Consider the following 230,686-nt stretch of genomic DNA (forward strand, 5'->3'; position numbering starts at 1 on the left):
TGGTAAATTAATCGTTACATCACTAGAAGAAATTGCAGAAAATAAAGAAATATCCAAAGTTAAATTACATGGACAGACACATGCAGAGGGATTTTATCACAAGCTAGGATACCAGACTACCTCCGATGTATTTATGGAAGATGGAATTCCGCATTACCTAATGGTAAAAGATTTATTATGGAAATGATGCCGTTATCACGTGTAAATCAATATTTAATTTATGCAATAGGTATCTTAATTCTAACTCTTGGCATTACGTTAACCATACAATCGGATCTTGGTAGCTCTCCTTTCGATGCTCTTCTGGTTGGATTGTCCCTAAACGTAGGTTTAACTGTTGGTAGCTGGGAGATTATTATTGCTCTAGTTATGATATTTATTAATTCGTTGCTACAAAAACAGAAACCTGAATATTTGGGCTTAGTAACTGCCCTTATAACAGGCATTTGTATTGATTTCTGGTTGTTATTGTTACGGACTTGGGTGGCACCTGATCTATTGTTTTTCAAATTTCTGTGTTTCGGCTGCGGTTTAATTGTTGCAGGAATAGGTACGTCCATGTATTTACAGACCAATTTTGCACCGATTCCGATCGATCGGTTAACACTCTCATTAAAAAAAATAACTCGAACGAACATATTTTTTTCGAGAACTTTAATTAATGTTGTACTTCTGTTTATGGCATTCATTTTTAATGGACCCATAGGTATAGGAACTGCACTGGCTGTCTGTCTCAGTGGGGCAATTTTAAATATTTTTATGCCATGTACTGGAAAGATGATAGGCAAATTGAGGTCAAATGAACCAGAAATTTATGAGATGGATAGAAACCATTCCGTTTAAAACGTCTTATAGATAACAACGATAAGCGAACGATAAACGCAGATTACAAATAATAGAAGGTTAAATTACAAATGCCCACAGGGCATCACTTTTTTATGTGATAGCCCTGTGGGTTAATGTTACTTACTAGCCTTCAATGGTGTTGTGTCCATATGCAGCTGAACTTCAATTGCCTCACATCTAAAGTAATCAAAGTCAGCATATTTCTTCATTCCACTTAAATCTTGAACGCATAGGCCTAAAAAGTTCCCGGTAAATCGGATGAAATTATTTTTTCCTCCCGCTTCATCACTTAAATGCGAAATATCCATCGCCTTTCCAATTGTATTCCACTCTCCATCATCAAGAGCATAAGAGAAAAGTACGAGGTTATTGTTTATATTCGCTTTCAATTTACAACGTTGAGTTCCTTCGATTGAAATTTCTGATTCCGGGAACTCTTCCCAATTCCCTTGAAAGGATCTTACAATCCCCAAGCATTTCCCGAGATTTTCATCCCTCGTAATTCTTAAGTAGACATAGTCGCTCGTATCATAGTACAAAATTAAACCCGCCATCTGTTGAAAATGATCCGGATCGAATTCAAGCTCCGTCTCCACTTCAGCATTCATTGTTTGTTGTCGCTGAGCCACCATACTCTGACTGAATGTTGAGCTTAAGGATTCCCGGCCATAAATTCGCAGGCTCCCTGCTTTTTCTGTTAAGGAAAGCCATGAAGAATCTGGTGGCATCCTTAAAGTGTTCCAACGATGATCAAGTTCTTTTTTATCAAAGTAGTCAATGGCAGGAACAGACGGGAACGGATAATGAGGTAATTCAAATTCATCAATCGTTAATTTAGGCGCATTTCCTCCACCAGCGATTCTAAGCCAGTGGTCTTCTGTCCATTCCATTCGTTGAATTGCAGTCTCTCTTCCAAGGATACAGTTGACGTTATTGACTGGCCTGCCAGTGAGATGTACCATAGCCCACTCACCATTCTGTGTTTCTACCAAGCTACCATGTCCTGCTTTTTTCAGGATTAGACTATCGTCACCCGACGATGTCAGAATAGGATTGCAAGGGTCTACCTCGTATGGTCCTTCGATTGACCTAGAGCGTGCCATTGTTGCAGCATGTGTGTGCCAGGTTCCTCCTTCTGCGGTCAACAAATAATAATAACCATTGTGTTTATATAGATGAGGCCCCTCAGTGTACTTCAACTCTGTGCCTTGAAAAATATTTTTCGCTTTTCCAATTAACATTTGTCGCTCTGTACAAAATTCCTGCAGCAATATTCCTGCAAAATGATTACGCCCGGCGCGGTGATCCCACAACATATTCAGCAACCATTTTCGACCATCATCATCATGAAAAAGTGAGGGGTCAAATCCGCTGCTATTTAAGTAGATTGGGTCAGACCAAGGCCCTTCAATGTTTGTCGCTGTAACCATGTAGTTATGTGTGTCCTTGAATGCGCCTAACCTGCTTTTTACATCAGTAAATATCAGATAAAATATCCCTTTATCATAAGACAAACAAGGAGCCCAGACCCCACAAGAGTCAGGATTTCCAGCCATATGAAGCTGAGAAGGTCTGGTTAGAGCATGAGATACGATTCGCCAATTTTTAAGATCACGAGAATGATGTATTCGTACACCTGGATACCATTCAAATGTTGAAGTTGCGATGTAATAATCTTCACCTACACGAATAATAGATGGATCAGGGTGAAACCCGCTTAGAATAGGATTGGTAATCATTTCTACATAACTCTCCTTTTCTTAGAACTGAATCATTAATTTGTCAAGCCATACAATAGTCATTATATAGCACTAATTTCAGCCGGGCTATAGCGCAATACAAATCGGGTCCCAGAAGTTCCCAGAAAAATCGGTATATTCGCTACTGATGCTTCAAGTCCAATCATGGAGTCCGTGGGCCATCTGTATACTTATTTCGCTATTTTGCAGCAATTACGGCTTACCATTGAAATACAAAAAAACCCAGAGTCTTTAAAAGACCTGAGTTTCCCCATGGTGCAAAAATTCATCAATCATCGCTTTGTATTTGTCCAGACTGTACACGTTATACATTCGAGAAGTAAGCGTGCGGGTGTTTCCAAAGAAAAAGCGTTCAAACTGTTTCTGTCTACCGCCGAAGGGACCGATTGCCAGTTCCCAGGTGAGCCGGAAAAGAGAGATTCGGTCCCAGGCAGATGTATCCTGCCCTTTAAGATATAGAGAGATAAAGTCGCCAGCATCAGATGCAAGGTCTGCCTCGGTAGGAAGCATCACAAGGCTGCTGGAGCTGATGTCCTGGAGCATACTCAGCATCTCCTGATAAAAAGAGGAATACTGTATCGTAGCAGCAATCAGCGGCTTTTTGGCTGGCACATAATAGCCCTTTGCATCCGGTTCGGCCATCATTTCCGAAGCTAGGCGAAGGGATTTCAAATTTTCAAGCATGGTCAAAATACGGGAAATCCGCTCCATAGTTACCGCTTCGAGACTGATATTCTGTTCATCCGACAATTTAGAGATCAGGCCGAGAAGAAATTCCGTCTTGGCAATGTAACGTGTAAGCACCTGATGACCGGCATAACTGTGAAAATTCCCTTCGCTGAACAGCCGCACTCCAATCTCTTCATTCCCTAAGTAAAAAATTCGGTTGCGTGGGATGAATACGTGATCAAAGATCACCATGGCGTCCATTTCTTCAAATCTGCTGCTTAGCGGATGATCATAATGAGATGTGTCTGAATAACTTTCACGACAAATGAAGGTCATCCCCTCCAGATCATTGGGAACTGCAAAGGCAAAGGCATATGGATTATCCGGTTCCAGCATGGAAGGCAGAGGTGAGGGGAACACCAGTATTTCATCACAGGTTGCTGCTTGCGTAGCCATCATAAACGCACCGTTTACCACAATTCCGTTTTCATTACGGTCGATCACTTTAGCTGTAATTGAATCCTGGGCCTCGTCCAACAGCTCGGACAACCTGCTGGCAAACGGCTGAATGAATGCATGGGATAATGTGATGTCCTTACTGCGGCAGTATTCATAGTACTTTATGAGATTATCTTCATATTCCGGATTGTATTCTTGTAACAGATGAGCCGCGGTATATAAAGACATCATCGTCGTGTTCATATAATCTGGGGATCTCCCTAAAAACCCATGGTGCTTCTCCGCCCACAACTCCATCATGATTCTCCTACGGACCAGATCTTCCTTGCTTCTCGGTGCTAAGAAGGAAAGTCCATAACGTTCCCCGTCAGTCCCGGACTGAAAGGTCATTTGTTCCATGATTTTCTCCTGATGCTGCATATCATACATTTCCGCTTGGGTCTTTAATAACCCGTTGAAAGCAGGATGACTGGATAAAGGCTTTTCGATGGTTTTACCCTGATACCATATATTGATTTGCTGGCGGTCTATACCCTCAATATATTCTTTTCCGTTCTTAACTGCCATTGCCACCCACCCCATTCATGAACATTTAACGGTTCAGCCCATTTGACTAACCCAGTTTCTCTAAAATATGTGGTACCGTTAAAGGCAGTACATTGTCCATGTTTAAACATTTTCTTTACTTTGCATTGTAAACGATCATAGGGGTCTGGCTTCAGCTTGTTGATTAGCACTAATCTATAATATTTTCTATATTCAATTGAGGACATCCCCGTCCGTGATTTAAAAAATTTAGAAAGATACTTGGTTAAGAGCTTTTAAAAATACCTCTGTAGGTTGTGCGCCGGATATTGCGTATTTTCTATTAATGACAAAGAAAGGTGCTCCTGTGATCCCTAATTGTTTTGCTGTAGCTTCATCTGAACGCACTTCGCCAGCATATTTGGAGGAATCATGGAGAACTGCCATTGACTCGTCCCTATTCATTCCAACTGATTCTGCAATATCTGCTAAAGTATCATGATCGCTAATTAGCTTGGCATCCGTGTAATAAGAATAGAACAGCTTCTCTGCTAATTCCTGATCTTTACCCACAGATTTGGCATATTGGGTTAAACGATGCGCATCAAACGTATTGGTGGGCTTCATTTGGTCAAAATTATACACGAGACCCATTATAGCCGCTTGTTGTCCCAGTTCAGCATTTGCTTTTTTCGCTTGCTCAATGCTCATACCATGTTTTTCAGAAAGTATTTGATGCATATTTTTGCCTGAGTACATGGATGCTTGCGGATTAAGTTCAAAGCTTCTATATTCGATAACCACCTCATCCTGATGGCCGAATTGCTCCAGTGCAGATTCTAATCGTCGTTTCCCAATATAACAAAATGGACAAACGTAGTCCGACCATATCTCGATTTTCATTTTGAATCCTCCTTCACTAACCACTAATAGTTGAATGTTTCATTTTTGCCCCTATTATTTGTTATAAATAATAGGCATTTTTCTAATCAATTTTTTGTCACGAGCAGCAGAGTACATGAATTTAGCAACATTTTCTCTGGAAACAGACATTTTAGCCGATTGATCTCCGAAGGAATAGCCATAAGACTGCCCTGTGTATTTAACATTGGGATTTATAATTCGAACGACTGTCCAATCCAGATTCGATTTCTTAATCATTCCTTCCATTTTCTTCATTTCTGCATATCCGTTTGGAAGGAGCACTTTGGCTAAAACACCTGGAAGTATCGTGGACATATTTTTCTTATCGTCATCGGATTGCAAAGCTGGCGTCGCAAGTGTAATGAACCTTTTCTTGTTATGTTTCTTCATAGCCTTAATGATCAGTTCGTGTCCGTCAGCAATCGGCGTACCTTTAAGCTTTCGTGACATATCGGACCCTGGCCCCAATGTGCTGATTACGACATCGGATTCGGCAACGGCCTTCTCGATGGTTGAGCTATTCGAAAGTTCCCCTTGTACAAGACTCAAATTCGGATGTTTGAGGTCGACTTTTTGGGGGTTTCTAACGTATGCCGTAACGGAATCTCCGTGATCTAAAGCTAGTTGAGTAACAAGCTTTCCAATTGCACCACTTGCACCAAAAATAGTGATATTCATATTTTTTTAAATCTCCTTTAACATAAATTATTGAACTTAAACTTTATCTTCAGTTACAAACTCTTCTACTCTGTCTCTTTTGGTGTACATGTCGTACCAAAGATCAGCGATTTTAACCTGAACTCCTGAATTCGGCTGCATCCAGATTCCGATCGAAAGGTGACCTGCATAAATTCCTTTGTCTGCTAATTCGCTGTTCAAATTAAAGATATAATTACGAAGTCCTGAGATTGCAATTCCGACGTTACCCATCCTTGGAACCGGGTGGACTGAAGCACCTCCAGTTGTAAATAACAGAGCACCACTTTTCTTATCCAACATATCCGGAAGTACTTGTTTAACACTCGATAAAGCACCTAAAACATTATATTGAAATTGGTATAACGCATTTTCTTCAGTTACATCTAATGTTGGCGCTACGGAGTCAAAGCTCGGCGTTGGACTGTATTCAAGAACATCAATAAATCCGTACTTCTCTTTAACAGCAGCAAATGCATTCTCAATTTGTTCTTTATTTAATATGTCCGCTTGAAATGAAGCAGCTTCGATCCCCAATTGTTCTAACTCAATAACCAGTTGGTTCAATTTTTCTTCATTTCGAGCAATAAGCGCTACGCGAAAGCCATTTTGTCCGAATTTCTTTGCAATGGACATCCCTAAACCTGCTCCTGCTCCAACAATCGCTATCGTTTTCATCTAAAATCTCTCCTTTAGTTAGAGTTAATTATCAACCTGATAAATAATGGTCAACGTGTTGTATATTTATCTTTTGTTCATTATAATTAATGAAAGGTCAGCCTTCAATGTTTAATAATTTTGATTTTGAGAGATAAAATACAGTTTGAGTTCAAATGTCGTATATCTAACAAAAAAAGTTAAGGGGATGAGCCATAATGAACAAAAAAACCGATTTGCGTATCCTTCGCTCCAAACATTCGATAAAAAAGGCATTTATAGAACTCCTTAATGAAAAGGGATATGAAGGGATTACGATTCAGGATATTGCCGACAAAGCGATGATTAACCGGAATACATTTTACCTTCATTATCAGAACAAACCCCATTTGTTAAATGAATCTATGGACGAATTATTAGAGGAATTAAATAATACACTCAATCTTTGTTCAAGCAGCAAATCTCCTATAAGCGGCACTATGTTTGAACAATTAATGCAAACCATACTGGAGAAAATTAAAGAAAATATTCCCTTTTACAAAGCATTGTTACTGGATGAGAATAGAATATATGGTTTTCAATCAAAGATGGAAGAAATTATAAAAAATACAGTGGAAGATGGCTTGCATAATACGACCCTGAAGATTTCAAAGGACTTATTACTCCAATATATCGCATCTACTTTTATGGGCATTGTAATATGGTGGGTTAAAAATGATTTTTCGTATACTCCAAATGAACTCGCTTCTCAATTCGGAAAAATTCTAACTCATGGACATTTAACAGCTGCGGGTATTCCAATCAACGATTAAAGTGATCCCTGCTTAAGGTAGCGGGTGACATAACAGAAGAGAGGCCCTTCAATTGAGGGCCCCTCTTCTGTTACTACGCTGTTAAAAATTTAGATAGTAATCCAGCTGTTCGTTGTGACTAGTCCCAAAACCTGTACTACAGTTCCTTCGTCATAAAAAAACTATTGAGATCTAGGACATAATCTGCAAATGGCTCACAATATGTGAAGCCAAAATCTTCATACAGCTTGTGAGCTGGGATGAATGAATCCATCGAACCAGTCTCGAGACTGATCTTCTTGTATCCGCGGCTTATGGCCACTTCAATAATATGAGAAAGAATATTTCTAGCTACACCTTTGCGCAAATGCTTTTTAGCTGTCCGCATCGATTTGAGTTCTGCATGCTCTTTGTCCAATTCCTTGATAGCCCCACAGCCAAGAAGCTCCTCATCCTCCCAAGCACACCAGAATGTAATTTCCGGCTTCTTCAACTCGTCCAGATTAAGAGCATGAATGCTTTCAGGTGGAGAGTCCTCTGCCATTCCTTGAAGATGTTCTGCAATTAATCCAATCACTTGTGGCCTACTCAAATCATCTACAAGAATCTCCACTGCAACCCCTCCTACGTTAATGTTAAGTTGTATTAAGATTTACTCATAAACCATGACCCAATATTTAGCTCCGGGTTCCCCTTCCTCAACAACGGCTTTAAAACCCCTCTTCTTATAGAAATTCAATGCTTTTGTATTTTCGGAGACACATTTTAATGTGACTGGTGTTCCCAGTTCGGCTACAGCCGCTTTGAGTAGCAAATCACCAGCACCTTTGCCAGCAGCATTAGGGTGTACAAACAAATTATGAATAAATCGGTTAGGTACATACAATGAAGCAAATCCGAGAACTTGGTCGTTCTCCTCTGCCAGAAGAATTTGTTCTTCCAGTGTGTCCCGATCAAAATCATCAAGCGTCATTTCATCTGTATTGACCCAATGAAAACTCCCACGACGGGAATCCAGATAAATTTGTCTCAATTGTGGATAGTCTTTAATACTTGCTTCTCTGATTAGCATCAGATCAATCCCCCTAACTTCTATGCTTAGACTTAGATTTATACTTCGGATTACCATTATTATACGCTATTCTTTTTGAACCTGGTATTGGCTTCTTGAAAACGCAGTTCTCCAGGTCGGATACTCAAGTTCCCAACCACACTCATTTTTGGCTTTGCTGTTAGAAGCACCTCTCTCCCACGGACTAAAATCGGACCCAATTTCTGGTCTAGATGCGTGTAATGCATCTGCATACACAGGTAGCCACTCTATACCTTTAGCAGGTTCATCATCTACGATGTTATACGTTCCTGTAGGCCACTCCAATGCCAGAAAAGCAGCATTCGCAGCATCTTGCACATGCACAAAAGAAGAGACGCCGTCTGTTGCCTTTACCTCTTGCTTCCTTACTTTTTCAGCCGTAGACCCAGCCTGATCATACCAAGTTGCGGGTCCATACAAAGTACCGTATCGTAAAACTACATATTCCGGAATTTCTTTTACAGCTTCCTCTAGGGCCACAACACCGTTAATCGTTGTATATCTAGGCATAGGGGCATCGAGGTCCAATGAAGTTTCTTCCGTTGCAGGAGTTGTGCCAGGTTCATATGCCCATGAAATACTCTGTGCGATTATTTTTTGTACCTTTGCTTGTTTTGCTGCATCCACTAGGTTGCGAGTTCCTTCAATCCGTATGCGAGCATTTTCTGCTGAGCTGCCTTGACTTAATGAGGTTAATTGATGAATGACAACATCAGGTTTAACTTCCGTTAAAATATTCACCATTTGCTCCCGATCGAACACATCTGCAAGAACTGCTTTGGCTCCAGTTTGTTCAATGGCCTGTCGTTGCTTTTCTTTCCTTGTCATGCCAATGACATCGTGACCAGCTTGTACGAGCTGCGGTAGCAACAATCTCCCAATAACACCACTAGCACCAGCTACAAAAATTTTCATAAAAATAGACCTCCAAATTTTCTATATATTGATAAAATCAGAATCTGCAACTGATTGATGACAAGACCCATAGCAGCTGTCACGGTCGGTGCAATGAAAATTACGTATGGACGTCTGATCCACCCTGGTTCTCTGTATACCCACATCGCTATAGCCATCGCCGCGACTTCTGGTAAAATGATCTCTGAATGTTGTAACCATACGGATAAACTAACCATCAATACAATAAATGATATCGCAATAACGTAAGGCAGCTTGCCTATTTTATTCGTTGCGAGATCTGCTGTATTCATATGCTCTCCTTTCAATCCAACTTAAAGCTATTGCTACTGTTGGATAATCATAGCTATGATTAATGTGCATTTAATACAGCATGCTGTTAAATTTATGCTAACATGAACATTTTGAATGTTTTAAGTACCACTGTATTTCATTTTTTTGCATACCAATTATTAAAGACTTACATAAGCATGTGACAGTAAAATAAAAAAGCCGCTAAAATAGCGACTTTATCGTGATAAGTTATTATAGTCTCGGTACGATGAATGAAACGGTAGTTCCTTCACCAGGTATACTTTGAATCAGTAAACCTTGCCCATAAATCTTTTTAAGGCGTCGATCGGTATTCGTTAATCCCACACCGGATGTCCCAGCCTTCTTCTTGCCATCTAAGATGGAAGACAGCTTGGTCTCATCCATACCAACTCCATTATCATGTATGACAAACTTGATATAATCCTCTTCTTTCATAGCAGATAGGCTTAGCTTCCCTCCACTTGTACGCTTCAATATGCCGTGGCGAATTGCATTTTCTACGATAGGCTGGATTGTAAGTGGCGGAAGTTTCGTATCCAAATGATCAGGCAGATTCCATTCGACTTCCAATCGGTCTCCAAACCGTTCCTTTTCGATATATAAATACGCTCGCAGCAAGTCAAGCTCATGGGACAGTGGGACCAGAGGCTGTAAATTTTTTGAATTAAAACTTCCCTGTAAGTAGTCACTAAAGGCTAAAAGCAATTTAATCATACGATCTGAATCTAATAAACTTAGTGAAGCAATAGAATTAATTGTATTAAACAAAAAGTGAGGCTGAATCTGAGCTTGGAGCCATGCAGCTTCCATCCGCAATTGCTCGTCAACGGATTGTTTAAAATGGATTAATGCACGAATTCTTGATTGCAGCTCTAACATTTCAACCGGCTTTGTTAAGTAATCATTAGCTCCTGCAAGAAAGCCAGCTTGAATATCATCGGGTCTAATCCTTGCCGTCAATAGCAATACTGGCAACTCAAAAATAGTGAATTTCTCACGTATCATTTCAGTAAGAGCGTAACCAGACATTTCGGGCATCATCACATCCGTTATAACCAAATCCCACGGTTTATGGTTCATTTGTTCAAGGGCCTTCTGAGCACTATTTACAGCGGTAACTTCATAGTTATCCAGCTCCAGCAATGACTTTATAACCTTCAAATTGATGGAATCATCATCCACTAAAAGGATAGCTCCTTTGACAATATCCATTGGATCGCTATTCTCTGAAGAAATAGCTGCTTCCATATTTACGTCCATTGCGTTTTGTACTAGCTGAACGGTAGTAGGTTCCTCTATCACTTCATCATTCTTTAAACCTTTTATAACGGGTGTGTCCTCTACCAAAGGTATCGAAAATGTGAAGACAGATCCCTGTCCTAGCTCAGATTTAAGCGCCAATGTACCTCCATGAAGCTCAACTAATTCTTTACAAATACTGAGTCCTAGACCTAGGCCGCTCCCCTGGGAAGTGATACTGGAATCAGCTTGTTGATACGGTGAGAATATCCTTTGTTGCAGTTCTTCATTAATCCCAATACCCGTATCCATAATATGAACATAAGCTACTCCATCCTGAACTTCTGAACAAAGAGTAACACTTCCTTCCTTCGTAAATTTCAAAGCATTATGAACTAAATTGAACATAATTTGGGTAAGGCGATTTTCGTCAGCGACTACATTAGGCATTGTATCAGGAATCTCGTTCTGTAGCTTCACGTTGTTGTTCAACGTCATATAGTTCAACATATGAACTACTCCCTTTGCCACTGCTGGTAAAGAGACGCTTGTTGTATCAAGAGAAATTCGACTATCTTTAAGAAGCGTAATATCAATTAAGTCATCCAGTAGCTGTGACATGCGCTGTCCAACTTTAGTAATTAGCATCAAATCTTCATGATCAGGTTGGGTAAGTGAACTATTCCCCCGAATCATGATCGATTGAGCCATATTTATGATCGCATGGAGCGGATTCCGAAGCTCATGTGACGTATTAGCAAGAAACTCGTCTTTTTTCTTGTCTACTTTTTTGAGCTCTTCCGCTTGTTTTTCAGCACGCATTCCAGTTTTCGTGAAGCGCACAAACCAAAAAGAGGCAAAAATAACAAAAGCAACAATAAGATCAATCGGGTAATAAGGTAGATCTTTATCAAACCATGACTTAAATAATCCGCTAAATCCCATATTTAACGAAACAGCGATTCCGTCAAGCAAGATGATAGATGCTTCTTGACCTTTTCTGATGGCCTGTCTTGAAATAATAGGTACAAGTATGATAGCTAAGATCATAAAAACACCAATCAGCTTAGACGAATAATCCAGCCAACTTATAGGAAATAAAAGAGTTGCGATTACATATGTGTAAAAAATAATAGAAAAAAGTAAAATCAATTTTTTAAAACTTTGAACACTCAGCAGGTGTCTTGTACACAATACTAGACAATATGCTAGTGCGGAGTATCCAATAATTCTTAAGCGTACTGACCATTCAAAATTAATTGGGAACCACTGAAGCAACATTTTGTCATCATCGATTAACGTAACAAGCAATGCAAATAATATAATTCCAGCAAAATAAAACAGTTCTTTCTGTCGATGACCAACGAAAAGCAAAATAACGATATATATCATATGAAGTAATAAAATAACACAAACTAGCATTTGCATATTCTCGCTGAAATGAGTTTCATTCATGACAGCATATGGATTCCCAAACTTTATGGATTGAACAATTCCACCTTGATTATGATAGTGAAAATTACTGACATGAATGACGATATCCATTTGGGACTGCTCCACTATGAAATTGCCTGTATAGGGGACAACCTTGGAAATTGTTCCACTCGAGGTTTTATCAGGAAAACCTGATTCATATATAAGATTCCCATTAATATATAAGTGATAAGCTGTCTTTATTTCAGGTATATGAATGCCATAAGACGCATTTGATGCAGGCAAAAGCACGCGAAGTCGATAGGTTCCAAAATTAGACTCTGGACTCGTATCTTTAAAAGTACCAGGAACCTGTGTTAAATTCGCGAGATGGAATGTATCATTTAACGGTGTGTTTGGAGAAATGAAGTTATCAGGGTAAAAGTCCCATTGCCCGTTCAGTGTAACTGTCTGCTGATCATCAAATTTACAGTTAGATAAATCTAGTTCACCCTGAATTGCATGGGGCTGACTGGGCGAGGCGAACTCCATATACCATAACAGCCTCATACTAATTAAAGCTACTAAGTATACGAGAATGATCCATGCCAGCCTATGTTTGGATATGTTTTTTTTAATATGAAAGAATGATGGCAACGTTAACAATCCTTTATTATTCTGTATAGTAAGGCTTAGTTTGCTAAACCAATTTTATCATGGATGCTGGAAAATGGAACAATCTATTGAGCAGATTATAAGTGACGCCATAAGTTACTTTAAAGTAACACCCCCCAGGGGCTATCAGCGGAATAATCGTATTTATTCCACATCAATAGGATGTTTTATTTCATCCTTATAGTAATCAATATATAAGTTACCGTTGCTTCCTAAAACTGCATAAAAAACATCACTGATTTGTTTCTGATGCGATTTTAATTGTTCCATTAGCTTGTCTTTAGAAGCATGATTTACACTTATATTTTTTTCAAGTAAATTACCATCCATTATCATTTCTATTGGCATATTTTCTTTATTGCTCTCTTCCTTGCTAATGTCATTCATTGTTACAGTTCTGAATTTTTTTTCTTCATGACCGAAACTTGGCCATTAACTTCAAGTAAGGCATATTCAACTTCATTAATATCAAACACTTCTTTTTGTCTAAGCGCCTGATTAAGTGAATCTAACGTTATTTTATTCTTTGACAAGTTTTGCTCCAAAACTTTTCCACCTTCAATTAATACCGTAGGAGAACCTTCAGCTAACAAACGAATTTTTCTACTTCTTAGATTTAATTTAGAAAGTAAGTAGGATGTTCCAGTAAACACAATAAGCGATATAAGTAAATGTGTAACTTCCATTTTTTCATTAAAAGCCAAATTAGCTGCTATAGCCCCCATAATTACCGCAGTGACAAAATCATGAAAATTCATGTTTGACAAAGTTTGTTTTCCAAGCATTCGCGCGATAACTAATAGAAGAATAAATGCAGAAATACTTCTGATCAAAATAATGAGGTGATCAATCAAATTTAACATCCTTTCATTTGTAAAGAGATAGTAGGATCCTTCAGTAATAGTATGCACATACTAGACTCAAAATATGATGAATCATTGGTTTCAAGTTAAATGACTTAATTATAGGTTCTACCTATATATGCAATTGATATTATATATTTCTCGAATAGGGAGTGTTGGCTTATGATTATGTCACAATTTAAATTGTTTAGGAGGAGGGTTCATATGTCTTTGTATGATATGAAAATCCATTACATCGATGGTAGGCAGGCAGCACAAGCGCCATTTCAAGGGTTCGATACTGAATCGGATAGCGGGAAGTTTATGAACAATTTCCTAAACGAGAAATACCCCGATATATACAAGGATGACGGGATTAAGTGGAATGTCACTAAATTTTTGATCGATCAGAATGGCCAGGTGCACAGAAGATTTGAGACAACGATAGAACCATTTGAAATTGAGCCAGATATTAAATCATTACTTAAAACTCATCACCTAAACAATTAAATAACGTTGTGTACGATCACTGACATAACTTTTATTTACATTAACAACAGTTTTTTAAGGCTTACGTCCAATCAGTACCCCATTGCTTGCTGGTAAGAAAGCTCTATTCTTCTTATATCTATAAAGCCAACCTCCGTTAAACATGCTGAATACTCAGACCAAGTATAATTTTGGCCGCTGATTACAAAAAAACCACCCAAAAAGGTGGCTTTCACGAATGGGAATTTATGGTTAAAACTACTTACTCAAAACATTAAGCAACCTGTAAATCATCACAGCAGCTTCTGCACGTGTAACTTCACGTTTTGGAAAGAAGAAGTTGCTTTGTCCTTCAACTATTTTATAGGATTGCAGCAATTGAATAGAAGATTTTGCCCAAGGAGCAATATTATTGTCCGCGAAGTCTTTTTCCTCAGTCTTGGCTTCGAAATTATTCTTCACTAGGACATTAGCAAGCATAACTGCAGCTTGTTCTCTTTGCATAATTTGATTTGGACGGAAAGTTCCATCCTCATAGCCATTTGTTAGACCATGATTTAAAGCAATTAAAATTTCTTCTGTGTACCAAGCATTTTTACTTAAATCTTTCAAAGCTGGTACATCCGTAGCGGATTTATTTTCCATGTCTAACGCACGTTTAACTAAAATAGTAAACTCTGCGCGGGAGATTTTTTTATTAGGACCAAATGTACCATCCTCATAGCCCTTTAAAAAACCCTCTTTTGTTAAAGACTTGATCGCTTCTTCAGCAAAGTTTCCAGAAATATCTGAAAAGTTATTGTTGTTTTCGCTAGTAGATTCATGACTATCAGATTTAGGGCTCTCCTCAGTCACTGGCTTTTCAGGAGTTTCTGCCTTTGCTTCTTCTTTTGTAACAATATTTACATAACCTTGCTCACCCTTTTCCATAACTACGGTACCCGACATTTTTATAGCATGTACATATACAGTATACGGACGGTCAGAGCCTAAGTTTTTAGCAACCGTTGTCAGGTTTGGTCCAGAATAAACTAAATCATTATTAAAAATTACCCAGTAATGATTAGCCCCTTCTACCGCATCCCAACTAATTGTTGCAGAATTAGAAGTTGTCTCAGCTTTAATATTTGTAGGGGCTGGCATTAATTCAGGGTCTTTTGTTTTACTGGTATGTCTCGATCTACCACTCTCACCTGCTGAGTTAAAGGAGGTTAGCTCTACAACATAAGTTTTATTAGGTGTCAATTCTGTGGCTTTATATGTAAGATCAGCACCACTATAAACAAGCTTATTATCAATATACACCTTATATCCTGTTGCTTCACTGACTGCATTCCAAGTTACTGTCAATGTAGTTTCATCTGTTGTAACATAAAAACCGGTTGGTGCAAAAGGAGCCTCCTTTCCTTCTGTTACAGTGCTACTTGCTGGTGATGTTGCTCCTTCAGCATTAGCCTTACCTGCACCCATAATGGCCCAATTACCTAACAATAAACTTGCTGACAAAGCTAGGGATAAAACTTTTGAAATACTACCTCTTCTCATGTAATAAACTCTCCTCATCATCATCTTTTTTTTAAATACGCAATTCAATTTCAACCTTCCTTATGTATTTGAGTTCTAAACTCATGTCAGAATAAAAGCGATTCTCTTCTCAAATGAGCCTAAAAATCTTAAATTCAGAAAAATTTCTGAGTATATGGAATAAGTCGCTTGGTTAGCGACTTTGTTTAGCTTATATATAGTTTTGCGAGTTACTATTGTCTTATGTGGGACTTCAACAGAATAGAATATGTAATTAAATGTCGATTATTGTAGTTAAAACATTTTTACTATTATATCAATATGACTTTTATAGGTCTATATATTTATTTAAAAACTTAATCATAGATAAAAAGTACTACTAACTAAATAAAACAGACTAAAAAAGCCGCTAAAGGCAACTTGCTCAGTTTTAACATTGATTTCGGATTAAAGAGCTTCGACAAATAAATTTAACTTATGATGAAGCTAACTAATGCTTTGAAGGATGGATTTTTTTAATAAGTAATATTCCATCATACTGATCGCGAGGAATCATTTTTTCATCTAAAACTCCCCATGCTTTGGCTGTACGAGGGGTATACATCCATTCTGTTGCAGGACTTAATGTTGTGTCCTTCATATCGATAAACCGTGCTGTCCCCATATCCGTAGCTAAAATTTGTTCAAGACTACCGTTTACGTGAGGCTTGACTTGCTCTTCCTCTCCATTGTTTTTAGAGGAGCTTCCTTCATAAGCGTATAAGCCTATAACATAACCATTTTGTTTAAGTGAGAACGGCAGCATTTCTCCCATCGTTGGATAAGGTTGATGATCATATCCAAATCCGTTATGCTCTGTAATCATCGTAGAATTATTTTTCCGAATATGATAGTTATGTCCCCACAAAATGATGTTCTCATTTGGATATAGGCTGTTGGCAAGCCAATCTACATTCCCAGCCATGACGTGATCTCGTTCGTAACTTCCTAATTTCACATTTTTCTCAGGCTCTTCCCCTGCAAGTAGGTTTACGATATGCGGATGATAGTTATCCAACATGTCTATTCTATTTTGGAAGACACGTTCAATTATAGATATTAGCTTCGGGTTTCCCTGATTTTTGCTTAATTCTACTTGGTTGTTCTTTACAAAGCTTTGTAGAGCGATATATTTTTCTTTCATCTTCTTGTGCTGGCTATTAAAATCTTCTATTTTGTCAATCATGTTCAGCCTTTCGTACCAACGTTCCGTTTGTTCAAATGCTTTAGCTTTACTTTTATCTACCTTTGCAAACCAATCCTCTATGTAGTTAATAAACAAATCCGTAGACACTTGGGAGTCAAAACCCGTTAATATAAGTGGATGATCACTTTTACTCTGCTCTGCGATGTATTCAAATAAAGGCAAGTTTTCTTCTACCTGCCAAACACCATAGATGGCGTTTTCCATCAATTGCTTTGGTGTTAGCTTATCGATTTCTTCATATGCCACAGTGGCATCAGAAAGATTGGATTCAAATGCAATGACGTTATAGCCCAACTGCTCATGCAGAAATTTTACGAGTCTAACCTTTACTGAGTTGTATTCAGATGCGCCATGCGTGGCTTCACCCAAGCTGACCAAGCGTTTATCCTTTAAAATCGTTTTTAAAAACATTAAATCAGCATATGAGTCATTTTTCTCTGTAAGCACTGATGTAATGAGATTGGCATGTGGAGTAATAGGTACTTCGGACATATAAGCAACTTGACCCACACCCAATACACATAAACTACAAACCACTGTAGACAATAACACCTTTTTAAAACCTGAATTCATTATGTAACACTCCTCTTTTTTTGTTCTGTATTAGCTTAGCAGTACAAGTTTAAGTTCAGGATAATTGTAAGTTTAAGATTTGTTTAAATAGCTAGCGCTCGTGAATTGAGATATTTTTTCAACATAAAATTATTTACTTTAGCCAACATTATTTATGTATAACCCTAAGTTTGTACATATACAATAATTAAAAAAAGGAGATCGCAATGCATGCACGCAAGTTAATTGTCAGAGTGGTTTTGTTATCAGTCACTTTCCTTTTTTATATCGCTCCCTCCATTTATGCTGACACTGTAAAATCGCCAGAAATATCAAAGCAAGAACAGGAAGTAGAAGCTTTTTTAAATGATTTATTTAAGGTACGTTCTGAATTTATTACGAATTCTAATCTTTCTCTTGATCCCTATTATGATCTGGATTCTAAGCTCGGACGTCAAGCCTTAGCTAATCAAAAAAACAGGACAACCTATTTGAACGCTTGGGCAAAGCAAAGAGAGATGGCAATCACACATAGTGAGTCTACAATTCGTATTCGGAAAATGAATTTTATTGATAACAAAGTTAGATTAACGTTAGGTCATTCTCAGAAGATTGTTTACGCTTACCACGATTCACCCTCAATTAAGCAGTGGTTTGGCTTAGGAACTTGGCACGTTATGACACTAAGTAAACAGAATGACCGCTGGGTGGTCTCCAAGGAATGGTTTCTTGATCCACTAGAGGAAAATCCCAAAAAAATTCCTGAAGGTATACCTCCTTCTCCCCCTTCTACACGTAGCATTGTTAATGGTCAGAATTATAATCGTCAACGTGCGGTCGCATATGCCAATAAATACGCGGGTTTGGCTTGGGGAGCTGGAAACGATGGGAAGTATAATGGGAAATATAAAAATTATAATCATTTAGGGGGAGACTGTACAAACTTTGCCTCACAAGTGTTGGGTGATCCTGAAGAAGGTGGCGGCTTCAAGATGAGGGGCGGGTGGCGGTACAACTATCCAAACGGAGGCACACGAACCTGGGTACAAACGGATGCTTTTAAGCATTTTCTACTTCATAGTGGTTATGGTAAACAAATTGCTAAAGGACATTATGAGGAACTGGTAAAATCAACGGATAAGCATCCATATAGTGTAATGTGGGAGTTAGATTCGGGTGACCTCATTGCTCATGTGATGCACAATGATGTGGATCATTTTTCTATAGTTACGGGCTTTGACCATCGTGGCTATCCTTTAGTTAACTCACATACAGCCGATCGCTACAGAGCTCCATTTGATTTAGGATGGGATAACGAAACACAATATCTGTTTATCCATATTAAAGACTAGCTTATTGCGTCTTACCTTAATTGTACTTAATTCCCTTCAATCCTCATAAACTTGAATGGACAAGTGGGTGTGGAAGGAGAAATTAGAGGTAATGCACAAGTCATCGCTAATTAGACAAACAGGCATTCGTCTGAGCGCAATTGGATTGTCTAAAATGATGGGACTTATCGGACGAATCTCATTAACCAGAATGATTGGTGCAGAAGGTATTGGTTTATTCCAGATTGCCTATGCCTATTTTGGTTTTGCTCTAATGATAATTACTGGAGGTTTTCCTACTGCTCTAGCTATGTATACAGCCCGAAATAAGCAGCAAGGGTGGATTTGGTTCAAGCGATTATCCATTTTGCTCATGACATGTGGAGCCATCGCTTTTTTTGTTACATTAACATTTTCGGAGCAAATTCCACATCTACTTGGCAATGCGAACAGTTATTACTTTATTCGAGCTCTTGCACCAGCTCTTGTTGTTGTTCCCTCGCTTGCTCTGCTTCGTGGATACCTTCAGGGCTTGGAGCAGTATAGTGCAATCGCACTTTCAGAAGTTACGGAGCAGCTAATCAGAGTTACAGTCATGCTGACAATATGTTATCTGCTTTTGCAACAGGGCACGTTCTATGCAGGTGGCTTCAGCTTAGTAGGAACTACCTTGGGGGCTATCTCCGCTTTTGCGATCTTATTTTTCTTTTATATAGAAGGAATAGAGCCATCTTCATATAAAGCTACTGCCTCTTATTCTCCAGCTAAAGGAGAAGGTGCTTGGTTTGTACGCAGCTCTCTTGCTATTTGCCTTACAAGACTACTCATCCCCTTCTCTGATATGACTGATGCCCTGATTATCCCTTTAAGGCTGCAAAGCGCAGGATATTCACCCAGTCAGGCAACCGCACTGTTTGGTATGTTGACAGGCATGGCTCTGTTAATTGCTTATATGCCCACACTTGTTACTGCAGCGATCTCCCACACCATGACAATGAAGCTTGCGGCTGCATGGAAAGAAAAACAAAACCAAGTATTCCGAAGCTATAGTCTTAAAGCGATTCGGTATGCTTGGTTTTGGGGTATTATCTCTTCACTTTTTTTATGGATTTATGCAGAGGAATTAGCCTTCTTAATCTTTAATTCTACAGAGGCAGGTGCTGCTATAAAAGCATTATCCTTGATTCCTCTAATAGTAGGAATAAGGGAAATCACAACTAGTATCCTATGGGCACAGGAGCAAAAAAAGGTAACGTTTATAGCTACAGTAATCGGCATTATCTGCGCTGTATGTTGCCATTACTTTCTCATTCCAATCCTATATATACCTCTTTATGGGGCAATTATAGGTATTCTTTTGATGGAAATAATTATACTTATAGCAAATGTGTTTGCTCTACGGCTTTCGTTAAATAACCTTCAAATTAGCAAAATATTAGGCTCCTCTATCGTTCTCTTACTAACCGGCATTCCGCTGGGCTACGTTTTTCGTTTAAACAGTAGTTTGCTCCTTCCTAACCCTTTGGGTCTAGTAATAGGAATGCTTCTATACGGGAGCATTTTACTTGTAGTAGGCAAATGGGTTATTAAATGGATATAGGACACACTGGATATATATAGTCTAACTATTGAGATTTAATTAGAAGAATCCTTCACAACTTTTTTACCTAAAGTCATGGATAGCTGAGTCCCAATCATTAGGATCACGATAATTAGCATCCCTATAATAGAAGTATTAAAGTTACCACTGAAATCATAGATCCAGCCAATGAGCAACGGGCCGAAAGCTCCCATAATGTACCCCCCCATTTGTGTCATCGCTGACCAAGTCCCAGCTTCCTCAGCGTTACGAGTCTCTGTAATAGGCAACATCAATGCTAAAGGAAATAATCCTCCCGCTCCGATTCCTAAAAAAACTACAGCTAAAAGCATTGGAAACGGGAATAGAAGTAATACTAAACCGATAAGCTCAGATAAACTACAGAAAACAAGGAGCAATTTTAGTTTTCCAGTGCGATTAACGATATTTGGTACGAGTAAGGCAACTGGAATTTGAATCAAGGTAAACACAGTAAGAAAAACCGCAGAGTCTTGCTGGCTATAACCTAAGCTTAAGGCAATTGGTGCAAGCCAGGTCGTCATAGTGTAAAACATACTAGCCATTAAGCCAAAAAATAAAGTAAATTGAATTGCCTTCTTATTACGAAATGGTAACTTTGGTCGTAGAGTTTCATTACTGGAATGATGTTTTTTAGGAATAAAAGCCATCCACACAATCAGAGCCAACAATCCCAAAACAGTCCAGAATGATAAAGCAAATGGAAAATTCTGTTGACTCCGAGTATAGATTGGAATGGTAAGGCTAGAAGCAAGTGCAGCTCCTATCGTCATAGATACAGAGTAAATACTAACCACACCTGGTCTAGACGGAAAATACTTTTTTATAAAGCTGGACAATAAAGGTCCTGCCAAGCTGATCCCTAATCCACCTGCCAATGCAGTAGTTAGAAGTATAGTAACCGAACGATCAGAAACACGCAAAGCAGTTGCCAGTGTAATGAGGAGCAACGAAATAAAAATTGTGCGTTCTAGTCCATATCGTTGACTTAATTTTGTAGCAACTGGCGCAAAAATCCCCATACATAATACAGGTAAAGTAGTGAGAAGACTTGCCGTTACCGCACTAATGTCTAACTCTGATTGAATAATCCCCATCATGGAGGCAACAGATGTAATGATTGGACGTAAATTTAATGCAGCTAAAAATAAAGCGATAATATAAAATGTTTTTTTCATTATCTTTTCCTCCTGATTCTTGTTGAATAGTTATTGAAGTTATTATGAGTATAAATAATAAAAAACAATTGATCAATCCAATAATTTATATAATAATGATAGTAAAAAACTATGATAAAATAAAAGAAAGGGATTAAAAATGGATACGCGAAACATAACCTATTTTATGGCTGTTTTTGAACATCTACATTTTACAAAAGCGGCTGAGTTTTTAGGAATTTCACAACCTACCCTAAGTCAACAAATTCGTCTGCTTGAAGCCGAAGTGGGCATGCCACTTTTTGATCGAATAGGTAAGAAAGTAATTGCGACCGAAGCAGGAAGATTACTTTATGAATATGGTCTAAAAATGCTTCAAGCTGAGATGGATGCCAAGAAAGCGATTAAGGAATTGTTATCTGAACAGCGTGGCACAGTTAGACTTGGGGTATTGCCCTCCGACTTGGACTTTCAGCTTGTTCCACTTTTCGTTGAATTTAAGACGTTATATCCAGAAACTAAACTTCAAGCGTTCTCAACCATCTTTATTCGGGAAGAAGTGCTTGCTCATAAGGTTGATCTAGGAATTGGACTTCGTGGTCCTGTGGATAAACGACTGGCTCAAATTCCCCTCGGAAGCGAGCCTTACAATTTGTTTGTGGATTCAGCTAATGAATTGGCAGGTAGGGATGAGGTAACACTAGAAGAGTTAACGGGCCATGCTTTAGTCATGTACCCCAAAGGTTATTTAGGGAGAGATTTGGTTGATGACGTTTGCCATAAACATGGTTTTGAATTATCCACCGTGATGGAGGTTGGCTCCGCATCCTCGCTGCTTCAGTTAGTTTCTGCTGGTATTGGTGCTACCATTCAACCAAGAACATTGTTAAAACAGCATCCAGAATGGTCAAATATTGTATCGATTCCAATCGCAGAACCTACTCCCATTCGTCATTTAGAGCTAATATATTATTCAGACCGTTATATCAGCAAGGCACAACACCAGCTATCCCATTCGCTCATTGAGTTTTTCAAGTCTAGAACAGTTTAAAATTCACGTTAGATAAATAACAATGTATTGGATGAGGAGAAACCGTATGAATACCAAAGAACATGTGTACGCAATAACAGAACGACTAATTCTTCGGCAGTTTGCCTTGAAGGACATACAAGCTTTTTATCAATACCGAGCAGACCCTACTGTTGCTCGTTTTCAATCATGGGAAAATTTCACATATGAAGAAGCAGATTCTTTTGTAAGGTCTCAAAAAACGTTAATCCCAGATCAACCCGGAGGGTGGTTTCAATATGCCATTGCCTTGGCTGATTCTAACCAATTAATCGGAGATTGTGCAGTCCACACACTGGGAGCCGAACCTCGAATAGCGGAAATCGGCTTTACACTCGCGAGGGAGCATCAAGGTAAGGGATATATTCACGAAGCCCTTTGTGCTTTACTTGACTACATTTTTAGTACACTAAATAAGCATAAAGTCATTGCTTTCACAGATGTACGAAATGAAAAATCAATTTCAGCGCTAGCGCGTTTAGGAATGAGACGTGAAGGTCATTTGCTGCAAAATTATATGACAAAAGGGAACTGGGTTGATGAGTATCAGTATGCTATTCTTCAATCGGAGTGGTTAAGTAAAGATAACATAAAAACCAGTCATGGATAAATATTACCCAACGACTGGCAATCTGCTTTGTACAGGCAAACTACTTTGAAGCAGCCCTTTTATACCTCATCACTTTTTTATACATCGACTTATCTGACAGCTTGTTAAAAGCATAAGGATCGGGATTTGTATTCACTTCTATAATCCAAGGTATCCAGTAACGGTCAAATCCTATATCTAAGCCGATTTGCTGGATGCCAGGGTAACTTTTGTACAGATGTTTAGCAGTAGCCACCCCAATTTTATCTAACTGTTTTAAAACCTTCATGATATCTTGAGTTGAGAGATATTCACCAAGCAGCTTATCAACATCCGTAATTTTCCCACCACTATTATAATTCGTTACAATCTTTCCTGTATGCGCTATCCTTCCTAAAAAGCCAGTTGTCTCCCACACTCCTGTAGGACTTAATTGAACCATAACCCGTATGTCAAAACGCTTGTTTTTATATTTCATTAGGTGAATCCCTTTTTGTACCAAATAGCTTTTGTTATTAGTCTGATCTATTAGGGATTTAAACATTTGCTCGTAATTATCAAAGCTTCTTTCTTTAATACCAAGTTGATAAGTATAGTTGCCAATCCCCCGTTTCTCTACACGAATAACCCCTTTTCCGTGCGTTCCTTTTTCCGGTTTCACATACACCATCCCGTATAATTTAAGCATTGTATGCAGTGAAGCCTTTGACAGTTTTTCTGTATCTGGAATATAGGGTCGAACCTCATTACAGCCAAGAAGTACTTTGGTTTTAGTCCATTTGCTAACCACAAATCTACGCGGTTTTTGTTGTGCCATTCCCTGCTCTCCCTTCAGTTACCTTCAAACAGATCATATATCTTGATATTCTATTCAGAATAAAAGGAAGGAAGATAGGTAATCACCTTGCTTATAGTAAAATGGGTCTTACACTAACTCAATATACAACTCATTCATTATGAATTGGGTTCGGTATTCGCCTTCAGATAAATGGGTTTGAATGAAGCTCTGTACTTCACTTTGCTCAATCCCATACATCACTTCAATCTCTTTAGAAAACAACCTCTTATTATTCCGTAATAACTTGCTTAAACTTGGAACTGGCTTTGCTTGAATCTGTTCCTTACTTATTTTTTGTAATGCATCAATATACGTATCTATTGATCTAGCTCCTACAATTTTGACCCCTTTATTTTCTTCATTGACCATAATAATTGTTGGGAAACCACGGACACCAAGCGAAGCACTTTTTTCAAAATCTTGTTCCAGCAATTGTTGGGCAGACTGCGTTGAAGCTTCCTCCACAATTTGTACTCCATTCATCCCAAGCTGATTAACAATATCAACAAGAACTTCATCTTCGCCAATATTACGGTTGAACGCAAATACAGCTTCTCGTGCACGTCTTAAAAATTCAGCTTCCTTGCCTACCTTCTTACTTTCGATCACCTTATACACTCTAGAGGGGGGATAGGAAGACAAAATTGGATTAGTGAGCCACAGAGATCCATCAATAGGCATACGTGAATGTTGCCCTACCTCTTGCCAATGCTGAGCGACATCTGATGGCTGCTGAATCCCATTTGCTCCATCTGAAAAACCTTCCCAGCTAGCTAACAATCCACCCATAATTACTTCTATATTAAAGTATTGACCATATTGTTCAATAAACGAGTTTAATACTGGCTCAAGTGCCCAGCAATGTGAACAGATCGGATCTGTCGTATAATAAAGTGTTATTTTTTTCTCGATAACTTTAAAATCAATTTCTTGTATCGTGTCTTCATCTACAACTCCACAAACACCACTTTCTAGATCACACATCATGTTATGATTACTCATCATAGTCCCTCCTGTTTTTATTACTTATGTAGTATAATTATATGACTAGAATTCATATTAACAAGTACGATTATTTTTCTGACTAAGTATAAAAAATATACTATTGGAGTGATAACGGTGAAATATAATGTCAATTTAGAACAATTATGTCCTGCGACTTTTGCATTTCAAGTGGTTGGTGGCAAATGGAATCTACCTATATTAGCCATACTCAGTGAAAATGACACTATTCGGTATAATGAATTAAAAAGAAGTCTAAATGGGATTACAGGCACAATGTTAACGAATTGCTTAAAGGATTTAATTGACTACGGGGTTATTCATAGAGAGCAATACAATGAAGTTCCACCTAGAGTAGAATATTCCTTAACTGAAGCGGGCAAAAAGTTAGTTCCTTTAGTCGAATCTATTGTTGCCTGGGGGGAAAATAATATTCCTGTAGTAAAGTAATACAAAAAAGGCTATTGACATGAAAACCAACCTTTTTATCGGTCGAAATGTCAATAGGCCTTTTTTTATGACTATAATATTAAATTTTTATTTTTCATATTTTAGATTTCACTAGAAGTCGGTATATTACCATCTTGTTCTGTAGTTTTTGATTTCCCTAACTTCCAATTCTGAATCGAAGATACTTTTATTAGTGCTGGTAATAAGATTGGCATCGCAATAAAGCTTAATAAGGCTAATGCAACAACTACGACAAAAGCAACTTGAATCAATGTAAGTACACCTGAAGGAATTAACGCTGCAAACGTTCCTCCTAATATAAGTGCAGCAGAGATAACTACAGTTCCAATATGTCGAGAAGCCTTTATAATGCGCTCTGATGACTCTCCTTCTAATTCGTTATAACTCATCATCAAGAAAATGCTATAGTCTACACCAAGCGCTACGATCATAATAAAGCTAAAAAATGGTACGTTCCAGCTTAACAGATCAACGCCAAAAATATGCTTACTGATTAGCTCACTAATGCCAAGGCTTGAGAAATAAACTAATATTAAGGACAAAATGATAAAGATTGAGTTTTTAAATGATCTTGTAATGATCACAAGAACAATCATAATGCCCAACATCATAATGATGGCGGTACGGACAAAATCGCTTGTAGATATTTGCTCCAAATCGACGTTGCGAGCTGTAATTCCACCTATCGCTACAGTCGTATCACTTAATTCTGTGCCATTTAATGTCCCGTTAGCTTGAGCATATATTTCTTCAATAATTGGCATTGCTTGTCTTGAATAAGGATTTTGATCTAAAATAATGATCATTTTTGTTGTTCTCATCTCTGGTGACATATACATATCCAACGATTTCTTGAAATCTTGACCTTCAAGTGCTTCTTTGGTTATATAAAATTTTTCAGAGCTTTGGGAGGAGCTTAATTCTGCTAAATAATTTTGAGCCTCAGTTAGCCCCGAGCTTACTTTAGAAAGCCCATCAGTACTTTGCGTTAATCCAGATTGAAGCTCTCCCATCTTACCTTGCAGCTCATTTAGGCCAGAATACAACTGCTTTTGTCCTTCATTAATTTGGGTTAAGCCTGATTCCATCTGGGCAGATTTTTTAGAAATTTCCTTTAATCCGGTTACGCCTTGATTTAATCCTTTACTTAAATCAGCACTTCCACCCTGAAGCTTTTCAATACCACCATAGATTTGTTTCATTCCAGTATTCACTTGTAATAGAGATTCATTGGCGATTTTAAATGACTGCATCGCAGACTGATGTTGCTTTATTAGTTGATTAAATTGCGCAGATAATTGCGTTAGCTGCTCCTGTGCAGTTTTCGAAATTAATATCGTTTGATTTATATTATTATCGTTTGCAAGCTCCGGCTTTTCTGAAATTAAATTTTTCATCAGATTATCGATTTGTTGATAGCCTTGGGTCGCTCCTGACAATGCCTGAGCTATAGTTTGAAAGTATTGCTCATAAGTGTTTAGTCCATTTTCAAGCTGATGGTAGCCTTCATATAGTTGAGTGGTAGACTTAGACAATAAGTCGACATTTTGATTAAGTGAACTTAACCCTTCCTTAATTTGCTCCGCACCTGAAGCTCCACTACTGATTCCTGTTGAAAGCTGATCTAATGCACCTTTAAGCTTCGATACTCCATTTTTCATATCTGTTGTGCCCTGAATCATATCTTGAATCTTGGCAATATCATTAACTTGATTATTTTTGAATTGATTATCTGCACTAGTTATGCCTTCATTTATTTTGTTAATTCCATCATTCGCATCATTTAAACCAGTATTTAGTTGCTTCGTTTGATCGTTAATATATAGTTTTTTTATTTTTTCCGAGGTGGGTCTTGTCACAGAATATACCTCAGCAACCCCTTTGATTTTTGAAATTTTTTCTGTCAATTCGTCAATTTTTTGCAAATCGTTAGGTTGATTAAGTTCACCTTTTGCCTGAATAAAAAGGGTAGCGGGAGCTGAAAAGCCTGGAGAAAAATGATCCTCGATGACATTAACCCCTTGTTTTGATTCATATTTATCACTGACTTCCCAGAGATCATTAAAATTAAGATTACCTGTGTAATTAATGATGAAAGGCACTAAAAGAATCAGCACCAATAAAATCGAACGAATGGGACGTGCAATTGAGTTTTTGGCAAGCCAAGCCCATAGCTCACTTTCACCGTGGCTTTTAAATTTTTTAACAGGGAAAAATAGTTTCTTGCCTAATAACTCCATAAAAAATGCGTTTAAGGTTAATAAAACGAGAAGCAGCACACCGACACCAATGGCTACTGCAGAAGTAGATTGATATAATTTAAAGTTGGCAAGCCCTAAAGAAACAAAACCAATCAATACGGCAATACCGCTAAAAATGACTGTTTTTCCTGCCGATCGAAGCGTTGCGATGACTGCGTCTTTATTTGTCTGCCCTGAGCTTAGTTCCTCCTTGAATCTGGTATATAACAAAATGTTATAGTCTGTACCCACACCAAACAATACAACAACTAAAAATACCTGTGTAAAGCTAGAAAAAGGAAAGTTAAATGTGTTCACAAGATGTGCAACAACACTTAATGATACTAAATAGGACACCCCTACAGTAATAAGTGAAACAAGCGGTGCGACAGGTGATTTAAACACAAGGGTAAGGATAACAAGAATAAATATAATGGCGATAATCTCAGTTTTTTTAACGCCTTCTTGTGTTGAATTAGAAAAATCCAATTCGATTAAACTGCTACCTGTTAGGTAGGATTGGACATGATGATTTCCCTTCAATTGCTCATCTAAAAAATGTCGTATTTCAGCTTTGACTTCATTCATGTCATCACTTTTTAAAACTGAAAATTGCGTTAAAATAGTCGTGCCATCTTTAGAGGATAACTGCTTTTTTACTTCTTCATTATCTAGATGCGAAGTTATTTTTGTAATTCCTAATTTTTCCTTGTTATCTTTTAATGCTTGAATCGTAGCATTTATGACCTTATTCTGCTCGGCCTGTAGTGGCTGATCATTCCCACTATTAAACACTGCAATAATATCATAAACATCACTTTTTTCTGTACTCATCTCTTTAGTTAGTGAAATAGCCACGTTACTTTGTGCCGATTCTGGGAGCTTAATTTTCCCCTTTTCTCGAACTAACTGATCTAAGTCCGGCATCGTAGTTAAAGCAAAAATTGTAACCACAATCCACATAATAAAAGACAAGCTTCTCCAACCTGTTAATTTTCTCATCATGATTTCTCCTTCCAATTACAACTCTGATTTATTGATTTCCTCTATATTTTTAACCGAATGAATATTCATTCGAAATATAACAAGGCTAACGAATCAAATGATTCGAATAGCATCCCAAGCACTTTCAATTAGCTTCTCCAGCAATTCCTCAGAGTAGCTTAAATGACCTTTATTGATGAACTTAATTATCATCAAGATTGGACTATATACGATTGAAATGAGGACAGATGTGTCCATTGGACGGATATATCCAGCCCGTTTTCCCTTTTCAAGCGACTCATTAAAAAATGAAAGGAAGCGTTGAAAGCTTAATCGACTATGCTCGTCTAAATAATGTCCACTTTCATGAGAATTAATAAATAGAAAGGCATTTATGTTTTCCTTGGCGTAAGTAAACAAATGCTGATAAATATAAATAAACTGTTCTTCTAAAGTTTTGGTGTGAGGAAATTTGGAGATGAGCACCTCAGTAAGCTCTGTAACACAGTGAACAAAAAGACTATTCACTAACGCTTCTTTATTTTCATAATAATGATAAATGGTTCCAGCCCCAACCGCTGCCTGCTTAGCAATCATCGGGATTGTTGTTCCATCATATCCGCGTTCTGCAAATAGTTTTAATGCAGCTATAATAATATCTCCTTGCTTATCTTTAGACATTTTAATTACCTCATATTCGAATGAATTTTCATTCAAGAAGATAACATAAAAAAATAAATCCGTCAAATTAAACTTGTGGAACTGTATGGAACTATAGCTTTAGTGGGCTACAGCTCCATCATCTCCCTTTAAGTTAACAATTTACTTCTTTATCATCTGTTTACTTATTCAAATCGATAAGTCCAAAATGGCTCTCTGCCGAAGCGCTGAAGGCTTTGTTGCGTATCTATGGTCTGATTCCCAACAAGTTCTGCTGCCTGAAATTGAGAACGATGCGCCTGTATTGCTTTCATTTTTTTCCCAATGACTGTCTCTACATTCATTACGATGTCTGGTTTACCTATAGCCTGCTCATGATTGTTGGAAAATGCGACGCAATGTACTGTAGGTCTGTGTGTGGCTGGAAGATCACTTATAGCTGAAATAACCGCTGCTCCAGTAGCATCATGGTCGGGATGCACACTATAACCAGGGTAAAAAGTGATCACAAGCGCTGGCTTCACTTCATTAAGCAAATCAGTAATGATGTCCTGTAACCTTTTTGGATCTTCAAATTCAACCATCTTATCATGAAAACCAAGCATTCTTAAATCTTGAATGCCGATGGCCTTCACTGATTCCTCTAATTCCTTTTTACGAATTTGTGGCAACGTAACCCGGTTTGCAAAAGGGGGTATCCCCATATTTCGGCCCATTTCCCCAAGTGTCAGGCAAGCATAAGTCACCTTAGCACCACCCTCGATATACATCGCTAAAGTGCCTGCTGCGGCAAATGCTTCATCGTCTGGATGAGGAAATACAACTAAAATCGTTTTATCCTTATATTGTTCTTTATTCATCTGTATGTGATCCTCCGCTTTCATTTAAAACATCTCTTTGCTAAGCTGCAAAGCCACAACAAGCTTGCCTTGGCTATCATGACCAGCAAGTATTAACCGTTCCTTTTCCTGTTCATCCACATGAGTAAGTCCTTCTGCATACACCCAACCTTGCTCTGTTTTTAAACCCACTCGATAGGGACCTTGACCTGATATTGCTCCATTACTATATTGAATACGGGCATTTGTAATAAAAGCTGATCCTGGATGCTTGCTACTGTCTCTATGATTCGCATAAGCACCAGACGTTACCTCAAGATGTATGTACAACTCTTGATTAACAAGCTGATCGATTACAGACTGGATGACTTGGGGCTGTATTGGCTGCATAGTAGCCTCCTTTTAATAATAAGTTCTATAAAATTCATCACGAACTCTATTTTAGCATAGGTATGCAAACATTAATATTTTTTTGAGTACCTATCATTTTTTCATAAAATAACAAGATAACAGAAAAAAGCACGCACCAGCTTAGCTAATGCGTACTTGTTCATTCATTCCTATTACTTATATTAAGCTACTGTAACCGTAACATTCACGTTGCCCTTGATTGCTTTGGAATATGGGCAATAATCATGAGCGAGCTTAACATATTTATTTGCTGTCTCTTCATCTAATCCTTCGATTTTCACTTCTAATTCAACCTCTAATTTTACACCATTATCAGCTGGATCTGTTTTAAGCATGACCGTTGCAGTCACAGTGCTTTTTTCAATTTCCACATTACTTTTTTTGAGTTGATATTCTAAAGCCGAGTTAAAACAAGCACTATACCCTGCTGCAAATAACTGCTCAGGATTCGTTGCCGTTGTTTGTTTTCCGCCAAGCTCAGGTGGTGTAGCTACCTCTAACATAAACACACTATCTGGGGATTGAACAACACCTGAACGACCACCCGTATTGCTAATTGTTGTTTCATACAATGTTTTCATCATTATCGTCTCCTTATCAATAAATCAAGCTTTGATTTAATATTTTACACAATATAACCTTTAACAATTAAATTGTATACAATTAATAAGAAAATGTAAAGCATTTTTTAGAACGTAATTTTTTTCAACTTTCAAATGTTACCTTTCCTAAAACCAGCACGAATTATACCTAATCACTCTATATTCGGTTCACATTAAGTATTTGCCACTTGGGAATCAGGAACACTCCAGTCGATGATTATCCCTGCATACGTAAGCCCACCACCAAAACCTACTAAAGCTAAACGTTGTCCTTTTTTTAGCTTCCCTTCATCAACTGCAAGCTGAATCGCTAGAGGAATTGACGCTGCTGATGTATTTCCACGGCATTCAACACTTGTTAATGTCCGTTCAATTGGAATTACTCCACGTTCACACATCGCTTCAATCATTCTAAGATTCGCACTATGAGGCACAAACCAGTCAATTTGCTCTGGCTGTAAATTTGCTAAATCCAACATTCGTCTTAATTGCTCAGGGACAGTACGAATTGCCCATTTGTATACTTCCCTGCCATTTTGAACAAGCTTTCCTTCACCTTGAAGGGCAATATCATTCATGACAGAAGATAGACCAGCACTATAGACATGAATTCCACCTTCACCTTGCGTTCCTGAAACGGCAGTAATAAAGTCGCCCTGTTCTTCCGTTTTTTCAATTAGAAAAGCCCCAGCGCCATCCCCAAACAAAATACAAGTCGTTCGATCAGTATAATCTGTAATCTTGGATAACGTCTCAGCGCCAATCACTAACACTTTGCGATACATTCCACTCGTTATTAATCCATTGGCTAATTGAAGGCCATACGTAAAGCCTGCACAAGCTGCATTTAAATCAATCGCTCCAGTTGCCATAATTCCTAGCTTGGCTTGTACTCTAGCTGCTGTGCTCGGAAATGCATATTCTGGTGTACTTGTTGCCACTAAAATCATATCTACATCAGAGATATCTACTTGATAGCGAGTTATCATATTCTTTACAGCTAAAACGGCAAGGTCGGATACAAATTGATCCTGTTCAGCTATTCTCCGCTCTCTCATTCCTGTACGCTGTACAATCCACTCATCATTTGTGTCCACTAGCTTTTCTAAATCTGCATTACTTAATATTTTAGTTGGTACATAGGTGCCCATCGCTGTAATTTTCGCCTTAGAAATAATCATCTCTACCTTCACCTCATTGGTTTTATTTGTTTTTTATAGTATAGCACTAAGTCTTAGTATCTGGTACTAAAATTTGATTAAATTTTTAAATTTCTTTCTACTTAAAGCAAATCAACGGAATAAAAAGCTAAAAATAAAAACAGGCTTTAATCGCCTGTCTTAGTATTAGTTAATATGGGCTAGTTAAACATGTAAAATAAAATGCTGTACCACAATCGAAGTGACCGCAAGAATGAGCCAACAGATGAAGCCTAGCGTAATCGACTTCCCCCCACTCTTCAATAGCTTAACCACATTAGTATTTAGTCCAATCGCCACCATTGCCATTGTAATGACGAATTTACCACACTGGGCAAGTACGCTTCCAAATCCCGCGGGTAAAGCCACAAAAGTATTGATGATTGAAGCTAGCACAAAACCAACAATAAACCATGGAAAAATACGAGCAAGGCTATAACTGTTTTTGGGCCCATTCTCTTCTTTTTGATCATGACGTGATTTTTTACTCATGATGATGGCAAGCACAATCGTAATCGGAACGATCATCAGCGTTCTTGCAAGTTTTACGATAACAGCTAGGTCCCCTGCTGGATCGCTATACGTATAACCCGCAGCGACAACGGAGGATGTATCATTAATAGCAGTTCCCGCCCATAACCCAAAACTGTAATCACTCATCCCAAGTAGATGTCCCAGAAAGGGAAATAAAAAAGCGGCAATCACATTAAATAAAAATATAGTAGAAATGGAGTGCGCGATCTGCTCCTCGTTTGCCCCAATAACAGGTGCTGTAGCCGCAATAGCAGATCCGCCACAAATGGCAGTGCCCACACCTACTAGCGTAGTCGTTTTCCATTCAATTCTTAATTGTTTTCCCACCAACCAAGCCGTGAGACACGTAGCTAGTAATGTGAAGACCATTAACAAGATGGTCTGCTTCCCAGCTGCAATCACATGATATAAGTTCATATCAAAGCCAAGCAAAATGATGGAATATTGTAATAGCTTTTTCGATGTGTATGAAATACCGCTTTGCAGAAGTTGTGGCCGTTTCCAAAAAGCAAGCAACATACCAAACAATATCCCTAATACTGGACCCCCAACGATCGGAAAAGCTTTTCCGATGAGCCATGCAGGAATTGCAATCATTGCGGTCAATGTAATCCCTGGTAGCTTATTCATTATTTTATTCATCGTTCTCTCCCCTTCGATGCTTATCATACTCCTTGACAAGAAATAAGTGAAACATTATTATCTTATGGATATCATAAGCCTAAACGTGGAGGTACTAAAATGAACGAAAAAGAAAAGGCACTTAAAGGGTTACTATATGATGCTAATAACGACCCGTTGCTAATACAGGAACGAATAAAGGCAAAGGATCTATGTCATACATACAATCAACTGCTACCTTCAAATGTACAAGCTCGAAAAGAAATCATTACTGCATTGTTTGGGAAAACAGAGGAAACCTTCTGGATTGAACCTTCTTTTTGGTGTGATTATGGCTATAACATTGAAATCGGAAACAACTTTTATGCAAACCATAATTGTGTCATTTTAGATTGTGCGAAAGTAACGTTTGGCGACAATGTGTTTATCGCACCTAATTGTGGTTTTTATACCGCAGGACATCCTATTGACGTGGAGCAACGTAATGCTGGCTTAGAATATGCTTATCCAATTACTGTTGGAAGCAATGTTTGGTTTGGTGGAAATGTGATCGTCATGCCTGGGGTAACCATTGGGGATAATTGTGTCATTGGTGCTGGAAGTGTCGTTACGCGTGATATTCCATCAGGTGTAATTGCAGTGGGCAATCCATGCCGAGTTTTACGTGAAATTACCGAAGAGGATCGCAATAAATATAAATTAAAATAAGGCTCTAAATAAAAAAAGTGGTTGCCTAAGGAAGAGCTACGTTGCAGAGAGTGGCTTCAACCGCTGTTAAGGTCCCATTTCTTTTATAACAGGTATGAGATTAGATAGAAATGTGACCATAAAGGCGGTCGCTATCGCTTTTCCACCATCTCTCTGCCCCTTCGCTTGCTTGAGGTGTTGTCAACCACTAATTTAAATAAAGAGCCTTAAATAATAGCCCTTATCTCTGAATCAACATAAAAAAACGGTACTGGATAAAGCTGTCCTCTTTGCACTCATTTGCAAAGGATAGCTTTCGATTTAACAATCGCCATGTACCGTTTTTTTCTATAAATTAGTCTTAAATTAGTCTAACACCGCAGTAATATGCTCTGTTGTCACTGCCCAATGTGACGCTGTCCAATATTTTGCATTGTCTTTTACATATAGGATTTGTGGTGATTCATGCTTCACGTTCAAATCCTCCGCAATTTTATTGGATACAGGTCTAGATTCAATGACTTTAACTAGAAAATAATCTGTATCCTCATTTGGATTGCCATTTAAATAGGCATCGTATTCTTTAAGTGCGTTAGAGCTAACTGGACAAGTTGTGCTATGCTTTAAAATCACTTGGCCTCGCTCTGATGACTTATTTAAAATCTCATTCCATTCTTGTTCTGTTGTAATTTCTGTCCATTTTACTGACATAAAATTTCCTCCTTTACGACATACCCTAAAATTCAAAACATGATCGTTATCAAGCGTACCACGTCAGTATCGCTAACTCAATATTTATTTAGAATTTAAAGTATGTGTAACGGACTATTGCTCCATACAAGCACCATAACTTAATCTTTCCTTAGTATTGCCTTACTTCGCTTTAACGCTGTTATATTTTAATCGTGCCGCTTCTGTGGCTTTAACCATATTAGCTAATGCCGCTACGGTTTCATCATATTTTCTTGTTTTAAGCCCACAGTCTGGATTAATCCAGAACAAAGCTGGGTCAAGAACACGTAATGCCCGATCAATCATCACTGTCATTTCCTCTACACTTGGGACACGTGGACTATGAATGTCATAAACGCCTAAACCAATTCCTTTATCATAATGATAGCTTTCAAAGCTACTAATTAACTCGCCATGACTACGGGACGTCTCTATTGAAATTACATCGGCATCCAAAGCGCTAATGTCATCAATAATATCGTGGAATTCACTATAGCACATATGGGTATGAATTTGGGTCTCATCCTGTACTGTTGCTGTCGATAATTTAAAGGCACGGACTGACCAGTTCAAGTATTCCGCCCATTGCTCTCGCTTGAGTGGCAAGCCTTCACGAAGTGCGGGCTCATCTACCTGAATCATGCCAATACCTGCATTTTCAAGTGCTTCTACTTCCTTTTGTAGTGCAAAGGCGATTTGATAAGCCACTTCTTTACGCGGAATATCGTCACGTACAAACGACCAGTTTAAAATGGTAATTGGACCTGTCAGCATACCTTTTACAGGTAACTTCGTTAACGATTGTGCAAACACTGTTTCTTTTACGGTCATTGGCTGGGACAAATCTACATCCCCATATATCACAGGCGGTTTTACACAACGTGAACCATAGGATTGAACCCAACCATTGGAAGTAAATGCAAAGCCCTCAAGCTTTTCTCCAAAAAACTCCACCATATCTGTGCGTTCAAATTCCCCATGCACAAGTACATCTAAATTCAACTTTTCTTGCTCCTCAATCCAAAACTTAATTTCATTCTCGATGAAGGAGTTATAGCGCTCCTCACTCCATATCTTTTTACGCCATTTTTGTCTAGCTGCACGTACCTCTGGCGTTTGCGGGAAGCTACCAATCGTTGTAGTAGGTAATAAAGGTAGCTTGAACTTTTGTTCTTGAAGCTTTCTCCGCACCTCTGCTTTGCTTTTACGATTGCTTTGCTCATCCGTTAAATTCGCTACAAGAGCATGAACAGACTTCACATCTCGAGAAGGTGATTGTGCTAAGGTATCGCGTCTTTTAGCCACATCGATCAGTTGAGACTCAATGACTGCTTCCCCTTCATTAATCCCTTTTGTTAAAGTAACAATCTCAGTCAATTTCTCATCTGCGAATGACAGTGCATCACGCAAAACTGGATCTAGCTTTGTTTCTCCAGCCGTGGTTACTGGTACATGTAATAAGCTGTTAGAAGGTGCAATAATAATTTGTGCTGCATATTGGTTTAATTCTTTTAGTAGCTTTAATTTCTGATGCAAATCTGCCTTCCAAATTCCTCGCCCATCAATTACACCCGCACTTAGCACTTTACCTGCTGGAAAACCAAATTTTGAAATGGCTGCTAAGTTTGCGCCACGATCATGTACAAAATCGAGTCCAAGTCCATGAACTGGCAGCCCAGTCACAAACTCATAATCATCTACAGCTTCAAAATAAGTTTGGAGTAAAATGTTGAGGCTAGAAACGGAATTAGTTAAATAATTATAAATATGTGTGATATGCTTTTTATCATCATTGGATAAGGATGTGGTAATAATCGGCTCATCGATTTGAATCCATGTTACGCCTTCTGCTTGTAGTTCTGTAAGTACCTGTGCATATAATGGAAGCAATTGCTCAATCCATGCACCAAGCTCCTGTTGCTCATAGCCTTTGGACAGCTTTAGTAACGTATATGGGCCTACTAATACTGGACGACCCTCAATATTTAGCTCTTGCTTCGCTTCACGATATGCAGTAAGTAGACGGTTTTCAGTTAAAACCGGCTTAATTCCTTTTAACTCTGGCACGATATAATGGTAGTTGGTGTTAAACCATTTAGTCATTTCTCCAGCCGTCGCCTTTGTATTCCCACGTGCAATATCATAATACGTCGCTAGGCTAACCTTTCCCCCGTTATACTCAAAGCGTGCTGGAATTAATCCAAACATCACTGCCGTATCTAAAATATGATCGTAATACGTAAAATCACCAACAGGGATAATCTCAATGCCTTGCTCCTGTTGCTTTTTGAGGTTTTGTAGTCGGATTTGCTTGAGCTGTGCATGAAAATCTGCCTCTTCTAGCTTTCCTGCCCAAAAGGCTTCAAGTGCTTTTTTCCATTCTCTGTTTTGACCAATACGTGGATATCCTAAGTTACTGCTTTTCATGTCGCTTCTCTCTCCTTCAACAAAGTTGATAGTTTTTTTCTATACACATTGCCATCCATTTTTCTTCCATTTTGCTATTCATAAAATATTTTTTGAATTTCTGTTTTTTGGTTAAATATTTGTTAATAAAAAGATAACATAAATAGTTTTGCTTCATATAACTCCTATTTGCTATAGCCAGTCATAACCTAGAACTATATGATCGGAGACAACGTAATAGACAAAATGAATAATCAGTGTTGTGCATGTGTAAGATGTAAATATATGCTATTTATCTGTGAAGGAGGAAAAACAAATGAATACACAAAAACCAATTGTATTACGCATCTTGGTCACCCTTTTTTATATTGGAATGATTGTTGTTAATGCCCTTTCTGTTCTTTTACCACTCAACAACCTCACACCACAGCAGGTATCGGATTCCTATCCTAATTTGTTTGCACCTGCAGGTCTTACCTTTTCGATCTGGGGCGTCATTTATGTATTACTAGCGGGCTTTGTCCTATATCAATGGGGATTGTTTAATCGTGGGTCCAAAATAAGCGATGAGGTATGGAGACAGGTAAGGATTTGGTTTATCATCAATGCAGCCGCCAATATGGGTTGGTTATTTGCATGGCATTATAAACAAATTGGTTTATCCGTCATCATTATGCTCATTTTATTAATCACATTAATTAGAATTGTGACTTTGTTAACGAAACAGTCCTTATCTACAAAGGATTATATATTTGTACGGTTGCCCTTTAGCGTTTATTTTGGCTGGATCACAATTGCAACGATTGCCAATATTACAGCATGGATCGTTAGCCTACAGTTAGATTTCTTCCAAAGTCATCAGGTGCTCTGGACGATTATTATTTTAATCGTTGGTTTATTACTGGGGTCAACAGTCATTCTAAAAAATCATGACATCCCCTACGGACTTGTGATGGTATGGGCCTATTACGGAATTTTAGTAAAACACCAATCACCAGATGGATGGAATAATCAATATCCAGCAATTAAGACAACCGTGATTATTTGTATTGTAGCCTTTTTAGCGGTGATCGTTTATCAAATATGGAGAAGTCTTAGATCTAACCGTCAGGCGTAAAATAGTCGGGCGTATTCAAATAATAAATTCATCTAAATGACACAGCATTTTGGGACAAATCGAGCTACGATATAGTTAATATTTAGAATATTTAGCTACAAACATTGGAGGAAACCATGTCAACACGACGTTCGTTCAAAAGATTATGTATTTTATTATTAACTATATCTACACTCACCGCATGTCAGGCACAACCGCAAGCTGGGGGGAAGAAGCCACATGTAAAGGAAATGAATTTGTATGTAGCAACAGACCTTCATTATCTTTCCCCTACCCTACATGATAATGGTCAAGCTTTTCATGAATACATTGCGGCAGGAAATTCAAAGCTGTTAAATTACAGTGATCAACTGACTGATGCGCTAGTAGATACCGTCATTCAAGACAAACCCCAAGCACTTATTTTAAGTGGAGACTTAACGAATAACGGGGAAAAAAGCAGTCATGTGGATTTAGCCAAAAAGCTTAAGCGTGTACAAGACTCAGGTACGCCTGTCTATGTCATTCCTGGAAACCATGATATTTCTAACCCTTGGGCAAGAAAGTTCAAAGGCGACGGACAATATAAAACCCCTTATATTTCACCAGAGGATTTTGCCAATATATATGAGGATTTTGGCTATCGTACTGCCTTAACTAGAGATAAGGATTCATTAAGCTATGTTGCTGAGGTATCTGATGATTTATGGCTATTGATGTTAGATACATCTAGATATGACAATAACGTGATGATGAATATCCCTCAAACCGATGGACAGCTTGGAAAAGGCACACTAAAGTGGGTTCAACAATACAGTGAGCAGGCAAAGAAAAAAAACATACAAATCATTACCGTCATGCATCATAATTTGTTGGATCACAGTGATTTGCTTGATGGTGGATTTACGTTAAATAATGCGGATGAATTAACCCCTATTTTGCAAAATAACAATATTCCACTCGTTTTATCGGGTCACATTCATATTCAGGATATTGCGACAAATGGCAAGATTTTTGATATAGCAACAAGTGCAAACAGCGTATACCCACACCATTATGGTAAAATCCATTATAATGCAGATACATTGCAGCTTACATACACTGCAGAGCAAACACCTGTTGCGAAATGGAGTAAAGAAAAAGGGATAAGCAATCCTGACCTAAACAATTTTGACACCTATGCACATCACTTTTTTTATGAAAACTCTTCTAAACGTATCGCCAAAACGCTAGATAAATTGCCTTATTCTATGGAGGATCGACAGGACATGGCGAAGGTATCATCAGCCGTTGACTTGTTATATTTCTCTGGTGCTGATCCTTCAAAAGAATTGCTGCAATCTAAAGGTCTCACTCTATGGGAGCAAGCTGCAGACGATGTGGGGTTCTCTAAAAAATATGTGTTAGACCGAATTCACTCAGGTAAGGTAAGTAACTTTTTATCCTTAACTATACCAAAAAAGGAATAGCGAATTTCGTTATTCCTTTTTTATTTGGCTAGTTTTTTATTTGCCAACGGATGAAATAAATTCAATCTCAGGATAGGTTTTTGTTATATTTGAAAGTGGGAAACTCACTTTATCCCTTAAGGATTTATGTTGTGATGATTGGGATTTCAAGGTCTGATCAAAAAAGCGAATAATAAGTTCATTAACAATTTCAGAACTTCGTTTTCCATCAATCTTTCCTGTCATACCTGTATAACTCAACAAACGAGAAAATAATTGAAGATCAGTATAATTATAATGCTCTGCTCCTTTTATATTAACAGCATATCCACCTTTTTGAATTGTATCAACGATAACTTTTCTTTCCCTTTTCAAATTTTCTAGGGCATCCTTTGGTATATTTGTATTTTTAGCTAGCTCAAAACTACTTATTGCAAGAAAATCTGAAACCATGAACAAAAATGGCTTGTTTTCTTCGTTTTTTCTATTTGTATTTATTAACGTGCCGTCCATATTAATACCACTACGTAACTCTGGAATTAAATGAATTGCCTCAAAGGCAACTGCTCCTCCAAACGAATGCCCCATAATTCCAACTTTGTTCAAATTCAATAGTTGCTTAAATTGTTTTGCTCCCTTTACATCACCACTATTTATGCGTTTTATTTGTTGAACCATATATTTAATATCTTCTATCCATACTTCTCCCAGCTTCATCGCATCTTCCTGAAAATGATCTTCAGACAACGGCGTCAGAAAAGATGTAACCTTGTTATCTGGAAATAAAGTAGCCGCACTGCTATAGGTGTGGTCCATAGCTAACACGATGTAACCATGACTCGCCAAATTTTCTGCTTGTGATGTATGTAGCATTCTCATCGTGCCAAGTCCATGACTCATAAGAATAACGGGATAAGGCGCATCAGTACGTAATATCTGTGCTTCAGAATATGAATTTGCACCAATGTATTTCCAATACTTTAGTGTAAATCCTGGAATACCAAGTGAATTCGCAAACTGGGTAGTTATCGCTGTGAAAGATTGATCATTCATCATAAACAAATAATCTTTATTCGCCTTTGGCGCTTCAGCAGGATACCATACTTGCACCATTAACTCTCGCTTGTCATCAGGATCATCGGTGAAAGTTTCAGCACGGGTAGAGTCAACAAAATGGAAGGTCTGAGTTCCAATGGTGTATTTCCCTGTAGGGGGAGGTAGATTAAATATTGGCAATGCAATAGATAAAAAGGCACTAAGTATTATAAGGAAGATAAGTAGTATATAGCCAGTGTAGCGCCAGAGCAAGTGCACCTTATCCACTTTAATTAATTTTTCAAATTTATTAATCCTTAAATGTTTTACAAGCTTTAATACATGAAGCAATAACAAAATTCCAGTCGCGACATATAGGGGAAGCAGCGTCCATCTATAGCCTTCGATGAAAAGATGAGTTAACAACATAGTAAACAAAATGGTGGATCCAATAAGTAAATATTTTAAGTATTTCTTGTGCTTTGGCTGGAACCAAAACAAATAAATAATCATAATAAAATCAATACAGATCAGACTTATTTCTAATATTCGCAACTCGTATCCCTCATCTCCTTATAAATCAGTCCATAATTTAAGGACTTCAATTAAGTGTAAAGCATTCACTTTAAAATAAAGGAGAAGCTTAGATTAAATTCTGTTTAAATTTTGTTTAATTAACGCTTGAAAAATTATAATCTAAAATTTAAAATTTTCACTTATACAGGATACTACTTCAAATATAAATGATTATCCTACCCGCGGTATTTCTATGCTTAACATCGCTTGCTTCTTCTGCTCATCATTCACATGTGTATAAATCATCGTAGTTTCAATCGAAGCGTGCCCCATCAATTCCTTCACAATCCGAATATCTACACCTTTGTTTAATAGCATCGTTGCAAAGGAATGTCGTAATTTATGACATGATAGCTTTAGATCCCCTAATTCTGGTCGTTGTTTTTTAAAAATAGCAAAGGTTTCATTTGTGATTTTCTGAATTTGCCTTATCGACAAGCGTTGTCCTTTTTGTGAAACAAAAAAAGCTTCCTCCTTTTGACGATGAGGTGTTATTCGACTCGCTTCTACCTCCGTTAAGTATTGGATCAGCAAATCAGGCAAAGGAATTTCATTCCACTTCCTCCCCTTACCTAACACTTCAATCGTTCCTTTTGATTTTTTGAAGCTGTCTAGGTTAAGTCGATGTACCTCCCCTACACGTAACCCGCAATACCCCATAAGCAAAAAAATAGCAATATTACGTGACCGATAGCGCCCCTTTATATATCCAATCACTTCAGTGAGCTCCTGCTCTTCTAAATAGATAGGTTTTCTGTTTTTTTCTGTTTTAGACTTTTTGACCTCCATAGCAGGATTACGAGTCGCTAGCTCAAAATCGATGAGCGCAATATAAAATGTGCGCAAGGCAGACAATGTGCGATTACGTGTTTTATCTCCAGCTTGGCCTTGCTTCTTCACCAAAAAACTAATTACATCCATTTTAGTTACAAGCTGTACTGCTTTATCTTGTAGTGACTCTAAAAAAGCCAGTACCTCCCGTTTATACTCCTTTTGAGTCGTCAGGGTGTATCCAGATTGTTTCATCCAAATATCGAAGGCGCGTATTGGTTCTTCGTACAATTGTTCCAATTCATAATTTTTGGCCATGTGCTGATCTCAGTCCTTAATTTGCGTATTTTCTAGTAGTGAATAATCTATTTTACTTTTTTTGTGTATATCAATAGAAATATGTATATATTTATCGTAATTTAGCACAATCTCTTATCCATTTTATCATATAAAAATCGCTTAAAACAAAAAGTGCGCAAAATACTGATTTTGCGCACTTTTTATAGTGTAAAAATGACCTATAATTCATAGTAAACTATACTAAAGGATTAAAATTAACATATTATATATTATGTAAACTTTTATTCAAAACGCAAATCACACATATAAAAGTACTATGCAAGAACTAACTAGACCTACTTTATATGCGTGATTATGAAGTTTATACTTTATCCACTCCTCTTCCCTGCTAGGAGTTGGGGATAATAACAATACTAATGTGGCTAGGAGTATTGCCAGAACCCAGCAATTGGGTTTAAATCAGAAGAAGGATCTGATAAATGAGCAAATAAATATAATGCACCAAAACTAAATGGATAGTCCGTATCATCTAGAAAAGAATCTGGATACCCGTCCTCATCGATTTGCAACAAAAAATCAAATTTATGTTTTTTGAGTTCAGTAAAATAGTACTCCTCATCCTGAATTAATCTTGGAGTACTACCAAGCTTAATCAAAAAAGGTTGGTCAAAAAACTCACTATCCTTTATAATTTTGTCCAATACAATAGAATGCCTACTAAATCCAAAATTAGTAAAATGATTGTGTATACTTTCTTCGCTAACTGGATGTTCAAAGACCTGAATGGAACAGTTTGGGTAAATATTATTTTCTAAATACTCATCATATTTTTTAGGAACAAAAATAGAAATCATACGTTTATTTTCAAAGGGATGCATTAAACATAAATAAAAATAATGATCTACTCCATTTCCGTTTATCATTTCTTGCTTGTCATCAAAATAATTTGGTGCATTTCCACCCATCCAGCCTTGGCTCTCCGCTGTGTGCGAAACAGCTTGAAAAATCATGCAATGTGTTTGATCTAAAAATAACTCATTAAAATTTTTCATTTACGTACATAAAACCCCCTTCTAGCAAAATTAATAGTTTTTTTATTTATATACATGCTTTAACCAATCCATCATAAATGCGAACCCATTTTGAAAGCAATATTTATAATTCAAACCATTTATGCGACATAAAAATTATTATGTAAACTTAATGTCATGAAATAATAATTTCACTTCATATTTCTTAATTACACAACAAATATCAAAACAAAAAGAAGCCTCTCTTTTATAATGAAATAGGAAGGTGATTCATATGAATGAACATGTACAAGTGATGATTGATTGGATTGAGACACGCTTAAAGGATATCTTTTCATTAGAGAAATTAGCAAATCATATGGGGTATTCACCCTACTATTGTTCTTTTAAGTTCCATCAAACGACAGGTGTTAGTATTAGACGTTATATTTTGCTTCGTAGATTATTTATGTCCACACAAGATTTAGGAGATGGTAAAAAAATAATAGATATTGCGTTAGATTACAATTATTCATCGCAAGAGGCCTACAGCCGCGCTTTTAAAGCTATGTTTGGGGTCAGTCCTAAGCAATTTATGCGGCAACAGTTGCCGATCCAATCATTTATGAAGCTTTCTATTCAAAGTAATGAGGAGGATTTAATATTGAGATCTAGAAAAGCTGAGGTATTAAAATTGCAGGACAAGCAAGGTGAGTTATTTGACTATGATGTTCTTAATATTTTAAATGGACAAGTCATGTATGAGGAATTTAGGGACCAGAAGTTGATGGGAAACTCAGATTATGCCCCTTTTAATGAAGCGATGTGTGTTCATGCAGCCACTTCAGACATTTTTAATGAGCAATTTATTACGGTAAGAGCAGAAGGTCATCATAGCTCTGTTGAAGAGTATACAACAAAAGTAATCGAGCCACTTCGTAACCTTTCTCAAAAAAATTACTCCTATATTGTATTATGGTTTGGCGAAGACATGTTTTGTCAGATCAACCTACTGACTTTACTTGCTTATCTAGAGCAGATAGATTATAAGGGTACTGTATTTTTAAATAACTTTCGAGAAGATGAGTTCAAAGTAAATCAAACTGAGCTTACGCTAGGGGAATATAATAACATCTATCAACAAGTCGTAGTTAACCATCAACAGCCGTCATTTAAGTCATTTAAGCCAATCCCAGTTATATATCAAGCTATAAATTTGTATTTAGAGATGTTACAAGAGGAGAATCCAGTGAGTAAATACATTCATCAACACATAAATGTACCAACCACTGAGCTACTCCCGCAGTTGTTTCGGCTATTTCCGAATATTGGATATGGGGATCTTCAGTATATTGAGCTAATTAATAAATTCAAAAAGTCAGATAATTAGATATTATCGTCTATCACGCCTATTAATTAACCATAATTATACAGAATTCCGTTGGTTTAATCGCATATGAAACTCAAGTATTTCTTTCGATATTTCTGATGGGAAGTAGTCCCAGGTCAATATAGTGATTTTGTTAGGTCTTTCCACACTTTTACTTTGTACCTTTCATTAATGGAATCAATATCGTAAAAATCCTTGCCGCATAATATTACAGACTGTTGCAGAAATAAACGGAGCAGCAAAGTTATGACATTTAACGAGAGCACTAACTAGTTTCTCGTCCTTTAAAATATATCAACAACTACTTACAACCTCTATATTATGAATGGTTGTATCTTTATAAAAAAATTGTAGCGCAAATTGTTCCATGTGTAAGCTCATCTTTATTAAAACTATTGCTTATCAAGCAGACATCTTCCTCTTTTACTTGATAGGTATTTAATTCAGAAGGGATAAAATATTCATTGATTCCAGCATCAATAATTACCACACGATTAGTCATCACAAGACTCCTTACCTTAAACACAAGTCCTTCCCAAATAAGATGGAAAGGGCTTGTATAATTTAATAATCAACTTTTATTATTAAGATTAATTTCTACTTCTTGATGAACTATGTGGCACAGAGCTAATACTACTACTAAGTTTACTGTTGGTAGATGCTTTAGGATATGACTTACTGCAACCACAGAAACAATCACAAATACATATGCAACCAGAAGCCATTAAATCAAAATATGTTTCAATTGTGTTAGTAACATCATAATTTTTTTTAGATAATCTACTCATTGTTATCACCTCCCTTCATGCGAATATTTGAAGTCAGTACTAGTTATATATTTCACATATAGTGGTTTGAATCAGCTAATGAATTAAAGTTGGATTGAATAAAAAATTAAAAATCGCCCATAAAGGTATAAAAGAGAGCTAAATTTAGCTCCCTTTTTCGTTAATTAAATCTGTAAGTTAACTATGCCATTCCGTTTTTAATATCGCATATTGATAAGAATCAAGCCATATCGGCATTTCGTTATCATCTCTTTTAAAATAAACATTTTCTAAAAACAAACCTTCTCGCCTCATTTGGAGACGTTCAAGCAATTTCCAAGAAGAATCATTTTGGGGGCTACAGTGAGCTAAAATCCTTCTTGCTCCTAAATTTGTAAAAGCATACTCAACTAATGCCTTTGCACTCTCCGTAGCATAACCTATACCCTGATACTTCGAATTGAATACATAACCTAGTTCCCAAGTATCAAATTCCCCTTTAGCAAGATACAGGTTTCCAATTATCTTTTGATTATCCTTAAGCTTCTCCTTTAAACAAACTGCATAAAAGGATTCATCCTGCGATCTTCTCATTGCTTCCTCTATCGCCTGATTTTCTGAAAAGGTATCATAAGGCTCAAATTTAACAACTTCTTCATCTGACAAATATTCATATAGATCCTTCCAATCATTTGGGTTAAAACTACGGATCACTAATCGGTCTGTTACAATTTCCTCCATAACGAAGCTCCTTCCCTATTCCTGCTTGCTTCATACCCAACGATTAACTTGTTGCAAAAATCCTCTATGATCTATAAAATGAAGTTAAACTGCCTTGTATCTCTATGGAACTGAATGCGTTACCATCCTATAGAGCCCATACATCGAATGAAGCTCCCTGATAAACCCATTCTAATCTCAACTTTCCCTAATCCTTTGTTCTCTTTAATGCTTGATTAAGTAATGCCTGCCCTTTACTTTGTATGGCGGCAACAGCATCATCTATGCTCGCTTTCTTTGCTTCAACCAAGCCAATTTCCTCTTTCTTCACACGATCGAATTGTTGATAAAAATCAGTATATTTTTCATTCTTATAATAATCTGCAGCAATCGGTCTTAGCGTATAAAATGCTTCAATATTTTTAATATCATTATAATAACCTGTTCTAGATAATAAGCTTCCGTTCATGGAATGAGATTTTGCCTTGGCATAATCTTCGCTATTAATTAGTTTAATTATATCCCAAGCAAGGTCACTATGGTCAGAGCCATTACGAATTGCAAAGATTTCCTCTAAACGAATCTCTCTTGTCATATCTGGATTAGCTGGGTCTACAGGGGCTGTTACAATCCCATAATTTAACTCCTTAAAATCCTTAATATTTTGTTTGGCTTGCTTTATATATTCAAATAAATAAGAATCATCGAGGGTCATTGCAATTTTTCCTGTTAAAAAGGGCTTCATCTCCAATAATTGTTCCGCAGAACCCATCGTTAATGTACTAGCTCGATCACAAATGACATTTGATCCCGTAGCTTGAAGCACAAGCTTCCATATATTTTTCCAACCTTCCGTATTTGCCGTTACCTGCTTGGCTTTAAGGTTGACATCGTTTAAATTTTGCGTAAAAGCGATTTTATCAGCTAGATTGACAGCGATATTGTTTGTATCTAAATCATCAATACCCAAACCATATACACGATCAGTAGAGTTGTTATTTGATGAAAACCTCTTGGCTAATGTCAAGACTTGCTCCCATGACATACTATTACTAGGCGGTTCAACCCCATTTTGCTTAAATAAATCAATATTATAAAATAAAGCCTGATAATAAAATTTTGGACTAAGACCATATAGCTTCCCATCGCCTAACTCCCTTAACAAACTTGTAATAGCAGGATGTACAGTATCTAAATTGTATTTATCCTTTTCGATATATTGATCTAATGAAGCGAGATAACCATCATGAACAAGCTGCTGATATTGATCGGCTTGAATGGTAACAATATCTGGACGTTCTTTCTCAATAAACTTTTCATATACTACATTAGAATCTGACTCAGAAGCGTAATCTATGTCTTTTGTTGAAATCACTTCAAACTCCATATTCGGATACTGAATGGACAAGAAGTTACCATACTCTTCAAAAAAGGCTTCTTTATCGTAATATAAAATTTTTATTTTACTTGTCGATGAAGTATTACTACCTTGTTGATTCGTACAGCTTGTCATGATAACAGCAACTAGACTTAGCAACACCATACTAGATAACCATTTTTTCATATTATATCCTCCAATTAAAATCAATCATAATATAGAACCAATCAATTATTCATTTATTCAACCTAAGCTTACTTCGTAATATAAACCTTAAAACCATTTGTATTGGCAAGTTTAAACTGCTGCTGTAAACCTACTAAGATGTCTTGTGAAACTGAATTGATATCTTCATCTGGTTTACTATGTGATACTGTTTGCTTAATGACGCTTAATATCATATTTTGTATTTGATTCAATTGCTTTTCGTCATCTGGACTTAGGTTTACTTCAGGGTTGCTTGCTGTTATTTTTTCTTGAACTATTTCTACGCTAATTGTAAATGGATCAACAAAGGTTGTAACACTATAATCACTATTAGAATAGGAATCTGCTATCTCAGATTGTTTATAAGCATTATTATTCAATATAAATGATTCGACGTGAGCTCTAGATAAATAATCTGGTTCTGCACTGGGAGGTTCAGCTTTTGCAACAAGAGAAAATGTTGTTAATAGAACGACAACTATAATCGTGATAATACCAAGTATGATGGACTTAGATTTAAATTCTGCATAATTCATAATACGCTTTACTCTAACTTTAAAATGCTTACTTTTAAACGTGCTATTTAATGTAAAGTAATTTGATTTTAAAGGAGTTACCATCTCTAGCAAGGACAATGCGTACTCTTTTCGCTGCTGTATGCCAATTTGCTTAACAACCTTTTCGTCACATCTATATTCGATGTCCTGCATAAACAAGGTTAAACTGAGCCATACTAAAGGATTAAACCAATACAAAATAGTGATTAATGTAGCGATACATAGGAGTAGATTGTCTCGATGTCGTAAATGAGTATATTCGTGAAGTAATACATTTCTAGTTGTGGGGGTACTTTTGTTGAGTAGATTTGTTGGTAAGATGATTTTTTGCTTCATGATGCCATGCACTATTGGGGTTTGTGTCCTGTTTGATTGATAAATAGGTACATGCAGTGGAATATCAAAATACTTTTGCCAAGCTATGAGTTGTGAATCATTTTTTATAATACAAGCTGTTTTAAATCTGTGATGGTTATAAAGATGTAAACTAATATATAAAGTAAGTAAAATAACAACAACAATAAACCAAATTATGCTTAAATAAGTAGGCAGTAGAACATTTTGCAGGCTACCTGTATTTTCAAGGTGGGGGAGATTTGCATTTAATGGCGTTAGTAAGGTTATAAAGTTATTTGTAGTGGAGAATTCATTTTGTGTCTCCATAAATTGTGGACTAATAATCAAGTTGATAGGGATTTGAGCAGGAATAATAAGCTTGAATCCTAGTGTTCCCCATAATACAAGTGTAATTATTCGAGGGCATTTACGTAACAATTTTATTCTCAGAACTATAATTACTAAAATGATTACACTTGCTAATATACTATTTTTCCATAAAAACACCCAAATCATATTCATGTCCTCCTCCCTCCTTACTTCTTCTGATCATGGATGATCTCTACTAGCTCTTGTAGCTCCTGTTCTGACAATACATCCTTTTTAAGTAATGTAGAAAAAAGTAGCTTGTGAGAGCCATCAAAAATTTTATCCACTAAACCAGTTAATTCTCGCTGCTGTACCTCATCCTTTGTAATAAGAGGGATACATCTAAAATCTGGATTTACCTTTCTAATAGCCTCTTTTTTCATCAATCTATTTATAATCGTGTAGGTCGTGTTTTTTTTCCAACCATATTGTTCACTCGCTTGCTTTGCTATTTCTGTTGCTGCAATCCCATGTGCATTCCCCGCAGCCCATATTAAGTTCATAATCTTTAATTCTGAATCAGCTAATTCAATAGTCATTAGATTCACCTCATACCTTTATCACTCTTACTAATCGTCAACACAATAATCAATAAGGTTCTACAATTGTAGAATAGCTATAACTCTATACTACAATTGTAGAACCTTATTGTCAATATATGTATTAATCTCTATCTAACTCCTTAATAATTTTTGTGTATAAATCTCTGGAAATAGAAAATAAATTATTTGTTGTGTAAACACTCGCATGAAATGTCGCTATTGGAAGTTCATAATGTAGATTAAGAGGCTGTTTCTCCCCTTCTCTTCCCTTAGTAATTTGTATATGGAAATCAACATTTCCTTGTTGCTGTAGCTCCTGCAATTCTTTCTCATTCCTTACTTCCATTAAGATAACATCACATAATGTTGTATAATAAATCATTCTTACAGTGGTCCATAAATCAAAAGTTGAATCTGACCAATAATTTTTCATTTTATATATTTGATTTTTAATATCATCCTTTTGCGGGGTAATTCCTATACAATGATAGCCGTCACTTTGGAAATGTTTTATTAGCTCAATGATCAAACCTCTTGCTAGGTTGTTTGTATCATCTATTATTGTAACAATGGGAACATCAATAATATTGCTAGAATCTATACATCTTTCGTAGTAAGCAAAATTATAAATATGACGACTTTCCACACTTTTTCTTTGTAAACTTTCTTTAATCGAATCAATATCGTAAAATCCTTGCTGCATAATATTACAAACTGTTGCAGAAATAAATGGAGTAGCAAAGCTATTACATTTAACGATAGCATTAACAAGTTTCTCATCCTTTAAAGTATATTCACAACTACTTACAACCTCTATGTTATGAATGGTTGTATCATTATAATAAAATTGCCCTTCGCCAAGCTGTCCTAATGGATCGCAACGTACACCAATTACACCAGGTAAGGATGCTGGCATCGTTGTAATATTTTTATTGTTACAAGCGGCTACAATAATGACATTATGGTTAATTAATTCGCTAATGATTTGGCTTATAATTTTAAAGTCATCAAAATAAATACTTCCTAAGCTGAGATGTATCAGTTGAATATCATGGGTTAAGCACCATGTTAATGCAGTTACCAAGTGTTTCACATTTGTTTTATGTTGGCCTGACTGCATAATTTGTAAACTATGTATTTCATAATTAGAGGCATAATGACAAAAAATTGCTGAACAAATTGTTCCATGTGTTAGCTCATTTGGGCTAAAATGATTATTTATTAAACTTACCTCTCCTTCCTTTACCTCATAATTATGAAGGTTGAAAGGGATAAAATGTTCATTTATTCCATCATCAATAATTGCAACTTGAATGTTCATATGATTCGCTCCTTATTATGGCACTAAGTCCTCTCCGGGTAATATGGAAAGGACTTAGTATTGAAAACTAGTTTGCTACTGTACTTCTTGCAGAGCTACTTCCAATAGATCTGGTTGACGAAGACCCTTTACTTTTAAACGAAGCTGAAGGATTAGACTTAGAGCAATCACAGGCACAATCACAACTACATGCACAACCACAAGCCATTAAATCAAAATAAGTTTCAATTGTATTAGTCACATCATAATTTCTCTTAGATAATCTACTCATTGTTATCACCTCCCTTCATGCGAATAATTAAAATCAGCACTAGTTATATATTTCACTTAAAGTGGTTTGAATCAGCTGATGAATATTTACACTAAGGTCATGAACTGTCATGATCCGCTCATCGTTATGATCAAATATAGAAGTGATACCTAGCTCCAATTGGTCCTCAATCGCTTGAACCACATACACCATATCCCTTGGCATAATATTTACCGCTTCACTAAATAAGTTTAGCTGCCTATCCGTTATCGTGTTCCCTGTTATGTCAGTAATCGTTGTGATGATTAGCCTCTCAATTTCTTCTAAACTTAAAATCATTGCTAAATCACTCCTTAAATCGCAACAATATTTCCTTCTAATTCACTACAAATCCGCTCAAATATAAATTCAGCATCAGGATCATTTAAAATATTAAATAAATGAAATTCCTTTGTTGAAATTGAAGGCAGCTGTTCTAGTACGTACTCACTAGTGAGGGACATATAATCTACAGATTGATCTACATTTTCTGGATTAAGCATATATCTTGTGTTAGCAATATTAATATAGTCGGTTATACAATTAAAACGGTATTTACAGCATTTTCTAAATTCATTTAAAACTTCAACATTATAATAATTAAAATAGGTACTTAAAATTGTAATATCTGTTTTTACTGCATTAGAGATCATATAAGGAATTAGCCCAAAATGGTTTGTATTGTTGTTATTTATTGGAATAATCCCTCCAGGTGCTCCTATAATGATCACATCAGGTTTCTCCGTAATTGCGATCTGCTGGACATAATGGTTGAAGGCAATAATTTTATCTTGAACAAAAATATCTTTCGCATATAGAAAGCCTGGCAAAGCTGAAAATCCAAATAATGGGCTGAAATTTTTAGTTCCTAGCTGACTAACCTTATAACCTTTCTTCAAAAAATAGTTTCTTGCACTTAGCTGTAATTCAAATTTATTACAATTTTCACCCATACCTAACACTAGAAGGATTGGTATATCAATTTTAGCTAATTTTCCATCAGCTTGTTCATGTAACAATACTTCAAAATTCACCTTACGATCTGGATTAAGAACGGTGTAATTTAGTAATTCATTACGTTCAACTCCAAGAAGAAGTAGCTTCTCTTCGACTTGAGTCGTAATGATAATTTCCTTATCATATCGTTTAACAATTCCAAATTTGGCAGGGTAAGTAGATAACAGTTTATCAGACAAGGGTTCTAAAAATAATACAGCATCACTATCTTTAATCCCTTCCTCAAAGGTGTCAGTCATTCCTATACCTACACTTACTCCACCATCAAAAAAACTAGCGTCTTGTCCATTGCCACCCCATCCCTTTGCTGTAATTATGGACGTTAATTCATACCCTTCCAACAGATGTTTATATCTAGCTATCGGACAGTTTTGTTTATGATAAGGATAAATTGCAAGCTTTTTCATTTACGCCTCCTCCTCAAAATGGAATCCAAATTCTTTTAGCAAACACAAGTCCTGCATCGTATCTAGTACTTGTGCTCTACTATGATCACAGCCTTCAAGCTTTTTGGTGGAAGATAATGTTTTCAAATTATCTGCTGTTGCCGCACACATAGAGCAATGAAGTAATGCCCAACAATTTAAGCACTCATTTTCGGTCACTTGTCCTACATTTAATATTCGTTTTGCTTTCTCAATATCTACTCCTGTATCGACGTCCCCCATCTTCATTACACTAGATTGTTCACTTACTCGTTCACATGGGAACAGCTCTCCATCACAGTTTACAAAAATTCGTTTTGCTCCAGGGATACAGGGCCCACCATGGTGGTATACCTCTGGAATATCATGTATACTCTCAAGTGTTTTATAGCTTTTTCGTAACCTTGCAATATCAGGATAAAACAATTTTGATACGTGCTTTTTTTCACTTTTCCCCACAAGACACAATAAAAGTTTAAAATAGCCATAACTACTTACAACATAGTATTTATCATTATATTTTTCTTGATCCTTCGTATAAAATTCAGAAACCGTATTGGTCATGACGTGTGCTTCATTCATTATCTCATCTGTGTCGAAAAAGGTTTTCATACAACCATAATCACTTTGTGGTGTAATGACCGAATTAAAAAAAATATTTTTAATGTATTCAGGATACTTTGCTTTAATGTCTTTAATGTTGTCCATAATGAGTTCAAATGAACCTTTACCCGTCGTTGCGAATCGACGATGGACATCATGGGTTTCTTTGCCACCATCTAAGCTAATAATAAGTGTAAAATTATTTTCCATTAAGAACTTCACAGTTTCACCATTAATTAATGTTCCATTGGTTGTAATACTATACAGCACGTCTTTACCCTCTGCGTTTTCCTTAACATATTCTACACACTGCTTAATAAGATTAAGCTCTAGCAGTGGTTCCCCACCATAAAAACCAATCGTCACTTCCTCTAAATCTTTAGAATGGGATAATAGATAATCAATACCCTTTCGAGCAATATTAAAGCTCATTCTTTTTCCAGTATGCTGTCGATTAACATAATTTCCAGAATACACACAGTAACTACATCTTAAATTACAGTTTTGAGTTAGCTGGATCACCATTTGCTCCACACGATTTTCTAAATAATAAGGAAGATATTTTGTAGCGGGATGCTCAATTTTTTTCAATCTATTTGGACATAGAAAATCTTTAGCCTGATACTTCATTAAAATATCCTTGGAAACACTTTCATCCCATTCGCTGCTCTCTAGGCTAACATAATCCTCTTTACTTATTCCTATTACCGCATTTTTATTTCTGTCATACACATAAAACCCGTTTGGCGTTGCAAAAGATTTATACACAATTTGTGGTTTCACATTTTGCATTACTTATTACCCTCCAATCCACTGTGCTTTATTCTCAACTACTTCTTCATATTTTCCTACTTGGATGACATCACCTTGCTCAATAACAACAATTTTATCCATTGCTTTTAAAATTTCTGGTCGGTGTGTAATCATAAAGACGTAATCATAATCAGTGCATTTCGTAATAAACTGATTAAATAATTGTTCAGATTCAGCGTCATAACTAGCAGTGGCTTCGTCTAAAATTAATATTTTCCCCGTTTTAAGCATGACCCTAGCTAAACCCAACTTTTGTCTTTCTCCACCCGATAGTTTCGTTCCGTTATTACCAACGAGAGTATTCAACTGATCAGGGAAACGATTTGCAAATTGAAGTAAGTCGGCTATGATGACTTTATTATTAAAGGTTGTACAATCAAATTCGTCCAGATCAGATCCCATTATAATATTGTCTCTTAAGCTAGTATTAAATAGAAAAACATGCTGTAACATCACACTAAATTTCTGACGATACTGGAAAAGGTCAAGTTGCTGTATATTAACCCCATCCATATAAATAGTTCCACTTGTGGGTTCATAAAACCGCAATAACAAATTGATTAATGATGTTTTACCACTCCCATTTGATCCAATAAAGGCAATTTTCTCACCCTTAAAAAAATCTAGTGTTAAGTTCCGAAGAATAGGCTCTTCCTCATACGCTAAGCTTACATTTTCAAAATGGATATGCTTCGGCGTGGAAAATTCAGTGATTAGTTCATTGTTAACATTTTCACACTGCTCCTCCTCTATATTTAAAAAATCAATATAATTTTGTAACGAAGGTATAATATTTGCTAGCTGGTATTTAATATTAATTAGTAAAGTAACGGGTTCAATCACTAAGGAAGAATACATAATGAAGGCAAATAATCCGCCGATGGTAAGCTCGTTACCCATAATAAAATATAAACCTACAATGTATAGAAAATTAAAAACGATATTTTCTAACGTTAATCCTGAAAATTGATTTACTTCATCAAGCATCGCTCTTTCTGATTCTAGTTTGATTCGCTGATTTATGTAGCTCAGAAATTCCTTTTCCTTTTTGCGATATAGGCCCCATAGTTTGACTTCGTTAATTCCATTTAGGGTATCTCCGTACCAAAAAGAAAATTTTCGGTTTTGTTCTAATAGATGTTCAAACACTTTCTTTTTTAACATTGTGAGATAATTCACAATCATGAATTTTAAAGGAATCATCATTAAAATAATGATTGCTAACTTCCAATGAATAAGTGTTAAACCAATCACACCACCAATAACCTTAAATATTTGAATAACTAAAACTAAAAAATCACGATCCGCTATCTGTGCAATATTTTGCACATCATAACTGATACTGCTAATAATTTGAGAGAAGTTATTATTTTTAAGATATTGCATTTTCGTTTTAATCGTGTGAGAAAAGGCGGAGACGGATAAGTCTCGATAAAGGCTATTTTGGATATGTGTGTGTATAAGTGATTGTGAAGCACTTACTGCTTGTTCGATCAAAGTTAAAGAAATAATAGTCAAAATGTATTTAACTGTGTTATTCATATTACGCTTAATAAGCCCGTCGTCCATTAAGTGTTGACTTAGGTTTGGCATTAAAATACTTATCGCAGTCACTACGATTGTACAAAATAAGGATATGATAATTGAAGATTTATATTTCTTTAATAGCAAATATATATTTTTAATTAGTTTATGGTTGTTATCTAGCACAGGTGCCTCCTCTCTATCTCCAAGTTGCCCTTCGTTATATTACATTACGTCAAACTACTAAAATCACACATAAAATAAAAAAACATTTCATTTTTCTTCTAATTGTGAATTATTTTGTAACATTAAGAATTTCTCTTGCACTTACAACATTTAACATTTATGTTCTTTAATATATGTTTCATTTAGTATAAAGAAGTATTTTGCTAATTTTGAGAGGTGGCTCTGTTATGAAAAACAGTGAATGTGAGGATTTTTTTTATGAAGAGCTGTGTAGTAAATACTATGAACCGATTCAATTTTATTGTCGAAGACTAGTGAAAAATCAAAACTCATTGAGGGATTTTATTGAGGAATGTACGCAGGAAACGTTTTTAGAAGCAAAGAAAAAGATGCCACAGCTAAAATCCCACCCTAATATTGAAGGATGGCTGCATGTAACAGCCAGAAATCAAGTTAACCTCGCCTTTCGAACATTGTATACCCAACGAAAATATGAAACCTACATAGACCTGAATCAATCCCAGAGAAGTTATATGTGTTGTGATTTGAATTTAGAAAAAATATTAGATGCTGATATTAACTATGAAAAAGTCAAAGAAGATCTTTTGAATCATTTAAGCGACACTGAATACAATTTGTATGAGGAATATTTCAATCAACATTTAACGGTTTCCGAATTAGCAGCTAAATACGTAATATCTGAAAGCGCAGTTACAACCCGAATATTTCGAACTAGAAAAAAAATTAAAGCGATCATTCACCAATATTTTCATGAGCACGATTGATACTTAAAATTGATATAAACAATAAAAAACCATCTTTTTGATGGTTTTTTATTTCATATCATTAATAATTAATTATATGAATAATATTAGAGATCACCTTTTCTGCTGGTATCCATCCTATTTCTTTACTTTCTTGACAACATACAAGTAGCCAACTATATGACACCTGAAGCACCTCTAATACCTCTCCACCCTTTACTACGAGTTCAGTCGGATTATAATCATATAAAAGCTCATGATTAGCGACATAATAGTCAGGGACATAAGTAGATACCCCGTTTATTTTACAGCTACTCCAATGCTTAAAATATTGGCATGGCACTAGTTCTGTAATCTGACTTCCCTTGGCAAAGGTCTCAAATTGACCTTCTCCATCATGCTGCTCAATCACTTGTACTAGCATAGTTTCTCCTCCTTCAAGTTGTGAAAAGTGCCAAGTTATAAAAACTGCGCCCTAGCTTCTACTGTGGAGTAAAATTAGGACGCAGCTTGCAACACAATGTATTAATTTTAAAGCTTAACCTAACTTCACTAAGCTATAGTTTTTCTTGCCCTTACGGATAATAATAAACTTACCCCCGATTGCTAGATCTGCGGTGACATTAAACTCAAGATCATTAACCTTGTCCCCATTTAAGGAGATGGCGCCCTTTGTAATGTCCTCACGTGCCTGACGCTTGGAAGGCTCAATACCTAGATCCACTAGCCATTCCACGATATTTTTTGTTTCCTTATCCGCTGTGAAGGTAGGCATTTCTTTGAAGCCTTCCTCGATTTCTTCAGCGTTTAAGGAAGAAATATCTCCACTGAACAATGCCGCTGTAATGCGTTTGGCTTGAGCAAGAAGCTCTTCACCATGTACAAAACGTGTTACTTGTTCTGCCAAGGTGATTTGTGCTTCACGTTTGTGTGGCTCACTTTCTACCTTTTCAGCTAGTACATTAATTTCTTCTTGGCTCAAGAAGGTAAAGTATTTTAAGTATTTAATGACATCGCGATCATCTGTATTTGCCCAGAATTGGTAAAATTCATATGGCGTTGTTTTTTTAGGATCAAGCCAAATGGAATTACCATCAGCAGTTTTGCCGAATTTAGTTCCGTCTGCTCTAAGCATAAGTGGAATGGTAAGACCAAATACTTTAGCTTCATTTCCTTCTTTTTTGCGAATTAAATCTAGCCCACTTGTAATGTTACCCCACTGATCAGAGCCACCAATTTGTAATTGCACATCCTCATTTTTGTACAAATGTAAGTAGTCGATAGATTGTAAAATTTGATATGCGAATTCAGTGAATGAAATACCACTATCCAGACGACTAGCTACAACATCTTTAGCAAGCATCGTATTAATGCTGAAGTTTTTACCATAGTCACGCAGAAACTCAATAATATTAATTTGGTGTGTCCAATCGTAATTGTTCACCATACGGACTTGGTTATCGCCATCTGTTACAAATAATTTTTTCATTTGGTTCGTTAGAGCGTCTACATTATCCTGCACTTGCTCCAGCGTTTGTAGGGAACGCTCAGAATTACGCCCACTTGGATCACCAATTGTACCTGTTGCCCCGCCGATCAGAATCACAGGACGATGCCCTGCAAGCTGGAAACGCTTGAGGATAAGAAACGGAATTAAATGTCCTATATGCATGCTGTCCCCTGTTGGATCTACTCCACAATATAATGAAATGGACTTCGTTTGTGTTAATTCCTTAAGTCCCTCTGCATCTGTCTGTTGATTAATCGCGCCACGCCATTGTAATTCATCAATAATATTCACTTCATTCAACCCTTTCAAGATAAGTAAATTAAAAACAAAAAAACGCCCACTATGGCAAAAAGACCATAGGGACGATTGTATATACCGTGTTACCACCCAAATTGCATGAATAAGAAATTAACGTGCACATTAAAGTCATCATTCAAGCCACTTTACAGCGAAATATCGTTCGCTTACTTCCGCTTGGCATTACCCAAGATACTCCAGAGTGTAATTCGCTATCTGTGCATGTATCAGGTTCCATCACCCCTGACTTTCTGTAACAGAGACATAGAAAGCTACTAGCTCCTTCAACGTATATAATCCTATTTACATTTGAATTACAGTCAGTATAGCTAACTCAAAAATTAATGTCAACCCATCATCCATATTTAAAAATGATAAAAGTACAGTTTTAAGATGAATATAATTTATAAAGTTAACATAATATTATTTATGTAAATATTAACTTCTCTTTTTTCTTATTATAAAGTTAGATAAAACATTGTATGTTGATTTATGTAGTATGAACTAGGTTCATTTTTTGATTTTCTCTTATGAATTTTTCATATAGTGTATCTTTCACTTAATACCTTAAAATCGCAGTATAGCGAGTATCCATGTTAGTTAACATAATAATATTTATGTCACTTGTAGTAATGTTAAATAAAAAAAGCAGATCACCCCATTAACTAGGGTGCCTGCTTCATTTAAACCGACATCATCATTTGCCAAAAGAAATTATATGAAAAGGACTTCTCCTCATTGGTTTCATTTAAAATATTTTGACAGAGTTCCTCATAACAATGTTGTTGCCTAGCCGTTGCGTAAGTCCGATATTTTTCAAATAAAGTCATGGAATTTATAAATATACGATTATTTTTCATTCCCCTAGCGTATTGTAGACTTGTTAATGTGTGCTCGATTCCTTGGTCTTCCTTCCCACGTTGAAAGCAGTAAATGGCATATTGATAATGAAATTGCACATATTGCTGACACAAAAGCAGTTCTTTTTGAACGCTGTAATAAATAATTTCATTATTAAAGGTATGGATTTGCTTTGTGAATTGTTTTATGACATCATCAATACAATAGTGATACTCATTGGCAGAGGTAAGTAATGTAATGAGTCCTTCAATAATTTCCTCTGGGTGGTCTTTTAGAAAGGCTATATACTTTGGTATTCCACTCCAATCCCCACTTTTTATATTTAAACACATCATATTTCCTTCTGCCATAACTGCAAATCGTTGTGCAGCAAGCTCCTCTTCTTGATCTTTTGGTGCTAACCAGCTAAGATCGCTATACTTCATAATCCACTGCTTGGCTTCACTATACATGCCCCGCATTTCATAACATATTCCTTTTATTAGCAAAGCCTGACCATAATAAACAACTAAAGGTCGTAATGTCTTAACGGTATGCCTTCGCCAATAATTACGCTTTTTTTTATAGACATGATAAGCTATACTAGATAGCTCATCAGCATAAAGTTCAGCGGATTCGTATCTTTCTTGTGCAATAAAATTTTGGGATAATAAGAGTAGTCCTTCTAATGCGTATTCTGTAGGTAGGCTATTTCTGAATGGAATAAAACGCAGTGCACTTGGAGCATGTCCAAACTGTTTGCTACACGCCTGCTGAAATATACGAAACTGACACATGGAAATCATTTCTCTACTCATAACCAAAGAGGCATATCCTTCATCTGTATTTGCTTTAAGTAATAAGTCATATACAATTTCTGCAGATGAAAATATACCAATAGAGTATAGATATTCTGCTAAATGGAATAAACGAATACTAGCATTTTTTATTCTGTAACAGTGTTTCACTCCACTTATTAAATGCTCATTTAATGCATTTTTGGCACAATGAATCAAGTATCGGGACGTTTTGGGCCAAGCAAATTTGAGCTTACGTAGTTGTGTTTCGTATAGGACATATAAATCACCAGTCTGCATTCCCATTGCTGTAGTTAAGTGGTCTAATTCAATCATATTGGGCAATCTACCATATAAAATAGACTGTAAAGAAATAGAAGAAAGATTACTTTGCTGAGCAAGCACCCTGATCGTCAAGTGATGTCTTTGCATATGACTTTTTATAAGGTCTGCTATCTTCTTTTCTTGCCTCAATATACTCACCTCCAGCAAGGAATATAACAACCATTTAATACAATTAAAACCAATAAAGTAAATTCAATCATTATTTTATCACTATTAACTCATAAGTTCAACTTGAATTTATGAGTATGTTAAGCGATTCCAATGGTTGCTACAATTATGTAGGTGATGCAAATGAGTTTTGATTATTCTCTAATCGGCAAACGAATTAAACAAGCAAGAGAAGAACAGGGAATTACACAAGAGGTATTAGCTGAAAAACTGGATGTCTCAAATGCATATATCAGTAAAATTGAGAGAGGGAAAACACCCATTAACTTGGATCGTTTATCTCAATTGTGCGTCATCTTAGATGAAACACCTGAATATATCCTCAGTGGAGCAAATAGCCATTCCTCCGATTACTTGCGAAATGAAATTATTCTTTTATTAGAGAACTGCTCTCCTGAAAAGATTAATTTGATTATGAACATCATTAAATCAATTGTTGAATTCAAAGAGAAAAAATGAGAAATATAAAAAGAAGCATGGCGACTAAGCCAATGCTTCTTTTTATTGTCTCCACCATGCTACACTGTAGTTATCAATTCCATCAATATTAGCGATTTGCCCAAGCATCGGTGTAACAATATGTGCTTCAGGCTGATCCCTAGCTACCTTCAGCAGCCTTTCAATTGGCTCCATCCAAGGATGAAATGCAAGGGTGTAAGCCCCCCAATGAATAGGCAACATCACTTTGCCTCGTAGATCGTGATGTGCTTGAAGGCTTTGCTCAGGGAACATATGCAAATCCTTCCATCTACGATCATATTGACCACATTGAATAAGTGTTAAGTCAAAGTGACCATACTTTTCACCAATTTTTTGGAATTGCGTCGCACTATATCCACTATCCCCACTAAAGAAAATATTATGATTTTTACCTTGTACAACCCACGAGCTCCATAACGTCTTATTTTTCATTCCAATTTTTCTTCCAGAGGTATGCCTAGCTGGTGTAGCAATTAAGGGGATGTGCTCCAGCATCTCAGTTTGCCACCAATCCAGCTCTTTAATTTTTCCTGAGGAAATCCCCCACTTTTGCAAATGACAGCCTACACCAAGTGGTACAACAAATTTGCCTACCTTGTGCTGTATCCCCATAATCGTTGGATAATCTAAATGATCATAATGATCATGTGACACCAATACAACATCTATTGGAGGTAACTGAGTTATTTGCAATATAAAGCCTTGATTGTACCGCTTTGTCCCAATCCACGGTAACGGTGCAGGTGCATCACTAAAGATTGGATCGATTAATATCCGTTTCTCATCAATTTGAAGCAGGACAGTAGAATGACCATACCAGACAACGTAATCCTGTTGTTGATTATACTCTGGTGCTGTACTTAAATGAACGGGTAAGGCTTGCTGTGGACGCAGCTGAGGTATAGGACGAGCAATGTCATAGCAAGTGCTTATAGCTCCACTTACCGTAATTTCTTTTTTGTAGGGCTGTGCATTTACAAAAGCATCGTTTTGTAGACGAGGGGATGCTTGATATTGGTTTAAATCACTATGAGATAATTTCCCCCCAAGTGCACATAAATAATCTTGAAACCACATTTGATCCTAAACACTCCCATCTAGCACAATGTTATACAACGTAATCGCAAACTGCTGATGGTCTAGTTTCCCAAATTATCTATAAATTTATTCCTGTTCTCTCATTCTCCTAGTTTCCTTATATAAATTTCTGCTTGTTAATTAATTTTATTTATCAGATCTTTTCTATTTTCATAGCGCTTGCACTCTCTATTTTTTTGAAAGATTTAGCTTTACGCCACTCTGTTCCATAATGTTTCCTACAAAAACCTTTAGCATAATGCTTATTTTCACAACCTTCTGCTATACATTTCCTCATAGGATAAATACGTTGGCGTCCCATTTTCTTCTCCTCCATAACAACATCAGCTATATTTTTATTAGTTATGGAGTTTTATATCAGATCATTCTGAACAATTTCTAGACAAATTCTAAACATTTGCACAAAAATTTATGAAAAATTTTCGTTTCTAACAAAAACGCCTACTATCCAAATTTAAGATAGTAGGCTCTATTACAATCCCTAAAGTTTGCAATACTGCAAGCTGAGTGGAGTTTTGAAGGAATGTTGACAAGCAAAGCGTGCGCATTTAAAATCCGGATTCCATCCTCAAAATTACAGTTTAGGAATCCGGATTTAAGAGCGCTGGAGGCATCCTTCAAAACGTAACGAAGCTTCAGTAGCGCAAACTTACTTAAAAATCAAACTTAAAATCATCATCCGTCAATTGCTCAACATGCATCGCACGTACGTAACCATTTCCTTTTTTGGAGAAAAAGTCATGTTGTTTTGTGCGCGTATTGATGCCATTAAACACGATTGGGTTAACCTCTGGCTCATCAAACGGTGGCTCAAAACCAAGGTTCATAAACGCCTTATTCGCATTGTAACGAAGGAAAGCCTTTACTTCATCTGTAAGCCCAATTGGTGTATACAATTCCTCTGTGTAGGCTTCTTCGTTGGCATACAACGTATCAAACAATTGCTTAAACGTAGCATACAGCTCTTCTTGCTCTTGTGGATCAAATTGGTTATAGATTTCTTGCGCAAGCAAACCTACGTAGACACCGTGAATACTTTCATCACGAAGAATCAAGTCAATAATTTCCCCACTACATGTCATTTTACCTTGTCCAGCTAAGTACAATGGATAAAAGAAACCACTATAGAACAAATAGGTTTCTAGTAGCACTGAAGATGCCATCGCTAGGAATAAATCCTTGTCTGTCTCAATTTGATTATAATATTTAGATATTTCTTGTGCCTTGTATTGCAAATTAGGATGTCTTTCTACCCATGCAAATACAGCATCAATTTCTTCTGTCGTTGCAAGCGTCGTAAAAATACTACTATAAGACTTCGCATGAATTTGCTCCATCATTGCCATAAAGCCAAGCACCGCTTTACGCTGTAAGCCATCCACATGCTCCAGTATTTTAGGCATCCCTACGCCACCTTGGACGGTATCAAGCAAAGTCAGTCCACCTAACACCTTCATGTAGGTGTCACGTTCTGCATCACTTAACGTAATCCATGACATTTTATCGTCAGACAACGGAATTTCATCATCTGTCCAGAATTGCTGAATATTTTGATACCAAAACATATTAGTAAAATCATCATCGGGCCGATTCCAGTTAACGGCTTGGATGCTGTTAGTCATTTTTACTTGCCCCTTCCTCAACCTACCTTCACATTACACTGAACAGCTAATGCACTCTTCCACCGTCAGACGATTGGTACGTGTATAATAAAGTGATTTCAAGCCTTTACGTGCAGCATACACATAGTAACGTGCTAGTTCTCTTGTTGTAACATCACTATTGACATGCAGAACTGTAGATACACCTTGGTCAATATGCTGTTGAATCTCAGCGATCAGATCAAGCACCTTGAACTGATTCATTTGATAAGCAGATTTATAGTAGAAAAAGTTTTCTTGATTCATATATGGCATTGGATAATAAGTGGTTGAATTCGCATACGTACGAGTCTCAATTTGCTCTACAATCGGCATTACACTAGATGTCGCATTTTGTACATACGAAATACTTTGTGTTGGTGCAATCGCCAATCGATACGCATGATAAAGACCATGCTCCTGCACTTTTGCCTTAAGCTCTGCCCACTCTGCTGGCCCTGGAATGTCCATACCCTCAAACAAGGATTGTACCTTTGCACTTACAGGTGAGAAATCCTCTGACAAATAACGATCAAAATAAGTGCCTTTGCTATATTCAGACTGTTCAAAGCCTTCAAACGTAATCTTATGATCACGTGCAATTTCCATACTTTTTTCAATGGAGTAAAAATTCATCATCATAAAGAAAGTACGCGCAAATTCCTTTGCTTCATCACTTTCAAAAGCAATTTTATTTTTAGCAAGATATCCATGGAGGTTCATCGCACCGAGACCTACGGAATGCATTTCACGATTTGCCTTTGCTACCCCTGGAGCATTTGCAATATTGGTCATATCACTTACAGAGGTTAAACCAACGATACCTTCATGCACAGATTCCCGAATTTTTTTCATTTCCATTACATTTACGATATTAAGAGACGCTAAGTTACAGCAAATATCTCTACGGATAATATCCTCTTGATCGTAGTTCGTAATGTCAGACGTTTCTTGTAGCTGGAAAATTTCGGTACATAAATTAGACATTTTAATTGGACCGATATCCTTTAAAGCATGAGCGGAATTCGCATTACTTTTGTTCATAATGTATGGATAACCAGACTCTAGCTGGATCGTTGCAATTTTCGTCAACATATCACGTGCGCTCATAATTGGCTTTTTGCGAACACGAGGATCAGCTAATAACACATCATACATTTCATCCAAATCCATATCATCCAAATGTGTACCATAAGCCTTAAACACACTATAAGGCGCAAATACATGTAACAGTTCATTGTCTTCAGCTAATTTATAAAAGCGGTTTGGCACAATTAAGCCGATTGACAACGTCTTGAGGCGTGTCTTTTCATCGGCATTAATTTTTTTACTATCAAGTAGCTCCAGTACATCCCAACCAAAAATGTTGTAGTAACCTGCACCTGAACCTTTACGTTGGCCCATTTGATCCGCATAGGAGAAGGAATCCTCAAGCAACTTAAGTACTGGCATAATCCCTTTGGCTGCATCCTCTACACCTTTAATGCTTTCACCACGTCCACGTAGCTTGGATAGGTTCACTGCCACACCACCGCCAATTTTGGATAACTGAAGGCATGTACTAATAACATAGTTAATCGAATTTAAAGAGTCGTCCATTTCAAGCAGGAAGCAAGATACCATTTCACCACGTCTACTTTTACCTGCATTTAAAAAGGTAGGTGTAGCGGGCTGTAAGCGTTGCTCCATCATCGATACCGCAAGCATTTTAGCCGTCTCATAGTTCCCTCTACCTAAATGTAGCGCTACAGTTGCGACACGATCAGAATAATGCTCTAAGTATTTGGCGCGATCGTTTGTTTTAAGCGCATAGTCAGTATAAAACTTCGATGCTGCCATATAAGATTGGAACTTAAAGTTATAATCCCTTGTTAGTTGGTAGATTTCTGTTACTTGCTCTGACGTATAACTTTCATACAAGTTTTCGTAATAATCATTGTCAATCATATATTTAATTTGTGAAGCGATACTATCAAACTTCACGCTTTTTTGCTCAACCTCGTTCATAAACGCTTCTACAGCTTCGGCATCTTTCTCTAATTGGAAAAAGCCTGCCGAGTTCCGTTGCATAATTAGGTTATTTAGTTCAATATGTTGCAACCCGGCTCACCTCTCTCTCAAATAATAGGGCATCATTTTTAGTTCCTGCCATCTCAAATTTGCTAATAATCGGCACATGATAACGTTCCGCAATTAAATCTGCACTTCTACCAAATTTATTGCCCCAATTTCGGTTTCCGCTTGCAGCAACTCCAAGCATTTGCTGATAATTACGCTCCAAAAACGCCCGAACGCGTGGAGGAACCTCCCCAAATCCCGTTGTATAAGTTACAAGCACAAAAGGCTCATCCACCTTCATCTGCTCATCAATTTGAATCGCTGGAAGGCTCAATTTATTGATGAATCTCTTTACATTTCCCGTCTTGGAATCGTACGCAATCAGCATGGCTCTAGCTCCTTTTCTATCAAAATATATATACGTTTTAAGCTTTAATTTATTTGTATGTAACAATAGCTATAACGCTATATATTGTATTGCATTTAATAATCTAAACCAAGATGTAGTGTTTGTCAATCTATCAAAAGCCTAGAAAGGAGAAAAAATAGTGCTGAAAATCCCGAGACATATTGATTTTAAAAGCTTCTAAAAGTTTTTAAAATTTTTATTTTAGAAATGATTTAACCGAAGAAGGAAAAGCAGAGAAAAAACAGCCGAAACCGGCTGCTTAAAATTATAGAAGTGGGTCTTACACTTACTCAAAATAAGCAAGCGAATTTTATTATAGCATATCAAAACGAGTTATGTCGTAAAATATATTAAATTTAAATTGTATCCCATCTTTTTTCGTATTTTTGTAAGTTTGAAGGTATAGAGGACATCGGTTCAGACACAATCAATCGTACCTTGGTGATCCATTCCTCAAAGGAAGGATAGGACGCAAACAGCTGGCTATAGTAAGGTGACATATAAATAAAATAAGGTGCAGCATATTTTGTCGTTATATGCCTAAATGCCGCTTCCATTGGCGTATACTTTTTACGTTTTTCTTCCCACAGCTCAATGCCTAGATCATATGTATCTGGTAATTGCTGTATCCAATCCTGTAGCCTTTGCTCTCTTTTATAGAAGCGATCCACCCTTTTATTACTATCCATTCTTCTTACTGTTTCCTCATGTAAGGGGTAAAGGATCAATTTTTTAAACTTGTGCTCCCTAACATAGTTAAGTGCCACACTAAGTTGTTCATCACTTGTGTCCTGAAAGTCATCGTAATAGATCACAGTTCCCTTCCTGTCAGGCGTAGCTGGTGTAGCTCCAAAAGGAATCATCGTTTGCTCTCTTGCCATCCTCAGGCTCCTTCCTTACTAGCTTTCTACTTTTTAACTTTAATTACGTTAGGTTAAATGATTTTTACAAAATACTTCAAGTTCTGCAAGCTCATCATCCTCAAGCTCAAAATCAAGATATTTACGGCTATTCCGTTCATATAGCTCATACTTAATAATCCCCTCCTGCTCTGGGGTAATGCCATAGATCGCACGAATATAAACCCCTTGCTCAGAGTAAAGCTCGTCCTCCTCATCAACAGCAATGTCCAGCAAAAACTCATATCTTTCCCCTGTCAATATGCCAAAAGGGTCCTTAACTAATTCAACACTGTATTCAGTAATCGTTAACATATAAAATATCCTCTCCAAGTTCAAGTTTTAACATTCCTACTATACCATACAAAATAAAATTCACTAAAAATGATGTAGTTATAGAATCAATAAATTAGGCAACCCTACAAAAAGGGAGTATCCCTAAGACCTACTAATACAGTCAAGGAGATGACAGAGATGAAATACAGCTCAGAAGATAAGCTTCGAAACAAACGAGACGACGCAGGTGATTCGTTAGCAGAAAAAAAGAAAATGAAGCAAGGAGTCGATATTGAACCCGAAGCAGACGAATGGGTAGCTAAACCCACCGGGTATATTGACCCAGACCATAACACTAAAAATTAGTAAGTCAAGCTTTGCCTAAATATATTGTCGTAAAATAGGTTAAAACGCCGCCAATGCAATGAATTAAATCAACTTCATGCATTAGGCGGTGTTTTAAATCTACATCGCATTTTGAGGCTTTGGGTTCCACTTGTATTCTAGTAAATATTGGTAAGTCATAATACATACTGCTGACCAGCATCCACTAATAAAATAACCACCAACGACATCACTTGGGAAATGGACTCCTAAATAGATCCGACTTACACCAATAATTACGATTAAGAAGGCGCTGACTAGAATGGTGAGTACCCTTGAAAACGTATTAGGCATATGCTTCCATATCAAAAAGGCAATTGTAAAATATAAAGTGAAGGCAGCCATAGAATGCCCACTAGGAAAGCTATACCCCGTCTCTTCTATTAGTCTGTGTAGCGTTGGACGCTGGCGCGAAAATTTTAATTTTAGCAAAACATTGAGGAGCACTGAACCTGAACCTGAAATTAGAAATAACCATAATTCCTTACGATGTTTGAGTCCAAAAAATAAAAAGAGCATCGTTATGACTGAAATGACGAGCACCTGAGGGGTACTCCCAAGCCAAGTGAAAAACAACATCACCTGGGTAAGCGGTGGTGATTCCATGCCTTGAATCTTACTGATTACAATATTATCAAATGAACTTATCCATGAACTATGTATATTTATTGCAATTGCACTAAAAATAAAAATACAGCCAATCGCTACCATGGTCCAAATCGCTGAAATATGCATTTTCTTTTCTTTTTTCATCTTACTTTCTCCTCATCCTATCCTCTATCTAGGTGTATATCCATCCTAACAATTTTATTGTTCCATGTTACACGCATTTTACACACATCTCAACTTTTTACAATTTGGTGCGACATAGGAAAGGGACACCTCTATTAGAAGCATCCCCTTTCACCTACGATTATGATTTAAAAACCTTCACCCGCTCAGCTAACGGCTTGTACTCTTTTTCCCCTGGTGCAGCAGTTGGTTTACCAAAAGGCATCTGCGCTCTTAATTTCCAAGAAGCAGGAATGTTAAATTCATTTGCCACCGCTTCATCAATAAGTGGATTGTAATGTTGTAATGACGCTCCTACACCTTCATCTGACAATGCTGTCCATACTACATATTGAAGTATGCCCGATGCCTGATCAGACCAAATCGGAAAATTATCAGCATATAACGCGAACTGCTCTTGAAGACTTTTAATTACATCCTGATCCTCAAAAAACAGTACTGTCCCCCGTCCACTTTGGAAAGAAGCTAGTTTTTCTTCGGTTGGCGTAAAGTTTGCTTCAGGCACCACCTTCCTTAGCGCTTCCTTTACAATCACATTCCAAAACTTATCATGCTGGGCACCAAACAAAATAACGACACGCGAGCTTTGGGAGTTAAATGATGTTGGAGAATGTAAAACCGCTTCACCTACAAGCTCTTCTACACGTTCGTCAGGAATAACAGCTTCCTTGCTTAATCCATAAATACTGCGTCTTTCCTTCACTGCTTTTAAAAACTCACTCATATTAGTTAACTCCTATTCAAATATTTTTTGGCACTACTAATTGATTGTTACCATCTAGCTCATTTCATACACATTTATTAATTTTTCTTAAAAGATGAAATACTAAGCCTAATGGGTTATAATGGAAATATTAAATTGTTTTGGGAGTGTTTAAATACAGTGCCAAGAACAAAAATATTTATTAGCTCTGTTAATCAGGATGGCTTAAAGTCTCTTCGGAGAAACGCATTTAGACAGCTGACAGCATTAGGACATGAACCACTGATGTGGGAGGAAAATCTGGGGCCATGGCCGGCTCACAGTGACCCAATTACACAATGCCTTGAGGCAGTTGAACAATGCGACATTTATTTATTGTTTTTAGGAAATAAAGCAGGAACCTATGATCCCATTGCCCAAAGAACAGTGACCCATATGGAGTTTATTAAAGCTCATGAGCAAGGTAAAACGATTTTGGTATTTGGTGATGTAGAATTAAAGTCACTATTTTTTGGTCAAGTTAAACCCATTATTGAACAATTTGTAGAGCAATCGATTGCAAAGCAAGAAAGATTCCCAAGCCCTCTGCATATAATGAACAAATTAAGTGCCACTGCCGAAGTACCTTCTCATGTTGATGCTTATGTATGGTATTTTCTTTACGATATGCTGATGCGAAAGGTATACATCGATGATCTTAGCTTAGGTGTTCCAATTGATTGGGGAGCATATTTTAGCGATTTATTAAGAAGAGGTTCACTTCTCTTACCACTAGAACCATTTATTGAGGATAATACGACACGACTTGAGCAATTTGATGAGGCTTTTGATATTCTAAGCGGACTTATCCCTGAAATCCAAATTAGTAGCTTGAAAAATGCAAATCGTTTTTTAGAGTCATTGGTCTCTCGCCTACAGGGTGGAGTGATTGAGCAAAACTACGGCCCATATATGTCTGAAAAAGTAGGCTATTATGAAAACTGTAGCGGGGCTACCTTGTATCGCTTTGAGGATGAACTTTCGAAGCTTGTACTCGTCGCCGCTGCTGGAGATGCTAAAGGTCCTGACATCTACGAGTTAGATAATCAAAGCTCATATGCTGTCCTAACCTATAACATGGGTGATCAAGAAGAACAAATTTTTTATAAAGAATCAAAAGCGATGTTTTATTATTGCATCAGAATGGGTAAATATGTATTAACATTACATTTTCCATGTAATCCAGCTTGGGATTATGTGATGTTTATCCACTACAAAGAATACGCAAATCATGCTATACTTAGTAAAAATCCACTAGTAATACAATTCATTAAACTTTTTCTAGGAGGGGTTACATCATGAGTGCTGGCGTTTTCGTATCTATAAATGGAATAGTGTCTAGAGCAAAAGGTTCTCAACCAAAAGATGCATTACTTTTCGCGCCCACCCAAAAAAATTCCTCCCAAATTGTTCGCGATCAACGTATAGCAATGAAGCAGGCTAATAAACAGATCAAGGACCGATTTGCTCAGGCTAATAAAAGAGCATAACTTTAATTTAATTAATGTCATTAATTAATCAATTTCACTTTGGGTATATAATATTCTAATTACAATTGAATTTGTTGTTGAGCCGACCTTTATGTAATGTAAGGGTCGGCTTTTTTGACCTAATTTGGATCAAATGGATGTTCCTTTGTCTTAAAAGAGTAAAACTTGGTTTTATCACCTATGAACTTTATAATAGATAAGGATGATATGTTTAAAGCACAAAAGGAGTTGACTCATTGTTATGCCATTCCATCGCGTACTCATTATGGTGGCAGTTGAAGCTGAGCGTGAAATGTTGCTAGACGTCGCCAATCCAAGGGTGCAAATTGACGTTCAACTCGCAGGGGTAGGACCTATTGCGGCTGCAACCAATACTGCAATCCAACTAACGAAGCAGCGTTACGATCTTGTTATAAGCGCAGGCATCGGAGGAGGTTTTAACTCCAAAGCTCACATAGGAGACTTAGTCATAGCAAATACAATTATTAGCGGGGATTTAGGTGCCCAAAGTGAGGATGGTTTTCTTTCATTAGACAAGCTAGGCTTTGGTACCAACTGTATTTCTACTCCTGAAGGTTTAGCTACACGTATATATAATGCCTTATCTGCTTCATCATCGCTAGAAACACGTGTACATATCGGAGATATTATTACACTTTCTACAGCAACAGGTACATTAGCCACTGCACAACAATTAGCAAACCGTTATCCTAACGTTTATGCAGAGGCAATGGAAGGCTTTGGTGTTGCTTATGCTGCTCATAATGCAGGCATTCCAGTGATTGAATTACGTTCCATTTCTAATATGGTAGGTCCTCGTCAACGTGATAAGTGGGACATCCCAACTGCACTACGTACATTAAAGCAAATATGCTCAATTTTACCGGAGGTACTATTACAATGATTAATATTGCATTTTCCCCCTGTCCTAACGATACATTCATTTTTCATGCTTGGGTACATGGTCTCATTCAAGATGCACCAAAGCTCAATGTGATGTATGCGGATGTGGATATTACTAACAATATTGCTACCAATCCAAATGAATCGAGCCCTGATATTATGAAAATTTCATATGCGGCATTACCTTGGGTGCTTGATAAATATACGTTGCTCCCCTGTGGAGGCGCATTGGGTAGAGGTTGTGGCCCACTTGTGCTTACAGCAGAGCAATGCACACCACAATATTTGTCAGGCCGAACGGTAGCTGTACCAAGCGAACGCTCTACTGCTTACTTATTGTTTAGGTTGTGGGCTGCAAAGTATGTTCCACATGGGATTGGAAAAATTATCGTCATGCCATTTGAAAAAATTATGCCTGCCGTTCAGCGTGGTGAGGTTGATGCAGGACTTGTCATTCATGAAGCAAGATTTACTTATCCCTCATACAATCTAAATATGTTAAGTGATCTTGGTAGCTGGTGGGAAGAAGATACTGGATTACCCATCCCACTTGGAGCGATCGTAGCCAAACGTGGGATGAACACAGTAGAAATTAATAATTGGATAAGACAATCTCTCGATTACGCGTGGAAGTTTCCTGAAGCGTCAGAAGATTACATTATGTCTCATGCGCAGGAAATGTCTCATGAAGTTACTAGAGCTCATATTGAGCTTTATGTGAATCAATTTAGCTATGACCTTGGTGAGGAAGGCTACGGAGCAATTAAAGCATTATTAGGTAGGGCTGCTCAGGAGGGTTTACTTCCTGAAATAGACCTTAGCAAGCTTTAAGGCAACACTAATAAGCGCCTGATTTGCAATTAACTAGCTGTCAGGCGCTTAATTGGTTTACTATCGGCCTCAACATCTATTGATGGTTAACCAAATCGTTTGCGATAACCACATTTACGACATAACTCCTCCACCGCTTCACGACGAGAAAAACCATCATAAATACGAGACGCACGTTCACCTTCAATGATTTCTGCAAAGGGCTGCTTATGTACATTCCCCAATCCAAGCACACCTTCACCATCCAGACAGCAAGGAATGACAGTCCCATCTACTAAAATCCCCGCTTGATTACGTAAAGCATGACAAAAGCCTTTCCCTTCATCTTCAGGTGCACTTAGACTTGGCCAATCAAATTCAATATCTTGATTTAAATAAATCCGATCTGCGATTTTCAAGCCGTTTCCTGGAATGACCTGCTCCTCGATATAGTAATCAAGACCAAACTCCTGCTCAATGATAGATAATGTTGCTCGATTTCGGCTCCGTGCCAAATTACTTTGATTATCTCTTTGTAAATTCCATAGACGGAAGGACACGATCAGATCGCTAGTGGCAACTGCCTCCTTCACAAAGGATAAAATATGACGTAAATAACCTTCACGATCCTGTGATCCTTCGTGTCCATCAAAACTATGCAATGAAAAATTGATTTGTCTTAATGCAGGTTTTCCCAAAAGCTTATTTCGGTTTTTTTCTATTAAAGTTCCATTGGTTGTTATGTTCACCTTAAAGCCTTTATCGTGGCTAACATCTAGTAACTGATCGATTTTTGGGTGTAGCAACGGCTCACCTTTAACGTGTAAATTAATATAATCAGTGAATGGCTTCACTTGATCTAATATATGAACAAATTCATCGAGCTGAATAAATTGTGATTTTCGTTCTGTTGGAGGGCAAAAACTACAAGCCAAGTTACAAATACTTGTAGTTTCGATATAAAATTTTTTGAATTTCTTTTTCATAATTCTCCTATCCTATGTGTGCGGTTTATGTTTAATATTTTTTTATGATGTGATGAATATCAACAAAAGTGTATCATTTGTTTCATATAGATTCAACGCATGACTAGATTTGAATTTGGAAAGCTACAATTTCAACAGTAATCGGAGTTCCGATAGCAATAATATCATCATCCTCTAGAAATAAAGTTAAGTTAGTAGGAATAATTGTAGATAATTGTCCTTCCTGCATCAACCCATTAATATATACATTAATAAAATGACTTTGATCTAGTCCTTCAAAGATTACAGTAGGTTGCCCTGAATCATTAGTAAATTGCGAACTTTGCAGGTTCGTTATACCTTGCAATGGCGTATCCGGAAAATAAAAATATCTTCTTGCGGTGGATAAAAGAGTAACATTTCCAACCGAACCTGTTGGTCCCGTTGCACCCGTCGCTCCCTGTGCGCCCGTTGCACCCGTCGCTCCCTGTGCGCCCGTTGCACCTGTCGCTCCCTGCGGGCCCGTTGCACCCGTCACTCCCTGTGAGCCCGTTGCACCCGTCGCTCCCTGCGCGCCCGTTGCACCCGTCGCTCCCTGCGGGCCCGTTGCACCTGTCGCTCCCTGCGGGCCCGTTGCACCCGTCACTCCCTGTGCGCCCGTTGCACCCGTCGCTCCCTGCAGGCCCGTTGCACCCGTCGCTCCCTGCGGGCCCGTTGCACCCGTCGCTCCCTGCAGGCCCGTTGCACCCGTCGCTCCCTGCAGGCCCGTTGCACCCGTCGCTCCCTGTAAGCCCGTTGCACCCGTCGCTCCCTGTAAGCCCGTTGCACCCGTCACTCCCTGTGCGCCCGTCACTCCCTGTGCGCCCGTTGCACCCGTCGCTCCCCGCGGTCCTGTTGCACCCGTCGCTCCAGTGACTCCTGCTGTTGAATCTGCTGACATTAAAATTACATTATCAATTAAAATACCGCCTACTGAGGAGCTTGGTGGAGACAAACTAAAAGATAGCTGTGCCAAGCTGGCTCCAACTGGTACAACGGAGGTTACTGCTTCAAAGGTTTGCCATTGTGAATTAACAAATATACCTGATGGGATAACTAAACTTAAACCACTACCCAAGTATGTCACTTGAGAATTAAAATAGCTCACTGTAATCACGACTACTGGGCTTACACTTATTGCTTGATTTTTGGTTAAGGAAACAGATAAAAATAAACCTTCTCCTGGTGTAACTCCTACTATTTGCTGCAACGATGTTGCTGGTGACCCACCTAGAAGCTCTGCGCTTTGAATACCCGTCTTTTTCACTGGATTTAAAGTTGCATTCACAGAGTACCATGATGTGAAACCTGAATCAAAATTAGGATTCAATATTCTATTTGATAATTGAGTTACCACATAATTCACCTCTCTTTGCTTCTATATATGCTAATCGCTAAACCAAAGACGTTTAAATTGAGAGGAATATACTAAAAATTTATCTTTTGAGTGTTAACATACTGATATTAAATGGCTAGCTTTTATAGTTTATTCAGATTTAAATAATTTGAGCCTAAAAATACTACGGGCAAAAATTTTTCATTCAAATTGTGGCTCAATCTTAAAATCGGTTCTTGACAAAAAAGCTAACGTAGCGAAGAAGCAGGGAGATGGTGGAGAAGCGAACGCGCCCGCCTTTAAGGACACAATTTCATCCACTCAACACATATTATAAAGAAAATGGGGCCTTAACAGCGGTTGAAGCCACTTCCTGCTACGCAGCCTCTTACTTCATTGGTTGTCAAGAACTGATTTTTGTGTTGAGCCCAAATTGCTAAACATAATTTCATATACACATAGAAATTGTATGTATGGTACATGTTTAACTTCATCATTCATAACTTTATACAAAGTGCATCTCTTAGCTAATGAGTACAAGGTCTAACAAAATCTTTTGTCGAAAGAAGGTATTGGAGGTTCTTTTTATTACTTTGCTCATAATGAGTTATAAACCATATTTGATATAGTTAGACAAAGATTAATGAAAATGCCGTTTCCAAATAGTTTGAAAGAGCATTAACTATAGTGAACATGCTAATAAATCATAGTCTATGTTCGTAATAGAATTCCAATTTAGTCATATCTAGTTGGGTTCAAACTATTAAAGGAGTTGGGTTATCTATGGCTGTTGTTAAACCGGTTTACACTGCAATTGCAACACAACCTGTTGCTACCGGAGGTGTTGTAACTACTACAGTTACCCCTGTTGTTTCGAGATTGCTAGCTTTTATTACTCCTGCAATGATTGGTGCAACTGATACTACTATTCCTGCTGCAAGCTTTGTAGATGATGCAGGTACAGCTGTTACTACACTTCCAACCATTACTGCTGAAGATTATTTTACTGTATACGTTAACGGTATACCGCAACAAGCTTCATTATCCACACTTACAGCAGAAAATCTCGTTTTAGATGATACTACAATTGGCGAAGGCGTACCTATTTTACTCATAGTTACTAACTTCCAAAACTCCGGCTCAACATTATCTACACCACCAGTAATTTCTACGCCAACAATTACGATTAGCTAAGGTTCCATAAATGTAAAGATGATCAAGCTTAATAATGAGCAGTATAACAAAAAAGTCTCCAAGATTTTTCCTTCTTGGAGACTTCTCATTTATAATCTTTTCATTCCTTTATAATCTTTTCACTCCATGCTTATATATACCTATTTGTTGAGCAGAATAAATACCTTGATGTCCAGAAAACAAATAACTCACTACACAAGCAATAAAAATATATAAAACAGCATCCCCGCCAAACAATTCAACGCCCATAAATATACAAGCCAAAGGAGTATTTGCGGCTGCACCAAACACAGCAACAAAACCAAGTCCCGCTAAAAATGGCGCTGAAATTTGTAGCAATATTGATAATGTATGGCCAAGTGTTGCCCCTATAACAAACAAAGGTGTCACTTCCCCACCTTGAAATCCACTTCCAAGCGTAATTACAGTAAATAAAAATTTCCAAACAAATGAAAAGGGATTAATTTCACTTTCAAAAGCATCACTTAATAGTGGCAAACTAAGACCTAAATAACTTCGACTCCCAATGATACTAACTAAAGCAATGATTATAACACCACCAACGAGACTTCTCCACATATAATGCTGAAAAAATGAAGCAAATAACTGCTTTATTTTATGTAATAGTCTACTAAACATCATCGCAACAAACCCAAATATAATTGCTGCTGCTACAACCTTCACTAATACTAACACTGATATTGGAGGAATTAGGCCTAAACTATAATGCATATGCCCAACCCCCCACAAGTAAATCACTGTAAGATGACCGGTTAGACTAGCAATAAGACAAGGAAATAAAGCCTGATAAGTGATTATACCAATCATAGATATCTCTAATGCAAATATAGTTCCCGCCAGTGGCGTCCCAAATACAGCACCAAAACCAGCACTAATGCCACACATTAATAAAATACGACGATCGTGTTTGTTTACTTTAAATGTTTTGCCTATTCTTTCTGCAATACTCCCACCAATCTGAACAGCAGTGCCTTCTCTTCCCGCAGAACCTCCAAATAAATGAGTGACTAAAGTTGCAAACCAAATTAAAAAGCTCATACGTAAAGGAACAACTTCCTGTCCATCGCTAATGCTCTCTATAATAAGATTGTTTCCTTTGCCGCTATTACCGCCATATACATTGTATACATAACCAACAAGCACACCGCCAATTGGCAATAGAAATAATAACCAAGGCATTGCCATCTGCCAAGCTGTCACTTTCGCTAAGCTAACTAAGAAACCAGCACATGCACTCCCAACCAACAAGCCAACTATGCCACTAAGCCACAGAAATTTAACAAAAAAATTAAAAGAAAAGCGATAGTTATTCATTAAGATCATCTCCATAAATAGGCACGCAACCTGCCCGCCTCCTGCATAGAATAATATCAAATTTATAGAAAAAGGTGATTGGATTGGCTAATTTCCGTCAAGCGTACCAGTTAAAAAGCAGAATTGCTAAACATATATTAAACCGACCTGATGTGCAAGGTGTAGGCGTTGGCTTAAAAAAACCAGGTTCACCAGAGCAAGGTGCAGCTGTCATCATCTATAGCACATCTGTATTAGCAACAAAAACGAATAAGAAAAAATCCAAAAAAATAAATACACCATCATTAGAAATGTTGGCTCGAAAAAGTGGTGTCCCTATTCGTATTGTAAAATGTAGTAAGTTTGTTAAGCATAATTCGCCACTTGATTACCAGTACAGGTCAAAAATCCGCCCACTTATTGCGGGTTATAGCGTTGGAACAAAAGACGGATCTGGTACTGCTGGCCTTATTGTTTCTTGTAATAATAAGAAAGGCTCCAAATACATTTTAAGTAATAATCATGTTTTAGTAAATGAAAATACAAGAAAGCCATCCTTAACGCTCCAACCCGGTGCCGCTGATTTAGGGATTCCTAAAAAAGATGCTATTGGTTGTATGAATCGTTTCGTTAGATTAAAAAAAAGAGGGATTAACTATATTGATGGGGCAACCTCTAAACCATTTAGTCCACGCCTTGTAAAACCTGCTTATGCTGTATTTGGTAAAGTAAATGGCCATGTTCGCTCATATAAAGTTGGAGATCGCTTTAAAAAAGTAGGTAGAACAACAGGTCTTGTTCATGGGATTGTAGATTCTACACATACAGACATCCAAGTAAACTATGGCCCTTATGGTAATTTAGGAACTATTTTATTCAAAAATCAAAGTGTAGTTCGAGGTAAAAGACCTGTTTCCTTAGCTGGCGATTCTGGTTCCGTATGGCTAACTCGTAAAGGAAACCGTGCAGCAGCGGTGAACTTTGCAGGCTCAGCAGACGGAAAGATGTCCATTTCCTATCCTGTTGAATGGTTTATGCAGGTTTTTAACACCTCTGTTGCAAATGGCTCACCTAAAAAATGCCACCGTCGTCACAAAGTAAAGTCCCGGTACTTGCACACCGCTCCATTACCTAAACATATATTACGAAAAATCAAGGTATTAACTCCAAAAAAATGTTGTAAAACGAAGTAATATTATTTAAGCAATTCAATTAGAAACAATTAGAAAAGCCAAACCTAATTTGTATAGGTTTGGCTTAAAATCATATATTTTTATTCCATGAAGTCCTTTAATCGTTTACTACGGCTTGGATGTCTAAGCTTTCTCAAAGCTTTGGCTTCAATTTGACGAATACGTTCTCTCGTTACACCAAATTCTTTCCCAACTTCCTCAAGCGTTCTTGTCCGACCATCGTCAATGCCAAATCTTAAACGCAATACATTTTCTTCACGTTCAGTTAATGTATCTAATACTTCTTCTAACTGTTCTTTTAGCAATTCGTATGCCGCTGCTTCTGCTGGAGCTTGGGCCTCGTGATCTTCAATAAAATCACCTAAATTAGAATCATTTTCTTCCCCAATCGGAGTCTCCAATGAAACTGGCTCTTGAGCAATTTTCATAATCTCGCGCACTTTATCTGGTGTTAATTCCATTTCCTTTGCAATTTCCTCAGGAGTAGGTTCACGCCCGATTTCTTGCAAAAGTTGTCTGGACACTCGAATCAGCTTGTTAATCGTCTCCACCATATGCACAGGAATACGAATCGTTCTCGCTTGGTCAGCAATTGCACGCGTAATGGCTTGGCGAATCCACCAAGTTGCATACGTACTAAACTTAAAACCTTTAGAGTAGTCGAATTTTTCCACTGCTTTAATTAAGCCCATATTACCTTCTTGAATCAAGTCCAAAAAGACCATACCGCGTCCAACATAACGGCGAGCAATACTTACAACTAGACGAAGATTCGCTTCAGCTAACCTACGTTTCGCTTCTTCATCACCTTGTTCGATACGACGAGCAAGTTCAATTTCTTCCTCACCAGATAAGAGCGGTACTCTTCCGATTTCTTTTAAATACATACGAACAGGATCATCAATTTTTATGCCTGGTGGCAAAGATAGATCATCTGTATAAGTTACTTCATCACGTTTCAATTCCTCTGTCATGGAAAAAACCCCCGCCCTAAAATCATTACTGCTACATCTATAAGAACTGTATAAACATTTGACAAAAAATTATAATTATGCTATTATGGCACTATATTATTTAATGCAATTTAATTGATATCGACTATCCGTCATTTTAACACAACCACTTGTTTTATACAAGTGGTTTTTTTGTTGGAATAAAGTCAATATAGATAGATTTTGTTCGTTTTTTGGCTCTTTTTATAATGTTTACTTTTAGGAATTGACTTATTCATCATACTAGGATATAATCCCAAGATTTTTTGCCTGCTCCTCAGTTAAAATAAATTGCTCCTTTTCCCAAACCTCATCATCCTCAGTAATCCCAAACATCAGCATAATATCAGCCCAAATTCCTTTTTCCACAGCTTCCAGTTGTGTAATGATAATCTTCATATACATTCCCCTTTTGCTATGTAATTAAACGTAACGGTTACTTTTTAGTTAATACCATTAATTATTTAGTCAATTAACTCTTGGCCCTTTGTTTCTTTCCCTAAAAATAAAACAGCAAGTGCGCCAATAATAATAGTCACAAAAAATATCCAAAAAATGTAACCTACACTTATTTTCCCAGCAACAAGCACACCTACTAAATACGGAGCAATGACACCACCTATGCGACCAAAGGAAGCGGCTAGGCCTACTCCTGTAGAACGCACTTTTGTTGGATACAACTCTGGAGTGTAAGCATACATTCCTCCCCAAGCACCTAAGTTAAAGAAGGATAAGCTTATTCCAGCAGCAATGAGCATCCATTCTGTTGTTGCATTTCCAAACCAGACTGCACTAATCGCAGTAAAAACGAGATAAATAAATAAAACAAATTTACGTCCAAATTTCTCAATAAAATAAGCCGCTGTAAAATAGCCCGGGAGTTGCGCCAATGTCATAATGAGTACATATTCAAAGCTTTTCACTAAACTAAAGCCTTTGAGCACCATAACAGAAGGCAACCATAAAAACATACCATAATATGAAAAAACAACTGTAAACCATAATATCCATAACATCACGGTGGAACGACGATGTTCTTCATGCCACACTGAGGCAAAGGACTGTCTGAAGCTTAGCTTCTTAACTACATTATACCCATTTTGCTGATTCAAAAACTTTGGAGAATCTTTAATGGCTCTACGTAAGTATAGTGCATATAACGCAGGCAATGCTCCAATCAGGAATGCCGCTTGCCAGCCATAATCAGGAATTATGAAATAAGCTATTAATGCCGCCATAATCCAACCTGCTGCCCAAAAGCTTTCCAATAAAACAACAGCTCTGCCACGATCTTGTGCAGGAACAGATTCAGATACGAGTGTTGAGGCAACAGGAAGCTCTCCCCCTAAACCAAAACCAGCAATAAATCTTAACACACACAAAACTGCGAAACTTGTCGCTGCTGCGGACAATCCACTGGCAATCGAAAAAATAAGCAAGGTCCACAGCAATACATTTTTACGGCCAAGCTTATCTGCCATAAAACCTGCAATTGCTGCCCCAAATGCCATTCCGATTGAATTTACACTTGTAAATAATCCTGTCTGCTGCGGAGACAGCCCCCACTTTATGGTCAAATCAGCAGCAATAAACGACAAAATCCCGACATCCATTGCATCAAACATCCAACTTAATCCAGCACTCATCAACAGCTTACGTTCCTTTGGCTTCTTAAGCAGTTCAGCCACACTCACAATCCAGTACACCTCATTTTTCTAGTTTTCAATCTACTCTTCGAAGATAAACTTATGTAGCAATTTTAGGCTAGGTTGTTGTGAGCAAAAACAAATCCTAGTAGCATTCCAACGCTGTAACCATCCGTCCTGTGATTGTCTGAATGTATACTTCGACAATTTGCGCCAAATCTCCTGCTAATGCATCTTCAATAATTAAAGATTTAAAGCGACACTCCTTCCGTTCACCTCTAGCAGGCACAATGATATACCATTCTTAACATGATTACAACAAAAATTTGACCCATTGCCTAACCTAATATCCTGTTTGATATATCCAACTTATTGATACTAACAATTATTTAGGAACTGAAGTATAATGATAAAATGTCAATATTTTTAGAAAGAAGTGTTGCTACAATTATGAATCATAAAAAAGACCGCACCCAAAAAATTTTTATTTTAGGCGCTTTATCCGCATTTGGCCCACTTTCCTTAGATATGTATCTTCCAGCTCTACCTAAGTTAGCTCAAGATCTACATACCACCGCTTCCGCCGTACAACTCAGTCTTACATCCTGTCTCCTTGGACTTGCTCTTGGACAGATTGTAGCAGGACCACTAAGTGATGCATTAGGTAGACGCAAGCCATTAATTGTTTCACTCATAATTTATGCCATCAGTTCATTACTATGTGTATTTGCACCAAATGCACTTCTTTTAGTGACGTTTCGATTTATGCAAGGTTTAGCTGGCGCTGCTGGAATCGTCATTTCCCGCGCTGTTGTTAGGGACTTATACTCAGGTACTGAACTAACGAAATTTTATTCATCCTTAATGCTAATCAATGGCGCTGCTCCTATCCTTGCTCCTATTTTTGGCGGACAGCTACTAAATTATGTATCTTGGCGTGGAGTATTTGTAACCTTAAGCATCATCGGTGTCCTTATGACAATTTCGGTTGTTTTAGGACTTCCTGAGTCATTATCAACAACGAAACGCCAATCTGGAGGATTGGCTGGAACACTAACTACCTTTGGTAAATTAATTAAGGATAAAAGGTTTATAGGTTACTGCTTATCCCAAGGTTTTGTTGCTGCAGCGATGTTTGCTTACATATCAGGCTCATCCTTTGTAATACAAAATCTTTATCATGTTTCTGAGCAGAACTATAGTCTAATCTTTGCATTAAACGGTGTAGGTATTATTTTTGCTAGTCAAATTACGGGTAGACTTGCTGGAAAAATCAAGGAAGCTAGATTACTTCTTATTGGTTTAACCGTTGCTGTAGTTGCAGCGATTAGCTTACTTTTTGTTATATTAGCCCAAGGTTCACTTATCCTATTACTTATTCCACTATTTTTTGTTGTAGCCTCTGTTGGAATGGTAAGTACATCAACCTTTTCATTAGCTATGCAAACTCAAAATGAACATGCAGGTAGTGCATCTGCACTACTAGGACTTGCACCATATATATTAGGTGCTTCTGTCGCACCACTTGTTGGTTTAGCTGGTGATCATAATGCGCTACCCATGGGGATTGTCATTGCAAGTGCAGAAATCATCGCCATCCTCTGTTACCTTGTTATGGTGAAGTCTGCTAAGCAACACGTTAGCGATAAAGCCTAATAGTGTTGCTAATAGACTATTTTCCAAACAAGCTTTTCAATAGAGTTGAGCCCGCTAGTAAACCAAACCAAAATTGACCATCCCATTTTGTTGCCTGCTGATACAAGGTATGATAAGGCAGTTCAACATAAATATTAATGATGGGGTACAAAACTAACAGCATACTAGGAATAAACACGATTAAAAACATCGGTTTGTGAAATTTCCTTCGTTTTGGCCATCCTTCAAACAGAGATAAATACGCTCCTAAAACTAGGCCATAAGCAATCTTGGCGAGTATCATGTAATTAATTTTGTGCAGCGTGCCACCATTTTGTTGTACATAATCTAAAAATTGATTTCCATAATACACGAGTAAGATCGCACCAATGATCCAAAATATATAATAACCGTATCCCCGCGATGATTTCACGCTACCCCCCCATTTCAATAACAATCCCGGTCCAGATGAATTTCTTCATGCTAGTCCGGGACAAGTTTCTCACTTCTTTTCTTTATCTTCACTTCAATTGTACATTAAGAGCAAGACGTAAGTCTGATTCAACTTTACTTTTATAAAACTTTTAAAAATTAAAATTATCTGGGTCTGAACCAAACCTTTTATTTTCATTTAATGTAGCTATTGCTGCAATATCTTCAGCATCCAATTGGAAATCAAAAATATTTGCATTTTCGATAATGCGATGTTCCTTAACAGATTTAGGAATGGTAACCACGCCTAACTCAATATCCCACCTCAAAATAATTTGCGCTGTCGTTTTTCCATGCTTGGCTGCAATTTTCTTCAGTAATTCATGATCTAACAAGTTTCCTTGACCTAGCGGCGACCATGCCTCTACCTGAATATTTTTACTTTTACAATAATCTCTTAATTGTTGTTGTGCTAACAACGGATGAAGCTCAATCTGATTTACAGCAGGAACTACCGTCGCATCCTGCAATAAATCATCCAAATGATGTACCTGAAAATTACTAACCCCAATCGCTTTTACTTTCCCCTCAGCGTACACTTTCTCTAAAGCACGCCAAGTTTCTTTATATTTACCTTTTACAGGCCAATGTACTAAATACAGATCTAAATAGTCCAAGTTCAGCTTATATAAGCTTTCATTAAATGCTGCCAGCGTTGAATCGTAACCTTGGTTACTATTCCATACTTTAGAGGTTACAAAAATATCTTCACGAGCAACAGTGCCTTCTGCAATAGACTCGGCAATCGCACGTCCTACACCTTCCTCGTTGTTATAGGCAGCCGCCGTATCAATGCTTAAATAACCATACTTAAGTGCAGCCTTTACAGTTTGTACCACTTCAGTTCCCTCTTTAGCCAAGAAAACACCTAGTCCAAGCCAAGGCATTTGTACACCATTATTCAAAGTAACCTTGCTGTTAAGTTTAAGCTCATTCGACATGCTTCACAGCCTCCTTTTTGCAGTTACATTCCTTTCTTATTATGAAGCATGTCTCATCCAAAAGCAAAAGAAACGCTTCAAAATTTAAGCTGTTTCTCTCATTTTTTTTAGTTTTTGTCTAGCACGATATAAAATAATTTTAAATTGGGATAGAGATATTCCCATCATCTGTGCAGATTCCTGATAAGAATACCCATGAATGTCATATAACATTACGGCTTGCTGCTGTCTGGGCTGCAAAATCGCTAGCTTGCTAGTAAATTCACCATAGGTTTCCTTCGCAAGCATGTTACTTTCAGGCGTTTCAAGACAAGGACAATCGTGAAAATATTCATTTTCTAACGTAATACACCTATTTTCTTTCCGTAACAAATCAATATAAGAATTATGTGCCACACGTAAAAGCCATGCCTTCATTTTTTTCCCATCAAGCTGATCTTTATTTTTATATGCTCGAAAAAACACTTCTTGTGTCAAATCCTCAGCAATATGATGATTGCGGCTTAAATACAATATATAACGATAAATATCATGACTATAATTGCGATACATACATTCAATACCAGTAGCGTTCATTCCAACTTCCTCCTCTATCTCATAAATACATTATGAATGGAAGAGTTTAATATCTTGCTAAATATTTATTAAAAATATATTAAGAAATAATAAGGAACATATAATGAGCAAAAACAACACCAGTTGATTTAATGATGCAGATTATATAAAATCCCAACATTTATTTTCTACAGACTACTAGTAAATAGTCTCAATAAGTTTCCATAAACCACGATACCCCACAATGGAGTCTTGCCTTCCTGCAAGCATCAGTGTAGGTTTACAATAAGGCTCTTCAAGCTCATCCACTTCAAAGCTAAACTTTCCCGTACACTTCTTCAAAAACGCTGAATCTGCTATCTTTAACCCTGGGAGGACTTCTTCCTTATACCTATCCCATACATAATTATTTCGAATTACATTATCCCTTCTGCATGGAAAAGACCACGTTCTTCTTCACTAAGCTTATTTAATAAAAGGACATCTTCCTCAAACACCTGAAATTGAGCATCTTTTTCACCATAAATCTCATAACTAACTTTGATATTTCTCACTGTACATTCCATAATGTTTCACCCCTTTAAGCATAATAACATTTTCCACAAATTTCATATTTTATATTTCAGCAAAAAGAGGTGCAAATGTCGCACCCCTCCTGTGTCCTTTATTTTCAGTCTCACTTTAAAACAAATCAGCCTGTGGCAGCCTAACCGTAAACACGGTTCTGCTCTCATCACTACTTACCTCAATCGTACCTCCATGCAGGTCCACGATATGCTTTGCAATCGCAAGTCCAATTCCTGAACCTCCCGTATTTTTAGCACGAGATTTTTCAACACGATAAAACCGATCAAATAAATGAGGAAGATCATTTTCAGGAATAGGGTCACCGTAATTTATTACCTCTGTCACGACTTCTTCTCCATCCTGGAAACACGTAATATTAATACGTTTGCCATCATTCCCATAACGAATCGCATTATTTAGCAAATTTTCATATACACGACGAAGCTTATTTCCATCAGCAAATATAATAATGGGCTGTGTCGTAAGCCTTAAATCACATTCCATGTCTGCTTCCTGAAGCTGAATGGAGAAATTCGCTCGAATCTGATACAACATCTCCACTATATTTAAGGTTGTTCGATTTAGCTTCATTTCTTTATTTTGGAGTCTTGTATACTCAAATAAATCCTGTAAGAGTTGCTGCAAACGAATCGATTCCTCATAAGCCATCGTCACGTAATAACGTAGCTCCACCTCGTCACGATAATGATCCTGCTCAATGAGCCCTAAATAACCCGTAATTGAGGTAAGCGGTGTACGTAAATCATGAGACACATTCGTAATTAATTCGCTTTTGGTTTGCTCTGCTCTTCGCTCCTCTTCCATCGATGTTCTTAGGCGTTCTAGCATCCGATTAATATCACTTGCAAGCTGCCCTAATTCACCGACATGCTCTACCGTAATCTTCTGAACAACACCCTCTTCAATTTTATGAACCTGTTCAATAATTTCCTTTAAATATTTTTTTTCGTGTCTTCTTACGCTTCTGCGATAAAAGTATAAGGAAAAAAGGACAAGGATAGGGACACCGGAAATATAATAGGCCAAAGGAAAACCAATATTTCTATTTATCCATGCCAGTAAATTATATAAACTAACCTCTGGGAACATAAAATAAAATAATTTAGTGAGCAAAATTAACAAAAGCAAGGAACATAAGGAAGTCACGATTGTCCAAAACAGCCACGCCAAAAACCTAAGACTAGCCTTCAATTTTATATCCCACTCCCCAAACAGTGTGAATAAGCTTTTCACCAGCCATTTCTTTTTCTAACTTATCTCGCAATCGACTGATATGTACGGTCACCGAATTGCTACTGTCAATAAATTTATCTCTCCAAATCAATTCAAATATTTCTTCTGAACCAAAAACGCGGCCTGGGTAGCTGGCAAGTAAAAACAAAATACTAAACTCAATAGGAGTTAGCTTCACTGGCCTACCATCCACCATTGCTGTATGCGTTTCCTTGTCAATTAGCAAAGACCCACATTTAATCATGTTGTCCGTCGGGACAGGATTGTTTTGTATGGCGTAGGAAGAACGTCGAAGTAAGGATTTTACTCTAGCAATCAACTCTAGTGGATTAAATGGCTTTACCATATAATCATCCGCACCTGTCATTAAGCCCGTAATTTTGTCCATATCGCCATCTCTAGCACTTAACATTAATATTGGGGTTGTTCTACTCTCACGAATTTTCATGCATACTGCAATACCATCCATTTTAGGAATCATAATATCTAAAATAATGAGATCGATTGGATGTTCGTCAACAATCTCTAATGCAGTAATCCCATTATCAGCTTTAAAGATATTAAATCCTTCATTAACGAGGTATATTTCTAGTAGCTTAGCTATTTTTTCGTCATCATCTACAATTAATATTTGTTTACTCATTTGGGATCATCCTTTTATTAGACTAAAGTGCACGTCTTTACTAGTTTATCATGACACATGGCGAAGTTAGATAATAAAAGGTTAAAATTTGATTACGATCTGTACACATCGACTATAAGTTCTCAACTTCGACACTAATCACATAGTCAATTTGACGGATAAACTGATAAATATCTGTAGCATATTCCTTCTCAGAAGCTGAAATAACCATATCTACACGCTGGCGTCCTTGCTCTAAATCTTTAATTTTTAGGCGATGAATACGATGTTCATTTTCCTTCGCCACTTTTCCTTTTTGACCTTTTCTTTCGATCACACGTACAAGCTCAGCAATATCCCCTTGCTCGCTCATTACAATTTTAACACCAACATCACGTTGGTTTATACGATAGGGGCCAATGAGTCGAAATACATGTGGAATAAAGTTCACCGCAACAATAAGTAAAATAACGCTAACTGCAGCTTCAATAATAAAACCAGCCCCAATCGAAATTCCGATGCCAGAAGCCGCCCAAATCATCGCTGCTGAGGTTAACCCAGAAATCCCTTCATTACTTCTGCGCAAAATCGCACCCGCACCCAAAAAACCTATCCCGCTAACAATTTGTGCAGCTAAACGCATTGGGTCCATGTTAGGATGGTCCGGTCCTGAAAACTTATGAAAGGCCTGTATAGATACAATCGTTACCAAGCAACTGGCGATACAAATGACCATACATGTCTTGATCCCAAGAGGTTTTTGTTTTAATTGACGATCAATGCCAATAAAAAGCCCAAACAATAAAGCAATACACAGCTTAACGATAACCATCCAGTCTATCAACATGAAGATATTCACCTCAACATCTCATTTACAACAATATAAGCATTTTTTTCACAAAGTACACTAAGCAAAATTAAACTTAATACAGCAGAAAGTTAGTTAGCTTAATAAATTTCATGATATCTTTCTTGTGTTAAAATCATTTCAATGGAATCATAGCTTTGGCCATCAACTTCGATTTCATTTTTCAGACGCCCAATTTCTTCAAAGCCTACTTTCTTATATACATGGCTTGCCCTTGGATTAAATTCAAATACATCTAATGTTAACGCGCTTAATCCAACCTCATTAAAAACATAAGGAAGAAGTAATGTTAAGGCGTTGCTCCCTATTCCCTTATTGACATAATCATCAGATATTAACACACGGAAATTAGCCTGGTTTTTTATTTCATCATATGAATTAATAACAACCTCACCGACCACAACACCATTATATTCAACCGCGAGATCAAGGCGATCCTGCTGGCTGTTTCTTGTTTTATACCACTCTGTCGTTTTTTGTATTACATCATCTGTTAATTGAATTCTTTCTGTCAAGAAGGTATCAGATACCCCCGTTAGATTATTTACATTTGGCATCGTTATAATCTCAAGCATAGCTGGAATGTCACCTTCACGAAATGGTCTTAAGGTAATGATTTCATTGGATAAAGTAGGTTTAAAAGTAAATTTCATGATATGTCCTCCTGTTCTTTAGTTATATATTATGCCATAAAAAAAAGCATCCAGGTACTGGATGCTTTGATTTTAAGCTAAAATTAAGTTACGTTAATTACTTTCGAGTGTTGTTTAGCCTTTAATTAGAACTTAGAAGCAAGCTCAGCAGCAGCCTTCAAGCCATCTGCAATGATTTGATCCTTACGATCTGGGAATTGGTTGTGTCCTTCGATAACAACCACGTCAGCATTGTTAACTCCCCACAAGCCAAGCATTGTTTTAACAAAGTTTAATGACATTTCAACAGATGCTGCTGGACCTTCGGAATATACGCCACCACGAGCATTAAGAAGAGCAACCTTTTTATCAGTAATTAGACCAACAGGACCTTCTGCTGTATATTTGAACGTTTTACCTGCTTGGCTCAAGTAGCCAATGTAAGTTACTAATTGTGCAGGTACTGTGAAGTTCCATAAAGGGAATGCAAATACAACTTTATCTGCAGCCATAAATTGATCTAAATATTTGTTTGCAACGTCAGCCATTTGTTGTTCTTCAGCAATAACTGGGTAACCATTAGCAAGCTTGAACAAGCCATTCATCATGTTGTTATCATAGTAAGGAAGGTCAACTTCAAATAAGTTTAACTCAGTAATTTGATCACTAGGATTAGCTTCCTTATAATTTTGAAGAAATGCATCATACAATTGTACAGTTGGTGATTGATCCGCCGGGCGGTTGTTTGCTTTAACGAATAATACGTTTGCCATCTAAATAATTCCTCCTGATTAACTATGCTTATTTTTGTAAAGTAATGTTTAAAAGTAATGTTACTTTCTATTTAACAGTATCGTTTATCGTGTGATATTTGTCAATACAAATTTCATGTAAATTTCAAGTTTTCAGTAAATAATAATGAGTTACATAAATTGACGAGCAATTTAGTAATGATCATGTACTGCCTTGTTTAACATGCCAAGACATCGATCCAAATCTATTTTCACTTGTTTTTTATATAAATCTGCTTTCGTCACTCCATCTTCCGTGAAATGATACAATACAATTTCTTGAAAATCGATCGATGGATCATTCCCCTTTAATCGCTTCGTTCGATATAATATGCCCTCTTGGACAAGTTCATGTAATGCCCGATAAATTTCACTTTGAGGAGGAACATAACCAAATGGACGGAACTGCTCCTTTAATTCCTCCAGCATTTCATAACCATATCCTTTACGCTTCTCCACCATTCCAATTAAAAACAGCTTTAAATAAGCCCGTTGTGCGATCATAAACGCCATGCTTGTTCTCCCTTCAGATTTTTAGCTAACGTAAAAAACCTATAATGATGATTGTACGTTAAATCACAATATTTGTATAATTTTTCAATAAAAATAGACAACGTAAAAAGCCCTTACGCAGAAAAACGCAAGAGCAGGTTGCAATGTAGCTTTAATTTCTAAAATGTTCCTAGGGCTGAATTACAATTTAAAGGAGAGATTCGGCACCATCAATTACAATTCGCGCCCCTGTAATGTGACTCGCTTCTTTAGAAACTAAGAAGGCAACTAAATCAGCCACCTGATGAGCTTTACCTGCGGCATGTGCAAGTGGTTGAGAACCTTCAGGATACTCAACTGGAATGACGATTTCTCGTAGCTCTTCACTTATTTTAGTAGAGGCATCAATATTGGTATCGATCGCACCTGGACAAATGGCATTTACACGTATGTTATATTTTGCCAGCTCCAGTGCAAGCATTTTAGAGAATGCAACTTGTCCTGCTTTTGTTGTGCTATAGGCAGACATACCAAATCCCGCAAAACGATCATTTCCATTGATAGAGCTCGTAATAACGATACTCCCACCTTGCTTTTTTAAGTAAGGAACGGTGTGCTTTACCGTTAGAAATGTCCCGTTTAAGTTCACATCTAATGTTTTCTGCCACTCCTCTAAGCTTAATTCCTCAATTGGAGCAAGTGTTCCGTTGATACCTGCATTCGCAAAAACAATATGCACCCCACCAAATTGTTGAACGACCTCTTCCACTGCCCTTTTAACACGCAAATCATTCGTAATATCTACATCATAAGCCTCAGCATGTCCAGGAAACCGCTCATTAATGGTTTGCTTTGTTGCCTCTGTACGTTTATCAATAAGATCAAATAAAGCGACCTTAGCCCCACTTTGTGCTAATCTCATTGCTGCCGCTTGTCCAATTCCTGAGCCTGCCCCTGTAATTATAGCAACCTGATCGTGAAATTGTGCTGTAGTCATAATAAAACACTCCCTTGGTTTTACTCACGTTCATATTACCCAAAAACCAAGGGATCTAGTCTACACCCTATATTTAAAAATCCTTTTTATTGTAAAAGGAAACCGATGTAATATAGGAAATAACGCCAAATAACAGTGATATACAAGCAATAAAAATAATAAGTGCTGTCTGATGCGTATTCGCCCACATGATCCATGTTGCATTCGGATTTTTTTGCCATATATCACCAAAAATTCCACTCACAATCATAGCACCAACCATCATCACGGTGTTTATATATTTGGCACCAATATGACCTAACCAATAACTGATTGGTAAATACACAAATGAAAATAACAAAATAATTAGAGCACCTAATTGAGCATTCACCCAATTCCACTGCCAACTTCCATTTAACACAAAAGAAACTAACGCATCAACACTAACGACCAATATTTGGGAAGCTAGAATAAGAACTAATGATGTTACATATTTGGATGCGACTAGCATTTTTCGACTGAGTGGTAAACTAACTAGAAATTGCTGATAGGCTAGCTTTAAATCACTTCCTACAACAATAACAATAATCATTGAAGGAATAAGTACTTCCAGCATTAAGTTTTGTTGGCCTTGGAAAGCAAATCTAAACAAAAGTGAGTAACCTATTATAAACCATAAGTAATTTTTGATCATAATAATTTCCTTACGCATAAGGTTAAACATATCAGACATTGACCTTTTCTCCTTTCACTGTGTAATACATAATTTCCTCTAATGTAGGGTGCTCATAAATGACTTGGTCACCAAATAAAGAGACTGCTCTTTGCCGATCCTTGCTCATCCCCTCAAAACCGACGGCCGTTTCTCTTATGCCAATTAGCTCCTTACGTGTATCCGCATCAAGTATATTCGTTGGCCCCTTGACCAATACAAATTGTTCTAAAATTTGATCCTTTGTATCATGCATCACCATTTTGCCTTTATGAAGGAAAGCAATATAATCAGCAATTTTATCTAAATCTGTCGTTAAGTGAGTAGAAAACAATACGGTTTTTTCTTCATCCAAAATGTAATCAGCTAATATATCCAGCAATTCACGACGGACAATCGGATCAAGACCTGCTGTTGGTTCATCCATAATTAATAGGGAGGGCTGCTGCGCAAGAGCAAGCGCTAGGGAGAACTTCATTTTCATACCTTTAGAAAAGGTACGTAGCTTCTTCTTTGAAGGAATCTCAAACAAGTTCATATATTTATTAAAAATGGAATTATCCCAGTTATCATAAAATGGTGCAATGATACTTTTCATTTGGATTGCGTTAAGATGGTCATAAAATATACTCTCATCTGCTACATAACCAATTTGCTTCTTATAGCTTCCGTTTTTTAACATCATATTTTTGTTATTTAAAACGACAATTTCACCCTCATCGGGCAAAACTAGGCCCATCATCATTCGGATTAGTGTACTTTTACCAGCTCCGTTTGGACCAATTAAGCCCGTAATGTACCCCTTAGGTATTTCAATGGACACATGATCTAGTGTCTTGTAGCTTCCATAATTTTTACAAATACCTTGCAACTCTACGGCATTCATCAGTTTTCTCCCCCTTCTTCCACCTGCAACACTTCAATCATTTGAATCAACTGATCTGTACTTATGGATAAACTTCGGCACTCTGCAAGCACCTCTCTTAGCTTATCCTCAAGCATTCTTGTACGCTGCTCGATAATAAATTGTTTATTCCCACCAGATACAAAGGAACCTTTACCTACAATTGAATCAATTAGTCCCGCTTGCTCCAGTTCATTGTATGCACGCTTCGTTGTAATCACACTGATCTGTAAATCCTTAGCGAGCTGACGAATCGATGGCAACGCTTCTCCTGGCATCAACTCACCTTGTAAAATGCTTTCCCGAATTTGTCTCACAATTTGCAAATAAATTGACTCATCTGAGGATGAGGATAATACGATTTTCATGTTCACCTTCCTTAATTCATTAAATGTATATTTCGTAATACATGTATATATACAATATATACACTTGAATTAAAAAAAACAAGTACAAAAAAACCTTTCTTTATGACTAAGAAAGGCTTGAAGGTATAGTAAGCAATAATCAAGTACTAACAAATATGTGCTTACTCTATTTGTTTATACTTTTATTTAAGCTCTAGTTAATTTTGATACCATAACAATAACATTTGTACAAACGTTTGGCGTGACATTGGACTTGCAATGAGCCAATCCTCTTCAGCTACCGTGCTTGAACGTATAATCCAATTCATAGACTGACTACATATAAATGAAAATTGTTGTTGGTTCCATTTGCTTTCTTGCCAAGCACGCATAAAAATTGTGCCATTAGAGTTCGCATTTTTCATACATCGTACTAAAGAAATTACGCTTGCCTCATCTTGACATGATTGAAGCAACTCATGAATGATGTCTTCACTATCCAGTTTATCAAAACAAAGAAGTATTTCATCAAATTTATGCTTAGAAAAGGTAAGGGCAGGAATGTCTCCAATGGAGCAGTTACTCCACAACATTTTTTCAGCAAAGGCTTCGCATTGTTCAAGATCTATTTTTTTTTGATCTGAAGCACATAAATATTCTCTTCGCTCTTTTCCCTTAATCTCATAACAAGCCTCACAAAATTTACCTTCAAAGTCTCTCTCTATTGGTAATTTAAATTGACATACTGAAGCAGTGATGGAGGAATTTTCCTTAAAATGCAACAGTTCACCCCCTGACAAATGTCCAAGTCAATTCATGAAGTATAAAAATTATATCATTTTAAGACATTGAACTGCAAAAGATGAACGTATACTTCATAATAAATGAATTAGTCTACAATAAATCTGTATCAATCTTTTTAGAATGCTAAGCCAAATAAAATGATGAAAATGCTAATCTATTATTGTAATTGTTACTAAACATTTATCGAATTATAATGTTTTCTTAATCTATTTTTAAGATTTCTATTCTACAATAAGTAACATGAACCCATTGTATAGAGGTGATTTGACAATGAGAATACTTATTAACTTTCAAAACACAGTAGTTCCTGTATATTTTAATATGGATAACAAACAACCGATCCAACGAACATTAAGACTATTAACAAATGCACTTGAACACAAAATCCAGACAGGCAAACAGGCCTTGAAGAAATGCTTAAGCTCATTAATCAGCATCGAAATTGAAGGCTCTGAGGCCATATTGCATAGTAAAAGTGAATTTGATTCGTTGGCGTTGTCCTTGTATTAAGCTACAGGGTAGTCATGGTAAACAAAGAAACAGTGGATGATTTTTTTCATCCACTGTTTCTTTTGCCTATAGACTAGAATTAGTGTTATCTATCGTGGTTTGCTCTAATGGTTTATTACGACTAAATTTTGATTTCATAAAAATAGTCAACGATGTTGCGATCAGCAATAAGCCATTTAGTACAAATACGATTGGGATTGCAACCCATCCTCCCAAAGCCCCACCAGCAATTGGACCTGCCATATAACCTAATTGACTTGCCGATTGGTTAAGACCAAAGGCTCTACCTCTAAACTCCGGTTTTGTATATTGCACAATCAACGCATTTAAGGCAGGAAAAACCGCAGCAAAAAATAATCCATAAACAAAACGTAAAATACCGAAACTAGCAACGTTGTGGAAAAAGATCTGTATTAAATTTCCGATACCTCCACCAATGAGACCAATCATTAATGTTTTACGATATCCAATTTTTCCACCAATTTTCCCCCAGAAAGGAGCTGCAATGACCGTCGAAATACCGACTGCCGAGAAAATAATGCCTGAGCTAAAAGACGCATCCTCCCTAGAAGCACCTAAATCAAGTACATAGAGTGATAACAGAGGCTCGAGAACCATCACAGATGCAGTTACGATAAGAACAATCATCAAAACACGGAGGAAAGCAGGATTTTGTGCTGCCTCTTTAATATCATCCTTCACATGCGAACGTTCCTTCGTACGATCATAATTTTCTTCTTTTACTAGAAACCAAGCAATCAATGCAGATAACAATACGACGATGCCTGCTACAGAAAAAGAAAAACGATATCCAATGTATTTACTTAAAATCCCTCCGATCATCGGACCTACAATCCCACCTGCCGCCCCCGCAGTTGACATAATTCCAAGAGAATAGCCTACATGCTTCTCTGGCGTATTCGTAGCAACCAAAGCAATAGCAGAAGGCACGTATCCTGCTAGTAATCCTGACAAAATCCGCACACCAATCAGTTGGTATGGATCCTGAACAATCGAGGTTAGAAAATAAATAAGACTGAGTGAAAACCCAGCTCTTAGCAACATCGGCTTACGGCCATACTTATCCGACAACGATCCCCAATAAGGTGAAATCAATGCGCCTGCTAAAAACGTAATTCCAAAAGCAACCCCCGACCAAAGTGTAAGGTGATGCTCCACCCCTAAATCATGTGCTAAAAATAGAGATAAAAACGGAATTGCCATGGAATTAGCCATACTACAAAAAAAGACGCCTAACCATAATACATATAAATTTTTCTTCCAAGGGAATCCCATATCCCCGTCCCCCCTTTGCTGTCACTTGTCTTCCCTCACCTTAAAGCTTATCTATTAAGTATAGCACTATAAAAATATAAAACCACGTCTTGAAGTAATTAAAGACACTTCAAAACGTGGTTTATGCATTTTCTATCAGTCATATTCTCTGTGTAAATAATGTTGGTATTACTTTAAAAATTAGGTGATTTACTTCGGTCGATGAGTCAACATCATTTCTTGATCTGTTACATATAACGGAAAAGGTGGCTTTTCTTTTAAATAGTGTCCACGCAGCAACACGGAAAAATCAACTTGATATTGTGCTGATTCATCAATAACAGGAAGTTTACCTGTCTCGTCCATGTAATTATCAACCGCCGCTTGGACTAAATCTAAATAATATGGAATCTCCCGATCCTTTTCTTCGAAAATTTCAAACGTTTCTCTAGAAACATAATAGTCTCTATCACTTACTCCACCCAAATATCTAGTTAAGCGTGAAGAATCTAATTGCCCATCTGATTTCAGAAGCGCTATTCGATTAATGCCTTCTGGCATGTCAGATTCGAACTGTAACACTGCTTCTCTCACTTGTTCAAGTGTAGTCTCTACAACGGCCTGAGGTCTGACATCGATGTGCTTGTGTTTCCTTTTGAACCAAGATAACATGATCGTACCTCCTTACTGTCAATATTTAAACAGAAAACGTTTACACTTTTATTATATCCAAAAAAAATCTCTTTGATCTATTTTAAGGGAAATTTCATAGTATCGCCTTAAATTTGTACTAATTTTCTATTTAATTTTAATTACCACGCACCTCCTCACTTGAAACTGGAAATTTTATATGGTTTGCTGTAGGATAATAATGTTTTGAATAGGAGGTTTTTAATATGCTTGATGTTTTAATTATTGGAGGAGGTCCGTGTGGATTATCAGCTGCAATCGAATGTACACGCCGTGGACTCCAGACGCTTATCCTTGAAAAGAAATGTTTAGTTCATTCAATTTATTCTTACCCCACCCATATGCAATTTTTTAGTACACCAGAAACGCTAGAAATTGGGGATATTCCTTTCACTTCTCATCATGATAAGCCATTTCGGCATGAAGCCTTAGCGTATTATCGAGGGGTTAGTGATTTTTATCAAGTTCCTCTCCATTCTTATGAAGAAGCAACCAAAATTGAACGACAAGCAGATTCAAGCTTTATCATCTCTTCTCTGAAGCATACTGGAGAACAAGCTGAGTATCATGCTAAGCATGTAGTCATTGCAACAGGTTATTTTGATCACCCTAATTTGTTAGGGATTCCCGGAGAGGTTACGCCAAAGGTATCCCATTATTTCACAGAAGCTCATCCTTATGCCGGAACAAAGGTAGTGATAATTGGGGGCAGTAACTCTGCTGTTGACGCAGCGATGGAATTAATTCGTGTTGGGGCTCAGGTAACAGTGGTGTGTAGAGGTGAAAACTTATCAAGCTCAGTGAAGCCTTGGGTTAAACCGATATTTGATAGCATGGTGGCAAAAAACAAAATTTCTCTGTTAACCTCAGCTTATGTGTCTCAAATTCATTCTACCTACGTTGAGATCAAGTCAGTAGAGACTGGAGAAATCAGCCGGCTAGAAAATGATTTTGTATTAGCTTTAACAGGTTTTAGACCCGATCGCAAATTACTCCTCTCTGCAGGCGTAGATATGATTGGAGAATTAGAAAAACCTATGTTTAATCCTGATACGATGGAAAGTAATGTGCCAGGACTGTATGTAGCGGGTGTTATTGCCTCTGGTCGTAATGCAAATGAAGTTTTTATTGAAACCGGAAGAGGGCATGGTACATTGATTGCGGAGCATATTATTAAAAAGTAATGAAGGGAGTGTTAAAGAGCCATGGCACAGGTTGATATGACCTCTGTACTGCTATTGTTGTTGGCGGGTCTAGGTTTTTTTAGTAGCAATATGCCAATAACAATAGCAATGATTGTGTTGTTACTGCTTCGAGTGTTACATATGAATCAAGTATTTCCTTGGCTTGAAAAGTATGGACTTACGATTGGCATTATTATTTTAACGATTGGTGTAATGACTCCTGTAGCTAGTGGGAAAATTCCACTTCAAACCTTATGGTCATCTTTTTTTAATTTTAAATCCTTGCTTGCCATCGCAGTGGGGATATTAGTAGCTTGGTTAGGTGGACGAGGGGTAGTACTTATGGGTAATCATCCAACTATCGTAGCAGGCTTGTTAATTGGTACCGTTCTTGGTGTAGCTCTGTTCGGTGGTGTACCTGTAGGGCCTCTCATTGCCGCAGGCCTACTATCATTATTGATCGGAAAGCTATAAGCTTCCGATCCTAACGCTGAATATTCAAGTTCATTATGGTATACTCCTTAATGATGTGCATATCTAATTGGTATGAACGGGATGAATACCCGAATTTTTACAGGAGGTTTTACCGATGTATCGCCGCTTTGTTATCGAAGCTGTGATGGTAGCTATTTATGGTGAATTGTTGACACCAAAAACAGCGATAGAATATATCGTACCTTATAGCACCATCATGGAATTATATGAACTTCATCATAGTCCTGACCCGATCATTAATAATACTAAGCAGGATCAATTAGTAAAAGAAAGAATAGGACAATTGATTGCTTATTTAGACATGCCCTTTCATCGCAAAAAACTAGAACAATCACTTCATATCCCTTGGGTACGAAGCACATCTATTCTTTTTAGCAACAACATTAAATGGACAGTTATTAATGCGTTGGAGCAAGAGCAATATGGTGAATACTTTGATCCGATTGAAACTGAGATGATTTTAGTGGCAGAACGTGAAAAGGTGCCTGTGCTAACAGATCAAATCGAATTTATAAGCAAAATTGTAGAGGGGCACGTCCCTGTTCAGGTTTTTGATATTGCAGATTTTCAATTCGCACTAGAGGGTAAGTTTTCAATCTAGTCTTTAAAACAAAAAGAGCCTTTGCTGCAGCATGCACCAAAAGCTCTGAATCAATATATATTTTTAAGTACCTGAGTAAATTTAAGCGTGCTGAGGAACATATTTAAAATCGATACCTTCCAATGCTTGGTCATAGGCTACTTGAAGATCATAACCCTCCAAATACCACATATCCTTATCTTCCATATAAAAAGTAATCCCATCAATGACAGAGGATAATCCTGCTGACATCGGTGGTTCTACTTGAAGTCCTAGTGAAAATCCAGGATGCAATTCACCTCCTGCACTATAACGAGCAAAGAAACGAACGGCTTGACCTTCCTCAATTCCAAGCTCATGCTTAAACCAATCTGTTGCTTCATGAGTGACATTTATCATTGTATCTCTCCTCCTATCTATATCTCATTGTATCGGAAACATATACAAAAAGCCACATTCCCCCTCATAACTAACCTTTAAAAAAACGGCTCAATCTTGAAATTAGTGCCTGACAACAAACCCAAACTAGCGAAGAGACAGGGAGATTCTGAAGATTGTCTTCTAAAATCAAATTCCATCCTATATTTACTCCAATTAAAAAGGAATATGATTTTAACAACAATCGCAATAACTCTCTGGATCGTAGCTTCTAGCCTCCAGTCGTTGTCAAGTACTGATTTATGAATAGAGCCAAAAAAACAATTGACATATAACAAAAGCTAGTGTTAAAATTTTCAACATACAAGAGTGCACATTGCATTCAATATCTTACAAAGAAAGGGTGATTTCAGTGTTGACAATTACAGTGCAGATTTTTGATCGTGGCAATGCATTTACCGGAGATTTACCACAATTGAATACTGAAACAACCCGTATAGATTTGGATCGCACACTTTAACCCATCTTGTATCTATCATTGATTGTGTTATTCATCGTCGCGGCGTTGTTTCATTGATTTTATCAAGAAACGTTGCGATACTAAAGCCATACATACAGGCATATCGTTATGAGTTTTTTGTAACGGTATGCCTTTTTTGTGGTTTCAAAAAGGAGGATTTCCCTTAATGTTTTCCGTACTTAAAGATTTGGGATGGTTTTTTAAACGAGAAAGAAAGCGCTACACCATTGGAGTTATTTTTTTAATTTTATGTGGCGTATTAGAACTGTTTCCTGCCAAAATTTTAGGAAACGCGATTGATGGGATTGCAAGTAATATGATGACAATGTCTTCACTTACTGTGCATGTATTGCTCATTATTGGCTTGCTAATTCTCATTTACAGCATTACGTACGTATGGATGCGACAATTGTTTGGTGGCTCCAACTTAGTTGAGCGTTTGCTTCGTACACGCTTTATGAATCATTTATTGGGTATGACACCCCCATTTTTTGAACGTAATCGTACAGGAGATCTTATGGCTAGAGCAACCAATGACTTGCGTTCTGTTGCACAGACAGCAGGTTTTGGGATGCTCACCCTTACAGATTCGACCGTTTATTTGCTTACCATTTTAGTAGCTATGACAACGACCATTAGCTGGAAGCTAACCTTAGCAGCGATTATCCCTCTTCCTTTTATTGCCTTGTCTATGGCTTATTATGGTAAGGTCATTCACCAGCGTTATACCTTAGCACAAGATGCATTTGGGGATATGAATGATCAAGTATTAGAATCTGTTGCAGGAATACGTGTCATTCGTGCTTATGTACAAGAAACCCACGATACAGAACGTTTTGCTGATATTACTGAGGATGTATACCAGAAGAACCTTGCTGTCGCGAAGGTAGATGCTTATTTTGAACCTACCATTCGCTTATTTGTTGGATTAAGTTATGCAATTGGTTTAGCCTATGGCATGTATCTGGTGTTTCATAATGAAATCACTTTAGGTGACCTTGTTACCTTTAATATGTTCCTTGGGATGATGATTTGGCCGATGTTCGCCATTGGGGAGTTAATTAACGTGATGCAACGAGGTGGCGCTTCCCTTGATCGTGTAAACGAAACACTTAATACACCACAGGATGTAAAAGATGTAGATCACCCTATCCATGTGGAAAATCCATACTCCATCGAGTTCAAAGATGTCACATTTCGTTATCCTACGGCAGTAAGTGATAACCTAAGTAACATCAATATACAAATTAAGCAAGGTCAAACCATTGGCATTGTTGGGCGCACAGGCAGCGGAAAGTCAACTTTAATTAAACAGCTTTTAAGAGAGTATCCTATAGGTACAGGACAATTACTAATTGCAGATGTACCTATTGAGCAAATTGCATTAAATGACTTATACAGCTGGATTGGTTATGTACCACAAGAGCAGGTGCTTTTTTCTAAGACAGTTCGAGAAAATATTCAGTTTGGCTTACAGGATGCAAGTGATGAGATCATTATGGAGGCGATTCGTACCGCTGCCTTTGACCAAGATTTAGTTACATTATCTGATGGACTAGATACATTAGTTGGAGAAAAAGGGGTTGCCCTATCTGGCGGTCAAAAGCAACGTGTTGCCCTCGCAAGAGCGTTTATCTCTGACCCTGAAATTCTTTTGCTAGATGATGCGCTATCAGCTGTTGATGCACGAACCGAAGCAAAAATTATTAACAATATTCGCACGAAGCGTGCTGGCAAAACAACACTTATTGCTACACACCGTCTTTCCGCAATCGAGCATGCAGACTTAATTGTAGTGCTTGAGCGAGGACATATCGTTGAACAAGGATCACATCTTGACTTGCTACAGGCGGAAGGCTGGTATAAAGAGCAATTTGAACGTCAGCAAGTTGAAGCGAACCTCAGTTCAGAGGAGGAATAAAAATTATGCAAAAGAGCAGTACAGGAAAAAAACTGTTTCAATATGCGCTGACAGCTAAAAAAACATTCATTTTAGCATTGATTATGTTAGCCATTGGGGTAGGCGCAGAGCTTGCAGGCCCCTTTCTGGCTAGAGCAATGATAGATAATCATATGTTAGCGATTGAAAAACCATATTACGAAGTGAAAAATTGGGATGCTGACACGGTTAGCTTTGAAAATCGTTATTTTAAACGTTCTGATCGGGTTGTCGCAGGCGAAGCAACTGGAAACGAAGCTCATATCCTTCAAGTTGGGAAATCCTTTGTTTTTATTGAAGGTGCCATGGACAAAATTGATGGAAAACGTAGCTTTCAGGATGGTCAGTTCTCTTTAGAGAACAACGGTATCATTACAACCTACCCTGCTAAACAGCTAAGCTCTACACAACTATTTTCGTTTTACAAACCTGAATTACCAGGGATCTACAGTCTTATTATGTGGTACCTTGTATTTCTCGGAATCTCCATCTTAATGGAATTTGGTAAAACGTATTGGCTACAATCTTCAGCAAATCAAGTCATTCGCAAGCTTAGAATGGATGTATATGCACATATTCAACGTTTGCCCGTTCACTTTTTTGATAACCTCCCTGCAGGGAAGGTCGTATCGCGTGTGACAAATGATACCGAGGCAGTGAAGGACTTATTTATTGCGGTGTTATCCAACTTTTTCTCTGGAGCGATCAATATGATTGGCGTATACATCGCCTTATTCATTTTAGACTTCAAGCTAGGGTTGATTTGTTTGTTTGTTGTTCCGATGATTTGGTTATGGATTGTGTTGTACCGTAAATTTGCAACGCGTTTCAATACGATTATCCGTTCAAGATTAAGTGAAATTAATGCGATCATTAATGAATCCATTCAAGGAATGTCCATTATTCGTATATTTAGGCGGCAAAAGCAAACCCAAGCCGAATTTGAACATCTTAACAACGATTATATGAAGCATCAAAACAAAATGCTTAACCTTAATTCCTTTACATCACATAACCTCGTTGGTGTACTAAGAAACTTCTCGTTTGCCGTCGTTCTCTGGTATTTTGGTTCACAGCAGCTAACAGGTGCAGGTATCATTTCTCTTGGTGTGTTGTATGCCTTTATTGATGTATTAGGCCGTCTCTTCCACCCAATTACAGGAATGGTCAATCAGCTTGCTGCGCTTGACTCCTCTATCGTTTCGGCAGGGCGTGTATTTAAGCTCATGGAGGAAACTGGTGAAGAGGTTGATTATGGTACAATGCCACGTTATCGTGGGGATGTAGAGTTTAATCATGTATCCTTTGCTTATAAAAAGGATTATGTGCTAAAAGATATTAATTTCCAAGCGAAGCAAGGTCAAACGGTAGCGCTAGTTGGGCATACAGGCTCAGGCAAAAGCTCCATTATTAATTTGTTATTCCGCTTTTATGATCCACAAAAAGGGACGATTACGATCGATGGGCAAAACATTAAAGATTTGCCTAAGCAATGGATCAGAGCCCATATGGGGATTGTATTACAGGACCCTTACCTATTTACGGGAACGATCGCTTCTAATGTCAGCCTAAGTGATAAGCGTATATCTAGAGAAGCTATTGTCAAAGCTTTAGAGGATGTTGGCGCGACTAAAATTTTATCACATCTGCCGCAAGGAATTGATGAGCCTGTCATTGAAAAAGGGAGTACTCTGTCAGCAGGTGAACGTCAGTTAATTTCTTTTGCACGAGCGTTGGCGTTTGATCCAGCCATCTTAATATTAGATGAAGCAACAGCAAATATTGATACCGAAACAGAGGCCCTAATTCAATCGGCACTAGAAGTGCTGAAAAAAGGCCGCACTACCTTCATCATTGCTCACCGTCTCTCTACCATTCGTAGCGCAGATCAAATTTTAGTGTTGCACCGTGGAGAAATTGTTGAGAAAGGTACACATGATGAGTTGCTTGCTAAAGGTGGACGATATTATCAAATGTATCAGCTACAAGGCGGCTCTGTAGATACTTCTACACAACCTGCTGGAGTGATAAAACCTATGCAACCGATCGTGACACCAAGCTAATCAGCATTGTTGGAAAATAAACGTTGGCAAGTACTAATTTCTAATAGAGCCACATAAAAAACACAAAATAAAAATCCGCCCTCTCTATAATAGAAAAGGCGGATTTTTTAGCTTGGATTAAGGAGTTTGAACTAACTTAATATTTTTGTATTGACTAGAAACATACGTTTCTGTGTATGAATCCATAATGACCTGAATATACATTTTATCTGGGTCTGGATCAAGCAACTTGTAATAAATCGTCGCTTGGTCAGGCTCCGTAAACTCAATCTTCTCAACGGCAATTCCGTAACCAGGATGAGGCTGATTTTCACGCGTTACAATCACTTTATTGATAGCATCACTTACTTTTTCTGTCTTAAAAGATACTTGATCGTTTAACTGCTCATTAGCCTCTTTAAAGGCACGCACGAATTCATTTGCTTTATAAGCCATTTTTGCAGCTTCCATACGTGTGATGGATTGCTTAGGATGGAATTTCCCTTCCTTATCTAACGTCGCAATTTTGTGCAACAGCATAACCTGTACATCTCCACTATAATCAAGTGTAATATCAGATTCATCTGTAATAAAGATATACATTTTAACAAGAGGGTAATTGCCAGTCGTATACAATGCTTTTCTTAAAATAGAAACAAAGGCTTCTCGTGATAGCTCTGCTGTTGGATTAAATTGCGCTGGAAGCTCAACCCCATTGTCTTTAAGTATATTCAAAGAATTTGTATACCATGGGGCTTTTTCCATTTTCAAATCATCATTGCTAGCAGCTTTTGGCTTGAGATCAAGTGCCTTAACGATTAATTGTATCCCTTGTGCTCCAGTTAATTTTTGATTTGGGGCAAAGATATCGTTGTTAATGCCTTGAATGATCCCTTTATCCAATAACGCCTTTGTTATTTTTGCATCTTCACCTGTAACATCTGTAAAGGCAGATGCAGAGGCGCTAAGTAAAAGGGATGTGGAGAGTGCTAAAACCGCTGCAACTTTAAATTTTGATTTTCTCATTTTTTATCACCTCTGCACACTCTGACGTGGAGTTTGTATAAAATGTTTCAGTTTTAGCTATTTTTATCACTCTTCATTTAAATCAAGCTTACGATATAAGTCATGTGTATGCTGCTGTAGTAATGCTTGTAGCTTAGATGCGTCCTCACAAAAATGTTTAAGCTCTTTAATCATCTCTGTTCTCCCTTTCTCGGAGAAGGTAGCATGAATTTTTTGTTTAAAATAATCGTGTACGATATAATTTCGCTGCTTCCAAATATGTTTTAACAACTCCATTTCCTCAGGAGGAAACGTAAAGTAATGACTTATTTCTCGGACAAGCTGCCCTAAAGAATTGCTTAGCTTTTTATCAAAATGTAACTTTAGCTCCTCCTCTGACGTCATATCCCCTGAAGCAACTTTAATCAAAATAATAAAATTTGCCATCTGCTGCTCTAGTGCTTGTGAGTAATACACGGCTAACCCAAAGTAAGCAAATAACTCTCTAGATTGCAAATGCTCATTTAATAATGAATCACTCATAGCAAACCTTCCAGCTTTCGTAGTTCATTGCTGATCCATTGCTGGTCAAAATGCTCTCCGATAAATACAGCAACATCAGCTACTTCACCTTGTGGTGTGATCGCCATAAAATCAGATTCCCGATAAGCATATTGAAACAGGAAGCGTTTTGATGTATCCGTAAAGCTAAGTACACCTTTTGCACGATATATTTCTCTTGGGAGCTGCTTAATCAGCTGTTCAAATGCGTGACTATCCACTGGCTTTTGAAAATAATGCGTATATACTGTAACATGCTCATGCGAAGCATGGTCATGGTCATGGTCATGGTCATGGTCATGGTCATGGTCATGGTCATGGTCATGGTCATGGTCACAATGATTATGGCATGCACAGTTAGATTGTTCAACCATGGATGTATCCAAACCATTTGATGCAAAGAAATTTCCTTCTAATAATGCTGTTAAGTCTACCTCACATTTTATTGCCTCTATAATATGTGCATGAGGATTCATACGCTTTAAAAACTGCTTCATTTCAGCTTGCCTTACGTCATCAATTTGATCTATTTTGTTCATAATTAGCAATGTTGCTGCACGAATTTGATCCATCATTAAGGAATATGTTTTGCCACTTTGGGCTTCGTAAAGCTCATTTAAATAAGCAGTATCTACTACTGTAATTAGTGGTTTTATGTCTAACTTCATAAATAAAGATAGCTCTGTCACAGCATCTAAAATATCAATTGGATTCGCTACCCCTGTCGCTTCAATAATAATGACATCAGGTTGTTCATTTTCAATTAACTGCGACAATTCAGTACTTAAATCTTCACGGACTGTACAGCATATACAGCCACCTAGCATTTCTGACATTGGAACCTTGGCATCAACCAACATCCCATCAAGATTAACTTCGCCAATTTCATTCATAATTACTGCGGGCTTGACATGTTGTTCCTGTAAAAAGGAGATCATTTTTTGTAATAACGTCGTTTTGCCGCTACCTAAAAATCCAGATAATATATAAATAGGTGTAACCCCATTTTGCTGTGTCATATGTAAACCCTCCAATGTTTCATAAAGTTTCATAAACGATCATTTTAATATTATCATAATTTTGATCAGACTGGCTATTTCATAAGAGGACAAAAAAGCTACACCCTTCACTAGCTGATGCTAGTAAGAGGTGTAGCTAATTACTTCTTTATTTTGTGGATTTAACTTTAGTTTGCTTTGCTTTTGTTTGCTTAGTTTTAGTTTGTTTTGCTTTTACTGGTTTTGCTTTTTCTTGTTTCTTTGGATCTGGTTTTCCTACTAAATTCAAGATGCCATATACAGAAGTATCTTGATATCCGTTACCAGTAATGTCATTCCAAGATGTAACACTTTGACGCGCACCGGACTTAGCATCATTAATTTGAATATCGAAGCCAAGCTTCGTACCATTGTTAGGCTTCACTGCAGTTAACGGAATTTTCATCTCTACCGTATAGTTTGTACCAGATACCGTTACCTTGGATTCAAAGCCTTTTTTGATTCCATCAGGGTTAAATGAGGTTTCATTGGCAAAGTTAACACGATATTGACCATCATCCTCTTGATAGAAGGTTGTTTTTTCATTGTTTTGATCTAGGAATACTTCAACTGAATCTTGTTCCCATGCATTTTTATTTGATTTGTCTAGCTCTTTATCACTAACCTGTACTAGAACATACAAGTTTTTGTCATCCCACATTGCTTTAGCAGTTCCTGTTGCACCTTGCCAAGCGGTTTGATATTTATTCACTTGCATAGCTGGAATCTTATTCCAAACGGCATCTACTTTACCATCGATTACTGGTGTTCCATAAAATGCATTCGATTGATTTGCTTCTGATGTATCAGGAACATGCTCCTCTAGGTACTTATCCGGTTCTACAACACCATAGTAAGCAGGTTTTGCTTGAAGGTTTTTATCAAACACTAATGGGTTGTTCTCTGAACGCCAGCTTGTGCCATCATCAAGTCCCCAGAAAGTAACACGTGCAATATTTTTGCTGTGCTCTTTATACAATTTCATAAGTTGTGCATATAAGTAACCTTGCGCTTTAGTTTCTTTGTCTGTCATTTTATAGTTATTTCCAGCTGAAATGTCGAGTTCAGTCACACTAACCTCAACACCAGTTTTAATGAAACGCTCTAATGACAATTTAACATTTGTAGGGTTGGTGTTAATCCCGTAATGTCCTTGCATACCAATTCCATCAATGAGTTTTTTACCTGGATGCTTCTCAGCATATTTATCATTTAATTCTTTAACCATTGCAGCAATTGCTGTAGATTTGTTTTGATTATCATCATTATAGTCATTGTAATATAACTTCACATCCCAATCTGGGTGCTCATCTAGCACTTCTCTTGCCGCCAAAAAGGCTTGCTCTAAGAAATCAGGACCAATAGATTCAAACCATAAGGATTTACGTAGTGCATTTTTCCAATCGGTTGGATTTTGAGGATTGTCACCCATTGCTTCATTTACGACATCCCATGAAATGACACGATCTCCAAAATGCTCAACAACTTTACGAATATGTGTACGCATATTTTTTAATGCTTCATCTCTAGACAATGGAACTTCTTTACCTTGACTGTCTAGTTTACTATACATCCAAGCAGGGGATTGCTGATGCCATACTAATACATGACCATGCATTTTCATACCCTCTGCCAAAACTTTATTGACGATCGTATCTGCATCTTTAAAAGTAAATACACCTTTTTCCTTTTGTAGCGCATCTGGTTTCATTGCATTGCCAGTTGTTGCTACATCGTGATGCATCTTTAAAAGCTCTAATCTTCTGCCTTCCAAATCCTCGGCAGAGATTGCATTTCCAATTAAGAAGTCATTTTTGTAAACCTCTTTAATTGCTTTAATATCCTTTTGAATTTCATGCGCATCCACTCCTGTTTCTGTGAAACTAATATCATCCACATAAAAGGAAGCGGTTTTGCTATCTGGAGCTTCTACATAAATAGTCAAAAATCCATCGCCAGTGCTATTATAGCGATATTGTCCTTGAAGCTGAACCCATCCATCACTTGCATTTACAGTTTTAGAGCTAATCGAGTTATAACCTGCCCCACTGCCTTGACCCACTTGGGTTGACAATCGTAATGACGTTGTAGCTGGCTCAATCAGCTTAACCCATGCACTCACTTCATATTGCTTACCTGCTTGCACATATTCCTCCACACGAGCAGTAGGGCCATGCCAGGAATCTAGTCTTCCTTCAACCTTTAGCGCTTTACCTCCACCTTCGGTATGGTTTTCTTTATCTGTAATCGTCAGCTTTTCCGTTCCTGCTCTTCCTGTAACTGGTCCTGCTTTTCCATCCTCAAAAGTGATGGTTGTAAATTTTTTCCCTGATTGCTCTGCTTGTGCTGTTGCACTTGGCCCTACCATAGGAACCAATAATGCAACCGTCAGCAAGCTAGATAAAAATACTTTTAATGGTTTTTTACTCATCTAGTGCACCCCTTAAACTAAAATGTGAAATATTTATTAATTAAATAATACATAATAAAACCCAATTTAAGCGCTTACATAAATAAAGCAAAAAAATTCAGGAGAAATAAAATAACCCCTTGAAGCAAAAGCCAATCGTAAGGATAGGGCTATATACACAAGGGGCTCTAATCATAGGTGTAAATGAAGCAGGTTGCAGTTGCTTTAGCTCTCCGGATAAGGATCAATCATACGAATTGTGCCATCCGGATTGTAGGTTAACTCAGCATATTTTACGTTACGCTTATAGTCAACCCCTTCGGATAATGAGCAATCATGATAAAATAAGTACCATTTCTCCTGAAATTCAACAATAGAATGATGTGTCGTCCAACCGATTACTGGTGGCAAAATAGTACCTTGGTACGTATAAGGTCCCATTGGGTTATCCCCAATCGCGTAAACCAATTTATGCGTTGATCCAGTAGAGAAGGATAAATAATATTTTCCATTATATTTATGAATCCAAGGACCTTCAAAATATCTGCGATCCTCATCGCCAGCAGGGATTGGATTTCCATCCTGATCTACAATTAAAATTTCATGTGCTTCAGTTGTTAAAGAAAGCATATCATCACTTAGCTTGGCAATTCTTGGACCAAGTGCAGGTGCATCAGGAGCAGGCCCTTCGGCATCTTCTACGAATTTACCTGTTTGCCATTTCTCTAATTGTCCACCCCATAATCCACCAAAAACCATGTAAGCTTGATCATCTTCATCCACGAATACAGCAGGATCAATACTAAAGCTTCCTTCAATATAGTTCGCTTCAGGCTCAAAAGGACCCGCAGGAGAAGCTGATGTAGCTACACCGATACGGAAAATTCCTTCATGATCACGTGCTGGGAAAAACAAATAGTATTTTCCATTTTTAAACGCTGCATCTGGAGCCCACATCTGACTAGATGCCCAAGGCACGTCCTTCACATGCAATACTTGCCCATGATCTACAACTGGCGAGTTAAAGTCAGCCATAGATAATACATGGTAGTCCTCCATTCTATATTGATCACCGTTATCATTAATTTCTCCATCATGATCCAAATCATGAGAAGGATAAATATAAATACGATCTTCGAAAACATGTGCTGAAGGATCAGCAGTATAAATATGAGAGACTAAGGGTTGATGCTGCTTAGGCAATTCAGACATTGAAATACTCCTTCCAATTATATATTTATCTCTAACAAGTGTTTATATTTTTATTTCTTAACTAGCTGTGCTACCCGTTCATAAGCTGGTTTCGGTTTATGAGCTTCATCAAATAAAAACGGCCAATTTTTACGTCCTCTAACTGGGAAATCACTCAGCCACGTGTAATCATCCGCTGCACCCCAAAAAGTAACCGCACTAATATGATCTCGATATTCGCGAAGCATACTAAAGACAGATTCGTAGCGTGCTGCTTGCAGCTCTAGCAATTCTGCTGGAGGCTCTAGTAGATCTGTGCGCTTATCTTCAAAGCGGAACACAGAAACATCTAGCTCTGTCAATTGAAGCTGTAGACCAAGCTGCGCATATTTTTCAATTGCAGCCCGAATGTCGTCAAGATGCGGATCGTACAAATTCCAATGCGCTTGTAGACCAACACCATGGATAGGTACACCTTGATCTAGTAAAGAAGAAACTAATTTATAAATCCGATCTCGCTTGATAGGATGAGATTCATTATAATCATTATAAAATAGTAAAGCGTTAGGATCTGCTTCATGTGCATACTGAAAACCTTTTGCAATGAAATCTTCACCAACGATATCTAGCCATTTTGAGGGTCTTAGGAAAGCATCCTTATCCTCGGAATCATCTGAAATGACTTCATTAACTACATCCCAGCAATATATCGTATCCTTATATCTTCCAACGACAGTATTAATATGTGAGCGAAGTCGTTCTAATACTAACTCAAGGCTAGCTACTCCACCTTTTCCATCCTCAAATAGCCAATTTGACGTCTGATTATGCCAGACTAACGTATGACCACGTAATGCAAGCCCATTTTGCTTTGCAAAAGCTGCAATTTCGTCCCCTTGCTGGAACGTATATACATCCTCTTCTGGATGTAAGCTGACAAACTTCATTTCATTTTCAGCTGTAATACTATTAAAATGATGGAGGAGCAACGATTTTTGATTTTTAATCGTGATTGGATTCACCGCTGCACCAATATGAAAATCATTTTTAAATAAATCCTTTAACGCTTCTTCCTGATGCATTCACTCATATCTCCTTCCTATTTTAAGTATGGAGGTATTCAAACCAATCAAAATGAGCTTCTGCCTGACTGTCTTGTCCGTTTCCAGTAGCATATAAGCCAATAACGACACCAGTAAAGCACATTTTGCTTACGAAATCCTCTGGAGATAAAGCTTTTGCTGAGCCTGATGCAACACTTGTCCAAGTTTCCCCATTTTCCGAATATAGTAATGTGTATTCAGTCTCACTAGAGTTAATTTTAAGGAATATATGGTTGCTGTTTATAGCCGCTTCATGCACAATTTGTGACTGTCCCCGAACAGTTAGACGTGCGATGAGCTTATTACTACCCCCAGAATGAATGACCCCAATTTCATAATGAGCATCCTCATCCCGACGTGCAACCAAACCAGCTTCTTCTCCTTCTTTTGTTGGCGTAAATGCCATAGAAGTCACAAAGCTTGCATTCACATGTTGTTGTCTTCTTCCAACAAACGTAAGCTGGCCAATTTCACTAAGATTTGTTGCTTGACCACTTAGTGTCAATCTGCTGTTTTGTTGATCAAGCTTACAGACATTAGGCGTTGGATTACGAACAAACATCCATTCAAAACCAAGCTTTTCACCATCAAAATGTTCACGACCTGTAATAATAGCAGAATGAGAAGGATTTTTCTCAATCATTGGCAATTGATCAACAACCATATTAAGGCTCACGATACCTTCATTGTTATCAATATGAGGCCAACCATCATTCCAAATCACTGGAGCTAGGAATGTCTCACGTCCAAGCACACTGAAACTCTCTTCAGTTAAACGCACGCCAAGAAATACTGCCCACCAATTGCCGTTTAAATCATCAATTAAATCTGCATGACCTAAATATTGAATCGGGTGGTCTAAATGGCGATGCGTCAAAATAGGTTCAGGATATAGCTCAAATGGACCATATGGATTTTCACTACGTCCAATAATTTCACGGTGATCCTTTGCTGTGCCCCCAGAGGCAGACATCATATAATACATGCCATTGATTTTGTACAAGTGAGGTCCTTCTGTCCATGGACCACCATCTCCATGCCATACGATCTGTGGTTCAGACAGAGCTTTCCCTGTCTTAATATCGATTTCATATTGGATTGCATGTGAATCATAATCCGCACCTTGTTGCGCTGTCACATACACCTTGCCATCATCATCAAAAAATAATGACGGGTCAATTCCACCATGTGGAATCAGGATTGGATCAGACCAAGGCCCTGCTGGATCAGTAGCCGTCACGTAAAAGTTCCCAATTCCTCTTACATCGGTGGTGATCATATAGAAGGTTCCGTCATGATAACGAATCGCTGGTGCAAAAATTCCGTCAGAGCTTTTTTGATTCGTTAAATCAAGTTGACTCTTGCGGTCTATAATATTTCCGACTTGCTCCCAATGAACCAAATCCCGGCTCCGAAAAATCGGAACACCGGGAAAGTATTCAAACGAGCTACAGATGAGGTAAAAATACTCTCCTGCTCTTGTAATACTTGGATCAGGATAAAAGCCAGGAAGTATTGGATTAGAATAACTATATTTCTGTGAAGTTAATTGATCCATTTATTCCTTAACACTCCCTACATTAAGTCCTACGACAAAGTATTTTTGCATGAATGGATACACAACTAAGATTGGAACAGATGCGACAATCGTAATCGCTGCACGAATCGAAACTGGTGTAACAAGTGAAGTGTTTTCCATCCCAACCCCTGCCGAAACGGAAGGGTTACTGTTCGCATTCATACTAGAAGAAATCAGCTTCATCAATTCATATTGCAACGTACTTAATTCTTGTCTAGAAGAGGTATAGATGAAAGCATCAAACCAAGCATTCCATGCACCTACTGCAACAAACAATGCAATCGTTGCCAATACTGGTTTACAAAGCGGCAACATAATTCTCCAGAAAATTTTAAAGTCACCTGCACCATCAATACGTGCGGATTCTACTAAGCTTTCAGGAATGGTATAAATATAAGTCCGAATAACGATTAAGTTAAAGGCACTGATCATACCTGGGATTACATATACCCAGAAGCTATTAAGCAAACCTAAATCTTTAATCAAGAAGTACCCTGGAATTAGACCAGCATTAAAGTACATCGTTAATACAAAAATTGTTGTAATTGGTTTACGGAAAATATATTCTCGACGACTAAGTGCATAAGCAAGCATGGTAGTTAAGAATATGTTCAATATCGTTGAAATTACAGTTCTTGCTACAGAGACCCAAAATGCATTAAAGATTGTACCCGATGCAAATACCGCTTTATAGTTTTGCAGCGTCCATTGACGTGGCCATAAATATAAGCCACCTCTAATCGTATCGTTCCCCGCATTAAACGATACAACGATTGTATTTAAGAACGGGTATAACGTTACGATTACTAACAAAATCATAAAAATTGTATTTAATGTATGGAATATGACCGACTCTGCATCTGTTTTCCCAAGTCGTCTTGGAATGGCAGCTGAGCCACCGGACATTTGAGTTTTCTTTTTCATTATAACAGCCTCTCTTCCCCAAGCCGCTTGGAAGTCCAGTTCGCAAGTAACAACATCGTAATACTAACGACTGTTTTAAATATACCCCCAGCAGTAGCCAATGAATAGTTCCCCATCGCAATCCCGTATTTGAGGACAAAGATATCAATCGTTTCTGACCAGTCCACAACAAGTCCGTTGCCTAACAAATATTGCAACTCAAAACCTGCTTCAAGAATGTGTCCGACCTGCATAATTAAGAGGATGACGATCGTTGGCTTAATACTTGGCAAAGTAATGTTCCACATTTTTTGATAACGATTTGCTCCATCAATATCCGCTGCTTCATATAAAGCAGGGTCAATAGATGCCATCGCTGCTAAATAAATAATTGTATTCCATCCCACTTCTTTCCATACCGTCGTTCCACCAACGATACCCCAGAAGTATTTACCTTCACTTAGCCATAAAATCGGTGCATCAATGAGATGTAATCTCATCAAAACGTCGTTGATAATACCATCAGATGCTAGGGATGTAGCGGCAATCCCTGTAACGATAATCCAAGACAAGAAGTGTGGCAAATAAGAAATCGTTTGCACCGTTCTTTTCCAAAATACTTTTCTAATTTCATTTAATAGTAATGCTAATAGAATCGCGGTTGTAAATCCTAAAACTAAGTTAATCAAACTCATGCCTATCGTATTACGTAGTACTCTTAAAAAGTTATCATCACTAAATAAAAATTCGAAATGCTTAAATCCTACCCATTTTTGTTGACTAAAGCTACGTGCAGGCTTATAGTCTTGAAAAGCCATTGTCCAGCCCCAAATTGGAACATAAGCAAATGTAACAATATAAGCTAGTAGTGGTACTGACATAAAAATTAATTGTCTTTGCTCTACGATCGTTTTCCAAGTCCACCGTTTATTTTTCTTGCTTTTTTTCTTCAACGGCTTTAACGGCTCAGTGCCAGTCACAATCTCCTCCATAGTATCAAACTCCCTATCCATCCTTTAGATTGAAGGAAAGGGAGTTTTTGCTCCCTTTCCATTTAACCACAACTTATTTCGTCGTCCAGTTGTCAATTCTCCATTTTAATACTTCATTAATACGATCTTCATATGCTTTGATATCGATTTTACCTACTTCACCAACAAATTCATCCCAAACTTTATCAAAATCAGCTTTTGGTGCCAAAATTGCTTTTGGTAAATATTTAGTTTGTGTATCTTGCAATTTTTTGCTAGCTAACTTAGCTGGAGAACCGTCAACCAAGTCAACGGACCAAGCTGGATACGTCACCGCATTTGGTGGCGGAGGACTAAAGAAGTCAATATAGCTTCTAAATCCATATGCATCTAACATTTCTTTATCGTACGGCTTCAAGCCTTCTTGATATTCTTCTGGCTGGTCATTAGCATCAATTGCGTTGCCATCACTGAAGAAACCTTGCATTTTAGGTGCAGTTTTGTAAAATGCATCAGCCTTGTTTGCAAGCTTCCAAGTATCATCAGTTGCATGGTCACGTTGCTCTTGTGTTCTCATAAAGCGACCTTTTTCATTTACATAATAGTCTTCGCCTTCAACACCCCAAGTAAATAGCTTTTGCCATTTTTCATCAATCAACTTGTCAAGTGCCATAATGATTCTTTCAGGATTTTTAGCATTAACAGTAATACCAAAACCATTGTTTAAGTTAAGTGCTGGACGATCACGATAGTAGTCCTTAATGCTAGCATCATATGTCAATGGTAGCGCAACATAAGTACGTTCCAATTTCTTTTGGTTCGTAAGAGAATCTTCAGCTTGTTGGAAATTCCAACGTTGGTCAAACATTCCTAGCACATTACCATTAGAAATTTTAGCTAAATATTGATCAAAGTTTTGTGTAAACGTTTCCCGATCTAGCAAGCCTTGTTCATTGATTTCATTCAGCTTTTGATAGTATTGTTTAGCATAGTCTTTGTCAGCAAAGATCTCAGCAACACCATCTTTAACTACCACGCCACCATCGTTTGGATGTCCGATCAAATGTTGAGGTGGGTTAAATAAGCCCCAGTTTTTCCAGTCATAGTTCAAAATTTCAAATCCAATTGTTGGTTTACCATCAATGGTTGGATATTTTTCTTTATATTTCTTAATTAAATCAAAATATTCATCCAATGTTTTTGGAGTTGGATACCCAAACTCCTTCAATACTGCCTTTTGAATGTAGAATCCTGGGCCATTATAATAGGTACCAGCAACTTCACCATTATATGCACCATAGTTTGGCAAATAATAAATGTGACCATCATTAGGATCCTTCATTTGGTTCCAATATGCAGCATAATGTTTTTTCAAGTTTGGTCCATATTTTTCAATCAAATCTTCCAAAGGAATTACTGCTCCAGCAGCAGTAAGCTTGATGTCAGCAGAGATGACGTCTGGATAGTCGCTACCCGCGATCATTACGCCAAGCTTTTGATCCTTGTCACCTGCTAAAAATTCAAATTTAAATGTAACGCCTAACTCATCTTTAATACGTTTGTAAATCTTGTTGTCTGCTGTTGGTTGTTGTCCAGCTTCATTCAAAAACGCAGAAATTTCAAGTGGATTTTGTGGACTAACATCAACTACCTCGCTATCCGATCCTGTTTTTCCATTGCTAGCCTCTTTGTTGTTACCGCCACCGCAACCTGCGAGCACAACGCTCAGTGTTAACAGTAGGGTTACTCCGACGCGAAGCAATTTTTTTCTGTCCCCCATAAAGCACCTCCAAAAATATTTGTTTTTCAGAAATGTAAGCCCTTTCAAGTGGCTGATTTCATTATAAATTTATATCTAACCTTAAACTATATTCGAATTATAGGTGTTTCCGAGAAAACCTTAGGTTTTCTTATATTCGTTAGGTGAAACACCTATTCTTTTCTCAAATTGCTTTAAAAAATGATTATAACTGGTGTAGCCCATCATTTCAGAAATCTCACTATTTTTATATTGATTGCTGCGAAGTAGGCGACAAGCCTCCTCAATTCTTAAATCATGTAGTAGCTCATTAAAACCAATCCCATTTTTACGCATTAAAAGCTGTCCTAAATAAGCGGGATGAAGAAAAAACCGTTCAGCTAACATTTTAATCGTTAAGCCTTCACGATAGTGCGTCATAATGTATTCATTAATCTCCTGTACAATACCTTGTGACTCCATCGTGTTTTCCTTTAGCAGATAATCAAAGCAAACCCGCCCACAAGAACGCAACATGCCAATTAAATCATCAAAGGTAATTAATGTCTCATTTAAATCAGGGATATCAAATAATTGCCAAGAGGACTCTTTCTCCTTCTCCATCTGCCCACGCAAGTACATTTTAATTTCATGCAAAATATAAATGACAAACTTATGCGCCTCATCAGGATGTACCCTGATCTCACGAAATGTATGTTCAATATGATTCACTGTTTCCTGATAGCTGGCGTGATCAATAAGCTGCAAGGAATTAATAATACGTTCCAATAGCTCTACTTGCTTAAAATAAGTTTGAAATTGTCGTTTCCCCATTTGATTGTAGCTAACAATCCCATTCTCCTCTGTCTCATAAAATGCATGTAATAAAGCTTCCGTGGCAGTTAAATAACAATTTCTAATATTAATTAATAAAGGTTCAGCTTTTCCTACTGCCATAAACAGACGAAAACCCGCCAAACGGCAGGCAAGTTTTTGTAGTTTATCCCATACATCTTCCTTTTCGTTTTGCTTCGCTGTATTTCCAAAAACAATAGAGAAGTATTCCTTACGAAGATGTATAAAATACACAGTGTAAATTCCTTCCAAAAACTCTTTTGCAATTTCGCTTACACGTACTAGCTGATCTTTAGGCACCTGGACTAGACATACATTCCAATCGTTTGCCTGTAAGGATAAGGAGCCCGCATACATTTCATCCTCTAAATTTAATGGCTTTCCAAGAAGTAAATCCTTAACCAAGATAAGCTCTTTTTCTCTTTGAGCCACTTGACCAATATGAAGTTGGGCTTTTTCCTCGATTAACTCCTTTAAAACCGCACTTATTTCAACTTGTGCTTGCTCCTCATCAAGTGGTTTAAGCAAATAGCGAGAAACTCTATATTTAAGTGCCTTACGTGCATAACCAAAATCACTATATCCCGTTAAAATAATAAATTTGGTATGATGATTACCTTTTTTACGCCATTCTTCTATCATTTGTAGGCCATCCATTTTAGGCATATGAATATCTACCATGACCAGATCAGGCTGTAGCTCTTCCATTGCCTTTAAGCCTTGGAGTCCATTTTCACAGCTTCCACATACTTCAAACCCTAATTCGTCCCAATTCACCAAAATTTGCAATCCTTCCAGTGCTAAAGGCTCATCATCAATCAGTAATACTTTAAATGCCATTACGAATTCCTCCTTCTCCATCCTGCCATTCAAGCAGACTTAACGGAATTTTGAAGGACACTTCAGTTCCCTCTCCCAGTGTGCTTACAATGTTAAAATTAACTTTATCTTCATAATATAGCTCCAGACGTCGATACACGTTACGAATCCCGATATTACTTCCTGCACTTTCCTCTTTACTACGCATGTTACTTAACACTTTTTTAAGTTGATCTTTGTCCATCCCTTGTCCATTATCAGCAACTACAATATTTAAATATCCATCCACAATTTCTGCACTAATCGTAACCGTTCCTACGCCTTCAATCGCTTGAATCCCATGCTTGCACGCATTTTCAGCTAGTTGCTGTATACTCATTTTAGGTATTTTGTAATGTCGAACATCATCATGAATATCTATTTTATATTGAAACTTATCTCTAAAACGGAATTTCTCAATCCCAAGATACATCATCGTAAAACTTATTTCTTCCTCTAATGTTACTAAATCATCTTTCCAATTTAATAGACGTCTAAGCAGCTTGGACAAATCTTTAATTATATCCTTAACATCTGTATAGTTATTTTTTGTGCTCACAACAAGCAGCGCATTTAATGTATTAAATAAGAAGTGTGGATTCATCTGGCTTTGTAATAAATTAAGCTCTGCTTTCACACGCTCAGCCTCTTGACTTCGTTGCTGTATTTCAAGCTTATATACGTTATTGATTAATGAATTAATCTGTGCGGTCATCATATTGAAGTTACGAATTAAATCCCCAATCTCATCCCGACCACCATCAATGTTAATTAATTCAAATTTTTCGTTGCGTACCTTCTGCATATGTCTGGATAGTCGTTTTACACGATAGTTATAAGAGCGTAACATCACATAAATAAAAATAGACGTAACTAATGTCATTAAAGCTGCTAGCAATCCAAAATAAAGCCACATATCAAGCGTTGCTTTTTTGATACGGGTTTCCTGCGGAACTCCAATCAGCTTCCAGCCTTTAACGTAACTTGCGTTTCCGATCGGAATCACATGTAAATCTTTATTAGTGTCCTTAGTGTACTTATTCATATCAAATAACGTATAATCAGTATCACCTTCACCTTGATAACGATCATCTGTTGAAACTATAATTTGTCCCTTATCGTTAACTAAATACAAATCAAGGTAACTTCGCTCCCTTGCAATTACATCATAAAAACGACTCAAATAAAAATCGATTTTAACTAGCTTCTGATACGAACCATTTGGATTGTAATAGTTCATTTTTTCAATAATACTGAGGTAGGATGACATGGACACAGCATTATTTACGGATGTATCACGATATGCTAATACTTTAAATGAACCGTTTGATTTTTGCCATTCGGCATACCAATTACTATTAAGAACATTCTCATCAATGAGGTAATAGTCACCACCAGGAACAATCGTAGGGTTATTCGTATAAATTCCGATACGCTGAATTTGATTATTCACTGGAATATAGGACGTTACCCGGCGCCGAAGCTGTTCATCAAAGGTGTAATAAAAATCAAATTGATTCGTATAGATTTGATCCATTGCATCAGACAAAAACTTATCCGTAATGATGGCATGACTCACAGCAACCCCACCATCAATCATACTATGAATGTCTTTCCTTGCTCTTTCTAATGAAATTTGTAAATTTTGTTCTTCTCGCTCTTTAATAATTCCTGACATCCGATTCATAAACAATAAGTTCATCACAATAATAGGAAGTAAAACTCCGATTACAATGAAAGTAAATTTGTAGTTTAAAGGAATATCATTGACGATACTACGAAATCGGAATTTTTTTCTCATAACGTAATCTCCATCCTAAAGCAACATAACAAACCCGTTTCCACTATCAATATTGAATTTTAAACGTCATCTTCATCAACCGTCGATATATTCACTTTTCTCCTGCTTTCTATAAGCAGATGGTGCGACACCCGTCATTCGCTTAAACTGACTAACAAAATAATCCGTGTTGGGATAACCTGAATTAGCTGCAACCTCACTGATGCTTTGCCGTCCTTGTCTTAACAGTCGTTTTGCCTCTTCAATTCGTTTATCATTCAAATATTCACGAAATGATTTCCCCGTCTCTTGTTTAAAAACTTGTCCCAAGTAGTTTGGATTCATATGAAATTTTTGCGCAAGGTCCTGAAGTTGAATTTTTTCACGAAATTGTTGGTTCACATATTGTACAACATGAAATAATGTATTATTTTCACTTTGCTTACGTTGCTTAAGGAGTGTTTCAAAACCAATTAAGCTTAATGTCACCGCATATTGATGGAATTCAGAGTAACTATTAATTTCAGTTAATTTTCCTAGGCTTTGCTGGATACGCTGAACAAATTGATCCACATTGCCACCTAGTTCCTTTAACTTTTTCAAAATATCCATTTCTAGGGAAAGCAATTGGAGCCGTACATATTCCTCATCGGAGGACGGAATTCTTGACAAAGGCGCGGCAAGTAATGTATCTACAGCAGCTTCAATGTGATTGGATTCATCCCCATTTATTACTTCCATTAAGGTAGACAATGCTTCTTTATTTACTTGCTTATTAATCTCCTTGGGATCATAACTATGTGAGAGGTCATTAAAATCAATAATCCCTTCACGATTATGGTAACGCTTCCACCCCAGTGCTGATAATGCCTTCTGATATGCTAAATGTAAAGAGGCTACGCCTCCAGTGCTATGCCCTACTGCAACAATTATAGGCACCTCTTGAGGGCATTGCTCATAAATTTTGGAGCCAAGCAGCTCTAATTCGTCTATACCGTATAAGCTATTAGGAACAATAAGTCCTAATCTTCCTTCTGAATCTGAAAATAGTTCAGGAGCCGTAGGCGTTATTAGTCCTGCAACAATTTCCTTTAATTGTTCTTCTTTAAGCTCTGTTTCAATTAAGACACAAGCAACTTCCTCATCACCTTTTATCATTAAAAGCGCTTCTGCTTCATCATTTAATTGTTCACTAAATTCTCCTTGCAGCAAACGATTCACTAAACGATTAACATACAGAGAACGTTCAAGCCGATATAGCGACTCTGACTCTAATTCATTTTGAATTTTTTGACTCATCTGCTTCAATACTAGCTCTATCTCATCTTCATCAATCGGTTTAAGCAAATAGTCCTCCACCTGTTGCTTCAGTGCTGCTCTGGCGTATTCAAAGTTGTCATGTCCACTTAATATTACAAATCTAGGAGGTTTAGTTAGCTCATGCATCGATCGATCTATTAATTCAAGACCACTAACAGCAGGCATATGAATATCTGTAAATACTACATCAGGCTGAAGCTCTTCAATCATTGCCCAAGCTGTATTACCATTTGCAGCTTCTCCGCAAACTTTAAACCCATACTTGTTCCAATTTACTATGGTGCGAAGTCCTTCAAGCACCCACGGCTCATCATCAACTAACAATACATTCATCATGATTTACTCGCCCCCTCCATTTAAATCAATATTTTCGCCTGTGTAATTGAGAGCGTATTTATGTTAATCATATCATATGTATCCCCTTTTTTTAACTATTCAAATATTGTTTTACAAACGCGAGACTTCATTATTGCTAAAAGCTAAATGGATAAAAAATGAAACCAGCTTAATAGAGACGTGATGTCTGTAGTTAGCCGGTTTCATAGTATTTAAGTAATATTGAGAAGATTTGAGATTTTTGAGATTTATTTTTATATCATTAGCTGTAAATTTTGCGATTTCCTTGGTCTGGAATTCCACTTTTACGAAGGAAATAGGTGTTAATCATATCACGCCAAAAACCTGCATGTTCTGCTTGTTCTTTTAATCTTTGCAAAACAGCTTGGTAACGTTCAGCATCAATATCCTTCTCTGTTTCCTTCCATGATGTTATCAACTCTTCCGCTTGCGCCGCTCCATCAAAATGAGAATCATAAATGTGTTGGATCACGGTTTTTCCTGAATCTAATACATGCTCATAAGCAACATGGTGGAAAAATAAAAGTAATTCATCTGGACAAGCTTCTAGCGAATCATACATTGTAGCAACTTCAGGGCGATATTGTGCCGAATAACCTGTTCCAGTGGCAACGGTGCGATCCACACCAATTCCTTTACAGTCTGCGAAGTGATAGGTTCCCCACTTCGAATATTCATAACCATCCACATTTGGACCATAATGATGATCAGGGTTAACCATCCAGCCGACCCCAAGTGGTGAGGTGTAATTTTCGTAAATAGACCAAGAGCGCAACAACATATCCGAAATGAGATTCATAGTCTCTACTGATGCACTAAAGGTCATTTTAACCCATTCATTTGTAATTTCCTCCGCAGATAATGTTGGGTTCCAAATCAACCTACCATAGCCATATAAATTTGCTTGAGCCAAATCATGTCCTGTCCAGTTCATATCGTTACCGATATTAGATACAGCAGCAATTCCCCCATACAGGTTGCCAAACAATTCGCCGCATGCAACCTTAGCAACGGTAGAGCCTTCACCTTTTGCATACGTATCAAAATCAAGGATTTCCTTCCATTGAGGTACGAGATAACACACATGACGTTGTTGTCCAGTATATTCCTGTGTAATTTGAAGCTCAAGTATCTGATTTGTATGCTCTAATCCACCAAACAGCGGTGAAATTGGTTCTCTAACTTGGAAATCCATCGGACCATTTTTAATTTGTAAAATGACATTATCTTTAAACTGTCCGTCTAGCGGCATAAAATGATCATAAGCCGCTCTAGCTCGATCCGTCTTGCGATCCCGCCAATCCTGATGGCAATTATACACAAAGCAACGCCATACCACGATACCACCAAAAGGCTCCAAAGCGGTTGCTAGCATATTTGCACCGTCCATATGATTACGTCCATAGGTGAACGGTCCTGGTCTATTTTCAGAGTCTGCTTTAACAAGAAAACCTCCAAAATCAGGAATTACATTATAAATTGCTTTTGCCCGCTCAATCCACCAAGCTGCAACCTCTTTATCAAGTGGATCAGCCGTGGTTAATCCACCTAACTCAATTGGGCTTGCATAGTTAATGGATAGGAAAAGCTGAATACCATATGCACGAAATACAGCGGCAAGACGCTCCACATTTGGAAGCTGCTCATCAGAAATTAATTTTGTTTCATGGGCGTGCACATTCACATTATTAATCGTAATTGTATTAATGCCAATCGAGGCAAGCAATCTCGCATAGTCCTGAATACGGCTTAAATCCTCAACAATTTTGTTTTTTTCATAAAATATAGACTCACCTGCATAACCACGCTCAATAGAACCATCCATGTTATCCCATTGATTCATCATACGAATGCCATTTACAGGCATCTCTTGAATGTTAAGGTCAGTTACATCTTCTCCAAGCTGTAACAGCTTTAGGAAATGGAATACCGCGTAAATGACAGCGCGGTCACTGGCACCTGCAAGTGCAATATAGCTACCTAATTCATCTTGACCAGTGGAGATCACATAACTATCGTTTGCATTTTCATGGATGTTTGTGCTGGCCTTGACGTTGGAAGAAGTCAGTTGTGTCAACGCCCCCTCTAGTAAAGGATGATCCCCTGCTGTTCCAATAATGATACGTCCATTACCCGCTTGCGCAACTTCTTCTTCCACAATTGGATTCACACCTAATAGAGATTGTAGACCATGAATAAGTTCGTTTTTAGCAGTGTTTAATAAATCCGAGGCACGCGGGACAATTACAGCCCCACATTGCTTGGTGTAACTTAGTCGTAAATGTTCATTTTGAATTTTGTCAAATTGTAACCAGCATTGATAGCTTTTTGTTTTCATGAGGTTCTCCTTTTAATCGTTTTATTATGGCTTATTAAAGCCTATTTAGGGATGAAATTTGATTTTAAAAGACAATCTTCAGAATCGCTCTGTCTCTTCGCTAGTTTGGGGTTAGCAGTCAACCACTAATTTGAATAATGAGCCTTTATTATATTTTTTATTTTTTATAATAACTTTCCTGAGGGCCAAAATAGGAATAAGGAAGAGCTTCCTTTGTAATAACTAGCTTCTGTAAAACGATAGCCGCATGTAGCACGTAAAAACGTAAAGTATGCACACCTGCTGTCAAATGATGTTCTGTTGCATGGGTGTGAACATTATTCATGACTGACTCTGACCAATCCCATGATTCACCAGCAGCAAAATTAGCAGGCAACATGTCTGCCTTCACTGGCTCACCGCCATCGATACCAACCGCATACGGTAAGCGACTTTCTTCAGCCAATGGATTGGTTGGCGCTGTATGCACAATCACCGTATAGGTGCCTTCCTCACCCACATAAAAACGATATTCTAGATAAGGTGCTTCTTCACTAGATTCAAATTGCGATGTCGTTGGGAATAGCTTCATTGAAGATAAGGAGCGACCATATTTCTCAATCACTTCAAAATGAGTTGCTTCCGCTGGCTGACGATCACACGTATGCTCTGCCTCAATCACAATGACACCGTTACTTCCCACAAACGTCATGGATGGCAATTTATCAACTTGGTCAGCTTGGATAACCTGTGCCTGTACCATTACTTTCACACTGTCACTTCCAGACGAAATAATAATTTCACCTGTGACATCTGAATGTACCTGATCCCAATCTACTGAAACGATAATATCGTCGCCACAAATAACATTTCCTTGCTGCTGACTTGCTTTAATCCAATCATGGCTAGCTTCAAGTCTGTATTGTAATGGCTGTGTACCCCCATTACTTACCGTAATCCGATAGTTTTCTTGTTGTAGATTGCTAAAGTTAGGAAGTTTGACTTCACCAGATGTAAAGCAATCCGAATTCCCTTCTACATCCACAATTAAAACTGGCGCCTCTTGTGTTGACTCTATATAAACTGCATTAGGGAACTGCGCACCTTCGTCATTCCAATTCACATATCCAATATGGAGAGAAGACATCATGCCCTTCCACTTTCCATTAGATAACTCATTATTGTAAAAATCCTGTAGCTCAATATCCCTCTTTATGGCTTGCTCTACTAAACCAGCATAGTGATTAGCAAGCATGCTTTGTGGCTGAAAATTGTAATACTTCTGATTTAGCCCCGCATACACATGCATTTTTTTCACATTTGCACTAGCAACAGCAGGATAGTAGACAAGCTGATAATAAGCATCCTTATGCTCATCAGCAGTGAGCGTATAATACGCTTCTGCTTGCTCTTCTAATTTGATCGCTTCTGCTAGTACACGTTGTCCTTCATTATAATGAGTCACACTGTAGGTATCTGCATAAGTAATTTCTGGCTTGCGAGTTCCATTTAACCGTGTATATTTCTCTAGAACATCTGCGATACCACTTAGCGCGTCCTCCGGTACGGTATGACCAAACTGCGTTTTTACCCAATCATGCAAAAACAATGTCGTTTTATTCGGGTTCGCTGTTCCCCAAGCCTCAAAATCATAAGCTAACTCCATAAAATAGGAAAGCGGGAGCTCCATTGGCTTCAAATCACCGACATTTACAATCCACAGATCACGGATACCATAATCATAAGCAAGCGACATTTGCTCCCATATTTTTTCTAGTGGAACGGTATTTACCCATTCGTAGGATCGTGGACCCCCATGATAATCAAAGTGATAGTAAATTCCCCACCCTGCCTTACGGGTGCGTGCCTCTTCATCAGGTAATTTTCTCATATTGCCAAAGTTATCATCAGACATAATAATCGTAACATCATCTAAAACATCCCAATCCTTTAAACCAGGAACTTCGTCACTTCCATACCAAAACGCTTCAACTTCTTTATATATTGTTAACACTTGGGGTGCATGCTCAAGTCCATGCTTACGAAGCAATTCCTTTTGAGTGATAATAATATCCTTTAGACGCTGTATATTTTCTTCAAAAGTACCGCCTAATGCAGAGTCCTGCTCCCCACGCATCCCTAAAGTAATAATACTTTCTAAATCTTTATTTCGAATGACACCATCTTCCCAAAATCTCGTGATGGCCTCTGTATTTTCCCAGTAATCCCATAATCCATTTTCTCCATATCGATGATTGATATGTTTCCATTCCTCACCTGCTCTGAACAAAGGTTCATGGTGTGACGTCCCCATAATGATGCCATATTCATGGGCAAGCTCTGCATTTGCTAACGGATAACTTTCTCCATCCTCACTAAATACAGCACTCCACATCGCAGGCCATAAATAGTTTGCCTTTAAACGTAGTAGAAGCTCGAACACCTTCTCATACATTTTTTCGTTAAAGCCACCACAATGATCCCTAGACCATGAGCCAAGCGAAGGCCATTCGTCATTCATAAAAAAGCCACGATAGCGGATGGAAGGTTCCTTAGAGGTATATTCAAGCTGCTCCTTCGTAAAAACAAGCCGTGACTGCTTAGCAGGATGAACATCTCCCCAATACACCCATGGGCTTACTCCACATAGCTTGGAAATATGATATAGTCCATAAAAGACGCCTCTTTTTTCACTTCCGATAATGACAATCGCTGTCTCTAGCTCTGGACTAGGTTGTGCAATAACTCTAATTATGAAGCTCTCTCTACGTTTCTTCAGCTCTGAAATATCAACTCTACCTTTTGCAATCAGTGAATCGATGATATCATTATTTCCAATAGTGCCTGCAACGATGGCCGTGCCCTTTAGCTTGCTTTTCTCAGTTACGATTTCAGGCAGGACATCGGTTACCAGCTCAATATCCTTAGCCACAGATGAGACTACAAGCTTTAGACCGCCAAAGTCTGCTCCTTGTGGGTCAATATAAATTGGTGTTGCTTGACCATGTTGAACAAGTACAGCGCTCTGAAATGTGTTTTCCTGTGAAACTTGCATACTTAGCAACTCCTTCTTGTTTTGTGCTTAATTTTTGAAATCAATAATTTTCGTTAAATAATTAGTTCAAACTATACGTGATAACGTTTACATCATCTTGTCTAGGAGGAAACGTAATTTGGAATTAGCAGAACTCGTTAATCATAATCATTTAATTCCTGAAGTCATCTTGTTTGTAGACCGCAAATGTTTTGCGGATTGGTCGATTGCACAAGCAAAAATTGACTTTCACGACCTTACCTTCGTCGTTAGCGGAAAAGCCTGCTATTACATCAATGGCAAAAAGCATATTGTGGAAGCAGGAGATTTATTATATATACCGGAAGGGTGTAGTAGAGAAGCGTATACATTTGAAGAATCACCTATGCATTGCTACCCTTTTAACTTTTATTGGGCGGCTCCCTATAACCACGTTCAGCTTCCGTTTGAGCATGTTATGAAAAAAATGATTACAAAAGAGATTCTCGACCACATACGTGACTTTAAGCAGGTATGGATGAATCGTGGACCCTTTTATACGTTTCAGGCACGCGCCTTGTTTGAGCTTATACTCCATCGCTTACTCTCAAGCCACCATATGTTAGCGATGGATACGATAGACCCCCGCATAAAAAAAGCGACATATTATATTACAGAGCATTATTATGAGGAGATTACCGTTAAAAGCCTAGCAGAGCAAGCAAATTTAAATCCGATCTATTTTGGTAAATTGTTCAGAGAAGCCACAGGCTCGACGTGTAAAGAATATGTCAATCGTATTCGCATTAATAATGCTGAAATGATGTTATCTTCAGGCGATTTTAACGTATCTGAAACTGCCGAGCGTTGTGGCTTTCACGATATTTCATATTTCAGTAATCTGTTTAAGCAAATAAAGGGATATTCTCCGTCGTCAATTAGAAAAAATTTATAAAAACATCTTGAGGGTGATTAACAAAAACGATATTAACAATAACCAAAGCCTAAAATCGTAAACAATTTTTGTTCGTCACCTTCAGCCATCTTAATTACGATCTTATGCTCTCTGGCCACCTGTTCGTTGTATAAAATGACCGCATTACAATGTGTCCAATTGTTTTCGTGAGGATCGGCCTTTTTTAAGTGATTACCGTCTACATAGATATCTGCACTCCCAAATTCATTGCTGCCTGAATCCTTAAACACCAAAAGCAGTCGCTTGCTTGTGATCGTTAATTTAAATTCTGGTGTACCTTGCTGTGGATTGTGCATCCAGTTATGCGGAAACTGAGGTGAGCGATGTGGATCAGCATCCATCTCAACCATTTGCAAATCGGTGTCTATGTCTATGAAACCGCCCGATTCAATCGTTGCAAGCTCTCCCGCATTGCTTCGATCAAGCAGTTTTGTTTCTGCAAAGTCGTTGCCAATAATCGGCTCTTTATTTAGCTCAATATCTTCCTCATCCATATCAGCAGCATCCACCGTTTGGATTAACCAGAGCAAGCTATCTGCCATAACAAGGTGGCCATCATTTGTTGGATGATAAATGTCATAGAAAAATTGACGCTTAGAGACGACATTACCTTCTGACTTACTTAGCTTAAATTGATCAACAACCGCATCCTTAACACTAACCATAGGTAGATTGTAATGCCAACCAACAGGCGCTAAGCGATCTTGTAAATTCCAGTCGTTTACAAATACACTAAATAATAAAATGACTGCAGGTTGATTTGGCTCCTGTAGTGCCTTCAAAGCAAGGCTTTCAAAGCAGTTCCCTTCCGTTTCATCCCCTGCATCATTCACTGCGAACTCAATGACAACAATGTCAGGCTCCACACTTTTTTCGCGAAGCACATCGCGATCATAACGAACAATCCCGAGTTCTGATGGCGTTCCACCTACACCTGCTTTAATAAATGAAATCGATTTTCCACCGTCTTTACCAAATTGCTGCTTAAATTTATTATAAAATTGATAAGCATAACAATTTTCCTGTATCGGAACCGCCCCTGCACCTTGCGTAATAGAACCACCAATACAAGCAATCGTTACCTCCTCACCACGTTTTGCCTTCTCAATTGCTTTTTTTAACCGCTTGTTATTTCCCACATTGAGCAAAGATTTCTTAATCATTTCCTCATACGCACTAGACTCATAATCAACTGCAGCTTCCAAGGAAACTTCTGGAACATGATAACCATCATTTAAGTAAAACATTACGCTAACGGATGCCAATTGACCAACCTGATCAAAGAAAAAAGTAAAGCTACCTGGAACATCGTCATCTGCCGACCACTCATAATCATCTAAAACAAGCAAGGTTTCTGAACCATCAGCTGGGCAGGTAAGCTCAATACGAGTGCCTGATTCAAATCGATTTGTTTTGCCTAAATTGTGATATGCGAATCCCACGCTAGTTAAGTCAGCACTTTTTGCTGTAACTGTAATTCCGATGCTATGCACTAACTTAGAAATGCCTTCGCAATTCGTTAATAGGTTTAATATGTTTTCATCTGTCACTCCACCTGTAAACTTAGCCTTATCAACCACTCTACCTTCTAAAAAAATAGGGTGACAAAACTTCCCATCTGGTGTAGCGCTTGCTTCGACCATATTTTCATACATAATATAAAAGCCACTACGTCTTGCCGTTGGATCTTTTGGTGCTTTAGGACCTTCTTTAGCTATTCCATTATTAGATACTCCAGTCGTAGAATCACTCATCGTTCGTAAATCTCCTTTTTCAAGTTAAAATGAACTAGAATAAAGTGCTTGTAATATTGTTGTAATTATTGAAGTGAAACTGATTGTAAATAATGAAGTAAAAAGTCATGCTTCTTTTACTAGTATGGCATATTTATATGTTTTCGTCTTTGTAGAAATTAAACATTCATAGGAATAAAAAAACATGATTTTTTACAAAAAAAACGACACAGCATTTAAATTTCTTAAATGTGTATCGTTTTCTCCATATATATTAGCTACTACTTTATCAACTTCCGTTTAAACCACAATGAAGGTTACTATTCTTCTGAACTACATTTTACAACATATCTACCTAACATTTGACCTTTGAGAATCATATCTAGTACACTTGGCAAATCATGCAAGGTGGTCGTTGAAATGAGTTGCTCTAACGCGCTTTCTGGCTTCCACTCGTCCCCAAGTTTGCTCCATAACTCACTTCTCAGGGGAGCAGGGCAATAGACTGAATCAATACCAAGCAAACTAACTCCACGTAAAATATATGGATAAACCGAGGTTTCGATTTTCCCCCCGCCAGTTAATCCTGACAAGGCAATGGCTCCGCCATATTTTATTGATTTCACAATTTCACCCGTAGCCGCCCCACCAACAGGGTCAACCACAGCAGCCCAATGCTCTTTAGATAAAACACCACGCTTAGCTTGGGAGGCTTCTTCTCTGCTAATAACGGTCGATGCACCTAACGCCTTTAGCTTATCACTAGCCTCTAGCTTCCCTGTAGAAGCTACAACCTCAAATCCTAATTTGGACAAAATTGAGACAGCCATACTGCCCACCCCACCAGTAGAGCCTGTAACAAGTACCGGTCCCTGATCAGGAGCAAGTCCATGATATAACAATGAATGAATCGATTGCGCAGCCGTGAAACCCGCGGTTCCAATTGCCATGGCTTCAAATGCAGACAAGCCTTGTGGAAGTGGAAGGACCCACTCACTAGGTACAGAAGCGTATTCAGCATATCCTCCGTAATGAGACACACCTAAGCCATAACCTATGCACAATACAACATCACCGACAGCAAAACGTGAGTCATCAGAATCTACAACCTCACCAGCAAGATCAACACCCGGAATAAATGGATAGGAGCTTACAATTTTCCCATCGGGAATACTAGCTAAGCCATCCTTATAATTTACGCTCGAGTATTGCACTGCAATTGTTACATCGCCTTTAGGTAAATCTGATGGTGTAATTTGCTTCAAACCTGCTTCAAAGGTATTTTCAGTTTTATTGACCTGATACGCCAAAAATTGTTGTTTCATTTGTTATCCACCATTCTTTAAATAGATTACAAGTATGGATTTTCATGCTTCGCAAGCAATCGTTGCCAACGACGTTCAATCTCCTCGCGGAAGGATTCAAGCGCTGCTGCGTTTTGTGGCTTTAATAAATGGCGGGTTTTCCCCATTTTTTTCAGCCAGTCTTCGATTGGCACACGTTTATTTTTATCCTCTGGATTATACGTAATGTTGGTTTGTCCATGCTCCACCTCATACAATGGGAAGAAACAAGAGCTAACTGCAGCATCAACAACCTCTGTACCAACATCATCTGGCGTTATCCAGTTAAGTGGACAAGCAATTAATATTTTACCATATACTAGACCTTCATTTTGAGCATAATATTGCGCTTTTGCCGCTTTTTTTACTAAATCCTGCGGGTAGGCTTCACTGCCTGTAAATACATAAGGGATGTTCGTTGCCGCCATAATTTGTGCTGTATCCTTATGGTGGAACACCTTACCCTGTTGTACCTCACCAAGATTAGACGTAGAAGTACGATGTCCAATTGGTGTTGAGTAGGATAATTGCGCGCCTGTATTCATATAACCTTCGTTATCGTATTCCACAATAATCATTTTATGGTTACGTAATGCAGCACCAATCGCGGGCCCCATTCCGATGTCCATCCCACCATCGCCTGTGACCATAACAAAGGTGAAATCATCCTGAAGACCAAGATTATCTAATTCCCCTCTTCGTTTACGCTCCCAGAACATTTCAACGACCCCTGACAACGTTGCTGCGCCATTTTGGAACAGGTTATGAATGTAGGTTGCTTTATGGGAGGAATAAGGATAGCCTGTCGTTACAACCATCGCACAACCCGTATGGAACAATGTAACGATATCGCCTTCAATGCCTTTAAAGAACAGCTCTAAACCTGAGAAAATACCGCAGCCCGGACATGCACCATGACCTGGGGCAATCCGTTTTGGCTTTTTGGTCAACGAACGAAGTGGTGGAATCCGTACAGCTAATTTGCCAGTTTCCTCATTACGAGTGACTGTAATTAATCCTGTTTTTAATTTGTCAAAATTAAGTGGCTTTAACACACGTTCTTGTGTATGCTCTAAGTCACCTGCGGAATGACCATAATAATCAAACGCAACTTCAACTTTATCCTTTTCTACTGCATCTATCGCTAGCTGGAATAAATGGTGTCCATCCTCTGCGTAGAACTCCTTACCCCCAAGACCATAAATCCGACTAATCACTTTAGTTGTATGATTACCATGGGTAAATAAAGCAGCTTTAATTTCATTTACCATGTTGCCACCATGCGCGCCATAGGAATCAGCACGATCCCCCACCGTAATCGCCTTTACATTTTTTAATGCTTCAGCAATTTGCTTTTGTGGGAAAGGACGAATCATATTTGGTGCAATCGAGCCTGCTTTTATCCCTTGCTTACGTAAATCATCTACCACATCTTTAATAATTTCAGAAGCAGAATTCATCAAAAATACAGCAACCTCTGCATCCTCCATGCGGTAAGTATCCAGCATACCGTAATGGCGCCCTGTTAACTGTGCATATTCACCTGCAATCCGTTCAAATACTGCTTCTGCCTTGTACATCGCCTCAGATTGTTGATAGCAATTGTTAATAAAGTCAGGTTCATTCATATAAGGACCCACAGTAATTGGATTGTTACGATCTAACGTATGGGCAAAACCTGCTGGAGGTTGTTCTCCAACAAATTTTTGTACATCTTCACGATTTGCAAAGGTATGCACACGACGTTTTTGATGAGATGTAAAGTAACCATCTGAAGCCACCATAACTGGCAACCGCACCTCTGGGTCCTCTGCTAACTTAATTGCCATGATGTTCATGTCATACACAGCCTGCGGGTCACGACACATTAAAATTGGCCAACCCGTGTTAAGTGCATAATATAAATCCGAATGATCGCCATGAATGTTAAGAGGTCCAGATACAGAACGACATACTAGATTCATAACCATTGGGAAACGTGTCCCTGATTGAACAGGCATCTGCTCTAGCATATACATATATCCATTTGCACTTGTTGCGTTGAATACCCGTCCGCCTGCGGTAGATGCCCCATAACAAATCCCTGCCGAGCTATGCTCCCCGTCTGAAGGAATGAGCTTTATATCATGCTCTCCATTTGCTTTCATCAGATCAAGAAATTGTGCCACTTCTGTAGAAGGTGAAATTGGGAAATATCCCATAATATGATAGTTAATTTGGTGTGCGGCATAAGCTGCCATTTCATTGCCTGACTCATAAACAACACGTTGCTCTACTTGCCCTACTGTTTTTTCCTTTTGAATATCTATTGCCATCTTAGCCCCGCCTCTCTTTCGTATTCTTTAACGATTACTCATTGCCAGCTCAAATAAATGAGGTACACGATTATTGTCAGCATAATCGTCCTCTTCCCGTTCTTCTGACAATGCATCGGTTGGACAAGCATGGATACATTTTAAGCAGCCTTTACAATATTGATAGTCGATACCTTGTAGGAACATTTGTGGACGACCTTTTTTATCAGGTTGTTCCTCCCATACAAAACAGTTATCAGGACATACGTTGTCACATGCCGCACAATGAATACATGTCTCTTGATTGAAATGTGGCATCATACCAGAACGTGAAATGCTTAAATCTTTTAATATACTATTACCTGGGTTAGGGATAATCCCACCAATTGCTTGCGTCGCATAACCTAAAACAGGTGTATCTGCACGTATAAACTCCGGCATCGTTACACCTTCTGGTAAAGCATAGCTATGAAATTCAACTTCATTATACCCACGCTCAAAGGTGCGAATAGCAGGAGCAACCGTTTGTGGATATTTTTTTTCAAGTGATTTTGTAATGACTTCCTTCATCGTATTTGCATCTAAAAATGGACATAACCGAAATAATGCCCCTAACATAGCCATGTTTACACGATTTTTTTCTTCTAACGCAATTCCTGTCGCATCTATAACTGCAATTGTTCCACCTAACAATTTCATTTTCGCTTTAAGTTCTTCTGGTGATTTACGTGAGTTGACAAGCACTGTGCTATCTTCATAAATTCCACTAATCACGTTTACTGTTTTCGCAAGTGCTTCCTGAAAAATGCCTACGACATGTGGTCTTTCAACAGGTGAGGTATCTCTAATCGGTGTATTTAAATCGCAAAAACGAATATGTGCTTTTACAGGCGATCCCTTCTTCTCAGAACCATATGAAGAAAAGCTGACACCGTTCAATCCAGCCCCTTCTACACCAGCTTCAGCGAGCATTTTCCCAGCAAGATTTGCCCCCAGACCGCCAATGGACTCTAGACGAATTTCAAAAAATCCTAGGTCATTTATTTTGGGTAAGCTTACCACATTTTTTCCCCCTTCATGGGTAATGTTTTAATATAATCCATTAATGCAAAATACTATTTAAAAGAACGAGACAAAAAGGCCCCGATTAATTTTTCAATTTATCATAGCTGATCAACTATCGATGTGATAAACCGCACAATGAACAAGGAGGGATCGGCTTTAAACACAAAATGTCACAAAAATAAAGTATTCGCCTTCAATCGATAGGATAGTGCTGAAATTATCGGTTTGTGCGGTTTCCCGAGAAATAATTATGGGGGATAGGCGGCTCGATGCATTGACATGAGGGGTGCTTGGTGGGGATGTGGTGGGTCGGGCGCTACGGGGCAGAGGGTTGCTTCGATCGCTCTTAAAATCGGATTCTTTCATTACTAGTGGAGCTTCATAGGTGAGAATCCGGTTTTAAATACGACCGCTTCGCTTCTCCACAATCCCCCTGCCCCTTCCGCTACTCCCACCACTCACCCAAGCACTCACATTTAAAGGCATTGAGCCTTTATAAGGGAGCGGCTCAAAGGGAAAAGCAATTGATTCAGGACAGAGGGCAGGGTTTCGATCGTTCTTAAAACTGGATTCCTTCATTGTAGAACAGCATCGGGGTGGAATCCAATTTAAATACGACCGCTTCGCTTCTCTACCAATCCCTCTGTCCCTCATCAATGATAAGGGCGGAAAACAACAGTCAAAAGAAGATTTGGGCTATTCTACGTAATCTACTTGGATTTCGTGCATAGCTTAGTTTATTTGCTCTATAGGACTGAGGCTGCTGGTACTCGCACTACTTTATAAACTAAAACAGTCAAAAGATTTGGGCTATTCCACGAAATCTGCTTGGATTTCGTGCATAGCTTAGTTTATTTGCTCTATAGGGCTGAGAGCTGCTGGTACTCGCACTACTTTATAAACTAAAACAGTCAAAAGTTTGGGCTATTCTACGTAATCTGCTTGGATTTCGTGCATAGCTTAGATAGTTACTCTTTATACCGTATCAATAAAAAAATAAGATATTCTACGAAATTCAAATCAAATTTCGTGAATAGCTTATTAAAGTGCATGACTACATAATCATGAGTATAGGGTCCATATCTAATTTAATCTAATCCTCGTGCACGCTCATATATTCTTCTAACATTTTCTGTTTGAGTTCCCATGCTGTTTGGCTCAAATTTACGCGGTAAATTTGTGGGTTGAGTTTACGCAGGTATTCGGGCCAGAATAGATCAAGTTGGCTTTGATGGTAAGCTCTGATTTGTGACAATGATGGCAAGGTATAAACCTGCTCCCCACCAACAAAAATCGGCTCAAGCATCGACATGACGCTATAGTTGTTCACGGTTTTTTTCATGTAAGGGTGAACGGGGTCAAATAAGCGTAGCTTACCCCCGGTTCGCGCTTGCTCCTCATGAGGCAAACATACGTAATCCGCAATCGCTTTGCCATCCTCATTGCTGATGATACGTAATACTTCTTTTTTCCCAGGTGAGGTTACTTTTTCAGGGTTACCTGAAATTTTGATTGTTGGTAACATTTCACCCTCACGTTCACGCTCAACTAACTTATAAACGCCGCCCAGTGCAGGCTGATCCGCCGCTGTAATAAGCTGTGTACCTACTCCCCATGTATCAATTTTTGCACCTTGGGATTTTAGGTTAGACATCGTATTTTCGTCTAAGTCATTGGACGCGACAATTTTAACATCTGTGAGTCCTGCCGCATCAAGCATTTTACGCGCTTTTATTGATAAGTAAGCAAGGTCCCCACTATCAAGTCGGATGCTTGCTAGCTTTTTACCGATTTTCTCTAAGCTTTTAGCTGTTTTAATCGCATTTGGAATTCCACTTTGTAATGTATCAAATGTATCAACTAGCAATGATACCTGATTAGGCAAAGCTTTGGCATATATCTCAAACGCTTCAAGCTCTGAATCAAAAATTTGTACCCATGAATGGGCATGTGTGCCTTTTGTAGGAATATCAAAAATTTCACCAGCAAGCATGTTAGAGGTTGCGTCAAAGCCAGCAATATAAGCCGCTCTCGCACCCCAAATCGCAGCATCCGCTTCCTGAGCACGACGTGTGCCAAATTCTAATAAAATATCATTTTCAGCTACTCGTTTAATTCGGGATGCCTTCGTTGCAATTAAGGTTTGAAAATTCATAAAATTTAAAAGGGCGGTTTCTATTAACTGAGACTCTAGAATCGTTCCCTCCACTCGAATTAAAGGTTCATTTGGAAACACTAATGCCCCCTCTTGAACCGAATAAATGGTCCCCTTAAATGAAAATTTACGAAGTAATTCCAGAAACACGGGATCGTATTGCTCTTCTTGCTTGGCTAAATAATTAATATCTCTGTCGGTAAAGCGAAGCTTCGAAATATAATCCACAATACGCTGCAAGCCTGCAAACACAGCATAACCATTGCCGAACGGAAGCTTACGAAAATAGGCTTCAAATACGGCTTTACGCTCATGGGAGCCATTCATCCAATGGGCATAAATCATATTAATTTGATATTTATCCGTATGTAGAGCTAAGCCTTCACCATACATGATTGTTTGTCATCCTCTCTCTTTAAGCCAACCTTTACAAAAAAACGTTGCTTAAATAGAACTCAAGTATATATCGATAAACGTGGTGTAAAGTCTGTGAAGCGATATAACTGAGCTGGGCGCTGTGAATATTGATTAGATAATAGAGGTTTACCCTCTTCATCTCTTACTTCTTCTAAAATACCTTGACGACTCCGAGTAGACGTAATTTTGCGAATAAAGTTAAGCTCAGCAAAATCCGGAACTACCGTTTGAATGACCTGATACAGCTCACCTAACGTGAAATGTGGTGGAAGGAACTGCTTAGCGATAGTCGTATGAAGCATTTGTTGTTGAATCCGTTTATACGCATCCTCTAATATCTCACGATGATCAAATCCTAAGTCAAGCTCATCAAGTGCTTCTTGCACTGTAAACAAGCCTACAGTATGCGCATCATCAGCTGCTTGTCTTTTTTCTAACACCGTTTCCTCAACTAACGCGAAAAAAGCATGCGAAATGACCCAACCTCTTGGATCACGTCCTGGCTTACTATAAACACCTAAATATTCCAAATGGTGTCCATCAACACCCGTTTCTTCCATTAGCTCACGTTGTGCTGTTTCAAATAACGATTCATCCTCTTGCGAGAAGCCTCCTGGAAGTGCCCAGGCACCAGCAAATGGCCAGCTTTTACGCTTAATAAGCATCACTTTAAGATCAAATCTAGGCAATGCTTTTGTTGCTGCCTTGCGCTCTTGCTTTGCTAATGTAAACATAACAATATCTGCTGGTATTCCATCAGGAGTACGATATTTTTTCACATCATCCCTCTTAGGGGCTTCCCTTCCGCCCTTACCCATTCGCATTCACCACATCATCCATAGTTAATTATAAAACTGATTAATTGTATTAATTATTTTTCAACATACGAAATGTTGCGGTTGAAATACAACCTAAAATACCGTCCTCATTATGAATTTCTGCACGAAGTATAAGCGTGCGTTGACTAGCATGAACAATATGAGCCGTTGCCACAAGCTCACCACTTGTCATTGCATTTAAGAAATTCACATCAATTTGCGTTGTGACACCTGGGGTTCCCTGCCAATGTATCATCGCTAACGTTCCCATTGCCTGATCCATCATGGCTGTTAAAACACCACCATGCACAATTCCCATCGGATTCAAGTGTTTCTCTGTAGCTGTTAATCCAACTTCGACCTTATCCTCTTCGGTGGTTAGTAATTTAAAGCCGATAAAACCCCAAAATGAGGTCTCATTGCGGCTCATCATCTCAGACCAATCCATATCAAGCTTTCCTCCTAGATGTCTGTCTGCATTGTTATTCCTATGCAAGTACATCTTTACTCACACTAATATCATTTAATGATATCTCGAACAAATGGTTATTGAAGATAACCTATTCACCGTAGCCTGATGTCTCCTCAGCGACGGCTTCATTCCCATTTTCAACAGAGACACGCTTTGAAACAGTATCATGAATAACGGAAATAACTAGCTGTAGCAAATAGTTAATATCGCTTTGGCTTTGCTGAAATTCGTTGACTAAAGGAATACTATCCAGCTCGGCTTGCAGCGCTGAAATTTCAGCTTCAATTTTATCAACCATGGTTTGGTTTTTCATACTTTCAAAAGCAACGATTTCCTTTTGCTTTTTTTTAATCACACTAATCAGTGATTGTATCCGCTCATGGTTTTCAATTAGCTTTTCTGCCTTCTGGAAATGTTGGACCTCTTCACTTGAACCAATCAATCCAGCAAGCTCCTTCGCTTTATTAATAATATCTTCTCGGCTTTGAGGCTCCAACGTGATCCCTCCTATACAGTTGTAACCTGTTCAATAAGGTTACCTTTAATATACCAAGTTTTAGGATCTGTAATCGCTACATGCACAAATGTACCAATCAAATCTTTACTACCCTCAAAATGCACTAGCTTATTACTGCGGGTACGTCCCGATAATACATTAGCATCATTTTTACTTTCGCCTTCAACCAATACTTCAACTACTTGTCCAACTACAGCATCATTACTTTTGAAGGAATGCTTCTTAATTTCTTCATTTAAGCGCTGAAGACGTTCTTTCTTAACTTCCATCGGGATGTTGTCTTCCATCCCCGCAGCAGGAGTTCCTTCACGTGGTGAATAAATAAACGTATAAGCAAAGTCATAACCAACTTCACGTACTAAAGACATCGTTTCTTCAAATTGCTCATCGGTTTCCCCAGGAAAACCAACGATAATATCTGTAGACAATACAAGATTAGGGATCGCTGCTTTCATCTTAGTAACTAGGTTTAAATAATGCTCACGTGTATATTTCCGGCTCATTTTTTTCAAAACTTGGGTGCTACCAGATTGAACTGGTAAGTGAATATGCTCAACAAGGTTGCCACCTTTCGCAAGCACTTGAATTAAATGATCATCAAAATCACGAGGATGTGATGTCATGAAGCGAACTCTTGGTATGTCTATTTTCGAAATATCATCCATTAAATCTGCAAATAAATAGTTAATGTCATTAAAGTCTTTACCATAAGCATTTACATTTTGCCCAAGCAACGTAATTTCTTTATAGCCTTGAGCCGCTAGCTCACGTACCTCTGCAATGACATCCTCTGGTCGACGGCTACGCTCTTTACCACGTGTATAAGGCACGATACAATACGTACAAAACTTATCGCAACCGTACATAATGTTAACCCATGCCCGCATCCCTTCACGCTTTTTAGGAAGGTTTTCGATAATATCGCCCTCTTTGGACCATACCTCGACCACCATTTCTTTACTAAACAACGCCTCTTGAATTAAGTATGGCAAACGATGGACATTATGTGTCCCAAAGATCATATCTACAAAGCTATGCTTTTGCATAATGCGATTAACGACGCCCTCTTCTTGAGACATACAACCACACACACCAAGCAATAGATCAGGTTTTTCCGTTTTTAATGTTTTTAAATGACCTAATTCACCAAACACTTTATCTTCCGCATTTTCACGAATTGCGCAGGTGTTTAGCAAAATAAGATCTGCTTGTGTTCGATCATCAGTAGACTGATAACCCATTTCCTCAAGCATACCTTTAATAATTTCAGTATCATGCTCGTTCATTTGACAGCCATACGTTGTAATATTGTAAAAGCGTCCTTCTCCTAGCTTCTTCAGCTCGTCTGGGATCACTTCATTATAATGCACCTGAATTTCTTCTTTACCACGACGCTTGCCTTCTTTATAGTCCGGATTCGAGTTAATCTGAATATTACGTCCTTTAATTCGATACGTCGTTTTGCCTTCCTCTTCACTAATCACTTTAGCATCACTAAAGTCAAAATATTTGGAGTAATCCTTGCCCTTGGCGGATTTTAAGTCCGCTGAGTTTTGGTTCTCCTTAGTCATCGCTAACACTTCCCCTTTTTTAAACTTATATTTCATGTATCACATATGTCATATATCGCTAATTTTAAATTATATCACAATGCACTACTGTTAATCTATAAACGTCTAAATACAGACCCAAATACATAGGGAAAATAAAAAGGCTCTAACTCACTTGCGTGAAAGAGCCTACTTATCACTACTAGGAAATAGCAACTTTATAAATTATTATTTGACAGCTACCCTTCTTTTCTAACCATACTAACAATTTGTTCACTCATTTTACTTAAACTTGTTTGTAGCTGGACTGCCCCGACCTCAAAAGCGACCTTAGGCATGCCATAAACGATAGAGCTTCCCTCATCTTGACCAATCGTTTTTCCGCCCTTTCGGCGTAATGCAAGCAGCCCACGCGCCCCATCATAACCCATTCCTGTTAAAATAACACCCAGCGCATCCTTACCAACACTTGCCGCCACCGACTCAAAGAGAAGATCAGCCGAGGGACAATGCCCGCTAATTTTATCTCCTACAAAGCATTCGATTACATATTCAGCATTACGTTTCTTCACTCGAATATGCTTGCCTCCTGGTGCAATTAACACTTGACCTGGCTTTACAACATCACCCTGCTTTGCTTCCCTTACATTAAAATGAGTCGACATATTTAGTCGTTCGGCAAACATATTTGAAAAGCCAGCAGGAATATGCTGCACAACGACAATCCCAGGCAAATCTATAGGTAATTGTTGTAACAAATAATGTAAGGCCTGTACCCCACCCATAGAAGCACCAATCGCAATTAATCGCACGCTAGCTTTATACAGAGCAGAAGTCCCCAACTCACCTGAAGCACTCGAACCACTCAAACGACTTGAGGTACTCGAACCACTTATAGTCGTTGGACTAGCTGAACTAGTAAAATTAGTAGTTGAATTATTTGGTAATTTGGCTTTAGAAGCATCTTTAATTTTTTCAATCAATTCTAAAATAAATGCTTTAACTCCATTCGCAGAATGTAAAGCTGGCTTACTAATGAAATCAACTGCACCAGCATTCATCGCCTCAAATACTTTATGACTCAAGGCACTCGTTACAATTACTGGAACGGAATACTGCGGTATTAACTGCTTTACGAATTCAATCCCATTCATTTTAGGCATCTCGACATCACACACCAGTACTTGCGGCAAGGTAGCAACAATAATATCTCTAGCTTCATAAGCATCCTTAGCAGCTCCAACTATATGGATGGTGTCATTCGAAGACAAGCCCCGCACCAAAATTTCACGAAATACAGCACTATCATCAATGACTAAAACAGAGATCGCTTTGTTGCTGCTAGGCAAATCCTTAACCTCCTAAACCTTGCGATAGACAGCAGGCATAATATATTTTAATGATGTCTCCCGTTTATCCAGCGTTTCCGAAAAACCGATAAATAAATATCCACCTGGCTCTAACAAATTCGTAAATTTCTGAATCAGGCGTTGCCTTGTATGATGGTCAAAATAAATCATTACATTTCTACAAAAAATGATGTGAAACTTTCGTTTAAAAGGAAAATGATCATCCATTAAATTCAATTTACGAAAAATGACTTCTGCTCTTAGTTTTTTGTCCACCACATAGTGATCATCATCACTTTTTACAAAATAATTATCTTTCCAATGCTGTGGTAGCTTCCCTAATTGCTCACTTTGATATCGACCTTGCTGAGCGACTTGAAGCACTCTTGAGGAAATATCGGTGGCAAGCACCTTCGTATCCCAACTGTGACGTTGTAAAGCGAAGTGATCCAACAAAATCATAGCTAATGTATAGGGCTCTTCCCCCGTTGAACAACCTGCACTCCATATCCGTAAATCACGATCCTTGATGCTTCGTGCAAGCATAGGAACTACATGATCTCGAAGGAAATGAAAATGCTCTACTTCACGCATAAAATAGGTGTGATTCGTCGTGATTTTATCCACCAACACACTGGCAGCTCGTCCTGTCTGATCATTTTTTACATAATCAAAATATTCGCTATAAGAGGATATGTGCTTTCTCGCCAACAATTGATCTAATCGACTTTTTAACATTACCTTTTTTTCTTGTCTCAAATAAATCCCATAGGTGGCTTGAATAAATTGTGCAAGCTTGGAAAACTCCTCTGCTGTCATAGACATAAGCTCCCCCTGTTTACTCAAAATCTTCCAACTGCACTAGTTCATCTTCATTTAACAATTTATCACAGTCTAAAATTAATTTTACTTCTTGATTGACTTTGCCAATCCCTCTTATAAATCGGTGAGTACCTTGATTGATTTCCGGCGGTGGAACAATATCGGCTTCAGGTATCGTTAACACCTCTGATACAAGGTCAACAATGAGTCCTACTGAAATATTGGAAATATCTACTACGATAATACACGTTCGATCATTATACACACGAAATTGCTTTTTAAAACGTAATCTAACATCCATGACAGGAATAATTTTGCCACGTAAATTAATAATTCCACAAATATAATTTGGAAGCTCAGGCACTTCAGTAATCGATTGAATGCCAATAATTTCTGTCACATATTTAATATCGATCCCATACGATTGTTCACCTAATGCAAATGTTAGAAACTTATCCTTTTGTGTATCCTCTAGTGCTTCAACAGCTTCATGTTGTACGCTTGACATGGTAAAAAGCAACCTCCCTTCCTAAGCTTAATACTTGCCAAATTCCTGATCACTTAGCTCAATTTTCATATTAGAATTTGATTTTTTTCGTCTATTATTAGAATTACTAGATTGGGATTGACCCGACATTTGCTCCAGCATTCGCATAACCTCAGGACTATATTCCTCTAATTGTGAATCAGAACTATTGCGATAAGTTCTTGTCCGCTTCAAATTAAACCTAGATACTTGCTCTTTAAGCAGCTCCGCTTGACTAGACAACTCTTCACTTGCTGCTGCACTTTCCTCTGATGTTGCAGAGTTTGTTTGCGTGACTTGTGATACTTGGGTCACACCTTCGGTAATTTGTGAAATGCCTATCGCTTGTTCATGTGAGGCTCTCGCAATCTGACTTACGATCTCCGTAACCTCTGTGACGACATCCACAATTTGATTCAGTGCCCCTGCTGTTTCATTTGCGATCCGTGTGCCATCTTCTACCTTGTGAATCGAACCTTCAATCAATTCTGTTGTTTCCTTGGCGGCATTTGCTGATCTTGCAGCTAAGTTTCTAACCTCCTCTGCAACAACTGCAAAACCTTTCCCATGTTGACCTGCTCTAGCTGCTTCCACTGCAGCATTTAACGCTAAAATGTTTGTTTGGAATGCAATCTCATCTATCACTTTAATAATTTTGGAAATGTTATTGGAGGATTCATTAATTTCATGCATCGCATTTAGCATTTCTTTCATTTGATCGTTTCCAATGACAGCATCTTTACGAGCATCTGTAGCTAGTTTATTCGCCGATTCTGCATTTTCAGCATTTTGATTCGTTTGAGATGAGATTTCTTCTAAGGAAGCTGTTAGCTCCTCAATCGTGCTTGCTTGCTCTGTTGCCCCTTGTGATAACACCATTCCAGTTTCTGCTACTTGAGTGGAACCAGAGGTGACTTGATCGGCAGATGCGCTAATATTCTCCAATACCTCATTAATGTTGTATGTCATATGATTAAAAGCCGCCGCTAATCTACCAATTTCATCCTTCGAGCTTACAGTCAATTCGACATCTAGATCCCCATCTGCCGCTTTGCCTGCCATCTCTACGATTTGGTTAATCGGCTTACTAATTAGTCTTGCAATCCAAATACCTAATACAACCGCAACAGACATAGCTAACAATACCAGTACAATCATAATGAGCATTGCTTGTCTAGCTTGCGCCGTATTGTCATCAGAGGTTTTTTGAGCATCTGTAATTTTCAGTGCAACGATTTGATTTAAAGCATCCTCCTGAGTTTTAGCTGGTTCGCGCATCGTTTTATCTAAAAATTCATAGGCCTTATCATCTTCATCACTGTTTATAAACACCATTAATTCATCCATAAGGCTTCGATATTCAAGCTTAGCTGTTTGAAATTTATTAAAGTTAGTCCGCACTTCTTCACTTAGGATTGTTTTCTCAAAGCTCAGTGCCGCCTCATCTAATTGATCTCTAAGTGTTTGCAGCGTATCATTAATTTGTTTTTTATTTTCCACATTATCCTGCAAGATTAATTCCCGGGTATTTACACGAATTCTTTGCATCAGGTTTAACATTTGTGCAGATTCGGAAATTGGTACTGTCATATAATCATACAATTCAGTGTCCTTTTGTTCTAGCTTACTTAGATTTACAATACCAACCGTCCCCACAATACCTGCAATAATCGCAACCATCACAAAACTAATAATTAACTTTTTAGCAAGCTTTAAATCATAAAACCATTTCATAAATAATCCCCCATCTGTCCATAATTTAATAGCTGGTCTTAATTTAGTTGTAGCAAGCCTGATATATCTAAAATTAAGCTAATACTGCCATCGCCAAGCAATGTACAGCCACCTAAGCCCTGAATGTCCTTCACCCTGCGAATATATTCAGGTAGAGCCTTCACAACAACCTGCTGCTCTCCAAGTAATTGATCTGCAAATATGCATACTGTATCTCTTTCATTTTCAACCATAATAATAATCCCATCTGACATGCTGCTTACATGAGTAGGAATGTTGTAATGCTTATGCAAACGGAGAACGGGATAACAATGACCTCTGACCATTAACATCTCCCCTCCATTTGGATCGGTGATAATGTCCCTTTCATCTGCACGAAACGATTCACGAATCGATACAGTAGGCAGTGTGAACCGAGATTGTCCCACAGAAATATTCATTCCATCAATAATGGCTAAGGTTAGCGGCAAACGCAAAGTAATTGTAGTACCTTGACCGTATTCACTTTCAACAAGAACATTACCACCTACCAACTCAAGGTTACGAGTAACCACGTCCATCCCGACACCTCGACCAGAAAACTCTGTCACTGCTTCTTTTGTTGAAAATCCAGGTAGAAAAATGAGCCCAAACACCTCTTTATCACTCATGTCCTCCTCTGGCTTGATTAGTAGTTTATTTTCCCTTGCCCTGCTCAAAATCTTGCTACGGTCTAAGCCTTTTCCATCATCCTTTAAAATAATAATGACCTCACTACCAACATGTCTTGCTTCAAGTGTAATTACACCCGTTTTATTTTTTCCTTTAGTCTCACGATCTTCTGGGGCTTCAATGCCATGGTCCACCGCATTACGAATTAAGTGCATTAAGGGATCAGAAATGCGCTCAATAATATTTTTGTCTACTTCAGTGTCCTCACCAATCACCTCAAGATGAATATCTTTATTCATTTTTTTACACATATCTCTTACGATACGGCGCATTTTATGAAAGGTCGTTGCTAATGGAACCATACGAATCGACATCACCATATCCTGAATCTCACTTGTGATTTTTTTCAGTTGGCGAGCCGCTTTGGTGAATTGCTCTAAAGGAAGATCCTTAAGCTCAGGATGTTGGGTGACCATCGCTTCCGAAATGACCAGTTCACCTACTAGATCCATCAATTTATCTAATTTCCCAACCTGAACACTTATCAAGCTGGCCTGCGTCAGCGTGGAATCGGTGGCGGCTTTAGGTACATTATCAACAATTGCAGAATCTCCAATTTCAGCTTCACCAATTACAGATTTATGAATTGTAGTTTCACTAATTTGAAATGAATCGTCTAAAGAGGAAGCAAGCTCACACTGACAAAAATCAATCGTTTTCAAAAATGGTGTGCCCGCAAAAAAAGTATATAGCTCTTCTTCTGTTTTACTAGTTTGAAGCCACATGGAAAAACCTTTTTCTTGGATTACAGATGCACTGTCTGGATTGCTAGCAATATCCTCTGGATAATAGTGAATATGATCCACAAGCTCCTCTAACTGATGTACAAGCGCAAAGGCTCTAACATTAGGCATTGGACAGTCATATTCAAATGTAATAATCACATTGTATGTATGCATAGGATGCTTTATTTGTGTAGAATCATTGTTCTGTTTAAGCTCAGTTAAGAATTGTTCAATTCTTTTTATTAATGCAGAGGCATCACCGTCTGGAGCATCTCCATTGCGTATTTTGTATATTTCCAGCTTAATAAAATCGCAGCCTTCTAAAACAAGATCAGATAAGGTAGAATAGTCAACGACAACAGGATGATCCTCACGTAAAAAATAAAATAAATCTTCGAGCGAATGTGATAAATGTGCAATATTTTCAAATTTCATCATGGCAGATGAGCCTTTGATCGTATGCATCGAACGCATAATTTCGTCGATTAAGGCTGGCGAGAAATCACTTGTGCTTTCGCCACTTATAACGGATTGCTCTAGCTGCTCCAAAAGCTGAGAAGATTCGAAGATGAATACTTCAAGTAAAGGTTCAAGCGAAAATGACGAGTCCAAAAGAATATCCCCCTCTTACCGTATAAACAACGTTATTTAATTGTTTGTAAATTCCCTCCTCTTTTTGTGTTGAATTAGAACTAATAGTTTTCATTAACGCCAATGTTTTTAGCTAATTTTTTTGTGTCATATGTAACTGAGTTACTATTTGTACGGAATCCAAGCTCTTCCATTCCTTTCTATTCATTTTCGATTGTTGATACTGATTTATGATAAAATAAAATGACATGAAATCTTATCACGTGGGCATCATAAAGTCAATATGACATTAGCAGGAAAAAAATTAGTTCTTTTTCGACATTTTAACTCAATATTCGGGAATAATCAATGTCAAATTGACAGAGAGGTGATAAAACATAGGATGAATACTCTAGGAGAAAGGATTGCATTTTTACGAAAAAAAATCAGATGTCGCAAAATCTGCTAATGAAGGAGCTTCAATTCAACAATTTAGGTAAATACGAGCTAAATGAACGGTTACCTAAACTTGATCTGATCATTGATTTAGCACGTTTTTTTAATGTAACGACAGATTGGTTATTGTTAGGAGCAGACTCAAGCCATAAAAATGAATCCAATTGCTCATTTTCTAATATTGTGACACAGGAGGAAGGACCTCAGGATTATAAAATTAGTTTAGCTGATCAGCATTTTTTATCGCTATACCACCAATTAACGGACAGGCAGCAAGCGAAGGTAGAGGGATATATCGAAGGTTTACTAAGCGCGGAACACACACATCCATGAACCTGATCCATTCATCATAGGTATTACTTACCGCTTCTCACATAAGTATGAAGCGTTTTACGCATGTTAAAAAAAAAATATTTGCTTCTCCTCCAAAGATAGCTACTCCCCTCCTTCACTTACTTCGACATAGCCGAAGATTTCCTCCACTTCTTCGGCTCGATCCCACTCTGTAGCGTCATATACATCCATAAATTGCATTAGTAAAAAGCGTCAATGTTGCACATGCTTGAATTAATTAGCACGTAGTGCCTTGTAACGTGCAGAAGTACAGAACAGTGTATTTGGAGGAGGGATGAGGGATATGCCACTCTGGGCATTGATTTTATGCAAAACATTAATTGCAGTTGTAGTCATATTTACACTCACCAAGCTATTAGGTAAACGCCAAATTTCTCAGCTTTCTTTGTTCGAATATATTACAGGTATTACGATAGGGAATTTGACAGCCTATATTTCAATCGAGGAAAGTAGCAACTGGTATTTAGGGATTGTCGCTCTTAGCGTATGGGTTGCAATTTCATTAGGAATTGAGTGGATCGAGCTTAAAAGTAAAAAAATTCGTAATTTTATAGACGGCAGTGCAACCTTACTTATTAAAAATGGGCGGGTATTAGAAAAAAACCTCAAAAAGGAGAAGCTAACAAGCGAAGAATTGTTAGAGCAGTTGAGGAAAAAAAATATTTTCAAGCTAAGCGAGGTGGAATTTGCGATTATTGAACCAGATGGACAAATTAATACCTTGCTAAAAAAACAACATTTGCCTTTAACTGCCGATATTTTAGGAATAGATGTTACCCCAGAAGGTGAGCCTCAAGTTATTATTATGGACGGGGAAATCATGGATAAAACGATGGCTACAGCTGGCATTACCCAAAAGTGGTTAGATAATAAGCTAAAGGAATTAGGAATAAGTCACGAAGAAGTTTTTTTAGCACAGGTGGACCCAACTGGAGAGTTATACATTGATTTATACGAGGATCAGGCTACTGTAAATTTAACACCAAAACAAAAACCTACTATCGTATCTCAATTAAAAAAATGCGGCTATCAACTTCAAAATTTAGCGAATACGTCACAAAATGCTGAGGTCAAAAAAATATACGAAAACTGTTACATTCAGCTTCAGCAAATCTCCTCAGATATCAATATGCTTCAGAAGACTAACTAAACTTAAAACCACTTTATAACAAATGTAAAATTAAACAAAAAACGAGATCATCAGTCCTACAAAAAGTAGAAGTTGATGGTCTCGTTTTTAAGATTAGTCAATAATTTCTGCTGTATCTCCAGTTTTTGCACCTGCTGCATTTGCCTCATCTGTATCGATGTGCATATCAAGTGCAAAAGAATCAGCGACACGTGCAATGACATTTTCCAATACCAAACCACGTTCTCCACCTAAACGCACTTTAAGCAATTGCTTGTCAGCAATTCCCCATTTTTCTGCATCAGAGGTATTAAAATGAATATGACGAGCTGCCACAATTACACCTTTTTCCAATTCAACTTCGCCAGCAGGACCTTTAATTGTAATGCCTGGTGTTCCTTCAATACTTCCAGATTCACGAACTGGAGCTTTTACACCAATTGCAAATGAATCAGTACGTGAAATTTCTAACTGAGAAGCGGGACGAGCTGGTCCTAAAATACGAACCTTGTCAAATTGACCTTTTGGACCAATTACAGCCACAGTTTCATTTGCAGCAAATTGTCCTGGTTGAGATAAAGGCTTGAACTCCGTTAATTGATAACCTTGTCCAAATAATACTTCAATATGTTCTTGAGTTAAATGAATATGACGGGCTGATACGCCGACAGGTACTGTTTTGCTCATTTTTGCAAACACTCCTCGTTTGTTCTCTATATAATAACAGTTGACATCAGCATCTATTATACACCTGTTTTCATGAAAAAGGAAAAAATCAAAGTGATAAATTCATCATTTTCATGTACTTTTCAACTTTTTGCAACAGGATTGTCAAATTCATTCACAACAAATTCACCATCTTCAGCATATACACGATATAGCTTATCAAAACCTTCCTCATCGGTGGGTGGCTCTAACTGTTTATTCAGATAACCATGACTCCAAAAAAGAAAAGGCGTTGTTATACATCCAGTCACTTACTAAATCCTCATCATAATATCGTAACAGAAGCTCCGTTAAATAAGGATAACAAGCTCCGTCTGTTAATCCAGCTAAATGTTGGTCTATTCCATCAAAATCAGAGCCCATCATGATATGCTTTCCTCCACCTAGCTCACAAATATGTTCAATATGTGGCAGTAAACTTTCTGCACTTGGAATAGGTTCACTAGTAACAAAAGGTGGGTAAAAGTTCAAGCCGATTCGACCCCCTAATGAAATAATGTCAAGGATCTGCTCGTCACTTAAATTACGGACATTTCCGCAAACTTCGATCGTGTTAGAATGTGATGCAATAAATGGTTTATTCACTTCGTGCGCCATTTCACTTAAATGCCAAAACCCATTTGTAGACAAATGTGATACGTCCATAATCATTCCTAACTCATGACACTTATGAACAAGTTGGACTCCTATCTCTGTTAATCCACCATTACGTGGCTCTAAAACGCCATCTGCTGCCCAATTCGCATAATTCCATGTTAGACCAAGGAAGCGTACACCTCTCTCATAACAATGCTCCAGATGCTTGAAATTACCTGCTAATCCATCTGCGCCCTCAATCGATAAAATGCCTCCGATCTGCCCTAGCCGCTTAGCTGTTAATAGCTCTTGCTTATTTCTGATCGGGAAAATGCCATTAGGAACAACCCGCTCATAAAAAATCTGAATCTGCTCAGTAATATGACTAAAAGAAGCTTGACCTAGCTTTTCCGATATATAAATTGCAAAGCATTGTAAGGCAATGTTACCTGTCTTCATTTTTTGATAAGACATGTCAAGCTGATCACCATTAACAAAATTAAGTGTTGGTTTCTGCTGTAGCTTGCTTAATACATCACAATGAAAATCGATAACCTGAATATTTTTGTTCATCATTAACTCTTCACCCCAATTCGTAAAAACTCACAAAAAAACCTGTCTACATCGTAAACAGGTCTGTTTTTAGCATTTTTCATGCTATCGTGGTTCTACAATTAGTTTGATTGCTGTTCGATCCTCTCCATCAATAACGATATCCGTAAAAGCCGGAATACAAATTAAATCAACACCACTTGGCGCTACAAATCCTCTAGCAATTGCAACAGCTTTAATTGCTTGATTTAATGCTCCTGCCCCAATTGCTTGTAGCTCAGCTACTCCTCGTTCTCTTAACACACCAGCTAACGCGCCCGCAACGGAGTTAGGATTGGATTTTGCTGAAACTTTTAATACTTCCATGGTAAGTACCTCCCTGGGAATAATGGTTGATTCCACTACTTAGAGGATATTCAGCACTCACCCAGAACATGTCATTTATTTATGACGTGATCTAATTATTTATATGAAGGTTAATCCATAATCCATTCGTCTTCAAGCAAACGAATTTTTTCAATCTTTTTAGCTCGGCCTGTCTGATCATCTAAATCAACGATAACTGCATGGAACTGCCATTTTCCTTCACATACTTGGAATCTGACTGGAAGTTGTGTAATAAATTTCTGCAACACAGCTTCACGTTGCATCCCTAATACACCTTCACGTGAGCCAACCATACCCGCATCCGTTAAATAGGCGGTGCCCTGTGGCAAAATAATGTCATCATTACTTTGCACATGCGTATGCGTACCCACTACAAGAGAGGCACGTCCATCTAAATGCCATCCCATTGCGATTTTCTCAGAGGTTGCTTCAGCATGAAAATCAACAAGGATATGCTTATATTTTTTACGAAGCTCATCCACAATTTCATCTGCATAGCGGAACGGGTCTTCAATTGCTGGCAAAAACGTTCGTCCCATCAAATTCACTAACGCTAATTCCTTACCGCCGACTTGAATAATTGTATATCCACGTCCAGGTGTTCCCGCTGGATAATTTGCTGGACGAATCATTCGTGGTTCATCATCAATAAAGTCAAAAATCTCTTTATTATCCCAGGTGTGGTTCCCCATCGTTAAACCATGAATCCCCATTTCAAAAAATTCCCTAGCAATTTTACCTGTAATTCCTCGACCTGCCGCCGCATTTTCACCATTTGCAATAATAATATGTGGGTTATATTTGCTTTTCAAACGAGGTAAAGTTTCCTTTAATGCTTTTCTTCCAGTGTTTCCTACGATATCACCAATAAATAAAACTTTTATGATACTCCACTCCTAACTTAGGTTGCCTTGAATGAAAAAGAGGCCCATAAGAGGCCCCTTCTCACAAAGCTTTTACTTCGCGTATTCAACCGCTCTTGTTTCACGAATGACAGTAACCTTGATATGCCCAGGATAATCCAGTTCATTCTCAATTGTCTTCGTAATATCACGTGCTAAGCGGAAGCTTTCAGCATCATCAATCTTATCAGGTTGTACCATAACACGTACTTCACGACCAGCCTGAATTGCATAGGATTTTTCAACACCTTCAAAGGATTCTGAAATTTCCTCCAGCTTTTCAAGACGACGAATATACGTTTCAAGTGTTTCCCGACGTGCGCCAGGTCTAGCTGCTGATAACGCATCAGCCGCACCAACCAACATCGCGATTACAGATGTAGCCTCGCAATCCCCATGGTGAGAAGCGATACTGTTAATGACTACTGGATGCTCCTTATACTTCTTAGCTAGCTCTACGCCAATCTCAACATGAGAACCTTCCACCTCATGGTCAAGTGCCTTACCGATATCGTGTAATAACCCTGCTCTTTTCGCAAGTACAATATCTTCGCCTAACTCACCAGCCATTAAGCCAGCTAGATAAGCAACTTCCATGGAATGCTTGAGCACATTTTGACCATAACTTGTCCGGAATTTTAAACGTCCAAGTATTTTGATTAAATCCGGATGTAGTGCGTGAACACCTACCTCAAATGTAGCTTGTTCCCCATACTCACGAATTCGCTCATCCACTTCACGACGAGATTTCTCAACCATCTCTTCTATACGAGCAGGATGAATTCGACCGTCTGCTACTAATTTTTCTAATGCAGTTCGTGCAATTTCACGACGAATCGGATCAAACCCTGATAGAATTACGGCTTCCGGCGTATCATCAATAATGAGATCAATTCCTGTTAAAGTTTCCAAGGCACGAATATTACGACCTTCACGACCGATAATACGTCCTTTCATCTCTTCATTAGGCAATGTAACAACAGATACTGTAGTTTCCGCGACATGATCAGCAGCACAACGTTGAATTGCAGTTGTAATAATCTCACGAGATTTCTTATCTGCTTCTTCTTTTGCCTGTTGTTCAATATCCTTGATCATCTGTGCAGTTTCATGGCGAACTTCTTGCTCCACATTACTTAAAATAATGCCACGAGCATCCTCCATCGTTAAATTGGAGATTCTCTCCAATTCTTGCACTTGATTTTTGTAAATTAAATCAATCTGTTGTTGTGTTTCTTCAATACGTTTCTCTTTGCTTGCCACTTGCTCTTCTTTGCGTTCAAGCGAATCCATTTTTTTATCCAGCGACTCTTCCTTTTGCAACAATCGTCTTTCTTGCCGTTGAATTTCATTGCGACGTTCACGAATGTCTTTATCAGCTTCAGCTCTCACTCTATGGATTTCATCCTTAGCTTCAAGAACTGTTTCCTTTTTCAGTGCCTCGGCATCTTTCTTAGCACTCTCCAAGATTTGACTTGCAGCATGCTCCGCACTGGAAATTTTAGCTTCTGCAAGAGATTTGCGAATAAAATATCCACCTACGAACCCCAAGAATAAAGCGGCTACAACGAGAACGATTTCGACCCAGATTGGCAACATCTGTTCACCCCCCTCGCTGGTTCCTCCAAGGCATTCCTTGGGATTGTTTTCAATTTTTTTCCTCTACTTCTCATTCATCATTCATACTAAGAATCGATTATAAGCCGATTCAGATAGGTTGGCATGCAAGCATGACCGTCCGTACTTAAAGACGGAGCAACAAACCTTCATGATTGGCGAACAGAACCTTAATGAATCCAATAACATTAGAAAGAAAATTAGACTCAAATAATTATAGATTCCATTCCATTTTATTATTGTCAGAAAGATATTGTCAAGCAATTGCCTATTTATGTTGTATTATCTTGATCGACCTCTCTTAATACTCTTGACACTAAGCTGCCAGAATAACCCCGCCGCATCAAAAATGATCCTGTTTTCCTCTGTTTATCGATCCGTTCACCAGAAGTTTGGTTCCATTTTTTTATTGCTAGCTGTAATGCACTCTCAAATTCATCATCTTCACTTATACTATTTAAAGCTTCCTCTATCAGCGGCTTAGAAATGCCTTTCTGACGCAACTCTTGCTTGACCCATAACTTTCCCTTGGCTTTGCTTTTAACTCGCTGATTTGCCCATTGCTGTGCGTATGCTGTATCGTCAATGAAGCCTTCATTGCTTAATCGCTCAATACTACTTACAATTGCTGTCTCTCCCCAACCCTTTTCCCGTAATCTTATACTTATTTCATAGGACGTTCTTGGTTTTCGAGCTAAATATGACAACGCATCTGCATAGGTTTGCTGAAGTTCATCTGCGCTAACGATATCCTCCAGATCACTTTTACTGAAAACTGCACCCTGTAGCATACGATATTTAATCATAATGTCTTCATGGACATCAATACTGTATTGATCAAATACAATTCGATAACGCCATTTTGGTTTTTTTAGCTTTTGAACAGCTGTCACTGTGAGCTCTGTCTCATCACTTAAATCTAAAATTGAAGATAGTGAAGTAGCTTCCTCAACTTTTTCATCCCGTTGTAGCCTCGTCCAATCATCTTGTTCTGAAATATCTATAACGTCATCATCATAGCTGTTATACTTATTTTTTTTTGGATTCAAATCCTTCCCTCCTGTTACCTTATTGCGTTACCTTTAAGCACCTATTTATTATATCATCGCTTCGTTAAGCGGTTAACATGCTTCTCCTTAATTAAAAACATCAAAAATGTAAATTAATAAACCTAAATTAAATAAACAAGATGAGGAAATATAAAAAATGCCCTGATATCGCCTCATTTAATCGGCGTTCAGAGCATTTTGACATCAATTAGATCATTAAACCACTAAAATATAAGCAAAATATTATTCTTCGCTAAATAATGCCTGTTCTTCTTTTGCTTCCTCTGCAAGTTCTGCTTCAGAAGGAGAAGTAGTCGTAGAAGACAAATTACTTACTTCGCGAATTTTTAGTTCAATTTTATTACAAATCTCTGGATGGTCTTTCAAGTATTGCTTCGCATTTTCACGGCCTTGACCTAGACGCTCACCTTCATATGAATACCAAGCACCACTTTTATCCACGATATCTTGCTCTACACCAATATCGATAATACTACCTTCTTTTGAAATACCTTCGCCGTACATAATATCAATTTCTGCTTGTTTAAACGGTGGTGCTACTTTATTTTTTACTACTTTAATTCTTGTACGGTTCCCTACCATATCGTTGCCCATCTTAATTGTCTCAATACGACGAACATCTAGACGAACAGTAGAGTAGAACTTCAATGCACGACCACCTGGCGTTGTCTCTGGGTTACCAAACATAACCCCAACTTTTTCACGCAATTGGTTAATAAAGATCGCAATCGTTTTAGATTTGCTAATCGCACCAGACAATTTACGAAGTGCTTGGGACATCAATCTCGCTTGTAAACCAACGTGAGAATCACCCATATCCCCTTCAATTTCCGCTTTAGGAACAAGAGCTGCTACAGAGTCAATAACAATAATGTCTACTGCACCACTACGTACTAATGCTTCAGCAATCTCTAGCGCTTGCTCTCCAGTATCTGGTTGAGACAACAATAACTCATCTATATCGACACCTAATTTACTTGCATAAGTAGGATCAAGTGCATGCTCTGCATCAATAAATGCAGCTTGTCCACCAACCTTTTGAACTTCTGCAATAGCATGCAATGCAACCGTTGTCTTACCTGAAGATTCTGGACCATATACCTCAATGATTCGTCCACGAGGAAGACCACCAGTACCAAGTGCGATATCAAGTGCAAGAGATCCACTAGGAATAACCTCAACTTGCATATGCGTGGACTCTCCAAGCTTCATAATGGAACCTTTACCGAATTGTTTTTCTATTTGACGAAGCGCCATATCCAGCGCAGCACGACGATCTGACAATCAGCTCACATCCTTATCATCTTTAAACTTCTTGTAATTAATTGTACCTTGTTTTTGTTACTTTGCCAAGCATTTTTTCGAACATACATTCGTACATTTTTTCAGTTCCTTATCCCTCACCTCCTAACCAAGGAATTAATACATATTAAAAAAACAAAAAAACCGCAACCAGATAGTAATTACTATTGGTTACGATTCTTCCGTACCTTATGAAAACATATAAATTTTCTCTATGAATTACGCCATATACGCATCGTAGATTAAGCTTGCGATCCTAGAGACTCTCTTTGCTTCAGCTTCCGCCACAAATAATAAAGAATCGTTTTTGCCGATCTTACACGAATCGTATCACGATTTCCCTTGAGGTGCAACTCGTATACCTCTGTCTCTTGATCGCGAATTGCTAAGGCAACATAAACTAATCCAACCGGTTTACGTTCAGAATAAGCGGGTCCGGCTACACCAGTAATCGATAGTCCATAATCAGCATCACCAATCATCCGAACTTGCTCAGCCATTACAATTGCAGTTTCTTCACTTACAGCCCCAGGAGCCCCCTCACCCTCTAACAGCTTATGAGGCACGTTCAGCAGCTTTTCCTTCATTGCATTAGAATATGTAACAATACCACCTGAAAAGACAGTAGCACTTCCTGGAATCGTTGTGATCGTCTCCATCAGCAATCCACCAGTACAGCTCTCTGCAACACTTACTGTAGTCCCTTGTTCAGTCATCATATCTACAATCACTTTTTCAATCGGTACATCTTCTGTTGCGTACAAATGCTCTGCTAAGCGACTCCGAATTTCCTGCTCTGTCCCTTCAAGCTTACTCATCGCTTCAAGCTCACTATTCGCCTTGGTTGAAATGCGGATTGTCACTTCACTCTCTTTAGCATAAGGAGCAATGGTAGGATCACTTTGTGCTTCAATTAGATCCAATAGCTTAGTTTCAAGCAATGATTCTCCGATACCAGCAAACTTAAGCATTTTAGAATAGATCGGCATTTCATCCGTTAAAACGTGCTGTAATATCCATGGCTTTGCTTGAAGTTCAAACATTGGCTTCATTTCTTTAGGAGGTCCAGGTAGTACAATATAGAAATGTCCATCCTCTGAAATGGCATTACCTACGGCAAGTCCAGTCTCATTGGGTAGCGGCGTACTTCCATCTATCACTAAAGCTTGTCTACGATTGTTTTCAGTCATCGGAACACCACGATCCTTGAAAAAACGATCCACATGATCCATCGCCATTCTATCAATATGAAGGGGTCTCTTTAATACAGCAGCTAGCGCATCTTTAGTTAAATCATCTTGAGTAGGACCAATCCCACCAGTAAAGATAACAACATCTGCTCGGCCAGAAGCAATTTGTATCGCTTCACACAACCGCCCCATATTATCACCAACAACACTTTGGAAATAAACATCAATACCAAGGGATGCAAGCTCCTGAGACAAGTACTTAGCATTGGAGTTCACGATTTGTCCCAACAACAATTCTGTACCAACTGCAATAATTTCTGCTTTCATTACATATGTCTCCTTGCGAGTTAGAGTAGCAATCAAGTCATAACCAAAATACATTTATGATTTACGACTTTGGGTTCACCTTAGAAAATAAAAACAATTTTTTGTTTTTTACAAAATAGTCAATACCTGAATAGATAGTAATAATGACCGCTAACCATATTGCATAATAATCAAAAGGAATATTTAACCATTGAAATGGGAAATTGTTTAATAAAAGCGCAGAAATAGCTACAATCTGAGTAATTGTTTTTGCCTTCCCCCATTTGCTAGCAGCAATGACCGAGCCATCAAGCAAAGCAACCTCACGTAAACCAGTTACGGCAAACTCTCTGCTAATAATTACAATGACCATCCAAGACTCACATTTGCCCATTGCAACAAGTGCGATTAATACAGCTGTAACTAACAGCTTATCCGCTAACGGGTCAAGCAACTTACCTAAATTAGTAACTTGATTATGCTTGCGTGCAAGATAACCATCAATTCCATCTGTGCCAGAAGCAACAATAAATAAAATTGCACCTACAAGCTGGTTAAGTGGCAAATGATATGTACCCATCGTTAATTCCTGTGTCCACCATTGTCCATCAAGCAACAAAGCAAGAAGCATTAAAGGAATCATAAAAATTCGAAGAAGCGTAATACGGTTTGGTAAATTCAGATTCACACTAATTCCTCCCTAACAAGCAGAGAAGTGTATAGATATTCAACCGCCATGTCATATTTTACATTTTCCGGCATCAGTCTACCCCCAATAATATCAAGCCATCAACTTTCATTACCATCATCTTTATTTAAAGTTTGTAAATTGTACATCCACTGTTAAATCCGCTTTACGCAAAAGCTGCATAATTTGCTGTAAATCATCCTTGCTTTTACCTGTGACACGTATTTGATCACCTTGAATTTGACTTTTCACTTTTAATTTAGAATCACGAATTAATACATTAATTTTTTTAGCGTTTTCTTGATCAATTCCACTTTTTAGCTTAATACGTTGGCGTACTGCACCTAAGGAAGCAGGCTCAATTTTTCCATACTCCAGGTTTTTAATCGGCAAACCTCGTTTAATCATTTTGGACTGCAAAATATCAATCACCGCATTAAGCTTATACTCATCATCAGATAGGACAACAAGGACATCCTTCTCTAGCTTCAATTCACTTTTACTTCCTTTAAAATCAAACCGACTTGCAATTTCACGTTCAGTTTGGTCTATTGCATTTGTAAGCTCCTGCATATCCATTTTCGAAACAATATCATAAGAACTTTCTGAAGCCATCATCAACAACCCTTTCTCTTTATCATCATTTAATTATATGTAAAAGTTTTCGCAAAGTCCATCGGAGGTTCTTTGTTACGAAACAAAAGCGTTGCAGCTTTTAAAAACACCGCAACGCTTAAAGCGTCAACCTAACTTTCACTCTTGCGACGGTCTGGACTACGAAACATATCCAGAATTCCTAGTACAACGTGAGCTAGACCAAATCCCAAAATTCCATAGCCCCAAGCACTAGGCGTTAAATAGTAACCTAACAGAGTTACAACAATTCCAACTCCAGTAACTATCCAGCTGACTGTCATTATGCTAACACCTCACTTATGAAGAGATAAGTTTTCCATGCAAACACTAGTCTCTCCATAAGAAACATCCATTATTCACCAAAAAACCAGTTATCTGTTTAGTCCATTATGGTGTCGTCACATTTTGATTATTATCGGTATTTGATGAATTACCATTTGAAGCATCTGCATTGTTTTCATCACTTAAATTCAACTGGATACGAGCTGTATTTCTACCATCCTCAACAACGGTACCCCCAACATTAATCGATGTATTTTTAGCTGCCCCAGATTTAATGAATAGTCCCTCTGAGCCTAGCTCAAATTTCAATTCAGCACCATTTTCTATCGTTTCAAAATAAAGCTTTTCGCCTTTTTTATTTCCTTTACGAATCTCCATCCAGCTTTTCCCTGTCGCCGTAATGACTACCTCTACAGGTTTTCCACCAGAGTTCTGTACTTTATACTTAATTGCAGTGCCGTCCTTTCCGTCCTGGGCCACTACAATTTGCCCTGTGGGCTGATTTGAAGATGTATCATCTGGGTTAGGTTGATTTGTCCCAGGGGGTTGTTCGGAATTAGGCTGTCCCGTAGGAGGCTGCTCTGTGTTGTTTTGTGGCTCTTTTGTTTCATTATTGCTTGGTGTAGTAGGCGTTGTGGTATTCCCTTGATTCGATGAATTTGTTGAATTTTTTGGATCTTGAGTTTGCGTAATTTTACCGTCGTCAGGCGTGTTTTTAACTTCGTCTGTTTTGCCATAGCTTGAAACATACCAATAAATGACGACTAAAATAAGAACAGCAAACGACCACATTAATGCCGTGGACAACCATTTTGCATTTTGAGTTACCTCTGACCGACTCCGTCTTTTTTGGATCACTGGCTCCATCGTTTGTTCTGTCTGTACCGCAGCAGGAACATGATCACTATGCTCTGCTAGCAGCTCGTCAGGATCAAGCCCGACAGTTTCCGCATAGGTTTTAATAAATGCCCGCACATAAAAGCTTCCTGGTAATACTTTATAATCCCCCGCTTCGATGGCTTCTAAATATCTTTTGCGAATTTTAGTCAATTCTTGTATATCATTTAAGGACAACCCCTTCGCAAGACGGGCTTCCTTTAATTTCTGACCCAAATCAGACACCATCATCACCTCCATTGTTTTTCAGTATATAATTTATAGTTACATATCTTCATAAATAGTAGTAAACGTTTCATAAACGATTTGCTCATCATAATTGTTACGCAATTCAATAATTATGTCAAAATCGTCATAATTGTACACAGACTCCTGAATAAAAATATCTGGGTGCTCCACAACTTTTGTAGAAGGCATCGTCATAACCTCCTGTAACAGTTGATAATGCTTATCATTTGATCGAATCGTACTTACTATGCCATCAATAATAAAAATATGCTCTGGGTTCATTTCCTCTGCGGATAGTTGACTACGTACCGTCTGACGCAATAACGTAGAAGACAAAAAAGTCCAACGCTTCATGGCACATACACTTCCAGCAATTAACGACTCCGTTTTCCCTACTCTGGGCATGCCTCTAAGACCAATAAGCTGATGACCTGGTCTTTTAAAAAGCTCACCTAAAAAATCGACCAGCAAGCCAAGCTCATCACGCGTAAATCTAAATGTTTTCTCATCATCAGAATCTCGCATAATGTAACGCCCATGTCTTACTGCTAATAAATCAACAAGCTTAGGACTCCGAAAGGCTGTAATTGTAATGCCATCTACATTACTTAATAATTCGCCGATCTGCTTCATCTTTTCATCATCATTACATTCTAACAGCATACCACGCGTGTGTCCTTCGACACCATTAATCGTGATAATATTTACACCTAACATACCAAGCATGGAAGCAATATCCCCAAGTAAGCCTGGTCTATTTTTATGAATTTTATATTCCATATACCACTGTTTCATTATACAAAAACACCTTTTTTTAAATTCTAATGCATTATTATTCGAAATTCGACAAATTAGGTCTTATTTCCTGCAATATTTCAAAAAAAACAATACGTGTCTAATCATATATAATTTCTTTTTGAAAGGCAAGTTCTATACAAAAATGGGCGAAAAGCCCTCCTACATAGGAGAGCTCTTCCGTCATCAAGCTATGCATTTTTCTTCGCAAGCTTCACCATCAGATGCGCAATTGTTTTACGCTCCTCTTCGGTGCCCACATCCCAAAGCTCTTTGAGTGTGCGGTTAGCAGTGTTTTGAGGATCAACCTTCTCATCGAGGAAACCACCAATCTCATATGCGAGATTAGAAATTGTATCTTCACTTAGGCCGATTTTCTCTGCTTGCTTGACACGTTCACCCAAAAACTTCTTCCAGGTATCGAAATTTTTAAGCACTGTTGACATCCTAAATCCTCCTTCACCTGAAGCTATAGATTTAAAATCAACAGTTGTAATATGCGTTAAAGGATTACTTTTTATGCACTACGTATGCCATCCACCATTTGGAGAAATAATCTGTCCTGTAATATAGCTAGATTCTGGCAAAGCAAGGAAATACACCAGTGAAGCGATCTCTTCAGGATCAGCTAATCGTCCAAGCGGAATTTCATCTGCCAACATTTTTAGCTCCTCTTCACCAAAACGCTCCATCATATCGGTTTTTACGGCACCAGGTGCAACTGCATTAACAGTAACACCAGAAGGAGCTAGCTCCTTAGCAAGTGCTTTAGTAAAGGCATTTACCCCACCTTTAGCTGCAGAATAAACAGCCTCACATGATCCTCCAGAAATTCCCCATATTGAGGAAACATTAATAATTCTTCCGAAGCGCTGTGAAATCATATATGGCATAAAAAGCTGGCTACATAAAAATACACTTTTCAAATTAACTGCCATCACTTCGTCCCATTTATCTTCATCTACATCTGCAACCATACTATAGTGTGAGATACCTGCATTATTAACTAAGATATCTGGCTTTAATTGATGCAGGTCTAATTTTTCTTTCATTTTTAAAATATCTGCACGTTGCCTTAAATCCGCCGATACCGTTAACACATTAGCACCTAGCTCCATACACCTTCTTGCGACATCGTTAGCCATTTCATGCGAATGAAGATAATGAATGATGACATTCATGCCTACAGAGGCAAAGCGAAGCGCAATATCTGCACCAATGCCTCTGCTTGCCCCTGTAATTAATACCGTCATTTCCTGTAGCGTCTTATCCAATTTATTTGATAACATTTATGGGCTCACCACAAGCGACACAGATACCTGTTCCCAATCAATATGCTCATGTAAACGGTCATTTACTTCCTTCAGCGTAATCGATTCATACACACTAAGTACAGAAAATAAATCACCACCGCGAAAAGCATATCGTGTAAACTCATGAGCAATATTTTCAGGTGAATTCAGCATTCGTAAGTACCCACCCATTTTCTTTTTGCGAGCACGTTCAAAATCTTCAGCTGCTATCCCCTTCTCCAACACCTTACTTACTTCTTGCTTAATGATAGATAGTAATGCTTCAGGGTCTTTTGCATCTCCCCCAATCGCTGAGAAGCCATAGTTAGGATTACTATTATACTCATGACCAAATCCATCATTAATCAAGCCTTCATCGTATAACTTTTGGTACAGCTTAGTGCTTGAACCAAATAACAGATCCAAACCTAATTTAGTGATGATATCACGCCGAATTAAAGCTTCCTTCGTTAAGCCCGTCACTTTTTCTTTAAATCCAAATAGGCATTTTGGTAACGAAACAGGCAAATTAATCACTTTTCTTGCTTCGTGTACAGCGGTTGGCTCAGGTTCAAAATAGCGCTCAATATTACCTTGTGGCTCATATTTCTTTTGCTCCTGATTACTTCTAACCACATTTATAACTTCCTCAGGATCAACCCCACCAACCACAAACAATAACATGTTGCTAGGGTGGTAAAACGAATTGTAACAGGTGTACAGCGTTTCCTTCGTTATCGTACTAATCGATTCCACTGTACCTGCAATATCAATATGCACAGGGTGCAAGTTATACATCGCTTCAATTAAGCCAAAATAAACACGCCAATCTGGATTATCACCATACATATTAATTTCTTGACCGATAATCCCCTTTTCCTTTTCCACGTTTTCATCTGTAAAATAAGGATTTTGAACAAAGTTGATTAGCGTTTCAATGTTGTCTAATATGTGATCTGTCGCTGAAAATAAGTATACCGTTTGTTCAAAGCTTGTGAACGCATTGGCAGATGCACCATTGGCAGCAAACTTAGTAAATACATCTAAGCCGTCAGGCTCTTCAAACATTTTATGTTCAAGAAAATGGGCAATGCCATCAGGAACCTGCTGTTCCTCTTGACCCTCTACTTTAAAGTGATTATCTATCGAGCCATAACGAGTGGCAAAGGTGGCATACGTTTTTTGAAATCCTTCTTTAGGAAGAACATAAACCTGTAGCCCATTAGGCAACTGCTCATAATATAACGTTTCCTGCAAATTATCGTACGTAATAACTTCCACGTTAACTATTCCTCCTTTTGCCCTGTTAAGAAATAAATCGTGTCTAAATGAACGGTTTGGGCAACCGCTACGACATCTTGGACTGTAACCTGTTCTACCGCAGCTAACAGTTGGTCTACAGGACGGACTTTTCCAGACAAGACAGAATTGAAATCAAAGCTAATCATCTCAAAAGCCGAATCTTGCAGCTGTAACAAGCTGTTTCTAATCATTGCCTTGGTTTGCTCCATCTCCGTCTCACTAATTTCACCATTGCGCAATGCTTCAAGCTGTGCCTGAATGATTGAAAGCGCCTGCTCATAATTTTTAATTTCAATGCCCGCTTGAATACCTACAAAACCTTTATGCCCATCTAATCGAGATGAAGCATAATAAGCTAAACTTGCCTTCTCACGTACGTTAATAAACAGCTTGGAATGAGGATAACTGCCTAAAATGCCATTATAAACTAAGGCAGCTGGGTATTGATCGCTAGCATAAGTTATTGGAGTACGAAGTCCTAAGTTAAGCTTGCCTTGGTTCACATCCAGTTTTTCCTCAACATGACGCACAGCTTCTTTACTAAATTGACTGTCTTCATGACTGTACCCATACGTTCCTGTACGATTTAGATTAAAATAACGCTCCACCAATTGCTCTACTTCCTGTAAGCTTGTATCCCCTACCACATACAAATCTAGATTGCATTGCGCGAGCCATTGCTGGTATGCATTGTATAACGACTCTGGTGTAACCTTATCTATCTGATCTCGCTTGCCAAGCGGATGTAAACGATAAGGATCATTTCTGAACATTTCTTCAAGACAACGCTCAGATGCATATCGTATTTTATCGTTAATAATAGATTCTAATTTTTGCTTTACATTATCCTTTTCAGCCTGCACATAAGATGCTTTAAAGTTTCCATTTTCTAAAGCAGGTTTTGTAATGACCTCACCTAAAAAAGAAAAGCTTTTTTCCAGTAACGATTCATCACTTTGCACAAAGACATCATTAATGGTATCCATCTGAAATTGTACAATTTGATAATTACCCCGCTTGTATACATCAAAGCCAAAACCCGCTCCGTATAAATGCTCTAATTGCTCCTTAAATGCGATACTTTCTGGGTAAGATTGTGTACCACGTCTTAACACAAATGGAGTTATCGCCGTTTCAGTAACAGTCTCCTCTTGAAGAGGGATTCCTGCATATAATGAAACAGCAAAAGTTTTAAACCGAGTGGTTGGCAAAACATGGATAGCGACATTGCCTACATGCCCACGCTCAAATGCAAATTTATTCAAGCCTAAAACTCCTTTTCAAGAAAGTGTAATTGCGCTTACTGTAACATGAATAGTTCCATTCTATACCAATTCAAAGTAAAGAAGCAACCTGCTCACAAGAAGCTTAGGGCAATCACTTTGAAATGGTTTATGATCTCATTTCTTAAGCGATTGCCCTAGTATGTTGCTTACATACAGAAAATGTGTTTCCCAATCGTTTTGACTTGTGGACGTGTCCAAATCCATTTAGAGGTGGCTGTTACAGGGTTGAAATAGTATAAACAACCATCTGAAGGGTCCCATCCATTAAGTGCTTGCTGTACTGCTTTACGAGCAGATTCATTTGGTTCTAAGTAGATTTGACCATCCGCTACTGCGGTAAATGCACCCGGTTGGAATATAACCCCTGATGCAGAATTCGGAAAGCTTGGTGATTTGACACGATTTAAAATAACAGCAGCAACAGCAACTTGTCCCTCAAATGGCTCACCACGTGATTCACCATACACAGCATTTGCCATAATCTTCAAATCATTAGCCGATAAGCCATGATTGTTTGACGGGCTGAGTTTTGCTGTATCCTTGTTACCAGAGTCTTTGTTACCATTATTGCCTTGTGCACCAGTATTGCCGTCATTTTGTCCAGGCTTCCAAGCTTTTGTAGCATTATACAGCTTTAATTTTGTTTTTCCACCCGCAATGCCGTCTACCTTTAGGCCAAACTCAGATTGAAACCACTTCAAGGAATCTTTTGTTTTAGAACCAAACTGACTGTCTATTTTGCCATAATAAAATCCAAGAAATTTGAGTCGACCTTGTAGCTCATAAACATCTTGACCATATGCGCCTTGCTGCATTACCTGTGAGCTAAATACCGGCTCAACTTCAGGCTCCCCTTGCTCTAAAGCATGAGCATTCGTGCTTCCTTGCGGAAACGGATTTGGCCCATATACAAGGCAAAATAATAGCAATACCAATCCGGCAGCCAACCATATTTTCGCTTTTTTCATACGTGTAGTCTACCTTTCTTTATTTGAAATGTGATTGACTTTAGTATGACAAACGACCTCATTTCCTATTCATAAACAAAAAAAAGAACCTGTGCATTAACGCACAGATCCTTCTACAGTTATCTAACTTTAGGACATGATCTACTTATAGTTAAGACGATATTTTACCCATTTTGTATTGCTCAATCGACATTAATACTTCACGAGGTTTACTTCCTTCATATGGCCCAATAATACCTCTAGCCTCCATTGAATCAATCAGACGAGCAGCACGCGTGTAGCCTACTCTCATTCGACGTTGCAATAGGGATACAGACGCTTGCTTTGCCTCAACCACAATTTGTACAGCTTGGTCAAACAATTCATCCACCACTTCTTCATGACTTTGATCTTCTTCCTCTACCTCAGGAACTAACGAATCATCATATTCAGCTTGACCTTGTCCACTCACATATCCAACAATCGCTTCGACTTCTTGATCACTCATAAATGCCCCTTGCACACGAACTGGCTTAGATGCGCCCATTGGCATAAATAACATATCACCACGTCCAAGCAGCTTCTCGGCACCTGCCATGTCTAAAATCGTCCTAGAGTCAACCTGCGAGGAAACACCAAATGCAATACGTGATGGAATATTGGCCTTAATCACCCCAGTAATAACATCAACAGAAGGACGCTGAGTCGCAATGATGAGATGAATCCCTGCTGCACGAGCCATCTGTGCTAACCGAGCAATTGCATCCTCCACATCATTAGCAGCAACCATCATTAAGTCAGCTAGCTCGTCCACAATAACGACGATATAAGGCAATACGTTTTCAGGTATATCCTTCATCATCATATTATAGGCTTCCACATTCCTAGCTCCTGATTTAGAGAAAAGCTCATAACGTTTTTCCATCTCGACTACAATTTTTTTAAGCGCAAGCGAAGCACGTCTAGGATCTGTTACAACTGGTGCAAGCAAATGAGGAATTCCGTTATACACGTTTAGCTCCACCATTTTGGGGTCTACCATTAAAAACTTAACTTCATCTGGTTTTGCTTTGTACAAAATACTCGTAATAATCCCGTTAATACATACGGATTTCCCTGAGCCAGTTGCTCCCGCTACTAATAGATGGGGCATTTTAGCCAAATTTCCTACAATTGTAGCCCCTGAAATGTCTCGTCCAAAAGCAATTGAAAGCTTAGACTCTGCTTCCTGAAACGTTTGCGTTTCCATAACTTCGCGCATGGTCACTAATGAAACCTCATTGTTTGGAACCTCAATACCAATCGCTGATTTCCCTGGAATTGGTGCTTCCATCCGAATATCTTTAGCGGCAAGCGCTAATGCGATATCATCGGTCAAATTCACAATTCGACTTACCTTCACACCGATATCTGGCTGAATTTCATATCTTGTAACTGCTGGTCCTCTAACGACCTCAAGCACACGTGCACGGACACCAAAGCTTTCAAGTGTCGCTTCAAGCTTACGTGCGGTTTGCATATAATCTGCTTGATCCTTAGATTTACCCCCACCAGAAGGCTTGGATAGTAATCGGAAGGATGGCAGCTTATAAGGCTTAGGTGCAGGTTTGGGTGGAGGTGGTTCAATTTGGTTTAATTCTGAACCAAGCTCCGAATCTAAAGCTAATGATGGATCAGAGTCCAAAGCAACATCCCCAGTCTCAGCTAGTTGAGACACTTCCACCTCTTCCAGTCCTGCCTCTCTCTGTGAATCAATATGGACTTGAACATTTTCAGCAGAAGCCTTATCTAAGCTATCAGGATATGTGAGCTCTTCTTCAAATTCAAAGTTCTCTTCCTTCTGAATGTGATCAAAGAAATCACGTATTATTGGACCTGTTTCTTGTGATGTAAGAAGCTTGTCCTCTGACGTAGGCTCTATTGAATCTTGTTCAGATGAGTGCCAGCCTTCCTGATCATAATCGAGATCATTCCAATTAATCATCACAGGGCCAGACCTTTGTTCTTCTTGATTAGAGAAGGATAAAGCATCGTTCTGAACAGTATCCTCTGCTATAGGTATTTCTTTTTTATTTTTAAAGCCTAACAACTGAACCAACACTTTTTTGATTCCTTGAGCTGAGGAGGTTTCAACCCCATCTTGACTATCGAAAGTAGTTTGATCTTGCTCCTCATCTTCCTGAAGAGGTTCAGAGATAGGGGAACTCACCTTTTGTCTTTTGCTTTGTCTAACAGGAACTGGACGCAATAAATGTAGCTTTTTATTTATTAGCTTGCTCCACTGCCCAACATGCGTACGAGCAACCTTAAACATTTCTACATAAGATAATCCAGTAATTAACATAAAGCTTATGGCCAACATGACGATCATGATGAGCGTAGCTCCTGCCATTCCAAATAACGAATACAAAAGGGTAAACTCTATTCCGCCTATGTAACCTCCACTAATATTTAAATTCACCATACTAAAGCCTATATTTTCATTGCCAGGCTGAAATAAAGCAGACCGGATATCTACATTGATTTGACTAAATAGTTGGGACGCGGTTAAGGACACACCAGGCATCATTTTTTGCTTCATTGTTAAAATAGTACTCATCAATACTAACGCTAAAACAGCAAGTAATAGTCCACTTTTTTTCTGACTCCATTTTGTAGGCCATTTGCGATGAATCATAACTGCAAGCCCGATATATATACCAATCAAAGGTATAGTGAAATAAAATTTTCCGAGTAAAAGGGCAGACATCTTTGATAATGTTCGCCCTACAGCCGCTTCACCGGCTAAAGCGATCATAGATAATGTGATTAGGATGATCCCATATATTTCATATTTAAGTATGCTACCAAGTGCAGCAGATTTCCTTTTTCTTTTTTTCCGTTTTGCAGCCAAAAAGGAACACCCCCCAGAAGAATATTATACCATATTCATCGGAGGGACACCTATAAGAAACAATATATTCATTTCTTTAATAGACTAAGACATCAATTGCGGCGTAAATATAATTTGACTCCCTGGGGCATACGCAGGATCTAAATAGTAATCTAAATTACAGCGTAAGAGACGTATAATCGTAGCTTTGTTTGTGCCCTCCATCCGTACTTGCATTAACACCCCATTCATATCAACTTCAATATAATTTTGTATTTGATCCTCAGGACTGCCATAAGCATCAAAGGGATAAGGATCATAATAATCACTCATTGTGTAAGCCCCCCATATTGCGTGCTAATCGCAGATTTTTTTTGCGTAATTAATTCATTTAGTTTTAAAAGCCCTTCACCAATCCCTCCAATACCATCAATTAATCCATATTTTACTGCGTCTGCTCCGCCTACTGCGGTACCAATATCGCGATTTAGCTCCCCAGTTTTAAACATAAGCTCTTTAAACATACTTTCAGACATTCTAGAATGTGTTGTGACAAAACGAACAACCCTTTCTTGCATTTTTTCCATATATTCAAAGGTTTGGGGAACACCAATTACCATCCCTGTCATTCTTATTGGATGAATCGTCATGGTTGCACTTTCAGCTATAAAGGAATAATCAGAGGCGACAGCAATTGGTACACCAATGCTATGACCACCCCCAATAACAACCGTCACCGTTGGTTTTGTTAGCGATGATAACATCTCAGCAATCGCCAGCCCAGCCTCTACATCTCCTCCAACTGTATTTAAGATGATAAGCAAGCCCTCGATTTGTTTACTTTGTTCTGCAGCAACTAATTGAGGAATGAGATGCTCATACTTCGTTGTTTTATTTTGAGGTGGAAGCACAAGATGCCCTTCAATTTGTCCTATAATGGTTAAACAATATACATTTGACTCATTGCTCGTAGGCACAGAGGTTTGTCCTAGTTGCTGTATCATTTGAGGAACATCTGTTTTTTTATCACTTGGCTCTTCTACAGGTGGTGAAGCAGGTTCTTGCTCCTCATTTTTTATTATGGTTTGTTTTTCTGTCATTAGGTTGGTCCTCCTAAATATTCATTGATGCCTTAGTATGTGGAGATGACACTACAACCTATACTTACAAAAGTAATACAACACTAAAAGGATTAAAAAACAAAAAAAGCCCCCTCTCCTGAAGGAACCGTCCAATATTACTTGACAGGAGAAGAGGCGACTGTGTGCCCTTAATGGGTTACACTTCCATAATGATAGGAAGTATCATAGGTCTACGTCTAGTTTGCTCATATAAAAAACGTCCTAATGCATCTTTTACATTGGTTTTCAATGAAGCCCATTCATTTACATTTTCACTCATTAACTTCTCTAAGGTGCTAGAAACAATACGATTAGCCTCATCTAACAAGCCCTCAGATTCTCTAACATAAACAAAACCACGTGAAATAATGTCTGGACCAGATACAATCGTACCGTCTTGCTTGCTTAGTGTAACAACAACAACAAGAATACCATCTTGAGATAATAACTTACGATCGCGAAGTACAATATTTCCTACATCACCAACGCCAAGTCCATCTATTAATACGTTACCTGCCGGTACTTTTCCTGCTTTGCGAGCTGAGCCTTGTTCGATCTCAACAATATCACCAATATCGATTAAGAAAATATCGTCAGGATCAACCCCCACCGATTCTCCTAATTGTGCATGCTTACGCAACATACGATATTCACCATGGATCGGAATAAAGTATTTAGGCTTCATCAAGTTCAGCATTAGCTTTAATTCCTCTTGACTACCATGACCAGAGACGTGTACACCTGAGTTAGATCCACTATAGATCACTTCAGCGCCTAAACGAAATAACTCATCAATCGTGCGCCCTACAAATTTTTCGTTACCAGGTACTGGAGTTGCTGCGATAATAACAGTATCCCCAGGTAAAATGTCCACCTTCCGATGGGTAGAGCGAGCCATTCTTGTCAAAGCAGACATCGGTTCGCCTTGACTTCCAGTACACAAAATAACGACACGATCTGCTGCCATTTTATTAACTTCCTCTGGCTCAATCAATATTCCGTCAGGAACATTTAAGTACCCAAGCTCAGAAGCGATCGTAACTACATTAACCATACTACGGCCAATAATCGTTACCTTACGATCTGTAGCATATGCAGCATCAATGACTTGTTGTACACGATGTACATTTGAAGCAAACGTCGCAACAACCACACGTTGACTTGCTTTTTGAAAAATATCATTTAATACTAAACCGACATTTTTTTCAGAAGGCGTAAAGCCTGGTTTTTCAGCATTTGTACTATCAGATAATAATGCCAATACACCTCTAGCACCAATTTCACCCATACGATGTAGATCAGCAAATTGACCATTGACAGGGGTATGATCAAATTTGAAGTCACCTGTATGCACAACATTTCCTTCTGGTGTTTCAATGCAAACCCCAACCGAATCTGGGATGCTATGGTTAGTTTTGAAAAAGGTTGCCTTCATGGAGGATCCTAATTCAATTTCTGAATCCGCATTGATTAAAATACGTTTTGTTTCGCCAAGTAAACCTGCTTCTTTGAGCTTGTTTTCAACTAAACCTAATGTTAGCTTAGTTCCATAAACGGGAACATTTAGATTTTTAAGAACATAAGGCAAGCCACCAATGTGGTCCTCATGACCATGTGTTAATACAATCCCTCTTACCTTATCCCGGTTTTCAGTCAAATAAGTAATATCGGGTATGACAATATCAATACCTAACATATCCTCTTCAGGAAATTTTAGGCCAGCATCAATAACGACGATATCATTGGCGTATTGGATCACATACATATTTTTGCCAATTTCAGCAACGCCGCCCAATGCAAAGATCGTCAATTTATCATTATTATTTTTTTTGGACAAGTGAATCTAACCCTCCTAATTGTTTTGGACGTCGATCATTTTTATAATTAAATTTTTACATTAAATACACCGCACCCAGTCACTTGAAACTATTATACATGATTAATTTGACAAAACACAAGTCGCTTAAAAGTCCTATGCTCATATTACAATGCTCTATACAGAAAAAACCGATGCCTGTAAACAGACATCAGTTTTTGGAATTAGGACCTTTTTATGGCCATTAGTATTTTGCAATTAATTCAATAATTTCTTTTGCTTCCTCATCGGTTGGACCCACTAATGGCAATCTCACAGAACCAACCTGTAAGCCTCGCTGTACTAATGCATATTTGACAGCAACTGGATTTGGAATTTTAAATAATCCTTTAAATAGGGGTAATAAGTGCTGATGAAGTTTCGCAGAAGCTGTAGTATCTCCATTTACAAATGCATCAATCATATCTTTTATTTTGCTACCTGCAATATGGCTTGATACGCTTATTAAACCATATGCCCCTACGGACAAGGCAGGTAAAAATGAAGAATCATCACCAGAATAAATTTTAAATCCGTCTTCGGTATTTGCAGCAATTTCAGCAACCTGATCTAGCCCTGCACATTCTTTTGTTGCAATGATGTTAGGGATTTTAGATAAAGCAATCGTTGTCTCAGCACTAATACTTACCGCCGTTCGACTTGGCACGTTGTACAATATAACAGGTAATACTGTCGCTTGTGCAATTGCTTTAAAATGTCGATACAAGCCTTCTTGATTTGGACGATTATAATACGGTGCGACAAGCAAAATGCCGTCTACTCCACATTTCTCTGCCGCCTCCGTTAATGCGATAGAATGTGCTGTACTATTACTTCCTGTGCCGGCAATAATTTTACAGCGCCCTCTACTGTAATTCACTGTGAACTTAAATAATTCTAACTTTTCTGCTTCCGACAATGTTGGGGATTCTCCTGTAGTACCACAAATAACTAAGGATTCGGTTTTTTGTTCTTCGATCAAGTAGTCCATAAGCCTTTTGGTTTGATCCCAATCAATGAGTCCTTGTTCATCGAAGGGAGTGACCATGGCTGTAATTAGCCTTCCAAATTCCATGTTGTCTCCTCCTAATGATTTGTTTCTCGCCCCAATTCAAACTTTGCATGTAAAGAACGTAATGCCTGCCCCATATTTTCTTTATTTACTAAAACCCAAATTGTCGTATTAGAGTCTGCAGATTGTAAAATCGGAATATTTTGCTCTGATAATGCTTCTACAATTTTCGCCATAATTCCAGGTACACCATTAATTCCTCCACCGATGACAGACACTTTAGCGCATCCGTGCAGAAGCTTAGGCACAAATCCTAAATTTTCTAACAGCTCCTGTGCTTTATCTGCTTCTGTATCAAACACGGTATATACTACACCATGTGGGGTTACATTTATAAAGTCTACACTAATGTCTCTTTCTGCCATCGCTTGGAATACTTTAAGCTGAAGGTTGTCCGTATTGCTTCCTACGGCATCAATTGTAATTTGAGTCACATTCGCCACATAAGCAATTCCGGTTACGTATCTGTCCACTACACCAACCTGCACATCTCTTATTCCTTCTGGATTAGCCACTAATGTACCCTCTTCGTCAGAAAATGTAGAACGTACCCGAACCGGAATTCCGGATTGCATCGCAATCTCAACGGCCCTAGGGTGTATTACCTTGGCGCCTTGATGCGCCATATTACATATTTCAGCATAACTGACAAAAGCTAATTTTTTTGCCTCTTCCACTATTCTTGGATCTGCAGTTAAGATGCCATCTACATCCGTATAAATATCAACCATTTCAGCATGTAATGCTGCACCTAACGCTGTGGCGGAAGTATCGCTTCCACCACGTCCTAATGTCGTTAGCTCACCAGCTTGGCTTTGTCCTTGAAAGCCAGTCACGATGACAACCTTATTTAGCTCTAGCTCTTCCAAAACACGCTTAGGATACACGCCAAGTATTCTAGCATTCCCAAAGTGCTGATCCGTTGAAAATCCTGCTTGAGCGCCATTTAAAACAACAGAGGAAATATTTTGTCGTCTCAGTAAGCTACATAACAGCGTAGCTGAAATTACTTCTCCGCAGCCTAGCAATAAATCTCTTTCTCTTGCGGGTAATACCCCTCCACTGGAATCAATCAAATCAAGCAATGTATCTGTGGCATAAGGGTCCCCTTTCCTGCCCATTGCAGATACCACGACGACTAAACGATATTCTTGATCTAGCTCTCGTTTGATATGCTTAATTACTAATTCTCTGGCATTTTCTGTTGATAAAGATGTGCCTCCAAATTTCTGCACTAAAATGCGCATGGGTATTCCTCCAGTTTCATGTCCCAGTAAAGCACTTATCAAGTGTTCTGTTCCCTATTCTGATTCATTTTTTGTACAATCGTAACGTCATCACCTGTGGAACCAATTTTTCGGAAATCTCCTATGAGATTGTATGATCTACATATATCATTGCCGAAATTTTTCAATAATCAGTGGCTGAAGTTGTTCTCCAGATAATGCAGCATAACACGTTTCAGGAATAAGCTCCATTTTAGCAACAAGTGAGTTCGGCTTACCGGTTGGACTATCCTGTCCGAAAGGAACAAAATAAATATTTTTGGCAACGATTAATTTTGCAATATTCGCTAAATTAAAGCCAAGCCCATCATTTGTAGAAACTGCGATCACAACGGGGCGTCCATTGCGAAGCTGAGCCTTAGCTGCCATTAATACTGGACTGTCCGTCATTGCATTTGCAAGCTTACTTGTTGTATTCCCTGTACATGGTGCTATGGCAAGCACATCTAATAATTTAGAAGGACCTAACGGTTCTGCATCCACAATAGTTGAAATGATGTCTCTGCCCGTTATATCCTGTAACTGTTTACGCCAACCCTCTGATTTACCGAATCTCGTATCTGTCATCATGACAGACTGAGATATAATTGGAACTACATCAGCACCGGCATCCACAAAACGCTGAATTTGCGGCATAACCTCTGCAAATGTACAATGCGAACCGGTGACCGCATAACCTACCGTTTTCCCCTGCCAATTCACTTTTCATCCCCCCGTAATTGAAACTCTTCCATGACCAAATGACATATTGTATTTGCAATAATCATTCCAGCGGTTTTGGGAGCAACAATTCCAGGTAGGCCAGGAGCGAGCAGAGCTTTGATCCCTCTTTTCTCTGCAAAACGAAAATCCGTTCCTCCAGGAGCTGAGGCCAAATCAATAATGACAGCTTCCCGAGGCAATTTCGAGATAATTTGCGCTGTGACTATCATAGTCGGAATTGTATTAAAAATCAAGTCAATTTGCCCCTCATAGAGCTTGGAATCCGTTGTTGCAAAAGGCTTCCAGCCCATTTGGACTGCTCTAGCCATATGCACCTGTCTACGCACACCTACCCGAACGTTTGCACCCAAAGCTTGTAGTGTAGAAGCTAAAGTAAAGCCAGTACGACCTAAACCAAGCACAACACAGGTTGAACCGTGTAATGTAATATCCGTATTTTGAATCGCCATCATAACGGCGCCTTCGGCGGTCGGAATGGAATTATAAATCGCAATTTCATCACGTTCCATTAACTCGATCAGCCTAAAACCAAGCTCTTCGCTTTTCCTTTTTAGCAATTTCTTAGCAATACCTGTAAAAACTAAAGCTTCCTTACGAATTGCTCCAAAAAGCTCATCGCTTAAGAAACACTCTAAATTTGAAAATGGCGTTATTACTTTTCCTTGATCATCACAGCCAGCAACAGGTAATACAATGACATCTGCTTTGGCCAAAACCTCTATTTGCAAAGTTTCATGCGTGACGCCATGAAGCGGCACCTGTGTTTGATCAAAACCTATAACTTTAACAATTGCATCAAGCTCAGTGCATTTATTAATCACTTCAATTTGACGCGCATCCCCACCAACAAAAATAATTGTTATGCCAGTTAACATTAAAGCAGGCACTCCTTCCAAGCAACGGCGTATAGATCATCTTATGCCGCCGCCTAACAAGTGGTTCCATAGAGCCGCCTAGTATGTGATCAAAAATAAAAAAAGCCCAAGATGCTGAATAATTTATCCAGTACATCTTGGGCTAACCTAAGGAATTAATTAGTTCCAGTGTGACCAAAGCCACCTTCACCACGAACGGTTTCAGACAATTCTTCAACTTGGTGTAGCTTTACCTCAGGTACAATCTGGAAGACCATCTGTGCAATACGCTCATTGCGCTTAATTGCAAATGGCTCCTGACCAAGGTTAATGAGTAACACCTTAATCTCTCCACGGTAATCTGCATCAATCGTTCCAGGTGTGTTGAGGCATGTAATTCCATGCTTAAAGGCAAGTCCACTACGAGGACGGATTTGTGCCTCAAGTCCCCCTGGCATTGCGATCGCAATGCCAGTTGGTACCAAACCTCTTTCGCCAGGGTTAAATATCATATCCTCTGTAACGGCAGCAAACAAATCAAAGCCTGAGGCAAGCTCTGACATTTTACGAGGCAATTCAATATCTTCATTTCCAGCTAAACGTTTAATTTGTACTTCAAATGACAAGTTCATCTCTCCTTAAATCTGTTAATACACGATCTGACGTACCTACCATACCAACAGCATATGGCTGGGCAAACATCACATGTATAACTTCTTTTATATCTTCACTGGTTACGGCTTCAATGCGTGTTATCATATCATCTAATGAGTCATGACGTCCAATCATTAGCTCATTTTTCCCGAGACGATTCATCCGACTCCCTGTACTTTCTAAACTTAAGATTAAGCTTCCTTTTAGCTGTTCTTTCCCCTTACGGAGCTCATGTTGATTAAGTCCATGAATAGAAAAATCATGTAATAAATCTGTGGTGAGCTTAATTACCTCTTCTGTTTGCTTTGGTGCTGTGCCTGCATAGACGGTAAATAATCCACTATCCGCATGAGAAGAATGGTAGGAGTAGACTGAATACGCTAAACCACGTTTTTCTCTAATTTCCTGAAATAATCTAGAGCTCATTCCTCCACCTAAAGCATTGTTAATAAGTGCCATGGCATATTGCTTAGGATGCCCAATTTGAATACCTGGGAAAGACATGCAGATATGATTTTGCTCTGTCTGTTTCTCTTGAAACTTTAACCCACTCAAAAAAGCAGGGGCTTCAATCATTTGCTCCTGTCCTCTTCCCTCAAAGTGTCCAAAATATTGCTCAACTAACTGTATAACAGAGTCGTCAATATTCCCTGCAATACTAATGACTGTATTTTCAACCGTATAACGTTCACGCATGTACTGTTTAAGATGAGCAGAAGTCATTGGATTCAGCTTAGCTTCTGTGCCTAAAATAGGTGCAGCAAGTAAATGATCTCCATATGAGGCTTGGACAACAAGATCATGCACTAGATCATCCGGTGTATCTTCATACATCGAAATTTCTTCTAAAATTACGTTTCTTTCCTTACGTAATTCTTCATCATCAATTGTCGAATTAAAAAACATATCGGACAATATATCCATCGCGATCGGTAAATGTGCATCCAATACTTTTGCATAATAACAAGTGTATTCCTTGGATGTGAATGCATTGACATTACCACCAATGGCATCAAATTGTTCTGCAATATCCTTCGCTTCAAAACGGTCGGTACCCTTAAACAACATATGTTCTATGAAATGGGAAATCCCTCCTGTTTCTATCGTTTCATTCCGAGATCCGGTTTTCACCCAGATGCCAAATGAAACAGAACGAACAGCAGGAATCGTTTCCATGACCACACGAAGGCCATTTTTCAATACAATCTTTTTCATGAAAGGCCCTCCTATTTACACTTCTCGTCCATTCTTTCTAAAGAATGAATCATTAATAAAGGCATACTTACAAAGCTTATCAAAAAAGCGAAAATTACTCAAATGTAGTCGCTTCGATACGATTAGGAGATAACACTTGTGCAACGGTTCCGATATGTAAGCCTTTAGATTTAATAGCTGTAATCATTCCAGCTAAGGCCTGACTTGATGAGGCGGTTGGATGCATTAAAATTAAAGACCCTGCCTCGACATGCTTCGATATTTTTGCTACAACATCAGACGGATTTGGTTTTTTCCAATCTACCGTATCAAGTGTCCACAATACCGTCTTTAAGCCTTGCTCCGCTGCCAGCTTTACAGTCTGATCATTAAAATCACCTGATGGTGGTGCAAACCATTCATTTTTCACGCCTAACCGTGAGGCTAGTAAGTCCTTCGTTTTTGATATTTCTAAAGTTGCCCGACTACGAGCTAATTTGCTCATATTGGGATGTGAGTAAGCATGATTTTCAATCTGATGCTCTCTTTTCTTAATTTCTAAAGCTAACTCTGTGTTTTTATTTAACCAACTTCCATCGAAAAAAAATGTCGCTTTGACTTTAGCTTTATCAAGACTATCAAGCATAGGAATAATGTACTCATTCCCCCATGCTACATTAATCATCAATGCGACCATTGGTTTTGCTGGATTGCCACGATAAATTGGATTTGGTTCTAAATCCTCTAGTTTTACTGCTGGTGGGACTTCACGATATACAAATGGAATTGGCGCTCCTGCTTGTTGTTTTTTAGCTTGCAAATACGTTTTTTCGATATCAACCTCGACGCCATTATAGCCAGGGATTGCCTTCCAAATTCGGTCTATCTTAGCATCAATTGGAGCAATATAACGTTTTGTAGCCTCTTGTTCAATTTCCTTTAACAATGCATCTTTCTCACCATCATTTTTAAGACCATCAAATGTGTAGGCTCCACTCTCTTGACCAGCAACGATAAAATCCTGAACGCCCGAATACTTACCCAACACAAACACAAATAAGACAACAAATACAACAAGCATTAGCTTGTTACGATTCATGGCAGGCTCATCCCTTCACCTTCTATTTGTCCTCATCATATGTGAACAAGCCCTCTATTATGCAACATTTAGGAGGATAAACTTTAAAAAAGAGCCAGAATAAAATCATTCCGCCTCTTTCCAGCCTAACCATGAATCTATAAAGTTATTTCATTATGATTGTTGTTCAGACGTTAATACAACTTTACGAGATAAGTTAATACGTCCTTGCTGATCAATTTCAGTTACCTTAACTGTAATAGAGTCACCGATGGCCACAACATCTTCAACCTTAGCTACACGCTCAGTAGACAATTGTGAAATATGCACCAAACCATCTTTGCCAGGTAAAATTTCTACAAAAGCACCAAACTTCTCAATCCGTTTTACGGTTCCGATGTAGATTTCACCAACAACAACCTCTTTTACAATACCTTCGATAATTGAACGTGCTTTATTATTCATTTCTTCATCAGTTGAAGCAATAAATACGCGACCATCTTGTTCAATATCAATTTTAACGCCAGTTTCCTCAATAATCTTGTTGATGATTTTACCACCTGCACCAATGACATCACGAATCTTATCAGGATTAATGTTCATCGTTGTAATTTTAGGTGCATATTTAGATAAGCTTTCATTTGGCTTATTAATCCGTTCCATCATTTTGGATAAAATAAACATACGTCCTTCTTTTGCTTGTGACAATGCATCGGATAAAATTTGACGATCAATTCCATCGATTTTAATGTCCATTTGAATCGCAGTTACACCTTCAGCAGTACCTGCAACCTTAAAGTCCATATCACCTAAATGATCTTCCATCCCTTGAATATCTGTCAAAATGGATACATGTTCTCCATCTTTAATTAATCCCATTGCTACGCCAGCTACAGGCGCTTTAATCGGAACACCTGCATCCATCATCGCAAGTGTACTTGCACAAATACTTGCTTGAGAGGTTGAACCATTAGATTCAAGCACTTCGGATACCAAACGAATCGTATACGGGAATTCGGTCTCATTTGGAATAACTTTAGACAAGGCTCTTTCACCAAGTGCACCATGTCCAATTTCACGACGACCTGGAGGACGTAATGGACGAGCTTCACCAACACTAAATGGAGGGAAATTATAATGGTGCATAAAGCGTTTAGATTCTTCCAGATGAATACCATCTAGGATTTGCACATCACCAAGTGCACCTAAAGTACAAATGCTGAGTGCTTGGGTTTGTCCACGTGTAAACAGACCAGAACCATGTGTACGTGGAAGTAAATTGGTGTCACATTCTATTGGACGGATTTCATCCAACTTACGACCATCAGGACGTACTTTATCATGAGTAATGAGGCGACGAACCTCTTCCTTGACGATATCATGAAGTACTTCTTTCACATCATCCAAAAGCTCTGGAGACTCTATGTACTTCTCCTCAAAATGAGCTACAGTTTCATTGTTAATGGCATCAATTGCGTCTTGACGTTCATGCTTTTCAGCAATTTTAACAGCCTCAACTAGACGAGTCTGAGCAAATTCACGCACAGCTGCGTTAACTTCACTGTTTACAGCATGAAGCACAACTTCCATTTTTTCTTTCCCAGCAATACTTACAAACTCTTCAATTGTAGCAACAATTTTGCGAATTTCCTCGTGGCCAAACATAATGGCTTCAAGCATTACTTCTTCCGGCACTTCATTCGCTTCTGCTTCTACCATCATAATTGCATCCTTCGTACCTGCAACTACAACATAAATATCACTTTGCTCTTGCTGGGCAATGTCAGGATTAATTACGAACTCTCCATTTATACGCCCAACCGCTACTCCACCAATCGGACCATTAAATGGAACGTCAGAAATACTTAGTGCTGCAGAGGTTCCAATCATTGCCGCAATTTCAGGTTGGCAATCTTGATCCACACTCATCACTAAGTTAACAATTTGCACATCATTACGGAAACCTTCTGGGAATAGTGGACGAATCGGACGGTCTGTCAAACGACTAGCCAAAATTGCCTTTTCACTTGGACGACCTTCACGTTTAATAAACCCACCAGGTATTTTACCTACAGCATACAACTTTTCCTCGTAGTTTACTGTTAATGGAAAAAAGTCAAGGTCCTTTGGTTCAGAAGAAGCCGTTACTGTACATAATACAGCCGTATCGCCATAACGAACCATGACCGCAGCATTTGCTTGTTTAGCTAAACGTCCAGTCTCAAGGGTTAAAGTTCTGCCCCCTAATTGCATCGTTACATTCTTTTCCATGAAATCCCTCCTTAATTAAATCATCTTTTGTAAAATTGCAGTTTGTTATAAATTCTATACAAACTACATTATTTCCTTTTTTTATGCCATTCATAAGAAAAGCACCCTATTCGGTGCTATTTTTTAAAAAAGCAACAAAATTTACGTTGTCGCTAACTATTCATTTTAGTATCACTTTAAAAAGCAACCTAGTGACACCTTAAACGCTGACACAGCGTTTAGGAGACACCAGGCTGCTTTGGTTACAACAAATTAACGACGCAATCCGAGCTTCTCAATCAATGCAGAGTAACGTTGTACGTCTTTGTTTTTCAAGTATGCCAACAATTTACGACGTTGACCTACCATTTTCAAAAGACCGCGACGGGAATGATGATCCTTCTTGTGTGTACGCAAGTGATCAGTCAAATTCACGATGTTCTCCGTAAGGATAGCAATTTGTACCTCTGGGGATCCAGTATCGGATTCATGAGTTTTGTGCTCTTCAATCAATTGTTGCTTACGTTCTTGAGTTAATGCCATCCTGTTCACCTCCTTTATCTAATCGCCATTAGCCTCGTTATCGGCGGTGAGACCATACAACCAAGCTAAGGTTATGATTGTTAGGTATAAGAGTTGTCCCCTTTAAATCCCAACAACATATAGTAGTATACCACAATGCCTATTTGAAAGTAAATATTTATGCTAAGATCGCTTTTGCGCTCTCTGAATCTTGTGCAATTTGTGCCACTAACGATTCCACACCATTAAATTTCATTTCAGGACGAATAAATTGGACTAAATGTACAAGTAATTGTTCATCGTACAAATCACCAGCAAAATCAAATAAATGAATTTCTAAAGTCGTTTCAGGCATATTGTCATGAAACGTAGGCTTAACGCCAACATTCATTACTCCTTTTAACCATTGGTCCTTATACCTTACCTTCACCGCGTACACGCCACGGGTGGGTAACACAAAATGCTCATTTGGCTTTAGGTTTGCAGTTGGGTATCCAATTTTACGCCCACGTTTTTCACCGTGATTCACAATTCCTGTAATAATATATGGACGTCCCAACCATTGCTGAACTAATCCCATATTACCCTCTTGAAGAGCGACACGGATTCCTGAGCTACTTACCTTCTCAGCATTAATTAAAAATGGAGAAACGGTTTGGACATGTAAGCAATTCCCACTTAATTGAGCCAAGGTGCTTGCATCCCCCGCACCCAGATAACCATACCTAAAATCAAAACCAACTACAGCAGTATGCACCTGAAGTGGCAATAACATGCCTTGTACAAATGCCGCTGGACTCACCTGTGAAAAAGCATCATCAAAATCTACAATATATAAGTAATCAATGCCCATTTCCTGCAAAATTTGCTCTTTAAGCGCAGGCGGCGTCAAGTAACCTTCATATTTCCCCTTTTTCATCACTTCTTTAGGGTGCGGATAAAAAGTCATGACTGATAGTGGTAATTGGTTAGAATTAGCAATCGTCTTTGCCTCTAAAATCACACTCTGATGACCAAGATGCAATCCATCAAATTGACCAATTGCTAAAATTTGAGGTTGTGTATGATTTTCAATAATATTTTGAGATAACGGATAAGATAACTGGATTGTTTCCATGCTTGCTTCACCTGCATTTTCACTAATATGAGTATTTTCCAAATTTTAAGGATGAAAAACTTTGACAGGACGTATCCCACGATTTTCCTCTAAGCGAAAAATACCTAAAAACTGTTGATTAGGACCATATAATCTTAATAATCCTACTCCTTCTTCAATCGTTGGAGTCAGATATTGTGGAGATATTGTTTGACCTTGCAAGGCTCTGTTCATTGTCATTTCTGTAATTGAGTATGCTGGCAAATAATCAACGGCTTCATCTACAGACAAGAGCCTCGATTGCAAAGTTCCTTCTTTGGTATAACGCACAATGTCATCAAACGTCAAGCATTTATGTAATGAAATGCCAGAAGACATCGTTCGCTTTAGATCAGACATCACAGCAGGAACACCTAAAGCTTGCCCTATATCTACACATAGCGTTCGGATATACGTTCCTTTGGAGCAGAGTACAGAAAATGTAATGGTGGGTTGTTCCTGTTCCAAGTTTACCGAAATTAATTCAAGCTTATGAATGACAACTTCCCTTGGTTTACGTTCAACTACTTTACCTTGTCTAGCTAGCTCATAAAGTCGTTTCCCATCCTGCTTCAAAGCAGAATACATCGGAGGTATTTGAGAAATCGTACCGATAAAAGATTGAATAACATCTTCGATCTGTTTTTGAGTCACATTAACCTCGTTTACCTTCTCAGTGACCGTTCCGGACATATCTTCAGTATCTGTTGCAATCCCCAGCAAAAGTGTTGCTTCATATTGCTTAGGAAGCTCCTGCAAATATTCAACCATTCTTGTCGCTCTGCCTAGACATAAAGGAAGAACACCAGTCACTGCAGGATCTAACGTCCCGGTATGACCGATGCGCTTCATTCCTAAAATGCCTCTTGTTTTGGCGACAACATCATGTGAGGTAAATCCTGCGGGCTTAAACACAGGTAAAATTCCTTCATAAGTGGTTGTCATAATTTTGATTTCACCTGTTCTATGATAAGGTTAATAATATCATTTACATTCCCTAGCATTTTAACACCAGCAGCCCTCACGTGACCACCGCCGCCAAAATGATGGGCAACTTCCGCTACATCCACTAGTCCTGCTGAACGCATACTTACCTTCACAGCATTGTCATTAATAACCTTAAATAATAAACCTACCTCAACACCTTGAATGTTTCTCGGATAATTAACAAGTCCTTCCAGGTCTTCGTATACAGCACCTGTCGCCTCCAAATCTTGCTCGTTAACGACCACCCAACTAATCTTTCCATCTTCAGACATAAATAGATTATTAAGTGCTCTAGTTAGTAACTTCATTTGAGCAGGACTCATTTCTTCTAACAGTCTCTGACAAATTCCAGGCCCGTCAACTCCGTACTTCAGTAATTCTGACGCAATTTGCATCACTTTAGGTGTTGTGTTTGAATATCTGAAACCACCTGTATCGGTTAAAAGTCCTGTATATAGTGCAGTAGCAACGGGCTTTGTTAATTCTAGTTTCATATAGGTTACTAAATCAAACAAGATTTCAGCCGTTGCTGCAGCATCTGGCACAATATAATTGACTGCACCATAGCTATCATTTGTAGCATGATGATCAATATTTAAAATTTGTACATCCTCATTAAAATACTGCTTTACTGTTCCAACCCTAGCAAAATCAGCACAATCTACACAAATAACATGAGAATATTTACGATCTAAAGGTGCCACTGACAAATTTATGATGTCTGACGCATGTTCCAGATCTAACATACGACTAGGAACCGCTCCTTCGTTCACCATAACATATTTTTTACCCAAACATGAGAGAAGCCAGCCCACCACAAGGGTAGAACTGACTGCATCTCCGTCCGGCTGTACATGCGACACAATTAGGAAATCATCATGCTTTGTCAGAAATTGTTGACTCTGCTGTAGCTCCTGTTCATAATCTCGCATTGCCGTCTCCTTATAAATCAATTTTCTTCCTGTTTTACATCTCCAAGCAGCTTCTCAATCCGACTGCCATAAGCAACAGATTCATCAATTTTAAAAATCAATTCTGGTGTATGACGTAGAAGCACTCTTTTACCAAGCTCACTTCTTAAAAAGCCTTTTGCCTTTTCAAGACCTCGCAAGGAATTTTCTTGTTGCTCTGCATCACCAAGTACACTTAGAAATACCTTGGCTTGCGATAAATCATTAGTTACTTCAACACCAGTTACGGTTACGAATCCAACCCGCGGGTCCTTAAGCTCACTCTGAATGAGCAAGCTAAGTTCTTTTTTGATTTGCTCGCTTACGCGACCTGTACGATTTTTTGCCATATTACACACCCCACATTACTTAGGTTGAACGGTTTCCATCACAAATGCTTCAATGATATCGCCCTCTTTGAGGTCATTGTAGTTGTCAAGTGTAATCCCACACTCGTAGCCTTGGGCAACTTCCTTCGCATCGTCTTTGTAACGTTTAAGAGAATCAATTTTCCCTTCAAACACAACGATACCGTCACGCACTAAGCGTACTTCGGCAGAACGTATAATTTTACCCGAGGTGACCATACAACCTGCGATGGTTCCCACCTTACTAATTTTAAATGTATTACGTACTTCAGCATGCCCAATAACGTTCTCCTTAAATACAGGATCAAGCATACCTTTCATCGCTTGCTCGATTTCCTCAATCGCACTATAAATAACGCGGTGGAGACGAATATCTACATTTTCTTGCTCCGCCGTTGCTTTCGTTTGTGAATCAGGACGAACGTTAAAACCAATTACGATCGCATTGGATGCTGCTGCAAGAATAATATCGGATTCTGTAATTGCACCCGCACCACTATGAATAATTTTAACGCGTACGCCTTCAACTTCAATTTTCTCTAACGAGCCTTTCAGCGCTTCGACAGAGCCTTGAACGTCAGCTTTAATGATCACATTGAGATCTTTAATTTCGCCATCTTTAATGTGTTGGAATAAATCATCCAAGGTTACTCTCGTGTTGCTACCAAGGTCAGATTGACGTTGTGTAATCGCACGTTTGTCAGCGATAGAACGAGCCTTACGCTCATCTTCAAATACCATAAATGGATCGCCAGCTTGCGGTACATCATGAAGACCTGTAATTTCGATTGGTGTAGAAGGTCCTGCTTCTTTTAAACGACGTCCCTTCTCGTTCACCATTGTACGGATACGTCCAAATGCGTTACCAGCTACAAAAGCATCGCCAACTTTAAGGGTACCATGCTGTACCAATACACGTGCAACCGGACCACGAGATTTATCAAGCTCAGCTTCGATAACCAAGCCACGCGCGCGTTTGTCAGGATTTGCTTTATATTCATTCACTTCTGCTACAAGCAAGATCATTTCAAGCAAACCTTCTAATCCTAGCTTTTGCTTCGCGGAAACATTTACGAAAATTGTATCTCCGCCCCATTCTTCAGGTACAAGTCCATACTCAGTTAACTCTTGTTTTACTTTATCTGGATTCGCATCTGGTTTATCAATTTTGTTAACTGCAACGATAATTGGTAAGCCTGCTGCCTTCGCATGGTTAACCGCTTCAACGGTTTGTGGCATAACACCGTCATCAGCAGCCACAACGATAATCGTAATATCCGTTAATTGAGCACCACGCGCACGCATAGCGGTGAACGCCTCGTGACCTGGTGTATCAAGGAACGTAATTTTCTTATTATTGATCTCAACCTGATAAGCACCGATATGCTGCGTAATTCCGCCTGCTTCTCCACCAGATACGTTCGTAGAGCGAATTGCATCTAGCAATGTTGTTTTACCGTGGTCAACGTGACCCATAATAGTTACAACTGGAGGACGCTCCATCAAATCTGCTGGATCATCATTTTCTTCTAATGTTTCAAAGCGATCATCCTCAACAGGAATTTTCACTTCTACTTCTACACCAAATTCAGCTGCTAGCAGCAAGATTGTGTCAATATCCAGCTCTTGGTTAATGGTTGCCATAACACCAAGTGTAATTAGCTTCTTAATAACCTCTGAAGCATCTTTATGCAACAATTTTGCGGTTTCCCCTACTGTGGAATTGCCACGTACGATAATTTTCTTAGGGGTGTTATCAATTTTCTCACGAGGAGGTTGTGCAGGACCACGTCCACGATTGTTTTTCCCACCGCGGTTATTTCTGTAATTCCCCCCGCGATTGTCATCGAACTTTCTTTGACCTGGTCGATTGTTGTTATTGTTGTTACCTTTTTTATAGTTGTTGTTATTATTGTTGTTATTGCTTGGTCCTCTATTCCCTTCTGATGCAGAAGAGGTTGTGCGAGCTTGTGGTTGCGGATTACGACTAGATTCTTGTCCCCGATTACCTTGGGAGTTTGAAGCTGGTCTACTACTTCTATTTTGTGTTCCTTGTGTGCTTCCCGTTGAAGCACTTGAATGATTTGATTTATTATTATTCATACTTACCTGCTTTTCCTGTTGATTTTTGTTATTGCTTGTATTACTTGTACTGCTTATACTAACTTCTTTTTTGTCCGTTGAAGTCTGCGGTGTATGACTTCCTCTTGCAGAAGTCGATCCCGATGTTTGAGCGTTTGTTTTCGCAGCTGTATTCGCATTCCCTGAGTTATCACGTTTAGCAGCCGCGTTGCTCTTAATATCTTTAAAGAAATTTTCAACCTTTGAAATCACTTCATTTTCCATCACGCTCATATGATTGTTTACTGGAATATCAAGTCGCTTCAAAATCGTAATAATTTCCTTACTGCTCATATTGATTGACTTCGCATACTCGTACACTCTGAGCTTATCTTTGTTCTCTTGTTTACTCAATATACTCCACCTCCGACGTATTCACGATCGTTTTTGAAATCATATCGGCAAAACCCTGATCCATTAGTGCCAGAATAATTCGTTCTGGTTTTCCTACACTAGCTCCGAGCCGTTGTCGGTCAAATCCGATAATCAAAGGTATTTTATAGGTCCCGCACTTGTCGCGATATTTTTTTAAAGTATTAGCGGAAGCATCCCCTGCAACGATGACCAGCTTAGCTCCATTGGATCGAATCGCCTTCATCACACTTTCATCTCCAGTCACAACCTTGCCTGCACGCATAGCAAGTCCTAGACCAGATAAAGCTTTATTACTCATCTTCTTCCTCTTTCTCGTCACGCACCTTGATAAACTGTGGTTCAACTTTAAGGAAGTCAGAAGCTAATTGTTCATAGACCTCTTGACCAACCTGAGCTTTAAGTGCACGATCTAATGCTCGATTTTTTTGTGCTAATCTAAAACAAGCTTCCTTACCGCACAAATATGCCCCTCTGCCAGATTTTTTGCCAGTCAAATCTATAGAAACTTCACCCTCTGGAGATCTAACAATTCGAATCAGTGATTTCTTAGGCATCATTTCACCACAAGCCACACATTTGCGAAGTGGAATTTTTCTGGGCTTCATAACAGCAACACCTCCCGCTCTAGGGTAAATTAATCGATAGAAACGGAGTCCTGATTTAATTCTCCCAAATCTGTTTTTTCTCTGCCAAATTCCTCTTCGGCTTGACTTTCACTCTTGATATCTATTTTCCAGCCAGTGAGCTTAGCCGCTAATCGTGCATTTTGTCCCTTAATCCCAATTGCCAAGGAAAGCTGATAGTCAGGTACGATAACACGTGCCATTTTCTCACTTTCAAACACGCCAACCTCAAGCACTTTAGAGGGACTAAGTGCATTTGCAACATATTCCTCTATATCTTCAGAATAGCGAACGATATCTATTTTTTCACCACGTAGCTCATTAACGATGGTTTGAACCCGATTCCCTTTAGGACCAACACAAGAACCCACTGGATCAACCTCAGCATTACGAGAATGGACTGCAATTTTAGAGCGGAAGCCAGCTTCACGAGCGACAGAGCGAATTTCAACCACACCATCAAAAATTTCTGGAACCTCTAACTCAAAAAGACGCTTTAATAACCCAGGGTGACTGCGAGACAATAAAATCTGTGGTCCCTTTGTTGTATTTTCAACTTTGGTAATATAAGCCTTGATCCGGTCACCATGCTTAAATTTTTCATTTGGCATAAGCTCAGTTAGTGGCAAGTGTGCCTCCACTTTACCTAAATCAACATAAACATTACGCATATCTTGACGTTGAACAATCCCGGTTACGATGTCTTCTTCTTTTTCAACAAAAGCATTATAAATTAAACCTCGTTCAGCTTCACGAATGCGTTGCGTAACAACCTGCTTAGCAGTTTGTGCTGCGATACGTCCAAAATCACGTGGTGTTACTTCGATTTCGGCAACATCATCAAGTTGAAAGTTAGGGTTAATCTCACGTGCAGCAGGCAATGAAATTTCAGTACGTAAATCAAGTACATCTTCAACAACCAATTTGCGTGCAAACACCTTAATTACACCTGTCATTCGGTTCATATCTACACGCACATTTTGTGCAGCGTTAAAATTACGTTTGTAGCTAGAGATTAAAGCCGCTTCAATTGCCTCGAACAAAATATCCTTGCTAATCCCTTTTTCTCTTTCCAACTCGTTCAAGGCTTCAATAAAATCCATACTCATTTGCCTCGAGTTCCCCCTTTCAAAATACCCATTACAGGCTGTACTAAAAAATAATCGCTAATCTTGCACTAGCAACTTTACTATATGGAATGGTATGTGACTTCTTGCCAACTACAATGACAAGCTGCTCATCCTCAAAAGATTGAAGTAGACCTTCAAACTCCTTTAGACCACCTACCGGTTCATAAGTTGTTACGAACACATTGCTACCAACCGCTTTAACTACATCTTCTACCTTTTTCAAAGGGCGTTCAGCACCAGGAGAAGAAACTTCCAAGAAATACGCACCCGTAATCGGGTCATTCTCATCCAGCTTTTCACTTAAAAACTCACTAATATGGCCGCAGTCATCAATATCAATGCCGCCCTCTTTATCAACAAATACACGTAGGAACCATTGGCTCCCTTCCTTTACATACTCTACGTCTACCAGTTCAAAGCCGTTTTCCTCTAAAAACGGTGTGACCATACTCTCAACGGTCTCTTTGATCTTAGGTGTGCTCAAGCTTACATACCTCCATCGTGAACCTTCAGTATTAGCAGCAACTGCTATAGTATAGTTTTGTGTATAAATCAATTTGTTTAAACGGTCTTTTACAGAGCATTAATTCCAAAATTGATTCATATCAAAGATGAAAGAGTGGGTTTCCCCACTCTTTTAGCACGTTCTATCTACATGATTACCACAAAAATTATAACATAGTCTGGGAATAGTGACAAGTAAAACACCTTTACTCCCACCATGTGATTTACTAAAAATGTAAAATGATTTGATTTCCTAGTATGACTTTAGAATAATGATAATTGATTGCTCTCAGGTAAACCTCGGAAGCAGCCCATATTTCCAAGCAATTCAATCACTGTTTTACTTGCTTTTGATTTTTGCTGGAAATCTTCAATGGATAAAAACTCCCCTTGCTCCTTAGCAGCTGCAATGTTGCGTGCTGCGTTATCGCCAATCCCCGCTAATGCTGAAAATGGAGGAATCAACGCATCACCATCTACAGTAAAGCTCGTGGCATCTGAACGATACAAATCAATACTTTTAAATCTGAAACCTCGTGCCGTCATCTCTAATGCCATCTCTAACATTGGTAACATACTTTTTTCTTTAGGCAAGGCTTGAAAGCCTTTTTGCTCAATTTCTTCAATTCTTCGATAAATCGCATCATAACCTTGACAGCACAACTCAATCTCAAAATCGTCGGAACGTACTGTAAAATAGGTTGCATAATATTCAATCGGATGATAAAGCTTGAAATAAGCTGTACGTACAGCCGAAATAACATATGCCGCGGCATGCGCCTTCGGAAACATGTATTGAATTTTTAGACAGGAATCAATATACCATTGTGGCACCTTACATTTCTTCATTTCCTCAATCCACTCTGGTGTTAACCCTTTCCCTTTCCGTACACTTTCCGTAATTTTAAACGCTAGCCCTGCATCCATCCCTGCTTTATAAATCAAAAACAGCATAATGTCATCACGACAACCAATTACCGTTTTAATGTTACAGGTGCCATTTTTTATTAAATCCTGTGCATTACCTAGCCATACGCCAGTTCCATGCGATAGACCTGAAATTTGCAATAAATCCGCAAACGAGCTTGGTTGAGATTCAATCAACATCTGACGAACAAACTTCGTTCCCATTTCTGGCACACCAAATGTCGCAACTGGCGACCTGATCTTATCAGGCGTAACGCCTAAAGCTTCAGTAGAGTTAAACATGCTCATGACTTTAGGGTCATTCATTGGAATAGTAGTTGGGTCCACCCCTGTTAAATCCTGTAGCATGCGCATCATCGTTGGATCATCATGACCTAAAATATCAAGCTTAAGCAGATTCGCATCAAAGGCGTGATAGTCAAAGTGAGTCGTTTTCCATTCTGATGTTACGTCATCAGCCGGAAATTGTACTGGTGTTATATCCTCTACTTCCATATAGTCAGGTACAACCACAATCCCGCCGGGATGTTGCCCTGTACTTCTTTTTACACCGGTACAGCCTGATGCTAATCGATTTAACTCGGCACCTCTCCAATGCTTTTGATTCGCTTCTTCATATTTCTTGGTGAAACCAAATGCGGTTTTTTCTGCCACGGTACCAATTGTTCCTGCTCGAAATACACTTTTTTCTCCAAACAATACCTTCGTATAATTATGAGCTTGCGGCTGATATTCACCTGAGAAGTTAAGATCGATATCGGGAACCTTGTCCCCTTTAAAGCCAAGAAACGTTTCAAACGGAATATCTTGACCTTCACCCTTTAATTTATTTCCGCACTCGGGACATGCTTTATCGGGTAAATCAAAACCACTTGGCACGCTACCATCAAGGAACCATTCGCTGTGCTTACACTCTGAATTGTTACAAATATAATGTGCAGGCAGCGGATTAACTTCGGAAATCCCTAAAAATGTAGCAACCACCGATGATCCAACAGACCCCCGAGAGCCTACTAAATAACCATCCTGGTTAGATTTTTTTACTAGACGCTCTGAAATCAAATAGTTAGCAGAGAAACCATATTTAATAATCGGACCAAGCTCTTTCTCCAGACGTTGCACAACGACATCAGGTAACTCTTCGCCATAAATAGATTTAGCCGTGTTGTAACAAGTGTTACGTATTTCCTCATCGGCACCCTCCATATTAGGCGTAAACAGCTTATCAGGGAACAATTCAATTTCCTCAAATTGATCCGCTAGGTTAGAGGTATTCGTCACGACAACCTCAAAAGCTTTATCTGTTCCGAGGAACTCAAATTCCGTCAGCATTTCATCCGTTGTTCTAAAATGGGCATCTGGCTTACGAATATCTTTAAGTGGACTAAAGCCTGTAATCCCATGAATCGTAATATCACGATACAGCTTATCTCTTGGGTGCAAATAATGCACATTCCCCGTTGCCACAACCGGTTTATTTAGCTTAAAGCCAATTTCACAAACCTTTTTAACGGCAATTTTCAGTTCCTCTACACTACCAACCAGACCTTTATCTACTAAATGCATATACATCGTCAAAGGCTGAATCTCTAGCACATCATAAAACTCCGCAATCGCTTCTGCTTCTTCTACAGATTTGTTGAGAACCGTCTCGAAGAACTCTCCTTTTTCACAGCCTGACAAAATGAGTAGTCCCTCACGGAGCTCTTCTAGCTTAGACTTAGGTATACATGCGACCCGCTTGAAGTATTCGGTATGTGATAGTGAAATGAGCTTAAATAGATTTTTTTTGCCAACTGCGTTTAAGGCATATATGCCACAATGAAAAGGTCTTGAGTTGGACAAATCTTGACCAACCTTATCATTTAAACGTGCTAAATTCGTAATTCCCTCTATTTTAGCAGCATCCTCTAATAGCCCATTTAAAATCTCACCTAGTGCAAGCGTATCATCAATCGCACGGTGATGATTTTCGAGTGAAACCTTGTATTTTGCCGCTAATGTATTAAGACGATGATTTTTAAGTGTCGGGAATAACATTCTTGCCAGCTCTAAGGTATCAAGCACAGGATTGGTCATTTCAGGACGTCCCATTTCCTTCAGCTTTGCATTTATAAACCCTACGTCAAATCTAGCATTATGAGCAACTAGAATTGCATCACCTGCAAAGTCAACAAATTGCGGTAATACCTCCTCGACATCAGGTGCACCCTTCACCATATCATCATTAATGTTCGTAAGCTGTTGAATGTTATAAGGGATACGTACGTGTGGATCTACAAAGGTAGCATAACGGTCAATCTCCTTGCCATCCTCCATCTTCACTGCTGCAATCTCTATAATTTTGTTCTGGGTTACCGATAAACCTGTAGTCTCAATATCAAATACGATATAAGTGGTTGATTTAAGTACATCCTCTCGTGGATTCATAACGACAGCGACGTTATCATTTACCACATTCGCTTCTACGCCATAAATCATCTTTATCCCGTTTTTCTTAGCAGCTTTAGCCGCATCAGGATAACATTGCACTCCCGCATGATCTGTAACGGCAATCGCCTTATGTCCCCATTTTGCCGCCATTTTAATATATTGATCGATTGGTGTGACCGCGTCCATCGTACTCATCGTGCTATGCAAGTGAAACTCTACTCTTTTTTCATCGGCTTGGTCTTTACGTTCTGGGGGTGAAGGAACCTCGGATAAATCCGAAGGAATCATCACTAGCTCAGGGATAGGCATAAAGCGATCCATTTCAACCCGACCACGTGCCCTAACCCATTTACCGTTTGCTAATTGTCCCATAATTTTGAGATCTTCTTTATTTTTAGCAAACATTTTTAACTGCAACGAATCACTAAAGTCAGTAATGAAAAATGTAAATAACGTATTTCCGTTACGCAATTCCTTGCGATCAAGTCCAAAAATAGTACCTTGAATCGTAACCTTCTTCTCTTCGTCTTGAACTTCTTGTAAAGGTACGGGTTGCTCACGAATATCGTAGCCAATTTGAAGTTTTGGTGGTGGTTCACTACCATCCTCTACTTCCTCTGGTGGTTCTACCATTTGCTCTTCCATCATCTTTTGGATGACTTCACGATTTTCTTCCTCAATTCGTTGCTGGAATTCCTCAAGCGCTTCAGGCTGATAATCTCCTTCAGTTAACTTCACACGAAGCTCTAGTCCAAAAAATTTGTTATAAAAAGTAACGATCGCCTGATCAATATGCTTTTTACGCGCTAATTCAAGTGCAACCTCATCACTAAAGAGTACTGAAATTAAATCATGTTCAATTTCATACACCGCACGAGACATAAAGCCGTTAACAGATGGAATCTCGCGAGCGATCCATTCTAGTAAAAGTTTCCAATATTCCTTAACGATATCCTGCAACATTACCTGCTGCTGCTCATATTGAAACTGAAATCTGATCTGTGCAACATGACTTAACCGTTCTTGAATCCGCAGACAAAAAGTCCGGTATACGTCTGAAGGGACGATAGTATTCTTCACAATTATAATTTTCCACTCTTTATTACTGCGACTTACCTCAACCTGTTCAATATAACCATCTATAAAAAACTGCTCAATCATCGTTTCAGGAATTTCTGCTTGGTTCATTAGCAATTCAAATCTTTTTCTTTTATCCTTATTTTCGGTCATGAGTTCCTCCCCTTGATAGCTCATGTTTTAAAACTAAAACGGCTTCCAGGCTGTGCGGTGCAGGTAATCCCCTACAAAACCGAGCAACCGGAAGCCAGTATAACGACATGAACGAAACTGGATATTAATAAGCTCTTGCGAACAATACCGTATGACTCGCTTTTTCACCACATACTAAGCAATGTTCATGTTGCGTAGCAGGCTCAAACGGAATATTTCGGCTAGTTGCACCTGTCTCTTCCTTCACCTGATCTTCACAAGCTTCTGATCCACACCAACCTGCAAGTGTAAATCCACGTTTTTCTTCCATGCTTTCCTTCATTTCATCTAATGTATTCACAGAATAGAAATGATCCTCACGAAAAGCTTTAGCTTTTTCAAACATTTCTTGATGAACTTGTTCAAGCATAGCTTGTACTTCTGCAACCAAATTACTTTGTTCAACTACTTTTTTCTCGCCACTAATTCGTGAAACTAAGACACAAACGCCATTTTCCATATCACGAGGGCCAATTTCAAGACGTACAGGTACGCCTCTCATTTCATATTCATTAAACTTCCAGCCTGGACGCACATCCGCACGATCATCAATTCCAACACGAATGCCGGCTGACTTCAATTCAGCAAATAATTCATCACTACGTCCAACGACAGCATCTCTAGTTTTTGGAGGTCCAATCGGGATAATCATCACTTGCTTTGGTGCTACCTTCGGTGGCAATACAAGGCCACGATCATCACCATGCACCATAATTAATGATCCAATGAGTCTTGTGCTTACTCCCCAAGAAGTGGTGTGCACAAATTCCTGCTCATTATCACGATTTAAATATTTAATATCAAACGCAGTCGCGAAGTTAGTCCCTAGGTAATGTGACGTTCCTGCCTGAACCGCACGACCATCCTTCATCATCGCTTCAATGGAGAATGTATCCACCGCACCAGCAAACTTCTCTGAAGGTGTTTTTTGTCCTGTAATCACGGGAATCGCCAAATAGTTTTCGACAAAATCGCGATAAATCTCCAGCATTTTCATTGTTTCTTCACGTGCTTGTTCTTCATTTTCATGCGCAGTATGACCTTCCTGCCACAAAAATTCACTTGTACGTAAAAACGGCAATGTCCGTTTTTCCCAACGTACTACGTTAGCCCATTGGTTAATGAGTACAGGTAAGTCACGATAGGATTGAATCCACTTTTGGTACATATGTCCAAACATCGTTTCAGAGGTAGGACGAACAGCTAACCGTTCTTCTAATTTTTCTCCAGCCGCTTCAGTCACCCATGGTAACTCAGGGTTAAAGCCTTCCACGTGCTCCTTTTCCTTTTGGAAAAAGCTTTCAGGGATAAAGATTGGAAAATAGGCATTACGATGTCCTGTTTCTTTAAATCTACGATCTAATTCATGCTGGATATGCTCCCAGATTTCATAACCGTCTGGCTTAAATACAATACACCCACGAACAGGTGAATAGTCCATGAGGTCTGCTTTTTTAATGACATCAATATACCAACGAGAGAAATCCTCGCCTTGTGGTGTGATTTCTGTTACAAATTGTTTTTCATCTTTAGCCATAACTGCCCATTTCCCCCTAAATTTTAACCAGTAATTAACCTAACTATATCATTAAAGGTCACTGCAATCATTAATAAAAATAACATTGCAAACCCAATGAAGTGAACTATCCCCTCGTGGTTTGGATCTATTGGTTTGCGTCTAATCGCTTCAACCCCAAGGAAAACAAGTCGGCTACCATCCAATGCAGGGAATGGAAGCAAATTAAAAATACCAAGGTTCAAGCTAATTAAAGCCATCCAATAAATAAACCGTTCAAAGCCTTGCTTCGCTACTTGTGCCGTAATTTCAATAGTTCCTACTGGACCCGCAAAATTATCGATTGCAAATGAGCTAACAATTTGCTTCAGACTTGTAAAAATTAACTTAGACATGTCAAGCATCTGCTCGCCAGCTTTTGTAAATGTCTCGCCTATCGTCGCATCTCTTGTTGGTACAAACGTAATGATGACCGAGCCTACCTTACCACCTTTTTGACCTTCCACTGTGGTAGGTGTAATTTTAATGTCAAGTAACTCGTTGTTTCTACGAATTTTCCAGTTCATCTCCTTGCCCGGGGAGCCAGAAATCGCAGAGATCATTTTTTCTGCATCCGTACCCACCGCAGTACCATTAATGCTTTCCACAATATCTCCAGTTTTTAAACCCGCTTGCGCAGCTGGCATGCCTTCAGTAATTTGTCCTATTTCAAGATGTGTAGGTCCAGAAGCTGGGACGCCTGCTAACTGAATATGAACAATAAACAGTACAAATGCCAACAAAAAGTTCATAAGTGGTCCTGCAAAAATAGCTAATGCACGTTGTGCTACGGTCTTACTACCATACTGTCGATCTCTTGGCGCAATTTGTGTATCTTTTCCTTTTGTAACGATCATTGCTTTAGGTTCTACTTTGTAAGAGATGATTTCTCCATCTACATCAAGCTTGATATGCAAATCATCTACAAGATCAACCGATTGCACTTCACCACGAATAACATTTTTACGGCTATCTAAACGATCAAGGTAAATTTTGCTAACGAGTCCCTGTTCTGAAACACGTAGCGCGACCGTTTGGCCTTCAGACACCTCAACCATTTCTGGCTCTTCACCCGCCATACGTGCATACCCACCGAAGGGTAGCAAACGTAATGTGAATTGGGTTTCATTTCTTCTGTAGGAATATAACTTAGGACCAAAACCAATTGCGAATTCACGCACTAAAATACCTGCACGCTTAGCAAAATAATAATGTCCCCATTCATGAACGGTTACAATGACAAAAAACATAAACACAATCATTAAAACGATTTTTATCGTTTCCAAGAGCTAAGCATCCTCCTTTTGGGCCAACTAACAAGTCCACTATTGTTATAGAATATCATTATTCTCAAGCGAGGCACAAGAGAATACCATTTCAATCACTTTTGTTAATTTATTTTGTAATTCTGCAAATTAATCCCTTAGTAGAGAAGAGGCTAGTTTTCGTACCTGTGCATCTACATTTTGAATTTCCTCAAGATTAGGGTTTTGAATCACCGAATGCTTGGCAATCATTTTTTCTATGATTTCTTCAATTTGCAAAAATGAAATTTCTTTATTTAGAAAACGAGCAACTGCAATTTCATTTGCAGCATTAAATACAGTTGGTGCGGTTCCTCCAATTTTACCACAATCATAAGCCATTTTTAAGCAAGGAAAGCGTTCAAAATCCATCTCTTTGAAATGAAGCGCGCCAACCTGTGTTAACGATAGTCTTGAAGATTTGGAGGGAATACGCTCTGGATAAGATAGTGCATATTGAATAGGTATCCTCATATCCGGTGTTCCAAGCTGAGCAATAATGCTACTGTCACGGTATTCAACGAAAGAGTGGACGATACTTTCAGGATGAAGCACTACACCAATTTGTTCGTATGGGAGTCCAAATAACCAATGGGCTTCAATCACTTCCAGTCCTTTGTTGACCATCGTGGCTGAATCAATTGTTATTTTAGCACCCATCGACCAGTTGGGATGCTTCAGCGCATCCTCTACAGTGACATTTTCCAACTGTTGCCTTGTGCGATCACGAAATGATCCACCTGAAGCGGTGATCGTGATTCCAGCAACCTCTTTGATATTTTCGCCATTTAGACATTGAAAAATCGCTGAATGCTCACTGTCAACAGGAAGAATAGCTACATTTTTTTCACGAGCCAGCTCCATGACGATATGTCCTGCTGTCACCAGTGTTTCTTTATTAGCAAGTCCAATATGTTTACCTGCTGAAATTGCGGCTAGCGTAGCTGGCAACCCTACACTACCCACGATTGCAGTAATAACAAGCTCTGCATCATTATGAGCAGCAACTTGAATTAAGCCTTCTTCACCATAAAAAACGCTTGTACCACTTGGTAATGCACTTGAAATTTTATCTGCTAGCTCTTTAGTACCCACAGACACCATTTTAGGACGGAATTGCTGAACCTGCTCTAAGAGCAAGTTAATATTTGAACCTGCGGCCAAAGCCTCAATTGAAAAGCGCTCTGGATTTTTTTTAACAACATCTAAAGTCTGGGTACCAACTGAACCAGTAGAACCAATTACGGCTATTTTTTTCATTGTACACCTCGTACTTTTCTTGATTAAGGCAACAACATCAGGATATGTATGAATGGAAATACCATGATCCAGCTATCACAGCGATCTAATATCCCACCATGTCCTGGAAGTAATTTACCAGAATCCTTAATCCCATATTTACGTTTATAGGCAGATTGTATTAAGTCACCCATTTGTCCCACAATTGCTGCGGAAAGCCCAATTAAAATTGCCCTACCTATGCTGAGTATCCCCCCTGATAACATTGCAAATATAAGCGCAGACACAATGGACAATATAATACCGCCAACAGCACCTTCAATTGTTTTATTGGGACTAATCGCAGGCCATAGCTTCGTTTTGCCAAATCTACGTCCGGTAAAATAAGCACCTGCATCGCTACTCCATATGGAAGATAGCAATAAAAAGGTCCAAAACAAACCATGCTGATCAGACATATTTCTCGTAGCTATAATGTACTCGAAACCAAAGCCGATATAAACTGCACCTATAAACAATAATGCGACTTGATCAATTGAAATTGTATTTTTGGTGATCACTGTGCTTGTTAGCAGCAACAAAAGAAATAACCATAAAAAAGAAGTCGCTGTTAAGGGTACACTATGAACACTAAATAGTCCCCAAGGAACAGTAAAATATAAAACGGCTACATAACCTAAAATCGCTACAAAACTTAATGAAGGCAACTTTATCATACGAACAAATTCGTAATAACCAATTAAAGCCATCAGCATGATTAGCGTATGATAACTCCATCCACCAAGCAGGCATACAGCCAAAAACACGCCTCCAGCAACAATCCCGGTAATTACACGTTGCTTCAAGCTTTCACACCCTTTTGTAAATCATGATAATCCGCCATACCTGCGGGTCCGTTGTCCATATGAGGCAACAGCTTCTCTTAAATGTTCTTCCTTAAATGCTGGCCAATAAATATCAGTAAACCATAATTCACTATATGCAGTTTGCCATAACATAAAATTACTTAAACGTAATTCTTTCCCTGTGCGGATCAATAGATCCGGATCAGGCAGGTCATTTGAGATTAAATGACTTTGAATTGTGTCTTCTGTAATATCATCTATCGACATTTCTCCGCTCTGGACTAGTGCCGCAACCTTTTTCACACTTTCTACAATTTCATGTCGCCCACCATAGTTAAATGCAAAGTTAAGAATAAGTCCTGTATTATTTTTAGTTTTTACAATAGCCTCTCGCAAAGCTTCAAGCGTACTTGACGGAACACCTTCTGTATGTCCCATCATACGAACCTGCACATTTTTTTGAATAAGCTCCTCAAGCTCTAAAGCTAAAAACTCCTGTGGAAGAGACATTAAATAATCCACTTCGTCTTTTGGTCTTTTCCAATTTTCGGTCGAGAATGCATATAAGGTCAAAATCGAGATACCCATTTCATCAGCAGCGATAGTCACTCTCTTGATTGCCATCATCCCGTTACGATGACCAACAACCCTAGGTAAGCCAAGCTTACGAGCCCAACGACCATTCCCATCCATTATAATCGCAACATGCTTTGGTATGATATCTGATGTTTCTTGAACAGTTGATGGACTTTTCTTTTTGTCCAACCAGGATTGAAAAAACTTAATCATTCCTTTTTCCTCCAGCCGATAATGAAAAAGAGACAAAACCCCACCGAAAAGGAGGGGCCGCAGTATGTCTCTTAAACTTCCATAATCTCTTTCTCTTTCGCAGACAATACTTTTTCAACCTCTGCGACAAATTTATCAGTGGCTTTCTGTACATCCTCTTGATGTCTACGGGATTCATCCTCAGAAATTTCACTTTTTTCTAACCTTTTAATATCATCGTTTGCATCACGACGAATGTTGCGGATAGCTACTTTGGCTTCTTCACCAAACTTTTTAGTTAGCTTCACTAACTCAACACGACGCTCTTCCGTCAATTGCGGAATTGACAAACGAATCGAAGTCCCGTCATTCGCAGGTGTTAAGCCTAAATCTGACTTCTGGATCGCACGCTCAATATCAGCTAAAGAGCTTTTATCCCAAGGCTGAATCATCAAGGTACGAGAATCTGGCGTATTAATGTTAGCCAATTGATTCACAGGCGTTGGTGATCCATAATAGTCAACTTGAATTCGATCTAATAATGAAGAATTTGCACGTCCAGCACGTAGCGTAGCAAGATCACGTTTTAAAGCTAAAATCGCTTTCTCCATACGCTCCTCGGCACTTTTTTTAACCGATTCCGGCATTAGTCTACACTCCCTTTAACAATTGTTCCAATTTTTTCACCAAGTACAACACGTTTAATGTTTCCTTGCTCTGTAATTGCAAATACAATCAAAGGAATATTATTATCCATACATAAAGAAGAAGCTGTGGAGTCCATAACACCCAAGTTTTTATTCAATACATCCATGTAAGTTAATACATCATATTTCACAGCAGTTTCATCTACAAATGGATCCGCAGAATATACGCCATCCACCTTGTTTTTAGCCATCAAAATCACTTCTGCTTCAATCTCAGCTGCACGAAGTGCTGCTGTAGTATCTGTTGAGAAGAAAGGATTTCCTGTTCCTGCTGCAAAAATAACAACGCGACCTTTTTCCAAATGTCTGATTGCCCGACGACGAATGTAAGGCTCAGCAATTTGCTGCATGGCAATGGAGGTTTGTACACGAGTAGGTACTTCGATTTGCTCTAGTGCATCTTGTAAAGCAAGCGAGTTCATCAAAGTAGCCAACATTCCCATGTAATCAGCTGTAGCACGGTCAATACCTTTAGCGCTACCAGCGATACCACGCCAGATATTACCCCCGCCACAAACGATAGCAACCTCTACTCCTAACTCTACAACTTCTTTGACTTGTTCTGCAATAGATGTGATTGTTTCCGCATCTATTCCATACCCATTTTGACCTGCAAGTGATTCACCACTTACCTTCAAGACTACGCGTTTAAACACAGGTTGTTCCAAATGTATACCCTCCACTTAGAATATAGCAGATCACCTAAGTACTTGATAGTTCTCAACATTACGTTTGTTATTGATCTCTCACAAAAAACGATTTTGGTGAAAATAAGGATTTATAATTTTCACGTTATAAATCCTTATATTTTAAAAAAGAAGGAACACGATGTGTTCCAACTTTCTGCTACATTCAATTATAAAATTACTTATTTATTTACTTGCGCCATTACTTCTTCAGCAAAGTTTTCTTGTTTTTTCTCTAGACCTTCACCAAGCTCATAACGTACAAAACGACGAATCGTAATGTTTTCACCAATTGTGCTTACTTTTTCATTCAATAATTGAGTAATTGTTTTGTCTGGGTCTTTAACAAAGCTTTGCTCCATCAAGCAATATTCTTCGTAATATTTACTGATACGACCTTCAACCATTTTAGCAACGATTTTTTCTGGTTTACCTTCGTTTAAAGCTTGAGCAGTCAAAATTTCTTTTTCTTTTTCGATTTCTTCTTGTGGAACTTCTTCACGACTTACATAACGAGGGCTTGCAGCCGCGATTTGCATTGCGATATCACGTGCAAAATCCTTGAATTGATCAGTCATTGCTACGAAGTCAGTTTCGCAGTTAACTTCAACCAATACACCAATACGTCCACCAGCGTGGATGTAAGATTGTACTACACCTTCAGTAGCAACGCGGCCAGCTTTGTTAGCTGCTGCGCTAAGACCTTTTTCACGAAGGATTTCGATCGCTTTATCAAGATTGTTATCAGCCTCTTCTAAAGCCTTTTTACAATCAAGCATACCTGCGCCAGTTCTTTCGCGCAATTGTTTTACCAATTTAGCATCTACTGCCATGATTAAATTACCCCCATTAATATGATTAAATGAACAGCACTTTCATATTTATTCCTTAAAAAAAGGGTAGTGAGAGGTTTACACCTGCCAACCACCCTTTCTCATTTAATTTATTTAAGATTCAGACGATATTAAACTGTAGTTTGTTCGCCTTGATGAGCTTCAATTACAGCATCAGCCATTTTACCAGTTAACAATTTAACTGCACGAATTGCATCATCGTTACCTGGAATTACATAGTCGATTTCGTCCGGATCACAGTTAGTATCAACGATACCTACGATTGGGATACCCAATTTACGAGCTTCTGCTACTGCGATACGTTCTTTACGAGGGTCAATAACAAACAATGCACTTGGAAGACCCTTCATGTTTTTGATACCGCCCAAGAATTTTTCCAAGCGATCTTTCTCTTTGCGAAGAAGGATAACTTCTTTCTTAGGTAGTACTGCGAAAGTACCGTCCTCTTCCCAAGTTTCTAACAATTTCAAACGATCAATACGTTTTTGAATTGTTTCGAAGTTTGTCAATGTACCACCCAACCAACGTTGGTTGATGTAGAATTGACCCGCACGTTCAGCTTCTTCTTTAACTGAATCTTGCGCTTGTTTTTTAGTACCTACAAAAAGAATAGTTCCGTTGTCTTCTGCTACACTTTTAATAAAGTTGTAAGCTTCGTCAACCTTTTTAACTGTCTTTTGTAAGTCAATAATGTAAATTCCGTTTCTTTCAGTGAAGATATAACGATCCATTTTCGGGTTCCAACGACGTGTTTGGTGTCCGAAGTGTACGCCTGCTTCAAGCAGTTGTTTCATGGAGATTACTGCCATCTTCACGCACCTCCTAAAGTTTGGTTTTTTTGATGCTTCCTCCGCAAATGTCATTTCCCATGAAGACTCTTATCATTCTAAGAGCACCCTTCACAAAATCGATTTGCGTGCGTTATAACACCGACAATTAATATACCATAAGTAGCCAAGGCTTGCAACTAACACAATCATAAATTATTTTGTACCAGGTGCAATTTTAGAAATAATTGAACTATACTCTTCACCGGCAGTAAAGCTATACGTGCCTATTTTCAGCTTATAGTTTGCTTTTTTTGCAACAGCTTCCTTCTGGAACTCCTTCGCACTACTTATGACCCCTGCCTTTTCCAAGCCACTTGACACATCTGACAAAAAATCTCCTTTAGCAATGGTAAACTTAATTTCCTTTGCCGTTGGAGAATTTGCTGTTGCTGGCTTTTGAGTTTGATCTACTTGTGCCGTGGTAGGTGTAGTGGGTGTAGAAGGCGCCTGAGGTGTAGTTGTTTTCGCTTCTGTGTCTGAACTGTTAGGCGCACTAGGAGTTTTTGGCGTCTCAGGCGATGTTGAAGTATTTGCATCCTTATTAGTGGCATCAGTACCCTTCTGAGTGTCTTTGTTGTTTGGTTGCTCGTCAGTTTCTGACTGTTGCTTCCATTCTTCCTCTGTCATTAACTTCTCAGTAGGCTCAACAATCTTTAAACCAAGGCGATTTGCCGCTTCAATGACTTCATCTTTGCCTAAATTCGCATTTAACGCTCCTTGGCCCATATTCATAATTTGTAATAATAATGCCCCTAAAATAAGCCCAACACCAAGACCAAGCATGAACTTAGCATTTTTCATCAACTGGACTCCTCCTTGTTTGCTAATTGTAAAATTAGCTGGACTTCGCCACGTTGAATACCTACTGCTTTAGCAATCATATCTATTGATTTGCCTTGGTTATATAGCTCAAATAATTCAGGATATCTATCATGAAGAGAATCCTCGTGTTTCTTAATAGGCTCTTCTTCCACTAATACTTCTTCCAATACTGGTGCTTCTTCCTCGATGACAACTTGTTTTAAATCAGGTTGAGCTACAGCAGCTTCAGACATGCGTGCCATTAATGTTGTCTCCTGAGTAGAAGTAAATGTACGAAACTTTATTTCTTGAGACTGCACACCTTGCTCCACAGTTACCAATCGGTTTCTTAGCTCTACAATTTGTTCTTGTGTGGCTAATTGCTTCGTAGTAAATTCCTGCTTCATTTGAGTAATTAAATGAATTAGCTCTTGATTTTCATTTTCAATCTCAGCCATATATTGTTCCAGTGTTGCTTCAATCTCATTATTTTGATTGGGTTTCATGTTGTTGTTTACCCTTCCCGGAATTAAGAAGCTATAAAGAATTGCTGCCACTCCAAGCATAACAATATAGAACCATGGTTCTGTAAACACGATTATCCTCACCTTTTGCTTTTCGTAGTAGCTACAAAGAAAAATCTATATTTTTCCCCTTGTATGGATGTTCTGCAAAATGCGTTTGCTCTTGATCTTGCTCTGGCGTAGGCTGCTCATGTGAGCCTTTGTCTTGCTGTGAAGAGGGATGGTCTTTTTCACGTTTAATGACTGTGTTTTGCCCACTCTCATCTACACCAGGGCTTACTTTGCGATTATGCTCAGCCTCTTTGGAATTTTGATGTGCTAGCAAGGCTTGATCGCTCAAAGGACGATATTGTTGATCCTGCTGAATGCGCGTCGCTTCACTTGTTCTAGGAACAGCAATTTGCATCTCTACTGGTTTCATATTCATCCTATCTACCCTCTTTGCAATGGAATAATTTAAGTTCCAAGCATATTACACGTAGGAGGACATCATAATATCCCCTTCACTATAATAAAAAGCCATACGGGATGTCGGTTCTTTAATGTACTTAATATATCGTCCAATTACAATCTTTGAACCACCATAAATCATTTTAAGAACTTCTACACGAGACTTCCCTGTATCTTCTAATGTCTTTTCAATATATAACATTCTTTCTTTAATTTCATCAATTTCTCGCATATTGCTTTTTTTAGTAATTCCTAATTTGGAACGCATTGCGACTTTATCAGGAGTAAGCTTACCTAACGAGGCTAGCTGATCTAGCAATGTCAGCGCTTTCTCTGTTTTGTCCATGTTGGACATGAGCTCTTTAATTTTTTGCTTCAGTTCAATTAACTCATTTCTTAGTTCAGGAACTACGCCAACTTCAATGACTGTAGTTGTTGACATCGGATTTCCAATAATCCGAGCGATGACTTTTTCAGCTGCCTGAATATTACCACCAACAATAAGCCCTTTTGTGCCATCACATATCACATCTCTACCAGCTCTAACATTAGAGTGCATAATACTTTGTGATACGATAATGTCTTCACCTGCCTGCACATTACCATCTTGGATAAAAGAACTTTTTACATTATGTCCTGCTTTAACAAGCCCTTTATTATAACCAATAATTCCACCGGTAATTTCGATGGAGCCTTCAGCAAATAGCTCCGCTCCTTCTACTCCACCAATGACTCTTATATCACCTGATGCTGTAATTCGGAAGCCACTTAATACATTGCCCCGAATTACAACAGTACCAACAAAATCAATATTACCAATTCCGTAATCGACATCCCCATTCACTTCATAAATCGGAAATACATTAATTTTCCCTTTATCTGTCATTGTGACCAAGCCATCAATGGCAGCATATAAAGCGGTCTGCTCAGGATTAAGAACAACGTTTTTACCAACCTTTAATACGGCTTCCTTCCCATTTCGGCATGGGATTGGTTCTCCAGTTACAGCAGTACCCGATTTACCAGGGATAGCTGGTACAAGCTCTGCGATGATTTGTCCCCTAAAAATATTGTTAAGGCGCGTAACATCTTTGAAGTCTACTTTCCCATCGTCCTTTTCTGAGGGTACATGTCGTTGATCGTCTTCCAGTTGCATCGCATAACGAATTTTACCGTCTTGCCCATCAACAGGCTCAATCCCCATTGCAATTGGTGTTCTGCTGAAATAATATTCGCGAGGGTTTATTGCGATACGTGAGACAATATCCTCTTGAATACCATATTTGATGCCTTGACTATGAAGAAAATGGCGTAAATTGTCCGCAGTACAAGAAAACTGATCATCTTTTTGTATAAATTGCAGGTATGCCACAGTTTTATCTTCATTAATTGTCACGCTCAAAAATTTATCCAGCTGACCCAGTTCCATAAACTGCTCCCCTTTTCATACTATTAAAATACATAACAATTCCGTAGTAAGAAAATAAAACCTCAAGTCTTCTTCATTTAATCTTCCTGCATTAGCATATCACGTTGCTTCTCCAAACTACCTCTTAACCGCAAAATAGCTTTAGAATGAAGTTGAGATATTCGCGAGGGTGATAGGGACATTACTTCTGCAATTTCACTTAAGGAAAGATCCTCATAATATAATAAGGAAACAACGGTTCTTTCCTTCTCCGTCAGCTTTTCAATCCCTTTAGACAATGATTCTCTTAAATAAAACTCTCGAACGGTATGGTCGGGATTTTTAGCCTTCTCATCAACCAGCAAAGTAAGCCTTGTCTCGGATTCCTCTTCACGAATTGGATCTTCCAAAGAGCAAAGGGTCATTACCGCCACTTCCTGCAACATTGTCTGGAATTCTTTTTCAGTAATATTCATATATTCACTTACTTCAAGATCACTAACTGAACGCAAATAATGTTGCTCTAAGTATTGGTAGCTTTCTTCAATCCTCTTTGATTTTTCCCGCACAGAACGTGGAACCCAATCCCCTTGTCTTAATCCATCCAAAATCGCGCCTCTTACTCTCCATGAGGCATAGGTTTCAAACTGCAAACCACGCTTATAATCAAATTTATCTACAGCGTCAATAAGACCCATTACACCATTGCTAGCTAAGTCATCTTTAGAAACATTTTTAGGAAGCCCTACGGCAAGGCGTCCTGAGACATAATCTACAATATGCAAATATTTTTCGATTAGTTGTTTTTTTGCATTAATGTCACCGTGTTCTTTCCAACTCTCCCATAAATCAGAATAGTTCAGAGTTGATGCTTTCCGTTCGTGCAATTGACCTCACCATCCTTATTCTTCTGTCAGGTGACGAACGACCTTAACCAGCTCTTCCGGATCATTGTCATTAGGTGTTTTAACTAGTTTAGGCGGATTAAGTGGTGCAAAATCTTCATGATGAGCAGAAGGTATAGCTCCCTCTATTGGCTGCTTCAGTAAATCATTAATTTCATCACTCTCATCAGGAGTAGTTAAATCAAGATTGCCACCCTTTACTTGCTCAGAGATCGCAGCTAACATTTGACTTTCTTCAGAGGTTTCACCATGTTCTCTCATAAAATTAAGCATCCAACTACCAACAAAAGCTAATGCCGTCCATGCTATGAAAGCTAATCCCCCACGTAGTAAACTGGTAGCTAGAAGATTACTACCTGATGATACCGCAAAGGTAATTAAGAAACCAATAAAACCTATCAGTAAATAATATTTTACTTTTCCAGACATGGCTACAATTCCTTTACTTCCTTTTGTATGCTACGAATAAATAAAATACCTGATTCTAGATCCAACTCAATTGTACGTCCATAATTCCCCCCAGTGTCTTCACCAATCAGAGGAATATTTAACTTAGATAACATAAGCTTGCAGGAGTCTACATTACGAGGTCCTATTCTCATTGAATCGCCTTTACCTCCAAATGTAAACATTTGAGCCCCACCTGCCATTTTTGCCACTAATTTGCTCTTTGCAGCACCAAGATCACTTAAACGATCTACCAATTCAGGCAAAGCAGTATCCGCATATTTAGCAATATTTAGTGTGCCTTCTCTTGCAATATCAGAGGATGGCAGCATAACATGAGCAAGCCCTGCAATTTTTCTGTGTGGATCAAACAATGTTACACCTACACATGAACCAAGTCCTGTTGTACGAATAAGGCCTTGACCGGTTATCGTGTCTAACTCAGCCATTCCCACTTTAACAATTTTTTGTTCTTCAATCATGATCTGACGAAATTCCTAACGACTTAAAAATTTTGCCAAAAGACTCTGGGTCTGGGATGAGGAAAAATTGTCCTTCAACTTCGTCTTGACCTTCAATAAAAGTTGTATCAATGAGTAGTGCTGAATCACCCATTTCGCCAAACTGAAGGAGACCATATCCTAAAATTGCTCCTGCCATATCTAATGCTAGGGCAGGTACAGTAGGCATCATAGACAAAGATGTAAAATCTGCTAACGAAGATAAATAGGAACCCGCTAAAATATTTCCGATTTCTGCAAGTGCTGACCATTCCATCTCTGAAAACTCTTCTTCCTCATTAACCTCAAATCCCGCTAATCTTTCTAGCAATCTTTTGGCTGCTGCGGGACTCATAATAAAAAACAAATTTCCTGGTGCTTCGCCTTCTACACGAAAGAACACGGCACACACAATGTTTTCAGAACCACCAACTCGTTCTGCAACTGCCTCAAAGGGCAACATTTGTACTTTAGGTACAGCCATATCAATTGGCTTGTTTAGCAATCGGGAAAGAGCTGTGGCGGCATTCCCAGCTCCAATATTCCCTACTTCCTTCAGTACATCCATTTTGAAATCTCTTTGGTGTTCAAATAAATCCTTCACAGGTTAGCCCTCAAAGCTCTCTAATTGCGAAATTTCTGCCCGATTTAATTCCTCAGACAAATTCAACATGACTAGAAGCCGCTCTTCTGAAATACGGGCAACACCTCTTAAATATTTAGCTTTGACTCCTCCAACAACATCTGGTGGTGCGTCAATGAGATCAGAATTTAAGTCAATAACATCATTTGCAGAATCGACGATAAACCCAACTTCGATTTCATTCATTGAAACGATAATGATACGAGTTTGATCTGTATATTCCACAGAAGGAAGACCAAAGCGTCCACGAAGCTCAATCACTGGAATAACGACCCCACGTAAATTAATAACACCTTTTACAAAAGATAAAGTTTTGGGCACTCTTGTAATTGGCATCATACGCTCAATCGTTTGGACTGCATCTACTTCAATTCCGTACTCTTCTTCCCCAAGCTTAAATACGATTACTTTCAACTCTTCTCCCATGCCTAAAACCTCCTATTTAATAAATGCATTAGAATCAATAATTAGAGCAACTTGACCATCACCTAAGATGGTTGCACCCGCAATACCTTGAATTGGAGGAAGGTATTTACCAAGATTTTTAATTACAATTTCAGATTGACCAATAAAGTCTTCCACTGTAATTGCAGCTAAGCGATCCCCTTTACGAATAACGACAATCTCGGTTTCTTCTTCATCTGACTCATCATAATCAGGCACATCAAACAATTTTGCTAGAGACAATAAAGGTATCGAGCTATCACGATAAGAAATCATCGTATAACCATGTACATTTTTCACCTTATCTTGTTTAATCAATCCAGTTTCAACAATAGAAGACAATGGAATTGCATATTTCTCTGAGCCTACTTTAACAAGCATTGCAGAAATAATAGACAAGGTTAATGGGAGCTGAACGGAGAACTTTGTTCCTTTTCCTAGTGTTGATTCAACCGAAACGATCCCATTTAAGGATTCGATTTTAGATTTAACAACATCAAGTCCAACACCACGCCCTGATATATCAGAAATGACTTCAGCAGTACTAAAGCCAGCTGCAAACAATAACATATAAACTTGCTCATCACTCATTAAGGCACCTTCAGCTTCAGTTACGATGCCATTTTTAATTCCTTTAGCAAGAATTTTTTCACGATCAATTCCGCTACCATCATCTTGAATTTCGATAAAGACGTGGTTTCCACTATGGAATGCACGAAGATGAACTGTTCCTGTTTCAGGCTTACCAGCAGCAATACGTTGTGCTGTTGATTCCACACCATGGTCAACTGCATTACGAAGCAAGTGAACTAATGGATCTCCAATTTCATCGATGACTGTGCGATCAAGCTCTGTCTCTGCACCTTCAACAATAAGATCGATCTTTTTATCTAATGATTTTGCCAAGTCACGAACCATTCTTGGGAATCGGTTAAATACAGTATCTACTGGAACCATGCGCAGCTTCAATACAATATTTTGTAGGTCTCCACCAACTCGGCTCATATGCTCCACGGTTTCAGTTAAATCAGAACGTTTAACTTCCGCAGCAAGCTGCTCAAGTCGGGATCTATCTATTAAAAGCTCACTTAATAGATTCATCAGCACATCAAGTCTATCGATATCTACACGAATAGTTCTAGATGGTGTTGAGCCACTATGTCCGCCTGAACGATTATGTTTTGCATCATCATGGACTGCGACTGGTTTTACTTCTTCACCTTTTGGAGCTTCAGGTGTTGAAGTAATTGCAGTTTCCCTTACACCAGAGGACAACTGCTTCAACGTACCATGATCCAAATTGGTTACTTCAACGGTATCGATTTCGGATAAATTAGAAATTAACCCTTTAATTTCAGAAGCATCCTTTTGAGTTATGTAAAACAAAGAAAAGCTACGATCAAATTTCTCTTGCTCAATATCTTGAACAGAAGGATTAGACTTAACAACTTCTCCATAACGCTCCAAAAGGTCAAAAACAAGGTAAGCTCTCGCTGCCTTTAACTGACAGTCTTCACGAATAGCAACATCAATGTAGTTCACCTTATGACCTTCAGAAATAGATTGTTCTAGTACTGAATACTGAAACTCATCTAATTGAATTGCCCCTTCATCAGAGGTTGTATCTGCCGTTGTGTCCACAGATGAGATTGTTGCTGATTTTGTAGTTACAAAGTCACCTTTAACAATACTTTGTAAAGAAGCAACGATATCGCTAACATCAGCTTTACCTTCTCCACCATTAGTAATATCCTCAACCATAGCTTGAAGTGCATCTAAACTTTGGAACAACGTATCAAAAATATAATCCTGCATTTTTAGCTTATCATTACGCACTAAATCCAACACATTTTCCATTTGGTGTGTTAATGAGGATAAATCCTCAAACCCCATCGTTGCTGCCATCCCCTTAAGGGTATGGGCGGAACGAAAAATGACCTGTACTATACTGAGATCATCAGGCGAGCTTTCAAGCTCCAACATTTTTTCATTTAATGACTGTAAATGATCATTCGACTCATCGATAAACATGGCTAAATACTGATTCATGTCCATGGTGAGGCACCTCCTTCAAGAGATCCATTATCTCACTACTTGAACTAGCTTAGCGCCAATCTCATGTAGTGGCAGTACATAATTAACACATTTTTGTTCTATTGCCGAACGTGGCATACCATAAACAATACAAGTTTCCTCACTCTCGGCAATCGTGGAGGTCACCCCTGAATCATACAGTTGCTTCATTGCTTTTGCCCCATCACTACCCATACCTGTTAATAAAACAGCATGTCGCTTCAATGTGGTCAAAGGTAAAATAGATTCATACAAAACATCTACTGAAGGTCTATGCCCATTACGCAGATCTTGCTTAGATAACGAAATTTTGTATTGTCCACCACCGCTTGGTACGACCATCATATGGTAGCCACCTGGAGCAATATATGCTGTACCTTGCTTTAAAACCATTCCCTCTTCACCTTCTACAACCTCGATTGCACAAAGGCTATTTAATCGTTGAGCTAACGATTTAGTGAAATTAGCAGGCATATGCTGAACAATGACAATAGGTGCAGGAAACCGTGACGGTATTTGTTCAAGCACAACCTTAAGTGCTTTAGGTCCACCTGTAGACGTTCCAATTGCAACAAGGTCGGAAAATCCTGTACTACGTGGTACATTCATTTTTTTATCTAAAACAGAATCAGCTTTATTGCGAAGAGGTGTTATCGGCTTTACATTTGTGACAAGCTCTTTTTTTGCTGATGTTACTTGTCCACTATCACTTTGTCTAGTGCTTGTAATAGGCCTTTTTACTTCTTGCTTTATGCTATTCTGTGATAAATCCTTAAGTGCTGGTTTTTGTTGTTTACTCTCTAACTCTTTTTGCTTGCTCACAGGCTTAGGTGACGAGGTTGGAGGCTTTATAAGCTTTTCAGGATTAACCTTTATATCTATATTCTCTTCCTTTGTTGCTGCTTGTTGAACGATCGGATTTACCTGCGGTATTACTTTTGGTATTGGCTGCTCCATCTTCTGTTGCGTCTGTTGCTTTTGAGAAGCATTAATTTCTTCATCGAACTGAAGTAGAGGGCTAAGTTTAGGCTTGACCGGTACTTCCTTTTCCTTAAGCTGCTCTTTTTCTCTAGCAATCTTACGCTCCTTCATTTGCAGTGCAGAGCTTATTTTACTTCTTAAATCTCGTCCAACTTGAGTAATGTCATATGAGCTAGTTGATGCGGAAGGCTTACGAATAAAATCAAATGCACCTTCCTCCAGTGCCATGATCGTCTCTTTCATCCCTTGCTCATTAATTCCTGATAACATAATTACTGGCAACGGATGAAGCTCCATAATAATTTTCAAGGCTACCAAACCATTCATGTCCGGCATTTCAACATCCATCGTGACGAGATCGGGAGCCAAAGCGGTGATTTTCTCTACTGCTTCTTTTCCTGTTTTTGCTGTTGCTTCTACTTTAAATAAAGGATCCTCTTCAATTAGATCACTTATAATCTTACGCATGAAGGCCGAATCATCAACGACCATTATCCGATAAGGCTTCAATTTGTCCACCCCTGTCTAAATATCAGAATCATTTTGTTCGCTTAAGCCATTTGTGCATAAATCCTTTGATTCCAGAATAGGTGTCTTTGGATTGAAGTTGTGGCACATTCATATATTTCATCGCCATCCGCTGTACATCCTTTGCGGCAGTACATGTTGGAAAGGCGACTGAAAACGGAACTTGTTTTTTTACAGCTCGTACGACATGCTGATCATCACTCATATAACCAATCATTGGAATTTGAATATTTAAAAACTTCGAAGCTACTAATGCTATTTTATTTGACACCTGCTTCGCCTCTTGTTCATCTGACACTCTGTTTATCATCAATCTAAAAGAAACTTGTTCCTCCAGATTCTGAATCACTTTAATTAGTGCGTAAGCATCAGTTATCGATGTAGGCTCAGGTGTTGTAACAATAATGCATTCATCTGCGGCAGTTATAAAATTCAATACTTCCTTTGATAAGCCAGCACCAGTATCAAAAATAATGAAATCCATGTCGGCTGTAATTTTCTCAAGCTGTGTCATAAATAAGTTAAGATCATTAGAGGATAAAGTAAATAAATCAGCCATACCTGAGCCACCTGCAATATAAGGGAGTGACCCCGTACCAATACTTATGATTTCCGTTATATCCTTTTCGCCTTTCAGTAAATGATACAAGCTATACTGGGAGCGTACACCCATTAGCACATCAATGTTTGCCATCCCGATATCTGCATCAAACAAAAGCACCTTTTTTCCTAAAGCTTTTAATGCTAAGGCAAAGTTCAAAGTGAAGTTTGACTTACCTACGCCACCCTTCCCACTACTTACGGTAATAACCTTAGCACCTCGCTCAGCCTTCGGCCTTGTAGTTAAAATGTCATCATGTGAAGATACTAGCTGTCGTAGCGATTGTGCTTGGTCACTCATGACCGTCCCTCCATTAACATTTGAAGCATTAGTTTACTATCAACAGGTAAAATATCATCCGGGACGTTTTGCCCATTGGTGATGTAGGAAACTTTTAATGGATATTCATTAAGTAAATTATATAACGGACCTACACTTTCCGTCTCGTCAAGCTTTGTAAAAATAACCTTTTGTAGGCCATATTTACTAAAATGCTCAGTTATTTTTTGCATGTCTTTTGTTTTAGAGGTTAAGCTGAGCACTAGATAAGTTTCACTATGCTCTGATAAGTTAAACAAGCTATGGAGCTCTGCCACAAACAATTCATTCAAGTAATTACGGCCTGCCGTATCCATAAAAATCAAGTCGCAGGTTGATAATGCATTTAGTGCTCTATGCATATCCCCTGGAGATTGGACTACTTCAAGCGGTACGTTCAAAATCGTAGCATACGTTCTTAATTGCTCGATCGCAGAAATTCGATACGTGTCTGCAGTAATGAAACCAACCTGCTTACGTTCACGAAAAATCTGATCTGCTGCTAGCTTGGCAATCGTCGTTGTTTTACCAACACCAGTTGGACCTGCAACATAAACAATTTTAGTTGTACTACGAATTCCTTCCCCTATTACACTCTGTAAAAAGGTAGAAACCTGATCCATGACAGCTTGCTTCATTTCTTGATGTGATATTGTCTTATTACTCTGATTCCATGACTCATATACAGGCTCAATCCATTGATCAATTAGTTCTATTGCGATTTCTTGTCTAAGAAGTAACTCCTTTATCTCTTCTAATGCCTCAGGTAGCTCACGTGTCTGGTCTTGCTGTTTAGCTAGCTTCGTCATCATCAGCTTCATTTGATGAAGTTCTTCAAATAAACGTTTTTCATTATTAGATGGAGAATCTTCATGTGCATTTTCAGTCGTCAAAGTATCACTAGTAGCTAATGCATTTATTTTCTGTTTTAATGTTTCAACAGCGACTTCGTTACTGGGTTGAATTGATGTTTTTTCTTGTATCGCATTTACCACCGAAGAGGTTTTTTGCGATATCTGAGCCTTCTCTTCCTCAGATTCCTTACCTGCTAACATCTGCGCCGTTTTACGATACGCTTGTGGAGCAGCGCCCCTCGCAACTGGTGCATGTGTAATAATAGGTGCAGCCGTCGTTTTAGATTTAGTTTGTGGTGCAGCCTCAGATGTTTCTGAGGCTGCAATCACTTCTATCTTTTTTTTCTGAAACATTCCTAGAAAGCCGCCAATTTTCATTTCCTTCGTACTTAAAATGACTGCATCAGATCCAAGCTCAGCACGAATTTTAAGCATCGCATCAGGCATCGTATCTACGATATAGCGTTTCACTCTCATAAATTAACCACCCCGACACTTTGAATTTCGACATTCGGCTCAAGCTCGCTATAAGACAATACAGGAATATCCTGCATCGTACGTTCGATGATCTGACGCAAATACATGCGTATCGTAGGTGATGTTAACACGATTGGCTGCTGCCCAGATTGAATGAGACGATTGATTTGCTCTGTTAATTTTTGAAACACCGTTTGCGTTGATTGCGGGTCCAAAGCAAGGTAACTTCCCTGCTCGCTTTGCTGAACACTTTCAGCAATTTTCTTTTCAAGACTAGGGCCCACTGTAATTACTCTCATCGTTTCACCTTGCTGCGTAAACTGCTGTGTAATTTGACGAGACAATGCTTGTCTAACATACTCGGTAAGAATATCAGGATCTTTGGTGTAGGTACCATAATCAGCCAAGGTTTCGAAAATGGTAACCATATCCCGAATTGAAATCTTTTCTCGAAGTAGCTTAGCAAGCACTTTTTGCACATCACCAATCGACAATACAGATGGGATTAATTCATCCACCAACACAGCATAGTTTTCCTTGAGGTTATCAACAAGTGTCTTCGTTTCTTGACGACCAAGCAATTCATGAGCGTGCTTTTTAATCATTTCTGTCAAATGAGTAGCCACCACAGAAGGTGGGTCTACAACCGTATATCCTGATAGCTCTGCACGATCCTTTGTGCTTTCATCAATCCATAACGCAGGTAAACCAAATGCTGGTTCGCTAGTCTCAATCCCTGTGATGGAATCATCATCCATCCCTGGACTCATTGCCAAATAGTGATTAAGTAATAATTCACCATTACCTACGACATTTCCTTTAATTTTTATGACATATTCGTTCGGTTTTAGTTGAATATTGTCGCGAATACGGATGACGGGCACCACAAGTCCTAGTTCTAAGGCACATTGTCTACGAATCATAATAATACGATCTAACAAATCGCCGCCTTGACTAGCATCCGCAAGTGGGATTAAACCATACCCAAACTCAAATTCAATCGGATCAACTTGAAGAAGATTAATGACACTTTCTGGACTCCGTACTTCTTCAATCTGCTGCTCCTCTTCTTCTTGCTCTTGTTCAATTTGTTTGAGATCAGCGTTCTTCTGCATTTTCCAAGCGGCATATGCGAGCAAACCTGCAAAAGGCAACGTCGCAACAGGTCCAATTGGTGTAAACAAACCTAGCATAGCAATCGTTCCAGCAACAATATAAATGAGCTTAGGATAAGCAAACAATTGTGAGGTAATGTCAGATGCCAAATTACCTTCTGAAGAGGCACGCGTTACAATTAAACCAGATGCGGTAGAAATAAGAAGTGCAGGAATTTGGCTAACTAAGCCATCTCCAATCGTTAAAATGGAATAAGTATTAAGTGCTGTCCCAAAATCCATACCATGGATCGTCATCCCTACAATAAATCCACCAAGCAGGTTAATGATGAGCATGATGATGCTGGCAATGGCATCTCCTTTTACGAACTTACTCGCACCATCCATCGCCCCATAAAAATCCGCTTCTCTTTCAATTTTACTGCGTCGATCTTTCGCTTGCTGCTCATTAATTAAACCTGCATTGAGGTCAGCATCAATACTCATTTGCTTCCCCGGCATCGCATCTAACGTAAATCTTGCGCCTACCTCTGCAACCCGTTCAGAACCTTTTGTAATTACGATAAACTGAACGACAACTAGAATTAAGAACACAATAAATCCAATGACAGGCTGACCTTGAGAAACCCATGAACCAAAGGTAGCAACCACATCCCCTGCTTTGGCTTGACCTAAAATAAGCTTCGTCGTGGACACATTTAGTGCAAGACGGAACAAGGTCGTGATAAGCAATAAGGCTGGAAAGATAGAAAACTGTAGTGCTTCCTTTGTATTCATAGATACTAATAAAATCATTAATGCGATCGATATATTTAGAATAAGTAGGACGTCTAACAGCCAAATTGGGATCGGAAGAATCATCAACAGAACTATACCGATAACTCCCACTAAAACAAATATATCTTTAAATTTTTTCACCGGTTGACGCCTCCGATCCCTATCATTTCATCAATTTTTACCTTGTAGTTTGTATACATAAGCCAACACCTCAGCTACGGCTTGGAACAAATCAGCTGGAATAGAATCACCGATTTCTGTTCTTTGGAACAAAGCTCTAGCGAGTGGTCTATTCTCCACTGTGATTACGTCGTTTTGCTTAGCAATTTCTTTAATACGCAGGGCAACATAATCTTGTCCTTTTGCAACAACCTCTGGCGCTTCCATTTTGCTTGCATCATATTTTAGTGCGACAGCGAAGTGAGTAGGGTTTGTAATAATGACATCCGCCTTAGGCACTTCTTGCATCATACGCTGCAAGGCCATCCGGCGTTGCCTTTCACGGATTTTCCCTTTAATTAAAGGGTCACCCTCTGTTTTCTTATACTCATCTTTAATATCCTGCTTGGACATTCTTAAGTTTTTTTCATACTCATAACGCTGGTACATATAATCAAAAACCGCTAACACAAACAATGCAACAGAGATTTTAATTCCAAGATTCATCGTCATTTTGGCCGTAAATTTAAAGGCCTCTTCAACCGAAACATGCCCAAGTGATGAAATACTGTCCATCGCACCCCATACTGTAGAAAATACGAGATAACCTATAATGGTCAGCTTTAAAATAGACTTAAGAAATTCGACTAAGGAACGAGCTGAAAATATATTTTTCATCCCTTTAATCGGATCTAATTTGCTGAATTTTGGCTTAATCGGATCTCCTGTAAATAAGAAACCAACCTGCGCATAATTAGCCACCGCTGCGACAACAAAAACGATAAGAAGAATGGGCGCAAGTAACAAAATGAGCTGAACACCATAACTTCTAAACATCACCATCGCATTTTCTTGAGTCACATCCATCGTGAGACGATGTAAAAAAACATCAGTATATAACTTAATTAATCTTTCTTTTATGTAACCACCAAAAGTCATGAGACATAAAAAGACAGACAACATAACAAGTGAACCAGCCACATCCTGACTTTTGGCGACTTGCCCTTTCTTACGGGACTCCTGACGTTTCTTGGGAGTTGCTTTTTCTGTTTTTTCACCGGAAAATAACTGCAAATCCAACTTATAGCGTAAATTCAATTTGGATTCCTCCCAAACAACTTAAGGCCGTTCCCCTATCGTACCAAGCAGTCCTTGTAACGATTTGAACAATACGGCAAATAATTGCTCAAATGCATAGGTGAAGCTAGGTACTAGTAATAACAGTACAACTAAACCTACGACAATTTTTAAGGGAATTCCAATGACAAACACATTAAACTGTGGTGCTGAGCGAGCTAGAAAACCTAATGCAACATCCGTTAGAAATAAGGCAACGACTAAGGGAGCTGCCATTTGAAACGAAAGTAAAAAGGCATTTCCGAATGTACGAATTAAAAATTCAGATACATTTCCTTGATAAATACGCTGAAACAACTCATTATCCAGTGGAATCCAGTTATAGCTACGAACAACCGCATCAATTAAGTAATGATGCCCATTCATCCCTAAAAAAACTAAAACAGCAAAGATATACTTGAAGTTACCGATGACTGGTGCAGTTGTCCCCGTCATTGGATCAATGACATTGGCAATACCAAATCCAATTTGAATATCGATAAATGAGCCTGCCATTTGAATGACTGCAAACATCAGCGATACAACATACCCCATTAAAAGACCAATTAAAACCTCTCTTATGACCATCAACGCATAATTAAGATCAGTTGGTAGTGGTGTATTCACATCCTGGACAAAAAATATTAAAACAGCAATCATCGTTGAGAAACCTATTTTAAAGCTATTTGGCACATTTCGTGCTGAGAAAATAGGTGAGACTACAAAAAAAGCAGTTATTCGACAAAAGATTAACAAAAAAATGGACCAACCCTGTAACAAACTCCCTAATGTCATCATATAATCCTAACTAATATACTTGGCAAGATTATTAAAAATGTTATAAGTAAAATCTACTAATGTTGTTAAAATCCATGGTCCAAACAATAATAAAGCTACGAGAACAGCAACAATTTTGGGAACGAAAGCTAGCGTCTGCTCTTGAATTTGTGTAGTCGCTTGAAAAATACTAACTATCAAACCAACGGTAAGACCGATTAAAAGCATTGGTGCGCTTACTTTCAATACGGTAAAAACAGCTTGTCCGGCTAAACCGATTATAAACTCCGAACTCATTACCGTGTCCCCCTCTTACATTCATCAATTGATAATCAAAGCTTTATTCCATACTCTATTCACTTTTAAAAGCTAATCAACAACTGCTTTACAACGAGATACCAGCCGTCTACCAAAACAAATAGTAGTATTTTAAATGGTAGTGAGATCATAACCGGCGGTAACATCATCATCCCCATAGCCATCAGCACACTGGCGACCACAATATCAATAATGAGAAATGGAATAAAAATCATAAATCCCATTTGAAAGCCTGTTTTGAGTTCACTTATTGCAAACGCAGGAATCATCACACTTAATGGAATGTCCTTATAGCTTTCAGGTGCCTTCGTCTTACTGTAATCTAGAAATAGCTTAATATCCTTAGGCCTTGTATGTGTATACATAAATTCCTTCATTGGAACGGCGGCCTTATCCAAAGCTTCTGTTTGTGTGATCTCTCCTTTGATATAAGGCTGGAGTGCAACCTGATTGATCGTAGATAAGGTAGGGCTCATCACAAACAAGGTTAAAAATAGGGCTAACCCAATTAAAACTTGGTTTGGTGGCATCTGCTGCGTTCCCAGTGAACTTCTAACAAAACCAAGTACAATCACAATTCTCGTAAAACTTGTCATCAATACTAGAATTGCAGGTGCAATACTTAATACTGTAATAAGAAGGATGATAGACAATGAGCTAGTGCTAGGCTGTCCCGACGAATCTCCGATCTGAATTCCCACATTAGGTATGGGATTCACAGAGGCTGCAGAAGCTATAGACACACCTACAATGCTCCAAAGGCTTGCAATTAAGCCAATTATAATGAGCTTTTTCTTCATGAATCCCTCGACCGATCTGTAGTTTCTTGTTCCGATTCCTCCAGCAACTCTTGAATTTGCTGCTTACGATTAGGTCTCTTCTGAATTTGCGTCTGGAATACTTCATGGAAAGAGGAGCCTTCAAGTTCTTCTTCTTGAATGAAGCTCTCTTTCTTTTTAAAGCGCGTCATCAAATTAGATAACGCCGATGTAATCGCCGGGAACTCAGGGTCAGCCTCTTCAAATGCTCGCTTCAAAAGCTCAATTTCGTCGGGATCGGTAATTTTATCAACTAAATTGATATTTTCACCTACACCAACCAAATACATCGTTCCGCCGATTTGAATCACTTGAAGAGACTTATTAGGCCCCAGTCCCACAGCACCCATCGTTTGTATGGAGCGATTAGTTGAAGAAAGACGGTTCTTTCTACCTAAAAAGCGTACCAATACGATAATTAAAACAATAATGATAGCAAGAACAACAATGACAGTTAACATATCCCCAATCGGATTAAACTGACTCATATCCTGAGTTTGTTCGTTAGCTAAAGGCAAAAACATAAGACTATAGGCCTAACGTTTTGTTGATCGCCTCTACTACACGATCAGATTGGAAAGGTTTAACGATGAAGTCTTTAGCACCAGCTTGAATCGCATCAATAACCATCGCTTGTTGACCCATTGCGGAACACATAATAACTTTTGCACTAGGTTCAATTTTTTTAATCTCTTTTAGTGCTGCAATCCCATCCATTTCAGGCATGGTAATATCCATCGTAATTAAATCAGGATGCAACTCTTTATATTTTTCAACTGCTTGCGCACCGTCTTGTGCTTCTCCCACAACTTCAAATCCATTTTTTGTTAAAATATCACGAATCATCATTCTCATAAATGCTGCGTCGTCTACGATTAAAATTCTGTTAGCCATTAGTTAAAAATCCTCCCTGAAATGAATACTGTTATTTCAATTTTTGAATACGATCCCATTGGCTTACGATATCTGTGACACGTACCCCAAAGTTCTCATCAATAACAACAACCTCACCCTTGGCGATCAGTTTGTTGTTAACTAGAATATCCACAGGCTCACCAGCTAGCTTGTCTAATTCTATGATTGAACCTTGTGATAACTCCAAAATATCTTTTATTTGCTTTTGGGTTCTCCCTAATTCTACGGTGACCTTAAGGGGAATGTCCATCAATAAATTTAAATTATTTTCATCCACTTGTCCATAAGCCGGCGTTGACAAATTAGAAAACTGTACAGGCTGTACATTTGTATGTCGTCCACCCATTCCACCAAGATGATGAGGTTCGTTATAACCTTGCCCCATAGGCATATTACCATAACCTTGATTTGGAACCTGCGGTTGCATTGCAGCTGGTGGCGGCTGATTATACATCGGTTGCTCATACATAGGCTGTGAAGGCATGACAGGCTCAGGCGTAGGAGCTACTGGTGGTGCAGAAGAAGGTGCAGGTGTAGGCTCAGGTGCAGACGTAACTGGTTGCTCTTCCACAGCTTGTGACTCTGAACCGTTAATTAAACGACTCACCATATCTTTAGCAAATTCAACAGTTAACAACTGCATAATCGTAGAATCTATCAAATCTCCAATTTTTAATCTAAACGAGATTTTAATTAATGTTTCATCTGGCGGTAGGCTATTTAACCCGTTCCCATCTGTCATATTTAAAATATCTATACCAGGTGGTGAGATATTTACAAACTGATTAAAAATAGTAGACATCGAGGTCGCAGAAGAGCCCATCATTTGATTCATCGCTTCTTGTACGGCACTAATATGAATCTCATTAAGCTCCTCATCTTGTGGGTTCCCTTCGCCACCTAACATGAGATCAGCAATGACTTGAGCGTCTCTAATTTTAATGACAAGTGAATTCATACCTTCAAAACCATCAACATATTCTACATGAATAGCAACATGTGGTTTCGGGAATTCCTCTTCAAATTTTGAACGTACAATGATTGACACTTTAGGGGTAGTTATATCTACTTTTTTATTTAAAAGTGTTGAAAGCGCAGTTGCCGCACTTCCAAATGTAATATTCCCAATTTCTCCCAATGCGTCCTGCTCTAGCGGTGTTAAATAATCATCAACTGTTTTCTCAGTTTCGGCTTGGTTATCCATGCTAGCTTGCTTAAGCAGAGCATCAATCTCTTCTTGAGATAAATAGTCTTTACTCGTCATATTCCTCAACTCCTTCACTTACAATTTCATCAATTTGAACAGCAATCCGATCTTTAATTGTACCTGGACTTCCGATGTATTTCAGCTTATCTCCGATCCGAATCGCAAGTCCATCCTCAACTGGCTTATTCAAAGAAATTACATCTCCAACTGCTAAACTCAAAAATTCAGAAATTGTAATCTGTGATTCGCCTAATTCAGCTACAATCGGCAATTTAGCTCGATGTACTCGGTGCTGTAATGCCTCTACCTCTTCAGGAACTCTGGACTTTTTCTGAGATACAAACCAATGATGGACAGACAATTTAGACATGATGGGCTCAATCACTACATGTGGGATACAAAGATTAATCATCCCTGTCGTATCCCCAATTTTTGTACTTAATGAAATTAGAGCTATTGTCTCATTGGGCGAAACAATTTGCATAAATTGTGGATTGGTTTCTAACGCCTCCATACGTGGATTAATATCCATCACGGTTTTCCACGCTTCTTGGAGACTATCAAAAGCTCTACTAAAAATTTTCTCCATAATAATGGTTTCAATTTCTGTTAAAGCACCCATCTTAGAAGGTGCAGCACCGACACCTCCTAATAAACGATCTAACATGGCATAAGCAACGTTGGGATGAACTTCTAATACCATTCGTCCTTCTAGCGGCTCAGCTTCAAATATGTTCAGGATCGTCATCTTAGGAATAGATCGAATAAATTCATCATAAGGCAATTGTTCTACCTGAACGACGCTAATTTGTACAAAGGTGCGCAGTTGTGCGGAAAAATAGGTAGTGAGATATCGAGCAAAATTTTCATGAATTCGAGTTAAGCTGCGAATATGGTCTTTAGAAAACCGCACAGCTCTTTTAAAGTCATAAGCTCGTATTTTTTTCTGCGTCTCTTCCTTTTTTAGTTCTTCCGCATCCATTTCACCTGAAGACAACGCTGCAAGCAGTGCATCTATCTCATTTTGTGACATTACATCTACCATTTATCTCACCCCCTTAAAGAAATTGTACATTGATTGTTATTGATCAGATCGGTACCAATTGGAATTTTGTGATATCAATCTGAATCACTTTTCCTTCAGGCAGTGATTTGTTAATTAAATTTAAGAGCTTTGCGCTTAAATCATCTTTACCCTTTGCGCCATTTAACTCCTCTGGCTTTGTATCAGCTAAAGTTTTAATGATGATTGGGGCAATTTTAAAGTCTTTAATTTTGTCAAAGGCTGCCTTTGACTCTGCGGTATCTAATTGAAAAGCAAAATTAGCGACTACAATGTAGTTTGCATCAGCAGCATTTGTTTTAATTTCATCGATGGTTGAAGTAACCTCAACGATCTGATCGGCAGTTAAACCCGGTGCTGGAGCTACATTTTGCACAGTATCTCTCAGTTGAGTTTCTGGTGTTTGCTGTGTGTAGGGCCTTAAGAGTAAAAATGCTGCTACTACGATAAGCGTAATTGATAATAAGATTGTAATCAGCCAAGGTGCCAATTTTTTCATGACAATTCCTCCGTTTGCTGCACTTTAATTGTTGCTGCATGAATGCCAATTTCACTATAATAGTCTCTTATACGTGAAATGACCTCACTTGCTTTCTCCAATACTATAATACGCTTGCCTGTAACAAGGGTTACGTATGTATCAGGTGTTTCCTCAACCGCCTCTATCATGATGGCATTTAGCCACAATTGAGATCCGTTTATTCTTGTTACAGCGATCATAATATTCCTCCCACATGAATAGTTAAAGTCAGGTTTGTTGAAGATAAATACACCTAAAATCTGGTTAAGTATAGAGGAGGATTAAGCAATTACCTATCCTCCTCTATTAAGTTTGAGCTTAGCGTTTCAAGTTAACAACTTCTTGTAAGATTTCATCTGAAGTCGTAATAATACGAGAGTTAGCTTGGAAACCACGCTGGGCAACGATCATTTCGGTAAATTCACCTGTCAAGTCCACATTGGACATTTCAAGCTGTCCAGCAATAATTTTACCCGTTCCAGCCTCTTGGTTGTTTGCCGTTGTAATAGCTAACTCTTCTGTTGTTGCGTTTGGAGTATTACGATATAAACTACCACCAATTTTTTCTAAGCCCTCTGGGTTAACAACTCTAGCAACCCCAATTTGAGGTCCATCCTCAGTCGTAGTCCCATCTGCCATTTTAGCGACAATTCTTCCGTTTTGGTCAATCGTAAAGGCCGTTACACCTTCTTCAAGCGTAATCGGTTGCCCTCCACTATCTACAACAAAAAAACCATCTGAGGTAACTAGTTGTCGTGCGGCATCTAAATGGAAGTCTCCGGCTCTTGTCAAATAAGGTTCTTCTTGTTCAGCAGTTAATTTAATCAAGAAAAAGCCATCCCCATCAATACGTAAATCTAACGGGTTATTTGTAGTCATGGCACTCCCTGCTGTATGCAGTGTGTCAATAGAACCAATAGACGAACCTAAACCAATTTGCTTAGCATTTGCGCCCCCCACTCCATCTGTAGGTGCTGTAACACCAGACACAGTTTGACTCATGATATCTTTAAACATCACTCTACTCGCTTTAAAGCCTGCCGTATTTACGTTAGCAATGTTATTCCCGATTACGTCCAACTTCGTCTGAAAGCCCCGCATACCAGATACACCCGAATACATTGATCTTAACATTTACTTTCATTCCTCCTAAAGTAAGATAGAATTGCCCTAGTTGCTTCAGTCGATCCGCAACTAATGAATGGCTTTCCGAATCCGGGCCAGCCAATTAAGAAATAATTACTGCACTATCAATTTGGGTAAAAACATTGTTTTTCATGTTACTTCCATCCATTGCTGTGACGACCGTACGATTGTTCACATTGACGATCAACGCCATATCCTTTAATAGAATCAACGATTCCTTGCCACCTTTAGCAGCTACATCATTTATCGCATTTTCAATCTTTTGCAATTGCTCAGGCTTCAAATCGAGCCCTCTTTGCTCTAAACGCTTCACCGCATGATTACTAAACCTGACAAGCGAGTTTTGCAGCAAGTCCTGAAAGGAGGCCTGCTCATTATTTTTAGAAGACTGAGGCTTATGCTGCTGGGTGACAGCAGGTCCAATTCTTCCTGTATAAATCTGACCTACTTGGATCGGAGAATTCATGATGTTTTCTCCTCAGTAGATTCATTTGTACCTGAGGTTTCTTTATCTTTGTCGTCTACTGCTGCTTTTACATCTTCAACCTGAACAATTTTGTCAAGCTCAAGCTCTTTACTACCAATCTTCACATAATGAACACCATTACGAACGACGATAGAATCAACAATTCCTGTTTCCTTTTCAATAATGACTTCAGCTTGTTTTGTTTTAATATCATAGTTACCCGTTTTCGTTTCGCCGTTCCACTCGACTTGCTTCCCAATTAAATTGGAGCTATTTCCAAGCGATTGCCCCATTCCTTTTAACTGATCAGATATTTTAGCAAGCTGTTCCACCGAAGTGAATTGAGCAGTCTGCGCAGCTAAGTCTTTATTATCCATTGGAGAAGTAGGGTCCTGATTTTGCATCTGTGCAATCATTAGCTTCAAAAAATCATCTTTACCTAAAGTATTATTATCTGTTTTCGTGCCAGCTCTTCTTACATTATCTACAGAATAATACGGCCAACTCGTTTTCGGATATACTACATCAGACATGTTGCTCCTCCTTCCTCTAACTTTATAATCTAAGCTCTCGCAACAAATGAACTACCATACGCCCCTTCGCGCGTTTTAACCTCTGCCATCCACTCGTTCCATTCCTCATTGAGATCGTTCACGAGTAAATGATCCTCTTCCTGTAGCTCACGCCGTTTATTTCCTTGTTCTTGTCCTGAACCGTTACGTTGTCCTTGACTCTCATTATGATACATATGGGAGGACAATGAACTATTTTGGGTTACTTCAAGCTTAGTGACTTGAATACCTTGTGCTTGCAATGCCGCTCTAAGTTGACTCATTTGGCCCTCAAGTGATTCTTTAGCTAGCAAATGCTCGGTTACAAACTGTGCAACCATTTGGCCATTTTGCATCGTTATTTTGACATCCACTTGACCTAGGTGCTCTGGGTATAATGAAATTCTAGCCTCCGAAAGTCCTTGAAGCTTTACGATATCGAACTTACCAACTAGAAATCCACTTACTTCCTTAGCGAAGCTTTCTACAGGCACCGGTGTAGGTAGACTTTTAACCTCTGCATTGGCATGATGGCGTAACGCAAGCTGACCTGCTGTAACGACTTGACCATTTTGCAAAGCATTAAATGACTCGTGATCGTTATGCTGCGTTGCATGACTAGCCCCCTTAGAAGCATGTACTGCATCCTTTAACTCAACTTGTCCATTCTTTTGGCCATTACCTTGCATAGCACTATTTAATGCTTGATCTACAAAGACATTAACTTTTGCAGGTTTGCTGTCAACACTAGTTACATCCAACATTTTCTGCAATGATTGAAGCATGGATTGGATTTGGTCTACAGGTAGCTTAGTTACTCCTGCTTGAGCCTGCTTCGCAGAGGACAACAATTGAGCAACTGCGTCTTGAATCGCAAACGTAATCGTTTGAGGGTGTTTTGCCAATTCTGACAATCCTTGCTCCAATTGACCATTTTGGGCCGAAGAAGTAATGGGCTGAGTCTGCTGTAAAAAAGCTTGCACACCCTGTAGCCAACCTTGCAATGCAGCTAACAGGTTTCCATCCGCATTTAAATGATCCTCGAGGTTATCGAGCTTAGCTCCTAGATCAAGCAATAACTTAGCGATTGTGTCATCTTCACCTAAAATTTCAGTACTACTTGCACCTTCTACTAGCCCTGCTAGTGTCAACAAAGACAAAGTTGAACTGTTCGAGTTAGTATTAGCGCCACCGCTACCCATCATTGCAAGTAGAGCTTGTCCAAAACCTTGATCAGAAACCGCAGATTGACCGCCAGTACTGCTCACAACACTTGCTGATGGTGAGGATGTAATTGCGGAAATGACTTGACTCATTTTATTATTCACCTCCTTTCCTAGTAGATTTATTTAGCAACTAGCTTATTCAAAATTTTTGCCGCTTCGGTTTGATTAGTTTTTGTCATTGATGCTAAAATTTTTGACCGTGCTGCATCATCAATGGAATTAAGAATTTTTAATGCCTTATCAGGGCTAATTTTATACGTCTGCAAAAGTAGCTCCGACGCTGAATCAGCAGACATTGTAGAAAATGTAGCACTTAGTTGAGCATCCGTTAAACCTGTATTCACCTTAGAAGCTGCGGCATCTGTCTCAGCCTCTTTCTTCAATCTAGATTGCAATGCAGCAATATTTAAATCCTCAGATGTGGTTGCATCCTTGAGCTTAATTGAAATATCAGCCGCTTTTTGTGCATCCATTTTTTCTAGAATGGCGGCCTTATTTTCGTTCCCCATTTGGCTTAGCATTTGTAATGCTTCATCCGTTGTGAGCTTTTCTATAATTGCTGCCGCTTTTTTAGGACTCATCTGGGCATAAAGCTGGGCAAGCTTTTTTACTTCTTTTTGATACGCAGCTTGCTCCTCACTTTGCTCTGCTTTTTGCTTCACAGAACGTTCTTGATCCAATGTTGCTTGAAGAGCTTTAGCCTTTTCAGCTTGTTCTGTGGCCTGCTGGGTTGCTTCCTTTAAATCTGTTTCCTGCTTTGCAACCTGCTCCTTTAATTGCTTGACTGTAGCCTCTGTGCTTTCTTGCTGCTTTTTCTCGTCCTTCTCTTTATCCTCTTTTTTGCTGTCGTCTCCAGCAACACCATCAGGCTCAGGAATAAAATCACGCACGATAGGAATTCGATTTCCCCAATCCAGCATAACATTGCGGAAATTAACATTAAGAAGTGTGAGAAGAACACTTAGTAAGACAATCGTAAATATGATTGGCGCGATAAAAAATAAAAACCTTGCAAAGCGACCACCAGATTCAGCTTCATAATCTTCTTCTATTTCATTTTGTTCCAAGTCCGTACCCTCCTTTGCAGTCAAAGATTATTCCCACCCTGATTCTAATGGGCTCTCATAGCAAACCGGACCGTCGCCATTTCATCCAGCTCATTTTGTTCACGAAGTAGCATCTCTTGCTGAAATCTATCCTGAGCTTTCTCTTTTGACTTCATCCATACCTTTTCATCCAGCATCTTGTCATTAAGTATAATTTTCTTATTTTCTACCATTTGTTCGGCACGAAACACATCTTGTAATTTAGTAGAAATACATTGATCTAAATAGTCTACATAATACTGCAATTCATTTAAGCTTTGAATGGAAGAACAATTTTCCATCTCGGCTTGAATTTTAATCGCTGTATTTTTTTTCTCAGTATACAACTGCTCTAGTGTCTGTTGTTCACTATGTAAGTGACCCACTGCCGCAGAAAACATCCATTCCGCTTGCGTTTTTTCATTGGACTTTAAATCCAACACCTTTTGATAGGCATACCGAAATTTCATGGATTATGCACTCATCCCTTCGAGAATTCAGCAATTAAACGTTGTTGTACTTCTTCTAAATGAACCTTTTCATCTACCTTTTGCCTTGTAAAGCCTAATATACTTTGATTGGCATCAATCGCTTCATCGATTTCAGGGTTAGAGCCGTGCTGATATGCTCCGATATTAATTAAATCTTCGGAATCTTTATACACTGAAAGCAATCTCCTTAAATTTGAGGCCGCATCATTTTGTTCCTCTGGTACAATGTCTTTCATCACCCGGCTGATACTAGCTAAAATATCTATTGCAGGGAAATGACCTTTATTGGCAATGCCACGATTTAATACGATGTGACCGTCTAAAATCCCTCTGACTGCATCCGCGATTGGCTCGTTCATATCGTCACCGTCTACCAACACCGTATAAAAGGCTGTAATTGACCCCGCAGATGAAGTTCCTGCTCGTTCCATTAATTTGGGCAATGCCGCAAATACGGATGGCGTATATCCACGCATTGCAGGGGGTTCACCAACAGCTAAACCAACCTCACGTAATGCCATTGCATATCTAGTGACCGAATCCATCATAAGCATGACGTTTAAGCCACGATCACGAAAGTATTCCGCAATTGTCGTTGCAATTAAGGCGCCCTTCATCCGGATCAGTGCTGGTTGGTCAGAGGTTGCTACAATAACGACCGAGCGTTCTAGCCCTTCAGGACCGAGGTCACGCTCAATAAAATCTAGCACCTCACGACCACGTTCACCAATCAGAGCAATCACATTTACATCTGCCGAGGTTCCTCTAGCGATCATGCCCATAAGGGTACTTTTCCCAACACCAGAACCTGCAAATATACCTACACGTTGACCCTTTCCAATCGTAAGCAAGCCATCAATCGCTCTCACGCCAATGCTGATTGGCTCAGCAACTCTAGGTTTAGTTAATGGATTAAGCGGCTTACTGTAGGTGGAATAATGCCCCATTCTAGATGGCAGTACTGATCCATCCAGAGGTTGTCCTAGCCCATCAAGCACCTTACCTAGTAGCTCAGACCCAACCTGAACCGTTAGCGGCTTACCGGTGCCCACAACATCACAGCCAGGACCAATCGCATGCAATTCCCCTAAAGGCATTAGCAGCACCTTGTTGTCCCGAAAACCAACAACCTCAGCCTGTAATGGTTGCGTAGATTTACTTGGGTAGATGTAACATACGTCCCCAATGCTTGCATCAGGCCCTTCAGACTCTACCATCAAACCTACGACTTGAGTGACCTTCCCGTTAATTCGCACAGGATCAATCTGCCGTAGATGGTCAATGTATCGTTCAGAATTAAGTCTCATCTTGACGTTGCTCCTCGACCTGCATTGAAATTCGCTGCAGTTCTTTTTTGATTTCCTTGAGTTGGGTGTCAATTCTAGCATCTACGCTACCAAATGAAGAACGAATAACACATCCACGATCAAGCACAGTAGGATCAGGTAAAATTTGTAGCTCTGCTTGAGAATCTACGGATAAGCCGAGCTCTTCTCGTGCTGCTTGCACAAATGAGAAATGCGCTGGAGCTACACATAATGTAATGACCCCTTGCTCACGTTTCCGTGCTAAGCTCTGCTTAATTAATGACAGCATATAATCGGGATCAAGTGAAAGCTCCTTATCAATTACTTTCTCGGCAATCGCACAACTGAGCTCAACGACAAAAGGTTCTGCCTCTTGAATGATGGCTTCCTTTTCAGAATAAGCTAACTTCAGGACGTTACTTGCTTCCTCCATCATTTCATTTATATTTTGCTGTAACATTTCTTCGGCATGTGCTTTGCCTTCCTCGTATCCCTGATTAAAGCCTTCTGCTTTGATCGCTTCGACTAGATCTTCATCCTGTTGTCTACGCTCTTCCCACCAAGCTTCAATCTGTTCCTTTGCTTCCGCAAGCAAGCGATCAGCTTCTTCCGCAGCCTCTCTAACCTGCCGCTCTGCAAATTCCTTTGCATCCGTCAGCATTTGTTTTCTAGTTTCTTCTGCCTCAATGTCAGCCTCTGAAACTTTACTTTCAATACTCGGAGAAGCTTCTTCTACAACTTCTACCTCTTCCTCTTGCGCGTAGTTTTTCCCTAAATTAAGCTGTTTCAGGACTTCAATAGGCACGTATTGCGATACCTTAATGAGATTAGACAATGATGTCATCCCCTCCACCGCGGGCTATAATAATTTCTCCTGATTCTTCCAGTCTGCGGATGGTAGATACAATACGAGTTTGTGCTTCTTCTACATCGCGCAACCGCACAGGACCCATAAATTCCATTTCTTCTTTGAAAGTATCCGCCATACGTTTGGACATATTAC

222 protein-coding genes and 1 other annotated feature (2 of these 223 cut by a window edge) are annotated in these 230,686 nt (G+C 38.5%); of the genes, 33 read left to right on the top strand and 189 right to left on the bottom strand.

The window, feature by feature from the left end; translation table 11 throughout:
• Together J2Z32_RS02875 and J2Z32_RS02880 are read left to right on the top strand one after the other, a co-directional pair.
• Nucleotides 1–187 carry the 3' portion of a GNAT family N-acetyltransferase gene (locus J2Z32_RS02875; protein WP_210087889.1) on the top strand. It extends 254 nt beyond the left edge of the window, so the window shows 187 of its 441 coding nt (coding positions 255–441); its start codon lies beyond the left edge, outside the window; its stop codon occupies nt 185–187.
• The gene (locus J2Z32_RS02880; protein WP_245251122.1) at nt 184–843 is read left to right on the top strand and encodes a YczE/YyaS/YitT family protein; all 660 of its coding nucleotides are present in this window, start codon (nt 184–186) and stop codon (nt 841–843) included. The genes J2Z32_RS02875 and J2Z32_RS02880 overlap by 4 nt, the downstream gene beginning before the upstream one ends.
• 119 nt (nt 844–962) lie before the next feature.
• Here the strand turns inward: J2Z32_RS02880 and J2Z32_RS02885 are convergent, their stop codons facing one another.
• The 5 genes from J2Z32_RS02885 to J2Z32_RS02905 all read right to left on the bottom strand — a co-directional run bounded on the left by J2Z32_RS02885 (nt 963) and on the right by J2Z32_RS02905 (nt 6,557).
• Nucleotides 963–2,585 carry a glycoside hydrolase family 43 protein gene (locus tag J2Z32_RS02885; RefSeq protein WP_210087655.1) on the bottom strand — a complete coding sequence of 541 codons (1,623 nt, stop codon included), beginning with the start codon at nt 2,583–2,585 and terminating at the stop codon, nt 963–965.
• Nucleotides 2,586–2,837: 252 nt separating this feature from the next.
• Complete coding sequence (locus J2Z32_RS02890) at nt 2,838–4,301, bottom strand: 4-hydroxyphenylacetate 3-hydroxylase family protein (RefSeq protein WP_210087656.1); 1,464 nt, start codon at nt 4,299–4,301, stop codon at nt 2,838–2,840.
• 228 nt (nt 4,302–4,529) lie between these two features.
• Nucleotides 4,530–5,162 carry a DsbA family oxidoreductase gene (locus J2Z32_RS02895; protein WP_210087657.1) on the bottom strand — a complete coding sequence of 211 codons (633 nt, stop codon included), beginning with the start codon at nt 5,160–5,162 and terminating at the stop codon, nt 4,530–4,532.
• Nucleotides 5,163–5,216: 54 nt separating this feature from the next.
• A complete protein-coding gene (locus J2Z32_RS02900) occupies nt 5,217–5,861 on the bottom strand; it encodes an NAD(P)H-binding protein (protein ID WP_210087658.1) in 645 nt (214 codons plus the stop codon).
• Between the two features lie 36 nt (nt 5,862–5,897).
• On the bottom strand, nt 5,898–6,557 hold the full coding sequence (locus J2Z32_RS02905) for an SDR family NAD(P)-dependent oxidoreductase (RefSeq protein ID WP_210087659.1): 660 nt from the start codon (nt 6,555–6,557) through the stop codon (nt 5,898–5,900).
• A 197-nt stretch (nt 6,558–6,754) separates the two neighbouring features.
• Between J2Z32_RS02905 and J2Z32_RS02910 the strand changes: the two genes are divergently transcribed.
• A complete protein-coding gene (locus tag J2Z32_RS02910; RefSeq protein WP_210087660.1) occupies nt 6,755–7,348 on the top strand; it encodes a TetR/AcrR family transcriptional regulator in 594 nt (197 codons plus the stop codon).
• A 136-nt stretch (nt 7,349–7,484) separates the two neighbouring features.
• On the opposite strand, the gene J2Z32_RS02915 is transcribed toward J2Z32_RS02910, so the two are convergent.
• The 3 genes from J2Z32_RS02915 to J2Z32_RS02925 all read right to left on the bottom strand — a co-directional run bounded on the left by J2Z32_RS02915 (nt 7,485) and on the right by J2Z32_RS02925 (nt 9,335).
• Nucleotides 7,485–7,940, bottom strand: coding sequence for a GNAT family N-acetyltransferase (locus J2Z32_RS02915; RefSeq protein ID WP_210087661.1), 456 nt, complete (start codon nt 7,938–7,940; stop codon nt 7,485–7,487).
• Nucleotides 7,941–7,979: 39 nt separating this feature from the next.
• Complete coding sequence (locus tag J2Z32_RS02920) at nt 7,980–8,399, bottom strand: GNAT family N-acetyltransferase (RefSeq protein WP_210087662.1); 420 nt, start codon at nt 8,397–8,399, stop codon at nt 7,980–7,982.
• Nucleotides 8,400–8,465: 66 nt separating this feature from the next.
• Complete coding sequence (locus J2Z32_RS02925; protein ID WP_210087663.1) at nt 8,466–9,335, bottom strand: NAD-dependent epimerase/dehydratase family protein; 870 nt, start codon at nt 9,333–9,335, stop codon at nt 8,466–8,468.
• A gap of 57 nt (nt 9,336–9,392) precedes the next feature.
• Between J2Z32_RS02925 and J2Z32_RS02930 the strand changes: the two genes are divergently transcribed.
• On the top strand, nt 9,393–9,584 hold the full coding sequence (locus J2Z32_RS02930) for a hypothetical protein (protein WP_210087664.1): 192 nt from the start codon (nt 9,393–9,395) through the stop codon (nt 9,582–9,584).
• 276 nt (nt 9,585–9,860) lie between these two features.
• Here the strand turns inward: J2Z32_RS02930 and J2Z32_RS02935 are convergent, their stop codons facing one another.
• From J2Z32_RS02935 to J2Z32_RS22280, 3 genes are all read right to left on the bottom strand, one after another.
• A complete protein-coding gene (locus J2Z32_RS02935; protein WP_245251132.1) occupies nt 9,861–12,872 on the bottom strand; it encodes a hybrid sensor histidine kinase/response regulator in 3,012 nt (1,003 codons plus the stop codon).
• Nucleotides 12,873–13,121: 249 nt separating this feature from the next.
• Nucleotides 13,122–13,364, bottom strand: a complete 243-nt coding sequence (locus tag J2Z32_RS22275; protein WP_245251134.1) for a YetF domain-containing protein — start codon at nt 13,362–13,364, stop codon at nt 13,122–13,124.
• Between the two features lie 2 nt (nt 13,365–13,366).
• Complete coding sequence (locus J2Z32_RS22280; RefSeq protein ID WP_245251137.1) at nt 13,367–13,810, bottom strand: DUF421 domain-containing protein; 444 nt, start codon at nt 13,808–13,810, stop codon at nt 13,367–13,369.
• Nucleotides 13,811–14,044: 234 nt separating this feature from the next.
• Here J2Z32_RS22280 and J2Z32_RS02945 point away from each other — a divergent pair, with 234 nt between their 5' ends.
• The gene (locus J2Z32_RS02945) at nt 14,045–14,329 is read left to right on the top strand and encodes a thioredoxin domain-containing protein (protein WP_210087665.1); all 285 of its coding nucleotides are present in this window, start codon (nt 14,045–14,047) and stop codon (nt 14,327–14,329) included.
• A gap of 237 nt (nt 14,330–14,566) precedes the next feature.
• On the opposite strand, the gene J2Z32_RS02950 is transcribed toward J2Z32_RS02945, so the two are convergent.
• Complete coding sequence (locus J2Z32_RS02950) at nt 14,567–15,853, bottom strand: S-layer homology domain-containing protein (protein ID WP_210087666.1); 1,287 nt, start codon at nt 15,851–15,853, stop codon at nt 14,567–14,569.
• Nucleotides 15,854–16,322: 469 nt separating this feature from the next.
• A complete protein-coding gene (locus tag J2Z32_RS02955) occupies nt 16,323–17,651 on the bottom strand; it encodes an erythromycin esterase family protein (protein WP_210087667.1) in 1,329 nt (442 codons plus the stop codon).
• 206 nt (nt 17,652–17,857) lie between these two features.
• Here J2Z32_RS02955 and J2Z32_RS02960 point away from each other — a divergent pair, with 206 nt between their 5' ends.
• Both J2Z32_RS02960 and J2Z32_RS02965 read left to right on the top strand, forming a co-directional pair.
• On the top strand, nt 17,858–18,982 hold the full coding sequence (locus J2Z32_RS02960; protein ID WP_210087668.1) for an amidase domain-containing protein: 1,125 nt from the start codon (nt 17,858–17,860) through the stop codon (nt 18,980–18,982).
• A 55-nt stretch (nt 18,983–19,037) separates the two neighbouring features.
• Nucleotides 19,038–20,561 (top strand): oligosaccharide flippase family protein, encoded by a 1,524-nt coding sequence (locus J2Z32_RS02965; RefSeq protein ID WP_210087669.1) that lies wholly within the window; start codon nt 19,038–19,040, stop codon nt 20,559–20,561.
• Nucleotides 20,562–20,596: 35 nt separating this feature from the next.
• Here the strand turns inward: J2Z32_RS02965 and J2Z32_RS02970 are convergent, their stop codons facing one another.
• Nucleotides 20,597–21,757, bottom strand: coding sequence for an MFS transporter (locus J2Z32_RS02970; RefSeq protein WP_210087670.1), 1,161 nt, complete (start codon nt 21,755–21,757; stop codon nt 20,597–20,599).
• 139 nt (nt 21,758–21,896) lie between these two features.
• Between J2Z32_RS02970 and J2Z32_RS02975 the strand changes: the two genes are divergently transcribed.
• A complete protein-coding gene (locus J2Z32_RS02975) occupies nt 21,897–22,787 on the top strand; it encodes a LysR family transcriptional regulator (RefSeq protein ID WP_210087671.1) in 891 nt (296 codons plus the stop codon).
• A gap of 46 nt (nt 22,788–22,833) precedes the next feature.
• A complete protein-coding gene (locus J2Z32_RS02980; RefSeq protein WP_210087672.1) occupies nt 22,834–23,415 on the top strand; it encodes a GNAT family N-acetyltransferase in 582 nt (193 codons plus the stop codon).
• Nucleotides 23,416–23,455: 40 nt separating this feature from the next.
• On the opposite strand, the gene J2Z32_RS02985 is transcribed toward J2Z32_RS02980, so the two are convergent.
• Nucleotides 23,456–24,211 carry a YheC/YheD family protein gene (locus J2Z32_RS02985; protein ID WP_210087673.1) on the bottom strand — a complete coding sequence of 252 codons (756 nt, stop codon included), beginning with the start codon at nt 24,209–24,211 and terminating at the stop codon, nt 23,456–23,458.
• A 108-nt stretch (nt 24,212–24,319) separates the two neighbouring features.
• On the bottom strand, nt 24,320–25,234 hold the full coding sequence (locus J2Z32_RS02990; protein WP_210087674.1) for a DsbA family oxidoreductase: 915 nt from the start codon (nt 25,232–25,234) through the stop codon (nt 24,320–24,322).
• Between the two features lie 117 nt (nt 25,235–25,351).
• Between J2Z32_RS02990 and J2Z32_RS02995 the strand changes: the two genes are divergently transcribed.
• Entirely contained in the window at nt 25,352–25,684 is a 333-nt protein-coding gene (locus J2Z32_RS02995; protein ID WP_210087675.1) for a winged helix-turn-helix transcriptional regulator, read from the top strand.
• 101 nt (nt 25,685–25,785) lie between these two features.
• Here the strand turns inward: J2Z32_RS02995 and J2Z32_RS03000 are convergent, their stop codons facing one another.
• The 7 genes from J2Z32_RS03000 to J2Z32_RS03030 form a co-directional block, all read right to left on the bottom strand.
• Nucleotides 25,786–28,947, bottom strand: coding sequence for an MMPL family transporter (locus tag J2Z32_RS03000; RefSeq protein WP_210087676.1), 3,162 nt, complete (start codon nt 28,945–28,947; stop codon nt 25,786–25,788).
• Nucleotides 28,948–29,043: 96 nt separating this feature from the next.
• On the bottom strand, nt 29,044–29,610 hold the full coding sequence (locus tag J2Z32_RS03005) for a TetR/AcrR family transcriptional regulator (RefSeq protein WP_210087677.1): 567 nt from the start codon (nt 29,608–29,610) through the stop codon (nt 29,044–29,046).
• A gap of 164 nt (nt 29,611–29,774) precedes the next feature.
• Nucleotides 29,775–30,449 carry a bacillithiol biosynthesis deacetylase BshB2 gene (gene bshB2 / locus J2Z32_RS03010; protein ID WP_210087678.1) on the bottom strand — a complete coding sequence of 225 codons (675 nt, stop codon included), beginning with the start codon at nt 30,447–30,449 and terminating at the stop codon, nt 29,775–29,777.
• Between the two features lie 24 nt (nt 30,450–30,473).
• Nucleotides 30,474–30,818 carry a YojF family protein gene (locus tag J2Z32_RS03015; RefSeq protein ID WP_210087679.1) on the bottom strand — a complete coding sequence of 115 codons (345 nt, stop codon included), beginning with the start codon at nt 30,816–30,818 and terminating at the stop codon, nt 30,474–30,476.
• Between the two features lie 182 nt (nt 30,819–31,000).
• Complete coding sequence (locus J2Z32_RS03020; protein WP_210087680.1) at nt 31,001–31,420, bottom strand: organic hydroperoxide resistance protein; 420 nt, start codon at nt 31,418–31,420, stop codon at nt 31,001–31,003.
• A gap of 194 nt (nt 31,421–31,614) precedes the next feature.
• Nucleotides 31,615–32,622 (bottom strand): ketoacyl-ACP synthase III, encoded by a 1,008-nt coding sequence (locus J2Z32_RS03025; protein ID WP_245251138.1) that lies wholly within the window; start codon nt 32,620–32,622, stop codon nt 31,615–31,617.
• A 183-nt stretch (nt 32,623–32,805) separates the two neighbouring features.
• Nucleotides 32,806–33,816, bottom strand: a complete 1,011-nt coding sequence (locus J2Z32_RS03030; RefSeq protein WP_210087681.1) for a YeiH family protein — start codon at nt 33,814–33,816, stop codon at nt 32,806–32,808.
• Between the two features lie 99 nt (nt 33,817–33,915).
• Here J2Z32_RS03030 and J2Z32_RS03035 point away from each other — a divergent pair, with 99 nt between their 5' ends.
• Nucleotides 33,916–34,503 (top strand): sugar O-acetyltransferase, encoded by a 588-nt coding sequence (locus J2Z32_RS03035; RefSeq protein WP_210087682.1) that lies wholly within the window; start codon nt 33,916–33,918, stop codon nt 34,501–34,503.
• Between the two features lie 345 nt (nt 34,504–34,848).
• Here J2Z32_RS03035 and ytxJ read toward each other — a convergent pair whose 3' ends face one another.
• The gene (ytxJ, locus tag J2Z32_RS03040; RefSeq protein ID WP_210087683.1) at nt 34,849–35,193 is read right to left on the bottom strand and encodes a bacillithiol system redox-active protein YtxJ; all 345 of its coding nucleotides are present in this window, start codon (nt 35,191–35,193) and stop codon (nt 34,849–34,851) included.
• A 162-nt stretch (nt 35,194–35,355) separates the two neighbouring features.
• Nucleotides 35,356–37,641: a 5-methyltetrahydropteroyltriglutamate--homocysteine S-methyltransferase gene (gene metE, locus J2Z32_RS03045; RefSeq protein WP_210087684.1), complete on the bottom strand. Its 2,286-nt coding sequence runs from the start codon at nt 37,639–37,641 to the stop codon at nt 35,356–35,358.
• A 295-nt stretch (nt 37,642–37,936) separates the two neighbouring features.
• On the opposite strand from metE, the gene J2Z32_RS03050 reads away from it, so the two are divergent.
• A complete protein-coding gene (locus tag J2Z32_RS03050) occupies nt 37,937–38,737 on the top strand; it encodes a tryptophan-rich sensory protein (RefSeq protein WP_210087685.1) in 801 nt (266 codons plus the stop codon).
• Nucleotides 38,738–38,853: 116 nt separating this feature from the next.
• Complete coding sequence (locus J2Z32_RS03055; protein WP_210087686.1) at nt 38,854–40,185, top strand: metallophosphoesterase; 1,332 nt, start codon at nt 38,854–38,856, stop codon at nt 40,183–40,185.
• Nucleotides 40,186–40,221: 36 nt separating this feature from the next.
• Here the strand turns inward: J2Z32_RS03055 and J2Z32_RS03060 are convergent, their stop codons facing one another.
• The 3 genes from J2Z32_RS03060 to J2Z32_RS03070 form a co-directional block, all read right to left on the bottom strand.
• Nucleotides 40,222–41,550: an alpha/beta hydrolase family protein gene (locus J2Z32_RS03060; RefSeq protein ID WP_210087687.1), complete on the bottom strand. Its 1,329-nt coding sequence runs from the start codon at nt 41,548–41,550 to the stop codon at nt 40,222–40,224.
• A gap of 396 nt (nt 41,551–41,946) precedes the next feature.
• Nucleotides 41,947–42,864 (bottom strand): tyrosine-type recombinase/integrase, encoded by a 918-nt coding sequence (locus tag J2Z32_RS03065; RefSeq protein ID WP_210087688.1) that lies wholly within the window; start codon nt 42,862–42,864, stop codon nt 41,947–41,949.
• Nucleotides 42,865–43,268: 404 nt separating this feature from the next.
• Nucleotides 43,269–43,898 carry a hypothetical protein gene (locus J2Z32_RS03070; protein ID WP_210087689.1) on the bottom strand — a complete coding sequence of 210 codons (630 nt, stop codon included), beginning with the start codon at nt 43,896–43,898 and terminating at the stop codon, nt 43,269–43,271.
• A 253-nt stretch (nt 43,899–44,151) separates the two neighbouring features.
• Between J2Z32_RS03070 and J2Z32_RS03075 the strand changes: the two genes are divergently transcribed.
• On the top strand, nt 44,152–45,246 hold the full coding sequence (locus tag J2Z32_RS03075) for a helix-turn-helix transcriptional regulator (protein WP_210087690.1): 1,095 nt from the start codon (nt 44,152–44,154) through the stop codon (nt 45,244–45,246).
• Between the two features lie 337 nt (nt 45,247–45,583).
• On the opposite strand, the gene J2Z32_RS03080 is transcribed toward J2Z32_RS03075, so the two are convergent.
• The 10 genes from J2Z32_RS03080 to J2Z32_RS03125 form a co-directional block, all read right to left on the bottom strand.
• Entirely contained in the window at nt 45,584–45,748 is a 165-nt protein-coding gene (locus tag J2Z32_RS03080) for a hypothetical protein (protein ID WP_210087691.1), read from the bottom strand.
• 463 nt (nt 45,749–46,211) lie between these two features.
• Complete coding sequence (locus J2Z32_RS03085; protein WP_245251141.1) at nt 46,212–46,754, bottom strand: GNAT family N-acetyltransferase; 543 nt, start codon at nt 46,752–46,754, stop codon at nt 46,212–46,214.
• 187 nt (nt 46,755–46,941) lie between these two features.
• The gene (locus tag J2Z32_RS03090) at nt 46,942–48,297 is read right to left on the bottom strand and encodes an ABC transporter substrate-binding protein (RefSeq protein ID WP_210087692.1); all 1,356 of its coding nucleotides are present in this window, start codon (nt 48,295–48,297) and stop codon (nt 46,942–46,944) included.
• A gap of 68 nt (nt 48,298–48,365) precedes the next feature.
• The gene (locus J2Z32_RS03095) at nt 48,366–49,733 is read right to left on the bottom strand and encodes a M56 family metallopeptidase (protein ID WP_210087693.1); all 1,368 of its coding nucleotides are present in this window, start codon (nt 49,731–49,733) and stop codon (nt 48,366–48,368) included.
• A 14-nt stretch (nt 49,734–49,747) separates the two neighbouring features.
• Complete coding sequence (locus tag J2Z32_RS03100; protein WP_210087694.1) at nt 49,748–50,119, bottom strand: BlaI/MecI/CopY family transcriptional regulator; 372 nt, start codon at nt 50,117–50,119, stop codon at nt 49,748–49,750.
• A gap of 124 nt (nt 50,120–50,243) precedes the next feature.
• Complete coding sequence (locus J2Z32_RS03105; protein WP_210087695.1) at nt 50,244–51,443, bottom strand: S8 family serine peptidase; 1,200 nt, start codon at nt 51,441–51,443, stop codon at nt 50,244–50,246.
• Nucleotides 51,444–51,753: 310 nt separating this feature from the next.
• Nucleotides 51,754–52,032, bottom strand: a complete 279-nt coding sequence (locus J2Z32_RS03110) for a hypothetical protein (protein WP_210087696.1) — start codon at nt 52,030–52,032, stop codon at nt 51,754–51,756.
• A gap of 14 nt (nt 52,033–52,046) precedes the next feature.
• The gene (locus J2Z32_RS03115) at nt 52,047–53,156 is read right to left on the bottom strand and encodes a TIGR04066 family peptide maturation system protein (RefSeq protein WP_210087697.1); all 1,110 of its coding nucleotides are present in this window, start codon (nt 53,154–53,156) and stop codon (nt 52,047–52,049) included.
• A complete protein-coding gene (ccpM, locus tag J2Z32_RS03120) occupies nt 53,157–54,569 on the bottom strand; it encodes a Cys-rich peptide radical SAM maturase CcpM (protein WP_210087698.1) in 1,413 nt (470 codons plus the stop codon). It lies immediately after the preceding gene.
• A 6-nt stretch (nt 54,570–54,575) separates the two neighbouring features.
• Nucleotides 54,576–56,300, bottom strand: a complete 1,725-nt coding sequence (locus J2Z32_RS03125) for an ABC transporter ATP-binding protein (RefSeq protein WP_210087699.1) — start codon at nt 56,298–56,300, stop codon at nt 54,576–54,578.
• A gap of 227 nt (nt 56,301–56,527) precedes the next feature.
• Here J2Z32_RS03125 and J2Z32_RS03130 point away from each other — a divergent pair, with 227 nt between their 5' ends.
• On the top strand, nt 56,528–57,085 hold the full coding sequence (locus J2Z32_RS03130) for an RNA polymerase sigma factor (protein ID WP_210087700.1): 558 nt from the start codon (nt 56,528–56,530) through the stop codon (nt 57,083–57,085).
• A 61-nt stretch (nt 57,086–57,146) separates the two neighbouring features.
• Here J2Z32_RS03130 and J2Z32_RS03135 read toward each other — a convergent pair whose 3' ends face one another.
• The 3 genes from J2Z32_RS03135 to J2Z32_RS03145 form a co-directional block, all read right to left on the bottom strand.
• On the bottom strand, nt 57,147–57,488 hold the full coding sequence (locus J2Z32_RS03135) for an SH3 domain-containing protein (protein ID WP_210087701.1): 342 nt from the start codon (nt 57,486–57,488) through the stop codon (nt 57,147–57,149).
• A gap of 114 nt (nt 57,489–57,602) precedes the next feature.
• Complete coding sequence (gene tyrS, locus J2Z32_RS03140) at nt 57,603–58,865, bottom strand: tyrosine--tRNA ligase (RefSeq protein WP_210087702.1); 1,263 nt, start codon at nt 58,863–58,865, stop codon at nt 57,603–57,605.
• Between the two features lie 64 nt (nt 58,866–58,929).
• Nucleotides 58,930–59,168, bottom strand: a binding site (T-box leader).
• 386 nt (nt 59,169–59,554) lie between these two features.
• Nucleotides 59,555–60,982 carry a hypothetical protein gene (locus tag J2Z32_RS03145; protein ID WP_210087703.1) on the bottom strand — a complete coding sequence of 476 codons (1,428 nt, stop codon included), beginning with the start codon at nt 60,980–60,982 and terminating at the stop codon, nt 59,555–59,557.
• A 162-nt stretch (nt 60,983–61,144) separates the two neighbouring features.
• On the opposite strand from J2Z32_RS03145, the gene J2Z32_RS03150 reads away from it, so the two are divergent.
• A complete protein-coding gene (locus J2Z32_RS03150; protein WP_210087704.1) occupies nt 61,145–61,480 on the top strand; it encodes a helix-turn-helix domain-containing protein in 336 nt (111 codons plus the stop codon).
• Between the two features lie 42 nt (nt 61,481–61,522).
• Here J2Z32_RS03150 and J2Z32_RS03155 read toward each other — a convergent pair whose 3' ends face one another.
• From J2Z32_RS03155 to J2Z32_RS03185, 7 genes are all read right to left on the bottom strand, one after another.
• On the bottom strand, nt 61,523–62,578 hold the full coding sequence (locus J2Z32_RS03155) for an MBL fold metallo-hydrolase (RefSeq protein WP_210087705.1): 1,056 nt from the start codon (nt 62,576–62,578) through the stop codon (nt 61,523–61,525).
• 154 nt (nt 62,579–62,732) lie between these two features.
• A complete protein-coding gene (locus tag J2Z32_RS03160; protein WP_210087706.1) occupies nt 62,733–62,900 on the bottom strand; it encodes a hypothetical protein in 168 nt (55 codons plus the stop codon).
• Nucleotides 62,901–63,252: 352 nt separating this feature from the next.
• A complete protein-coding gene (nrdF, locus tag J2Z32_RS03165; RefSeq protein ID WP_210087707.1) occupies nt 63,253–64,221 on the bottom strand; it encodes a class 1b ribonucleoside-diphosphate reductase subunit beta in 969 nt (322 codons plus the stop codon).
• A 33-nt stretch (nt 64,222–64,254) separates the two neighbouring features.
• Nucleotides 64,255–66,339: a class 1b ribonucleoside-diphosphate reductase subunit alpha gene (nrdE, locus tag J2Z32_RS03170; RefSeq protein ID WP_210087708.1), complete on the bottom strand. Its 2,085-nt coding sequence runs from the start codon at nt 66,337–66,339 to the stop codon at nt 64,255–64,257.
• Complete coding sequence (nrdI, locus tag J2Z32_RS03175) at nt 66,326–66,685, bottom strand: class Ib ribonucleoside-diphosphate reductase assembly flavoprotein NrdI (RefSeq protein WP_210087709.1); 360 nt, start codon at nt 66,683–66,685, stop codon at nt 66,326–66,328. Before nrdI ends, nrdE begins: the two co-directional genes overlap by 14 nt.
• Nucleotides 66,686–67,062: 377 nt before the next feature.
• On the bottom strand, nt 67,063–67,587 hold the full coding sequence (locus J2Z32_RS03180; protein ID WP_210087710.1) for a hypothetical protein: 525 nt from the start codon (nt 67,585–67,587) through the stop codon (nt 67,063–67,065).
• 48 nt (nt 67,588–67,635) lie between these two features.
• The gene (locus J2Z32_RS03185) at nt 67,636–67,920 is read right to left on the bottom strand and encodes a DUF6509 family protein (protein WP_210087711.1); all 285 of its coding nucleotides are present in this window, start codon (nt 67,918–67,920) and stop codon (nt 67,636–67,638) included.
• Between the two features lie 159 nt (nt 67,921–68,079).
• On the opposite strand from J2Z32_RS03185, the gene J2Z32_RS03190 reads away from it, so the two are divergent.
• Nucleotides 68,080–68,247, top strand: a complete 168-nt coding sequence (locus tag J2Z32_RS03190) for a hypothetical protein (protein ID WP_210087712.1) — start codon at nt 68,080–68,082, stop codon at nt 68,245–68,247.
• A gap of 99 nt (nt 68,248–68,346) precedes the next feature.
• On the opposite strand, the gene J2Z32_RS03195 is transcribed toward J2Z32_RS03190, so the two are convergent.
• Together J2Z32_RS03195 and J2Z32_RS03200 are read right to left on the bottom strand one after the other, a co-directional pair.
• Nucleotides 68,347–69,018, bottom strand: coding sequence for a phosphatase PAP2 family protein (locus J2Z32_RS03195; RefSeq protein WP_245251142.1), 672 nt, complete (start codon nt 69,016–69,018; stop codon nt 68,347–68,349).
• A gap of 160 nt (nt 69,019–69,178) precedes the next feature.
• Nucleotides 69,179–69,781, bottom strand: coding sequence for a nitroreductase family protein (locus J2Z32_RS03200; RefSeq protein WP_210087713.1), 603 nt, complete (start codon nt 69,779–69,781; stop codon nt 69,179–69,181).
• Nucleotides 69,782–69,940: 159 nt separating this feature from the next.
• On the opposite strand from J2Z32_RS03200, the gene J2Z32_RS03205 reads away from it, so the two are divergent.
• The 4 genes from J2Z32_RS03205 (at nt 69,941) to J2Z32_RS03220 (ending at nt 73,023) form a co-directional block, all read left to right on the top strand.
• Nucleotides 69,941–71,101 carry a DUF4062 domain-containing protein gene (locus tag J2Z32_RS03205; protein ID WP_210087714.1) on the top strand — a complete coding sequence of 387 codons (1,161 nt, stop codon included), beginning with the start codon at nt 69,941–69,943 and terminating at the stop codon, nt 71,099–71,101.
• Nucleotides 71,098–71,289: a hypothetical protein gene (locus J2Z32_RS03210; protein WP_210087715.1), complete on the top strand. Its 192-nt coding sequence runs from the start codon at nt 71,098–71,100 to the stop codon at nt 71,287–71,289. Before J2Z32_RS03205 ends, J2Z32_RS03210 begins: the two co-directional genes overlap by 4 nt.
• A gap of 241 nt (nt 71,290–71,530) precedes the next feature.
• Nucleotides 71,531–72,193, top strand: coding sequence for a futalosine hydrolase (locus J2Z32_RS03215; protein WP_210087716.1), 663 nt, complete (start codon nt 71,531–71,533; stop codon nt 72,191–72,193).
• Nucleotides 72,193–73,023, top strand: a complete 831-nt coding sequence (locus tag J2Z32_RS03220; protein ID WP_210087895.1) for a 1,4-dihydroxy-6-naphtoate synthase — start codon at nt 72,193–72,195, stop codon at nt 73,021–73,023. Before J2Z32_RS03215 ends, J2Z32_RS03220 begins: the two co-directional genes overlap by 1 nt.
• An 86-nt stretch (nt 73,024–73,109) precedes the next feature.
• Here J2Z32_RS03220 and J2Z32_RS03225 read toward each other — a convergent pair whose 3' ends face one another.
• Together J2Z32_RS03225 and J2Z32_RS22485 are read right to left on the bottom strand one after the other, a co-directional pair.
• The gene (locus J2Z32_RS03225; RefSeq protein ID WP_210087717.1) at nt 73,110–73,988 is read right to left on the bottom strand and encodes a radical SAM/SPASM domain-containing protein; all 879 of its coding nucleotides are present in this window, start codon (nt 73,986–73,988) and stop codon (nt 73,110–73,112) included.
• A 103-nt stretch (nt 73,989–74,091) separates the two neighbouring features.
• Nucleotides 74,092–75,294, bottom strand: coding sequence for an NTTRR-F1 domain (locus tag J2Z32_RS22485; protein WP_342453908.1), 1,203 nt, complete (start codon nt 75,292–75,294; stop codon nt 74,092–74,094).
• Between the two features lie 831 nt (nt 75,295–76,125).
• Between J2Z32_RS22485 and J2Z32_RS03235 the strand changes: the two genes are divergently transcribed.
• A complete protein-coding gene (locus tag J2Z32_RS03235; protein ID WP_210087719.1) occupies nt 76,126–76,536 on the top strand; it encodes a DUF4183 domain-containing protein in 411 nt (136 codons plus the stop codon).
• Nucleotides 76,537–76,644: 108 nt separating this feature from the next.
• Here J2Z32_RS03235 and J2Z32_RS03240 read toward each other — a convergent pair whose 3' ends face one another.
• Nucleotides 76,645–77,871 carry a voltage-gated chloride channel family protein gene (locus tag J2Z32_RS03240; RefSeq protein WP_210087720.1) on the bottom strand — a complete coding sequence of 409 codons (1,227 nt, stop codon included), beginning with the start codon at nt 77,869–77,871 and terminating at the stop codon, nt 76,645–76,647.
• 83 nt (nt 77,872–77,954) lie between these two features.
• On the opposite strand from J2Z32_RS03240, the gene J2Z32_RS03245 reads away from it, so the two are divergent.
• A complete protein-coding gene (locus J2Z32_RS03245; protein ID WP_210087721.1) occupies nt 77,955–79,043 on the top strand; it encodes a hypothetical protein in 1,089 nt (362 codons plus the stop codon).
• Between the two features lie 80 nt (nt 79,044–79,123).
• On the opposite strand, the gene rpoD is transcribed toward J2Z32_RS03245, so the two are convergent.
• The 4 genes from rpoD to J2Z32_RS03265 all read right to left on the bottom strand — a co-directional run bounded on the left by rpoD (nt 79,124) and on the right by J2Z32_RS03265 (nt 81,970).
• Nucleotides 79,124–80,017 carry an RNA polymerase sigma factor RpoD gene (rpoD, locus tag J2Z32_RS03250; RefSeq protein ID WP_210087722.1) on the bottom strand — a complete coding sequence of 298 codons (894 nt, stop codon included), beginning with the start codon at nt 80,015–80,017 and terminating at the stop codon, nt 79,124–79,126.
• Nucleotides 80,018–80,278: 261 nt separating this feature from the next.
• A complete protein-coding gene (locus tag J2Z32_RS03255) occupies nt 80,279–80,434 on the bottom strand; it encodes a hypothetical protein (RefSeq protein ID WP_210087723.1) in 156 nt (51 codons plus the stop codon).
• A 65-nt stretch (nt 80,435–80,499) separates the two neighbouring features.
• Nucleotides 80,500–81,681: an MFS transporter gene (locus tag J2Z32_RS03260; protein ID WP_210087896.1), complete on the bottom strand. Its 1,182-nt coding sequence runs from the start codon at nt 81,679–81,681 to the stop codon at nt 80,500–80,502.
• A gap of 145 nt (nt 81,682–81,826) precedes the next feature.
• The gene (locus tag J2Z32_RS03265; RefSeq protein ID WP_210087724.1) at nt 81,827–81,970 is read right to left on the bottom strand and encodes a hypothetical protein; all 144 of its coding nucleotides are present in this window, start codon (nt 81,968–81,970) and stop codon (nt 81,827–81,829) included.
• 161 nt (nt 81,971–82,131) lie between these two features.
• On the opposite strand from J2Z32_RS03265, the gene J2Z32_RS03270 reads away from it, so the two are divergent.
• Complete coding sequence (locus tag J2Z32_RS03270; RefSeq protein ID WP_245251148.1) at nt 82,132–83,337, top strand: multidrug effflux MFS transporter; 1,206 nt, start codon at nt 82,132–82,134, stop codon at nt 83,335–83,337.
• 16 nt (nt 83,338–83,353) lie between these two features.
• On the opposite strand, the gene J2Z32_RS03275 is transcribed toward J2Z32_RS03270, so the two are convergent.
• The 16 genes from J2Z32_RS03275 to J2Z32_RS03350 all read right to left on the bottom strand — a co-directional run bounded on the left by J2Z32_RS03275 (nt 83,354) and on the right by J2Z32_RS03350 (nt 94,251).
• Nucleotides 83,354–83,749, bottom strand: coding sequence for a hypothetical protein (locus J2Z32_RS03275; RefSeq protein ID WP_210087726.1), 396 nt, complete (start codon nt 83,747–83,749; stop codon nt 83,354–83,356).
• Nucleotides 83,750–83,900: 151 nt separating this feature from the next.
• Nucleotides 83,901–84,749, bottom strand: coding sequence for an aldo/keto reductase (locus J2Z32_RS03280; RefSeq protein ID WP_210087727.1), 849 nt, complete (start codon nt 84,747–84,749; stop codon nt 83,901–83,903).
• Between the two features lie 84 nt (nt 84,750–84,833).
• Nucleotides 84,834–85,325 carry an RNA polymerase sigma factor gene (locus J2Z32_RS03285; RefSeq protein ID WP_210087728.1) on the bottom strand — a complete coding sequence of 164 codons (492 nt, stop codon included), beginning with the start codon at nt 85,323–85,325 and terminating at the stop codon, nt 84,834–84,836.
• 177 nt (nt 85,326–85,502) lie between these two features.
• Entirely contained in the window at nt 85,503–85,646 is a 144-nt protein-coding gene (locus J2Z32_RS03290) for a hypothetical protein (RefSeq protein WP_210087729.1), read from the bottom strand.
• Between the two features lie 74 nt (nt 85,647–85,720).
• Nucleotides 85,721–85,870, bottom strand: coding sequence for a hypothetical protein (locus J2Z32_RS03295; protein WP_210087730.1), 150 nt, complete (start codon nt 85,868–85,870; stop codon nt 85,721–85,723).
• 115 nt (nt 85,871–85,985) lie between these two features.
• Entirely contained in the window at nt 85,986–87,062 is a 1,077-nt protein-coding gene (locus J2Z32_RS03300; protein WP_245251149.1) for a sensor histidine kinase, read from the bottom strand.
• A gap of 10 nt (nt 87,063–87,072) precedes the next feature.
• Nucleotides 87,073–87,768, bottom strand: coding sequence for a response regulator transcription factor (locus J2Z32_RS03305; protein ID WP_210087732.1), 696 nt, complete (start codon nt 87,766–87,768; stop codon nt 87,073–87,075).
• Between the two features lie 112 nt (nt 87,769–87,880).
• Nucleotides 87,881–88,594 carry an MgtC/SapB family protein gene (locus J2Z32_RS03310; RefSeq protein ID WP_210087733.1) on the bottom strand — a complete coding sequence of 238 codons (714 nt, stop codon included), beginning with the start codon at nt 88,592–88,594 and terminating at the stop codon, nt 87,881–87,883.
• Nucleotides 88,595–88,695: 101 nt separating this feature from the next.
• A complete protein-coding gene (locus tag J2Z32_RS03315) occupies nt 88,696–89,268 on the bottom strand; it encodes a GNAT family N-acetyltransferase (protein ID WP_210087734.1) in 573 nt (190 codons plus the stop codon).
• Between the two features lie 125 nt (nt 89,269–89,393).
• A complete protein-coding gene (locus J2Z32_RS03320; protein ID WP_210087735.1) occupies nt 89,394–90,020 on the bottom strand; it encodes an FMN-dependent NADH-azoreductase in 627 nt (208 codons plus the stop codon).
• Between the two features lie 171 nt (nt 90,021–90,191).
• Complete coding sequence (locus tag J2Z32_RS03325) at nt 90,192–90,551, bottom strand: replication termination protein (RefSeq protein ID WP_210087736.1); 360 nt, start codon at nt 90,549–90,551, stop codon at nt 90,192–90,194.
• Nucleotides 90,552–90,738: 187 nt separating this feature from the next.
• Nucleotides 90,739–91,527 carry an SDR family oxidoreductase gene (locus J2Z32_RS03330; RefSeq protein ID WP_210087737.1) on the bottom strand — a complete coding sequence of 263 codons (789 nt, stop codon included), beginning with the start codon at nt 91,525–91,527 and terminating at the stop codon, nt 90,739–90,741.
• A gap of 73 nt (nt 91,528–91,600) precedes the next feature.
• Nucleotides 91,601–92,239, bottom strand: coding sequence for an ABC-2 transporter permease (locus J2Z32_RS03335; RefSeq protein ID WP_210087738.1), 639 nt, complete (start codon nt 92,237–92,239; stop codon nt 91,601–91,603).
• The gene (locus tag J2Z32_RS03340; RefSeq protein ID WP_210087739.1) at nt 92,232–93,104 is read right to left on the bottom strand and encodes an ABC transporter ATP-binding protein; all 873 of its coding nucleotides are present in this window, start codon (nt 93,102–93,104) and stop codon (nt 92,232–92,234) included. The genes J2Z32_RS03335 and J2Z32_RS03340 overlap by 8 nt, the downstream gene beginning before the upstream one ends.
• Nucleotides 93,104–93,490 carry a GntR family transcriptional regulator gene (locus tag J2Z32_RS03345; protein WP_210087740.1) on the bottom strand — a complete coding sequence of 129 codons (387 nt, stop codon included), beginning with the start codon at nt 93,488–93,490 and terminating at the stop codon, nt 93,104–93,106. Before J2Z32_RS03345 ends, J2Z32_RS03340 begins: the two co-directional genes overlap by 1 nt.
• Before the next feature lie 197 nt (nt 93,491–93,687).
• On the bottom strand, nt 93,688–94,251 hold the full coding sequence (locus J2Z32_RS03350) for a hypothetical protein (RefSeq protein WP_210087741.1): 564 nt from the start codon (nt 94,249–94,251) through the stop codon (nt 93,688–93,690).
• Nucleotides 94,252–94,543: 292 nt separating this feature from the next.
• Here J2Z32_RS03350 and J2Z32_RS03355 point away from each other — a divergent pair, with 292 nt between their 5' ends.
• Nucleotides 94,544–94,783, top strand: a complete 240-nt coding sequence (locus tag J2Z32_RS03355) for a hypothetical protein (protein WP_210087742.1) — start codon at nt 94,544–94,546, stop codon at nt 94,781–94,783.
• A gap of 66 nt (nt 94,784–94,849) precedes the next feature.
• Here the strand turns inward: J2Z32_RS03355 and J2Z32_RS03360 are convergent, their stop codons facing one another.
• Together J2Z32_RS03360 and J2Z32_RS03365 are read right to left on the bottom strand one after the other, a co-directional pair.
• Nucleotides 94,850–96,079 (bottom strand): MFS transporter, encoded by a 1,230-nt coding sequence (locus J2Z32_RS03360; RefSeq protein ID WP_210087743.1) that lies wholly within the window; start codon nt 96,077–96,079, stop codon nt 94,850–94,852.
• Nucleotides 96,080–96,268: 189 nt separating this feature from the next.
• Entirely contained in the window at nt 96,269–96,730 is a 462-nt protein-coding gene (locus J2Z32_RS03365; protein WP_210087744.1) for a DUF3939 domain-containing protein, read from the bottom strand.
• A 224-nt stretch (nt 96,731–96,954) separates the two neighbouring features.
• Between J2Z32_RS03365 and J2Z32_RS03370 the strand changes: the two genes are divergently transcribed.
• The 3 genes from J2Z32_RS03370 to J2Z32_RS03380 all read left to right on the top strand — a co-directional run bounded on the left by J2Z32_RS03370 (nt 96,955) and on the right by J2Z32_RS03380 (nt 99,028).
• Nucleotides 96,955–97,932, top strand: a complete 978-nt coding sequence (locus tag J2Z32_RS03370; RefSeq protein ID WP_210087745.1) for a YpdA family putative bacillithiol disulfide reductase — start codon at nt 96,955–96,957, stop codon at nt 97,930–97,932.
• Between the two features lie 21 nt (nt 97,933–97,953).
• Nucleotides 97,954–98,406 carry a DUF441 domain-containing protein gene (locus tag J2Z32_RS03375; RefSeq protein WP_210087746.1) on the top strand — a complete coding sequence of 151 codons (453 nt, stop codon included), beginning with the start codon at nt 97,954–97,956 and terminating at the stop codon, nt 98,404–98,406.
• A gap of 115 nt (nt 98,407–98,521) precedes the next feature.
• Nucleotides 98,522–99,028, top strand: a complete 507-nt coding sequence (locus J2Z32_RS03380) for an ADP-heptose synthase (RefSeq protein ID WP_210087747.1) — start codon at nt 98,522–98,524, stop codon at nt 99,026–99,028.
• Between the two features lie 81 nt (nt 99,029–99,109).
• Here the strand turns inward: J2Z32_RS03380 and J2Z32_RS03385 are convergent, their stop codons facing one another.
• The gene (locus tag J2Z32_RS03385; protein WP_210087748.1) at nt 99,110–99,406 is read right to left on the bottom strand and encodes a HesB/YadR/YfhF family protein; all 297 of its coding nucleotides are present in this window, start codon (nt 99,404–99,406) and stop codon (nt 99,110–99,112) included.
• Nucleotides 99,407–100,071: 665 nt separating this feature from the next.
• On the opposite strand from J2Z32_RS03385, the gene J2Z32_RS03390 reads away from it, so the two are divergent.
• A complete protein-coding gene (locus tag J2Z32_RS03390) occupies nt 100,072–101,826 on the top strand; it encodes an ABC transporter ATP-binding protein (protein WP_210087749.1) in 1,755 nt (584 codons plus the stop codon).
• A gap of 5 nt (nt 101,827–101,831) precedes the next feature.
• Nucleotides 101,832–103,907: an ABC transporter ATP-binding protein gene (locus J2Z32_RS03395; RefSeq protein ID WP_210087750.1), complete on the top strand. Its 2,076-nt coding sequence runs from the start codon at nt 101,832–101,834 to the stop codon at nt 103,905–103,907.
• A 117-nt stretch (nt 103,908–104,024) separates the two neighbouring features.
• On the opposite strand, the gene J2Z32_RS03400 is transcribed toward J2Z32_RS03395, so the two are convergent.
• From J2Z32_RS03400 to J2Z32_RS03470, 15 genes are all read right to left on the bottom strand, one after another.
• Complete coding sequence (locus J2Z32_RS03400; RefSeq protein WP_210087751.1) at nt 104,025–104,912, bottom strand: S-layer homology domain-containing protein; 888 nt, start codon at nt 104,910–104,912, stop codon at nt 104,025–104,027.
• Nucleotides 104,913–104,978: 66 nt separating this feature from the next.
• Nucleotides 104,979–105,434 (bottom strand): hypothetical protein, encoded by a 456-nt coding sequence (locus J2Z32_RS03405; RefSeq protein WP_210087752.1) that lies wholly within the window; start codon nt 105,432–105,434, stop codon nt 104,979–104,981.
• Nucleotides 105,431–106,471 (bottom strand): CobW family GTP-binding protein, encoded by a 1,041-nt coding sequence (locus tag J2Z32_RS03410; RefSeq protein ID WP_210087753.1) that lies wholly within the window; start codon nt 106,469–106,471, stop codon nt 105,431–105,433. The genes J2Z32_RS03405 and J2Z32_RS03410 overlap by 4 nt, the downstream gene beginning before the upstream one ends.
• A gap of 148 nt (nt 106,472–106,619) precedes the next feature.
• A complete protein-coding gene (locus J2Z32_RS03415) occupies nt 106,620–108,920 on the bottom strand; it encodes an endo-1,4-beta-xylanase (RefSeq protein WP_210087754.1) in 2,301 nt (766 codons plus the stop codon).
• A 204-nt stretch (nt 108,921–109,124) separates the two neighbouring features.
• Entirely contained in the window at nt 109,125–110,111 is a 987-nt protein-coding gene (locus J2Z32_RS03420; protein ID WP_210087755.1) for a glycoside hydrolase family 43 protein, read from the bottom strand.
• A gap of 50 nt (nt 110,112–110,161) precedes the next feature.
• The gene (locus J2Z32_RS03425; RefSeq protein ID WP_210087756.1) at nt 110,162–111,172 is read right to left on the bottom strand and encodes an endo-1,4-beta-xylanase; all 1,011 of its coding nucleotides are present in this window, start codon (nt 111,170–111,172) and stop codon (nt 110,162–110,164) included.
• A gap of 22 nt (nt 111,173–111,194) precedes the next feature.
• Nucleotides 111,195–112,751: a glycoside hydrolase family 43 protein gene (locus J2Z32_RS03430; RefSeq protein WP_210087757.1), complete on the bottom strand. Its 1,557-nt coding sequence runs from the start codon at nt 112,749–112,751 to the stop codon at nt 111,195–111,197.
• Entirely contained in the window at nt 112,752–113,696 is a 945-nt protein-coding gene (locus J2Z32_RS03435; protein ID WP_210087758.1) for a carbohydrate ABC transporter permease, read from the bottom strand. It lies immediately after the preceding gene.
• Nucleotides 113,696–114,667 carry an ABC transporter permease gene (locus J2Z32_RS03440; protein ID WP_210087759.1) on the bottom strand — a complete coding sequence of 324 codons (972 nt, stop codon included), beginning with the start codon at nt 114,665–114,667 and terminating at the stop codon, nt 113,696–113,698. Before J2Z32_RS03440 ends, J2Z32_RS03435 begins: the two co-directional genes overlap by 1 nt.
• 73 nt (nt 114,668–114,740) lie before the next feature.
• The gene (locus J2Z32_RS03445; RefSeq protein WP_210087760.1) at nt 114,741–116,426 is read right to left on the bottom strand and encodes an extracellular solute-binding protein; all 1,686 of its coding nucleotides are present in this window, start codon (nt 116,424–116,426) and stop codon (nt 114,741–114,743) included.
• Between the two features lie 120 nt (nt 116,427–116,546).
• Nucleotides 116,547–118,079, bottom strand: a complete 1,533-nt coding sequence (locus J2Z32_RS03450) for a response regulator transcription factor (RefSeq protein ID WP_210087761.1) — start codon at nt 118,077–118,079, stop codon at nt 116,547–116,549.
• The gene (locus J2Z32_RS03455; RefSeq protein ID WP_210087762.1) at nt 118,069–119,898 is read right to left on the bottom strand and encodes a sensor histidine kinase; all 1,830 of its coding nucleotides are present in this window, start codon (nt 119,896–119,898) and stop codon (nt 118,069–118,071) included. The genes J2Z32_RS03450 and J2Z32_RS03455 overlap by 11 nt, the downstream gene beginning before the upstream one ends.
• A 75-nt stretch (nt 119,899–119,973) precedes the next feature.
• Entirely contained in the window at nt 119,974–121,533 is a 1,560-nt protein-coding gene (locus tag J2Z32_RS03460) for a helix-turn-helix domain-containing protein (protein ID WP_210087763.1), read from the bottom strand.
• A 262-nt stretch (nt 121,534–121,795) separates the two neighbouring features.
• Nucleotides 121,796–123,892 carry an alpha-glucuronidase family glycosyl hydrolase gene (locus J2Z32_RS03465; protein ID WP_210087764.1) on the bottom strand — a complete coding sequence of 699 codons (2,097 nt, stop codon included), beginning with the start codon at nt 123,890–123,892 and terminating at the stop codon, nt 121,796–121,798.
• A 157-nt stretch (nt 123,893–124,049) separates the two neighbouring features.
• Entirely contained in the window at nt 124,050–126,926 is a 2,877-nt protein-coding gene (locus J2Z32_RS03470; protein ID WP_210087765.1) for a glycosyl hydrolase 115 family protein, read from the bottom strand.
• Nucleotides 126,927–127,044: 118 nt separating this feature from the next.
• Between J2Z32_RS03470 and J2Z32_RS03475 the strand changes: the two genes are divergently transcribed.
• The gene (locus J2Z32_RS03475) at nt 127,045–127,839 is read left to right on the top strand and encodes a helix-turn-helix transcriptional regulator (protein WP_210087766.1); all 795 of its coding nucleotides are present in this window, start codon (nt 127,045–127,047) and stop codon (nt 127,837–127,839) included.
• Nucleotides 127,840–127,871: 32 nt separating this feature from the next.
• On the opposite strand, the gene J2Z32_RS03480 is transcribed toward J2Z32_RS03475, so the two are convergent.
• The 15 genes from J2Z32_RS03480 to J2Z32_RS03550 form a co-directional block, all read right to left on the bottom strand.
• A complete protein-coding gene (locus tag J2Z32_RS03480; protein ID WP_210087767.1) occupies nt 127,872–129,614 on the bottom strand; it encodes an SGNH/GDSL hydrolase family protein in 1,743 nt (580 codons plus the stop codon).
• 299 nt (nt 129,615–129,913) lie between these two features.
• A complete protein-coding gene (locus tag J2Z32_RS03485; protein WP_210087768.1) occupies nt 129,914–130,918 on the bottom strand; it encodes an acrylyl-CoA reductase family protein in 1,005 nt (334 codons plus the stop codon).
• 26 nt (nt 130,919–130,944) lie between these two features.
• Complete coding sequence (locus J2Z32_RS03490) at nt 130,945–133,251, bottom strand: thiamine pyrophosphate-dependent enzyme (RefSeq protein WP_210087769.1); 2,307 nt, start codon at nt 133,249–133,251, stop codon at nt 130,945–130,947.
• Nucleotides 133,252–133,278: 27 nt separating this feature from the next.
• Entirely contained in the window at nt 133,279–134,292 is a 1,014-nt protein-coding gene (locus tag J2Z32_RS03495) for a 2-oxoacid:acceptor oxidoreductase family protein (protein WP_210087770.1), read from the bottom strand.
• Nucleotides 134,293–134,694: 402 nt separating this feature from the next.
• Nucleotides 134,695–134,874: a hypothetical protein gene (locus J2Z32_RS03500; RefSeq protein WP_210087771.1), complete on the bottom strand. Its 180-nt coding sequence runs from the start codon at nt 134,872–134,874 to the stop codon at nt 134,695–134,697.
• 514 nt (nt 134,875–135,388) lie between these two features.
• Nucleotides 135,389–136,843, bottom strand: coding sequence for a nicotinate phosphoribosyltransferase (locus tag J2Z32_RS03505; protein WP_210087772.1), 1,455 nt, complete (start codon nt 136,841–136,843; stop codon nt 135,389–135,391).
• A 62-nt stretch (nt 136,844–136,905) separates the two neighbouring features.
• Nucleotides 136,906–137,691: an NUDIX domain-containing protein gene (locus tag J2Z32_RS03510; protein ID WP_210087773.1), complete on the bottom strand. Its 786-nt coding sequence runs from the start codon at nt 137,689–137,691 to the stop codon at nt 136,906–136,908.
• Nucleotides 137,692–137,734: 43 nt separating this feature from the next.
• Nucleotides 137,735–138,133 carry a PaaI family thioesterase gene (locus J2Z32_RS03515; RefSeq protein ID WP_210087774.1) on the bottom strand — a complete coding sequence of 133 codons (399 nt, stop codon included), beginning with the start codon at nt 138,131–138,133 and terminating at the stop codon, nt 137,735–137,737.
• Between the two features lie 112 nt (nt 138,134–138,245).
• Nucleotides 138,246–138,653 (bottom strand): YlbF/YmcA family competence regulator, encoded by a 408-nt coding sequence (locus tag J2Z32_RS03520; RefSeq protein WP_245251150.1) that lies wholly within the window; start codon nt 138,651–138,653, stop codon nt 138,246–138,248.
• An 11-nt stretch (nt 138,654–138,664) separates the two neighbouring features.
• Nucleotides 138,665–140,245 carry a tRNA (N6-isopentenyl adenosine(37)-C2)-methylthiotransferase MiaB gene (miaB, locus tag J2Z32_RS03525; RefSeq protein WP_210087775.1) on the bottom strand — a complete coding sequence of 527 codons (1,581 nt, stop codon included), beginning with the start codon at nt 140,243–140,245 and terminating at the stop codon, nt 138,665–138,667.
• 218 nt (nt 140,246–140,463) lie between these two features.
• Nucleotides 140,464–141,573 carry a protein-glutamate methylesterase/protein-glutamine glutaminase gene (locus tag J2Z32_RS03530; protein ID WP_245251151.1) on the bottom strand — a complete coding sequence of 370 codons (1,110 nt, stop codon included), beginning with the start codon at nt 141,571–141,573 and terminating at the stop codon, nt 140,464–140,466.
• Nucleotides 141,574–141,585: 12 nt separating this feature from the next.
• Nucleotides 141,586–142,398 (bottom strand): CheR family methyltransferase, encoded by an 813-nt coding sequence (locus J2Z32_RS03535; RefSeq protein WP_210087776.1) that lies wholly within the window; start codon nt 142,396–142,398, stop codon nt 141,586–141,588.
• A 13-nt stretch (nt 142,399–142,411) separates the two neighbouring features.
• Nucleotides 142,412–142,903 (bottom strand): chemotaxis protein CheW, encoded by a 492-nt coding sequence (locus tag J2Z32_RS03540; RefSeq protein WP_210087777.1) that lies wholly within the window; start codon nt 142,901–142,903, stop codon nt 142,412–142,414.
• Between the two features lie 27 nt (nt 142,904–142,930).
• Complete coding sequence (locus J2Z32_RS03545) at nt 142,931–144,655, bottom strand: methyl-accepting chemotaxis protein (protein ID WP_210087778.1); 1,725 nt, start codon at nt 144,653–144,655, stop codon at nt 142,931–142,933.
• 38 nt (nt 144,656–144,693) lie between these two features.
• Nucleotides 144,694–146,703, bottom strand: a complete 2,010-nt coding sequence (locus tag J2Z32_RS03550) for a chemotaxis protein CheA (protein ID WP_245251163.1) — start codon at nt 146,701–146,703, stop codon at nt 144,694–144,696.
• Nucleotides 146,704–147,111: 408 nt separating this feature from the next.
• On the opposite strand from J2Z32_RS03550, the gene J2Z32_RS03555 reads away from it, so the two are divergent.
• Entirely contained in the window at nt 147,112–147,450 is a 339-nt protein-coding gene (locus J2Z32_RS03555; protein WP_210087779.1) for a helix-turn-helix domain-containing protein, read from the top strand.
• A 304-nt stretch (nt 147,451–147,754) separates the two neighbouring features.
• Nucleotides 147,755–148,621: a DUF421 domain-containing protein gene (locus J2Z32_RS03560; RefSeq protein ID WP_210087780.1), complete on the top strand. Its 867-nt coding sequence runs from the start codon at nt 147,755–147,757 to the stop codon at nt 148,619–148,621.
• 93 nt (nt 148,622–148,714) lie between these two features.
• Here the strand turns inward: J2Z32_RS03560 and pduL are convergent, their stop codons facing one another.
• From pduL to fliG, 83 genes are all read right to left on the bottom strand, one after another.
• On the bottom strand, nt 148,715–149,287 hold the full coding sequence (gene pduL, locus J2Z32_RS03565; protein ID WP_210087781.1) for a phosphate propanoyltransferase: 573 nt from the start codon (nt 149,285–149,287) through the stop codon (nt 148,715–148,717).
• Between the two features lie 234 nt (nt 149,288–149,521).
• Nucleotides 149,522–150,478: a dipeptidase gene (locus J2Z32_RS03570; RefSeq protein WP_210087782.1), complete on the bottom strand. Its 957-nt coding sequence runs from the start codon at nt 150,476–150,478 to the stop codon at nt 149,522–149,524.
• A gap of 81 nt (nt 150,479–150,559) precedes the next feature.
• Nucleotides 150,560–150,820, bottom strand: a complete 261-nt coding sequence (locus J2Z32_RS03575; protein WP_210087783.1) for a stage V sporulation protein S — start codon at nt 150,818–150,820, stop codon at nt 150,560–150,562.
• Nucleotides 150,821–150,930: 110 nt separating this feature from the next.
• On the bottom strand, nt 150,931–151,725 hold the full coding sequence (locus J2Z32_RS03580) for a TIGR00282 family metallophosphoesterase (protein ID WP_210087900.1): 795 nt from the start codon (nt 151,723–151,725) through the stop codon (nt 150,931–150,933).
• 72 nt (nt 151,726–151,797) lie between these two features.
• Nucleotides 151,798–153,342, bottom strand: coding sequence for a ribonuclease Y (rny, locus tag J2Z32_RS03585; protein ID WP_210087784.1), 1,545 nt, complete (start codon nt 153,340–153,342; stop codon nt 151,798–151,800).
• A gap of 290 nt (nt 153,343–153,632) precedes the next feature.
• Complete coding sequence (locus J2Z32_RS03590) at nt 153,633–154,409, bottom strand: regulatory protein RecX (protein WP_210087785.1); 777 nt, start codon at nt 154,407–154,409, stop codon at nt 153,633–153,635.
• A gap of 243 nt (nt 154,410–154,652) precedes the next feature.
• Nucleotides 154,653–155,714 carry a recombinase RecA gene (gene recA / locus J2Z32_RS03595; protein ID WP_210087786.1) on the bottom strand — a complete coding sequence of 354 codons (1,062 nt, stop codon included), beginning with the start codon at nt 155,712–155,714 and terminating at the stop codon, nt 154,653–154,655.
• 260 nt (nt 155,715–155,974) lie between these two features.
• On the bottom strand, nt 155,975–157,249 hold the full coding sequence (locus J2Z32_RS03600; RefSeq protein WP_210087787.1) for a competence/damage-inducible protein A: 1,275 nt from the start codon (nt 157,247–157,249) through the stop codon (nt 155,975–155,977).
• A gap of 61 nt (nt 157,250–157,310) precedes the next feature.
• Nucleotides 157,311–157,910: a CDP-diacylglycerol--glycerol-3-phosphate 3-phosphatidyltransferase gene (gene pgsA / locus J2Z32_RS03605; protein ID WP_210087901.1), complete on the bottom strand. Its 600-nt coding sequence runs from the start codon at nt 157,908–157,910 to the stop codon at nt 157,311–157,313.
• A 129-nt stretch (nt 157,911–158,039) separates the two neighbouring features.
• A complete protein-coding gene (locus J2Z32_RS03610; protein ID WP_210087788.1) occupies nt 158,040–158,531 on the bottom strand; it encodes a YajQ family cyclic di-GMP-binding protein in 492 nt (163 codons plus the stop codon).
• 131 nt (nt 158,532–158,662) lie between these two features.
• On the bottom strand, nt 158,663–158,833 hold the full coding sequence (locus J2Z32_RS03615) for a hypothetical protein (protein WP_210087789.1): 171 nt from the start codon (nt 158,831–158,833) through the stop codon (nt 158,663–158,665).
• A gap of 106 nt (nt 158,834–158,939) precedes the next feature.
• Nucleotides 158,940–159,956 carry a RodZ domain-containing protein gene (locus J2Z32_RS03620; RefSeq protein WP_210087790.1) on the bottom strand — a complete coding sequence of 339 codons (1,017 nt, stop codon included), beginning with the start codon at nt 159,954–159,956 and terminating at the stop codon, nt 158,940–158,942.
• A 39-nt stretch (nt 159,957–159,995) separates the two neighbouring features.
• Complete coding sequence (locus tag J2Z32_RS03625; RefSeq protein WP_210087791.1) at nt 159,996–160,754, bottom strand: DUF3388 domain-containing protein; 759 nt, start codon at nt 160,752–160,754, stop codon at nt 159,996–159,998.
• Between the two features lie 191 nt (nt 160,755–160,945).
• On the bottom strand, nt 160,946–161,200 hold the full coding sequence (locus J2Z32_RS03630) for a DUF3243 domain-containing protein (protein WP_210087792.1): 255 nt from the start codon (nt 161,198–161,200) through the stop codon (nt 160,946–160,948).
• A gap of 78 nt (nt 161,201–161,278) precedes the next feature.
• On the bottom strand, nt 161,279–162,043 hold the full coding sequence (gene ymfI, locus J2Z32_RS03635) for an elongation factor P 5-aminopentanone reductase (protein WP_210087793.1): 765 nt from the start codon (nt 162,041–162,043) through the stop codon (nt 161,279–161,281).
• Nucleotides 162,044–163,327, bottom strand: coding sequence for an EF-P 5-aminopentanol modification-associated protein YfmH (gene yfmH, locus J2Z32_RS03640; RefSeq protein WP_210087794.1), 1,284 nt, complete (start codon nt 163,325–163,327; stop codon nt 162,044–162,046).
• Between the two features lie 5 nt (nt 163,328–163,332).
• Nucleotides 163,333–164,613, bottom strand: a complete 1,281-nt coding sequence (gene yfmF / locus J2Z32_RS03645; protein ID WP_210087795.1) for an EF-P 5-aminopentanol modification-associated protein YfmF — start codon at nt 164,611–164,613, stop codon at nt 163,333–163,335.
• A gap of 167 nt (nt 164,614–164,780) precedes the next feature.
• Entirely contained in the window at nt 164,781–165,602 is an 822-nt protein-coding gene (gene sleB, locus J2Z32_RS03650) for a spore cortex-lytic enzyme (RefSeq protein ID WP_210087796.1), read from the bottom strand.
• Between the two features lie 151 nt (nt 165,603–165,753).
• Complete coding sequence (locus J2Z32_RS03655) at nt 165,754–168,474, bottom strand: FtsK/SpoIIIE family DNA translocase (protein WP_245251165.1); 2,721 nt, start codon at nt 168,472–168,474, stop codon at nt 165,754–165,756.
• An 84-nt stretch (nt 168,475–168,558) separates the two neighbouring features.
• A complete protein-coding gene (locus tag J2Z32_RS03660; RefSeq protein WP_210087797.1) occupies nt 168,559–168,786 on the bottom strand; it encodes a YlzJ-like family protein in 228 nt (75 codons plus the stop codon).
• The gene (locus tag J2Z32_RS03665) at nt 168,783–169,553 is read right to left on the bottom strand and encodes a ClpP family protease (RefSeq protein ID WP_210087798.1); all 771 of its coding nucleotides are present in this window, start codon (nt 169,551–169,553) and stop codon (nt 168,783–168,785) included. The genes J2Z32_RS03660 and J2Z32_RS03665 overlap by 4 nt, the downstream gene beginning before the upstream one ends.
• 178 nt (nt 169,554–169,731) lie before the next feature.
• Entirely contained in the window at nt 169,732–171,411 is a 1,680-nt protein-coding gene (locus J2Z32_RS03670) for a ribonuclease J (RefSeq protein ID WP_210087799.1), read from the bottom strand.
• Nucleotides 171,412–171,634: 223 nt separating this feature from the next.
• A complete protein-coding gene (gene dapA / locus J2Z32_RS03675) occupies nt 171,635–172,504 on the bottom strand; it encodes a 4-hydroxy-tetrahydrodipicolinate synthase (protein ID WP_210087800.1) in 870 nt (289 codons plus the stop codon).
• 11 nt (nt 172,505–172,515) lie between these two features.
• A complete protein-coding gene (gene dapG, locus J2Z32_RS03680) occupies nt 172,516–173,748 on the bottom strand; it encodes an aspartate kinase (protein WP_210087801.1) in 1,233 nt (410 codons plus the stop codon).
• A 147-nt stretch (nt 173,749–173,895) separates the two neighbouring features.
• On the bottom strand, nt 173,896–174,489 hold the full coding sequence (locus J2Z32_RS03685) for a dipicolinate synthase subunit B (RefSeq protein ID WP_210087802.1): 594 nt from the start codon (nt 174,487–174,489) through the stop codon (nt 173,896–173,898).
• Nucleotides 174,486–175,385: a dipicolinate synthase subunit DpsA gene (dpsA, locus tag J2Z32_RS03690; protein WP_210087803.1), complete on the bottom strand. Its 900-nt coding sequence runs from the start codon at nt 175,383–175,385 to the stop codon at nt 174,486–174,488. The genes J2Z32_RS03685 and dpsA overlap by 4 nt, the downstream gene beginning before the upstream one ends.
• Nucleotides 175,386–175,540: 155 nt before the next feature.
• Entirely contained in the window at nt 175,541–175,990 is a 450-nt protein-coding gene (gene dut / locus J2Z32_RS03695; RefSeq protein ID WP_210087804.1) for a dUTP diphosphatase, read from the bottom strand.
• Nucleotides 175,980–177,233 (bottom strand): M16 family metallopeptidase, encoded by a 1,254-nt coding sequence (locus J2Z32_RS03700; protein ID WP_210087805.1) that lies wholly within the window; start codon nt 177,231–177,233, stop codon nt 175,980–175,982. The genes dut and J2Z32_RS03700 overlap by 11 nt, the downstream gene beginning before the upstream one ends.
• 94 nt (nt 177,234–177,327) lie before the next feature.
• On the bottom strand, nt 177,328–178,311 hold the full coding sequence (locus J2Z32_RS03705) for a polysaccharide deacetylase family protein (protein ID WP_210087806.1): 984 nt from the start codon (nt 178,309–178,311) through the stop codon (nt 177,328–177,330).
• Between the two features lie 153 nt (nt 178,312–178,464).
• Nucleotides 178,465–180,561, bottom strand: a complete 2,097-nt coding sequence (gene pnp, locus J2Z32_RS03710; protein ID WP_210087807.1) for a polyribonucleotide nucleotidyltransferase — start codon at nt 180,559–180,561, stop codon at nt 178,465–178,467.
• Nucleotides 180,562–180,813: 252 nt separating this feature from the next.
• Nucleotides 180,814–181,083, bottom strand: a complete 270-nt coding sequence (gene rpsO / locus J2Z32_RS03715; RefSeq protein WP_210087808.1) for a 30S ribosomal protein S15 — start codon at nt 181,081–181,083, stop codon at nt 180,814–180,816.
• A gap of 157 nt (nt 181,084–181,240) precedes the next feature.
• Nucleotides 181,241–182,179, bottom strand: a complete 939-nt coding sequence (locus J2Z32_RS03720) for a bifunctional riboflavin kinase/FAD synthetase (RefSeq protein WP_210087809.1) — start codon at nt 182,177–182,179, stop codon at nt 181,241–181,243.
• Nucleotides 182,180–182,224: 45 nt separating this feature from the next.
• Complete coding sequence (gene truB, locus J2Z32_RS03725) at nt 182,225–183,142, bottom strand: tRNA pseudouridine(55) synthase TruB (protein WP_210087810.1); 918 nt, start codon at nt 183,140–183,142, stop codon at nt 182,225–182,227.
• Nucleotides 183,139–184,116, bottom strand: coding sequence for a DHH family phosphoesterase (locus tag J2Z32_RS03730; RefSeq protein ID WP_210087811.1), 978 nt, complete (start codon nt 184,114–184,116; stop codon nt 183,139–183,141). The genes truB and J2Z32_RS03730 overlap by 4 nt, the downstream gene beginning before the upstream one ends.
• 17 nt (nt 184,117–184,133) lie before the next feature.
• Nucleotides 184,134–184,484, bottom strand: coding sequence for a 30S ribosome-binding factor RbfA (rbfA, locus tag J2Z32_RS03735; RefSeq protein ID WP_210087812.1), 351 nt, complete (start codon nt 184,482–184,484; stop codon nt 184,134–184,136).
• 15 nt (nt 184,485–184,499) lie between these two features.
• Entirely contained in the window at nt 184,500–186,977 is a 2,478-nt protein-coding gene (gene infB, locus J2Z32_RS03740; RefSeq protein WP_210087813.1) for a translation initiation factor IF-2, read from the bottom strand.
• A complete protein-coding gene (locus tag J2Z32_RS03745; RefSeq protein ID WP_210087814.1) occupies nt 186,970–187,296 on the bottom strand; it encodes a L7Ae/L30e/S12e/Gadd45 family ribosomal protein in 327 nt (108 codons plus the stop codon). Before J2Z32_RS03745 ends, infB begins: the two co-directional genes overlap by 8 nt.
• Nucleotides 187,289–187,603, bottom strand: coding sequence for an RNase P modulator RnpM (gene rnpM, locus J2Z32_RS03750; protein ID WP_210087815.1), 315 nt, complete (start codon nt 187,601–187,603; stop codon nt 187,289–187,291). The genes J2Z32_RS03745 and rnpM overlap by 8 nt, the downstream gene beginning before the upstream one ends.
• 29 nt (nt 187,604–187,632) lie before the next feature.
• Nucleotides 187,633–188,730 (bottom strand): transcription termination factor NusA, encoded by a 1,098-nt coding sequence (gene nusA, locus J2Z32_RS03755; RefSeq protein ID WP_210087816.1) that lies wholly within the window; start codon nt 188,728–188,730, stop codon nt 187,633–187,635.
• Nucleotides 188,731–188,773: 43 nt separating this feature from the next.
• A complete protein-coding gene (gene rimP / locus J2Z32_RS03760) occupies nt 188,774–189,235 on the bottom strand; it encodes a ribosome maturation factor RimP (RefSeq protein ID WP_210087817.1) in 462 nt (153 codons plus the stop codon).
• A 284-nt stretch (nt 189,236–189,519) separates the two neighbouring features.
• Nucleotides 189,520–193,845, bottom strand: a complete 4,326-nt coding sequence (locus J2Z32_RS03765; protein WP_210087818.1) for a PolC-type DNA polymerase III — start codon at nt 193,843–193,845, stop codon at nt 189,520–189,522.
• Between the two features lie 124 nt (nt 193,846–193,969).
• Entirely contained in the window at nt 193,970–195,421 is a 1,452-nt protein-coding gene (proS, locus tag J2Z32_RS03770; protein WP_210087819.1) for a proline--tRNA ligase, read from the bottom strand.
• Nucleotides 195,422–195,444: 23 nt separating this feature from the next.
• Nucleotides 195,445–196,725, bottom strand: coding sequence for an RIP metalloprotease RseP (rseP, locus tag J2Z32_RS03775; protein ID WP_210087820.1), 1,281 nt, complete (start codon nt 196,723–196,725; stop codon nt 195,445–195,447).
• A 129-nt stretch (nt 196,726–196,854) separates the two neighbouring features.
• Nucleotides 196,855–198,003, bottom strand: coding sequence for a 1-deoxy-D-xylulose-5-phosphate reductoisomerase (locus tag J2Z32_RS03780; RefSeq protein WP_210087821.1), 1,149 nt, complete (start codon nt 198,001–198,003; stop codon nt 196,855–196,857).
• A gap of 23 nt (nt 198,004–198,026) precedes the next feature.
• Nucleotides 198,027–198,827: a phosphatidate cytidylyltransferase gene (locus J2Z32_RS03785; RefSeq protein ID WP_210087822.1), complete on the bottom strand. Its 801-nt coding sequence runs from the start codon at nt 198,825–198,827 to the stop codon at nt 198,027–198,029.
• Between the two features lie 21 nt (nt 198,828–198,848).
• Nucleotides 198,849–199,616: an undecaprenyl pyrophosphate synthase gene (locus J2Z32_RS03790; protein ID WP_210087823.1), complete on the bottom strand. Its 768-nt coding sequence runs from the start codon at nt 199,614–199,616 to the stop codon at nt 198,849–198,851.
• A 71-nt stretch (nt 199,617–199,687) separates the two neighbouring features.
• Nucleotides 199,688–200,242 (bottom strand): ribosome recycling factor, encoded by a 555-nt coding sequence (frr, locus tag J2Z32_RS03795; protein WP_210087824.1) that lies wholly within the window; start codon nt 200,240–200,242, stop codon nt 199,688–199,690.
• On the bottom strand, nt 200,242–200,970 hold the full coding sequence (pyrH, locus tag J2Z32_RS03800) for a UMP kinase (RefSeq protein WP_210087825.1): 729 nt from the start codon (nt 200,968–200,970) through the stop codon (nt 200,242–200,244). The genes frr and pyrH overlap by 1 nt, the downstream gene beginning before the upstream one ends.
• Before the next feature lie 200 nt (nt 200,971–201,170).
• Nucleotides 201,171–201,821 (bottom strand): translation elongation factor Ts, encoded by a 651-nt coding sequence (gene tsf / locus J2Z32_RS03805; RefSeq protein ID WP_210087826.1) that lies wholly within the window; start codon nt 201,819–201,821, stop codon nt 201,171–201,173.
• A 131-nt stretch (nt 201,822–201,952) separates the two neighbouring features.
• Entirely contained in the window at nt 201,953–202,651 is a 699-nt protein-coding gene (gene rpsB, locus J2Z32_RS03810) for a 30S ribosomal protein S2 (RefSeq protein ID WP_210087827.1), read from the bottom strand.
• 174 nt (nt 202,652–202,825) lie between these two features.
• Nucleotides 202,826–203,473, bottom strand: a complete 648-nt coding sequence (locus tag J2Z32_RS03815) for an MltG/YceG/YrrL family protein (RefSeq protein ID WP_210087828.1) — start codon at nt 203,471–203,473, stop codon at nt 202,826–202,828.
• Entirely contained in the window at nt 203,473–204,069 is a 597-nt protein-coding gene (locus J2Z32_RS03820) for a hypothetical protein (protein ID WP_342453910.1), read from the bottom strand. Before J2Z32_RS03820 ends, J2Z32_RS03815 begins: the two co-directional genes overlap by 1 nt.
• 31 nt (nt 204,070–204,100) lie before the next feature.
• Nucleotides 204,101–204,424 (bottom strand): hypothetical protein, encoded by a 324-nt coding sequence (locus tag J2Z32_RS03825; protein WP_210087829.1) that lies wholly within the window; start codon nt 204,422–204,424, stop codon nt 204,101–204,103.
• 45 nt (nt 204,425–204,469) lie between these two features.
• Nucleotides 204,470–205,876 (bottom strand): flagellar assembly protein A, encoded by a 1,407-nt coding sequence (locus J2Z32_RS03830; protein ID WP_210087830.1) that lies wholly within the window; start codon nt 205,874–205,876, stop codon nt 204,470–204,472.
• A 77-nt stretch (nt 205,877–205,953) separates the two neighbouring features.
• Nucleotides 205,954–206,742 (bottom strand): FliA/WhiG family RNA polymerase sigma factor, encoded by a 789-nt coding sequence (locus J2Z32_RS03835; RefSeq protein ID WP_210087831.1) that lies wholly within the window; start codon nt 206,740–206,742, stop codon nt 205,954–205,956.
• A 15-nt stretch (nt 206,743–206,757) separates the two neighbouring features.
• On the bottom strand, nt 206,758–207,189 hold the full coding sequence (locus tag J2Z32_RS03840; RefSeq protein ID WP_210087832.1) for a hypothetical protein: 432 nt from the start codon (nt 207,187–207,189) through the stop codon (nt 206,758–206,760).
• A 2-nt stretch (nt 207,190–207,191) separates the two neighbouring features.
• Nucleotides 207,192–207,689: a chemotaxis protein CheD gene (locus J2Z32_RS03845; RefSeq protein WP_210087833.1), complete on the bottom strand. Its 498-nt coding sequence runs from the start codon at nt 207,687–207,689 to the stop codon at nt 207,192–207,194.
• Entirely contained in the window at nt 207,682–208,275 is a 594-nt protein-coding gene (locus tag J2Z32_RS03850) for a chemotaxis protein CheC (protein ID WP_210087834.1), read from the bottom strand. The genes J2Z32_RS03845 and J2Z32_RS03850 overlap by 8 nt, the downstream gene beginning before the upstream one ends.
• Nucleotides 208,276–208,314: 39 nt before the next feature.
• A complete protein-coding gene (locus tag J2Z32_RS03855) occupies nt 208,315–208,776 on the bottom strand; it encodes a chemotaxis protein CheW (protein ID WP_210087835.1) in 462 nt (153 codons plus the stop codon).
• 12 nt (nt 208,777–208,788) lie between these two features.
• On the bottom strand, nt 208,789–210,849 hold the full coding sequence (locus J2Z32_RS03860) for a chemotaxis protein CheA (RefSeq protein WP_210087836.1): 2,061 nt from the start codon (nt 210,847–210,849) through the stop codon (nt 208,789–208,791).
• A 27-nt stretch (nt 210,850–210,876) separates the two neighbouring features.
• A complete protein-coding gene (locus J2Z32_RS03865; RefSeq protein ID WP_425342979.1) occupies nt 210,877–212,340 on the bottom strand; it encodes a protein-glutamate methylesterase/protein-glutamine glutaminase in 1,464 nt (487 codons plus the stop codon).
• A gap of 46 nt (nt 212,341–212,386) precedes the next feature.
• Entirely contained in the window at nt 212,387–213,277 is an 891-nt protein-coding gene (locus J2Z32_RS03870) for a MinD/ParA family protein (protein WP_210087838.1), read from the bottom strand.
• The gene (gene flhF, locus J2Z32_RS03875; protein WP_210087839.1) at nt 213,274–214,626 is read right to left on the bottom strand and encodes a flagellar biosynthesis GTPase FlhF; all 1,353 of its coding nucleotides are present in this window, start codon (nt 214,624–214,626) and stop codon (nt 213,274–213,276) included. Before flhF ends, J2Z32_RS03870 begins: the two co-directional genes overlap by 4 nt.
• Nucleotides 214,623–216,659 (bottom strand): flagellar biosynthesis protein FlhA, encoded by a 2,037-nt coding sequence (gene flhA, locus J2Z32_RS03880; RefSeq protein ID WP_210087840.1) that lies wholly within the window; start codon nt 216,657–216,659, stop codon nt 214,623–214,625. The genes flhF and flhA overlap by 4 nt, the downstream gene beginning before the upstream one ends.
• A gap of 30 nt (nt 216,660–216,689) precedes the next feature.
• Nucleotides 216,690–217,775, bottom strand: coding sequence for a flagellar biosynthesis protein FlhB (gene flhB, locus J2Z32_RS03885; RefSeq protein ID WP_210087841.1), 1,086 nt, complete (start codon nt 217,773–217,775; stop codon nt 216,690–216,692).
• 21 nt (nt 217,776–217,796) lie between these two features.
• Nucleotides 217,797–218,588 carry a flagellar biosynthetic protein FliR gene (gene fliR / locus J2Z32_RS03890; protein WP_210087842.1) on the bottom strand — a complete coding sequence of 264 codons (792 nt, stop codon included), beginning with the start codon at nt 218,586–218,588 and terminating at the stop codon, nt 217,797–217,799.
• A gap of 9 nt (nt 218,589–218,597) precedes the next feature.
• Nucleotides 218,598–218,867, bottom strand: a complete 270-nt coding sequence (gene fliQ / locus J2Z32_RS03895; RefSeq protein WP_210087843.1) for a flagellar biosynthesis protein FliQ — start codon at nt 218,865–218,867, stop codon at nt 218,598–218,600.
• A 65-nt stretch (nt 218,868–218,932) separates the two neighbouring features.
• Nucleotides 218,933–219,688 (bottom strand): flagellar type III secretion system pore protein FliP, encoded by a 756-nt coding sequence (gene fliP / locus J2Z32_RS03900; protein WP_210087844.1) that lies wholly within the window; start codon nt 219,686–219,688, stop codon nt 218,933–218,935.
• The gene (locus tag J2Z32_RS03905) at nt 219,685–220,194 is read right to left on the bottom strand and encodes a flagellar biosynthetic protein FliO (protein WP_210087845.1); all 510 of its coding nucleotides are present in this window, start codon (nt 220,192–220,194) and stop codon (nt 219,685–219,687) included. Before J2Z32_RS03905 ends, fliP begins: the two co-directional genes overlap by 4 nt.
• 40 nt (nt 220,195–220,234) lie before the next feature.
• A complete protein-coding gene (locus tag J2Z32_RS03910; protein WP_210087846.1) occupies nt 220,235–220,600 on the bottom strand; it encodes a response regulator in 366 nt (121 codons plus the stop codon).
• A gap of 31 nt (nt 220,601–220,631) precedes the next feature.
• Complete coding sequence (fliY, locus tag J2Z32_RS03915; RefSeq protein WP_210087847.1) at nt 220,632–221,885, bottom strand: flagellar motor switch phosphatase FliY; 1,254 nt, start codon at nt 221,883–221,885, stop codon at nt 220,632–220,634.
• On the bottom strand, nt 221,875–222,873 hold the full coding sequence (fliM, locus tag J2Z32_RS03920; protein ID WP_210087848.1) for a flagellar motor switch protein FliM: 999 nt from the start codon (nt 222,871–222,873) through the stop codon (nt 221,875–221,877). The genes fliY and fliM overlap by 11 nt, the downstream gene beginning before the upstream one ends.
• 43 nt (nt 222,874–222,916) lie before the next feature.
• The gene (locus J2Z32_RS03925; RefSeq protein ID WP_210087849.1) at nt 222,917–223,390 is read right to left on the bottom strand and encodes a flagellar basal body-associated FliL family protein; all 474 of its coding nucleotides are present in this window, start codon (nt 223,388–223,390) and stop codon (nt 222,917–222,919) included.
• Nucleotides 223,387–223,611: a flagellar FlbD family protein gene (locus tag J2Z32_RS03930; protein WP_210087850.1), complete on the bottom strand. Its 225-nt coding sequence runs from the start codon at nt 223,609–223,611 to the stop codon at nt 223,387–223,389. The genes J2Z32_RS03925 and J2Z32_RS03930 overlap by 4 nt, the downstream gene beginning before the upstream one ends.
• Before the next feature lie 118 nt (nt 223,612–223,729).
• Entirely contained in the window at nt 223,730–224,545 is an 816-nt protein-coding gene (gene flgG / locus J2Z32_RS03935; protein WP_210087851.1) for a flagellar basal body rod protein FlgG, read from the bottom strand.
• 94 nt (nt 224,546–224,639) lie between these two features.
• On the bottom strand, nt 224,640–225,023 hold the full coding sequence (locus J2Z32_RS03940; RefSeq protein ID WP_210087852.1) for a TIGR02530 family flagellar biosynthesis protein: 384 nt from the start codon (nt 225,021–225,023) through the stop codon (nt 224,640–224,642).
• Nucleotides 225,020–225,556, bottom strand: coding sequence for a flagellar hook assembly protein FlgD (locus J2Z32_RS03945; RefSeq protein ID WP_210087853.1), 537 nt, complete (start codon nt 225,554–225,556; stop codon nt 225,020–225,022). Before J2Z32_RS03945 ends, J2Z32_RS03940 begins: the two co-directional genes overlap by 4 nt.
• A gap of 29 nt (nt 225,557–225,585) precedes the next feature.
• Entirely contained in the window at nt 225,586–226,890 is a 1,305-nt protein-coding gene (locus tag J2Z32_RS03950; RefSeq protein ID WP_210087854.1) for a flagellar hook-length control protein FliK, read from the bottom strand.
• A gap of 29 nt (nt 226,891–226,919) precedes the next feature.
• Nucleotides 226,920–227,867 carry a MotE family protein gene (locus J2Z32_RS03955; RefSeq protein ID WP_210087855.1) on the bottom strand — a complete coding sequence of 316 codons (948 nt, stop codon included), beginning with the start codon at nt 227,865–227,867 and terminating at the stop codon, nt 226,920–226,922.
• Between the two features lie 44 nt (nt 227,868–227,911).
• Entirely contained in the window at nt 227,912–228,355 is a 444-nt protein-coding gene (gene fliJ, locus J2Z32_RS03960) for a flagellar export protein FliJ (RefSeq protein ID WP_210087856.1), read from the bottom strand.
• 11 nt (nt 228,356–228,366) lie between these two features.
• Nucleotides 228,367–229,683 carry a flagellar protein export ATPase FliI gene (gene fliI / locus J2Z32_RS03965; RefSeq protein ID WP_210087857.1) on the bottom strand — a complete coding sequence of 439 codons (1,317 nt, stop codon included), beginning with the start codon at nt 229,681–229,683 and terminating at the stop codon, nt 228,367–228,369.
• The gene (locus J2Z32_RS03970) at nt 229,673–230,518 is read right to left on the bottom strand and encodes a FliH/SctL family protein (protein WP_210087858.1); all 846 of its coding nucleotides are present in this window, start codon (nt 230,516–230,518) and stop codon (nt 229,673–229,675) included. The genes fliI and J2Z32_RS03970 overlap by 11 nt, the downstream gene beginning before the upstream one ends.
• On the bottom strand, nt 230,511–230,686 hold the 3' portion of the coding sequence (gene fliG, locus J2Z32_RS03975) for a flagellar motor switch protein FliG (protein WP_210087859.1). Its footprint extends 844 nt past the window's final position; 176 of the gene's 1,020 nt are visible here — the last part of the coding sequence; the start codon falls outside the window, past its right edge; it ends in the stop codon at nt 230,511–230,513. The genes J2Z32_RS03970 and fliG overlap by 8 nt, the downstream gene beginning before the upstream one ends.

This window comes from Paenibacillus turicensis (assembly GCF_017873435.1).
In the GTDB taxonomy this organism is placed as follows: domain Bacteria; phylum Bacillota; class Bacilli; order Paenibacillales; family Paenibacillaceae; genus Fontibacillus; species Fontibacillus turicensis.

Coding starts and splice junctions, on each gene's coding strand:
- J2Z32_RS03185 (WP_210087711.1), bottom strand. CDS start 67,920: ATGTTAACGATTACTGAATACAGTGTTGAATTAGTTAAGGACCCTTTT.
- J2Z32_RS03870 (WP_210087838.1), bottom strand. CDS start 213,277: ATGAGTGACCAAGCACAATCGCTACGACAGCTAGTATCTTCACATGAT.
- J2Z32_RS03280 (WP_210087727.1), bottom strand. CDS start 84,749: ATGTCGAATGAGCTTAAACTTAACAGCAAGGTTACTTTGAATAATGGT.
- J2Z32_RS03950 (WP_210087854.1), bottom strand. CDS start 226,890: ATGAGTCAAGTCATTTCCGCAATTACATCCTCACCATCAGCAAGTGTT.
- J2Z32_RS03260 (WP_210087896.1), bottom strand. CDS start 81,681: ATGAGTGCTGGATTAAGTTGGATGTTTGATGCAATGGATGTCGGGATT.
- J2Z32_RS03515 (WP_210087774.1), bottom strand. CDS start 138,133: ATGGATTGGTCTGAGATGATGAGCCGCAATGAGACCTCATTTTGGGGT.
- J2Z32_RS02900 (WP_210087658.1), bottom strand. CDS start 5,861: ATGAATATCACTATTTTTGGTGCAAGTGGTGCAATTGGAAAGCTTGTT.
- J2Z32_RS03545 (WP_210087778.1), bottom strand. CDS start 144,655: ATGAAATGGTTTTATGATTTAAAGCTTGCTAAAAAGTTAATTATTAGT.
- J2Z32_RS03445 (WP_210087760.1), bottom strand. CDS start 116,426: ATGGGGGACAGAAAAAAATTGCTTCGCGTCGGAGTAACCCTACTGTTA.
- rnpM (WP_210087815.1), bottom strand. CDS start 187,603: ATGAAGCCCAGAAAAATTCCACTTCGCAAATGTGTGGCTTGTGGTGAA.
- rpsO (WP_210087808.1), bottom strand. CDS start 181,083: ATGGCATTAACTCAAGAACGTAAGCAACAATTGATTGAAGAGCACAAA.
- J2Z32_RS03540 (WP_210087777.1), bottom strand. CDS start 142,903: ATGTCAAGCGTACAACATGAAGCTGTTGAAGCACTAGAGGATACACAA.
- J2Z32_RS03450 (WP_210087761.1), bottom strand. CDS start 118,079: ATGGCATTTAAAGTATTACTGATTGATGATGAGCCTTTAGCACTGGAA.
- J2Z32_RS03180 (WP_210087710.1), bottom strand. CDS start 67,587: ATGGCAAGAGAGCAAACGATGATTCCTTTTGGAGCTACACCAGCTACG.
- J2Z32_RS03095 (WP_210087693.1), bottom strand. CDS start 49,733: ATGAATATGATTTGGGTGTTTTTATGGAAAAATAGTATATTAGCAAGT.
- dapA (WP_210087800.1), bottom strand. CDS start 172,504: ATGGAATTTGGAAGGCTAATTACAGCCATGGTCACTCCCTTCGATGAA.
- J2Z32_RS03030 (WP_210087681.1), bottom strand. CDS start 33,816: ATGAATAAAATAATGAATAAGCTACCAGGGATTACATTGACCGCAATG.
- J2Z32_RS03365 (WP_210087744.1), bottom strand. CDS start 96,730: ATGTTATCTTGGTTCAAAAGGAAACACAAGCACATCGATGTCAGACCT.
- ymfI (WP_210087793.1), bottom strand. CDS start 162,043: ATGTTATCAAATAAATTGGATAAGACGCTACAGGAAATGACGGTATTA.
- J2Z32_RS03155 (WP_210087705.1), bottom strand. CDS start 62,578: ATGTGGTTTCAAGATTATTTATGTGCACTTGGGGGGAAATTATCTCAT.
- J2Z32_RS03860 (WP_210087836.1), bottom strand. CDS start 210,849: ATGGACATGAATCAGTATTTAGCCATGTTTATCGATGAGTCGAATGAT.
- J2Z32_RS03200 (WP_210087713.1), bottom strand. CDS start 69,781: ATGAGTGAGTTTTTAAAAGCAGTGAAGGAAAGACGCAGTATTTATGGA.
- J2Z32_RS03375 (WP_210087746.1), top strand. CDS start 97,954: ATGGCACAGGTTGATATGACCTCTGTACTGCTATTGTTGTTGGCGGGT.
- J2Z32_RS03130 (WP_210087700.1), top strand. CDS start 56,528: ATGAAAAACAGTGAATGTGAGGATTTTTTTTATGAAGAGCTGTGTAGT.
- J2Z32_RS03190 (WP_210087712.1), top strand. CDS start 68,080: ATGAAATACAGCTCAGAAGATAAGCTTCGAAACAAACGAGACGACGCA.
- pduL (WP_210087781.1), bottom strand. CDS start 149,287: ATGAGCAAAACAGTACCTGTCGGCGTATCAGCCCGTCATATTCATTTA.
- J2Z32_RS02930 (WP_210087664.1), top strand. CDS start 9,393: ATGACAAGACCCATAGCAGCTGTCACGGTCGGTGCAATGAAAATTACG.
- J2Z32_RS03790 (WP_210087823.1), bottom strand. CDS start 199,616: ATGATTAAGTTTTTTCAATCCTGGTTGGACAAAAAGAAAAGTCCATCA.
- fliI (WP_210087857.1), bottom strand. CDS start 229,683: ATGAGACTTAATTCTGAACGATACATTGACCATCTACGGCAGATTGAT.
- J2Z32_RS03830 (WP_210087830.1), bottom strand. CDS start 205,876: ATGGAACTGGGTCAGCTGGATAAATTTTTGAGCGTGACAATTAATGAA.
- rny (WP_210087784.1), bottom strand. CDS start 153,342: ATGTTGCCAATCTGGGTCGAAATCGTTCTCGTTGTAGCCGCTTTATTC.
- J2Z32_RS03555 (WP_210087779.1), top strand. CDS start 147,112: ATGTCGCAAAATCTGCTAATGAAGGAGCTTCAATTCAACAATTTAGGT.
- J2Z32_RS03505 (WP_210087772.1), bottom strand. CDS start 136,843: ATGTATGGTGAAGGCTTAGCTCTACATACGGATAAATATCAAATTAAT.
- dapG (WP_210087801.1), bottom strand. CDS start 173,748: ATGCGCATTTTAGTGCAGAAATTTGGAGGCACATCTTTATCAACAGAA.
- J2Z32_RS03020 (WP_210087680.1), bottom strand. CDS start 31,420: ATGAAAACATTGTATGAAACAACAATTAGCAATACGGGTGGTCGTTCA.
- J2Z32_RS03440 (WP_210087759.1), bottom strand. CDS start 114,667: ATGGAGGAGATTGTGACTGGCACTGAGCCGTTAAAGCCGTTGAAGAAA.
- J2Z32_RS03925 (WP_210087849.1), bottom strand. CDS start 223,390: ATGAAAAAATTGGCACCTTGGCTGATTACAATCTTATTATCAATTACG.
- J2Z32_RS03380 (WP_210087747.1), top strand. CDS start 98,522: ATGTATCGCCGCTTTGTTATCGAAGCTGTGATGGTAGCTATTTATGGT.
- J2Z32_RS02920 (WP_210087662.1), bottom strand. CDS start 8,399: ATGCTAATCAGAGAAGCAAGTATTAAAGACTATCCACAATTGAGACAA.
- J2Z32_RS03195 (WP_245251142.1), bottom strand. CDS start 69,018: ATGAAAAAAGAAAAGAAAATGCATATTTCAGCGATTTGGACCATGGTA.
- J2Z32_RS03255 (WP_210087723.1), bottom strand. CDS start 80,434: ATGAAGATTATCATTACACAACTGGAAGCTGTGGAAAAAGGAATTTGG.
- J2Z32_RS02935 (WP_245251132.1), bottom strand. CDS start 12,872: ATGAGGCTGTTATGGTATATGGAGTTCGCCTCGCCCAGTCAGCCCCAT.
- fliQ (WP_210087843.1), bottom strand. CDS start 218,867: ATGAGTTCGGAGTTTATAATCGGTTTAGCCGGACAAGCTGTTTTTACC.
- J2Z32_RS03085 (WP_245251141.1), bottom strand. CDS start 46,754: ATGGAGGAAATTGTAACAGACCGATTAGTGATCCGTAGTTTTAACCCA.
- J2Z32_RS02905 (WP_210087659.1), bottom strand. CDS start 6,557: ATGAAAACGATAGCGATTGTTGGAGCAGGAGCAGGTTTAGGGATGTCC.
- J2Z32_RS03405 (WP_210087752.1), bottom strand. CDS start 105,434: ATGAGTGATTCATTATTAAATGAGCATTTGCAATCTAGAGAGTTATTT.
- J2Z32_RS03485 (WP_210087768.1), bottom strand. CDS start 130,918: ATGAAACAACAATTTTTGGCGTATCAGGTCAATAAAACTGAAAATACC.
- J2Z32_RS03815 (WP_210087828.1), bottom strand. CDS start 203,473: ATGAAAAATGCTAAGTTCATGCTTGGTCTTGGTGTTGGGCTTATTTTA.
- bshB2 (WP_210087678.1), bottom strand. CDS start 30,449: ATGAATAAAGAACAATATAAGGATAAAACGATTTTAGTTGTATTTCCT.
- J2Z32_RS03285 (WP_210087728.1), bottom strand. CDS start 85,325: ATGAACGCTACTGGTATTGAATGTATGTATCGCAATTATAGTCATGAT.
- J2Z32_RS03625 (WP_210087791.1), bottom strand. CDS start 160,754: ATGAAACAGTGGTATATGGAATATAAAATTCATAAAAATAGACCAGGC.
- J2Z32_RS03400 (WP_210087751.1), bottom strand. CDS start 104,912: ATGAGAAAATCAAAATTTAAAGTTGCAGCGGTTTTAGCACTCTCCACA.
- J2Z32_RS02945 (WP_210087665.1), top strand. CDS start 14,045: ATGTCTTTGTATGATATGAAAATCCATTACATCGATGGTAGGCAGGCA.
- J2Z32_RS03535 (WP_210087776.1), bottom strand. CDS start 142,398: ATGTCTATGACAGCAGAGGAGTTTTCCAAGCTTGCACAATTTATTCAA.
- J2Z32_RS03370 (WP_210087745.1), top strand. CDS start 96,955: ATGCTTGATGTTTTAATTATTGGAGGAGGTCCGTGTGGATTATCAGCT.
- rbfA (WP_210087812.1), bottom strand. CDS start 184,484: ATGGCAAAAAATCGTACAGGTCGCGTAAGCGAGCAAATCAAAAAAGAA.
- J2Z32_RS02925 (WP_210087663.1), bottom strand. CDS start 9,335: ATGAAAATTTTTGTAGCTGGTGCTAGTGGTGTTATTGGGAGATTGTTG.
- J2Z32_RS03570 (WP_210087782.1), bottom strand. CDS start 150,478: ATGATGAACAAAAATATTCAGGTTATCGATTTTCATTGTGATGTATTA.
- metE (WP_210087684.1), bottom strand. CDS start 37,641: ATGAAAAGCAGTAACTTAGGATATCCACGTATTGGTCAAAACAGAGAA.
- ytxJ (WP_210087683.1), bottom strand. CDS start 35,193: ATGTCAGTAAAATGGACAGAAATTACAACAGAACAAGAATGGAATGAG.
- J2Z32_RS03225 (WP_210087717.1), bottom strand. CDS start 73,988: ATGAAAAAGAAATTCAAAAAATTTTATATCGAAACTACAAGTATTTGT.
- J2Z32_RS03325 (WP_210087736.1), bottom strand. CDS start 90,551: ATGGCGTTTATGATCGCACAACGGGCTTATTTAAAGCTGTTTTTAATT.
- fliP (WP_210087844.1), bottom strand. CDS start 219,688: ATGAAGAAAAAGCTCATTATAATTGGCTTAATTGCAAGCCTTTGGAGC.
- J2Z32_RS03070 (WP_210087689.1), bottom strand. CDS start 43,898: ATGAAAAATTTTAATGAGTTATTTTTAGATCAAACACATTGCATGATT.
- J2Z32_RS03700 (WP_210087805.1), bottom strand. CDS start 177,233: ATGAAAAAGATTGTATTGAAAAATGGCCTTCGTGTGGTCATGGAAACG.
- J2Z32_RS03575 (WP_210087783.1), bottom strand. CDS start 150,820: ATGGAAGTATTAAAAGTTTCAGCAAAATCCAATCCTAACTCCGTTGCG.
- J2Z32_RS03430 (WP_210087757.1), bottom strand. CDS start 112,751: ATGGATCAATTAACTTCACAGAAATATAGTTATTCTAATCCAATACTT.
- J2Z32_RS03160 (WP_210087706.1), bottom strand. CDS start 62,900: ATGGGACGCCAACGTATTTATCCTATGAGGAAATGTATAGCAGAAGGT.
- pnp (WP_210087807.1), bottom strand. CDS start 180,561: ATGGAAAAGAATGTAACGATGCAATTAGGGGGCAGAACTTTAACCCTT.
- rpsB (WP_210087827.1), bottom strand. CDS start 202,651: ATGGCAGTAATCTCCATGAAACAACTGCTTGAAGCAGGCGTACACTTC.
- J2Z32_RS03455 (WP_210087762.1), bottom strand. CDS start 119,898: ATGAGAAAAAAATTCCGATTTCGTAGTATCGTCAATGATATTCCTTTA.
- J2Z32_RS02980 (WP_210087672.1), top strand. CDS start 22,834: ATGAATACCAAAGAACATGTGTACGCAATAACAGAACGACTAATTCTT.
- J2Z32_RS03850 (WP_210087834.1), bottom strand. CDS start 208,275: ATGGATGTACTGAAGGAAGTAGGGAATATTGGAGCTGGGAATGCCGCC.
- J2Z32_RS02970 (WP_210087670.1), bottom strand. CDS start 21,757: ATGAAAAAAACATTTTATATTATCGCTTTATTTTTAGCTGCATTAAAT.
- J2Z32_RS03340 (WP_210087739.1), bottom strand. CDS start 93,104: ATGAATGCCGTAGAGTTGCAAGGTATTTGTAAAAATTATGGAAGCTAC.
- J2Z32_RS03780 (WP_210087821.1), bottom strand. CDS start 198,003: ATGAAAAAAATAGCCGTAATTGGTTCTACTGGTTCAGTTGGTACCCAG.
- fliR (WP_210087842.1), bottom strand. CDS start 218,588: ATGACATTAGGGAGTTTGTTACAGGGTTGGTCCATTTTTTTGTTAATC.
- tsf (WP_210087826.1), bottom strand. CDS start 201,821: ATGGCAGTAGATGCTAAATTGGTAAAACAATTGCGCGAAAGAACTGGC.
- J2Z32_RS03080 (WP_210087691.1), bottom strand. CDS start 45,748: ATGACTAATCGTGTGGTAATTATTGATGCTGGAATCAATGAATATTTT.
- J2Z32_RS02975 (WP_210087671.1), top strand. CDS start 21,897: ATGGATACGCGAAACATAACCTATTTTATGGCTGTTTTTGAACATCTA.
- proS (WP_210087819.1), bottom strand. CDS start 195,421: ATGGCTAAAGATGAAAAACAATTTGTAACAGAAATCACACCACAAGGC.
- J2Z32_RS03090 (WP_210087692.1), bottom strand. CDS start 48,297: ATGAAAAAATGGTTATCTAGTATGGTGTTGCTAAGTCTAGTTGCTGTT.
- J2Z32_RS03420 (WP_210087755.1), bottom strand. CDS start 110,111: ATGTCTGAATTGCCTAAGCAGCATCAACCCTTAGTCTCTCATATTTAT.
- J2Z32_RS03065 (WP_210087688.1), bottom strand. CDS start 42,864: ATGGCCAAAAATTATGAATTGGAACAATTGTACGAAGAACCAATACGC.
- J2Z32_RS03235 (WP_210087719.1), top strand. CDS start 76,126: ATGGCTGTTGTTAAACCGGTTTACACTGCAATTGCAACACAACCTGTT.
- flhF (WP_210087839.1), bottom strand. CDS start 214,626: ATGAGAGTGAAACGCTATATCGTAGATACGATGCCTGATGCGATGCTT.
- J2Z32_RS03005 (WP_210087677.1), bottom strand. CDS start 29,610: ATGTCTAAAGATAAGCAAGGAGATATTATTATAGCTGCATTAAAACTA.
- J2Z32_RS03360 (WP_210087743.1), bottom strand. CDS start 96,079: ATGGGATTCCCTTGGAAGAAAAATTTATATGTATTATGGTTAGGCGTC.
- J2Z32_RS03610 (WP_210087788.1), bottom strand. CDS start 158,531: ATGGCTTCAGAAAGTTCTTATGATATTGTTTCGAAAATGGATATGCAG.
- J2Z32_RS03840 (WP_210087832.1), bottom strand. CDS start 207,189: ATGTCTGGAAAAGTAAAATATTATTTACTGATAGGTTTTATTGGTTTC.
- J2Z32_RS03665 (WP_210087798.1), bottom strand. CDS start 169,553: ATGACAGAAAAACAAACCATAATAAAAAATGAGGAGCAAGAACCTGCT.
- J2Z32_RS03210 (WP_210087715.1), top strand. CDS start 71,098: ATGAGTGCTGGCGTTTTCGTATCTATAAATGGAATAGTGTCTAGAGCA.
- J2Z32_RS03075 (WP_210087690.1), top strand. CDS start 44,152: ATGAATGAACATGTACAAGTGATGATTGATTGGATTGAGACACGCTTA.
- J2Z32_RS03240 (WP_210087720.1), bottom strand. CDS start 77,871: ATGAATAACTATCGCTTTTCTTTTAATTTTTTTGTTAAATTTCTGTGG.
- J2Z32_RS03100 (WP_210087694.1), bottom strand. CDS start 50,119: ATGACTATTGAATTAGCTGATTCAGAATTAAAGATTATGAACTTAATA.
- J2Z32_RS03855 (WP_210087835.1), bottom strand. CDS start 208,776: ATGGGAGAAGAGTTGAAAGTAATCGTATTTAAGCTTGGGGAAGAAGAG.
- truB (WP_210087810.1), bottom strand. CDS start 183,142: ATGACAACCACTTATGAAGGAATTTTACCTGTGTTTAAGCCCGCAGGA.
- J2Z32_RS03305 (WP_210087732.1), bottom strand. CDS start 87,768: ATGAGTAAACAAATATTAATTGTAGATGATGACGAAAAAATAGCTAAG.
- J2Z32_RS03705 (WP_210087806.1), bottom strand. CDS start 178,311: ATGAATCGTAACAAGCTAATGCTTGTTGTATTTGTTGTCTTATTTGTG.
- J2Z32_RS03510 (WP_210087773.1), bottom strand. CDS start 137,691: ATGCGAATGGGTAAGGGCGGAAGGGAAGCCCCTAAGAGGGATGATGTG.
- J2Z32_RS03500 (WP_210087771.1), bottom strand. CDS start 134,874: ATGAAGGAATCCAGTTTTAAGAACGATCGAAACCCTGCCCTCTGTCCT.
- frr (WP_210087824.1), bottom strand. CDS start 200,242: ATGCCGGAATCGGTTAAAAAAAGTGCCGAGGAGCGTATGGAGAAAGCG.
- J2Z32_RS02960 (WP_210087668.1), top strand. CDS start 17,858: ATGCATGCACGCAAGTTAATTGTCAGAGTGGTTTTGTTATCAGTCACT.
- J2Z32_RS02910 (WP_210087660.1), top strand. CDS start 6,755: ATGAACAAAAAAACCGATTTGCGTATCCTTCGCTCCAAACATTCGATA.
- J2Z32_RS03035 (WP_210087682.1), top strand. CDS start 33,916: ATGAACGAAAAAGAAAAGGCACTTAAAGGGTTACTATATGATGCTAAT.
- J2Z32_RS03560 (WP_210087780.1), top strand. CDS start 147,755: ATGCCACTCTGGGCATTGATTTTATGCAAAACATTAATTGCAGTTGTA.
- J2Z32_RS03335 (WP_210087738.1), bottom strand. CDS start 92,239: ATGTCTGATATGTTTAACCTTATGCGTAAGGAAATTATTATGATCAAA.
- flgG (WP_210087851.1), bottom strand. CDS start 224,545: ATGTTAAGATCAATGTATTCGGGTGTATCTGGTATGCGGGGCTTTCAG.
- J2Z32_RS03295 (WP_210087730.1), bottom strand. CDS start 85,870: ATGGAATGTACAGTGAGAAATATCAAAGTTAGTTATGAGATTTATGGT.
- J2Z32_RS03395 (WP_210087750.1), top strand. CDS start 101,832: ATGCAAAAGAGCAGTACAGGAAAAAAACTGTTTCAATATGCGCTGACA.
- J2Z32_RS03390 (WP_210087749.1), top strand. CDS start 100,072: ATGTTTTCCGTACTTAAAGATTTGGGATGGTTTTTTAAACGAGAAAGA.
- J2Z32_RS03435 (WP_210087758.1), bottom strand. CDS start 113,696: ATGAAAAAGAAAACTCAAATGTCCGGTGGCTCAGCTGCCATTCCAAGA.
- J2Z32_RS03270 (WP_245251148.1), top strand. CDS start 82,132: ATGAATCATAAAAAAGACCGCACCCAAAAAATTTTTATTTTAGGCGCT.
- J2Z32_RS03845 (WP_210087833.1), bottom strand. CDS start 207,689: ATGATTGAAGAACAAAAAATTGTTAAAGTGGGAATGGCTGAGTTAGAC.
- fliJ (WP_210087856.1), bottom strand. CDS start 228,355: ATGAAATTTCGGTATGCCTATCAAAAGGTGTTGGATTTAAAGTCCAAT.
- J2Z32_RS03630 (WP_210087792.1), bottom strand. CDS start 161,200: ATGTCAACAGTGCTTAAAAATTTCGATACCTGGAAGAAGTTTTTGGGT.
- J2Z32_RS03000 (WP_210087676.1), bottom strand. CDS start 28,947: ATGAGAAAATTAACAGGTTGGAGAAGCTTGTCTTTTATTATGTGGATT.
- J2Z32_RS03825 (WP_210087829.1), bottom strand. CDS start 204,424: ATGAATATGAAACCAGTAGAGATGCAAATTGCTGTTCCTAGAACAAGT.
- J2Z32_RS03765 (WP_210087818.1), bottom strand. CDS start 193,845: ATGACCGAAAATAAGGATAAAAGAAAAAGATTTGAATTGCTAATGAAC.
- J2Z32_RS03490 (WP_210087769.1), bottom strand. CDS start 133,251: ATGGCAATAGATATTCAAAAGGAAAAAACAGTAGGGCAAGTAGAGCAA.
- J2Z32_RS03460 (WP_210087763.1), bottom strand. CDS start 121,533: ATGATGAATGTATTGTTAGTTGATGATGAGCCGTGGGTGCTTGAAGGA.
- J2Z32_RS03745 (WP_210087814.1), bottom strand. CDS start 187,296: ATGAGTAATAAAGCTTTATCTGGTCTAGGACTTGCTATGCGTGCAGGC.
- J2Z32_RS03025 (WP_245251138.1), bottom strand. CDS start 32,622: ATGATTATTTCTAAGGCGAAAATTACAGCGATGGGCACCTATGTACCA.
- J2Z32_RS02990 (WP_210087674.1), bottom strand. CDS start 25,234: ATGAGTAATCATAACATGATGTGTGATCTAGAAAGTGGTGTTTGTGGA.
- fliM (WP_210087848.1), bottom strand. CDS start 222,873: ATGGTAGATGTAATGTCACAAAATGAGATAGATGCACTGCTTGCAGCG.
- ccpM (WP_210087698.1), bottom strand. CDS start 54,569: ATGCAAAATGTGAAACCACAAATTGTGTATAAATCTTTTGCAACGCCA.
- fliY (WP_210087847.1), bottom strand. CDS start 221,885: ATGACGAGTAAAGACTATTTATCTCAAGAAGAGATTGATGCTCTGCTT.
- J2Z32_RS03050 (WP_210087685.1), top strand. CDS start 37,937: ATGAATACACAAAAACCAATTGTATTACGCATCTTGGTCACCCTTTTT.
- J2Z32_RS03730 (WP_210087811.1), bottom strand. CDS start 184,116: ATGCGAGATTATGAACAGGAGCTACAGCAGAGTCAACAATTTCTGACA.
- J2Z32_RS03470 (WP_210087765.1), bottom strand. CDS start 126,926: ATGCAAGTTTCACAGGAAAACACATTTCAGAGCGCTGTACTTGTTCAA.
- J2Z32_RS02965 (WP_210087669.1), top strand. CDS start 19,038: ATGGACAAGTGGGTGTGGAAGGAGAAATTAGAGGTAATGCACAAGTCA.
- J2Z32_RS03115 (WP_210087697.1), bottom strand. CDS start 53,156: ATGAAAAAGCTTGCAATTTATCCTTATCATAAACAAAACTGTCCGATA.
- J2Z32_RS03345 (WP_210087740.1), bottom strand. CDS start 93,490: ATGAAAATCGTATTATCCTCATCCTCAGATGAGTCAATTTATTTGCAA.
- J2Z32_RS03315 (WP_210087734.1), bottom strand. CDS start 89,268: ATGAAATTTACTTTTAAACCTACTTTATCCAATGAAATCATTACCTTA.
- J2Z32_RS03660 (WP_210087797.1), bottom strand. CDS start 168,786: ATGAGTGATTATTATGATCCTTATCCCTTTGATGCTTATGGCAGTCCT.
- J2Z32_RS03425 (WP_210087756.1), bottom strand. CDS start 111,172: ATGCATCAGGAAGAAGCGTTAAAGGATTTATTTAAAAATGATTTTCAT.
- J2Z32_RS03465 (WP_210087764.1), bottom strand. CDS start 123,892: ATGAAAACAAAAAGCTATCAATGCTGGTTACAATTTGACAAAATTCAA.
- J2Z32_RS03135 (WP_210087701.1), bottom strand. CDS start 57,488: ATGCTAGTACAAGTGATTGAGCAGCATGATGGAGAAGGTCAATTTGAG.
- miaB (WP_210087775.1), bottom strand. CDS start 140,245: ATGACTAAGGAGAACCAAAACTCAGCGGACTTAAAATCCGCCAAGGGC.
- J2Z32_RS03940 (WP_210087852.1), bottom strand. CDS start 225,023: ATGAATTCTCCGATCCAAGTAGGTCAGATTTATACAGGAAGAATTGGA.
- J2Z32_RS03865 (WP_425342979.1), bottom strand. CDS start 212,340: ATGGTCGTTGATGATTCGGCCTTCATGCGTAAGATTATAAGTGATCTA.
- J2Z32_RS03615 (WP_210087789.1), bottom strand. CDS start 158,833: ATGACAGTCAGCTGGATAGTTACTGGAGTTGGAATTGTTGTAACTCTG.
- rpoD (WP_210087722.1), bottom strand. CDS start 80,017: ATGACAGAGGAATTGAAACGTGATGAAGTAACTTATACAGATGATCTA.
- J2Z32_RS03150 (WP_210087704.1), top strand. CDS start 61,145: ATGAGTTTTGATTATTCTCTAATCGGCAAACGAATTAAACAAGCAAGA.
- J2Z32_RS03945 (WP_210087853.1), bottom strand. CDS start 225,556: ATGTCTGATGTAGTATATCCGAAAACGAGTTGGCCGTATTATTCTGTA.
- J2Z32_RS03110 (WP_210087696.1), bottom strand. CDS start 52,032: ATGATTTTAAGTTTAGAAGAAATTGAGAGGCTAATCATCACAACGATT.
- nrdI (WP_210087709.1), bottom strand. CDS start 66,685: ATGCTGATTGCGTACGATTCCAAGACGGGAAATGTAAAGAGATTCATC.
- J2Z32_RS03480 (WP_210087767.1), bottom strand. CDS start 129,614: ATGAGTGATTCTACGACTGGAGTATCTAATAATGGAATAGCTAAAGAA.
- J2Z32_RS03385 (WP_210087748.1), bottom strand. CDS start 99,406: ATGATAAATGTCACTCATGAAGCAACAGATTGGTTTAAGCATGAGCTT.
- nusA (WP_210087816.1), bottom strand. CDS start 188,730: ATGAGTATGGATTTTATTGAAGCCTTGAACGAGTTGGAAAGAGAAAAA.
- J2Z32_RS02955 (WP_210087667.1), bottom strand. CDS start 17,651: ATGAATTCAGGTTTTAAAAAGGTGTTATTGTCTACAGTGGTTTGTAGT.
- J2Z32_RS03600 (WP_210087787.1), bottom strand. CDS start 157,249: ATGAAAGCAGAAATTATTGCAGTTGGTACAGAATTGTTGTTGGGACAA.
- J2Z32_RS03330 (WP_210087737.1), bottom strand. CDS start 91,527: ATGACTACAGCACAATTTCACGATCAGGTTGCTATAATTACAGGGGCA.
- J2Z32_RS03215 (WP_210087716.1), top strand. CDS start 71,531: ATGCCATTCCATCGCGTACTCATTATGGTGGCAGTTGAAGCTGAGCGT.
- J2Z32_RS03105 (WP_210087695.1), bottom strand. CDS start 51,443: ATGAACATTCAAGTTGCAATTATTGATGATGGAATAAATGAACATTTT.
- J2Z32_RS03055 (WP_210087686.1), top strand. CDS start 38,854: ATGTCAACACGACGTTCGTTCAAAAGATTATGTATTTTATTATTAACT.
- J2Z32_RS02985 (WP_210087673.1), bottom strand. CDS start 24,211: ATGGCACAACAAAAACCGCGTAGATTTGTGGTTAGCAAATGGACTAAA.
- J2Z32_RS03015 (WP_210087679.1), bottom strand. CDS start 30,818: ATGCAGCCAATACAGCCCCAAGTCATCCAGTCTGTAATCGATCAGCTT.
- J2Z32_RS03415 (WP_210087754.1), bottom strand. CDS start 108,920: ATGAGTAAAAAACCATTAAAAGTATTTTTATCTAGCTTGCTGACGGTT.
- sleB (WP_210087796.1), bottom strand. CDS start 165,602: ATGAAAAAAGCGAAAATATGGTTGGCTGCCGGATTGGTATTGCTATTA.
- J2Z32_RS02950 (WP_210087666.1), bottom strand. CDS start 15,853: ATGAGAAGAGGTAGTATTTCAAAAGTTTTATCCCTAGCTTTGTCAGCA.
- J2Z32_RS02885 (WP_210087655.1), bottom strand. CDS start 2,585: ATGATTACCAATCCTATTCTAAGCGGGTTTCACCCTGATCCATCTATT.
- J2Z32_RS03320 (WP_210087735.1), bottom strand. CDS start 90,020: ATGGCAAACGTATTATTCGTTAAAGCAAACAACCGCCCGGCGGATCAA.
- nrdF (WP_210087707.1), bottom strand. CDS start 64,221: ATGACTAACAGCATCCAAGCCGTTAACTGGAATCGGCCCGATGATGAT.
- J2Z32_RS03905 (WP_210087845.1), bottom strand. CDS start 220,194: ATGAGTCAGTTTAATCCGATTGGGGATATGTTAACTGTCATTGTTGTT.
- J2Z32_RS22275 (WP_245251134.1), bottom strand. CDS start 13,364: ATGAATGACATTAGCAAGGAAGAGAGCAATAAAGAAAATATGCCAATA.
- J2Z32_RS03930 (WP_210087850.1), bottom strand. CDS start 223,611: ATGATCGCTGTAACAAGAATAAACGGATCTCAATTGTGGCTAAATGCC.
- J2Z32_RS03355 (WP_210087742.1), top strand. CDS start 94,544: ATGAGAATACTTATTAACTTTCAAAACACAGTAGTTCCTGTATATTTT.
- J2Z32_RS03310 (WP_210087733.1), bottom strand. CDS start 88,594: ATGTTGATAGACTGGATGGTTATCGTTAAGCTGTGTATTGCTTTATTG.
- J2Z32_RS03410 (WP_210087753.1), bottom strand. CDS start 106,471: ATGACACAGCAAAATGGGGTTACACCTATTTATATATTATCTGGATTT.
- J2Z32_RS02880 (WP_245251122.1), top strand. CDS start 184: ATGATGCCGTTATCACGTGTAAATCAATATTTAATTTATGCAATAGGT.
- J2Z32_RS03910 (WP_210087846.1), bottom strand. CDS start 220,600: ATGGCTAACAGAATTTTAATCGTAGACGACGCAGCATTTATGAGAATG.
- dpsA (WP_210087803.1), bottom strand. CDS start 175,385: ATGTTAACTGGCATAACAATTATTTTTGTTGGTGGGGATGCGCGTCAA.
- J2Z32_RS03720 (WP_210087809.1), bottom strand. CDS start 182,179: ATGGAAACAATCCAGTTATCTTATCCGTTATCTCAAAATATTATTGAA.
- J2Z32_RS02895 (WP_210087657.1), bottom strand. CDS start 5,162: ATGAAAATCGAGATATGGTCGGACTACGTTTGTCCATTTTGTTATATT.
- J2Z32_RS02890 (WP_210087656.1), bottom strand. CDS start 4,301: ATGGCAGTTAAGAACGGAAAAGAATATATTGAGGGTATAGACCGCCAG.